This window comes from Actinoplanes italicus, assembly GCF_003001815.1.
GTDB lineage: Bacteria > Actinomycetota > Actinomycetes > Mycobacteriales > Micromonosporaceae > Actinoplanes > Actinoplanes italicus.
This window is the reverse complement of the sequence record NZ_PVMZ01000004.1, coordinates 335,349-543,291: the sequence shown is the minus strand read 5'-3', so window position 1 is coordinate 543,291 and position 207,943 is coordinate 335,349. Positions and strand designations below refer to the sequence as shown.

Here is a 207,943-nt window from a genome sequence, read left to right as displayed (position 1 = left end):
ATCTCGACCCGGGTGACCTTGATGCCCCACCGGCCGGTGGTCTCGTCGAGCACGCTGGAGAGGTGCTTGTTGATCTCCTCGCGGCTGGTCAGGGCGCGTTCCAGGTCGAGCGAGCCGATCACGTTGCGCAGCGTGGTGACGGTGAGCTGCTCGATCGCCTGCAGGAAGTTCGCGATCTCGTACGTCGCCCGCACCGGGTCGATCGCCCGGAAGTACAGCACGGTGTCGATCGAGACGACCAGGTTGTCCGACGTGATCACCGGCTGCGGCGGGAACGAGACCACCTGCTCCCGCATGTCGACCTTGGCGCGCACGGCGTCGACGAAGGGGACCAGCAGGTTCAGCCCGGGGCTGAGGGTCTTCTTGTATTTCCCCAGCCGTTCGACGACGTCCATGCGCTGCTGAGGAACGATGCGGACCGCTTTCAACAGGGTGACGACGGTGAAAAGGAGAACAGCGGCAACGATGATGCCGAGGACGGCGTCCATTGGTGTGAACCACCTCGTATTTCTGACAGACCGGAGGTCAGTTTTCGGTATCGCTGATGCCGGGCAGATCGTCACGCCAGACCAGGACGGTGCCATCGCTGACGTCGACGATTCTGACCCGCTCGCCGGGAACATATGTCCCGAATCCCTCGAGAGCACGCGCCTGCCACAGTTCGCCGTCGATCCGGACCATCCCGTGCTCGGTGTCGACGTGTTCCACCACGACGGCGGCGGCTCCCTGCATCGTGGCCGTGCCCATGCCGACCACGTTTCTGCTGCCCAGGTGGCGACGCAGCGCCGGACGGACGGCGGCCAGCGTCAGCGCCGAGACCACCACGAAGACGCCACCCTGGACGGGCACGGACGCGCCGAGACCGGCGGCCGCGGCGGCCGCCAGCGCACCGGCGGAGAACATGAGGAGGAAAAGGGTGGTCGTGAAGATTTCCGCCACGCCCAGCGCCACGGCGACGATAATCCACAGCAACACATCCATAATCCGATAGTTGCACGGCCCGGCGTATTCAACCACCGACGCCCTGCGCCGCCCGGCCGAAGCCGATTTACGACTGTCATGAGAACGTCATCGTTCTGTGGGCCGTTCCACACAGCCGGATGCTCCGTACCGGAAATGGAATGCGTCTTGCATCATCACTTGATGCGCCGTTTCCTGTGCGGATCGATTCGTCGCCGGTGCCGCGGTGAGCATCGTTCTGCCCACGGTGTTCACCCTGCCGGAGATCACCTGGTCGTCCTGGTTCCGGGCCCCGCGGCAACCGCCGAGCAGTTCACCGTGCCCGTTCTCGGAGAGATCCCGGAGGCCACTGGTACGCAGCCGGCTGTTCTGTGCGGTGCCACCGCCGCCGGCCGGTGCTGCGCGATCCGGATCGGCGACGGATTCACCTCGCCCGTGAACCTGCCGGCCGACCTCGACGATGCCGGTGAGGTGCAGGTCACCGACGGCCATGCGAAGTTCATCATTGCCGTACGCGGTGGAGCCACCCGCACCGCGCGGCAGCTCGTCGCGGCGCTCCGGCACGCGCGCCGGCTCCCTCTCGACAATCCGCAGGTACAGCATCCGCCGCCGTTGATTTCGCCGACGCGCCCGTGGCGGCTGCATCTGGCCGTGGCGGGTCTCTCGTTCGTGATCATCGCGCTGTCCCTGATGATGTGACCCGCCACAGATTTGACAGGCGGCTATCCACGTCGTCATAAGTTCGTCATGTGCGTGTGGGAATGTGGCAGCCCAGTCTGTGAATCCCAATCCGATGGCCGGCGGAAAATGTGCTGAGGAGTGATCATGGGGGGCGTTTCTTTTCTTGACGAACTCGACGGCGACGATCGAGCGGTGGACAGCACGTGGATCACGGTGCACGCCATGGCCGGAGCATCGGTCGTCCGCGTCATCGGTGACCTCGACCTCGCCGTCGCGACCCGTCTGCGCACCGCACTCGATGCGGCGCTCGCGACGAGTCCCTGGCTCATCGTGGATCTGCGGCAGGCGGAGGCCGTCGACTCCGTCGGCCTGGGCGTGCTGATCGCGGCCCACCAGGCGGCCCGACGGCAGGGCGGTGACCTCCTGCTGGCCGCCGCACCGCCGTTCTTCCTGTCGGTTCTGCGGGCCGCCCGTCTCGGTTCGGTTTTCATGACATTCGACACGGTGCCGCAGGCGATCACGTTCGCGCTGGCACCACGTAAGGATCACGAGTGACATTTCCTCGATTCGTCATCGAGTCGAGAAAAAACCGTGCAGTGTCCGCTGAACGGGCTCCCTGGTGTTGCGGTCGAACAGTGAATGGCATCCCGCGACCATTTCCGGCCCCGGCGGCCGGGGGAGGAGGAACACCATGCACGCGGAATCCGGCATCCTCAAGCGCCTGAATGACGGCGGTCAGACGCCGGCCGACCCGGCCCACGACATCCGTGAAAGCACGGTCACCACCCCCGGCCGCAACGAGATCGGCAGGATCGGCGACCTGCTCGGCGACGCCGAACAGCAGAAGGCTCGCCCGCAACGGGCGTGAACGCGGCGGACTGTTCGGTGCTGTCATCCCACCGTTGCGCGGACTCGTCCGCTGACCGGGGCGTGCCCGGGCGGCCGCACGCCCTCGAGCTCGGACAGCGCGGTGGCCTGGTCGGGGGAGATCGGGAAGACACCGTCCAGATGCATGGTGTGCAAGACGGTGAGTACGAACCGCGACGGCGCGACCAGGCACAGGGTGACGCCCCGGCGGCGCGCGGATCGATGTGCGCGTACCAGCAAGCCGAGTCCTGCCGAGTCGATGACCTGCGTGGCGTGCATGTCGATCACGAGGTGGCGGCCCTTGTCGATCGCCGCCTTGACGATCGGGCGCACCTGGCCGGCGAGATGCCGGTCGAGGTCGGCCGGCAGCACGACCACTCGAACCGCCCCGCCGGCCACGTCACGCACCTCGCCGAGCCGGTCGGCCGGTGACGCCGTCATCGGGTCTTCCCGCTGCGCTGCCACGGCGTGACGTGCGGGGGAGATCCGACAGCGGTCACCGCCACGATGGTGACGCCCGCGACGGCGGCGAATACCTGGACCGCGATCTCCAGCACGCTCGGCGCGACCCGGCCGGGATCGGCCATCCAGGACAGGACGGTGGCCAGCACCGCGGCCGCCACGCCGGCGGCGAGGGGCAGCCACCACGGCACACGGCGGCGGCGACAGACCAGAAGGTGGCCGGTGGCACCGACGACGGCGCCCACGACCACCGCAGTGATCAAGTCCTGCCCTGACATGCCCGCCCCTCCGACGCTCGATGAGGGCAAGGCTGCACGCCTCAGTCTGCGGAACCTTCCCGCACCCGTGACAGTTGCGTGACAAACCCGGCGCGGACCACCGCTGGGCGTTGCCTCACGTCGTCGGCCGCCGCGCCGACCGCGGCGTCCCCCTGGGCTCCAGCGCTCCGTGACGAACCGGTACGGCAAACCGGTCCGGCTGTCAGACGAATGACATGAAGCCGTGTGCCCACTGCCACGTGAATCGACCAGGCTCGTCAGCATCGAGCGAGAGGACGACGAGCATGTCAGTGCCGGTGGCCGTAGTACCCGTGCCCACTCCCGTGAAGCCGGGCCCGGACACGGTCCGGATCGAGCAACCGCGGGCGGCGCCTCCGGGCTGCGGCCCGGGCGGCTTCACCCTGCCGAGTCCGTCCCGGCTGCCCGGATTCCTGCCGCGCTCATTGCCGGGGATCGGCAATCGGGCGAAGCAAGGTTGACCGGACACGGCCCGTGTCCATCGCCCGTGCAGGGGCGACGATGGGGAGTCTCAGCGCCCCGCCGGTCACGAAAGCGGCAGGTGGGGCCTCTCCTCCACGGCGTATCGGCCGCTGTCGCACGTCGATGCCGACTCTTCTCCCGTGCAGAAAGGGGACCGCTGTGATCGCGCCTACGGATTCTCGTGCCGCCATCCGATCTTCTCTACGAGGCGGCCCGCGAGCCGGCCAGCCTCCGGCCGTTCCGGTGGCCGTCGCGGTCGATCTGGGCAGCAGCACGGTCGGCGTCTGGGCGACGCATCGCGGCGTGGTCAGCGGCGACGCCTCCGCGTCCGGCGCGCTGGTACGCCGCGGCCGGGTCGTCGATGTCGAGGGCTGCGCGACCCTGCTCGGTCAGCTCGTCCAGCGGTACGCGCAGCCGGTGCCGTCCTCCGATGTCGTGGTGGCCTGCCGGCCGGTCCTGGCCACTGAAGCCGAGCAGCTGTCGATGAGGCGGGTGATCGAGGCCGCCCTCGCACCTCGCCGGATGCTGTTCATCGACACCGTCCGGGCTGCGGCGATCGGGTCCGGCGCAGCGGCCGGCAGCCTGCTGATCGCGGACATCGGTGCTCAGCTCACCGAGATCGCCCTGCTGGAGAACGGCCGTGTGACCGCCGCACGGCGGGCGGAGATGGGCACCCGCGATCTCGGCCGCGGCGCCACCGTTGGCCTGCTCACCGACATTGTCGCCCGGCACGTCGCCGACCTGCGGGCCACCGGCCCGGCGGATGACATGGACCAGGCCGTCGCGCGCGGGTTGCTGCTGGCCGGTGACGGTGCCCTGCACCCGGCCCTGCCCGCCGCCCTCGCCGCCGCGTTGCGACTGCGTGTGCACCAGGCCGCCGCGCCACGCACCGCGGCGCTGCACGGTGCGGGACTGGCCGCCATGTCCGCCCTGCGGCACCCCGTCGTCTCGTGAGCCCCGGAGGAATCCGATGAGCACCACACTGCGCCCGCCGGCCGGCGTCGACGCCGCCGCGATGGGTTTGCTGCGCGACATGCTCGAGGAGAACTTCGCCGTGCACACCGCGCAGCTCACCGAACTGACGGTGTACGGGCGTATGCCCGGGCACGGCGGCTACGGCCCGCTCACGCTCGACGAGTGGGCCGCCCACCACCGGCGTGAGATCGCGGACTCGGCCGACGCGCTGCGGCGCATGGCCGACGGAACGTACGGCCTCTGCCGCATCTGTCACCGTGCCATTCCCGCGGGTCTGCTACGTGCGGTTCCCCACGCCGAACGATGCGTCCCGTGCCGTCGTCTCCCGTGACACCCCCAGCGGGAGACGACGGCGGCTGCCGCCCACCCGGCAGGCCAGCGGGTGGGCGGCGTCGTCTCGTTCAGATCGCCGGCAGCGGCTGATCGGGCCAGCCGAGCGCCCGGGCGCCGAGAGTCGCCGCCTGGAGGGTGAAACGGTCGGCGGGGTCGGCCGGGTCGTAGCCGGTCAGTGCCTTCACACGGTCGAGGCGATAGGTGACCGTGCGCACCGCCACGTGCAGCCGCCTCGCCGCCTCCGTGGCGATCGCGCCGCTGTCGAAGTATCCGGCCAGGGTGTCCAGCAGCGGCTGAGCACCGGTACGGCTCTGCCGCAGTGGTTCCAGCACGGCTCGGACCAGGTCCACGATGGCCGGCTGGTCACGTAGCAGCACCCGGTAGACGAGCAGGTCGTGGGCGCCCACCACCTCACGGTCCAGGTGCAGCCGGCGGGCCATGGCCAGCGCATCGCGGGCCTCCTCGTACGAGCGGGCGATCCCGTACAGGCCGGGATGAGGGCGGCCCACCGAGATCCGCCAGCCGCCGGTTCGGGGGAGCCGTTTCAGCTCGGCGTGCATCAGCTCGCCGAGGCGTACGTCGCGGGGTGTGCCGATGCCGGAGTCGTCGGACGGTGCCAGCACGACCAGCAGGCCCTCCTTGGTGGCCACGAGAACGTCGCGGTCGCCGAGGCGGTCGAAGATCACCGCTTCGAGGGCGCTGATCGCGGCCGCGGTGTCCGGCAGACGGCGGCCGGGGGCGGCGAGCGCGACCTGATGAACTCGTGTCAGGCTCAGGCCGAACGGCTCCGCGCGCTGGACCAGCGCGCCCGGATCCGAGTCACCTCGCAAGAGATCGTCGACGAGTTCGCGCCGGGCCGTCTCCTCGCGGCGTACCAGGTCGCGGCGTGCCGCCGCATAGCCTTCCGCGAGGGTCGCGACCGCGTCGTCGACGACCTGCAGGACCGCGTCGGCCGCGGCCCGGACCACCTCGCTGTCGCGGGAGCGGGCCACCAGCGGGAGGTGCCGCCACAGCAGGCGAGCCGCGGACAGATAGAGCTGGACTGCCTTACCGGCCGAAACACCCTGCTCAGCGGCGGTGCGGCCCAACCGGCTCACGGCGTCCAGCTCACTGCGGCGGGGGCGGCGTCCCGTGACGGCGGCCTCGGCGAGCAGCACGAGGTAGTCGCCCAACAGCTCGATCGGCACGTCCCCGGCGTCGCGGCCGGCCTCCTGGGCGACTGTCAGCAGCCATCCGTCGTCGGCCGGATCACCGGTTTCGTGTCTGCTCACCGTCATGGGGATCCGCCAGCCGCCGTGGACCGTTCGCGCCAGGTGACCAACCATAACCGGACCCCGGGGCGGGACTCCGGGTGCCGGTCATCCCACCCGTGCCGGCCACCAGTCGTCCACGTCGTGCCGGTGCTGCCCGGTCGGCTTTGCATCACCGGCGGTCGCCGGCAGCGTGGCGCGCAGCTCGGCCGGGGCGGGGTCGTCGGAGCGGGTGTCGTCGGAGCAGGTGTCGTCGGAGCCGGTGTGGAGCCGGAGCAGGTCGGCGGCCGTGACGATACCCAGCAGGTGGTGCCGGTGGTCGGTGACGAGCAGCCGATTGACCCGGTCACGGTACATGCGGCGGCCGGCCTGCGCGGCCGTGTGATCGGGTCCGATGGTCATCGCGGGCGAGGACATCATCTGTCGTGCGGTCGGGTGGCGCCAGCCGAAGGATTCGGGTTGCCGCCGTCCCCGGCGCCGGTGCGGATGGTCCTCGGGAATCACCATGGCTTCGAGGACGTCGGTACGGGTCAGCACGCCGAGCACGTTGTCGAAACCGTCCACGACGGCGAGGGCGCTGACGTCATGGCCGGTGAGCCCGGCGACGGCCTCTGCGGGCCCGGCGTCGGCGTCGACGGTGAGCACCTCGCGGGTCATGAGGTCCCGGACTCTCCACGGTCGCATGTCGTTCCTCCTTCGTTGGGTCTCCTCTCCACTGTCGCCGTGGTGGTGTGTTCCGGACACGGGCGCGGCCGGACACCGGACCTGCATGTTGCTTGCCGGGTACCGGCAATGGGAGGGCCCGTCGAGCGGAGGGTGCGGTTTGTCCGGTGTCCGGCAACCGGCTGGAGGTGACGCTCAGCCGTGTGAGGTGGTGCGCCCGGTGGAGACGGCGGCCAGTTCGGCGGCGAGACGCTGGATCAGGGTGGCCAGCGTGTCCCGGTCGGCGGTGCTCCACTCCTGCAGGGCACTGCCGAACAGGCCGGTGCCGACCTCGTCGATCTCGGCGAGTTTGGCCCGGCCGTGGTCGGTCACGGTGAGCAGGGCGGCGCGCCGGTCGCCGGGATCGTGCCGGCGTGTGACGAGGCCGCGCTCCTCGAGGCGGCGCACCTGGGGAGTGACCGTGGATTTGTCGACCCGTGACCAGGTGGCCAGTGTCGAGGCGCGGACCGGTCCGTGTCCGGCGATCGTCCGCAGCAGGGCGATGTCGTGGGGGGACAGGGTCTGCGCGGCCGCGCCCAGCAGGGCGGTGCGGACGTCGCCGCGGTGGGCCCAGCGCAGGAGCTGGGTGAACGCTTCGTGAATCTGCCGGGGTGCGGCCGAGTCGTTGCTGTGCACGTGTCACACCCTACCCATTAGATGGTTGGGCCCAACCAACCTTCTCGCGTATGGTTGGGTCTTACCAACTATTTGGGGGGTGGAAGTCATCATGGCCCGCAAGTCGAACCTCGTAGCAACCGCGTTCCGCTCCGAGCACGGCCGCGGCACCACGGCATCTCGTCATCCCGCATGGCCGACCGGCCGCGCGAGCCTGATCGGCGCCGGTCTCGGCGGCTGGCTGGGCCTGCTCACCGGCCTGATCCTGGCGTTGCTGCCCGGCGCTCCCCAAGCCGCCGCGCTGCTCGGCGGACCGCTGGTGGGAGCAGCCATCGGCGCCATGGTGGGGCTGCTGGTCCACTGGGCCACCGACGCCCGCCAGGCCGTCACTGCCCAGGCCGTCACTGCCCCGGCCGTCACTGCCCAGGCCGTCACTGCCCAGGCCGTCACTGCCCCGGCCGTCACTGCCCAGGCCGTCACTGCCCCGGCCGTCACTGCCCCGGCCGTCATCGCCCCGGCCGCCCCGGCCGCCGCACCGCCGGAGACTCGAGGGGCGGACCCGGCGCCGACCCGGCCGGCCGCCATGCGCCTGGAGAGGACGCACCTGCCCCGGCTGGGGACCGCCTACGCCTTCGACACCGCCGGTGGCCAGCGCTTCGGTGTCCTGGTGCACCCCAGCGGGCGCCGGGACATGATGTCCTTCGACCCCGACGACCTCGACCGGGTCCTGCACGTCACGGAACTCGCCGAGGCCGAGGCGCGGACCGTCGCGCACCTGCTCGGCTTCCCGGTGCTGCTGGGCGAGCCCGCGGAGCCGTCGCGCTCGTCCGGCACCGGCCGTGTCCGGGCCCTCGCCGGGTCACGGGGCTGAATTCCGGGATCGGGGGGCTCGCCACGCGGCATGAGCGCCGGGCCGGCGCGGAGCCGGCCGGGGGTGGCGACACCCACCCGCTTGGCGGCGAACCAGGCGGCGAGCACCTTCGTCGCCATGGTCACCACGGCCAGGCCGAGCTCCGGCAGCAGCACCCGCGGCATGTCGGCCGGGTCGGTGGACAGTCCGAGGAAGACGAAGAAGGCCGGCCAGCACCGCGGTGACCAGCGGCAGGTGGAACGCCGTCGAAGGCAGAGCCGCCGCTGATGAGGACCTCAACTCGCGTCTGGCAGCAGGGAGGCGAGGTCCCCGAAATTGCTCCGGTGCCTGCTGACCACGTTCACCAGCGCCCGCCGGAAAGGCGCCACATCGACGTCGTTGAGCCGGGCGCCCTGCTGTTGCGCCACGGCGGCGTTCTCCTCGGTGGCCGCGGCCCAGAGCCGCAGCTCCTCCTCCTGGGTGAGGCGTCCCGCCTCCAGGATCGCGTCGCGCATCGGCACCGGTCGTTCGGCGAGCCATTTCGCGCTGGCGAGCAGGACGTCGACACTCTGCTGGTGGCGGCTCCACGAGTAGTACGGCGCGTGCCGCATGTGCTGCTCGGAGGTGTAGAAGACCATGCTGTTCTCGGCGCCGTCGACCAGCCGCTGCTGCAGCGCGGAGCCGATGTCGTTGGTCGCCAGCGGCACGGCGGTCGCGCCCAGTGCGTTGATCATGTCGATCGCCACGATGTTCTGCGGCACCCGGATGCGCAGGCCCTTGAGATCGGCCGGTGTGTGGATCGGTCGTACCCGGTTGTAGAAGTTGCGGTCGCCCGCATAGAAGAACGCGAGCAGGACGAACCCGTGCATGGCCATGATGGCCGTACATCGCCGGCCGAAGTCACCGCGCATGCTGTCGAGGAACTGGTCCCGGCCGCTGAACGCGTACGGCAGGCTCGCCACCCCGAGTCGCTTGTCGTACGCGGTGAGGTTGGCCAGAAGGATCTTGCTGAACGCCAGTTTGCCGGTACGCAGCATCTCCGCCATGCGCTGCTCGTCGCCCAGCTCGCCGCCGGGCTTCACGGTCACCCGGCAGTGGCCCTCGGTCAGCTCGGCCACCCGGTCGGCGAAGAACCGCTCGGCCACGACCATCGGATTCGTCGGCTGGACCGACTCGCCGAGCAACACGTCCAACGGTTCCGTCGTGGCCGACGGTGAGCGGCTGCACCCGGTCGCCAGCCCGGTGCCGGCAGCGCCGGCTATCGCCCACGCCGACGTCATCAAGGCCCGGCGATTCACTTCTCTCACGGTAGAGGAGCCGATGGCCTCAGGCCGCGCTGATCGCGATATCGGACTTGGACAGCCAGTCGGTCAGCTCGGCCGCGGGGACGGGGCGGCTGATGTGGTAGCCCTGCGCCTCGTGGCACCCGAGGTCACCGAGGGTCCGCAGCGCGGACTCGGTCTCGACGCCCTCGGCGACGACGCGGAGACGCAGGTTCTTGGCCAGGTCGACGACCGCCCGCACGATGCTCTCGTCGCGGCTGTTCTCGCTCATCTTCATCACGAAGCTCCGGTCGATCTTCAGCTCGTGCGGGGGCATGTCCCGCAGGTGCGCGATCGAGGAGTAGCCGGTGCCGAAGTCGTCGATCGAGATCTTGACACCCAGTTTCCGCAGCTCGTTCAATGTCTCGCCGGCGCGCAGCAGGTCGGCGATCATGGCGCTCTCGGTGATCTCCAGGGTCAGCAGCCCGGGGCGCACCCCATGCTGCACGAGCGCCGCGTCGACCACACCCGGGAACGTGGCGTCGGTCAGCGACCGGGCCGGGATGTTCACCGACACCGGAAGCTCGTGACCGAGATCCTCCCACCGGCGGATCTGGGCCAGAGCCTGGTCGAGCACCTCGACGGTGACCAGGTCGATCAACCCGCTGTCCTCGGCCAGCGGGATGAAGACGTCCGGGCTGAGCAGACCGCGGGCCGGGTGCTGCCAGCGCACCAGCGCCTCGGCGCCGCAGGGTAGGCGGGTGGTCACGTCGACCTTGGGCTGGTACAGCACGACCAGCTCGCCACGCTCGATGCCCCGCCGCAGTTCACTCTGCAGCGTGAGCCGGTCGGTGTCGCTGTGATCCATCGACGGGTCGTAGCCGGACACGCCGCCGTGGCGGCGCTTGGCCGTGTACATGGCGACGTCCGCGTGCTGCAGCAACAGGGCGGCGTCGTCACCGTCGCGTGGGTACGACGCGACGCCGATGCTCGCGTCGATGTCGACCAGCAGGTCGCTCAACTCGATCGGGCGGCGCAGCTCCTCCAGGATGCGGTGCCCGGCCTCCAGCGCCTCCGGGTGATCCGGCGCTGTCGGGAGGATGAGGGCGAACTCGTCGCCGCCGAGGCGTACGACGACATCATCGGTACGGCATCCCTGGCTCAGCCGCTGTGCCACCTCGACCAGCAGCTCGTCACCGGCGTGATGGCCCAGGGTGTCGTTGACCTCCTTGAACCGGTCGAGGTCGATGAGCAGCAGACTGAAGGGCTCGCCGGTGTGCCGGGCGTGCCGTACCGCGGAGTCGAGTTCGTCCTGGAGCTTGGCCCGGTTGCCGAGACCGGTCAACGGGTCATGGGTGGCCTCGTGCAGGCGCTGGGCGGCCTGCCGCTCGGCTCTGCGCTGATAGCCGACGAGCACCGTCGCGCATACCGCGAACAGGGTCAGCACGACCCCGATCGTCGTCTCGGCGACCGCGTTCAGCAGGTCGGCCTCGCGGTTGACCTCGCCGAGATAGTCAGCCAGTTGCTGCTGATGGTCGTCGCCGAGATCGAGAACGTTGTCGCGCAGCGGTGCGAACGTCAGCGACGCGAGATCGGCGTAACCGGTGACGTCCGAGCCGTGCTCGGTGCCCGACATGATGTCGAGCACGATCCGGATGTAGTTCTCGTAGCCACCCCGGATCGAGTCCAGCTCCGCCCGGTCGACGGCGTTGCTCTCCTGCAGCCAGTCGAGGTCAGCCCGCGCCGAGCCCAGTGTCGCCTTCAACTGGGTGCCGCGGTAGTCGGTGCCTCCGGTCGCCAGATACTCGCGCAGCGCCGCGTCCTCAGCGTGGATCTTCACCGAGATCCCGTTGAGCTTCTGAGTGATCGTCTGCACGCGGCGGACCTCAGCGGTGGCGTCGACCGTGCCGGTGGACGCGAGGACCGCCGAGACCGCCAGTGTGACGATGCCCAGCGCGGTTCCGGCGATGGCCGACCGGCCCGTCGCGCGTGCCTCCAGCAGCCGGCTCCACCACCGCCGGCCGTTCCGATCCCGCACGCCATCCATCTCCACGCGGTGACCTTCGGTCGCGGCGCGTTCGACTTGAGGCTAGGTGACCCGATCCGTGGCGGCCGAGGCCAGAGCGGCGAACACCGAGCGGCTCGATTCGTCGACGTTCATGGTGTCGAGGACGGCCAGTGACCGCTCCAGCAGCCCGCCGATCATGGCCTCGACCGCCGCCAGCGCACCGGTGTCCGCGATGATCTCCCGCAGGACGCCGACCCCGGCGGCGTCGAGACTCCGATCGCCGAACAGCGTCTCGATCCGCTCGATCTGTGCGGCGCTCGCGCGTTCGTAGGTGAGCGCGATGAGCGCCGTACGTTTGCCCTCGCGCAGGTCGTCACCGGCGGGCTTGCCGGTTCGCTGGGGGTCACCGAACACGCCGAGAACGTCGTCGCGAAGCTGGAACGCCTCGCCGAGCGGTAGCCCGTAGGCGGAGAAGTCGGCCAGCAGAGTGTCGTCGGCGTCCGCGAGCAGCCCGCCGAGCAGCAGCGGATGCTCGACGGTGTACTTGGCGCTCTTGTACCGCACGACCCGGCGGGCCCGATGCAGCGCGTCCTCGTGGCGGGACTCCGCGATGGCCTGCTCCACCAGATCCAGGTACTGGCCGCCCATGAGCTGGGTGCGCATGGTGTTGAAGATCCTCCGCCCGCGGATGAGCGAAGCGGCCGGAAGCCCGCTGCCGGTGTAGAGCTCATCGCTCCACGCGAAGCACAGGTCGCCGGCGAGGACGGCGGCGGACACACCGAAGTGCGCGGAGTCGCCGGTCCAGCCGTTGCCGCTGTGCAGCGTGGCGAATCGGCGATGCACCGCGGGCGCACCTCGGCGCGTGTCGGAGAGGTCCATGACGTCGTCGTGGATGAGCGCGGCGGCCTGGAGGAACTCGAGGGCGGCGGCCGCGGCCACGAGCGCCGGGTCGTCGTCGGCCCCGGCGGCGCGCCAGGCCCAGTAGCAGAACGCGGGACGTAGGCGTTTGCCGCGGTTCATCAGGTCGGACACGTATCGCACCAGGGGAGCGGACTCGGGGCTGACGTCGGCGAGCACCCCGGCCTGTGTCGCCTGGAAACCGGTGATCACCGCGTCGATCCTGCTCCGCAGACCTTCGATCTCCAGTGGCGAGTGAGCGTCGTCGGTGCCCGGGGGTGAACTCATCTCCACTGTCATGATTCTCTTTCTACAAGTAACTAGATAATCTTGCTACCTGAAAGGATTATGATCTCGTCGTGACGAGGCGACAGACACGACACCGCAGTGAGGTGGCGGTCGCCATCCGTGAATTGCTGCAGGCCAACGACGATGCGACCCGGGGACTGGCACGCCGGCTCGGCGTCGGCGTCACCGACGCCGTGGCGCTGGACCACCTACTGGGCAGCATGGCCGGTCTGGGCCCCACCGAACTGGGCCATCGGCTCGGCATCCGGTCCGCTTCGGCGACGACGCTGGTCGACCGCCTCCAGTCCGCCGGGCACGCGCAACGGGTTCCCCACCCGTCCGATCGGCGACGGCAGACCGTCATCGCGACCGAGACCGCCCACGCCGAGGTCATCGGTGCCCTGGCCCCGCTGTTCGAGGGGATCGAGCAGGCGGTGGACCGGCTCGACCCCGTCCAGGCCGCCGCCACGGTGGCCTTCCTGCGCGAGGTGGCCGCCGTGATGCGGGCCTACGCCGCCGACGAGGCGTAGCGCGGAAGGTCAGCTCAACAGGTTCCGGCGTCGCATCGCCCAGCAGTATCCGGCGAACAGCACGGCGACCACACCGATCCCCAGATCGAACCATGACGTCGCGGCGCCGAGCGCGTCCCACCGGTCGCCGAACCCGAACGTGACCACCAGCAGCACCGCCTGCGCGGCGGCGGCGACGGCGGCGACCGGAACCGCCCAGCGACTGAGCGCCAGCAACAGGCACGGCGCGACCAGCCCGGCCGTGATGTCGACCATCCAGACGGCGTGGAGCGCGACCGGGTAGTCGGCGAAGTACGCGATGCCACCCGGACCGGACTGATCCAGCGCCAGGTAGTCCCGGGCGTCACCCAGGTAGATGGCGGCGGTCAGCGCGGCGGCCACCCAGAGGTGCCACGGCCTGCGGATGACGGAAGTACGGATCGACGCGGTCAAGGCGACTCCTCTCGGCAGCGGCCGGGCTGCCACGGTAGCCACCCCATTCCAAGCTTTCGTGACGGCCGCTGTCATCCAACCGTCACTCGAACCGCAATCGGCCTGCACCCCGGCACGCACCGGAGCCGCTCCACCGGCCGCCGAGCCTTGCCCCATGCCCGGCCGACAGTGCGCCGGACGAACCCCGGGGAGTGATCCAGTGCGCCGCGCCAAGCTGCCGAGGTCCATGACAGCTCTGACCGCCGTCGTCACCGGTGCGAGTGCGCTGGCGATGCCGGCCACCGCCGAGGCGGTGTCCACCGAGACGACCGTCCGGGCCGTCGACGACACCTACGTGTCCAGTTCCCGCGCGAGCGGTGCGTTCGGCGCGGACGAGAAACTCGCCGCGGGCAGGCTCGGCAACGACAGCAAGACCGTCGTCCTCAAGTTCACGGTCCCGGCCGGCACCGACGTCAGGCGCGCCGTGCTGTTCCTGCGGCCGATGGCCCCGCCGTCGGGCAGACTCACCGTGTCTCGGATCGCCGACAACACCTGGACCGAGGCCAGGCTGACCTCCGGCACCATGCCCGAGATCGGCGCCGCGGTCGCGGGGGTGACGCCGAAGGCCGCCGACACCCGGGTCGGGTTCGACCTCAGCCACGAGGTCACCAAGCCCGGCACGTACTCGTTTGCGCTGTCCTCGTCGCTGACCGGCGGTGTGGTCCGCTTCCGGTCGGCTGAGCACGCCACCGGCGGCGGCCCCGAGCTGGTTCTCACCACGAGCCCGAGCCCGAACACGCCCGCCCCGGTCAAGCCCGCCGACTGCGTCACCGGCGCCAAGCTGGTCCCGTCCTGCGGTGTGCTGTGGGGCGGCGCCGCCGGCGGCTTCACCAGCAAGCCACGCGACGTGGAGCACAAGAACTGGGAGAAGCTGAGCGGCCGCACCGCGACGATCTTCCACACGTACCACAAGGGCGACGAGGCGTTCCCGACCAAGGCCGAGATCGCCATGACCAGCGATGCCACGAACCCGCGGGTGCTGCTGCTGAACTGGAAGATCGCGTACGGCTCCAGCTGGGCCAAGGTCGCCAAGGGCGAGCAGGACAGGCGCATCGACGCGTTCGCCGCGCGCGCGAAGGCGTACGACAAGAAGTTCTTCCTGGTCCTGCACCACGAGCCGGAGAACGACGTCGTCGCCGAGGCCGGTTCGGGGTGGGAGGCGAAGGACTACGCCGCCATGTACCGGTACACCATCGAGCGGCTGCGTAAGCAGGGCGTGACCAATGTGGCCAACGTGCTGGCGTTCATGGGCAACGAGAAGTGGCTGGCCCAGTCCTGGTGGAAGGACCTGTACCCCGGCGGCGACGTCGTCGACTGGATCGGCCTGGACTCGTACGTGTCGGCGGAGAAGGGCTACTACCACTACGGTACGTTCGCCGACCTGCTCGACCGTAAGCCCAAGGGCGGCGGGCCCGGCTTCTACGAGTGGGCGACCACCGAGCACGCGGGCAAGCCGATCATGATCGCCGAGTGGGGCGCCTACCACCGCATCGGCCGGACCACCGACAAATCCTTCGTGTACGACAGCGTGCTGCCGGAGCTGGCCAGGCGGCCCGCGATCAAGGCGATCGTGCACTTCGACACGAAGGCCGACGACGAGGGCGACCGCGACATCAGCATCGGCAGCACGCCGGCCGGGCTGGCGTCCTTCAAGAGGCTGGCCGCCAGTCCGACCTTCAACGTGAAGATCGGCTGACGACCGTAACCTGTCAGCGCCGCCCGGCCACTCGCCGGGCGGCGGATCCTCCGGGACACCACGGGCGACTACGGTACGGCCACCGGCGCGGCGACCGGGGGCAGCGGCACGGCGTTCTCGCCGTCGTGGCACCTGATGGTGTTCTTGCCGTTCGCCTTGGCGTCGTACATCGCCATGTCTGCCTGCTGCAGCAGCAGGTCCAGGCTAGGGGTGCTCCCCGGCGTCGACGACGCGATGCCGATGCTGACACCCACGGCGACCGGTGACTGCTGGATCGTCATGGGCTCGCGGATGCTCGTCAGCAGGCGCCGGGCGAGGCTCATGGCGTCGTCCGGCGAGGTGCCGGTGACCAGGACGGCGAACTCGTCACCGCCGAGCCGGCAGGCGACGTCCCCCGGCCGCAGGGCCTCGCCGAGACGGCGTGCGACCGTCACCAGCGCCTGATCCCCGCCGGCATGGCCGAGGGTGTCGTTGATCGGTTTGAAGCCGTCCAGGTCGAGCAGCATCAGGACCATGTCGCCGCCGTCGCGGACGGCCAGGTCGCCCCGTTCCTGGAACGCGGCCCGGTTCGGCAGGCCGGTCAGCGGGTCATGATGCGCCTGGTACGCCAGCTGCTCCTTCTGCCGCTGCAGCGCCACCGCCATGCCGCCGACCATCCGCAACGTCGTCAGCTGCCGCAGCAGCACCAGGCCGAACGTGCCCAGCAGCAGCCAGACCAGCATCGATCCGAGCCGGCCGGTGCGCACCTGCACCACCGCGACGGCCACCACGGCCAGGATCACCGGGATGTACGGCATCGCCGCCCACGCGCTGTCCATCAGGCGGCGCACGTCGTCGTCGCCGGGCGTGGGCAGCGCCTGCCTGCTGGCGAGCGCCATGAGCAGCGCGCCGAGAACGAAGCCGCCGCCAACCCCGTTCTCGAACCAGAGGGAGCGGGTCGTGCCGTTGTGCACCACCACCAGCATCATCGTCACGGCCAGCACCACCGCCGCGGCGGCCAGCAGGTGCAACGCACGGGCGCCACGACTCGGCACACTTCCCGCAGCGGTGACCAGGGCCAACGCCACGGCCAGCGCCTCCGGAACGGTGAAGTGCAGATTGACGATGATGCCCTCGCGATCGCCGGCGGCGGCAGCGGGCGCGAGGATGAACTGCCACGCCAGGATCAGGATGGCGCCGGACACCGCGGCGATGTCGAGGATGCGCCGTACCTGCGCCAGTCCACGCAGCGGCGCCGCGATCAGGATCAGGCCGACCGGCAGCAACGCCACGGCGACGATCGAGAGCAGGCCCCCGACCTGCTCGGCGCCGGCGCCGAGCAGGGACGGCCGGGTCAGCAGGAACAGTCCGTTGGCAAGACTCCACAGGGCGGTCGAGCAGGCGCCGACCGCCATCGCCGCCCGAAGCCGCCCGGACGCACACGAGGCCTGACGGTAGTAGCCCACGCTCGCGTACCCGACCGTCAGCATGATCAGAAAGTCCGAGACGGCGTAGCCCCAGCGGGCCGGCAGATGAGCAACCACAGCCTGAAACCCCGACGCCACCGCGAGAGCGAGCAGCAGCGCGATCGGAAGGCGTGTTCGCATGACGCCAACAACGGCAGGATGCCCGGACATCGGAAGGAATTTCCGGTGGTTTTTCGGGAGCACAAGGCGTCGAGCGCGCCGGGCACGTTTACTTCGCCGACGCGACGGGGACGGTGTCCACCGTGCTGGAACAGCTGTGCCCACCTGGGCGACTCGATGGCGGTGTCATGGCCGCCGGACCCGACCGCACGTGATCATCTACAGCGGCGCCGAAGATCTACAGAAAGTGCGTGCTTTCGTACGGGAGCAAGCACGCTCGTTCGGCCTGGGCGACGAGCCGGTCGAACGGCTGGCGCTGGCCGTCAGCGAGCTGGTCACGAACACCCTGCAGCACACCACGGGCGGCGGGGAGGTCCGGATGTGGGCCGACGGGACGACGGTGTGCTGCGACGTCGTCGACAGCGGGCCCCTGCGAGTCTGGGGCCACGACATGCCGGCACCCGACGCGGAACGCGGGCGTGGCCTGGTCATCGTCGAGCGCCTGTGCGACGAGGTCACCGCGTTCACCGAGTCCGGCCGCACGGTCGTACGCCTGCGCATGGCCCCTGCATCGGACTCGCCGTCGCGCAAGGCACCGAGCGCGTCGTCCTGATCGTCGTCACGGTCTTCCTGCTCGTCCGTGCCGCCCCGGGTACGCGCCTGGCACTGTCCGCCTGGTCAGATGACGCCTGTTCCGTGCAGCAGGGCCATGGTCTTGAAGGCCTCTTTCGGTTCGAGACGCCCGTCGGGCATCACCTTTCACACCCCGAACCCGGCCATGGCGTGCTGACGACGGCCTGGATCGAGCGGGCGGTGTGCGGCTTGGCATCGTGTCCGTCGTGACCGAACTCGTGGAGCGCGTCGACGAGCAGGATCGTGTGCTGGGGGTCGTCAGCCGCGACGAGGTGATTCGCCGAGGCTGGCTGCATCGGGTCGCCACCACCGTGTGCCGCGACGAGAACGGCAGATATCTGGTGTGCCGGCGAGCCGACGGGCTCTCCCGCTTTCCCGGCCACTACGAGGTGAGTTTCGGCGGGGCCGTGGCGGTGGGGGAGTCCTACCAGGCGGCGGCAGCCCGCGAGGTCGCCGAGGAGCTGGGTGTGCATCCGGTGGTCCGGGAGGTGGTCACGTTCCTGTGCCACGGCACGGTCGGTTCCTACTGGCTGGGGGTGCACGAAGCCGTCGTCACCGGCGACGTGGTGCCCGATCCGCGGGCGGTGAGCTGGGTCGGCTGGATGACGAAAACCGAGCTCGATCAGGCCGTACGGCATCATGAGTTCGTTCCGGACGGGCAGGAGGCACTCCGCCGCTATCGGGCGGCGTCGTGATGTGTGCGGGTTGCCGGTCCGGGTATCCGGCCCGCATGCCCCAGCGCTTTCACGACTATGACCGGGTGGCGATCGTCACCGGATCCGACTCCGGCATCGGCGAGGCCACCGCGATCGCCCTGGCCGGGGCCGGCTTCGACGTCGGCGTGACGTACCGCTCCGACGACGGCGGCGCCCAGGAGGTGGCCGCCAAGGTACGCGACGCCGGCCGCCGCTGCGAGGTCCGGCAGCTTGACCTGGTCCGGTTGCCCGGTTCCGCCGGAGTCATCGACGACCTGGCCGACGCTCTCGGCGGATTGGGTGTGCTGGTCAACTGTGCCGGCACCGGCATCTCCACCCCGGTGGTGGACACCAGCTGGGACGAGTGGCGTGAGGTCCTCGCCGTCGACCTCGACGGTCCGTTTCTCTGTGCCCAGCGCGCCGCCCGCCGCATGCTCGCCACCGGCCGCGGTGGGCGCATCATCAACGTCACCAGCGTGCACGAGCACGCCCCGCGGGTCGGTGCCGGCGCGTACTGCGCGGCCAAGGGCGGCCTGGGCCTGCTCACCAAGGTGCTGGCCCAGGAGCTGGCGGCAGCCGGGATCACCGTGAACGCGGTCGCCCCCGGGGAGATCGCCACGGCGATGACCGGCAACGAGGACGTCGACCCGCACACGGTCGCCCGCCCCGGCATCCCGGCAGGCCGCCCCGGCGACGCCAACGAGGTCGCCGCGGTGATTGCCATGCTCGCCTCGCCCGAGGCCGCCTACGTCACCGGCGCCTCCTGGGCCGTCGACGGCGGCATGCTGCTGATGGGCCCGCAAGCAGGCTCCCACCTCGACTCCGACGACTGGCGCGACGGCTGAGGCGGGTCACTGCGGGTCGGGGGCGCGTTCTCCCAGATGCAGGGGGAGTTGCTGGAGACGGTCACGTCGCGGTGGGCTGCGTCCTCTTCTCCTCTCCCGTGCAGCCGGCCGTCGTCAGCATGATCGTCGTCACCGCGGCCGGAGCGGCGCCTGCTCGCCGGTTTCTCACTTCGCTGCACCTCGTCAGAGTCCGCCGGTGGCGATCAGGGCGATGTTCCCGTGGGCGATGTCCCAGTCTGGGACTGCACGGATGGCGCAGGCCCATGCCGCTCACCGGGGAACACTCGCCCCGCTGCGCCGCGGCCCGGCCGCGTACGCCTGATCGGTGGGGCCTCACTGCGCCGCCCGCTCCAGGCCGAGGCCCGCCCACGGATCCGGGCCGAGGTCCAGCGGCTCCCGTCCACGCACCACCGCCATGGCCTCATCGACATCTCCCCGGCGGATCAGCAACGCGGCCAGATCATCACCCACGAAATACGAGGTGGCGTACGGCCGGAGCAGCTCGATCGCCTCATCGGCGCGCCCGATCCGCGTCAGGACGGCCGCCTGCCGGCACAACCAGTACCCCTCGCCGGCCCTCGGGTGCGCCCGCAACAGAGCGAGCACCTCTTCGTCACGACCCAGCTCCTGCAGCAGCCAGATCCGGTCCTGAAGATTCTCCTCCTGCCCCTCGAAGTCACGCTCCAACTCGCCGAGCAGGCGCAGGGCCTCGTCCAGGCGACCCGCCTCGATCAGCATCGTCCACAGCCGGGCCCGTGTGCAGCCGTGTGCGCCGCCCTCCGACCGGATGCCCGCATACAGAACCTCGGTGGCATCGTCGATCCGGCCCTGCCGCAGGAACAGGTCTGCCAGCGCACCCGCCACATCGGTGTTGCCGTCCTCGGCGAACGGGCGCAGGGCGGCGACCGCCTCCGCGACACGGCCCTGCTCCTCCAGCAGGTCGGCCAGCCGGTATGCGGCGTGTTCCGCGCCGTCACCGGCGACCAGATCGCGCAGCTCACTCTCCCGGCCGTCCTTGGCGAGCAGATCGGCGAGCCGTTCGATGTCGTCGACGGAGCCGCGTGGAGCCTTCCTGAGCACGGCGATGGCCTCGTCCAGGCGCCCCTGCCGCTCGAGGACCGTCGCCAGGGACTGTGTGGCGTTGTGCGGCCCTGACAGGTCCATCAACGCGGCGGTCACCTCGTCGTCGCGGTCTCCGCCTGCGGTGGCCTCGACCAGCGCCGACACCAGGAACCAGTCCGTCAGACACGGCTGGAGCAGGGTGAGCACCTCGTCGAGCCGGCCCTGCCGGCCGAGGAGCAACGCCAGATCGTGCACGGCATTGCGCTGGCCCGCGTCGGCGTACGGCCGTAGGAATTCGATCGCCCTGTCCATGCCGTGCTCGTTCTCCAGGATCGTGGCGATCCGGTGGCAGGCGGCGCCCCACCCGCTCCCCGCGAAGCCGCGGTAGACCGCCAGCGCGGCTTCCGTCTCGCCGCGGCGGAGCAACTCGGACCCCAGGGCGTCGCCGCACTGCCAGTCGCCGCTGTCCGCCTCGGTACGCAGGATGTCGAGGCGGTCGTGTTCCACGAGCAGCCGCACCACCTGGTATGGAACCTCCTGTGAAGCGAACATGCGCCGAACTGTAGGGGGGACCCCTGACAATTCCCGGCCGCCCACGGCAAGGGGTTCCCAAATCAGGCTGAACGGGTAATACTGCCGCGCAACGGTAAAACTGATGAACGGGGATCCGGTATGTCCGTGCGTGCAGTGGTGTTCCGTGAGCAGGCCCGTCCGGCGCGGGAGGAGCCTTCGATGTCGGAGGTCGACCGCAGCGCCGAGGCGATGCGACGGCTGCGTCGCCCATTCGACAACGACTTCGGGGGTGTCCCGGCGAACCGCCCGTGAGGACGGACGCACCACGGGGCCCGGCACGACGTGCCGGACCCCGGTGGTAGGTTGCCGGATTTACAGCGGCGGCTGACCGTTGACCGGCGCGGGCTTGCGCGAGGCGGGCCGCGGCGACCTGCCGGCGACCACGGTGGTGGGCTCCTCCGTGGCGGCGATCGAGTGGAGCTTGGCGCCGGCCTTGTCGGTGCCGGTGCTGATCAGCGCCTTCGCCTTCTCCTGGGCCTGCACCACCGTGGGGTGGGTGTTGACCTTGCGGGCGGTCGCCGCGATCTGCTCGTACTTCTCACGTCCGGCCCGCGAGCCCAGCACGTACCCGATCGCGAGCCCGGCCACCAGCTTCATCATCGCCATGAGTGATTCTCCTGTTCGATTGCGGAAAGTGTTCGAAAAAGGTCGATCAGCGGAAGCGGCGCAGCCAGGCGGCGGGCCCGGAGGAGACCCGGCGTGCCGCCGCGCGCCGGCGTCGTACGACGACGATGGTGGCGCCCACGGCCGCCGCCAGGGCGATCGCCGCCGGTGGCAGGGCCCTGCGCGTCGTGGGCCGGCGGCCCGCCTCGGCCAGCCGCTCCTTGGTGGAGCCGGCCAGCCGTGCCGTCGACGTGGTCGCCGCGGAAACACGGTCGCGGGCCTGGGCGGCGGTGTCGCTGACCGCCTGCTTCGCCCGGGTTTTCACGTCGGTCTTGGCCGCCAGCGCCTCGACGGTGGCGCCCAGGTCGGCGCGGGTCTGCCGGATCTCACTGGTCAGTCGTTCCTGACCCGCCGGTGTGCTGTTCGAAGTCATGCGTGCCGTCCTCGGTGTGCTGCGCTCTTCACGGTCTCGATGTCGGCCTCCACACTCGCGATCGCGCCCTCGGGCACCGGTGGGTTCGCCTGGCTCAACTGCTTCTTACCCAGCAGCGCGGCGACGCCCGCGGTGGCGAACACCACGATCATCACGACGAGGATGGACAGCCACAGTGGCCAGACCAGGTCCAGGACGACGACCGCCAGGGTCACCAGCAGACCGAGACCGAACCACGCCAGTACGGCCGCGCCGCCGAACAGGCCGCCGCCGACGCCGGCGCGCTTGCCCTTCTCGGCCAGCTCCGCCTTGGCCAGTGCCAACTCATCGCGAACGAGCGTGGAGATCTGGGCGGCCGCCTGGCTCACCAGGTCGGCTGTGGAGCCCGCTGTCGCGGGCCGGGTGGAGTCGTTCAACGTCACGGTGTGCACCTCCTCGCTGCCATGCGGTCGCTTTGCCCCTCCCATGAGCAGGCGAAACCGATGACCTCAGGGGTGGCACGGGAGATGCGGCAGATGTCACCCGGGCAAACCGGCCAGCGTGGCGTGGATCTGGCGCAGCAGCGTGTCGGCGTTGAACGGCTTGTCGACGATCGGCACGCCTTCGGGGAGCTGCCGATCGCTGTCGGCGGTGTACCCGGACATGAAGACGATGCGGATCGGCGGACAGATGTCGATCGCGGTCTGGATGAACTTCAGGACCGGCATGCCGGGCATGATGACGTCGGACAACAGCAGATCGAAGGGCGGCGACGCGTCCTGGAGCATCGCCAGGGCCCGCTCGCGGGTGCCGGCGTCGGACACCCGATAGCCGCCGCGGGTCAGGACCCGGCGCGTGATAGCGCGGATGTCGTCGTCGTCCTCGACCACCAGGATGTGTTCCCCGTGGCCCCGGTTCGCGGTGCCGTCCGTCTCGTCCGGACCGGCCGTGGGCGCCGTCGATTCCACGGCCGGCAGGAAGACGCTGATCCGGGTGCCCGCGCCGGGCGCCGAGTCGACCATGATCGCGCCGGCGGCCTCCTGGACGGCGCCGTACACGGTCGCCAGGCCGAGGCCGGTGCCCTGGCCGGTGCTGCGGGTGGTGAAGAACGGCTCGAACGCGCGTCGCTGCACCTCCTCGTCCATGCCGCAGCCGGTGTCGGCGACGGTGAGCGAGACGTGCTGCCCGGACGGCGGCTGGGCGCCGATGGCGCCGGTGGGTACCCGCTCGGTCAGCGTCGTACGGATGACCAGCCGGCCCCCTTCCGGCATCGCGGTACGCGCGTTGACCACCAGGTTCATGATGATCTGCTCCAGCCGGCTCGGATCGATGGTGACGTACGGAAGATCGCCGCCCAGATCGGTGTCGAACTCGATGTCCTCGCCGATGGTCCGGCGCAGCAGCCGCTCGATCTCGCCGACGATCGCGTTCAGGTCCACCACCTCCGGGTTCGACGGCTGCAGCCGGCTGAAGATGAGCAGCTGCCGGGTCAGCGCCGCGGCCCGCCGGGTGGCGTGGTCGATGTTCTCCAGGTCCGTCCTGCACGGATGATCGGGACCGAGTTCCTCGAGCACGAAGTCGGTGTAGCCGCCGATCACCCCGAGGATGTTGTTGAAGTCGTGCGCCACACCGCCGGCGAGCTGGCCGAGGGAGTCCAGCCGTTCCACCTGGTGCAGCTTCATCTCCAGTTCACGGCGCTGCTCGGCGGCCTCGATCTGCTCGGTGATGTCGCGCAGGATGCCCTCGACGGCGATCAGGGCGCCGTCGTCGTACACCTCGACGAGTCGCTGCTCGGCGACCACGCGGGTGCCGTCGGGACGTGACCACGACAGTGCGAGCGGACTGCCCAGCGGCACCTGCCACGACCGCCTCATCAGCTCGCCCTCTGCGGTGCCCATGATGTCGAAGAGCAGCTCCGGCCGCTCGTACAGCCGCTCGGGTGTGAGGCCGGTGAGCCCGGCGATGGCCGGGCTGATGTATTCGAGCACCGGCACCGGTCCGGGCACGAATCGGAACAGCACGTCGTGCAGGTTCTCCGCGACCAGCCGGAACCGTTCCTCACTGTCGCGCAGCGCCGCCTGAGCCCGTCGCCGTTCCTGACGGTCACGGGCCTCGCGCAGCTCGCGCTGCACCGCGGGCCCGAGGCGCGTGAGCTTTTCCTTGAGCACGAAGTCGTGGGCGCCGGCCCTCATCAGCGCGGTGGCCGACTCCTCCCCGATCTGGCCGGACACGACGATGAACGGCACGTCCAGATCCGTGTCGCGCAGCAGCCGCAGGGCCGCCCCGGCGTCGAACTTGGGCATGCCGTTGTCGGAGATCACGATGTCAGGGGCCCGGTCGCGCAGTGCGGCGGCCATCGCGTCGGCCGTCTCGACCCGCTCGTAGTCGACGCTCAGCCCGGCACGGCGCAGCCGGTCGACCACGAGAACGGCGTCGTCCTCGCTGTCCTCGATGAGCAACAACCTGATGGCGTCGGTCTCGTCAGTCATGAAGCCGCCCGGCCGGGCGATTCACCAGCAGCCAGTACATGCCGAGCAGGCGTACCGCGTCGAGGAACTCGTCGAAGGCCACCGGCTTGCGTACGAAGCTGTTCGCGCCGAGGTCGTAGGTGTTGACGATGTCGCGCTCCTCGGTCGACGTGGTGAGGATGACGACCGGCAGGAAGCGGGTACGGGCGTCGGCGCGGATGCCGCGCAGCACCTCCAGGCCGGTGACCTTGGGCATGTTCAGGTCCAGCAGGACGAGGGCGGGCAGCGGGCCGGGCGTTCCGTCGGCCGGGAACAGGTACCGCAGCGCCTCCTCGCCGTCGGTTGCGATGTCCACGGCGTTGGTGATGTTGTTCTTCTTCAGCGCGCGCAGGGTCAGCGCGACGTCGTCGGGACTGTCGTCGATGATGAGGATCCGGTCGCCGACGGTCATGGTGTGCCCTTCACGGTGTTCGTCAGGTTGAAGTAGAACGTCGCACCACGATCAACTTCCGCCTCGGCGCGGATGTGGCCGCCGTGGCGTCGCACGATGCGGGCCACGATCGCCAGCCCGATGCCGGTGCCCTCGAACTCGGAGGTCGTGTGCAGGCGCTGGAAGGCGTCGAACAGTTTGCCGGCGTAACTCATGTCGAAGCCGACACCGTTGTCGCGTACGAAGAAGAAGGTCTCGCCCGAGAGCACCGTGCGGCCGGCCTCGATGACCGCGTCGGGTCGTTTGCCGGTGAACTTCCAGGCGTTCGCCAGCAGGTTGTGCAGGGCGATACGCAGCAGGTGCGGGTCGCCCTCGGCGGTGAGCCCGTCCGGGACGATGAGTGTCACGTCGCGGTCCGGGTCGGTGGTGCGCATGTCGGCGACGATCTCCTGGATCATCGCGGTGAGGTCGACCCCGCGGCGTTCCAGGTCGGCGCGGGTGGCGCGGGACAGGTTGAGCAGGTCGTCGATCATCCGGCCCATGCGGCCCACGTTGCGCTGCAACCGGTGCAGGTAGTCCTTGCCGACGTCGTCGAGGACGTCGTCGTAGTCCTCCAGCAGTGCGTCGCTGAACCCGTGCAGGGAACGCAGCGGGGCGCGCAGGTCGTGCGACACCGAATAGGCGAAGGCGTCCAGTTCCTTGTTCGAGGCCTCCAGCTCGGAGGTGCGCTGCCGGACCCGCATTTCGAGGTTCGCGTTCAGGTGCCGGATCTCGTCCTCGGCCCTCTTGCGTTCGGTGATGTCGGTGGAGATGCCGCACACGGCGTAGGGCCTGCCGGTGCTGTCGAGCACGGGGAACTTCACGGAGATGTACGTGCGCTCGCCGTCGGCGCTTTCCGCGGTCTCCTCGTACTGCACGGATTTGCCCTCGGCCGCCACCCGCAGGTCGTTGGCCCGCAGCTGGTCGGCGAGGTCGTGCGGGAACACGTCGTGGTCGGTCAGGTTGACCACCCGCTCACGGCTGACACCGAACAGCCGCTCCCACTCGCGGTTGACGAGCAGGTACTGCCCGTTGTCGACCCGCTTCATGTAGATGTTCGACTCGGTGTTGTCGATGAGTTTCTGCAGCTGGTTGTGGCTGGCGGCGGCCTCGTCGAGTGCGTGCTCGCGGGCCTGCTCGGCCCGCCGGACGAGGGTCATCGCGTACAGCCCGACGCCGCCGAGCAACGCGACCTGGACGCCGGCGACCGCACCGGCCGCCCGGCCCGCGCGGCGAGAGGCGAGTAGCCAGCCCAGACTCGAGCCCGCCCCGACCACGGCGGCCAGAGCACGGCCCAGTGTCACCGGCGACGTCACCCGCTGCGGCGACCGTGGTCGGACGCTGACCGTAGGCGTCGCCGACATCGCCGCCCCCCGAAATACGCCCGAACTGCGGTGCGTATCGAAGCTACCACTCTGCGTTATTGAACTGGTTCGGTTTCGGCGCCGCCGGGCAGACGGTCGTACTCGATGTGCAGCGTCCGGTGCACCACGTCGACCAGGCGCAGCACCCCGCGGTGATCAGGCGCCGAACCGTGCACGATGCCCAGGTACGTCAGCGTGCCCCGCCGCCAGTCCAGCGCCGTTCCGGGTTGTGCGAACGTCTCGACGAAGCGGATACCGGCGACCCGGCCGAGGTCGTCGAGCCCGTCGAGGCGCCGCAGCGCGACGGCGTCGGCGGGCGGGGTGAGGAAGTACTGGAACGCGTGCCGCCGGTACGTCGTGTCCGGCACCTCACCGGGCAGGCCCAGGGCCACCGTCAGCGCCGCCCGGACCAGGTCGAACCCGCGTGCCCGGCGTACCAGGTCGGCCACATAACCGCCCAGACGACCGTTGACCTCGATGATCCGCGGCCCGTCCGGGGTGAGTTTGACCTCGGTGTGGGTGATCCCGTGCCGCACACCGAGAGCTTCGAGCGCCGCTGTGGTCAGCGCCAGCACCCGCTCGCGCGTCCCTGCACCGATGGTGCTCGGTACGACGTACCCCGTCTCGCGCAGCGGGGGCGCGAGAGGGAACTTCCCGGTCACCTCGACGTGCCGGACCTCGCCTTCCGAGATCACCGACTCGACCGACACGTAGTCGGCCCACTCCGGGCCCGCGACCGACGGGTCTCCGGCCAGCAACTGTTCGACCACGAACTCGTCGCCCTCCCCGCCGGTGAATGCCCGCAGCTGCTCGGCGGCCTCCCGCCGGGTGTGCACCGTGCAGGTGCGGGCGCTCGCCGCGCCGCGACGCGGCTTCAGAACAGCCGGCAGACCGACCTCGTCCAGCGCCGCATCGAGGCCGGCCGGCTCCCGCACGAGCCGGCACGCGGTGTGCTGCACACCCGACTCGGCGAGCAGGCGGCGCTGCGTGTACTTGTCGGTCACGGCCACCGCCGTCCGCCGGTCGAGGAAGGGCAGGCCGAGACGTTCCGCGAGCGCGGCGGTACGGCTGATCAGGCTCTCGCTGAACGTGGTGATCCCGGCGAGACCCGCACAGCCCGGCCCGGCCAGGATCTCGTCGTCGGTCAGCCCGGTCACGTCACAGACCGGGGCCAGCGCCCGGATCTCCTCGAACAGGGGCCGCACGTGTGGCAGGTCCCGGTCGCAGAGGAAGACGACCTCGGCCAGGCCACGGGCGGACGCGAGGATGCTCATCGGGGTGGCGGAGCCGAAGTCGAACACCACCGCCACCCGGGGCAACGGGGCCGTCATGCGGTGGCCGAGCGCGAATCGGTGACCTCGCTACCGGCGTCCGGGGCCGGAAGATACCCGGAACGGCGGAAGAAGCGCACGTAGTGGTCCAGCAGCGCTGCGTCGACCGGCGGCATCGACAGACCCGACCCGGCCAGTGCCCGTTCGGCGTTGCCGCGGCCGAACCGGGGGAACACGCTGGTGAAATACATCTGCTTCACCACGAGACCGCTGCGCGGGCACCGGTCAACCCACAGCGGCACGAACGGTGTGAACGGGTGCCGCGGGTTCTCGGCGACGAACTCCACCGCCCGCGACACCCACTCGTCGAACGGCAGTGTCCGCATCCGGTAGCCGTGCGAGCGCAGCACCTCCGTCATGTCACCGAGCGTCGCGGGCCTCGGGTTCGTCAGGTGATAGGTGCGTGACTGCCGCGTCCGCGTCAGCGCGAGATGCACGATCTGCGCCGCCAGCACGTCGACCGGCACCAGATCCATCGACAGGTCGATGTCCGGCGCGAGACCCGTGTCGACCATCAGCCGCAGCATCGCGCAGGTGGCGTTCTCCAGATTCCACGCCCCGCTCGCCAGGTCGCCCGACACCTCGTACGGCCGATGAATCCCGACCGGCAACCCGTCACGGACCGCATGGGCGAGCACCGCCTCGGCCACCCACTTGGATTCGGTGTAACCCATGAACAGATGCTCCGGATGGGCCAGGGGAGTGTCCTCGGTCACCTCACGCACCCCGGCCGCACCGAACCCGGCCAGCACCGCGAGCGTGGACACGAAGTGCACCGGGACACGCCTCGGCGTCGCCAGCCGCACGATCTCCCGCGTGCCGCCCACCGTCACCGGGGCGAGCTGGGAGTACGGGTAGGTGAAGTTCACATACGCGCCGGCGTGCACCACCAGATCCACCCGCTGCGCCAGCGCGTCGAAATCCGCGGCGGACAGCCCGAGGCCCGGGCGTCCCAGGTCGCCGGGCACCGGCCGGACCCGGCCGGCCGGCAGGTCACCGAGCTGGAATCGGTTCTGTCCCTCGGCCAGCCGCCGCCGGCCGGCATCCTCGTCGGCGGCCCGGACCAGGCAGTGGATCTCCGCCTCCGTCTCGGTCAGCAACCGCCGCAGCAGATAGCCGCCGAGGAACCCGGTGCCGCCGGTCAGCAGGACCGAGCCGCCCGCCAGCCGCAACGGCTCGGTGGGCTCGTCATCGTCGGCCGGTGTCCGCGGCCGGGCCACCACGGCGGCCACGCTCTCCCGCTGGAAGTCGGCGTTCAGCGCGGCACCGTCCCGATCGATCAGGCCGGTGCGCGCCTCCTGCACCGCGGCGGCACACGCGACCAGCCGCGGATCGGCCAGCAGCCGCGACGTCAGAAAGCGACTCTGGGACCGATCCACACCGAACATCGACTGCAGGCGTACGAAAAGACGCGCGGCCAGTACCGAGTTGCCACCCAGATCGAAGAAGCCGTCCTCGAGGCCCACCTCGTCCGGGTCCACGTCCAGGACCTCCGCCCACAGTCGCGCCACCCCCACCTCGGTCGGCGTCCGCGGCCGCCGCCCCAGCGCCGACCGGTCGACCTTGCCGGTGCCGGCCAGCGGCAGCCGGTCCACCGGCACCAGCCGCCCGGGCAGCATGAACCGCGGGAGCCGCTCAGCGAGATACGCCCTGATCGCCGACTGGTCCGCCTGCCCCACCGGCTGGTAATAGGCCACGACCGTCCGCCGGTCCGGATCGTCGCCGGCGACCACGACGGTCGCGGCGGCGACGTCGTCCGCGGCGGCCAGCACCGCCTCGATCTCGTCCAGCTCCACCCGGAAGCCCCGGATCTTGAGCATCCGGTCCCGGCGGCCGAGAAAGTCGATGGTCCCGTCGGGCAGCCAACGGACCTGATCGCCGGTACGGAACAGCCGCGCGCCCGGCCGGTCCGAGAACCGGTCCGGCACGAACCGTGCGGCCGTCAGCGCGGGATCGTTGAGGTACCCCAGCGCGACCCCGTCACCGCCGACCCACAGCTCGCCCTCGACACCGACCGGCACCGGATTCCCGTCGTCGTCGACGATGTGGCAGGTGGAGTTCGCGATCGGCCGCCCGATCGGGATCCGGGCCGTCCCGCGGGGCACCCCGGTGATGTGGTGCACGGCCGAGAACGTGGTGTTCTCGGTCGGCCCGTACCCGTTGAGCATTCGCCGTGGCGGCTGCCCGCTCGCGAGCACCGCGCCCACCAGCCCCGGGTCCAGCACGTCGCCGCCGGCGATCAGGCATCGCAACCCGCCGAACATCTCCGGCCGCTCGCGTACGCACTGGTGGAACACCCCGGCCGTCAGCCAGGCCACCGTGATCTCCTCGCGCGTGAAGAACTCCGCCAGCAGCGCCGGATCGAGCAGCGTCGCGTTGTCGACGATCACCAGCCGCGCGCCGTTGAGCAGCGCACCCCAGATCTCGAACACCGACGCGTCGAACGCCGGATGCCCGGTGTGCGACACCCGGTCGGCAGCGGTGATCCGCAGGTCGTCGTCGCCGAGGACGAGCCGGGCGACAGCCCGGTGGGGGACCGCGACTGCCTTCGGCACACCGGTCGACCCGGAGGTGAACATGACGTACGCCGGATCACCGCCCCCGGCCGTGGTCCCCGGCGGGGGAGGTCCCTCACGGTGGTCCGCGACCGCGATCGAGGGCACGTCGGCGAGCACGCCTTCGGTTCCCGGCAGGCGGAGTACCTGCCGTACCCCGATCTGATCGACCAGCGTCCGCAGACGTCCCGCCGGATCCGCGGGATCCAGCGGGACGTAGACCCCACCCGCCTTCAGAATCGCGAGCATGCCCACCGGCGCCTCGAGGCATCGTTCACCCAGCAGGCCCACCATGTCACCGGCTCGCACCCCGGCCTCGGACAGCCGGGCCGCCGTTGCGTCCGACCAGCGATCCAGCTCCCCGTAGGTGATCCAGCGTCCACCCTCGACCACCGCAGTCTCGTCGGAGCGTCCCGCCGCCTGCCCGGCGAACAGGTCCACGATCGAGGAGTCGCCCGGATAGCCGGTCACCCGGCCCGACCATTCCTCCGGCGGAAGAACCGCACCGGACCCGTCATCCACCATGGCCAGTCCCCGATCTCGCTCTTCAGCGGGCGGAGGGCTCTGAGCAGCCCCAACTCCATACTGAAGTCTCGAACCGGATTTAGTCAGGTAAGTACTTCGATCGACACCGTCTTCGGGTTTACGGCGGATGGTCCTCTCGGCGGTCAGCTGAGCTTGGGGACGGCCTGGTTCAGTGCGGCCTGGACGATGTGGACGGCCTCGGTGGGGTCGATGCCGACGCTGGCGATGACGGCGGCGTACTCGGCGGCGGCGCGGTGGGCCCGTTCGCGGCCCTGTTCGCCGGCCGCGGAGACGAACGAACCGGCCGAGCCGCGGGTCTCGATCATCCCGGCATCCTCCAGTTCCCGGTAGGCGCGGCCGACCGTGTTGACCGCGAGACCGAGGTCCGCCGCCAGGCGGCGGATGGTCGGCAGCCGGGTGCCCACGGCCAGCGTGCGTTCCTGGATCTGCGCGGCGAGCTGGGCGCGCAGCTGCTCGAACGGTGGAACGGGTGACGCCGGGTCGATGACGATCATGTCGCTCACCGGGCGCAGGAGCCCTGCTGGGCCGCCAGGACGCGCCGCCCCTCGCCGACGGTGATGAGGACGAGTGCGATGACGCTCAGGATGATGAAGACGAGCCAGCCGGTGTTCCATGGGTCGAGCCCGGTGTCGAACACCGACACGACCGGCAGGGACCAGACCACGGTCGGTACGGCCACCTCGCGGGCGTCCTCGACGCGCATGAGGAAGTCGGCCTTCAGCGAGCCCTCGTCGTCGGCCACCACCGGGTGGGCGAGCACGTGGCGCAGCTGGACGGCGGTGCCGGCCGCGACCCCGCAGAGTCCGATGAGCAGGATGACCGCCGCGTACCTCGCGGCGCCGTCCCGTGTGGTCAGGGCCGCGACCGTCAGCACGGCCGCGCCCGCGTAGGTAGCCGCCAGGAACGCGGCCCGCGGCACGCCGAGCACGGTGCGCCAGCCGGGCCGGACGGAGTGGGCCGCCCGTCGCGGCAGGTCCGCGCCGGCCCGCTGGTCGACCCGCCGTATCCACCGGTTCAGCAGCGACAGGCCCAGGACCAGCCCGGCCACCAGTGCCGTGAGCGCCGCCAGCTGCGCCCCGAATCGGTCATCCGCTGGACTGATCGGCAGGGCGGAGACGTAGACGAGGGCGGTGGCGACCAGGAACACGGCCGGCAGGATGGCGGCGCCGAGGCGGGCACGCCGCCGGACCGTCAGGCGGGCGGCCAGCATCGGTGTCGGCGGGACGTCGGCCAGGCCGCGCGCGGCCAGCCAGAGGCGGGCTATCTCGAGCTCCGTCGGACGTACCTTTCCCGCCATGGCGGCCTCCTCTTGTCGCAAACCTTGTCTCACTATGCTGCGACAAGAGTTGCGACAAGTCAAACGTGGCGCTGCCACTCGGCCGGGCTCATCCCGTGCTCCTCCCGGAAACGCCGGGCGAAGTGCCTCGAGCCGGCGAACCCCCACGATCCGAATGAGCTGGGAGTCGTCTAATTTCCGCCACGCTTTCCCGTGCGGAGACCGCCGATAGCGACTTCGCGGTAGTAGGCGACGCCGGCGGTGAGGATGCCGTCGTTGAACGTGTAGTCGTGGCTGTGCAGTGGTGTCCCGCCCTTGCCCGGGTCGACGCCGTTGCCGATGAGGGCGAGGCACGCCGGGACATGGCTGGCGAGGACACCGAAGTCCTCGCTGGCCATGATGGGGTCAGCGTCGAGCTCGACGTTCGCTTGTCCTAGTGCGCGGGCTGCTGCCTCGCCGGCGATGGCCACACACTCGTCGTCGTTGAGGGTGGGTGCGAACTCGTGGGTGTAGGTGATCTCGGCGGTGGCGCCGTGCGCGGCGGCGATGCCGGCGCTGATCTCGCGGATACGCCGCTCCAGCAACGCCTGGACGGACGGGTCGAAGCTGCGGGTGTCGCCGGTGATGGTGACGTGGCTCGGGATGGCGTTGCGTGCCCCGTCGGTGCGCAGGTCGGTGCAGGACAGCACGGCGGAGTGGATGGGGTCGACGCTGCGGGCCACGACCTGCTGCAGGGCGAGGAGGATCTCGGCGCCGATGACCAGCGGGTCCACCACGAGGTGTGGGGCTGATGCGTGCCCACCGCGGCCCGTGATGTGGATGGTGAAGTTGTCCTCGCTGGCCATGAGGGGCCCGGAACGGGTCAGCAGGTGTCCGGCGGGGGAACCGGGATGGTTGTGGAGCCCGAAGAGGCGGTCCACGGGAAACCGTTCGAAGAGGCCGTCGTTCACCATGGCCTGCGCGCCGCGACCCGGCTCCTCTGCAGGCTGCAGGATGATGCGGACGGTTCCGTCGAACCCTTCCCCGGCCAGGACCGCAGCGGCCCCCAGAACCATGGCCATGTGACCGTCGTGGCCACAGGCGTGCATGGCGCCGGGATGTTCGGAGGTGTACGCCACGCCGCTACGTTCATCGATGGGCAGGCCGTCCAGCTCCGACCGCAGACCGATGGCACGCCCTGACCGGCCGCGGGTCAGCGAGGCGACGACCCCGGTCCCGCCGACCCCGGTGACTACCTGGAATCCAAGGTCATGCAGCGCGCCAGCGACGAAGTGACTGGTTTCATGTTCGGCGAACGCCATCTCGGGGATTCGGTGCAGGTGATGCCTCCAGCCTCGTAGGCGGGCGTCGAGCCCGGCGAGGTCGGTGATGCTCACGCCTGGTTCGCCAGACGCATACCGCGTGGCCCGGTGGCCTCGTCGTCGTAACCACCGATCTTCTTGAGATCCATCAAGGTGCTCCAGAGTCGTTCGCGGCCGGTCCGGACGGTGCGGGTCATGACGGGTTCCCTTCGGTGCTGAGCAGGACTATGACCGCGTCGTCGCCGAGGTCAAGAGCGGCGCGGCGTGCGGGGTCTCGGAGGACAGCCCGTACGCCGGCGAGTGTGGCGGCTCCACTGGCTCCTGAAGAGATACCGAGGGTCGCGAGGTCAGCGACGGCCCGCAGCGCCTGCGCGTCGGTGACGGCAACGGCGGCATCGCACCCGTCTCGCAGCACCGGCCAGGCCGTGCCCGAAACGGTGCCGCAGTTGAGCCCGGCCATCACCGTGTTCGCGGTCGCCACGGTAGCGGGGTGACCGATGCCCAGGCTGGCCAACACACAGGCGGCAGTGTCGGGTTCGACGGACAGCACGGTGGGATGGTGCGTTCCTGGCCGGCGGTAGTGGCGCACCACTGCCTCGGCCAGAGAGCCTACGCCGACCGGGACGGCGATCAGGTCGAGGTGACCCTGGAGCTGGTCGTCGATCTCGTGGAGCAAGGTCTGGTAGCCCTCGACGATCCACGCCGGAACCTCGGTGTATCCCTGCCAGGCCGTGTCCTGTACCAGGGCGCGGTCCGCGGAGTCGTCGGCGTAGCGGGCCGCGGCACGCACCGCTTCGTCGTAGTCACCGTCGACGCGTACGACCTCGGCACCTTCGGCGGCGATGCGTCCCGCCGTTTCCTCGATCATCACCTTCGGCACGAATACGGTGGAGGTGACGTCGAAGTGCTTTGCCATCCGGGCTACCGCTCGTCCGTGGTTTCCGTCGGTGGCCGTGACAAGTTGTGCCCCCGGGTGCTGATCCAAGACCTGCCGGCACGCCCATGACGCGCCCAGCACCTTGAACGCAGGCAGGCCCAGCCGCTTCGACTCGTCCTTGACCAGTACCCGGCCCACTCCTAGCTCGGCGGCGAGCGTGGGGAACTCGGTGAGGGAGGTGGGCTCGTATCCGGGCAGCGAACGGTGGAATTCCCGCGGATCGGCGGTCGGCTCTGCCGACGTCCAGGACCGAGCCTGCGAAGACACGTACCACGAAGTCATGGGTTCATGCTCTGCTCGCTCGTCACCGCAGGTCCAGCGGGGAAAACCGGTCTAGATTGTGAAGCGAACCTGAAAGATCGAGGGGGTGCCGTGCTCGACCTCCACCGGTTACGCATCCTGCGCGAGCTGCATCGACGTGGCACGATCACCGCTGTCGCGCAGGCGCTGTCCTACAGCCCGTCAGCCGTTTCCCAGCAGCTCGCCACCTTGGAACGCGAGACGGGAGTCAAGCTGCTGGAACCGGCCGGGCGACGGGTCCGGCTCACCGCCCAGGCGGATGTGCTGGTCGCGCACGCCGAGGTGCTGCTGGCTGAGATGGAGCGCGCGGAGAGTGCCCTAGCCCGGTCGCTGCAGGAGACCGCCGGCACGCTGCGGGTTGCCGCCTTCCAAACCGCGGTTCTCACCCTGGTCCCGTCCGCCATCAGGCGCCTGCAGTCAGCGCACCCGGACCTGCGTATCGAAGTCACCGAACTGGAACCCGACACCGCCCTGCCGGCCTTGGTGGTAGGCGATTTCGACGTAGTGCTTGACGAGGAGTACCCCGGACACCCGCTGCCCCTGCTCGCAGGGGTGTCCCGCAGTGACCTGTTCACCGACGAACTACTTCTTGCCGTGCCGAGCCCCTGGGCTGGTCGGGACTTGCTCGACGTCGCGAAACGCCCCTTCGCCCTCGAGCCGGCCAGCACACCAGCGGGCCAATGGGCCCTGGCGACCTGCCGTGAAGCAGGATTCGAACCCGACGTCCGCTACACGAGCACCGATCTCCAGATCCACCTGCGCCTGGTCGAGCAGCAGCTGGCAGTCGCACTCATCCCGCAACTCGCCGACGCACAGAACCGGCCCGGCATCGCCCTCAACCCGATGCGGGATCACCCGAACCGGACCGTCTTCATAGCGGTGAGGAACGGTGCTCTCGACCACCCGGCCGTACGTGCGTTCACCACGGCCCTCGCCCAGACGCACCAACAACTGGATAGTCCTCCTCCAGCTGCAGCGTCCGAACCGGACCACCGCCACCGCTGAGCATTGCTCCCGGCCACCTCGCGGCCCGGATCACGCTTGTTGCGATGCCTCGCTCAGCGGCTGTCGCGCTACTGTTCTCGCCAATATTGGCCTGCTGAACTCCGATGGTGCCGTTCGAATCACCATCGCGGTGACGCCGATCCGAGACGCCGGAGCTGTGCTGCATGGCGGTTCTGGCGGCGTAGGCGTACGGCACCCGCACCCGGCCCGCCGTCGAGGTAGGTTAGCGCCCGCACCCCGTCGAGCTTGGTACTCGAACGCCCATCCGCCCTTGTGCGGCAGCGATCCCGCGGCGGCCGGCATCGGTGCCGCCACGGGAAGCGCCAGCGGCTCCGTGATCACCCGGTCGAGGTACCCGCGATGGACCAGGCGATACACGGCCGGCCGGAACGACAGCGGAGTAGTTACGCCTGCTCGCTGTCGTTCTTGTTGCTGCGGTGCACGGCCATCCACGCCTCGACGTCCTCGGCGAGCCAGACCTTGCCCTGCACGAGATCGGCGATCGGCTTGGGGAAGTCCGCGCGGCTGGTGATCTGGTAGGCGCGCTGGCGGCTGACACCGCCGAGGCGGATCCGGATCTCGTGTGCGCCCACCAGGCGGAGTTGCTTCGTCGACATACCAGCGACAATAGCGGGCCGACTAGTTGTCATCATGCCCCAGGTGGGCGATTCACCGTACAGGTAAATGATGCGCCTTTGCCGGAGTGTCAGCGGCTCCGCGTCACGAGGGCGGATCCTCGCTCAATTCGGCCGGATCGAGGCGGAGCATGGCGAGCAGCCCTCCGTGCCGTTTCAGATCGATGCAGTCCGGTAGTTCACGGTCGACGAACTCGGCCCGGCCGTGCTGACCGCGCTCTCGGAGAGCGGCCAGCACGGCCGCTTTCGCGATGGTCATGTCAGATCTCCCGGCTCGGATGACACGCGCCCTCGACGGGCCGGCCGGAACCGGGCCGGCCGAGGGCGCGTGAACTGCTATTTCTTGAAGGCGTCCTTGATCTTCTCGCCGGCCTGCTTGACGTTCGAGGTCCGCTCGTCCGCCTTGCCCTCGGCCTGGAGGTCCTTGTCGTCGGTGGCTTCGCCTATGCTCTGCTTCGCCTTGCCGGTGGCTTCCTGCGTCTTGTTCTCGATCTTGTCGTCGAGTCCCATGACGTTCCTCTCCCGCACTCGCGCACGGACCTCGTCGGCTGACGACATCTCGCTGAGTAGCGGTGCTGCACCGGGGGTGCCCACGTCCGGCGCGACCAAACAATTCGCCGGCTTTCGATCGGCCGCGTGGTCCGGCGGTCATACCGTCGTGTGCCGGGCGCGACGCCCGCCCAACCGTGACCCGGTGGCGCGGGCCACCAGGTGAACGCCGTGCAAGACTCGGTGGGTGGACCAATCGATACCTCGAGCCGCCGATTGCGTCGGTGCCTAGTGTGGCCGTTGCTTCTCCGGTCACGTCGGCGTCGCAAGCTCGCGGACCGTCCGGTGCCGGCGGAGATGCCCCTCCCGGTTCTGCTGGAGGACGACCTCGAAGACCTCTACGACAACGCGCCGTGTGGTTTCGTCTCCACCCTGCCGGACGGCACGATTGCCAAGATCAACGGCACGCTGCTCACCTGGCTCGGGTGCAGCGGCGGTGACCTGGTCGGACGGCTGCGCTTCGCTGACCTGCTCACTCCCGGCAGCCGGCTCTACCACGAGACACACTGCGTTCCGCTGCTGCGGCTCCAGAACGAGGTCAAGGGCATCGCGGCGGAGATGCGTGCCTGTGACGGCACCGTGTTCGCGGTCCTGGTCACCTCCGTCGTCAAGAGCGGCCCCGACGGCCTACCGCTGCTGATCCGTACCACCGTCTTCGACGCTCGAGAACGCCGGGCGTACGAGAACGAGCTGCTCGACGCCCGGCGGATTGCGGACCGGGAGCGCGACCGGCTCCGCCTGCTCGTCGGCGGGCTGCAGCGTAGTCTCCTGCCCGCGTCCCTGGCGGTTCCGCCCGGCATGACCACCGCGTCGCTCTATCACATGGCATCCCCCGACGAGGTCGGCGGAGACTTCTACGACCTCTTCCCGCTCTCCGGCGACAGGTGGGGGTTCTTCCTCGGTGACGTCCGCGGGAAGGGAGTGGCCGCCGCGGCGGTCACCGCCGCAGCCCGGTACACACTACGGGCCGCGGCCGTCTACAACAGTGAGCCCGTCGCCGTCCTTCGTAACCTCAACGCCGTCGTCTACCAGGACTATGCCGCGCCGGAGCACCGGCACTGCACCGTCATCTTCGGCATTCTGGAGCGGCGGGGCAGCGGCTACACCGCCACCGTCGCCTCCGGAGGCCACCCGCCCGCCCTCGTGGTCCGCGCCGACGGGTCCGCCGCCTACCACACGACGGACGGCGGCACGCTGATCGGCATTCTGCCTGCTCCTCGCCTGGTGTCCCGGACGATCTCGCTGGAGGCGGGAGACACCCTGATCCTGTACAGCGACGGGCTGACCGAGGCCCGGACCCGGGCCGGTGGACGTTACGGCGACGAGGCGTTGCTGGAGTTCGTGCGCGATCGGGGCCCCACCACCGCCGCGCTGGTCGTCGACGCCCTCGCCGGCCTGCTCACCACCTTCGCGGAGGTCGACGACGACGTCGCGCTGATCGCTCTGACCTGTGGCGACGGGGATCCGGTGGTGGCGTGCGCGCCGTGACCATGATCGCCGGGTTCAGCCCGCGGCGGCCTGCGGTTCCAGTTCCTGCCAGTCCTCGTTCGAGCCGCGCCAGGCATCGGCGACGATCAGGGCGGACCCGCGTCCCGGGCACTCCTGCACGCGATAGCGTCCCGCCGTCCCGCCGATCTGGACCAGGACATCCCACTGAAAGCCGTCACTGCGTATGTAGACATCCCGCCGGAAGCGGGCTGTACTGCTGCCGTTCCACCAGTGCCGCTGAACAATCATGCGGTGACCCTACCGGTGACGGAGACGTGAGACGTCCTTCCGTTCCGCGTGGGGGATCGACGTGCGGCACACTGCCTCTGGCGTCGTGTCGAGAAGGGTCATCATGAGCGGCATCGAAGCCCTGGGCCGGCTGCTACGGCAGTCGCACCACGCCCGGCCCGACGACCTTCCGCAGATGGCGATGCGAGCCGCTCCGCTCGTCGGCGCCACTGCCATGATCATTTATCTGGTCGATCATAAGCAGCGCGAGCTGCTGCCCCTCATCGCGGGGGACGCTCCGGCACGTGATCAGCTCCTGATCGACGGAACTCTCGCGGGCCGCGCGTTCAGCACGGTCGCCGTCTGCGTGAGCGAGTCCGACGCCGACGGCGCCCGCCTGTGGGCGCCGCTCATCAACGGAGCCGAACGCCTCGGCGTTCTGGAGGTCGTCCTGGCCGGTCCCGCCGGCGAGTCGACGGTGGAGGACTGCGCGACCGTCGCGGCGTTGCTGGCCGAGTTGGTCGTCACCCGCGACCTCTACAGCGACACGATCGAACGGCTGCGCCGGCGGGAGCCCATGCTGCTGGCGGCGGAGATGCTGCGCGCCCAATTACCGCCGCTGACGTTCTCGACCGGGCATCTGATGATCAGCGGAATCCTGGAGCCGTGCTACGACGTCGGCGGTGACGCCTTCGACTACGCGGTCAACGGCGACATCGCGCACCTTGCCCTGTTCGACGCCGTCGGTCACGGCTCGGCCGGCGGAATGCGGGCCGTCATGCTGGCGTCGCTCGCGTTGGCGGCTTACCGTAACGCCCGTCGTGCCGGCCTCGATCTGATCGGCACCTATCACCGGATCGACCAGGCCGTCCAGGACCATGACCGGTGGGGCCTGATCACCGCGGTGCTCGCTGAGCTCGACCAGCGCACCGGGTTGCTGCGGGTGATCTCCGCCGGGCACCCCAGCGGCGTGGTGATCCGCCAGGGCAAGGCGGTCAAGGTGCTACCGACCCCCACCGCCCTGCCGGTCTCGCTCGGTCATCATCGGCCGCCGGTCGTCGTCGAGGAGGCCCTCGAGCCGGGCGACCACGTGCTGCTCTACACCGACGGCATCATCGAGGCACGCTCCAGCGACGGTGAGCCGTTCGGTCTCGACAGACTCGTCGACTTCACGGTCAAGGCCATCGCCGACCAGCTGCCGGTGCCGGAGACCACCCGCCGGCTGGTTCACGCGATCCTCGATCATCAGGACGACTGCCTCCAGGACGACGCCACCGTGCTGCTCACCCGGTGGAACAGCCCGGCACCTGCCCGCTCCGACACCGAGCTTCCGGAGTCCGACAACCGGACACCCCTCGACGCCGGCGGCTGACCTGTCCAGGACGGAGCCATCGGCCGATCGGAGTACATGCCGGTCGGCCGGGTATCCGTACGCCGTATCCGCCGGTTGATCGCACTTCGCCGGAGTCCGACAGTGGCGGTGGCGAGGCGAACCGATGACCTCGTTCCAGCGCACGGGAGAGTTGCCGACCATGACCCTTCTCATCCCCGTAGCAGTGACGACGGTCCTGAGATGACCGTGGCCCACGGAACCGGGCCGGTCGCGGCCCGGTTCGTGCACGCGGCCCTGGTTGTCGAGACCGACCGTGACCTGGACGTGCTGGCCGCTGAGCTGATGCGGTCGGCGAAGCTCTACGACGAGGTACGGGTGGTCGTCGGTGAACGCACCCGGGCCGCGCTGACCGATCTCACCGTGGATCTTCCCGCCACGATCTGCTGGGGCGCACCGGACGGGTTCCACCAGAGGCTCGGGTTCGCCTACGAGCGGTTCCGCCGCCATCTGGCCGACGAGCATCGAGCGGGGCGCCGGGTTCATGTGGTCGCCGAACCCGATCTGACCCGCGGCACGGACGCCGGCCTGCGGGCCGAGCGGGTCGCCGCCTACCTGGCGTACGAGGCGATCTGCAACCATACGTATGCGCTGGGTGCCTCCATGGTCACCTGCGTCTGGGACAGCCGGCACCACCCGGACACGGTCATCGAGCACGTGCGCGCGACGCACCCCCATCTGGTCACGGCGACCGGGCGTACCCCGTCACCGGACTTTCTCCCGCCGGAGCGTTACCTGGCCGAACATCACCACGTGCCGATGGGGACGCCACCGGCACACGTGGATCACGACGTCACCGTCGGCGCGGACGCCGAGCTCGGTGGACTGCGGTCGGCCATCGACGGCTGGGCTTGGGGCCATCGGTTCACCGGAGAAGCGCGGGAGGACCTGGTGATGGCCGTGGCCGAGATCGTGACCAACGGACTGCGTCACGGAGGTCCACCGGTCCGGGTTCGGGCCTGGTGCCACGGCGGCACCCTCGTCGTGCAGTGTGACGACGCCGGCGACCGTGTGATCCCCGCCGACGCGGGCTACCTTCGGCCCGATCCGGTGGCGGTGGTGGCGGGCGGACGGGGTTTGTGGCTGGCCCGCCAGCTGGCCGACGTGGTCAGGGTGTCGTCGGAACCGGGCCGTACGTCGGTCCGGCTGTCCTTCCCGCCTGAGGTCATGCCGGCCGCATGTCGTGACGTCCGCCGATGACGGGAGGCGGGCACGGTCAGACGTCGGCACCCCCGAGCTCCTGCCGCAGCTTGATGAGGGCCCGGGTGAGCAGCCGTGACACGTGCATCTGGGAGACGCCGACCTGCTCGGCGATCTGCTGCTGGGTGAGATTGCCGTAGAAGCGCAGGCTGATGATCTTCTGCTCGCGCTCGTCGAGGCCGGCCATCGCGGGACCGAGGGCGATGCGTAGCTCGGCCAGTTCGTATCCGGCGTCCTCGCCACCGAGGGTGTCACCGAGTTCGGTGCCGCCCTCGACGGTCGGTGTGGACAGGCTGGTCGAGTTGTACGCCCGGGCGCCTTCAAGACCCTCGATGACGTCGTCCTCGCTGATGCCCAGATAGCCGGCGATGTCGGCGACCTTGGGGGAGCGGCCCAGCGTGTGCGTGAGTGTGTTGTTGGCGCCGGTGATCGCCAGCCTCAGCTCCTGCAGCCGGCGCGGCACGCGTACCGACCAGGTCTTGTCCCGGAAATGCCGTTTGAGTTCACCGACGATCGTCGGGATCGCGAACCCGGCGAAGTCGACGCCACGCTCGGCGTCGAACCGGTCGACTGCCTTGATCAATCCCAGGACGGCGACCTGGTAGAGATCATCGCGAGGCTCGCCCCGGTTGGCGTAGCGGCTGGAAAGGTGCCGGGCCAGGGGCAGCCACGCCTCGATCACCCGGTCGCGGAGGCGACGCCGTGAGGGGTGGCCGACAGGCAGAGCGGCCATCGCAGCGATCAACTCGCCGGCTCGGTCGGCACTGGTCGCGGTGGGGGCGATGACGGTCATACGGGGCTCCTCGCGGTCGGTCGTTGGACCGGCAGAACAGAGAACGAGCACTCCGATGACCGTTGCCTCAACTGTCGTCCTTACTACTTCCCCCCGAAAGCAGGATGTCGAAACCATCCTTTCGTACTGCAGATTCCATCCTTTCAGTGGTTGTGCAATTTACTGAGAATGGAAGTGAGTCGCCAAGGACGCATACCCACACCTGGGGTGCACCCCGGTCATCGCCGGCACGTCACACCTGTCTGCGCCACATTTCCGGCACCTGGGTTCCCGTGCCGGCCAGAGGTATTCTCGGTGGCAGCCGGTGATTTCTTCAGACGCCACTGTCCGGGTGGGTCATTGTCGGTGGCTGCAGTACGGGGCGGGGGAGGGCCCGTGTCTGGACGCCTTGGACACCGGGCAGGTGCTGCAGATCGACGACATGGCGGCCGAGACGCGCTGGGACGGGTATCGGCCGCAGGCGGTCGCGCACGGCGTGGTCAGTTCGCTGTCGTTGCCGTTGTTCGCCGGTGAGCACACAGCGGCAGTGCTCAATCTCTACGCCCGGACGGGCGCCGCGTTCGCGGGACAGGCGCGCCGACGCGGCGAGGAGTTCGCGAGGCAGTGCTCGGCCGCGCCGACGGTTGCCCGGCGGCTGGCCGATCAGGCGGATCTGCATCACCAGCTGCTGGAGGCGATGGCTTCGCGCAGCATCATCGATCAGGCCGTCGGCATTCTGACGGCCCAGCAGAGGTGCTCCGCGGACGAGGCGTTCGACCGGTTGCGCACGGCGTCGCAGCATCGCCATCGCAAACTGCACGACGTGGCCGCCGAGATCGTCACCAGGGTTTCCGGCCGACCGGCCGACCCGGGCGGCTTCCGCCTGCCTCGCGAGCGATGACACCGGCCGACTCCGCGTTCAAGGCCGCCAGGATGGTTCCGGGTTGTGACGAGCGGGTGCCCCGCTACGGGCACTAACCCGGCCAGGCGGCTCAGGTCCGAACCGGTGACCACCATACCCGCCGATACCGTCGTGACACGTTGGGGCACAGGCATGTCCGGCACCCCGCGGGGACCGCTATTGTTTGGCTGAATGCAAGCGTTCACGTTCGTGCGGAACCGGCTGAAGGTGAGCGGTTGTGACCATGGTTCGGGCTCTTGACGTGTTGATCGTCGATGACGACGACGCGGATGCCCTGATGATCGAGGAAGCGCTCGAGGGCGCCAGTGTCCCGCCCGTCGTGCACCGCGTGGTCGACGGCGGACAGGCGCTGGAGTACCTGCGTTGCGAAGGCGAGTTCACCGACGCGGTGCGGCCGGACCTGATCCTGCTCGACCTCAACATGCCGCGGATGGGCGGCCGCGAGGTTCTCGCGGAGATCAGGCGCGACGAGGCACTGACGGCCATCCCGGTGGTCGTGCTGACCACCTCTGACGCGGTGCCGGACATCGTCGCCAGCTATGCCGGTCACGCCAGCGCCTTCGTGACCAAGCCGATGGAACTCGACGCCTTCGAAGCGGCCGTCCAGAACATCAGCCGTTTCTACGGAGACGTCGCCACCCTCCCGGTTCCCCCGGCCTGAGGAAATGTCCGGGCCTCATGACCGGAGCGGACGGATGTTGACCGCGTGGATCTCACTGTGGCCATGCGCGATGTCGAACTCGACTCGCTGATTCTCCTCGATGCCTTCGGCGCCGGATCCCGTGACGGCGGAGAAGTGCGCGAAAATATCCGCGCCGCCGTCGTCGCGGGCGATCAATCCGAACCCCCGGTCGGCGCTGAACCATTTCATGGTTCCGGAGGTCATGATTGCTCCTGGCATTCATAGGGCTCGGAAATGCTTTGATCGAAGAATTGAAATGGCAGCAATGCAAAACTAGCACGGGCTTTGCGTCCTTCAGGTGCCAGATATGGCGAACAGGATGACGCGAATTCTGCTCAGATTCGATCCCGTGCGGCGCGGGCCGTGCGAGAGATCAGCGAGCCTCCAGGCGGGACGACCCGGTCGGCCTGGCGGCTCATTGCCCGCCGTGCGCACCGGGGTCCGGGCCGCCGGCCACAGAGATCCGGATTCCCGTGCCCGTCTCCTCTATGCTGAATCCTTCACTCCTTTCCCGGCCCGGCAGCATCGCGTCGTACAGTTCCGCGTTGGAAATGTCTACCGTTCCACCCTCACGGGCGACAAGGATGCTGAGAACAGCACGCAGGTTGACGTCGCTGAGATAGCGCATGAGGCTGACCCGTTCCTGTGAGGAGAGGCGACGACCTGGCCGGAAATCGACGATGCGATCGGGAGACGAGGAAATGGGGAATCCGATGAGATCGCCGTTCACGCCGCTCTCCCGGAGATCTCAGCCTACTCGTCGGTCAGCTGCCGGGCCATCAACCCGTCGGCCGCCGGCCCCGCGGCCGTCCCGGAATTGATCTCCCGCCGATCGGTTTTCCTGTTCCGGCCGGCGGCCAACCTGTCGCGGGTGTCCGCCGCGATGGAGTCCCCACCCATGGCGTCACCGTATACCGGCACACACGCCGCCATCGCGGTGCGCGGCGGCCTCCCCGGAGCACCGGCCGCCGTTCGTCCGCGCTCCGCACCGTCCCGGCCAGGTCACGGCATATGCTGATCGGGAGCAGGGCACCGCACCGGTATGTCGACACACCCCCCGCCGCGTCAGCCACCCGGTGTACCAGCGTCGTCGGGCGAAGGGGCGGGTACATCGTGGCCGAGGCGGTGGAGCTTGATTTCCGGCGATTGTTCGACAGCGCGCCGGTCGCGTTGCTCGTGCTCGATGCCGACCTGACGATACGGTACGTCAACGGCGCGTTCCTGGCGTCGACGATGACCCGGCGCGCGGAGATCGTGGGCCGGCGACTGTCCTCGCTGCTCCCCGATGATCCGCACGAACCCCGGACCACCGGCGCCAACGACCTTGAGGCGTCACTGCGGCGCGTCTCCGAAACCTTGCCCGCGCTCTCCGGCGGCGGCACGCTCGACCTTTGCCATGCGACGCCGGTCAGCGCGCCGGTGTTCGACGAGTCCGGTGAGCTGGCATGGATCGTGTGCCGGGCCGGTGACGTCCAGCAGGGAGACACCGCCGCCGGGGCGAGGATCCCCGCGACCGGGGTGGCGGCCTGGGCCGGCGGGCGGCAGGAGCTGATCGAGCAGAATCAGGCGCTGCGGGCCGTCCTGGACAGCCTCGACGTGGCGGTGCTCGGCTACGACCGGAACGGCCGGGCGATCCTGACCAATCCGGCCGCTCGCCACCTTGTCGATGCGGCGGGCCAGGCCGGAGACGACGCCGTGCACCCCCGGATGGCGCTCATCGACACCGCGGGCCGGCCGATGGACGACGAGCGGCATCCTGTCGCCCGGGCGTTGCGAGGTGAAGCCGTCCATCACGTCGAGGTGTACGTTCCGGCGGCCGACAACCCGGCGCGGATGTATCTGGCCGAGGGCGGTCCGGTGACCGGCGCGGGGCCGCTCGCCGCGGTCCTGGCCTTTCACGACGTCACGCTGCTCGGCAGGGCGAAACAGCTGAAGGACTGCGTCGTCCGGGTCTCCGAGATTCTCGGTGAGGTCGGGCCGGCCGGTCTGATCATCGCGAACGCGGTGAAGACCGTCGGCGTCATGCTCGGCTGGGCCGCCTGCGAGTTCTGGACGATCGACCGGGTCGGGCAGGTGATCCAGCGGCGTAACCGCTGGCAGGCCCACGACGACCCCTCGGACGGCCTCGACCGGGTGGGTGATCTCCTCGAGGGAGAGGGCCTCGCCGGTTGCGCATGGGAGAGCAGGAAGCCGGTGTGGGTGACCGACCTCGGCAGTGACCCGATCACCGCCGCTCAGACCGACTGGAGTCCGCTGCGTGCCGCGCTGGCCGTACCGATTCCCAGCGGCTCGTCGGTTCTCGGTGTCCTGATCTTCTACAGCGACCACGACGAGACACCCGACGACATGCGTACGGCGATTCTCACCAGCATCGCCGCGCATCTCGGGGAATTCCTCGAACGGCGCCGGGCCGACGAGTCCATCACGGCACTGGAACACAGCCGCGACGAGTACATCACCCTGGTCGGCCATGAGTTGCGCACCCCGTTGACCGGCATCCAGGCCAATGCCGAGATGCTGCGCGCCGAACCCGACATACCGGCCGCCGAACGGCAGCAGATGCTCGAGGTGATCAGCCGGCGCGCCGCGGAGCTCAACCGGCTCGTCGCGACCCTTCTCGACGTGGCCGGCACCAGGGCCGGACACATACCGTTGCACTCCCGCCGCATCGACCTCACCGAGATCGTCCGAGCCGCTGCCGCCCCCGACGACCCGGCTGCCGGCATCGATGTCGACGCACCGGCGACACTGCCCGTGTACGCCGACCCGGACCGGATCCGCGCTGCCCTCGACGAACTGCTGAGCAACGCACGAATGTGGGCGCCGCGGGACAGCCGCGTCAGCGTCACCGTACGCGGGGACGAGCGCACCGCCGTGGTCACGGTCGCCAACAGCGGTCCGCGGATCCCCGCCGACCAGCACGCTCGTGTCTTCGAGCTGTTCTACCGCAGCGATGAGCTGCGCCATGGGGGAGTCCCCGGCTCAGGCCTCGGTCTCACCCTCGCCCGGGCGATCGTCGAACAGCACCGGGGCACCCTGACCTTGAGCGAGCCCGACGCGAGCACCACGACCTTCACCATCCGCCTGCCCCGCAACGCCGGCCGGGAGCCGTGACGGCCCGGACCCGGCGTCGTCCCTACAGGTATTGGCCGCTCGTCGCGCTGTCGTGCCGTGCCACCCTTATCGATACGACGTTCGCCAGATTGACGAGTACGGCGTTCTCGCCGGTCTCCCGGTCGTACCTGGCTCGGGTGAGGATCAGGGCGCGTCCCTCGTCCAGCGCCCGGGCGATCGCCTCGACGGCTTCGTCCGGGCCTGGGAAGTCGCTGGTCAGCACGGCCACGTCCTCACCGCCCACCGGGTGGAACCGAATGATCATCTCAGTGTTGCCGGACATGGTGGTCTCCTCACGCTGTTCTCTGCATACCCCATGTCACCGCCGAAATGCCGGACGTCTCCCGGAGGTTCCGTCAGCGGCGGGCGCGGGCCGCGTGCTCGGCACGGGCGGGTGCGCCGACCTCGTGCAGGTATCGCAGTGCCTGGCGGTAGGACGTGATGATGCCGGTCTGCTCGTACGGCACCCCGATCTCCGCGCAGTAGGCCTGCACGATGGGCTGGGCTTTACGGAGGTTGGGCGCCGGCATGCCGGGGAACAGGTGGTGCTCGATCTGATAGTTCAGGCCGCCCAGCGCCGCGTCGGTGAATCGGCCACCACGGACGTTGCGGGAGGTCAGCACCTGCTTGCGCAGGAAGTCCTCGTCACCGGCCGGATGCGGCATGCCCTTGTGATTGGGCGCGAAGGTCATACCGAGATAGAGGCCGAACAATGCCTGGTGGAGCAGGAGGAACCCGAGAGCCTGCAGAGGCGGAAGAACGATCAGCAGTACGGACAGATAGCCGACGCCGTGCGCGATCAGCAGCGCGGTCTCCAGCCGTGGGCGTTTCACGACTCCGCCGCGCAGGGCCCTGACACTGGAGATCTTCAGGTCGACGGCGAGCAGAGTGAGCAGCGGGAAGAACAGCGCAGCCTGGTGCCGGGTGACGAAGCCTTTCAACCCGCGTCGTCCCAGAGCTGATTCGGTGGCCCAGATGAGCACCTCGGGGGCCACATCCGGGTCGAGATCGTCGTGATTGGGGTTGTTGTGGTGACGGGTGTGCTTCTCCATCCACCAGCCGTAGCTCATCCCGATGCCGACGTTGCCGGCGATGCGGCCGGCGATCTCTCCCGGCCGCTTGGTGCGGAACACCTGCCGGTGGGCGAGGTCGTGGGCCAGCAGTCCCACCTGGGTGAAGGTGATGGCCAGGAACGCCGCCGTCACCACCTGCCACCAGGACGAGCCGATGAGCACGAATGCGGTCCACCCACCGGCGAACATGAGGGTGACGACGCTGATCCGGGCGACGTAGTAGGCGGCCCTGCGTTCCATCAGGCCTTCCGCGTTGATCCGGCGAGCCAGGACGGCGAAGTCGCTGCCGGTCGTCGCCGCCCGCGGCACCGATGTCAGAGTTGTCATGTGTCCATCCAACCGCTCCGGACCGCGATCGTCAGGAGCGCTAGGACCCTCGACCTGGTGGTGCTAGCACCACCATCGCAGCCGGTGCCGGCAGGAGGTCATGGAGTTCGTGAGACTGCGCGTCGGCGGTGCGACCCTGGGACGTGGGGCCCGGCAGGGGCTGCAAAGCGTACTGGACCAGATGGCGGCGATCGGGCTGGCGCTCACCAACGTTCCGTTGCTGGCCGTCTCGGTCGTCGCGTTGGCGTTGACGCCGGTACCGTACCTCGGGCTGGCTCTGGTCCCGTGGACCATGACGCTGGTCCGCAAGCGCACCGACCTGGAGCGCAGGCGTGCATCCCGGGCCGGTGTGCTGGTGACCCGCCCCTACCAGCCGCCCCCGGAACGCGCGATCACCGACGGCTGGGAACGGTTTCGATGGACCGTGACGGATCCGGCCACGTGGCGGGATCTGGCCTGGCTGGCGCCCGGAGCCGTCGTCGGTCTCACGCTTGGGACGATCGGTGTGCTGGTGCCGTTGTACGGGCTTCTGGGGCTGACGCTGACGCCGTCGTGGATCTGGCTCGGCACCGGCTGGTACGGCTACGGAGTCATCTGGTCCGTCGACACGTTCCTCGCCGGTCTGCTCTGCGTGCCACAGGGCGCGATCATCCTCGCCGCCGGGCTGTGGCTGGCGCCGAGGCTGCGCCGGGTCGACGCGCTGTTCGCCCGGCTTCTGCTCGCACCCACCCGAGCGACCGAACTGCGTCTGCGCGTCACCCAGCTGACCGTCACGCGCGCCGGCACGGTGGACGCACAGGCGGCGGAGCTGCGCCGCATCGAACGGGACCTGCACGACGGCGCACAGGCCCGGCTCGCCTCGTTGAGCATGATGATCGGGCTGGCCGACAACCTCATCGACCGTGACCCGGCCGAGGCCCACAAGCTGCTCGCCGAAGCCCGCGCATCCAGCAGAGCCGCTCTGGGCGAGCTGCGCGACCTCGTCCGAGGCATCCACCCGCCGGTACTCGCCGAACGCGGGCTCGACGGCGCGGTCCAGGCGCTGGCGCTCAGCCTGCCCATACCGATCACGGTCGACGTCGACCTGCCGGCACGGCCCGACCTGCCCCTGGAGTCCGCGGCCTACTTCGCCGTCGCCGAGGCACTGACCAACGTCATCCGGCACAGCCGTGCCCACCACGGCTCGGTGTTCTCCCGGCACGCGGCCGGTGTGCTGACGATGGTCGTCACCGACGACGGCCGAGGCGGTGCCGATCCCGCCGCCGGTACCGGGCTGCGCGGTATCGAACGACGCCTCGCCGCCTTCGACGGCACGATCAAGCTGTCGAGCCCACCCGGAGGACCGACCGTCATCACCATGGAGTTGCCGTGCGCGTTGTGATCGCCGAGGACCACGCCCTGCTCCGCGACGGCCTGACCAGGCTGCTGCAGGCGTTCGACTTCGACGTCGTAGCCACCGTCGACAACGGCCCCGCGCTGTTGCCCGCCCTGCTCGAGCACCGGCCCGACGTGGCAGTCCTCGACGTACGCCTTCCGCCCACCTTCACCGACGAAGGTCTGCAAGCGGCCATCGCCGCCCGGACCAGGTTGCCGGGCCTGCCGATTCTCATGCTCTCGCAGCACGTGGAGCCGCTGTACGCCCGGGAGCTGCTCAGTACCCCGCACGGCGGCATCGGATATCTGCTCAAGGACCGGGTGGCCGATGTCGGCGACTTCGTCGAGGCCGTGCATCGGGTGGCCGGCGGTGGCACCGCCATGGATCCCGAGGTGATCTCCCGGCTGCTCGCCCGCCGGGAGCCGCTGGCAGTGCTCACCGCCCGGGAACGGGAGGTGCTCGGGGAGATGGCTCAGGGCCGTTCCAATGCCGCGATCGCGACCAAGCTCGGCATCACGGAGAAGGCCGTGAGCAAGCACATCAACAACATGCTGACCAAGCTCGACATGCCTCCTTCCGACGATGACAATCGCCGGGTCCTGGCCGTGCTGACCTACCTGAACGCGTGAGTGCGTGCTCCGGGTTCACCGGCGTGCCGGCCGGTCCGGCAGCAGTCGTTCCTCGAGGTCCAGTTCGCGTTCCAGGACGCGCAGGCCCTCGTCGGACAACCGCCCGGCGTCGCGCCAGTGCAGGAACTCCTCCCGCTGGGCGTCGATGGCCACGCGGCGCACGTGCAGGGCGGCCTCGTACTGCGGCGAGATGGGTGGGCCCGCCGAGTCGTTGTCGCGCAGCATGGACAGCCGGTCCCGGTAGCGGCTCAGCCGGGCCCTCAGCTGCTCGCGCATCGTCTCGATCACCTGGCCGCTGATGTCGTCGTGTTCCTGCTGTTCCAGCTCGTCGAGCGCGGCGAGTGCGGCCTCCACGGACGCTGCCCGCGCCTCGTTGCGCAGCAGCGCCTGATCGTTGTCGTCAGCACGCAGTCCCAGTGCCCGGACCATCGGCGCGAACGTCAGGCCCTGCCCGACCAGGGTGACGAGCACGACCACGAAGGTGCAGAACAGCAGCAGGTCCCGAGCGGGGAACCGGGCCCCGGTCTCGGTGACCAGCGGCAGAGTGAAGATCGCCGCGAGACTGATCACGCCCCGGGTACCGGCCCAGCTCAGGACCACCACCTGCCGGCCGGTCCATCGCACGGACGTCGTCCCGTCCCGGCGTCGCCGGGCGTACAGCGCTCCGGGCAGCAGCAGGGTCAGCACCAGCCACACCGGCCGCAGCAGCAGAGTGACACCGACGGTGATCGCGACCGCGACGACGACGGTGGTGGTGTCGTATCCCGCCAGCCCCCGGATCACTCCGGGCAGCTGCTGACCGATCAGCAGGAACACGAAGCCCTCGAGCAGGAAGTCGACCAGCCGCCAGACCGCGCTGGTCTGCAGCCGGCCCGCGCCGGAAGCCGATCGCGGCGTGTGGTGTCCCACGATCAGCCCCGCCACGACGACGGCGAGCACGCCGGAGACGTGGACCAATTCACCGAAAAGGTAGGCGCCGAACGGTGTGGCCAGTGACACGGCGTTCGCCAGCATCGGATCACCGCTGAGCGGCCGGGACAGCAGGCGGACGGCGAAAGCGACCACCACGCCCACGGCAACGCCGCCCGTGGCCGCGAGCAGGAACTGGCCGAGTGCAGCCGGCGCCGAGAAGCCGTCCCCCGTAGCCGCGGCCACCGCGACGCTCAGGATGGTGAGTGCGGTGGCGTCGTTGAGCAGTCCCTCGCCCTGGATCAGGGTGATGATCCGGGGAGGCAGGCCGACCTTGCGGCCGACGGCGAGCGCAGCGACCGGGTCGGGTGGCGCGACCGCCGCACCGACCGCGATGCCGGCGGCCAGGGTCGCGCCGGTGACGAACCAGGCGAAGCCCAGGCCGATCAGCAGCGCGGTGAGAAGGACGAGGAGCACCGACAGGCTGATGACGGTACGCAGATTGCGGCGGATCGCGATCATCGACGCGTCCAGGGCGGCGCTGTACAGCAGCGGTGGCAGCACGAAGGCCAGGATGATGTCCGGATCGAGGGGGATGTTGGGCCCCGGCAGCAGGGCGTACCCGACACCGATGATCGGCAGCAGCGCGGCGGCGGGCAGCCCGGTCCGGCCGGCGACCCACTGCACCACCGTGACCACCGCGACGGCGGCGAGGACAAAGATCAGAACCGGCTCGACATGCACCGCACCATCCTTACGGACCGCCCTGGGCGAGCCGGATATACCGGCGCCGTGGGAGCCGAATATCACCGGATCCAAACCGGCCCCAAGATTCACGGATGACAGCCGGATTTCTGTGGTAGGGTTCCCCCGTTGCAGTTTTGATTTCCGTAGACGTTTTCGGCGCCTGATGGGTTATCTGAACCCCTCCAGGCGCTTTTTGCGTTTTCCCCGTCGATTCGACGCGGGTGATCAATGCGGCGGCGTGAGGGTCCGCACAGTGTGGACTCCGACAGCTTGCGAAGGAAAAAAGATCATGGTTACAGGTACCGTGAAGTGGTTCAACGGCGACAAGGGCTTCGGCTTCATCAGCCAGGACGGTGGCGGCCCCGACGTGTTCGCCCACTTCTCGGCGATCTCGGCGAGCGGTTTCCGCAGCCTTGACGAGAACCAGCGCGTGGAGTTCGACATCACCCAGGGCCAGAAGGGCCCGCAGGCCGAGAACATCCGCGTCATCTGATCCACACACTGCCGACGGCGGCTCGACTGGTTTCAGCGGGCCGCCGTCGGCATTGTCTCGGCCAGGAATTCTCCGAGACGTTCATACGATATTCACGGCCCGCACTCCGACGTGACGTGCCGTTCGAGGAAGGCTTCTATGACGACGACCACCAAGGCGCTGCAGCCGCCGATTTCCGGCCCGCTCTCCGACCTTTCGCGCTTCCGGCGCACGGCCTCTGTCGCGGCCGACATGAACTTGACGCCGTTTCTCTCCCCGTTCGCGGCGGCGGATCTGACGCCTGCGCCCCGGGCATCGGACCGCGGGGAACAGGCGATGCACCGGCTTCGCCATCCATTCGTGTCACCGCCCGTCGCTGCTGCTGCGGGGAGCTGAGAGGCCTCGGCGCGCCCCGCCGCGACGGTCAGAGGGGACAGTCCGCGCCGTAATGGTCGGCCGCCACGATCAGCAGGCCACCCGCCGCGGCGGCGAGCAGGATCATGAAGAAGACGTTTCTCCGACCGGCACTGCCGAAGACCCACTCGATCGCAGCGACCGTGCCCCATAGCCGGCCCCTGGAGCCGAAGATGAGGAAGAGCACGAACATCGTGCCAGCGGCGGCGCCCGGGAACAGCAGCAGTTTGCCTAGGCTGTCGGCGACCGCGGCGGCGTCGCACGAGCCGGCCAGCGGGGGCGTATCGCTGACGAGCGGGCAGGTCACCTCGGGTCGGCCGGCGTGGGCGTTCCTGGAGAACTCCTCCCGGCAGGCCGGCGATCGGTTCCGGAAGTACAAGACCTTCTCGATGTGGTCGGCGATGCAGGCCGGCTGCTGATCGTCGAACTGGCAGGGGTTCTCCGGCCGGACCGTGTAGGTGTCGCCGATGGTGCGCAGTGGCGGCGGCTCGGCTCCGGGCCGGCTGTCACACAGCTGCTGAGCCATGTTCCTGATGTAGTCCGTGATCACGACCCGGGCTCCGGATTCGGCCGCGACGTCCCTGAGGAAGTCGGCCCGCTGGCAGTTGGTGCTCAGCGGAGGATCGTCCTGCGCCCGGGCCGACCCGGCCGGCGCGCCGAGAAAGGCCAGAACGGTGAGTAGCATCGCGGCCACGGGGCGCAGGTTCATAGGCTCTTGCTAGACCCGGCCGGGGCGACGGTCAAGGTGGTGAAGCACTCGTTAGCACGCTGATCAATGCGGGTATGCCCGAACGTATGAGCGGTTCCGGCACAGTGGGCGGTCGTACGGGTCTCGCCCGGCGCGACACCGTATCCCAGGAGTTCATGGACGCCCCCGACTGCGACGCTGACCGGCTGGAGCGCACCTACCGGCAGTTCGGCACGGTCAACAGGCTCGTCTCGGGCTGGCGTCGCCTCCACCGGCAGTGGATCCGGCCGCGCCTGGACGCCGAGCGGCCCACCACGCTGCTGGACATCGGTTTCGGCGGCGGGGACATCTCCCGCGCTCTCACCCGATGGGCGGCTCGGGATCGGCTGGTGCTGCGGACGACGGCCATCGACCCGGACGAGCGCGCGCTTCGCTACGTACGGAAGGTGCCGGCGGGTGGCGTCCGGTTCGAGCGGGCGTCGAGTGCGGACCTGGTGGCCCGGGGCGAACGGTTCGACCTGGTGATCTCCAACCACCTCCTCCACCACCTGGACACGGACGAGCTCGCCGCCCTGCTGGCGGACAGCCGGACGCTGTCGCGCGGACTGGTCGTCCACAACGACCTGTCGCGGGACCGTGCGGGCTACGGCCTCTACGCCGTCGCCACGCTGCCGTTCGCCCGCCGATCGTTCATCCACCAGGATGGACTGCTCTCCGTCCGCCGCAGCTACCGGCGTACCGAGCTGCAGGAGATCGTTCCGCCGGGATGGCGGGTCCGGTCGATGTTCCCCCAGCGCCTCCTGCTCACCCACGAGGCGGCACATCGATGAACAGCCGGGCCCTCATCACCGCGGCAGCCGTGAGTTACCTGAGCAACGGCGTTTTCGGTGCTGCCGTCGCGGTGGGTGCGATAGACAACCGGCGCATCCGCTGGGTCCACCATGCCCTGTACGTGGTGACCTCGTCACTGACCACCGTCGCGCTCGCCGCCAGCGTGATCGAGCGCCGGGCCGCCGGCCTCGCGCTGCTGCCGGCGGCCGGCCCGCTCGCAGTGCTGCCCTACGCCGGCGGTGAGCTCCGGCGGCACGCCGCGGTCGCGGGTTCGGCGGCTCCCGCGTAAGCCATCGCCCTTGTTCTGGCCTGGAGGAATCGCTGATGGAGTTTCTCGATGTGGTGCGTCGTCGCAAGACCACCAACGGCGCCTTCCTGCCCGATCCTGTCTCCGAGGAGCATCAGCGGCTCCTGATGGAGGTCGCGGGACGCGCCCCGTCCCAGCTGAACAGCCAGCCGTGGCGGTTCGTGATCGTGGAGGACCGCCCGACGATCGAGACGATCGCGCGGATCAGCGGGGAGAGCATGACCGAGGCGATGTCCAACGGCACCTTCTTCGAGCGCTACAAGCCGTACTTCCGCTTCAGCCGGCAGGAGATGGAACGCCGCCGCGACGGCATGCTGTTCGACCGCCTGCCCGCACCGCTGCGCCCGTTCACCAGTCAGGTGTTCACCTCCCGCGGCCAGAAACTCATGAACGCCATGCGGGTGCCGCAGACCCTCGGCGAGGAGAACCGCAAACTCGTGGCCGGCTCGCCGCTGCTGCTGGGAGTGATGCTCGACCGATCCGAGTACCGGCCGGGGGAGTTGTCGTCCTTCTACTCCGTGTTCAGCATGGGCGCGGCGATGGAGAACGTGTGGCTGGCCACCGTTGAGCTCGGCATGGGCATCCAGTTCATCTCCTTCCCGATGGAGGTGCCCGGGCGCTGGGACGAGATCGTGCGCCTGCTGGAGGTCCCGGACGACCTGGAGCTGATGGCGGTGTACCGCCTGGGTTACCTACCCGCGGAGCTGCGGCGGCCTCCCATCGACTGGACCAGTGAGCAACGCAAGGTGCCCTCGCAATATGTCTTCCGCGGCACCTGCGCAACCCGGCAGGAGGGCTGGGACCCGAGGTGATGGGGCGGAAAGACCTCGGTCCAGATGCGTGGCGAGACGGCGCAAGACGTCGGCGGTGACCATCCGTAGCCGTCCGGGCGGGCGCTCCAAAATCACGGGACTGGAGCTGGCGCGCGCTGGCCGGGCTGCACGCCCGCATCGAGCAGCGGCTCGAACGCGCCCTGCAGGCCGCTCACCGGCTGAGCGTCACCGAGTATTCGGTGATCGAGCTGCTGTCGCGTCAGGAGCGCTGGCACATGCGCATGCAGCACCTGGCCGCTGCCGTCGTGCTCAGCCAGAGCGCCACCACCCGGCTGGTCGCGCGGATGGAGGAGCAGGGCCTGCTGGGCCGCTACCTGTGCGAGAACGACCGTCGTGGCATCTACACCGAGGTGACCGAGGCCGGCCTGCGGCTGCTGGAGGAAGCCCGCCCGACCCATGACCAGGCCCTGCGCGAGGCGATGCGCGACGCCGAGCAGCTACCCGAGTTCGCCGGGCTCGTCGACGCGCTGCGCGGCCGGCCCGCCTGAGAGTGCCACGACCGGGGTACTTCGCAAGCACCTCGTTGATGTTGATGTTCCACCGTGCTCAGATGGGTCGGTGTTCGCGCGGGTTGTCAGGACCACACAGGTAGTAGCCGCCGTCGTGCTCGTCGCGTCGTGCACCGGCAGCGCCTCCGGAAAGGAACGCGCCGGCGCACCGCCGTTGACCAGCGCCCCCGCGGCGCAGCACTACGCCTTCGCCGACGACAGCCATCTCATGATCGCGACCGGCGACCGGATCGTTCACCGGATCCCCGCCGCCAACGTCGCCGGCATCGACTGGACCCACGATGGCCGGTACGTGTTCGCCCTGGACCGCCCGCTCACCGGCGACGGCGCCGACCAGATCATCGCCGCCGACGTCGCGACGGGTGAGACGGTGACCCGGCGCTGTGACTGCATCTCCGCCGCCGCGGTCGGTCCGTCGGACATCCTGTTCATCGACCGCCAAGGGCGCGCCAACCGCCTCGACCTCAGCGACCGGTCGTCGAAAGCCGAACCGGCGTCGTTCACCATGCCGGCGGGACTGGTGGCCCGGCAGGTCTTCGACGGGGCCGGCGACGTGCTTCCGCTGCTCGCGACGGCCAGTGCCGACTTCGACAACACGAGCGGCGCGCTCTACGAGTACACGGCGGCCGGCACCGCACGCCTGCTGCGCGACCTGCCCCAGGTGTACGACCTCAGCATGATCGTGGCCCGCGAGACGTCCTCGGGTGTGCAGTACCTGTACTCCGCCATCGAGGTGCAAGGCGACTGCGCACACCCGGGACCGGTGTTCCTGACCGATCCCGTGACCCGCGAGAGCGTGCCGACCGACGTGACGGTGATCCGCGAGGGCCCGGCCGGCAACGGGACCGACGTCGGTCTCAGCGACGCGTGGTGGGGTGCCGACGGCTCGCTCTACGGCCGGTTGCAGAGCTGGATCTGCTCACCGGAAGGCGGCACACCCGTCACGCCGGCGCAGGTGTTCAAGCTCGCCGGCAACCGATGGGTGACGCACGACCCCCAGGCCCTCACGTTCCGCGACCTTCGTTCCGGGGAACGGCTCGTCGTCTCCACCGACAGCACCCTGTACCTGGAGACCGGCGGAACGCGGGCCCGGATCGCCGAGGACGTCACGCTCGTCGAACCCCAGCCGCCCGCCGGCCGCTGACCGGGTGGTACCCGGATTCATAGGGAAAGCGGCGCCTGGTGGCACCCCGCCGACCGGCCGAGTATCGAGCCATGCAAAACGAAACGGTCGGAGTCATCGGCTCCGGACTGTCCGGCAGCGGGCTGGCACGTCTGGCGGTCGCGGCGGGACACCACGTCGTGCTCAGCAACTCCCGCGGACCCGGGACGATCTCTGACCTGGTCGAGGAGCTCGGGCCGCTCGCCCGTTCACGATCGGCATCCTGGCTGGGCCGATACCCTGAACGGATGCAGATGGTCCTCGGCGGCAGCGTCACGGCCGGCTCCTGGGTTCGCCGCACCGCCCTCGTCCTCGCCTTCGCGCTCCTCGCGCCGGGGATGCCCCCGACCGGGCGGTCGCAGGCCTGGTCCGGTCCGTCCGCGGTCGCGTCGCCGCCACCGGCTTCGCCCGGCCCCGCCCATCTGGACGGCCGGTGGCGCCTCACCGCCGTGACGGCCCACGGCGTCACCACCGAGATCCCCGAGTCCGCCGACGCGTGGCTCCAGCTGACCGATGGCGGTGCGTTCACCGCCTCCGACGGCGTCAACACGATGGGCGGGCGCCTGACGCCCACCGGTACCGGCTTCGATGTCACCGATGTCTTCAGCACCGAGGTCGCCTATGTCGGCGACGATCCGGCCCAGCTGGCCGCCATATCCGGGATCGGCGCGATGGCCCTGGACCCTGACGCCCTGCAGATCAGCGTGTCAGCGGACACCGGCCACCTCAGCGTCGGGGCCGGACCGGTGCGCCTCACCTTCATCCGGGAGCCGCCGGCGATCAGCTGATCGTGGTACGACCTGGTGCGCGGTGCTTGCGGACAGGCCTGGTGACCGCCTACCCCCGGCGGCGCGAACCAACCGCTCCGCCCGTCTGTGCCATCGCGGCGAGAAGGGAATCGAGGGCGTCCTGCTCGGTGCGCAGCCGCGCGATCGTTCCCGCGATGCGCCGCCGTTCCCGCTCCAGGTGGCCGGCCATCCCGGGGCACGCTGCCGGGACCAGCTGCCGGCCGTCGTCGTGCACGCAGTCCAGCACCTGGGCGATCACCGTGGTGGGCAGCCCGGCGGCGAGCAGCGAGCGGATGTGCGACACCGTGACGATGTCGGAATCGGTGTACTCGCGGTACCCGTTGGGCTCCCGCGTCGGCCGCAGCAGCCCCTGCTCCTCGTAGTAACGCAGAAGCCGCACGCTCACCCCGGTCCGGCGGGCCAGGACACCGATCCGCATGTGAGGCTCCCCCTCTCGAGTTGACCTTCACATTGGTGTGAGGCCTTACCTTTCTGAACCGTAAACGGTGAGGGCGGGCCGGAGGGGGACGCGATGTCGGGTGCAGTGATCATCGGGGTAGGGCCGGGGCTCGGACGGTCGGTCGCGCTGCGGTTCGCTCGGGAGGGCCGGCCTGTGGCCCTCCTGGCACGCACGGACCAGGGCGTACGGGCAGTGGCCGACGAGGTGGGCCGGCTGGGCGTGCGCGCCCTGCCGCTCACCGCCGACAGCACCGACGAGACGGCGCTACGGGCGGCGCTCGACGCGTCGGCACGGGAGCTCGGCGAACCGGACGTCGTCGTCTACAACGCCGCGGTCATCCCGGCAGACTCCGTCGGCGATCTGTCCATACGGGGTCATCAGGACGCCTGGGCGGTCAACGTGGGCGGGGCGATCATCGCCGCCGGTCACGTCCTGCCCGGAATGGCCCGCCGTGGAACCGGCTCGTTCATCGTCACGGGCGGGATGCCCGAGCCGAAACCGGAGTACGTGTCCCTCTCGCTCGGCAAGGCCGCGGTACGGAGCCTGGTGACCCTGCTCGACCGGCAGTACGGCCCGCACGGCGTACACGTGGCCACCGTGACCGTCACCGGACCCATCGCTCCGGGAACGGCCCTCGACCCGGAGGCCATCGCCGGCCACTTCTGGCGTCTGCACATCCAGCCCGCCCCGCTGTGGGAGCGAGAGGTCGTGATCTGAGTTCCGCCGGCTCTTACGTCGCCCGCGGCACCGATGAGTTTCACGGGTACGCCCGGTCCTACAGGGCATGATGAACCTGCGAGAGGACCGGACGATGACTGAACTGACCGCGGAACGCGCCCGCCGGGCGATCGTGGAGTACACCCGGCGCCTGGCCGAATCCGCTGCCGTGGCCGGGCCGGACGCCGCCGTGCCGACGGCCCCCGAGTGGACCGTCGCTGAACTGGTCGAGCACGTTGGCCAGACGCAGAACTGGGTCGCGGAGATCATCGAGCGGCGCATCACCGACCCCGCACAGTTGCCCACGGAGTACGCCCTGCTGCCCGCGGACCCCGGCGGGTGGCCGGCCTGGCTGTCGGACGCCGCTCAGCGGGTCGCCGAGGCGTGCTCCGACGACGCGATCGACGCCCCCGTGTTCAACGCCGCCGGCGACGGGCGTACCGGGACACAGTTCTGGACCGCCAGCGTCCTCAACGAGACCGTCGTCCACGGCTTCGACGCGGCCGCCGCCGCGAACCGCCCGGCCGACGTCGACGCCGACATCGCGGCCGCGCTCATCAGCAACCACTTCGCGATGCTCACCTCACCCACCTGGGCGATGCTGCGGCCGGAGTCGGCCCAGGCTCTCCGCGGCACCGGGCAGACCCTGCAATGGCTGGCCACCGACACCGCGGACGCCTGGCTCGTCGAACGAAGCCCCGACGCGGCGACATGGCAGCCCCTCTCCCGGCCGGCCGACGTGACCGTGACCGGACCCGCCGCCACGATGCTGCGGATCCTGACCCGGCGGCTTCCTCTGGCCGGCCGCTCGGACATCGGCGTCGACGGCGACGCCGCCCTCGTCCGGCACTGGCTCGACAACACCGCCCACATCAGCGACTGACCGCAGCCGTCAAGCCAGATGGATCACCGTCTGCGCTCGTCGTCCGCGTCCGCCTCTCGCCTGGATCGTTCCGCTTCGGCATGGTGGCGCCGGGCTTCCTCGTGGTGCTCGACGGCATGATCGGGATCTGCGGTGGCGGCCCGCTCGTGAGCGGCCCCGGCGAGATCATGACCGCGGGCCGTGTCCCGGTGCGCGGCCGCGGCGCGGGCCCGGCTCTCCTCGGCGAAGGCGGCGGCCCGGCTCGCCGACTGCTCGTCGGAGACCACCGCCGCGTCGCCGGAAGGGCCGGCGGCGCGTCGTCTCTCGTTGATCTCCTGTGCTCGCTCGTGCGCCTCGGCTGCACGCTGACCGGCGCGTTCTCCTCGCCGGTGGGCGTCTTTCGCCAACTCGTCCCAGGATCGGTCGTCCGCTGTCATGTCGTGACGATACCGGCGTTCCCCACGGGCGGGCCCGGGTGACGCCGGCCGTCACCACCGAACCGGACGTCGCGGCCGTCTGGCGCGGAAGCGATCACGTCCGGGGCGTTTGCCGGGCTGAGCGACGGGAAAGCGGCCTGCTCCAGGAGAGGCGGTCGGCTTGTGATGCGTCGCGATGTGGTCGTGATCGGCGGGTCGGCGGGCTCTCACAAACCGCTGGCGCAAGCACTGGCACGGTTGCCGGCCGACCTGGCGGCCACCGTCCTGGTGGTCCTGCACGTGGCACCCGGAGGCCGTTTCGCGCTGGCCGACTCCCTCGCCTCGTCGTGCGCGCTGCCGGTTCTGGCCGCCGCCGACGGTGCCCGGCTGGAGCCGGGACGGGTCCACGTGGCGGTACCGGACCAGCACCTGCTCCTCGACGAGGGCGATCTGCTGCGCCTCAGTGACGGCCCGCGTCAGAACCGGGTACGGCCCGCCGTCGACGCGCTGTTCCGCTCCGCCGCCCGGTGGTGTGGCCCGCGCCTGATCGGCGTGGTGCTGTCGGGCAGTCTCGACGACGGTTCGGCGGGGCTGGCCGCGATCGCCGCCGGAGGAGGGCTCGCCCTCGTGCAGGATCCCGCGGAGGCCCGCTTCCCCGGCATGCCGACGGCCGCTCTGCGCGTCGTGCCCGACGCGACGGCTCTGCCGGCGATCGAACTGGGGGAGACGATCGCCGAGCTCACCGGCAAGCCGGTCACCGCCGAGGACCGGCCATCGGACCCGCTGATCTGGGAGACTGACATGATCGCGTACGGCGCCTCGAAGGTCCTCGACCGCGGTGTGCCCGCCGGGCTCGGATGCCCGGAATGCCGGGGTGGCATGCACGTGGTGCGAACCGGACTCGCCGCCCACTACGTCTGTCACGTCGGCCACTCGTTCTCGCCGCAGTCGCTGCTCGCGATCCGCGACGACGACGTCGAGGGGGCGATGTGGACCGCTGTCAGCTCCCTGCAGGAGAAGGCCATGATCCTCGACGAGCTGATGAGGCAGGCGGACACTGCCGGTGACCCCGACGCGGCGCGGGCGTTCCGGGCGGAGTCCGAACGCGCCGGCCGCGCCGCAGCTCTACTGCAGGAGCACGTGAACCGCACCATGACGCCCGCGGCCCGGCGAGGGGCCGGGACCTGATCGCCTGAAAGATCCACCGCTGTTCATCCCGCGGTCATCCCGACGGTCTGCATGATCGACCGGACATCGACCAAGGTGGTTCCCGGAACGTACGTGACCTACTACGGGGAGATCACCTTGACCGTACGCATCGGACGGCTGCGCGCCGCGTTCGCCGCGCTCCTGGCCATCGTCGCCACGCTCGCGACGCTGGGGACGGCCACTCCGGCCCAGGCCGTCTACCCGGCCAACGGCTGGTACATGCTCGTCAACGACTACTACGACGGCTTCAACGACTACACGTACTGCCTGAGCACCAACGGCACCGACGTCGGATCCAACACGCACGCGGTCTACCTCGCCCGCTGCAACGCCGCCACGCCGGCCCAGTGGTGGTACTCGCAGAACACCTCGCGAACCGGCCTGGACGACAAGTACCTGGTGAATTACCAGAACTTCGGCAACAAGGTGTGGGAGCTCAGCCAGAACGGATCGAAGGCGTACACCGCCCAGGTCAGCGACTCCTCCACCCACGAGTGGGACCTCGGCGACTCCGCCACCACCAACGGCCGGCGCCTCGTGCAGGCCTGGTCCGGGAGCCAGCCGTCGCTGAGCGCCTCGCACAACAACCCGAACATCGCCGGCACCTTCAACGTGTACGTGACCGACGGCGCCACGGTGGCCCAGCACTTCTGGCGTTTCGAGCGCCTCGGCACCCGGCCCACCTGCTCGCCCTGCGGCGCGGCCCGGTAACACGTGTCCATGGAGCCGGGTCGTCCGTCACCGGACGGCCCGGCTCCGCGCTGGTATTGGTGGTGCGGGAAATCGACGGATGTGAGCAGGATCTACCGGTGACGAAACTTGACGACGAACTGATCGAGCTCCGCCGGGAGATCCACCGTCACCCCGAACTGGCCGGCGAGGAGCGTCAGACGGCCGGGCTGGTCGCCGAGCAGCTGCGCGCCGCCGGGCTCGACGTGGCGACCGGTGTCGGCGGTCATGGAGTCCTCGCGGTGCTCGACGGTTCCGCGGACGGGCCGGCGGTGGTGTACCGGGCGGACATGGACGCCGTGGACGCGGAGCGAGCGGTGCTGCCCTTCTCGTCGGGCCGGGTCTTCGACGAGGACTTCGCCTCGCGCGTTCCCGGCATCGGCCACCTGTGCGGGCACGACCTGCACACCGCCATCGGGGTGGGCGTAGCCCGTACGCTCGCTGAAAGCTCTGATCAGTTGTCCGGCCGCGTGGCTTTCGTCTTCCAGCCGGCCGAGGAACCACTGCAGGGCGCGCGGGCGATGCTCGGCACCGGGCTGGTGCAGCGTCTCGCCCCGCGCGAGTCCTACGCGCTGCACTGTGCCCCGTTCCCGGCCGGCACCATCGCGGTGTCTCCCGGATACGGTCTGCCCGGGCTGGACCACATCCGTATCGTGCTGCCGGGCGGGGACGACGCGGCCGTTGCCGCCATCGCGTCCGACGTGGCGCACCTCGGGAACGTCGAGTTCCCGCAGAGCCTCGCCGAATATCACGCGCGCTTCCACGCCGTGCTGGACCCGGAGATCGCCGCCACGATCCAGGAGTCCGTCTCCGCCGGCCAGTGGACCGACGCCACCTCCGACGGACGGCCCGTGGCCAACGTTCTGCTGCGCGTCTGGCCACAGGAGAGAATTCCCGATCTACGCGTACGGCTCGAGCGGCTCGCGGAGAAGGCCGGCGGACACGTGGAGTACCCCGCCGATCCGTTCCCCGCGATGGTGAACTCGGCGGAACTCAGCACGGCGGCCGGTCGGTACCTCAGCTCGGCGCTGGGGCCCGAGTCCGTCCTGTGGGCGCGGGCGTCCTGGCCGTACAACTGCGAAGATTTCGCGTTGTTCCTCAAGGAGGCGCCGGGCGCGATGTTCTATCTCGGCGTGGCGAACGCCGGGGCCGGCATGAACGGCGCCCCGCACACCCCGGACTTCGCCGCCGACGAGAGGGCGATCGGCCACGGTGTACGCGCCATGTCCACTCTGCTGACCCACCGGCTGACGGCCTCCCACTGAGACGACCGCTGCGGCAGGATCGCCGATCGATCGTGGACTGCGTCCCCGTACCATGGGCCGTCACATTCCGCGACGCTCACGCGGGTGACACCGGCGACCGGGCCGATGTCCTCTTTAGAGTGGCGAGGTTTGAAAAGGCACCCAACGATCCATACATCGTCGGCAGACCTGGGAAGGGACGGTGCGGTGGGACCCGCTGACGTGGAATACATCGCGGCGAAGACGGTCGACGAGGTGCTTGTCGCGCTCGCTGACGGGGGAACATCGGTGCTCGCCGGGGGTCAGAGCCTGGTCCCGGAGGTGACACGGCCCGGCGCCCGGCCGTGCCGGCTGGTGGACATCAACCGCGTCGAAGGGCTCGACACGCTGACCGAGACGGACGGGCACCTGCGGGTCGGGGCGCTGATCCGGCACCGGGCGTTCGAGAACGACGAGGTCGGCGGGCCCTTGGGCGAGCTGTTACGTGTCGTGGTGCGCCACATCGGGCATCCACCCATCCGTGCCAGGGGAACGATGGTCGGCAGCCTCGCCTTCGCGCATCCCGCAGCGGAGTGGCCGTCCATGGCGGTGACCATCGGCGCCCGGCTGGTGCTGCACGGGCCGGAGGGGCGCCGTACGGTGCCGGCCGGAAGCTTCTTCACCGCGCCGTTCACCACCGCCCGCCGGCCCGAGGAGCTGCTGGTGGAGGCGCAGCTGCCAGCGCTGCCCGAGGGCACGGGCATCGGCTATGCCGAGGACCGGCGCGCCGGCATCTATCCGCAGGCGGCGGTGATGGCGGCGATCACCGTGACCGGCGGGGTGGTCAGTGCGGCACGGCTCTGCCTGGTGAACTCCGGGCCATTCCCGGTACGGGCGACCGCGGCCGAGAACACCCTGCTCGGCACCACATACTCGGACACAGCCGTCGCCGCAGCCGCGCAAGCCGCGGCGCACCAGGACACCGAACGCCTCGACGACGACGCCCACCAGCCGCGACAGCGGCGAGCGTTCCACATTCTGACCCGCCGCGCGCTGCGCCAGGCGCGGGAAGGAGCCGGTCGGTGCGGGTAACGCTGACCGTGGACCACACCCGTCACGACCTCGACGTCGTTCCCGGCCGCACCCTGGCCGACGTGCTCACCACCGAATGCGGTGCCACCGGATGCCACGTCGCCTGCTCCGACGGCACCTGCGGCACGTGCGCCGTGGTGGTCGACGGCGTCGTGATCCGTGCGTGCCTGATGCTCGCCGTGCAGGCCACCGGCGCACGCATCACCACAGCCACGGTCGTCTGAAGCACCTGCCCCGATGAGCCGGCCGGGCGGTCGGAACCGCCCGGCCGGCTGCGAGGAGCCGTCAGTCGGTGATCCAGATGCCGTAGTCGCGGGTCGCGGTGCCGAAGTCCTGGAATCCCAGGATCGTGTTGTTGCCGACGTAGGTGTAGTTGTTGATGCCCTTGGCGATGGCGTTCCCGCTGGCCGACGGTCCGAAAACCGGGCCGCCGCTGTCACCGCCGCGCACCGCGGGACGGCCGTCCACCTGCCGGGCCTCGACGGCGTCTCCGGAGTCGGTGTTGAACTTCTCGACCCGCAGGCCGCAGACCGGACCGCCGGTGTCGCGTGCCGAGGAGCCCCCGGACTGGCACAGGTACTCGCCGGGGAACACCCAGTCCCAGCCCTCGACCGTGGTGACCACATTGCTGTCCAGGCCACCCATGTACATCACGTTGTCGGCGCCGGACGGGGTGTGGATCAGCGCGATGTCGTGATCGTCGCGGTCTCCGGTGAACGTGCCGATGAACTCGCCGACGCCGTCGCGGATCTGGTTGCCGTTGCTGCCGCAGTGCCCGGCGGTCAGGATGAACTCCGCCTCGGAGTTGCGGACCGCGAAGCCGGTGGTGCAGCGGGAGTTGCCGTTGATCTGGTCGGCGCCGCCCTTCCACTGCGGCCAGTCGTCGCGGCGGCTGGTCAGGACCTTCACCCCTTGGTCGACCACCTCGACCGGCACCCCCACCTCAGGGACCTGCGCCGTCATGAAAGCGACGTCGACGACCACCCGGCTGCCGTCCACGGCGTACTTGATGCGCGGCTTGCCCGCGGCCAGAGAACCGCGGAGCTGCGCTCCCGCCGCTCGCAGCTCGCGCAGTGAGTGGGCGGCCGTTCCGATCTGGACGGGGGCGGTACGCCGCGCGGTGTCCACCGCCCGGCGGACCGGGGCCGGCACGGTGCCCTTCCACCAGAGAACGACCCGGTCGTCCTGGAGCTCGATCCCGGCGTAGCCCTGGTTCGCGCCCTGGTCGAGGATTCGGCGGATCGTTCCGGCGGCCTGGACCAGCGGGATCTGCCGGCGTGCCTCGGCGGGGAACTCGAACCTCTGCGGGGCCGGCTGTGGGGTGGCCGGCCGCGCGGTGGCGGGTGCGGGGGCGCTGGTGATGATCAGCGCGACGGCGATGCCGAGAGCGGCGCCGAGACGCCTGTTGTCGTTCATACGGTGGTTCCTCTCCACGTGGGGATGGATGAGCCGCAGATCGACGACAGTCTATAAGTAAAGGTTCCTAAAATCAGGTGCCGGGAGCCGCTCGCATGGCGGCGGCGGTCTCGCGGGCGTCGTAGTCCGGGCCCACGCCCTCGGCGAGCACCACGTTCGCGCCGATGTGATCGGTCCGCAACGGCAGGATCTTCTGGTACGCCGCGGACGTGTACCAGTCGTGGGCGGCCCTCATGTCCGGGAAGGAGAGCATGACCAGCGCGCCGGGCCACTCGCCCTCCACGACCTCGACGGCCGTGCCGTGCACGAGGAAGCGACCGTCGTACGGCTTCATGGTGTCCTGGATCTGCTCGATGTAGGTCAGCACATCGTCGTGGTCCGACAGGGTGTGCAGATGAGCGACGGCATAGACGGTCATGGTGGTCCTTCCGGTGTGATGGTCCGCCTGATCGTGTCGCGGCCCCGCCGCGGTGACGATTACCCGCGAGGTAAAGGCGCCGCGACAATCGAGCGATGATCGAGCTCCGCACCGAGCGCCTCCTGCTGCGGCAGTGGCGAGATGACGACCTCGACGCCCTGGCGCCGATGTACGCCGATCCCGAGGTGATGCGCTACATCCGGGACGGTTCCGTGCAGAGCCGGGAGGAGACCGCCGCGCATCTGGACCGCATGCGGCAACACTGGGACGAGCACGGCTACGGCCTGTTCGCGGCCGAGCTGATGGCGACGGGGGAGTTGACCGGCTGGGCCGGGCTGGCGGTGCCGTACTTCCTGCCCGAGGTCATGCCGGCCGTGGAGATCGGGTGGCGGCTGGGACGCTCGTTCTGGGGTGCGGGGCTGGCCACCGAGGGCGCGCGAGCGGCTCTGCGCTTCGGGCTGGTCGATCGAGGGCTGGAGCGGCTGGTCAGCATCCGCCAGGTGGAGAACGTGCGCTCGGCCCGGGTGATGGAGAAGATCGGCCTGACCTTCGACCGGCGGACCACCGTGCCCGGCAACGGCCGGACGGTCGACGTGTACGTGATCACCCGGGAGCGGTACGTGCACGGACGACTGTGACCGGGCGGCTACGGTGGTCGGATGTCTACCAGACTGTCCCCTGCGGAATGGGTACGGCGGCGCCGGGCCGACATCGTCGACCGGCGGCTCGAGGTCGCCGGCGCGCGAGCGTTCGGCCGGCTCGACAGCCTCGGCGAGAGCTGGCACATCGTGGACTGGTCGGAGACCGGCCTGTCGCGCCGGCATGACGAGTCCGATCCGCTCGGCGCCCGCGCCGGGTTTCTGGCTGTCGGACCCGGCGGAGTGTATGCGGTCACCGTCGCCGATCAGGGACTCTTCCGGGTCCTGATCGTCGGCGACGTCGTGCAGATCAACGGCCGGCGGTGGGGGTACGTCGCCGAGGCCAGGCGGGCCGCCGATCGCGCCGCCACCGCGCTCTCCGCCGCGGCCGGAGCCACGGTGCCGGTCGTCCCGGTCCTCGCCTTCACCGGCGTGGGCGCCATGAGCACCAACGGCGTGCCCACCACCTGTCTGGTCGTCACCGACCGCGAGCTGGACAGGGTTCTCACGTCCGGTGGTCACCGGATCAGCCAGGCCACGGCCGCCCGCCTCGCGAAGATCGCCAGGGACTGCGCCCCGGCCGTCGCCCGGTCCCCGGAGCCGTGACTCGACGCCGGCCGGCCCCGCCGTGATCAGGCGATGCGGGACGTGCGGGCGTTCTCGCCGCGGGGCCAGAGGCAGCCGACGATGATCGCCACGATCGGTATGAGGGAGAGGATCGCCAAGGGCTGGGCGCCGAAGAACACGAACCCGCCCCAGTACACCGACGGGCCGGTCCCGTTGCGGTGGGTGCTGGCCAGCAGCGAGCCGGTGCCGGTCGGGATGTTTCCCAGGCAGGCCGGGGTGAGCATCAGCAGCGTGGCGACGCAGAGCCGCGAGTACCACCGTTGCCGGCCCGGGCCGTAACGGCGCATGCGGTGTGCGGTGCCGAGCCCGAGCAGCGCCCCGAGCAGGACGCCGGCCAGGCCGCCGAGGATGGTGTCGCGAATATGGCCGGGCGGTTCGGCCCACATCAGATCGACGCTCAGGGTGGCGGGGTTGACCGCGTCACCCGAGAAGGCCTGCACCGTGGCCAGGTACCCGTCGCGGGTGCCCGTCACCTCGGCCAGGGCCGACGGCGAGACCTGTGACCCGTACCGGTCGATCGTGGTTCTCACGTCCTGCCAGCCCTGGGCCCGCATCTGCCGCTGGACGGCGGCGGTGAGCTCCTCGAGGCGGCCCTGTGGCGGAACCTTGCCGGTGACGGTCGCCCGTCCGGCCCGGAGCCCGGTGCCGCCCTTGAGGCTGCCGTTGCTGTTCGGGTTCCAGAAGGTGTGCCGCCCGTAGTATTCGACCTTGCCCTGGGCGGGGACCGGCAGGGCCGTACGGGCCAGGCTCATCGCTGTGGCCTTGTCGGGTGTCATCGGGTCCACGCTGCGCCACGCCAGCCACGAGCCGAGCGCGATGCCACCCAGGCCGCCCAGCACGGCGGCGATCACGGCGACGACGACCGCCCGGCGTCCGACCTCGGCGACGCGCACGCTCAGACCGTGCCGGAGCAGGTGGGCGACCTCGCGGGCGGCCGGCCGCGACCGGCCGGGATCGGCGGCGTCGAGCAGCGTCACGAGGATCTCCGGGCCACGGTCACGCCGGTATTCCCGCGGGTAGGCGAGCAGCCAGCGACGGTACCCGCGCTCCAGGCCGGTGGTGTCGGTGTCGTCGGGCATCGGATGTCCTTCGATGGTCATGGACGGCGGTCAGGCAGGCTCGGGAGCGGCGGCCGGGCCCGCCCGCCGCAGCCGCTGGGTGACCATCCGCGCGTCGCGCCGCATCTGCTCGGCCTCGGCGGCCAGCGCGGAGGCGCCCGGAGTGGTGAGCCGGTAATAGCGACGGAGCCTGCCGTCGATGGTCTCCTCGCGGTCGACCTCGATCAGGCCCTCCTCGGCGAGACGGTCGAGTGCCGCGTACAGCGTGCCGGCGGCGAGGCGAACCGTGCCGGCGGACAACCGCGTCACTTCCTTGATCACCGCATAGCCGTGCAGCGGTTCCACGGCGAGCGCCGACAGAATGAGAAAGCTCGGTCGCTGCATGCCTGCCATGGCGGTCAATATACAGTTGATCGGGCTATCGGCAACATGGTCATGCTGCGGATACTTCGGCCGCATGTCGTCCATAGGGTCCGCTGCCCTCCCCGGAGCGTTGGGTGCACGGGCGCCTGTGTGGTTTCCTTTGACCTGGGCGACGGGTCATCCGACGCACCCGTCGTTGTCGTGGCGCAGTGCTAGGTGGCGGGTGCCGGGATGTCCACTCTGACCGCACACTTCGATGTGCCGATCGGTCCTGATTCACCACGGACCTGCCGCAAAGCGGTCGTCGGCGTGCTGATCGTGTGGGGCTACGCCGACGATGCGTGGGCCGAGGATGTCGCCGTGGTGGTCAGCGAACTCGTGACCAACGCCGTCCAGCATGGATCCGGCTCGGTGGTGCTGGGGCTCGAGGCGTACGGGAATCAGGTGATCGTCTCGGTCGCCGACGGCTCCTCCGTCCTCCCTCGCCGCCGGGACCCGGACAGCCGTGGCGGGCGCGGGTTGATGCTGGTCGAGGCGCTGACCCACCGCTGGCACATCGAGGAACACGAGGGCGGCAAACGCGTACGGGCCGAACTGCGGCCCTACCCGGACCTTGACGACCCGGCCCTCCGAGTCGGCACGGTCAGGTGACCGAGGCCCTGACCCGGACCCGGTCCCGAACCTTCGTCATCGACGCCGTGGACCTCGGCCTCTGCGAGTCCTCCGGTGCCGGGGCGCTGACCGGTACGCCCGGCGCCTGACGCCGGCCAGCGCGACCCGAGACGAGGCCTACCGCTCGGCCGAGACGGCCGGCCGGCGGCGGATCGGGGCGCGTTGCCACCAGGTCAGGCAGCGCCACGCCCACTCGGCCGGTCCGTACCGGAACGCGCGCAGCCACAGCACGCTCCACACCGCCTGAACGGCGATGATGGCAACGGTCAGGCCGATGATCCGTGGCAGGTCGCCGGTGTCGTCGATGCCGATCGCCGGACCCGCGAGCAGGAACAGCACGGTCGCGCCGAGATAGTTGGTCAGGGCCATCCGGCCCATCGGCGACAGCACCGCGGACAGCGCCGGGCCGGCCGGTGTGCGCAGCAGCAGGAGCAGCCCGCAGCAGTAGGCGAGGCCGGTGACGATGCCGGCGAGCGGGCCGAGCAGGCTGACCCCGCCTCCGGGGCCGCCGGTCACGTTCACGAACGGCGGATCGACGCCGCGCAGCGCGAGCACGATCCAGGCGACGGCCAGGGCGGTGCAGACGGCGAACGTGATCGCGATGCGTCCGGTGTGACGCTCCAGGCCCGCCGGGACTCCGAGAGCGGCCAGGGCGTAGCCGAGGGCGAGCAGGCCGGGGATCGGGCCGAACCCGACGACGAGCTGCGCCCCGACGAACAGCAGCACGACCGCCACCACCAGCGCGGTGCGCCCGCCGGCGAAACTCAGGGGCAACAACACGATCAGACCCGCCAGCGCGTACGCCGTGAGTGCCTCTCCGGGATGGAAGAGGAAGTGCACGACGCCGATGACCAGCAGGATCACCAGCCGCCGGGCCAGCACGACCCGCGGCCGTGCGGTCCGGGTGGCCGCGCGCCGCAGGAAGATGCCGAACCCGATGCCGAACAGGATCGAGAAGATCGGGTAGAACCGTTCGTAGAACAGCAGCTGCACCGCGATCGGCATCCGCGGGGCGGTGCCGGCGGCCTGCCCGCCGAAGACCACCTGCTGGTAGATGTTGATGATCAGGATGCCGCAGAGCGCGAAGCCGCGCAGTGTGTCGAGCGCGTCGATGCGTGGCCCCGCGGTGGACACGTCCGCCGTCATCTGGCCGCCTTCCGGGTCGGTGGGTCACCCCCATCGACGTCAGTCAACCCGGCACTGCCCGGCCACCGGGCCCGGCCGCGACCATCGTCGGGGGTGGGAAGCGACGAAAGTCGTGGCCCGGTTGCGCTGCCGCGAGGTCCTACTACGCTTCGGCCATGGGGCTTGCGACCGCCGTCGACGTGCTCGTGACGGTGGTGGCCGCGGCTGCCGGGGTGACCCTGGAGCTGAGCCGTCCGGCGGGCAGCACGCATCTGATCGCCGCTCCGGTGTGGGTCTACGTGGCCGCCCAGGTGGCCGCGGCGGTCCTGCTGCTGATGCGCCGCCGGCGCCCGTACACCATGGTCCTGATGATCGCCATGATCAGCATCGTCGCGCCGGCGTGGGCCGCGCTGCCCGCACCCTTCGCCGTCACCGCCCACGGTGGTGAGCCGCGCCGGCGCCAGTGGGCGGTGATCGCCGTGCTGACCGTGGCGTTCCTCGCCGGCGCCCAGGCCTGGACCGTCGCGGACCCGTTCTCCGCGCCCCTGGTGATCCTGTCGTCGGCGCTGCTCGGACTGTACGTCCGGGCCCGCCGCAACCTCGCCCGGGCCCGCAGCGACCTGGTGGCGGAGCTGACCGAGCGGGCCGAGCGGGCCGAACGCGAGCGGCTGCTGCTCGCCGAGCGGGCGCGCGCCGACGAGCGGGTCAGGCTGGCCGGGGAGATGCACGACGTGGTCACGCACCGGATCAACCTGATCGTGCTGCAGGCCGGCGCGTTGCGGGTGAGCACCGCCGATCCGGCCGCACGGGCCGCGGCCGAGGAGATGCGGGTGGCCGGGTGCCAGGCGCTGTCCGAACTACGTGACCTGGTCGGGGTGCTGCGCCGGGGCGAGGACGCGACGGACGTCGCCGTAGAACCCGGCCTGGCCAGGCTCGTGGCCGACTCCCGGGCGGTCGGCCTTCCGGTGCGGCTGGTGGAGGACGGTGATCCGGCCATGGTGGCGCCGACGGTCCGGCGGACCCTGTTCCGGCTGGTGCAGGAGTCGCTGACGAATGTGCACAAGCACGCGCCTGGTGCGGGGGCCTGCGTGGCCGTGCGGTACGCCGCCGACGGTGTGCACGCGACCGTCTCGAACACGCCCCGGCTACGCGTGCCCGACCCGGATCTCGCCGGGGCCGGCGGCGGCAGCGGCCTCGACGGGCTGCGCCGGCGGGTGGAGGTGGTCGGCGGCACGCTGACGGCCGGATCCACCCCCGACGGTGGCTTCGCCGTGTCGGCGACCCTGCCGATCTATGTGCCGACGGCGGCCCGCGGATGACCCGGGTCGTGCTGGTCGACGACGAGCGCATGGTCTGCGCCCACCTGCGGACCATCCTGACGGCCGCCGGTCTGGAGGTCGTGGGCGAGGAGTACGACGGCGCCGGCGCGGTGGCGGCCGCCGCCCGGCTGCGGCCCGACGTGATGCTGATCGACCTGCGGATGCCCGGCGTCGACGGGCTCACCGCGATCGAGCGCATCGCCACGATGCCCCGGCCCCCGCGGATGGTCGCGCTGACGACCTTCGACCTGGACGAGTACGTGCTGCGCGCGCTGCGTGCGGGCGCTGTCGGGTTCCTGGTCAAGTCGACCTCACCGGAGGAGCTGGCCGACATGGTGCGGGTGGCCGCGGCCGGCAACGTCGTGCTGTCACCGGTGGCGGCGCAGCGGCTGACGGCCGGCGCCGGGCCGCGCCGCAGTGCCCGGGACGTGTGCGCCAACCTGACCGAGCGGGAGCGCGAGGTCCTGGAGGGTCTCGGTGAGGGCTGGTCGAACCACCGGATCGGACGCCGGCTGCACCTGTCCGAGGCCACCGTGAAGGGCCACGTCTCGCGGCTGCTGGTCAAGCTGGACTGCGCCAACCGTACCGAGGCGGCCCTGCTCGCGCGCGAGGCCGGCCTGCGACCCGGCCCGCAGTGACCCCGGCGGCTGTCGCCGGCCCGTGGGACGAGCAGAAGCCAGACCTACCGCGCGTGATCGGGTTCCGGCAGTTGCAGAGCCGGCAGCCCGACGCCTGGGTGCGCCGGCGGGCGGGCGAACAGTGCGGCCAGCTCGGCGTCCGAGGCGGCGAGGGCGGCGCGGTCGAAGGTGCTGCCCGTGGCGACGAGCTCGGCCGCTCCGGTGCGGTCGAGCAGCTCGGCGAGTGCGCTCCCCACCCGGGCCGGCGTGCCGGTGATCGCCGCGGCGGCGGTCTGGTCGAGATATCGCTGCTGGCGCGGCGTGCGGCTCGCGGCGCGGATGACGTCGACCGGTTCCAGGGGCGGGAATTCCCCGGTCGTACGGCTTCGTGCCATCGCCCAAGCCTCGGGCAGGAGCAGGTCGGCGGCTTCGGCGGCGGTGTCGGCGACCAGCACGTCCACACTGATCGCCACCCACGGCTCCGGTTGCTGTGGCGAGGGCCGGAAGGCGCGCCGGTATCCGGCCAGCGCCGCGAGCCCCGGCTCCGGGTCGCCGCCGATCCCGAGCAGGGGGCCACCCACGATCACCGGTAGCCCGAGCCCGGCCGCCACGCCCAGGCCGGTTCCGGTGGCCAGCACGTACAGCGGCAGGGGTGCCGGCGGTCGTGGGTGCAGGGTGATCTCGGCGGTCCCGGTGAGGAATTCGCGCAGTTCGACGATGTCGGCCGAGAAGTCGCCGTCGGTCTGCCGCAACGCGCGGCGTACCGGTGCGGTGAAACCCGGTGACCGGCCGAGCCCCAGGTCGACCCGGCCGGGCGCGAAGGCGGACAGTGTGGCGAACTGCTCGGCGACGACGAGTGGCTGGTGGTGGGGCAGCATCACGCCGGCCGAGCCGATCCGGACGGTCGTCGTCGCGCCGGCGACGGCCGCCAGCAGCACCGCCGGTGCGGATCCGGCGATCCCGGGAACCCCGTGGTGTTCGGCGACCCAGAACCGGTGGTACCCGAGCCGTTCGGCGTGGACCGCTCGGGCGACCGTGCCCCGCAGCGACGCGGCCTCGGTCTCACCGGCACGGGTCCGGGACCGGTCCAGCAGAGACAGGCGCGGTGGGTGGTCGATCACCACAGGTCCAGCGTCACCAGGGCCGTGCTTGTTCCCCGGGCTGGGAGCGTGAGGTGTTACGGTTCGTTCGGCACCGATCGGAACAGAAGTCGTCACCTCGGTGCCGCATGCGCGGTGAGGCAGCGGGGGAGACGATGTGGCCTGGAGCACGCGGCAGCTCGCCGAGCTCGCCGGCACCACGGTGAACGCCGTCCGGCACTATCACCGGCTCGGCCTGCTCGAGGAGCCGGAACGCCGGTACAACGGCTACAAGCAGTACGGCGCCCGCGACCTCGCCTGCCTGCTGCGCATCCGGCGCCTCGTGGAGCTGGGCATCCCGCTGTCGCGGATCGGGCCGGGCGGCTCGGGCACCGACATCGCCCCGGACGTCCTGCGGCAGGTCGACGCCGAGCTGTCAGCCGAGGTCGAGCGCCTGCAGAGGGCTCGCGCCGACATCGCCGTCATCCTGCGCGACGGCATCGCGGCCGACGTGCCCGCCGGCTTCGAGTCCGTCGCCCCTCGCCTGTCCGCGGCCGACAGCTCGCTGCTGCACATCCACGCCCGGCTGTACGACGACGAGGCGATGAAGGACGTTCTCCGGATGGTGGAGACCGACACCGACCCGGTCAACGCGGAGTTCGACCGGCTCGCGGCCGACGCTGATGAGGCTGCCCGGCAGGACGTCGCCGAGCGGCTGGCTCGCGTCATCGCCCGGCAGCTCGCCGACTATCCCTGGTTGAACGACCCGGCCGCGCACCTGACCCACAGCGAGGACGTCACCCGTCAGACCTTCGTCGACGCCGTGGCCGCGCTCTACAACCCGGCCCAGGTCGACGTGCTGGGCCGGGCGAGCATCCTCGCGCAGCGGCTGCGGCGCGAGGCAGGTGCGGCACCGGCCGACGGGGACCGGGCCGGCGCCTGACGGCGACCGCTCACTCCGGCGAGCCGGCGCCCAGGTATCGCGCGAAGTGCCGTTCGATCGCACGGTGCAGGCGGACCTGATTCTCGGTGTTGTCGAAGCCGTGCCCCTCGTCGGCGGCGAACAGGTGCTCGACGGGAACGCCGCGCCGCCGCAAGGGCTCGACGATGCCGTCGGCCTCGGCCTGCACCACGCGGGCGTCGTTGGCGCCCTGGGCCACCAGCAGGGGCGTCGTGATCTTGTCGATCATGGCGATCGGTGAGCGCGACCGCATGTCGGCCTCGGCCGCCGGATCGTCGGGATCGCCCACGTAGGCGTACCAGCTGTTGACGTTGTACGGCCTGGTGAACGGCGGCAGGTTCCGCAGGAAGCCCACGAGGTCGGAGACACCGACGTAGTCGACGGCGGCCGCGAAGTAGCCGGGCTCCAGTGCGGCGCCCATCAGCGCGGCGTAGCCACCGTAGGAGCCGCCCATGATGCCGATCCGCGCCGGGTCGGCGTGACCCCGCGCCACCGCCCAGTCGGCGGCGTCGATGAGGTCGGTGTGCATGGCCCGGGCGAACTCGCCGATCGCGGCGGTCGTGTGCCGCCTGCCGTAGCCGGTGGACCCGCGGAAGTTGACCTGCAGCACGGCGTAGCCGCGATTCGCCAGCAGCTGGGCCTGCGGATGGAAACCCCACGTGTCGTGCAGCCAGGGTCCGCCGTGCACCAGCAGCACCAGGGGAAGCGCCTCCCGGGCGGTGCCGGGCGGGAGTGTGAGGAAGCCGTGCAGGGGCAACCCGTCACGGGCGGTGAACCTCACGGGCTCCATCGCCGCCAGGTCGGCCGGGTCCAGGTGCGGGTAGGGCCGGAACAGCACGCGGCTCTCGCGGGTCGCGTGGTCGTAGAGCCAGGTCACGGCGGGGTCGCGGTCATGGACGAAGGTGGCGATCCAGCGCTTTTCGCTCAGGTCCGAGGAGAGGGTGCCGAGCACGCCGTCGGAGAGCGCCGCCAGCTCGGCGTACACCTCGGCGAATCGATCGTCCAGGACCTCGATGCGTGGCCGGTCGCCCACGAAGCGGGCCGCGATGACCTCCCCGGTCCGGCGGCTGGTGAACACCGTGGGCGGGAGCACGCCGGGCGCCATGGTGCCCAGGATGTCCAGGCTGTGGCCCTCGACCGCGGCGATGACCGTCTCGGCGCCGGTCTCGCGGTCGAGACGCAGCAACCGGAGGTCGTCGGATCCGGTGTAGGCGCCGACGAGCAGGCCGGTGCCGTCCGGGGTCACCAGCTGCGGCTGCACGCCCACCGGATATTCCGCGCCACCGAGGCGTCGCAGCAGCCGCCGTTCGCCGCTCGTGCGGTCGATCGCGGACAGTTCGAGTGTTCCGTCGGCCGCCAGCCGTGCGGCGAACGCGGGTTCGCCGGAGTGATCCAGCAGCACACTCTCGCCCGGATCGGCCTGCTCGTGATGCAGCGTCGTCTCGCCGGTGGCGACGTCGATCCGGAACAGGTCGATCGCGATCGGCCGCTTGTTCATGGCGACGAGCATGCTGCCGGGGTGCGACGGCAGCGCGTCGGCGCCGAAGACACGCGAGCCCGGCGGCAGGGGAGTCAGGTCGACCGGTGCCCGGTCGGGCGCCTCGAGGTCGGCCCGGTACAGATGCCAGTCCTCGTTGCCGTCGGTGTCCTGCAGGTACAGCAGCCACCGCGTGTCGTCCGGCCAGTAGTAGGTCGTGATGCCCCGCCGGGCGTCGTGGGTGACGCACACCGCGTCCTCGTGCTGCTCGTCGACGCGGCGGACCCACACGTTGCGCCGTCCGTGTGCCGGTGCGAGGTAGGCGATCCTCGTGCCGTCAGGCGATATCGAGGGATTCGCGAATGCGGGGTCGGTGAAGAACTCCTCCACCGGGATGGAACGCGCCGTGGGCCGCCCACTCGTCGGCTTGTTCATGTGACAGCTCCCCGAAGTCGTCCTCGGCCCAGTCAAGACCGTGTTCCCGCAACACAGTCAAACCGGGATGAAGCCGCGATGCCGGCGATCAGGCGGATCCCGGCCAGCAGGCCATCGCCTGGTCGACGATCTCGTCGAGCTCGGCGCGGCCGAGGCCGGTGGCGGCGTGCACCGGGATGCCGAAGCCGAGCGTCATGACATAGCGGGCCAGCCGTTCCGGGTCGGTGCCGCCGGGCAGGTCACCCTCGTCGGCGGCGCGGCGGAACCGCTGCTCGAGCCGCGCGACGGCTTCGGCGCGGAACCGGACGAGCGCGTCGTGCGCGGGGCGGTTCTCGTCGGATGCCGGGAGTGCCCCCTGGATCGTCAGGCATCCCGCGAAACCCTCGGGCAGGGTCGAGGTGCGTACCGACCCGCGCAGCAGCGCCTCGGCCACCGCCCGCGCGGTCGGCTGATCGAGGGCGTCGTCGAAGTAGCCGGCCGGGCCGTCGGTGTAGCGCCGCAGGGCCTTGTGGAACAACTGCTCCTTGTTGCCGAAGGCCGCGTACATGCTGGTTTTGGTGATCCCCATGGCGCCGGTCAGATCGGTGAGGCTGGCGCCCTCGTAACCCTGCTCCCAGAACACGCGCATGGCGCATTCGAGCGCCTCCTCGGTGTCGAAGCCGCGGGGCCGGCCGATCACGGTGTTCCGGGTACCGCCCATCCCACTAGCGTACCTGTCGGTACAGAAGTTGACCGTGTCGCCGCAACACGGTTTGTACTGGAGACGGCCCGCTCCCTCACGAAAGGCACCACCGATGACTCAGCAGACCGGGACGGCGACGTTGGCGGAGGACCTGCTGCTGGTGCTGTTCCAGCCGGACTCCGCGACGATCGCCGGTGAGAACACGCTCTTCTACACCCTCGGTGGCGCGGTACTGGCCGACCTCGCGCTCGGCGGGCACGTGCGCCACGATCAGCGAACCACGCAGGTCGAGGCGGTCACCGGCAACCCGCCGTCCGACGACATCCTGCGGTCGGCCTGGGACTACACCGCCGAGAAGCCGCGCGGTGTGCAGACGGTGCTCGCGGCGGTCGGGCCGCGGCTGCGCGGCCCACTGCTGGACCGGCTCGTCGAACGAGGCGACCTGCGGCGCACCCGGCGCAAGACGCTCGGCCTGTTCACCACCACAGTCCTCGAGGACGGCGGAAACGGCCGCCGCTCCCGGCTCGTCGAGGAGATCCGCCGGGTGCTGGTGGACGGCGGGCAGCCACAGCCCCGGGTGGCGGCGCTCGCCGCACTGCTGTCCGGCAGCGGCACGCTCCCGCAGTTCTCCCGGGAGATCCCCTGGACCACCCCGGTCATCACCCGCGCCGGGCAGCTGCAGCGCGGCGACTGGGGCGCCGACGCCGCCGCGGCGGCCGTCACGCGCACGATCACCGCGTCGATCATCAGCACCGTCCTGGCGGCGACAGCGGTGGCACCCGGCAACGGCGAATAGAGATCGAACCCTTGCCGGGGTACGGCCATGGCCGTACCCCGGCAAGATCGTTCGTCAGCTCGGACGGCAGGAGACGTCCCGCGCCGTGTACGTGGGAGAAGTCAGGAGTCGCACGTGGTGCCCTCCTCGGGAAGTTCGAGGTCGATCAGGTAGGCGGCGGCGATCCTGTCGACGCACGGGTTCGTTCCGGCCATGACGACGGTGTGGCCCTCGCCGCGGACGGTGAGAAGCGTGCTGCCCAGCGTCTCGGCGAGCCGGATGCCGCCGGCGTGTGGCGTGGTGGGGTCGCCGGTGATCGACACGACCAGGGTGCCGGGGAGGCCCGTCACGTCGTCGGCGTACGGGTATCCGAGGGTCGGCCGGGCAGGCCAGTGCTCACAGCTGTCCCGGGCCCCGGAGAGCACGTCGGCGCCCGGGTCCATGAACGGCGCCTGCCGGTAGGTCGCGGCCCGCAGCTCGCCGCCCTGCTGCTCGGTCAGCCGTTCCTCGTCCATGCAGTTGATCGCGTAGTTGGCCTCGGCGAAGTTGGGCCAGGCGCCCTTGGCGTCACGGCCGGAGAAGTCGTAGCCGAGTTGCGCCAGCTCGTCGCCGCGGCCCTGCCCGATCTGGGTGATGCCCTTGATGATGCGCGGCCACGCGGCCTCGGCGTAGAGCCCGGAGATCACCCCGCCGATCGCGGCGTCGAAGGTGAGCTCGCCGCCGAGCGCCGGTACGGGTGTGGCGTACAACGGTTGCATGATCTTCTGGAATTGCGTGGTGGCGGTCTTCGGGTCACGGCCCAGCGGACAGCCGGCCTGCTTCGCGCAGAACGCGGCCATGCGCTCGAAGGCGGCCTGGAATCCGGCGTAGGCGCCGACCCGGCGTTCGAGGGTGCCCTGGGTCGGATCGATGCCGCCGTCGAGCAGCATCGCCCGGACCCTGCTCGGGAACTGCTCGGCGTACACCGCTCCGAGGCGGGTGCCGTAGCTCTGCCCGAGGAACGTGAGCTTCTCGTCGCCGAGGACCGTGCGCAGGATGTCCAGGTCGCGCGCCACGTCGCGGGTGCCGAGGTGGGCCAGGTTCTCCGGGCCGCCGCTGCCTCGCACGCATCGGTCGACGACCGCCTTGGTGTCCTGCTCGGTCCACTGGACGGTGGTGCCCTGTGCGCTGAGCGTCACGGTGCCGCGGTCGGCCTCGGCGTCGGAGAAGCAGTCGACGGCGGGCACGGTCGCGCCCACACCCCGCGGGTCGAAGCCGACCAGGTCGAACCGGCCGGTGAGAGGGCTCTTCGCCTTGTCCAGGCCGAGCGCGGTGGTGGCGGTGGCGAACAGCCCGGATCCGCCGGGCCCGCCGGGGTTGAGCACCAGTGAACCCAGCGCGTCGCCTGGGGCGGACCGTCGTGCGACGGCGATCTGGACGGTGCGTCCGCCCGGGTCGTCGTAGCTAAGCGGAGCCTGCATGCGGGTGCACTCCAGGCCGTCGACCATGCCCATGACGGTGCTCTCGGTCGCCGTCTTCGCGTAACCGTCGCACTTCTCCCACTGCAGGGTCTGCCGGTGGAAGCGCTCCAGCCCGGCCGGCGTGCCGGAGGACGACGGGGACGGTTTCGCGGAGGTGCAGGCGGTGAGCGGCATCAGCACCGCGGTGATCGCGGCCATCAGGCGTACGGGTTTTCCGGTGGTCAGGATGGACATACCTCGATGACATCAGTCGATCGACGCCGCGATCAGAGCCGCAGTGTCACTTGAGGACGTGACGTGGTGTCACTGGCAGACACGTCGCGTTCCCCGGCCGGGGAGGTCCGGGCACGCCGGCAGCGGAATATGCTGACTGCCCGCCGCGGCCGAGGAGTTGGTTGTGCCCCACGTGACGCTGTACGCGCTCGAAGCCGATCTCGCCGGGCGCGAGCCCCACGCCATCGGGCAGCTGACCGACGCGGTCGTGTCCGTGTACGGCGAGTGGGCCCGCGGCTCGGTCGACGTCCGGCTCATCGGCATCCCCGCCGGCCGTTGGGCCCGCGGGGGAGTGCCCGTCACCACGGCCGCGCCGTCGGTCACGTTCGGCATGCGCGAGGAGGTCTTCGCGCGGGCCGACGCGGTGAAGGTGATCGCCCGGCTCGTCACCGCGTTCACCGACGCCGTCTCCGCCGTGTTCGGCGACGATTGCCGCGACGAGGTCCTGGTCGAACTGGTCGGCCAGCCCACGACGCGCTCCGGGCTCGGCGGGAAGGTCATCAGCGGCTGACCCCGGCGATACTTCCGGCGTGACGACCATCGTGCCGGTGACACCGGACCATCCCGCCTTCGATCAGGTGGCCGCGCTGTTCGACGACTACCGGGTGCACTACGGCCGGCCGGCTTCGCCGGAGGCCACCCGATCATGGCTGTACGCGCAGCTCGTACAACATCGGCTCTCTGCCTCTGCCCTTGTCCGTGAGGGCCGGGTCTGCGGGTTCATCACGTTCGCGGTGCTGCCGGCCTCGCTGATGCTGGGCGCCGTGTGGTCGATCCGCGACCTCTACGTCGCGCCGCCCCACCGTCGCGCCGGTGTCGCGAAGGCCCTGCTCGTGCACGTCGTGCACGACGCCCGCGCGGCCGGAGCGCTGCGCGTGTCCCTGCAGACCGAGACCGGCAACGCAGCGGCGCTGGAGCTCTACACGAGCATGGGCTTCCAGCGCGTCACCGGTCTCGAACTTCTCAACCTGATCACGTGAGCGCACTGGCGCATGGACGTGCGATTCCCCGGCCTCGACGGCACGGAATGCCGCCTCACCCGCAACGGCGTGGTGTGGTTCTGGCCGGCCGTCGCCGTCCGTCAACGGCCCGCTGCCGGTGTCCTGCGTCGCCGTCTCGAGCGTGATCCGTCACTCGTAGCGGTACTTGAGCGCGTCCGCCTCCGTCTTCTCGATGTCGGCGATCGTCAGGCCCGGCATCCGCAGCTGGGCCAGCGTCACCTCGGCCGAGGTCGGCTGGGCGTCCACCGGCAGCCACTGCTCCGGCTTCCAGACCCCGCCGCGAATGAGCGACTTGGGGCAGTGCGGGTAGACCTCCTCGATACCGACCACCAGCGCGCTGGCCGGCGGCTTGCCCACCGCGGTCAGCTGCGACAGCAGGTCCGGCCGGGTGGAGACACAGGCGCGACCGTTGAGCCGCAGCGTCGTCGTGCGCCCCGGGATGACGAACAGCAGCCCGGCCCGCCCGGTGACGATGATGTTCTCCAGGCTGTCGAGACGCTTGTTACCGGTCGCGTCCGGGATCGCCACCGTCCGCGAGTCCAGGACCGAGACGAAACCGGCCGGGCCGCCGCGCGGGGAGACGTCACAGTTGCCGTCGGCGTCGACGCTGGCGACCAGGACGAGCGACGCACAGGCGATCAACTGCCGGGTCTGTTCGGTGAGTTCGGTCATCTGCTTGCGTACGGCTGCTTCGCTCGGGGCCTCGTAGACCCGGCGCAGCGCCTCCCGATCGGGCAGGGCGTCGACGAGCAGCGCATCGAAGGCACTGGTGGCGAGATCTGCTGTCATGACGCCGACCCTATTCGACGGCGTCACCGCATCAGGTCCCTCATTTTCAAGGCCCGAAGGACTTGCATTCGGTACGCAGGTACAGGTTTACCGTCGTTGCATGAGCGACACCGACCCGGCCCGGGTGCCCGAAGTGTGCACCCTTCCCACCGCTGAGCAGCCGTTACGGCTTGCCGAGTTCGACGCGCTGTTCGCCGCGGCACTGCGCGGCATCACCACGACCGGCCCGACACGAGCGCGGCTCGAGCTGGCCGGCCCGGCCGGACTGGCCGGGACGGCGCGGGACCTGACCGCGCGGGAGAGCAGCTGCTGCTCCTTCTTCACCTTCACCGTCAGGACGGTGCCGGCCACCGATGAGGAGACGGTGACTCTGGAAATAGAGGTGCCGCACGAGTACGCCGACGTGCTCGCGGCCCTTGTCAGGAGGGCCGCCAGTGCCGCCGATCGGTAGTGGGCTGCGCACCGGTGAGGTCGCCGAGCGGGCGGGCGTCAACATCCAGACGCTGCGCTACTACGAGCGGCGTGGCCTGCTGGCCGAACCGGTCCGCTCGACCGGCGGGCACCGGCTCTACCCGGCCGACACCGTCGCCCTGCTCACCGTGATCAAAGCGGCACAGCGACTCGGGTTCACCCTCGACGAGGTCGCCGGGCTGCTCGACGCCGGCCGCCGACGGCACCCCAGCGCCGATCTGCGGCAACGCGCCCTCGGCAAGATCGCCGAGATCGACGCGAAGATCGCCGACCTGACCGCGATCCGGACCACGCTGACCGAGGTCGCCGACGCCCGCTGCGACAGCCTCACCAACTGCACCTGCACCGACTGCCCGATCCCGTACCTCACCATCGGCACCGCCGAACGCCCCGACGGTGACCCCGCATGAACCAGCCCCACCCGCCCGCCGTCGACACCGGCCCACCCACCCGCAGCGCGGCTGGGTGCGGCACCGGAAGCTGTGGCTGCTGAGCCACCGATCACGCGGCGGCATCCCGCCGGTCCGCGGCCCCGGTCCGGTGTGCTGCCATGGACGATATGACGATCATCCGATCCATCCTGCTGTTCGCCCTCGCCGCCGTCGCGGAGATCGGCGGCGCCTGGCTGATCTGGCAGGGCGTACGCGAACACAAGGGCTTGCTCTGGATCGGTGCGGGCATCGCCGCCCTCGGTGCTTACGGCTTCGTCGCGACGTTCCAGCCGGATCCGAACTTCGGTCGCATCCTGGCGGCCTACGGCGGCATCTTCGTCGCCGGCTCCCTGGTCTGGGCCATGGTCGTCGACAGGTTCCGGCCGGACCGGTGGGACCTCATCGGCGCCGCCATCTGCCTCATCGGCGTCGCCGTGATCATGTACGCGCCCCGGGCCACCGTCGCCGCGGCATGAGTGCGGAATTCGGATGCGGCGGCCGGGAAGGCTGATTAGCGTCCCGGGCGTGGCCCACACCTACCCGCCGCTCAACGTCGAAGTCCGCACGCCCCGGCTGACGCTCGCCGGAGCCTCCGACGAACTGCTGGAACGCCTCGTGCCGCACGTGCGGGCCGGGATCGCCGACACCGAGCCGTGGCCGTTCGACGACCCCATGTCGCTCTACGCCGACAACCCGGAACGCGAATGGCGCTGGCTGCGCGGCATCTGGACCGGCCGCGGCCGGGTGGCCCCCGACCTGTGGCGGCTGTACTTCGTCGTGCTCGCCGACGGCGAGGCGATCGGCATGCAGGATCTCATCGGCAGAGACTTCGCCCGCTTCGGTACGGTCTCCAGCTTCTCGTGGCTGGCTCCCGGACGCCGCGGGCAGGGCCTCGGCAGGGAGATGCGCTCGGCGATCCTGCACCTGGCGTTCGCCGGTCTGGACGCACGCGAGGCCGGCAGCGACGCCTTCGCCGACAACGAGGCCTCCAACCGCGTCTCCCGTGCCCTGGGCTACGAACCGAACGGCACCGACTGGGACAGCCGCCGTGGCGAGCCCGCCCCGATCCAGCGGTGGCGGCTCACCCGCGACGTGTGGGAGAAGAACAGCCGCGACGACATCGAGCTGATCGGCGTCAAGGAGTGCCGGCCGGTCCTGGGCATCCACTGACGTCGCGACGGGATCAGCGGGGTGGCCGCGGAGATGTCCAGACCAGCAGCGCGGGGGCGGCGAGCATGAGCAGGATGCCGCCGGCGGTCAGGGCGAGCATGGACAGTGAGGTCGTCGGCGTCCCGTACGAGTAGGCGCACATCAGGAACACACCGGGATCCGGATCGGGAGTCAGATGCCCCAACTGGACGATGGGGGTGGCGACCTCCTCGACGACGGACAACGCCGGTACGAGAGCGAGCACACCGCCGCCGATGAGCGCCGTGCTCCGCGCCCACCCGCCCGGGCTGCGGGTCACGGTCAGCACAGTCAGCACGACCGCCGCCGCCAGGGTGAGTGTCGCCGGCATGGTCGGGTGCAGCAGCTCGGTGTGGTCGTCGGCCGCATAGATGGGGTAGAGACCGATCAGAACAGCCGGGACCGTCACCAGGATGATGAGCACGCTCCGGTGCCACCGGCGTAGCCCGGTCCGCTCGGGCAGAGCCGCCACCACCAGCGTCACGCAGATCAGCGCGCCGAAGTGCAGTGCCGCAGCGAGCTGGCCCAGGCGCAACCGGCCGGTCCAGTACCCGGTGACAGCGTCGTCCGCGATCGGGCAGCCGTTCGGACCGCGAGGCGGCGGCGAAGGATAGGTCAGCCACGTAGCGGCGAGGTCGGCAAGAGCCGCGCCGGCCAGCAGAAGGCCGAACAGGCGCAGGGCACGGTGCCGGCCGGTCAGTGCCGCACCAGCGGACAGGGCCAGCATCGCCACGGCCTCGGCGCCGTACCGGATCTCTTCCGAGCCCATGCCCGCGCCGACCGCGGAGACGACGGCGGCCGCGCCGAACACGACCATTGCCGGGATCAGGATGCGTGACCCGCTTCCACGAGGAGGGCGATGCGGTCCAGCGAGGCTCTCAGCCGGTCCGGGGTCGTCGACCGGGCGCGGGGAATGCGTCGCTCGTCGGTCAGATCCGTCCAGTCGTACGTGTGGGTGACCCGTGTGTGTACGGAGTCGACCGGCTCGAGCTCCCACCGCCACAGGTGGCCGGGTGCGGGCTGCCCCGGCTCCGCGGGCCGCCACGCGATGCGGCGTCCTTCAACGAACTCGACAACATGGTTCTCCCGGACGTTGCCCGAGGTCGTCGTCATGACGAAGATCTCGCCCGCGGCCCGGACCCTCTGCCCGGCGGGAGCCTCCGACAGGTTGGCGTTGCCGTCCCAGCGGGGTTGCTGCGACGGGTCGGCGATGAGTTCGAAGATCTCCTCCGGCCGTGCCGCGATGTCGCGGCCGGCGCTGACGATCCGCCCGGGGTCAGGGTTCATGGTCACCCCACCATCCCAGCACGCGACCGGAAGATCCGTCTGCCCCGCTGTCGACGTGAGCCTCAGCCATGCCACGGTCCGGCGCGGAACGTGACTCTGTCCTGTGTGACGTCGTACACGAGCATCGGCGGCAGAGCGTCGTAACAGCCCTCGGCGTACATCTCCACGCCTTTGCCCAGGTGTTGCCCCATACGCCGCAGGATCGCGCAGAGGTCGTCCAGGCGCTCCTGTCCCTGCAGCTCATGGAGGCTCACGTCCCCGAGGATCACCTCGTGCGTCCACACCCGGAAGATCAGCTCGATGTACGGCCGGGGCCACACCCACAACGCCCGCGGCCAGTCCTCCGGGTGGGGTACGAACAGATCGGCAGCCACCGCCGGAACCGCGACACGCTCATCGCCGTACTCGTGTACTCGGCACGCCAGCCGTCGGCCCGGATCAGCTCGAGGAACGCCTGCCAGTCCTCCAGGGTGGTGTCCTCGACCGCGATATCCGGGACACTGCCGTTCTGCACGGGATCGAACCAATCCCGCACCACGTCCCACTCCAGCTCACGCACCGGACCATCGTGGTTCCGATCAAGAAATGGATCAACCGGATTGTACGAGGGGCGCGTCCCGATCCCTCCGGTGGTGAGCGCGGTGGGCATGATGGCCGGGTGGAAGCGGATCTGGAATGGAATCGCGGCCCCTCCCTGTGCGTAGGACCGTGGACGGCAGAGGCCGACACTGACATCCTCGGCGATGAGGGTCGTGGTCCGGCTGGCCCGCGCGGTGGGTGGCAGCGTCGTCAGCGTTCAGGTCGAGGGCGACTTCGACCGGATTCTCGAGGCGAGGATCGAGACCATGCTGGACCTGCTGGGACCACGCGTCAGCGGGCCGGCCACGGAACGGAGGCCTCGGCCGGGCCCCGGGCCAGGATCTCGTCGACCGTGTCCTCGGGCGTCTGACCGGAGGTGTCGAGCCACAGCCCGACGCGGGGTGTGTGACGCCGGAGACCCTCGTCGAGCTGCTCGATCGCCCAGACGCCGTAGGCGGCCTTGCCTCGGGCGGCCTCGCGCGCCGCGATGGCCTCGGGAGAGGGCGCGAGCACGACCACCAGCAGCGGGCGGTTCCGGATCATCGCGATCATGTCGGTGAGGTCGTCGCCGAGGATCACGTCCTGGATGATCACGGTGAAGCCGGCGTCGAAGTAGGCGTCACCGACCTCGGCGGCCAGCCGGTAGCGCAGCCGGAGCTGGCTCAAGGCCTCGTCGGACGGGTCGGGAGTCATCTCGGCGCGGCCGCCCACGACCATGCGGCGGAAGACGTCACCGCGGACGTGCACCGATCGGGACAGGCGCTCGGCCAGTGCCTGGGCGACGGTCGACTTGCCGGCCGCCTGAATGCCGGTGATGAGCACGATCGCGTGCCCGATGACGTCGTCTGCATGCACCGGGCCAGCTTGCCCGGTCCCGGGTCGAGGTCGAGCATCGCCTTCGGCAGGATGTGAACATGTCAGTGAAGATTCGCAGGGCGGTCCCGGACGACATCGACGGCATCGTCTCCGTGGGCCGGCGGACCTGGCCCTCGACGTACGAGTTCGCGGGTGCCGACTACGTGGCGACGGGTCTGGCCACCTGGTGGTCGCGCGAGGCGGTCCAGCGAAGCCTGGACGCCACGACCGTGCTGGTGGCGGAGGACGGCCCGGCGATCGTCGGCACCGGCAACATCGACCTGCGGCCGGAGGTCCCGACCGTCTGGAAGCTCTACGTGGTGCCCGAGGTGCAGGGAACCGGCACCGGTTCGGCGCTGCTGAAGGAACTGCTGAAGGTGGCCGGCGGTCTACCCGTACAGCTGGAATATATCGATGGGAATGCTCGTGCGGCGCGCTTTTACGCTGCTCACGGATTCGGCGAAGTGCGACGTGAGTCCAATCTGAACCCCGGCTGGCCGGACTCCGTGTGGCTGCGGCGACCGGCGGCCCGAAAGTTTTAGGAAGATGTTTTAACTATTAGGACTGTTAACCTTGCCAGGTCGGGCATAGATATCTGAGGATGTACGCCAGCGGCGCCGCCTTCCCCCGCCCCTCCAGTCCTCGAGGTATCCACGTGGCCAGAAAGCTACTCGAACGCGCCCTCGTGGCGACGTTGGCGCTGCTCACCGCTATCGCCACCGGTCTGCTCGCGCACGTCGCCCCCGCCGGCGCGGCGGCACCGTTCAAGGTGCTCGCCTTCTACAACGGCACCTGGGACGCCGCGCACATCGATTTCGACAAGGAGGCCCGGGACTGGTTCCCCAGGGCCGCCGCCCAGAACGGCTTCACCTGGGAGGCCACCACCGACTGGAGCCGCCTGAGCGCCTCCGGCCTGGCCGGCGTCCAGGTGATCATGTTCCTGGACGACGGGCCGCCGGCCGAGCGCCGGGCCGCGTTCCAGACGTACATGCAGAACGGCGGCGGCTTCCTCGGCTTCCACGTCAGCGCGTTCACCACCAGCGCGAGCTCGTGGAGCTGGTACTACAACACGTTCCTGGGCTCGGGGAACTTCGCCACCAACACGTGGGGCCCGACCGCCGAGACGCTGCGGATCGACAACCGTAACCACCCGTCCACGGCCGGGCTGCCCGCCACCATCCAGTCGTCGGTCAGCGAGTGGTACTCGTGGAGCAACGACCTGCGGCAGAACCCGAACATCGACATCCTGGCCTCGCTCGACGCGTCCACGTTCCCGGTCGGCACCGACCCGAATCAGCAGTGGCGCAGCGGCTACTACCCGATTCTCTGGAGCAACAAGAACTTCAAGATGCTGTACGCCAATTTCGGCCACAACGCCATGAACTATGAGACCAACACGCGTACGTCGTCGACATTCGCCAGCGCCCAGCAGAACCAGTGGCTGATCCAGGGCCTGAAGTGGCTCGCCGGCCAGGACCCGGCCACCCCGCCGCCCGCCGACAGCCCGATCGACCCGGCCGCGTGGTATCCGGTGACCAACAAGAACAGCGGCAAGTGCCTCGACGCCCGCGCCGCCGGAACCGTCAACGGCACCGCCATCCAGCAGTACACCTGTAACGGCACGAACGCGCAGCAGTACCAGTTCGCCACCACCGACAGCGGTCACGTCCGCATCAACAACCGCGGCAACGCGGCCCAGGCCCTCGATGTGACCAATGTGTCCACCGCCGACAATGCCAAGATCCAGACTTGGGCGTACGGGGGAGGCGCCAACCAGCAGTGGCAGCCCGTCGCCGAGGGCGGCGGCTACTACCACTTCGTCAACCGCAACAGCGGCAAGTGCCTGGACGTCCCCGCCGCGAGCGTGGCCGACAGCGTCCAGCTCGTCCAGTACACCTGCAACGGATCCGCGGCCCAGAGCTTCCGCCTCGGATAACCAGCGGCTGGTCGGTGGCCCGGCCCCCTCGCGGGCCGCCGACCAGCGTTCCTTCGAGATCCGGCGCTAGGATCCCCGCATGAGGCCGCCGGCAACGACCCCATCCGCCGGCTGCGCCCGATGAGCCCCGGCGGCACCGATGCCAGCCTGCTGGAGCTGGCGGTGGGTTTCGTCGTCGCGGTCTCGCTCATCGCGGCGATCACGGTGATCCTGCGCCGCCGCAGCGGCAGCCGGGACCTGCTCGGCACCCAGGTGCGCGAGATGCGCGAACGGGCCGCCGCTGCCGCCTCCCCGGACGCGGACAGCCGCGTGTGGGACGCGGCCGGCCGGATCGCCGACGCCCGCATCCGCAAAGCCGCCGCTGCTGACGACCCGTACTTGGTAGAGACCCCGTGCGACGCCCCGGGCCCGGGAGCGCCGCGTGACGCTCCCGAGCCCACGGGTCACCAGGACGAGGTGGATCCCTGAGCCGGCGCCTGGGCCTGTGCCGAGGGCTTGGAGCAGAGGCAGAACCCTCGGTCGAGGAGCAGACGGGCGCGTGCCGCCGTGTACTCCGTCTTGTGTTGCGCGGCCATCGGCCGGCGGCAGTAGCCGCACAGCCGGACGCCTTCCACGTCAGAGCTCACCGGGCCGGTGTGGTAGTTGATGCTCAATTGCAGACCTTCCTGTCGTCCGAACCTCATGTCGGGCACTGTTAGTGCCCAGGGTTCGGCGCCCCAAAGCGACTCGGCCTGTGACGGGTCACGCATCCGCGAGACCCTCGTCACGCCCCGTTCACCCGCTCCCGGGGGGCTGTGGCGGCGCGGTCAGGATCGCCCGGTGGAGATCAACGGACCGATGGATGTCGAGGTCGGGCTGCCGTGATCCGCGGGGCCGTGTTCTTCGACGTCGACGGGACGCTCGTCCCGGGCACCAGCAGCGGCCAGCATCTGGCGGACCTGCTGGGACACAGTGAGATCGTGCGCGACGCCGAGGCCCGGTATGCCGCCGGGACCCTCGGCAACCGGGAGGTCTCGATGCTCGACGCCCGCGGCTGGGCGTCCCGGACACCGGCCGAGATTCGTGGCTTCCTGGAGTCCTTGCCGCTGGTGGACGGCATCGCGGACACCGTCGCCTGGTGCCGCGCCAACGGGCTCGTGCCGGTCCTGACCACGCTGGCGTGGGAGCCGGTCGGCGCCTACCTGTGCGAGCGTTTCGGCTTCGACCGTGCCGGCGGGCCGAGCCTGGAGGTCGTCGACGGCCGTTACAGCGGCGAGGTGGCCGGGCACTTCGACGAGACCGGGAAACGCGACTTCGCGATGAGCGTCGCCGCCGGGCTGGGCGTCGAGATGTCGCGCTGCGCTGCCGTCGGTGACAGCCGCTCCGACCTGCCGCTGTTCGCCGCGGTCGGTCTGGCTGTCGCCTTCAACGCGACTCCGGCGGCGCGGGCCGCCGCCCACACGGCCGCCGGGGGAGGGGACCTCCGCGTCGTACAGCCGATTCTTCGGGAATGGCTCGGGCAGGGCGGGTGATCATTGCGTCGGCGTGAAGAGCCGGTCGAGCTGGCGATCGATCAGCTCGACCGCCCGCTCCGCGCTCAACTGCCCGAGCAGCACCTGGCCCTGCAACCCGTTCGTTCCCGCCAGCAGGAAGTCCGCCTCGTCCTTCCGGCCCTCCGGCAGGAGCAGCGCGATCAGGTTCTCCAGCTCCGGCGGGGTGTCGCGGATCCGGTCGCGTATCGCCTCGTCCGCCATGAACCGGACGAAGTAGGCGATGTACACCAGATGCCGCTGCCGGCGGCTCTCGTCCAGCGGAAGGAATTCGAGCAGGACGCTGCGCAGTATGTCGCGGGGCGTCGCCTCCGGGCCCAGTGCGGCGACCCGCCCCTGGGCCTCCGCCGCACCGTCGCGGTTGAGCAGTTCGAGGGCGCCGAGCAGCAGGTCCTCACGGGTGCCGAAGTAGTACTGCAATTGCCGGGCGGGCACTCCCGCCTCCGCCGCGACGCGGCGGATCGTCGCGTCCTCGAGTCCTCCGGACGCGGCCAGCCGCCACACCGCGGCGGCGATGTGACGGCGTCGCGCGTCATGGTCGACCTGGCGAGACATACATGAATCCCCACTCGTTCTGGTACGGTCGAACCACTTACGTCTGGTGCAATCGTACCAAGCAACGGGGAGGACTCCGTCATGAGAACAGCGATGCTCATCCTCGGCATGATCCTGCTGGCCGTCGGGGCTCAAGGCGCGATCCGTCAACTGGTGGACCATGACAACGCCGGGTTGTTCAGCTGGTTACCGGGAGGCTTGGCAGTCGAGCTGACCGGTCACATCGTCCTGGCGCTCGCCGGTCTGTTGCTCGCCGGCCGGGGCAGTCGGCGGCCCGCTGCCTGAACCCGACCGTGACGGCGTTCAGCCGCACGCCTTCTTGAGTTTGTCGAGGCCGGTGCCGAGCGTGAGCACCGTCAGTCCGGCCTGCTCAACGGACTTGACGCCGTCCAGCGACTCCGTTGAGGCGAGCGCGGTCAGCGACGTCGACAGCTCACCGAGGGTCGTCCGCAGTCCCGGGTCGTCGGCCTGCTGCTGCAGCTGACCCAGCTCCTGGGCCCACGTACCTGCTTGGTTCTTGATCGCCTTCTCCGCCGTTGCCTGAGCGTCGGCGTTCTTCGTCTGGTGTGCGGTGGCGAGGGCGCCGAGCTGCTGTCCGAGCGCGTCGAGGTCGGAGTCGTTGATCAGGGTTTTTGCCGATGTGCAGACCGCCTGGCTGTTGCCCGCCGTCGCCGTGCCCGCCGAAGCCGGCGCGGACGCCGGGGGAGCGGCCGTGGCGCCGATCGCCGGGGACGCTCCCGGCGAGGTGGTGGTGCCGGTGGTTCCGGCGCAGGCGCCAGTGGTGCTGACGAGGGCCACGAGGCATGTCGCGGTCAGGAAACGACGCATGGGTGGGGAGCTCCTTCTGGCCAGGATGGACTTGCACCGTAGAACGGCGGGTCCAGCTGATTGCCCAGGGACGGCGGTGCCCAATCAACGCACTGCCGGAGCCGTGCGGTTCTCGGCCGTTCGGCTGTGGTGCCCCCCGCGCGGGCGATGCTCTAATCATGCCTGTCGATAGACGTGCACGGTCACGGGGGCGGCCATGGTACTGCGGGGGCGTGGCTCAGGCAGAGCACTGCTGGCATTGGCGACGGTCTGGGCACTTGTCGCCCCGGCGGCGTCCACTGCGGCCCATGCCGGGTCGCCGGCGCCGGTGCGGGCGGCAGCGGCGGCCGACGCCGGGAAGATCATGGTCGTCGGGGACTCGATCTCGCAGGGCAGCAGCGGGGACTGGACCTGGCGGTACCGGCTCGCGAAACATCTGGCCGCGGGCGCGGTGACGGCCGATTTCGTCGGCCCCCGCAACGATCTCTACAACGTGATGACCACGGCCGACGGCGACTGGGACCGTACGTACGCCGACCCCGCCTTCGACCAGGATCACAACGCGGTGTGGGGACGCCCCCTCGCCTACGAGTTGCACGACATCGGCGGCAAGGTCAGCCAGCATCAGCCGGACTACCTGCTCGTGCTGCTCGGCATCAACGACATCGGCTTCTTCGCCCGGACCCCGGCGCAGGTGGAGGCCGATCTGCGCGGTTTCATCGCGAACGCGCGCGCCGCCAAGCCGGACGTCCGGTTCGTGCTGGGCAAGCTGCTGCCCACCACCCGGGCGGCGGACGATCCGGCGTTCGCCGCGACCGTGGCCGACTACAACGCCCGCCTCGTCGCGGCCGCCGGCGTTCTCACCACCACGCAGTCCTCGATCGTCGTCGCCGACACGGCGGCCGGTTTCGTCGCGGCCGACCACACCTGGGATGGCACGCATCCCAACGCCCGGGGCGAGCTGCGGATCGCCGCGGCCTTCGCCGACGCGCTGAGTGCCGGATTCGGCGTCGGCACGCCGTACCCGCGCCCGCTGCCCGTCGTCCCGATCGGCCCCCAGCAGCCGCCGGTCGCGACGGTGGCGGCCACCGGCGAGGGCACCGCGGATCTGGCATGGACGCCGTCGCTGGGCGCCACGCAGTACTGGATCTGGGTCAAGGACACCACGGTCAACACCGAGTGGACACGCCTGCCGATCCCGCTGACGCAGGACCACAACCCGTGGCACATGTCGCAGTTGCAGGCGGGCATGACGTACCAGTACAAGGTCCAAGCCGCCAAGGGCGACGACGCGGGCGCGTTCTCCGATGTGGTCACGCTGCAGATGACCGGCACGACGCCGTCGGCACCGAGCGGGCTCACCGCCACGGCGGGCAACGGCCAGGCGGTGCTGGCGTGGAACGCGGCGGCGCACGCGACCGGCTACAAGGTGCTGGTACGCAACGTCACCGCCGGCGAGGCCGACTTCACCGAGCTGCCGTACCCGGTGCCCGGTCCGCGATGGACCGCTGAACTGCTGCAGAACGGCGCGACGTACGAGTTCAAGCTGCGCTCGGTCAACGGCGCTCTCACCGGGGGGACCAGCGCAGCGGTCACCGTCACGCCGACCGGGCCGACGCCTGCCGGGCCGACCGGGCTGAGCGTGGCCAACGGCAACGGTGAGGCGACGCTGTCCTGGACCAGCGACCCCGACGCCACCGGCCACGAGGTGTTCGTCCGTAACGTCACCGCAGGTGAGAACGACTTCACGAAGCTGCCTTACCCGGTGCCCGGCAACAGCTGGGTGGCCGGTGCATTGGTGAACGGCGCCGGCTACGAGTTCAAGCTGCGCGCGGTCAACGGGGCGATCCCGGGTGGGTTCTCGGCAGTGGTCACGGCCCGCCCCACGGTCGCTCCACCGGCGGCCCCGGCCGGGCTGACCGCGACCGCCGGCAACGGGCAGGCGGTACTGCGGTGGACCGAGGCACCCGACGCGACCGGGTACTACGTCCACATCCGTAACGTCACCGCCGGCGAGACCGGGTTCACGAAGCTGCCGTACCCGGTTCCCGGATCGGAATGGACGGCCGCGCAGCTGCAGAACGGCGCGACGTACCAATTCAAGCTGCAGTCGGTCAGCGGGCTCATCGAGGGGGCGCAGTCGGCTGCCGTCACGGTGACCCCCACGGTCCCGCCGCCGGCCGGGCCGACCGGGTTCACCGCGACGGCCGGCAGCCACGAGGCACTGCTGCGCTGGACCGAAGCACCCGACGCGACCGGGTACTACGTCCACGCCCGTAACGTCACCGCCGGCGAGACCGGGTTCACGAAGCTGCCGTACCCCGTTCCCGGTTCGCAGTGGACGGCCGCGCAGCTGCAGAACGGCGTGACGTACCAATTCAAGCTGCAGTCGGTCAGCGGGCTCATCGAGGGCGGCTTCTCCAGCACGGTGACCGTGAGCCCGACCGGTCCGGCGCCGGGCGCGCCGGCGAACATGGCGGCACAGGCCGGCAACCGCAAGGCCATCCTGACCTGGACCATGCCGGACCACGGCACCTCGGTGTACGTCTTCGTGCGCAACGTCTCGGCCGGGGAGTCCGGGTTCACCCGGCTGCCGTACCCGATCGCCGGCGACAGCTGGACGGCCACGCAGTTGGCCAACGGCGCCACCTATCAGTTCAAGGTGCAGGCGTACAACGACCTGATCGCCGGCGGCACCAGCGCCACCGTCACCGTCGTGCCGTCCGGCCCACCGGCGCCCGGAGCCGAGAACCTCACCGCGGTGCCGGGTGACCGCAAGGCGACGCTGCGCTGGACCGCCGCGTCGCAGGCGACCGCGTACTACATCTGGGTTCGCAACGTCACCGCCGGCGAGGCGAACTTCACCAGGCTGCAGTACCCGATCGCGGACGACACCTGGGTGTCGACGCTGATGGAGAACGGCGCCCGGTACGAGTTCCGGGTGCAGTCGGTGGACGGCCTGGTTCCCGGCGGGTTCTCCAACACGGTGTCGGTGGTGCCGTGGGGTCCGACGCCGCAGGTCGGCAACCTCCGGGTCACGCCGCGACTGGGTGAGGCGGCTCTCGCCTGGAGCGGCTCCGGCACCGCCACCGGCTACTACATCCAGCTCCGCAACGCCTCCCGGGGTGAGGGGTTCACCGAGCTGCCGTACCCGGTCGCCGGAAACTCGTTCACGGCCTCACTGCTGACTCCGGGGCAGGTGTACGAGTTCCGGGTGCAGGCCGTCAGCGGCCGCCAGCGGGGCGTCACCTCGAACACGGTGGCCATCACCGTGCCGCTGCCGCCACCGGTCACCGGGCTGTCGGTCCGGCCCGTGCTGCACGGACTCGCCCTGTCCTGGAACGCGGTCCCCGGCGCGGACGCCTACATGATCTACTACTCGGACCCGCAACTGTGCGGCGGAATCGACTCGTTCCCGCCCGGCAGCCGCGCCCTGATGCACCGGATGCCGTACCCGGTGTCCGGGACCTCGTTCACCATCGACTATCTGTTCAAGCCCGACTGTTACTGGGTGGACGTCGTGCCGGTCAAGTACGGCGTCGAGTCGGCGTACGACTACCGCAACCTGGGCCGCAACTACACGCTCAAGTCCAATGACGACTCGCACCTCTACGAGGCCGTCGTCACGTACATCCACCGCCAGATGTATGACAACGTCCGTTCCGAGGCGGCCCAGCGCATCAAGCGGTACCTGAACGACACCAACCCCGGTGTCGTGGCCCTGGGCTACTACGAGTGGTACAACCAGGTGAAGCCGGGCGGGCCCTGGGACCACAAGCCGCTCATCAGCCGGGGCCTGGGACCGGGCCTGGAGACCGGCAACGCGTACTCCTACCGGTACCGGGTCACCGGCGGCGCGTACGAGGTCTACTACGACATCTGGTCGAACATGCACTACGGGTACGTCGGCCTGTACTGCGGTTTCACCCAGACCGTGCTGCAGGAGGCGGCGGGCCGGGTCGGCATCGACGATCCGGGCGACCGCCGCTCGATCCGGCTCGGCTTCGACCTGTGGAACGCGAACGGATCAGGGCTGAGCCGAGGCCGGGTCGACAGCATCGTCCGCGCGAACCTGGCCGCCTACGCGGGCGAGAGCAAGGCGAACCCGTTCACGCTGCGCTACATCCCGAACGTGCGATGAATCCCGCCCGCCGCCGTGACCGATGGTCGGGCTGAGGGCTTCACTGCGCGACGTTGACGGCCCGTCGCGGCTGCTGGTCGGTCAACGGCCACGGCCGCCGCGACGGGGTGGGTACGCCCAGGGTGTCGAGCCGGTGCAGGATCACCCCTTCGCGCAGCGCCCACGGGCAGATCTGCAGCTCGCTGACGTCCATCGCCCGCATCGCGGCCCGCGCGACCAGGGCGCCGGCCACGAGCTGGTGGGCGCGTCCGGGGCTGACGCCGTCGAGGCCGGCCAGGTCGGGTGACGCCATCCGGCTGATGAAGCCGAGCAGCTGGCCAAGCCCGGCGTCGGTGAGGGTGCGGCGGGCCCGCGGGTCGGTGCCGGCCGGTGCGGCCTCGGCGAGCCGGGCCAGGGAACGGAACGTCTTCGAGGTGCCGACGGCGAGATCGTACGGCCCCGCGCTCTCGATCCGCCGGGCGATCGGTGCGAGGACGGCGTCGAGGTCCGCGGCGAGCGCGTCGACGTCGCGGCGCGCGGGCGGGTCGCCGGGCAGCCGCTGCCGGGTGAGCCGGCCGGCGCCGAGCGGCAGCGACAGCGCCACGCCGGGGTCCTCGTCGCGGCCCACGGCCAGTTCGAGGGATCCGCCGCCGATGTCGAGCACCAGCAGGCGCCCGGCCGACCAGCCGTACCAGCGCCGCACGGCGAGGAAGGTGTAGCGGGCCTCGTCCTCGCCGGAGAGCAGCTGCAGCTCCACGCCGGTCTCGGCGCGCACCCGGGAGAGAACCGCCGCCGAGTTGTGCGCGTCACGGAGCGCCGAGGTCGCGAAGGCGAGCAGCTCCTCACACCCGGCGAGGGTCGCGGCCGCCTTCGCCCGCTTCACGGCGCGCACCAGCCGGTCGGCCGCGGCGCCGGTCAGCCGCCCCGCCTCGATGTGCTCGGCGAGGCGCAGCTGCGTCTTCTCCGAGCTGACAGGGTCGGGGTGCCCACCCCGGTGCGCCTCCACGACAAGAAGATGTACGGTGTTCGATCCGACATCCAGCACGCCCAGCCGCATGAACGGACGTTAACTCCGGCGCGATCCGGTGGACGATAGCCTAGCTGTGAATGTTTGCTGAACCTTCGGCGCAGCCCGGCGCGAGCGGTTCACAGCCGCCTGCCCCGGATCCGAGTTCACGTTCGACTCGGCGGCTGGCCGGGATCCGGGATCACCGACGTGGCCGTCAACATCCGCGCCGGGCCGGGCGGCCAGGGCGACGGCCTCCGCAAGGGCCCACCGGGTGTCGTCGTGCCGGACTCGGGGTTCGTCCCGCTCGCTCGGGCCGAAGGAGCCGGTCAGTTTCTCCTGCCGGTAGGAACCGTGGCCTTGCGGCGGACGATGAATCCGGCGGCTCGTGATCAGGTCAGAAGGTGGCCGCAAAGGTGGCTACCGTCGGCGGTACCTTTCCCGTTCGCAGAGGAGCTACCGGATATGACTGTCCAGGCGATCCCGCAGGGCTACACGACCGTCACGCCGTGGATCATCTCCCGCGACACGGCGCCGGTCATCGACTACCTGCGGGAGGCGTTCGGCGCCGAAGAGCTGGGCCGGGTGGTCGACGCCCGCGGTCGGATCGGGCACGCCGAGGTCCGCGTGGGGAACGCCATCGTGATGCTCTTCGACGCCGACCCCAGCTGGCCGTCGACCCCTGCTTTCCTGCGGCTGTACGTCGAGGACGCCCGCGCCGTGCACGCCCGTGCCGTCGAGGCGGGCGGCGTGTCCGTCTCGGAGGTCACCCACCTGGCCTTCGGTGACCTGGTCGGGCGGGTGCGTGACCCGTTCGGCAACGTGTGGTGGATTCAGACCCACATCGAGGACGTGACGCCCGAGGAGATGCGGAGACGTCTCGACGACCCGCACTTCACGGCGGCGATGGCGTACATGCAGCGCCCCGAGACCGAGTTCTTCCCGCAGGGCTGAGTATCCGCCGGGGACGCCGCCGCAGGACCCCGACCGCCACAGCGATCGGCACGACTCCTCTGCCGGGTGCCATGGCCGGACACCGCTGCGCGCGCCGGAGTGGCAAGGTCAGCCGTCGAGCCTGCGGCGCCCCCACAACGCTGCCGTCCCACCGGCCAGGAAAGGGCTCAAGCAGGTGAGACACATCCAGCCCGCCCAGATCCGGCCGAGCCACTCGGGTGGATCGTCGGCACGCCGCGCGACGATGACGGCCAGGATCGCCACCACACCCATGACGGCCGGCGCCAGGATCGTGGCCAGTGCGGCACGGCGGGCCGCGGGGTGAGGCGGCTGATCCGGCGGTGTTCGTAGCGAACGGAACCAGTCGCGTGCCGGTCCGCTGTTTCGTGCGGCCGCGTCCGGCGAGGTACGCCGACGTAGGGCCGCCGCGTAGGCATGCCGCGCCGTTGGGTTGACGGCCTCGATGGAGCCGTCGGCGGGTGAGTAGCGGAACAGCGCGACCGCGGCGCGGTCGGCGAAGGCGACGGCGTCGCGGGTGAACCCGGCGTTGCAGAAGAAGTAGAGCCGGGCGGCCGTGCCGGTGGCCGCTCCGACGAGTTCACGGACGCGCGGCACACCGATCTTGGTCCCGTACCACTTGACCTGGGCCGCGACATCGGTCCCCGTGACGTCCAGGCCCTGGTCCGCTCCGTCGGGCGTCCGTTGGGCGTCATCGTGGCCGAGCCATCTCAGCCATCGGGTCGCGTTCTGTTCGGCTGCCGCCCAGTCCGGTATCGGTGTCGGCGGTGGAGCGTCGGCGGGGTGGGGGCGACCGGGTGGTTGCATACGACCCTTCCACCGAATGTGACCGGAGTGCGATGGCGACGATAGCAAGAAGCGCCCGCTTCCCGGATCGTGGCGGGCGAGTACGGGCGCGGTACGGGCAGCGACCTGTAAACCGGGCGAAATACGCTGCGAGTCAGCATCGACAATGAGCGATGCCGGGTGGAGTAGAGAGAATGACGCGTATTCGGAAAGCGCTAGCCGCTGTGGCCGTCGGCCTCGTCGGATTGGCGGGCGGATTCGTCGGCACCGGCCCCGCAACCGCGGCGACCACGTGGACGACCTGGGTCAGCGTACTGAAACCGGCAGGTGCGACCGACACGAAGGTGCTCGAGTTCAACGGCCTGTTCGATGGGGCGCCGGGCATCATCAGGCAACGTAACGGAGGCAATTTCCAGCTGTTCACCATGACTCTGAAAACAGCCACGTCGGACTCCGCCGGCATCTACGAATTGAAGAACAAGGTGACCGGCGGCTGCCTCGACATGGCGATCGACGGCCCGGTGGGCAACGGCACCCGCGTGCAGCAGTGGGAGTGCACCGGCGCCAGCAATCAGCGCTGGGTGGCGAGGCCGGTCGTGTCGGGGAACAACTGGGTCAAGCTCGTCAATGTGCGCAGTGGGCTGTGTCTCGACGTCACGAACGTGAGCTACACCGACTACGCGACGCTGCAGGTCTGGCAGTGCAGCGGTAACTGGAACCAGCGCTGGAACATCTACTGAGCGGTCACCCGGGGCCGAGCCTGCTGGTGGCTCCCCGCAGGTAGGAGGACGGGCGGCCACGATGAAGGCCCCGCCGGTAGACGCTGTCGCCGCCCACTAGACCTCGGAGGCGGCGACAGCGACGTCCGCCGCCTCGAACATCGCCGCGAAGCAGTCAGGCCGGCCTCCGAGGCCCGGCCAGGTGATCTTGGGTCGACGCCCGACGGTGAACGGCAGGCCGGGGCGGTGCGTTCCTCTTCGTCGCCTGTCAACGGGTCATGCCGGAGGTGGTCAGCTTTCGTCAGCAACGTCGACGCGAAGGTCACGTAGTAGCTGATCATGTGTCCAGCGGAAGACGGTGCCGACCCTGATCGGCGAAGAATCCACGAGCGGACCATACGGAACCCTCGTCTGTGAAGATCGAGCCATGACGTCCGCTCGACCCCGTGTTCTCTACGTCAGTGACCTGGCCTATGACGCCCGCGGGCGCCGCTACTGCGACGAGGACATCTATCTGACCTCCCGGCTGCGCGGGAGCTTCGACCTGGCGGTGTGTCATCCGCTCGACGCCCGCGCCTTGATGAGCGGGTTCGACGTGGTGGTCGTCCGCAACAGCGGGCCGGTGCTGAACTACCGGGCCGGGTACGAGGCCTTCCGCTCGGCCGCCCGGCGGGCGGGCACGAGGGTCTTCACCGAGCTGACCGGCAGGGGCGACATGGCCGGCAAGCAGTACCTGATCGACCTGTACGCCGCGGGCTACCCGGTGATCCCCACGGTCGACCGGTTCGAGGACCACGGCAAACTGCCAGATATCGTACGGTATGTCGCGAAGCCCAAGTTCGGCGCCGACTCCGCCGGTCTCGCCATCGTCGGCCGGACGGATCTGCCGGGGCTCGATTACACGGATCTGCTGGTGCAGCCGCGTATCGACTTCACGTACGAGGTCTCCTTCTACTTCATCAACCACGACTTCCAATACGCCCTGTACGCGCCGCGCCCGGAACACCGATGGGAACTCGAGCCCTACGAACCCGACGAGGCCGACCTCGCGTTCGCCCAGCGGTTCATCGAGTGGAACGCCGTCGAACACGGCATACAGCGGGTGGACGCCTGCCGGACCCGCGACGGGGAGTTGCTGCTGGTGGAGCTGGAGGACCTCAATCCGTACCTGTCCCTGGACCGGATCAGCCCGGCCGCGCGTGACAGGTTCGTCGCCGCCATGACGACCGCACTGCTGCGGCTCGCCGGTTGAACGTACAGCCGGGGGTCAGGACATCAGGTCGACGAGAGCGTCGCCGTCCGCGGTGCGCCGCAGCCGTACCTGGCGGCCCCGGCGATACCGGACGATGAGGCCGGCCTGTTCCAGCTGCGTGCAGTGGTACGTCGCGGTGCTCGGCGAACAGCGCAGCTCGGCCGCGACGTCGCCCATGTGGTTCAGCCGGCCCGCCTGGCGCAGGATCTCGGCCCGCACCGGCCCCAGTACCAGGGCGAGCCGGTCGGTGATCCCGGGCGGTGGCTGCTCGTCCCACAACCGGCCGAGGCCGGGCACCGGATACCCGATCCACACGAGGTCGTCGCGGTCGATGCTGAACACCGACGCGCGGCTCCCGGACACCAGTGGCACGAGGCTGACCGGCCGGTGCCCGAGGTCGGCGACCACCGGGTTGGGGTCCGGCAGCAGCATTGTGGTGCCGTCGAGGCCGGTGCGCGGGCTCAGCCCGGACAGGACGGCGTCGAGCCGGCCGGTGACGGAGGCGACGCCGACCCGTTCGGTCTCGCGGTCCAGCAGTGGCCGGGCCCGTCGCCAGATCGGGGCGAACGCGTCCCAGAGACCGCGCAGCACGGCGGCGTAGTCCGCGATGAACCGGCGCGGATCGTTGACCACCGGCCGCCACTGCGCCGGGACCCGCCCGTCGAAGTCGCTCTCCAGCTCGGCGGTGAGCCGGTCCGGAGGCAGTTCGGCCAGTTCCTCGAACATCGCGTCGATGCCGGCGCCCGGGAATGTGCCGGTCATCGTGACGCTGTCGGGGACCTGCGAATAGGCGGGGGAGAACAGCGGACCGACCACGCGTCCGGTCACCGCCGGAGCGGCCGCGCGCAGGGCCCGCCGCCAGTGCGGGGGCACCCCCTGGGGACGCTCGCCCAGGACGTCGGCGAGCAGCGACATCAGTGTGGCCCCCGCGTGGGGCACGACCGAAACCGCCACCGTGTCGATGCGTCCGAGTCGTAGTTGCGTCTTTCCCGGCACGTGTTCCCCCGCCTGCCGTACACCCTCGGTGACCCTGTCGACACTAGCCGACATTTCGATGTCTTTCGAAAGGCTGGCTCCGCCTACCGCGGCGCGGCGAGGCTGGACGAGCACTGTCCACTGAGGTGAATTGCGTGGGGGATATGTCGATGCGTTTCATGCGTAAGCGGGTCCTGGCCGCTGCGGCTCTGTTCGGGCTCCTGGGGTCGCTGGTGGCCGCCGGACCGGCCCAGGCGGCGCCGAGCGTGCTCAACCAGAGTCAGGTCAACGAAACGACCAACCGTACGACCCCGCGGGGACCGTACACGACGAGGTTCGGCGTCACCATCGAGTTGCGCGCCGGCTGGTACCAGGGCTTCCAGTACGGCTGGGCGCGGGTCAGCGCGAGCAGCCGGTGGCAGGAGGACGACGTGATCTGGCTGCGGATCTACCGCAACGGCAGCCGCGAGTTCACGCATCCTTCCTTCAACGACGGCAGCGGCCAGACCTCCACCCACACGGCCGGGCAGATCACGCTCGCCGACCCCAACTACCGTTTCTCGGCCTGCCTGCAGCGCGGCAACGAGTACGACTGCACCTCCGAGTGGTGACGCCGTCCTGAGCGGGGCGGTTGCCGCCGTACAACTGAGGGTTGCCTGGTCTGGATAGGGTGTTGCACGGGAGACGCCAGTTCTCGGCCACGCATCCCTTGGAGTAGCCGGTGCGCCGCTTCGGGTTGGTAATCACGGCAGCGGTCGGCGTCTGTCTGGCTCTGGTCGGCAACCTGGCGACGAACACGGTTTCGCTTCCGGACCGCTGGCATGCCGGCATCTGGGTCGCGACCGCGACGCTGGCCACTGCCGTGATCATCGCGTCGGTACTGGATCCCACCGGCTCGCGGCGTCGCCGGCGTAAGACTCTCGCCGTCGAACGCGCGCGGTACTTCACCCGGCTCGCCGAGCGCTATCAGCGGCTGGATCTCGACAGTCTCACGTCCGGCGAGAGGGACCGGGAAGGGCCGGTGCCGCTGCCGTCGGTCTTCGTCGCCCAGCACGTACGGGCAGAGTTGCCTCGGATCGAGCTGCCGTCCGGCCTCCGGCGGCAGCTCATCGAGGCGGGGCAGGTGACGGCTGACCAACTTCCACGCGGAATGGACACCGGACGCCTAGCACACGTCACGGAGGCCTACGCGCGACAGCCGATCCGGCCGGTTCTCGATGTGCTGGCAGAGCCGGACCAGCGCCGGGCGGTGCTGCTCGGTGATCCGGGTTCGGGCAAATCCACGCTGCTCAGGTATGTGGTGCTCGCGCTCGGCACCGGATCGGGGGACGTACCCACGGACCTGCTGAGGCTTCGGGGACATCTGCCGCTGCTGATCGAGCTGCGCGGTTTCGCCGACCCTCGATGGCAGGAAAGCACCTTCCTCGACTACGCCGACCATCTTCACGTGACGGAAGGGCTGGGGCTGCCGAGAGACGTCCTGGAGGACTACCTGAGGGCTGGCCGGCCCGCGGTCGTCGTCTTCGACGGACTTGACGAGGTGTTCGAGGCCCGCCGCAGGGAATCGATCGCGCACCAGATCGTGGCGTTCGCGGGCCGCTATGCCGGGGCGCGCGTCATCGTGACGTCCCGCGTGATCGGCTACCGCCGGACGATCTTCGAAGGAGCTGGCTTCGTCCACCACACACTCCAGGATCTCGACACCGACCAGATCGAACGGTTCGCCGGCCAGTGGTACCGGCACGCCCACCCCGGCGATCCGCCCGAGGCAGCACGCCTGAGCCGGCGCCTGCTTGCAGCGGTCCGCGACTCGCCGTCAATTCGGGAGCTCGCCGGCAATCCGCTGCTGCTCACCATTCTCGCCATGATCGGCAGCCGGCAACCGCTGCCGCGCGCCCGCAGGGAGGTCTACCAGCAGGCCGTAACCGTGCTCGTGGAGCACTGGGACGTGAACAAACATATCCATCAGGTGCATCCCGATGCGCCCTTCGTGAGTCACGCCGACCGTCTCGAGTTGCTTCGTCGGATCGCACGGCGCATGCAGAACGCCGATGCAGGTCAGGCGGGCAACGCCATCGCCGGGACGGAGCTGGTCGCCGAGTTCGAGCGCTATCTTCGCGAGAAGTACCAGATCACCAGGGAGCGCTCCGCACCGGCGGCGGAGACCATGCTGGCTCAGTTCCGGGAACGGAACTTCATCCTCAGCCGATTCGGTGGCGACGTGTACGGGTTCGTGCACCGAGCCTTTCTCGAACACCTCAGCGCTGCCGACATCGCACACCGCTTCCGGGTGGAACGTACGTGGACACCTGAGGAACTGGCATCGGATGTCTTCGGGCGACACGGCGACGACCCGGCCTGGCACGAGATCCTCGTGCTGGTCACCGGCATGATCGATGCTCGGGACGCGGCGTGCGTCATCCGGCGCCTGCTCGCGGCCGACCCGCTCTGGTCCGCATCACCCGATACTCCGCCGCATCACCTGATGCTCGCCGTCCGCTGTCTCGGCGAGGTGGAGCAGCCTCATCTCGTCGCCTCCGAGACGCGCGGCGTCCTCAACGCTCTCGCCTCGGCCCTCGAGGTCATTGAGGACACCATCGATGACGACCCGGACCGTGACTTCTCCGACGGAGCGCTGGAAGATCTCCGGCGCAGTGTGGAACCGGTTCTCGCCAACGCGGGTCAACCGTGGCCGGGGCGCGAGGACTACCTCGCCTGGTTCGACTGCTTCGAGCCGCGGACATCGGGGCGATTCCCGGACGGCTGCAGCCGGGTCCGGCTCACCGCCGCCGTGTTTCTGGCCCACCTGTTCTCGGACACCCCGGCGGTCCAGGAGCGATTGCGGGCCGAGGCGACGTTCGGCACCGACGAGGCAGTCCGCTCGCATGCCATCGAAGCGGTGGCGGCGACGTGGCACGACGACCCGCGGGCGCTTCCGTTCATTCTTCACCGGGCGACCGACCCGGACACCCTCTACATCGTCGTGATGGTTCTCGGCGCGCACTGGGGCGGCAACGCCGAGGCGCTCGCGTTCATCCACCGCCGCGCCTGCAGTAGCGGGACCTGGTTCGTCCGCGAGGCCGCCGTCCGCATCCTCGCCGCGGCGTGGCCCGGGGATCCGGAGACCCTGCCTTTCGTCCGCTCTCGTGCGACGACGGACGACCACTGGTCGGTACGGCGAGCCGCCGTTCACACCCTGGGCGCCACCTGGGGAAGACATCCGGAGACACGTGTCCTCCTCCGTGACCGTGCCGTGAACGACCCCGACGGCACGGTACGGGCGACCGCGCTCAGAGCGGCCGCCGTGGCCGGGCGCACCGACCCCCGGACCCTCGCGCTGCTCTACGAGCGGGCAGGTACCGATCCCGACCCCACGGTCAGGAGTACGACCATCGGCATCCTCGCCGGCGGCTGGTCGGGGCAACTGCACACCTTGCCCTTCCTGCACGAGCTGGCCAGCACCGATGGCGACCCGGGTGTCCGCTCTGCGGCCGCCCGAGCAGTGGCCGCCGCACGCCACGACAATCAGCGACTGCTGGAACTGCTGGACGATCAGATCGCCACCGGGGCGGCCGACAACGACCGCAGCCGTACCGTCCAAGCCTTGGTCGACAACGCGCACGATCCTGACATCCGGCAATCGCTGCGCGCCGGGATCACGAACCCCGACCCGCATCTGCGTGCTGCCGCCGTCCGTTTCCTGGCCTCGGATCCGCCCGATGAACCTCACACGCTGCCACTGCTGTGCAGGGTGGCGGCGAACGATCCCGACCCGGCCGTGCGAACAGCCGCCCTCCGGGCCGTCCTCACCGGATGGCACGAGCACCGGACGGTGCTGGGTGTGGTGCGGAAATCAGCCGCGGACGCCGAGCCCGCTGTGCGCCGCGCCGTGATCAGGGCACTCGCGATCAGCGGGCACGACGACCCCGCGACCCTGCCGCTCATCAGCGGGCACGCCGCCACGGACGGCGACTGGACCGTACGGCGGTCCGCGATCCGGGCCCTCGCGACGGCATGGTGGGACGAACCCGCCCTCATCACAGCCATCATCAGCGACCGTGCCGAGGCCGAACCCGACGCGAGAGTGCGCCAGGCCGCGGTCCGCGCGCTGGCCTGGATCGCACGGCGGGACCGGCCTCTTCCGATGGTCATCGCTCGGCGAGCGGCGCACGACGACGACACCGGCGTCCGCCGAGCCGCCGCACGGGCCGCCGCACTGTGGCACCACGATCCCCAGGCTCGTTCCCTGCTCCGCGCCATCGCAGGCGAGGACGGCTGCGACGACGTGCGCCGGTCCGCGCTGCACGTCCTCGCCATGCGGTGGCCACACGAACCGGAGACCTTCGGCTTCATCCGCCACCGCGGCTCCGCCGACGACAGCGAGCAGGTACGCACAGCGGCCGCCATGATCCTGAAGGCGGCGGGCGAAGCGATACCGTCCCGGTAGTCTCGGGCGATGGACGACGTCGTCGGCTGGCAGCCCCGATTCGACGTCGCGGCTCGTGCGTGGCGTGAACTGATGGCGGCATCGGAGGCCGGCGCCGCCGAGAAGGTGGATCACTGGCGTGATGCGTTCGACGCGGCGCGCCAGGCACAGCAGCGACTCGTCGAGGCCGGGCAGTGGCTCGGTGGCCCGTCCACGCTGCTGGCCGCCATCGGCCGCCAGTACAGCGAACTCGCCATGACCGCCGCGCTGGGCTGGCTTTTGCGGCCGGACGGCCACCACGGGCTCGGACGCGCTGCTCTCGACGAGTTCGGCGAGAGCCTCGGGGTCGACGTGAGCGGCCCCGTCCGGATCGTTCTGGAAGAGGTGCGCCACGACACCCGGGCCGACCTCGTGGTGTACGGCACCGGCTGGACACTGGTGGTGGAGGCGAAGACCTTCTCGTCCGAACGCCCGCACCAGCTCGCGCGGATCCACGATCTGTGGGAGCGCGAGGCGGCGCCGACGTTTGTCTTCCTCACCCGCCTGCAGACGGAACCGAGGAGTGCCGGGGCAAGTGCGGTCCACTGGCGCAACCAACTCTGGCGGCAGGTGGCCGCGGCCGTCAGGGCAGCCGTCGCGAAGACCGATCCGACCGTCGTCGCGGGCGGAGTCCACGACTACCTCAAGACACTGGAGCTCTTTCACGATGCCTGACGAGATCGGATTCCCGCTCCGGAATCCCGCGGACGCGAAGGCCTGGTTCTACCTAGAACGCCGTGCGGACATCGAGGAGTGGGCGGCACAGCGGGACGACGCCGCGGCGCTGCTCGTGCGGTATCTGCGCGTCCTGGAGACGCCGCTGAGCGAGATGGCCGACGACGTCGGCGCCGACGTCGACCTGGACGGCCTGGACGAAGGGAGGTTCCGGGTCATGGGGCTCAGGCGACAGCAGTGGTCGGGGCAAGGCTTCGACGTCGCGGTGACCGTGGAGTGGGACCCGAAGACGCTGCTGAGCACCGGTAAGGACAACCCGTGGCCCTTTGTTGCGGTGCGCCACCGGGGCGATCGGGAACGGTTCAAGACCGTGAAGGCCGCGTTCGTCCCGGTGGTCAAGCGACTCGGTGGAGCGTCTCAGCACCCATGGGCGTACTGGCGATTTCAGAAACCCGCGACCGGGGCGGTCGATCCCGAACAACTCACCAGGGACGTACTCGCCGGTTTCCGGCAACTGTGGGACGAGGCCGCGACGATTCTGGGCTGACGGCGGCGGCCGCCGGTGCTGGTGCACCGACGGCCGCCTTCTTACCTGGGTGTTACGGGGTCGTGCCGATCAGGGGTAGGCGACGACCTGGCGCGGCGTGGTGTTGCCGGCCGGGTTGGGGACGGAGCCGCCCGTGTCGTTGACGACGTTGGCGATGGTGCCGACGTCGCCGAGGGAGACGGTCAGCACGCTGCGCAGCTGCACGCCGGCCCGGTTGGGGACCTCGAAGGCACGGTCCACCCGGACGCTCGGGTTGACGTTGAAGTAGGCGTACGAGCCGCCGCCCCAGAGCTGGTGGTCGGTGACGTTGTCGGCGACCTTGTAGGCGGCGTAGCCGTTGCCACGCGGGCCGATCCAGGCGGCCTGGTTGGGCACGTCGTACGGCTTCTCGTTCTGGAAGAAGATCGTCTTGCCGCGGTTGCCGTTCCAGATCACCTCGTACTTCTGGTAGTGCTCGACGAACAGGCCGGTGGCCAGGACGTCGTCACCGTTCACGATCAGGCCGGTGTCGCCGGGGTTGACCGTCCAGCCGGTGGGCGCTCCGCCGTGGTCGGCACGCCAGGCCCAGATGTGGTCGATGATCGTGTCGTCGGCGTGCACCGCGAGGGTGGTGGTGGCCTTGCCCTGGACGCTGCTGCCGATGCGGAAGAAGACGTCCTGCAGGCTGATCGGGTTCGCGGCGTGGTCGGTGTGGACACCGGCCCGGCCGACGCTCATCAGGGTCGGGCTGTTGGTCGTACCGGCGTCGAAGGTGAGGCCGCTGACCTTGACACCGTCGACGTCGGCGACGTTCAGCGCCTCGACCCCGCCGGACGGGATCAGGGTCGGGAAGCCGATGCCGGTCACCACGGTGTTGGCGCGGGTGACCCGGATGGTGTCGTTGAGAGTGTAAGTGCCCGGGGTGAAGAACAGGTTCAGGCCCTGCGCGAGAGCCTGGTTGATCCGGGCGGCGCTGTCACCGGGCTTGGCGACATAGAACTCGCGCATCGGGATCGAGCTGCCGGCGGTGTTCGGCCAGTTGGCGCCGGCGGAGTTGCGCCGCAGAGCGGGGACGAAGACGCGGTAGTTGCCGGAGCCGTCGACGTACAGGTACGGCTTCTCCCGCGTGACCGGCGTGGTGCCCAGCGTGGTGTGCGGCGGGTTCGGGAACGCGTTGGCCGGGGCGCCCTGGACGCCGGAGTAGACCATGTTCCAGACGCCGCCGTCCCAGCGCGAGATCCGGCTGTCACGGGTGTACCACTGCTGCTGGGAGCCGGACGAGACGACACCGTCGACGACGGAGTCGGCCAGGTAGCCACCGCTGGAGTAGCCCTGCCCGTTGTCCTGGTTCGACGGGGCCAGGGTCAGGTTGCCCTTGATGTGCACGCGGCGCATCGGGGCGGCCTGGGAGACGGCCCACCGGTTGGTGCCGCCCTCGGGCACGATCGACAGGTTCTCCATGCTGCGCCAGAAGTTCTGCGTCGCGTTCTTCTCGTCGCCGTAGTTCCAGCCGGAGTCGACGTTCACGGCGCCGTTGATCGTCACGTCGTCGGGGTTCTGGCCGAGTCCGGCGACCGTGGTGTAGAAACCGACGTTCGCCCACACCCGGCCGTACGTGCCGGGCTTGAACAGGAACACGTGGCGCTGCGATCCGAACTGCGCGGTCGGGCTGCGCAGCTGCGCGTTGAACGCCGTGTCCACCGCCGACTGGATGGTCGCCGCCGCGGTGCCCGGCTCGAAGATCCGAACGTTCGGGCCGAAGTCCGGCCGGTCGGAGGTCGGCAGGCTGGGGCCGCTGGGCGACGGCGACGGGTTCGTCCCGCCACCGAAGACCTGGAACTCCCAGAGCGAGTAGCCGTACGGGGTGGCCCGGGTGGTGCCGTTCATCCGTACGTACCGGCCGTTGCCGGTGACGTTCAGCGTCTGCACCCCGGCCTGGCCCGCGGTGACCGGGCTGATGTTCGTCCAGCTGGTGCCGTTCGTGGAGGTCTGGATGGTGAAGGCGGAGGCGTACGCGGCCTCCCAGTTCAGCACCACCTGGCTGATCGGCTGAGCGCTGCCCAGGTCGACCTGCAGCCACTGCGGGTCGGCGAACGTGCTGGACCAGCGCGTGCCGGTGTTGCCGTCGACCGCGGCGGACGCCGGGGTGCCGGCGTTCTCGATGGACGAGGCGGTGGCCGGCTTGCCCTGCGACAGCAGGGTGTCGGCGGCGCTGGCGGTGCCGGCGTACGAGGCGACGGTGATGCCGAGGGCCGCGGCGAGGCCGACGCTCAGCACGACCCGCCCATGGCTCCGGAGCCTCCGGCGCGGGGAAGTCGATGTCGGGGGTGTCATGTTCCTGCCAATCGGACGGGTAGCCGCACGTCCGGGGCAGACGTGCGACAGGGCGAGGGTGACAGTGCAGCGCGGAAATGAGAGCGCTCTCCGTCGAATTGTTACTTCGTGGTCTTGGCTCGTCAATATGACGGCAACAAATGGCGGTTCCGGAACCTAAACCCGGCCCTCATCGAAGCGGTTCCGGGAAAAGTCTTTTCGAAAAAACTGTTATCGATCGCGTCAGGCCCGGTTCGTCCAGGTAGGGATGAGGTCCGCGGCTCGCTCCAGTTGTTCCCGCTGGGAGTGCAGGCCGAGTGCTGCGGGACGGATGACGACGTGGCGGGCGCCCGCGTCGATGTAGCGGGTCAGGGTAGCGCCGATGTGTGCCGGCGTGCCGGTCACGACAGCCTGGACCTTGCCGAGTTCGCCGAGCGGCATGCCGTACGTCCTGGTGGCGAATTTCTCCATCTCCGTGAAAGCGCTTCCCGGGTCCTCGTCGATCAGAACCGTCACGAACATGGCCGGTGTGATCGCCCCGGCATCGCGGCCGGCAGCGGACGCGGTCTCGTGGATCCGGAGCAGCCCGGAGGCCCGGAGCAGCCTGGAGGCATAGTCGGCCGGATCCGGCGGATACGGCAGCCATCCGTCGTACCGGCGACCGGCACGGACCAGCGCCGCCGGGGTGGCGCCACCGAGCCAGATCGGCGGCCCTCCCTCCCGGAACGGACGTGTCGCCGGCGGGAGATCGTCGTGCCGGAAGAACTCGCCGTCGAAGCTCGTGGCGCCGGTCCGCACCGCGCGCCACAGGGCGACGGTCTCGTCCAGCCGGGCGAAACGCCGGGGCCACGCAACCTCGGACAGGGCGTAGAACGGCCGCCCGAAGCGGCCCGGGAAGCCGGCGCCGACCGCCACGGCCAAGCGGCCACCGGAGAGCAGGTCGATCGACGCCAGCGCCTGCGCCGCCTGCAGGGGACGGCGCAGGAACGGGAGCAGCGCACCCGTACCCAAGGTCGCCGTGGTCGTCGTGGAGGCCAGCGCCGCGAGCATCGTCAGAGCCTCGATGCGGGGGCTGATCAGGGAATTGTTGACGAACAGCGAGGAGAATCCGAGTTCTTCGGCGGTGCGGCCGAAGGCGATCAGGTCGCGCGGGTCGTCGGCGGGGCTCCACTGGGCCCTGCCGGTGGGAGAGTTTCATCGAGTCGGGCCGGTCCGTTCCGGGGCGCGGCATGGTTCTACGCCTGGCCGAGGTACTGGATCTGGGGCTGCGGGAGCGCAACGAAACGCCGCTGGCGGCCGGGTACGCGCCCGCGTACCCGCAGACGTCGTTGAATGACGAGGCCCTGGAGCCGGTACGCACCGCGCTCGGCCACATCCTGGAGGGGCATCAGCCGTATCCCGCTCTGATCGTCGACCGTGGCGGTGCCATGATCGCGGCGAACGAGGTGTTCGACCTCGTCACGCTGGGGGCCGCGCCCGAGCTGATCGGTCCCGGTCGCAACGTGTACCGGCTGGCGTTGCACCCGGACGGGATCGCACCGCGCGTCCGTAACCTCGCCGAATGGTCAGGCCATATTCTTGCCCGCCTGGAACACTTCGGCGAGCTTCGTGAAGAACTGTCGGGATACGTTCCTGAAACGCGTCTTGATTCCGTGCAGCTGGGATTTGCTGTGCCACTCGAATTGGACTTCCCCCTACGGCCGGCTGCGTCTGATGACGACCATCACGACGTTCGCCACGGCGACGGATGTCACGCTCGCGGAACTGAAAATCGAGGCGTTCCTGCCGGTCGACGCGCCCACTGCGGAAGCGCTACGTGCTTTCGGGAGAAAACGCTCGGTCGTTCAAGATTGAGGTACGGAAGCGCCGCGGAGGCGGTCGAGTTCGGCGAGATACATCGCCTGCATGCGGCCGAAGTGCCGGACCAGCAGTGTCATCTCGTCGACGCTGTAGCCCTCGATGAGTCGTTCCGTCCACTCGGCGAACCGCTCGTACGGCTGCTCCAGGTCGGCGACCCGCTCCGGCCGCATGGTGACGATCAGGCGTCGCCGGTCCGCCGGATCGCGTTCGGCCGTGACGTAACCGGCATGCTGCAGCCGGCGGACCATGCTCGTCACGGCCCCGGTGGTCAGGTTGGTCCGCTCGGCGACCTGCCCGGCGGTGGCGGATCCCACGTCGGCCAGGAAGTCCAGGCACTCCAGGTCACTCACGGTGAGGCCCAGCCGGTCCGCGATCGCGTACCGGAACACCATGGACAGCCGCGAGGTCTCCCGCCCGGCACGCATGAGGTCGGCGATCGCGGACTTACGGGCCGGCTCTTCGGACATGCAGGCGATTATCCTTCCGGTACGGTGACCGGGTGCAGCCGAGGTAGCAGCCGGGTCAGCACCCAGTGAGGTGCGGCCGCGGTCCCGGTGAGGCGGCGCATCAGCCCCGCCGCGGTATCGACGGCACGGAAGGCGTACGGCACCATCTCGTCCTGATATCGGACGATCGCTTCCTCCACCGGCGTGCCGCTCGCGCGGGCCTCGGCGAGCCGGCGGCCGAGCAGGACGGCGTCGCGCAGCGCGGTGTTGGCGCCGTGGGCGCCGAACGGCGGCATGACGTGCACGGCGTCGCCCATCAGCGTCGCCCGGGGTACCGTCCACTGCCGCGGGCGACGGCCGGTGGCGAAGAGGTTGAGGACCGTGGTGTCCAGCTCGGCCGTACCGACCAGCCGCCGGACGAGCGGGTGGAAGTCCGCGCTGTTGCGGACCGCGAGATCACGCAGCGCCAGCAGGTCGCCGCGAGCGACGACGGGCACCTCCTCCTGCCGCAGCAGCAGCGCCCACATGACATAGTCGTCGCCGGTGGGCGCGAAGGTGCCGGGGGTCACGCGCGCGAACGCCTCCCGGGGGTTCTCGCCGAACCGCATGGAGGTGAAGAAGAACGCGCGCCCCGGCCGGTCGGCGATGGAGAGGACCCCGCTGGTACGCAGAGCGTCCGGGATGACGCTCGCGCCGCCCCGCAGCAGGGGTGACCGGCTGTAGATACCCGCCATCGGGGTGTTCGCCGGGTCCGCGTCCGGCATGATCTGCGCGCGCAGCGCGGAACCGACACCGTCCGCGCCCACCACGACGTGCGCCGCGACGGCCCCGCCGTCGGAGAACCGCAGGCGCAGGCCGGCCGGGCCGAGGTCGTCGACCGCCACGGCGGCCTTGCCGTAGTGGACGCGGCCCTCCAGACCGGTCATCAGGATCGACCGCAGCGTTGCCCGGTCGACCTGGCGGGTCGCGTTCAGCTCGACCTTGAAATTGATGGTGAACGCGTCCCGTAGCCGGCTGTCGGTGAAGCGCAGGTGCCCGCCGGGTTCGTCGCCGGTGGCCAGCGCCAGGCGGTACAGGGGGCGCGGGAGGCTTTCGCGCAGCGCCTCCAGGCCGTACCGGTCGAGGATGATCCGGTAGCCCTGCTGCCGGACGAAAGGACTCTGGTCCCGTTCGTAGACGTGCACGTCGATGCCGGAGCGCATCAGGTATTGGGCGAGACAGAGCCCGGAGAGGCCGGCGCCGGCGATCGCCACTGAGAGGTGCGTCGATATGGGCACCCGATTATCTTAATGACTAAGATGATTTCGGCAAGGCCACCGGCATGCCATGTGGCTTCCTCGTCTGGCTGCTCGCCCGCGTGCCCGGGTAGGCACCGAATGACGACCACGACGGACGCCTCCGCGTGCCGCCGCCCGCCCGCATACCGCGAAGCACACACTCGGGTTTCGTGTGTGCTCCCGACGTCGCCCGCAACGACGGCCCGGTCCCACACAACGAAGCCGTGGACGCCCACCGCCGCCCCCGCGACGTCAGAGTCACACGCAGCAGCTACGTGTGACCTCGCCGCCGCCGCACCGGCCTGCCGAGGCGCCGCACCCACCGCAACACCGGGCCTCCGCCGTGGATCGGGGGGTGCACCGCGGGCTGAGGCCGGCCCGCCGTACACCCCCCCCGGATTTGATCCTTTATGGGCGGCTGGCTCAGGGGATGGCGGAGGTGTTGAAGGCGAACCGGGCCACCGAGTCGGCGATGGCGTCGGAGTTGACGTCGAGCGCGGTCGCGTCGACGTTGGTGAGGGTGTCGCAGGCCTGGTGGTAGCAGACGTCGTAGGCGACGCCCGCGGTGCCGCCGAACAGGGCCGCCTCCTCGGGCGTCTTGATGCCCTCGGCGCCGGTGAAGATGCCGCCGGCGGGGATGCCCACCGCGATGAACGGGCCGTAGTCGGAACGGCCGTCGAAGTCGGTGCCGACGTGGCCGAGGCCGCGGCGGTCGAAGAACCTCTCCAGCTGCTTCTCGATCTGCGCGGAGCCGGGCGGTCCGGCCGGCGAGCCCTCGGCGTCGGAGTCGTCGCCGTCGTACAGCTTGTAGGCGTAGTTGGGCGAGGCCACCATGTCGAAGTTCAGGTACAGCTTGATCCGGTCACGTTCGCTGGCGGTCAGGCCCTCGACGTACTGGTCCGAGCCGAGCAGGCCGATCTCCTCGGCCGCCCAGAACGCGAACCTGACCTTGTTCTTCACCGGGAACAGCTTCATCTGCAGGGCGGTCTCGAGGATCGCGGCCGTGCCCGAGCCGTTGTCGTTGATGCCGGGGCCTTCGGGCACGCTGTCGAGGTGGGCGCCGACCATCACGATGTTCTTCGCGTTGCCGGTCCGGGTCTCGGCGATGACGTTGTGATCCGTGCCCAGGGTCAGGGTGGCGTCGACCTTCAGGCGGACGGTCGCGCCGGGGGTGCCGGCGAGTTCGTTGCCGACGGCGAAACCGGCGAAGACCATGGGGACCCCGGCCCGCCACTCGCCGAGGTCGAGCGGGAACGGATCGGTACGCCCGGGCTGGCCCTCGTTGAAGATGATGATGCCGGAGGCGCCCGCGAACCCGGCGTTGCGCACCTTGGTGGCGAATGCGCACGTGCCGCGCTGGATGAGCGCGATCCGGCCGGCGACGAACCCGTCGAAGTCGGAGGTCTCGCAGCCGCTCGTCGAGGATGGTGTCGGGGTCGGCGGCAGCGTGAGGTCGACGGCCTGCACCTGGGCGGTCACGTCACCGGCGGGGGAGGGTTCGAAGGAGACGAAGTCCGTGCCGGGCACGTACGCCTTGCTGGTCGGCGCGGTCAGTTCCAGCGTGGGCGGGTTGTTCTCCGTCCAGCCCTGGACGAAGTTGATCGGGTCGAGTGTGACCTTGTAACCGGCTTTGCGCAGCTTGTTGGCGACGTAGTCACGTGAGGCCGCGTAACCGGGCGTCCCGGCCGCACGGTTGCCGCCGTTGGCGTCGGCGATCGCCTGTAGTGCGTTGAGGTGTTTCTTGGCATTGGCGCCGGTCACCTGCTTGACCAGGATCTTGGCGAAGGCGTCGTCGATCGGGGTGGCGGCGGCGGGCGCCGGCTGGGCGAGGAGCAGGGCGAGTGTCGTGGCCACCGAAACGGCGCCGGCAACCCCCTTGCGAAGGTGGGTGCGCATGGTCCCCCCGGGCTGATTGATCAATTGAATCTCGTCACTCCGGTTGAGCGCGGTGCCCGGAACGTAACGCGCGTTTTCGAGGCGGGGGAATGGTCCGATCGGGTCGCCGGCGACGCCGGTCGCTCCACTGCGGACAAACCTATGAATTCGATTCGGCGGCGAACGCCGCAACCCAGACCAATGGCGCGTTCCAGTTGATGGTCAGCTCGTTGGTCGACCAGGACTCGATGTCGTCGAGGTAGCAGAACTGGCCCACGCACCCCGCCAGCCGGGCCTGCGCCAGTTCGTCCTGCAGTCCCGAGTTGGGCCCGCCCGCCAGGGTGCCCTTCGGCGGATGCGGCAGGCTGGGGTCGAGCTGGTGGGCGTACCAGCGGCTGTGCTGGTTCTTCGCGAAGTCGGTGCCGTAGCCGGTCACATACGACAGGTTCAGCGCGTTGCGGCCGAGGATGTAGTCCAGCCCCTCCAGGACGCCGTCGCGGTAGCGGGCCTCGCCGGTCAGGTCGTGGGCCACGGCCAGCACCACCAGGTTGTTCAGCACCATGCTGTTGGAACCCCAGTCCCACTGGTTGCCCGGGGGAGCGTAGGCCACCGCGTACGGGTGGGCCCGCTGGACGGCGAGGTACCGGTCCGCGCCGGCGATCACCGACGCGCGCACGTCGTCACGGCCGGGCAGTTCACTGGGCGTCAGGGCGAGGTCGAGGCGGGCGGCGGCCGCGGTTGCCGCCCAGTCGAAGGCGTACGGCCCGAACACGTCCGCGGTGTGCAGCGGGGAGGCCAGCACCGCGTCGGCGTACTGCTGCTCGGCGGTGGTCAGGTACAACTCGGCGGCCGCCCAGTAGAACTCGTCGCGTACGTCATCGTCGTCGTAGGGTCCGCCGCCGGTCGCGTCGTCGACCGGGGCGTACCGGATCGGATTGGTCTCCGCCGCCGTGTAGGCCGTCCGCGCGGCAGCCAGCAGAAGGTCCGCGTAGTCCGCGTCGTACTTGCGGAAGATCCGCGCCCCCTGGGCGGCGACGGCGGCCAGGTTCAGCGTCGCCGCGGTGGACACCGGACGCAGTACGCGCGGCCGCGGATTGAGGTGCGGCAGGGTCGGCAGGCCGATCCACTCGCTGTCGTGCATCTTGTGGTGCGCCATGCCGTCCGGCGCCTGCATGCGCAGCAGGAAGTCGAGCTCCCAGCGCACCTCGTTGAGCAGGTCCGGAATCCCGTTGCCGCTCTCCGGGATGTCGAGCGCCAGATCGTCGACGCCACCGCGGTGCTCGAAGGCGTGCAGCAGTTGCCACACCGTGATCCCGGCGTTGACCACGTATTTGCCCTGGTCGCCCGCGTCGTACCAGCCGCCGCGCACGTCGAGGCGGTAGTCGCCGGCGTCCGGGGCGCAGGGCACGTCGCTGTCACTGAGATGCCCGGCCGGGCGGCCGTAGCCGGGGCGCAGTTCGTCACGGATCTCGATGCCGGACCGCTGGCAGTAGAAGAACTTCATCGCGTCGGTGAGCAGCGGGCGGTAGAGGCCGGCGCCGATGGTGAACGGGCGGCTGGTCGCTCCGTCGGCGGTCAGCGCGTAGCCGGTGCCGGTCTCGTGGTGGATGCCGAAGTCGATGGTGTGAACGTTCTGCCCGGAGGAGGCATCCGTGCCGCGCGGCTCGGTCGTCCCGGTCGCGACGACCCGGCCGTCGCCGTCGGTGAGCTGCCAGGGCAGCGGCTCGAGGGCGTCGGTGACGACGGTGGCCCGCTTCGGGCCGGACGGCAGATAACCAACCTGATTGACCGCGACTGACGCCATATGGGAACGCTCCCAGTTTTCCGGGGGCGCTGTCAAACATCAAAAAATGTCGGGGGGTACGGCTACCGTGCGCGCCATGACGGGGTGGGAAGGTGACCGGCTCGAACTGGCCGGTCGCCGGCGGGTGCGGCGCTACGCCGTGCCGCAGCGGATGATCGACGAGTGCACGGCGGCGCGGGAGCGCGGCGACTGGCGGCTCGCGTGCGAGGCCGGTGACATCGTCGCCGACTTCGAGAGCCCGGACGAGGCCGGCCTCTTCGCCGACGCCCTTGCCGGGTTCGCCCCCGACCTGCTGCGATGGCACGCGCCACGGGCAGCCGACTTCACCGCGAGTGTCGCCCCCGGACTGGATCTCGTGCTCACCCCGGACAGGCCGTTCGGGCCGGACACGGCCGTGCTGGCCGTGCGCACACCACCGGAGCTGCCGGATCCCTTCGAGATGCGCCTGCCGTACGGCAACCAGCGGATGAGACTGCGGATCCGCCGCGCCGGCGAGCTGGAGCCACATCGTGCGGTCTGGCTCGCACCCCACCAGTGGGACGCCCGCCGGGCCGGCGATCTGCGCACCGCGATCGGCGGGGACGACCGGCGCATCCCCTTCTTCGAACCGGACGGCAGCCCTCGCGCGCAAGCCCTGCTCGGGTCCGGCGACGATCGCCCGGCCCGGACGGAGCGGGCCTGGCTCACCCGCCGGAGCGGTGCCACATGGGCGGAGGCGGGCCTGCTGTCCGACACCCCACCGCCCGTCGGCCAACGATCCGATGCGGGCATGCCGACGATGACGGCGATCGTCGACCCGTTACGCCTGGCCGCCGAGGCGCGCCGACTCGGCCACCAGACACGGCGGCCGGTGTGGATCGTCCGGTACGAACGTCGCCACGTCCTCGCGGTGACCGTTCAGGGGGACACGGTCACCGCGGCCACGGTCGAGTGGGACGACGTGCTCGACCCCCGGCCACGGTTGCATCCCGCCCAGGTCGAGTTCTCCGCCGACCTCGCGCTGCTCCGGCACGGCCGGCTCACACCGGGTGAGCTCCACCCACTGGTCCGCGAGGCTTTGTTCCCGCAGGACCCGGCGGTGCCGCCGCCCGCGACGGTGCTGCCCTCGGAGCGGGTTCGCGTCCGCTGCCAGGGCGACTGGCACGACCTGCACCATCACGCGGGACGCCTCACGATCCCGGCACACACCGACGCCGAACATCAGCGGGAGAAAGCCTTGCGAGCCTTCGGCGGAACGTCGAGCGGCTGCTTCGGGGCGGCTCATGTGTGGGCCGGTGCGACCGGACGACTGCCGAAACGGTTGTACACCGTCCGGCGAGATCTGTGGCACCGGATCTGGCACGGCGGCACCGATGCTGTCCTGGAGCTGCTGGACGCGGGCCTGGATCCGATGATCCGCGACAGGTCGGGGCGGACCCTCCTCCACATGATGGGCTCGTTCGACCATGAGCGCCTGCTGCCACGGCTGCTGTTGTCCGGAGCCGACGTCAACGCCCGCGAACGCGACGGCCGGACCCCGCTGGTCCGCGCGATCGAGCAGCGCTGGGCGCTGTCCATCGTCGAGGCGCTCGCCGAGGCGGGCGCCGACCCGCACGTCGAGATGGAGGACGATCCCTGGGCCGACGCCCCGTCCCCGCAGACGTTGCTGACCTGGCTGACGGGTTCATCGTCATCGTGGTTCTGGAAGTCCGACTACCACCCGGAGGCGCTGGCCATCCTGCAGGCCCACGCCGTCAGCGGCTCGACAACGCCTGCCGGACCCGGTGCCGGCGCAGGCTGAACGCGAGGTCGACCAGGGAGATCAGGATGAGCAGCGCGACGATCTCCTTCGCGGTGCGGTCGGCCGGGCCCGTGACGAACACGGGTTCCGACACCACCCAGGTCAGCACCGCGCACAGGATCAGGCCCAGTGTCAGGTCGGTGGTGTGGTTCCACGGCAGCAGGCGGCCCTGCACGATCACCACCGCCTGCAGCGCCAGGGTGAGCACCAGCAGGCCCAGCACGATCGGTCCCCGTACAGCCAGGAAATCACTGTCGTAGGCGAGGGCGTCGTAGGCGGCTGGAGCGGCGTTGCCGCCACTGAACAGGTGCAGCATGGCCGGGGGATCGACGAGCGCAACGGTGCCGGCGATGTAGGACACGAGCGCGGCGACGCGCCCGGGCCGGCTGATCCGGTCGGTCGGCATCGGGCGAGGCTTCCACGCCGTGGCCGGGCGGCGCCTGCGCCACCAGGCCGTGATGGCGAACCAGGCGGCGAGCACGCCCAGCCAGCCGAACAGCCACGGCGTGGCCTGATCGACCGCCGCGTCCAGGTCACGCTGTGGCGGCACGTGGTCGATGAGCTCACCGAGCACGGCTCCGATCAGGATGAGGGCGGCGCCGCCGAGAGCGAGGGTGAACAGCCGCCGTGAGTCGGAGGGGTCGATCACGACGATCGGTGCCCGGTAGCGGGCTGCCACGTCGGCGGGACGGCCGAACCCGCCGAGCACCGCGGTCACCGCCTCGTCCCGGGCGGACCTGGTCTCGGCGGCGTCGGACACCTCCTCGGCGATCGCGTCGCGCAGCTCGCGGGCCACGTCGGCGCGCTGCCGTTGCGGCAGCAGCAGCACGACCTCCGCCACGTAACCGTCGATCATCTCGTCAGCCGTCATCACGTCCTCCTTCGCCGAGGATGTCGTCCATCGCCTTGGTGATCCCGTGCCAGGTGGTGGTGAGGCGGGCGAGCAGGTCACGGCCGGCGTCACTGAGCACGTAGTAGCGCCGGTTCGGGCCCTGGGTGCCGCGCCACTCGCTGGTCAGCACGCCCTGACTCTCCAGCCGCCGCAGCAGCGGATAGAGGGTGCCCTCCTCGATCGGCATCCCGGCGGCGATCAGGGACTGGCGCAGCTCATAGCCGTATCGCAGGGTGCCCAGCCGGGACAGGACGGCGAGTACCACGACACCCCGGCGGAGCTCCAGCTCGAGCTTTTCGTGTGCGTCACCTACCATGCGGCACACTGTACTGGGTGGTACACAGTAGGTGCCAGTCTGCGCTTTATGATCCGGCGATGAACGTACCCATCACACTCACGACCGCCGCGACGCCGACATCTTCCGCTCTGACCCTTCGCCCCTGGTGCGTGGAAGACGTCACTGCGCTGGTTGAGGCGCATCAGGACCGGGATTTCGGACGCTGGACGGTCTCGCCTATCGACAGTGAGGACGACGGCTTGCGGTGGGTGCGGGCTCAGGAGCGGGGCTGGGCGGCGGGTGACCGGTTCGGCTTCGCCGTCCTCGAAGCGGGCTTCGACGCGGTGCCGCCGCGGTTGGTGGGCAACGTGGTGCTCAAGGAAGTCGCGTCCGGCAAGCCGTCCGCCCAGGTCGGCTACTGGACGGCGGCGCGGGCTCGTGGGCGGGGTGTGGCCTCACGGGCCCTGGAGACTCTCACCGCCTGGTCTTTCGACGCGTTCGGAGCCGACGGCCTGGAATGCCTCGAGCTTCTTCACCAGGTCGACAACGTGGCGTCCTGCCGCGTCGCCGAGAAGAGCGGCTACCGACTCGACAGGATCATGCCCTCGGCTCCCCCCGTCTACCCGCTCGACGGTCATCTGCACATGCGGCGCGGCTGATCCCGTCAGCAGCGCTCGCTGAGAAACCGGTAGGCGCGCTCACGCATCGCGGCGGTGAAGACGTGCCCGGCGTCGTACAGCGCCAGCTCGGCCCGGTCGCCGAGCGTGCGCTCCACGGCGGTGAACAGTTCCTCGGCGCCGCGGCTCCACTTGTCGGCCGTACCGGCGGAAATGAGCCAGTGCCGTCCGCCCGAAGCCGGCGATGACGTCCTCGAGGTCGTGCCGCGCGGCGAAACCGGGCAGTACGAACTCGGCCTGGACGCCGGTGTCGTGCGAGTACGAGTGACGAAACGGGATGCAGCCGCAGTGCGAGACCGAGGCGGTGATGCGATGGTCGTACGCCGGCGCCCACAGGGGCATCCGGCCGCCGTAGGAATGGCCGAGGAACCCGATGCGGTTCGCGTCGACCTCAGGGCGCGACGTCAGATAGTCCAGAGCCGTCGAAACCTCGTGAGGGCATGACGCGAACAGGGTCCGCCCCTGGACCAGCCGGGTGGACAGCTCGAACCAGGTGACGTTGGACGCCCCGCCCGGGCTCCAGTTGCGCTCCTCTTACCGAGATCGAAGCGGGAGGCGTGCTGGTTATGGCAGAAGACCGCCGGGGCCGGCCCGGCAAGACCATGGGGAATGCAGACGTACGCCGAGACTCGCTCACCCGCTCCGACGGCATACGAGACCTTTTCGGACCTGTAGCGACCACAGTCGACCCGCTCGAGACACTCGACCGCAAGCTCCACCTTCGCCGGCAGGGCCAAGATCCCAAGCCGTACGCGGTGACTGGCTATCCTGGCCTCTGTCGGCCGCGCCTACGGGCATTTCGCTGGGCTGTTTCACGACTGCGCCGCACGGGCGATCATGCTGCGCTCCCTTTCTGTGCGCACCTGGTCGTAGCGCGCCCCGCGGCAGCGCAGTGTCAGTTGCATGGAGGCGTCTCTGTTGAGGGGTTCACCCGTGTCGACCCTGGTCAGCTTCACTGCCCTGTCACGCCCACCACTCACGATGCGCTCAGTGCCGATGAACGCCACCGAGTTGATCATGGCACCGTGCCGCCGGACCTTCCAGACCGGTTCGATGAGATCGGGCACGATTCTGAAGAGAAGAAGGGACCCATCCCGGCATCCGGCCGTCAGCAGCACCTCATGACCGGACGATCGCACGATGTCGAGACACCTGATGCCAGGGCTGAAGTGATCGAGTTGTTCAGGAATGGGATCGCCGACCAGTGCATGGAGCCATTCCTCTTGAGCGACCACGAAACCCCACCCATCGAGTTGTGTGTAGGACACCGGTGATCCGACGAGCAGGAGTCTGTCTAGGACCGTTCTGTCAACGGTGTTCATCCGAACCGCCCGCGTCGCGCCCTCATCGAGCTCTTCTACGTAGAACGCGTCCGACCGACCCGCGGAGGGAGGGCGCATCGGTGGTTTGGTGGTGAACCGCGTTTCCGTAGCCCACTTGCCATCGCGAGGTGACAGCACCGTCACGCTGCTATCACCACACACCAGCAGCCGGCCGCCCGGTGTTACCTCGATCCGCTCGATGGCATGGTCGGTAATGGCGGCGACGAGGCTTTCCCACTGGCGGCCGAATCTCGGCTGCCAGGTTCGGATCGTGCGGTCGTCGTATGCGGCGACGATCCGATCGTCGTCGAGCGCTGCGACTCCGACGACGATCGACGTCTCCTCAAGTCGCACACCTTCGAGATCCGCCCCTGTGAGATCCGAGTTTTCCAGGTTGGCGTTGTCGAGGTTGGCATGCCGGAGAGAGGTGCCTGCCAGATTGGCTCTGCTGAGGTTCACTCCCGCGAGTGATGCGTAGTCCAGTCGTAGTCGAGCACAGTCGGCGGAGGGGATCGCACCGCCTGATGCATGGAGCAGGGTGATGGCGTGACCGCCGAGGTATCTGGTGGGCAAGCCAAGCGTTGCCGACCTGGTGAAGCTCTCAAGTACACCCCAGACGTGCTCACGATCCGGAGCCTCGCGGATCATCGATGCGGTGAAGTGAACGATCTCCGGCAGCGGAGGCAGCGCATCAAGGATTGTCGACGCGTGAGGGCGGTCCTCGCGTAGCGCGCGCAGTAATGCGGACGCCACGAAATACTCCTGCATCGACCTGTGGAAGAACGTCACCGGCCAGCGGTCGGTGTCCGGCGCCGGTGCTGCCTTGAGCAGGGATCGGATACCGACCTGAGCGGTGGCGTTCTGGGCGTCGACCGCTGTTGGTGCCTCGTCCGTACCGTCGCTTGTCTTCCACAGGGCGGCGGCCAGTTCCCGTTCGGAACCGCCAAATTCGGTGAGGTAAATGTAGTTGTGATCAGCCTGCTGGAGGCGTACCGCGACTTGTTCTAGCACAGACTTCAGGTTTTCCAGGAGCTCCTTTTTCAGTACTTGTTTGTTGATCATGAAGTCGAGCTTGTGTCGCAGGCTCCGTTCGACGTACTTGCTATAGAGGATCAGTTCGCTGAACTCGTCCTCCGGAAGGTCGGGGAGAGTCTCCCAGATCATGCTCAGGAACAAGGGCTTCGCGGCGAGCCCGATCGGGTCGTAGAGGCTACGGAGCCGGGTCAGTCGTCGCCTGTCGGCGGGATCGGTAGCCAGGCTCTCCAAGTGCCTGATCCGTTCGGTCCGGGCGACCGAGGACAGCTGAAGGATGGCCGGCTGGCCGAGCTGATCGAGGATCCTCTCCCGATTCCGCCCAGCTTCGAAAATTCGACCCCGGGAAGTCACAACTATCCGCACATCCGAGCCGGTGATCTCCCTCAGACATGAACCGAGTCCGTCGATGTTCGCTTCGACTGCCTCGGTTGAGAGGTCCTTCGACATCTCATCGAAGCCGTCGAGAATCACCACGCATCGGGTCGAAGCGGCAACTTCCGTCCATTGCGTCAGCGTAACGCCGATTTGATCGAGCCGGTTGACCAGCAGGGCTCGTCCGCCCTCTGTTCCGCTGAACAGGCCGAGCGGAATTCGCAGTGGCAGGATCCCGTGTTCCGGCTCCTCGAGGAAGCGTTCGCAGAGGTAGCGGCTCAGCTCATATGTGAAGAAGCTCTTGCCCTCGCCGAAGTCGGCAAGCAACAGGAGAGCCGGACGACCTGGACCAGCAGGCTCGGCCAACCAGGCGATAACCCTCTCCATGAGGGTCCCCTCGAGAACCGATCCGTCGACGTCGGCCGCCCGTACATCGACGTGTCGTTCGTGGAGTGCAGCGAACTCGGCGGGCTTTTCGGCGCCGATGCAGTGAAGTGCGGGTGTTCGTAGGTATCTCTGCCACGACTCGTCGAGCCGGACGTGCGGCATGAGGCGGGCGCGAATGTTTGCGACGATCTGTTCCTTTGAAGGTGCGGAACCATCGGGCGGTTCCCCGTAGAGACCCGCGTATACCACCGGGTCGAGGGAGAACAGCTCCCGGACGCCGGACTGCGGGCTCCAGACCTGAATCTTGAAGGGGAAAGTACCGTCATGGCCTGCATTCCGGAGTAATTCTTCGAGGTCGTTGGACGGATCGGCATGCGGGGATATGAGAATCCAGTGGTCGATGGGGGAGTCTCGGTAATACGTCTTGGTCTGCCAAAGCTTCTCGATGACGTCGTTGGTACGTACCGGCCGTGTCAGGTTCTTGCACTCGATGTGGCAACGTACGTTCGGGCGTCCGGCAACCGAGCAGTCGAGTCGTACATCGTGCCCGAACTGGATGCCAGGGTTCTGTCGCCGAATGCCATTAAGCAGGTTGCTCCGACTATCCGGGCTGAGCTGAAAGAAGCGTTCCAACAGTTGGACGGTTGCTTCCTCCAGCGCTTCCCCAGCCTGCACCGGCGAGCGAGCAGCAGAAGGAACGATGTTGTGTCGCCGTGGATGAGCGGTTGCCTGATGCGGCGCCGACCCTTCTGGCTCCACGTCTTCCTCCACCGGCGCATCAGGGGCCGTGTGTGAGGACTCGGGTATCGTTCCGAAGGGAAGCTCATTGCCCTCTGCCAGGGCCGACCAGAGGCCGGAAACAATGTCCCGGTCGCTGTCCTGCCAGGTGAGGAAACCGAACTCCGATACGTCGTCGAGAGCCAGTTCGCGCAACTCCGCCTGAGCTTCGTCGTACCGCTTCTCATGGACGAGGATTCGCAGCCTGTCCTGGCCTTCGTTCGCCGGGGGAGCCAGCGTGCCAGCCAGCAGCGCGCCCACGGTACTGAACTCTTCGAAGCGGTTCGGCGAGAAGGCTGTATCAAGGTTCATCGCTTCGAGCGCGGCTCTCAGCCATTCCTGGAGCGGTCCATACCGGTCATGCAGTTGTTCCGACGCTCGGTGTATCGCATGGAGTGGTTCCTGACCTGCTGCCAGATCATCGAGTAGCCGCCGCGCTGAGCGGTCGCCGTAGCCGAACGCGATCGCTTCGAACAACGCGCGGTAGATGTTGTTCTCCGGGTAGGCCACCGAAAAGAAGCCTACGAAGCCGGTCGGATCCGTGGCGGCACGCTGAAGCACTTCAGCACGGTCGTATTGTGGTGGATAGGCGACATCCGCCATCGTGTATTCGTGGTCGGCTAGTGAAGCCAAACGTGCGTCGGAGAAGAGTGGCACACCGTCCTCGATTCGCAGCACGCGGGACATTGGCTACTCAGTGTGTCCTACCTGTACCGCCTCCGCGAGGGGCCTGACCAGCGCCAGCCTGGGTCAGAACTCCGTCGAGGCGTGATCGATGACCACGGCGAGTTCGCGGGCACTCAAGCCTACCGGCACCTGCGCCTCGACTGGGCCAACAACCATGGATGGGCGTCCTTAAACCACATCGGGCCGTGACGAAGCCTCATTTCGGTGTTCTCCGCGCTCCGGGGCTAGCCTGAGTTCGTGGACATCTCTGAGCTGGCGCAGCTGGCCCAGGAGGCGTGGTTTCGTGGGCTGGCCGCGGGCGGGTTCGCTCAGGTCAGCGTCGGGGGAGGGTTCGCGGTGTCGACGGGCCTGGACTCCAACACCGAGAACGGCGCCGTCGTCACCCCGTCGGTCCTTCGCAGCCCCCACGAGCTGGACGTGCTGCTCGACTGGCTGCGTGAGAAGGCCGTGCCCGCCTCGGTGCTCGTCACCGGGCCGCCGGATCCGGAAGCGACCGCCCGGCTGATCGACCGGGGATTGGTGCCGGAACGCACCGGCAACAACATGGGCCGTGTGCTGACCGGCGCGGAGAACCTGCCCGCATCGCAGTGGCAGATCAGCGAAGTCCTCGACGTCCCGGCGCTGCGCGAGAACCAGCGCGTCTACGCCGACGACGGCTGGTGGGACGAACCCGGCGGACTCGACGACCAGGTCGAGGTCGCCGCCCGCCTCGGGTTCGGCCCCGGCCGGCCGATCCGGCACTGGACCGCCCGCCACCAGGGAGTTGCGGTCGGGGCCGCCACCTCGTTCCAGTTCGGTGACGCGGTGCTGCTCGTCCACTGCTGCGTCGCCGCACCCTGGCGCCGCCGGGGGATCGGGGCCGCGCTCACCCGGGTCAGGCTCGCGGCCGCCGCCGGTCGGGGCGCCGTCCAGGCAGTCCTCTTTCCCTCACCGGACGGCTACCAGCTGCATCATTCCCTTGGGTTCGAGCTTGCGCCGGTCCGGCCCGACCGCTGCTTCTACCTGTACTAGTGCCTTGATCGACCCGAGCCGAATCCGCGCCGCCGTGGTCTACCGTTGACCATCGCGAGGCTGCGCCGTGGACCATGTGTTCACGGCGCAGCCCCGCTATTGTGCCGGTCAGCAGCGGGTGAGGGACAACCCGTCGAACTGGCTGCGGTGCCACAGGATGTTGCCGTTCGGCGTCATGTCGCTGGCGATGACGTATCCGCTCGAGTTACGGCCCAGGTAGTGGCCGGCAACGCTGAACCGGATCTCGACCCAGGTGGAGTCCAGGTAGCACACGAACCAGTAGTCGAATCCGTCAGGATTGGTTCCGGTCGCGGAGACTCGTCCGGTGGAGATGTCGGCGGTCAGGTACCGGTAGGCGTTCGAGGAGAACGCGACCTTGCGGGTTCCGGTCGGGTTGTGGGTGCCGGCGTCGCAGAACATGAAGTTCTGGAAGCCGTTGCCCCCACGCCCCAGGCGTACGTGCCACGGCTGACCCGGTTCCACCACCGCGTTGAGCCCGGTCTCCCCATGCACGAGTGTCCGCCAGCCGTGGCAGGGCGCTGCTGCGGCCTCGGCGGGCGACACCGCGAACAGCGCCGTCCCGACCATCACCACCGCGGCGAGGATCGCCGCGGCGGATCTCCCGAAGAGGGGCCTCGAAGTCGCCGGTGCGGGTGCGCCGGGTGTCTCCCCACTGATGTCTGTCACGAGTTTTCCTTCCGTTGACGAGGTCGGTGCAGGACATGGCGGAACCGTCTGTCCCGCTGGGTCGGAACCCGGGCTTCGCGACGAACCGGCCGTGTGTCTCGATGGCGGCTGAATGCCACCTCAGCTGGTGCGAGGCGGGCCGCAAGGGGCTTCTCCGTTGCCTTGATTCAACGGGCGGGGCCGACCGGGCGACAGGAGATGAACAGGCGGTTTGGCGGCGGTTTCGGGACACCGCCGTAAACGGGCCTCGGATATCGTGCATCCAAGCTTCGGGGGAGGGCTTGGACAGTGGATTTCGGCGGTCTGGTGCGAGCCTTCCGGACCCGCGCGCTGTACACACAGGAGGAACTGGCGGCTCTGACGGGCCTCAGCGTGCGGCACCTGCGGGAGATCGAGTCGGGCCGCGCGGGCACGCCTCGCGGCAGCACCGTCCGGATGCTCGCCGGAACTCTGGCGCTGTCCCCGCCTGATCTGGAGACCTTCGAGCTGGCCGCGCGCAGCGGCCCGAGAACGGCAACCCGGCAGCCGGATCCGCCCCCACCGGCGCAACTGCCGCCTGACGTGACGGCGTTCATCGGCAGGGAGGGGCCGATCGCCGAGCTCGACACTCTGGCGCGCCCGAGGGACGGCCCGTCGGACGTGGTGCTCGTCCTCGCGATCACGGGTACCGCCGGAGTGGGTAAGACCGCGCTGGCCGTTCACTGGGCCCATCGCGTGCGGACCGCGTTCCCCGGTGGGCAGTTGTACGCGAACCTGCGCGGCTACGATCCGGACCGGCCGGTGAGCGCCGTCGACGCCCTGGCGGCGTTGCTGAGCGGGCTGGGCGTGGCCGGCGAAAACGTCCCCGTGGGCGTTGCGGAGCGGGCCGCCCGGTTCCGTAGTGAGGTGGCAGACCGGAGAATTCTCATCCTGCTCGACAACGCCTCGTCGGTGGACCAGGTTCGCCCGCTGTTGCCCGGAACACCGTCGTGCCTGGTCCTGGTCACCAGCCGCGACAGCCTGTCCGGGCTGGTCGCCCGCGACGGCGCGCATCGAGTTCCGTTGGACGTGCTGTCGGCGCCCGACGCGGGCCGGTTGCTGCGCCGGCTCATCGGCACTCGTGTCGATGCCGACCCCGGTGCGGCCGCTGTCCTGGCCGACCGGTGCGTCCGGTTGCCGCTTGCCTTGCGGATCGCCGCCGAACTCGCCACCGCGCGGCCCTCGGCGGCGCTCGGCGAACTGGCCGGCGAACTGGAGGACCAGCAGACACGGCTGGAACTTCTGGACGCCGGCGGCGACCCCTGGTCCGACGTCGCGGCGGTGTTGTCCTGGTCGATGCGTCACCTGCCACCGGACGTGGTTCATCTGTTCGGCCTGCTGAGCCTGCATCCCGGAACCGACTTGGACAGCTTCGCCGCGGCAGCGCTGGCCGACATCTCCAGGCCGGCTGCCGGCCGGGGCCTCCGGCTGCTCGCCCGCGCCCACCTCATCCATCCCACCGGCCCTGACCGGTACGGCATGCATGACCTGCTGCGCGCCTACGCCACCAGCCTGGCCCGCGCCGAGCACAGCACCGAGCTCCGGCGCTCGATACAGGACCGGCTGTTCGGCTACTACCTGGGTACGGCTGCCGACGCCATGAATCGCCTGCATCCGGCGGACGCCCACCACCGTCCCGTCATCGCGGCGGTCACCACGCCGCAGCCCGCCCTCGCCGACCCGGTGGCCGCCCGCGAATGGCTTGACAGCGAACGCCACGCCCTCATCGCCGTAGCCGCTCACACGGCCACACATGCGTGGCCGGCCCATGCCACCCGGCTCTCGGCAGTGCTGTTCCGTTACCTCATCGGCGGACACCACACCGACGCCTTGACCGTGCACGAGCACGCGGTGCATGCCGCCCAGCACGCCGGCGACCTGAACGGACAGGCTCAAGCCCTGACCCACCTCGGGGCCACCCAACTGCGGTTCGGTCGCAACCAACTGGCCGCCCGCCACCTCCGGCAGGCGCTGGCTGTGTTCGAGCAGGCCGGGGATCTGACCGGGCAGGCCCGTGCGCTGACCAGCCTTGGGGATGTCGACCAGCGGATGGGCAACTATCCGTCGGCAACCCGGCGGCACGAGCGGGCGCTCGTCCGGTACCGCCACGTCGGCGACCGCTCCGGCGAAGCCCACGCGCTGACCAAGCTCGGCATCATCCAGGAGCGGCTGGGCCGCTACCGCGAGGCCATCGCGTATCACGAGCAGGCGCTGGCCCTGTTCCGGCGAAGCGGCGACGATCCTGGTGAAGCCGCCGCGCTGAGCAACCTCGGCGACGCCGAGGGCAAGCTCGGACGGTACGGGCCGGCGACGGAGCATCTGGAGCGCGCCCTGACCCTGTACCGCGAGACCGGCAATCCCGACGGCAATGCCTGGGCGCTGGACAACCTCGGCGCCCTGTACGCCCGCCGCGGCCAGCCGGGCAGGGCCGCCGACTACCGCCGACACGCCCTGTCGATTCACCGCGAGACCGGTGAGCGATACGGTGAGGTCTGCGCTCTCAACGGACTCGGCGAGGCCGCTGACCGCACCGGCTGTGTCGCTGACGCCGTCCGTTACCACCTCGCCGCCCACACCGTCGCCGCCGCGATCGGTGATCGCCACCAACTGGCCCGGGCGCACGCCGGTCTCGGTCATGCCCATCGCGCCCTCGGTGAGGCCGGCCGCGCCCACTATCACTTCGAGCAGGCGTGGATCCTCTATCGCCGTCTCGGAACACCCGAGGCCGAACGGATCCGCGACCACCTCAGCACCGGGCTGCCCGAGGAGTCCCGGCCTGCGCCGCACCACGATCTGGGCGGAGCTTCCGGCGCCACGACACCGACCTGACGAGCCGGCTCCGGCCCGGCCAGACGGCTGTTCCCACCTCCACTAGCCCGGCTGCGCGTCCCCCTGCAGGCGGACGCGCGGGCCCGCTGTCCCCTCGTAGGGCTACCCGGCGAATCACTACGTGGCCGGACGGAAAACGCCTCCCACTTCGGCAGCATTTCTCGTGTCGGACAGCACGACCGAGCGAAGCGGAGCCGAACTGATGGACAGCGTGACAGGACCCGAGGACGTCATCTGGGACATCACCTACGCGTGTCCTCTGCGCTGCTCCCACTGCTACTCCGAGTCCGGCCGGCGGCTCGCCCGCCAGCTCGGCCCCGCCGACCTGATGCGGCTCACCGAGGCGGTGCTTCGCTGGCATCCGCGGTCGGTGACCATCTCCGGCGGCGAACCGCTCCTGGTCAAAGGCGTCTTCGAGGTGGCCCACCGGCTCGGTGAGGCCGGCGTCGAGCGGCTGCTCTACACCAGCGGCTGGACCCTCGACGAGGCCCTGGCGCGGCAGACCGTCGCGAACTTCGACCGGATCATCGTCAGCGTCGACGGGGCCACCGCCGCCGTGCACGACGGTATCCGCGGACGCCGGGGATCGTTCGACCGGGCGCTCAACGCACTCGACCTGCTCGATCGGGTCGCCGGGGACCGGGTCCCGTTCGGCGTGGACTACACCGTGATCCGCAGCAACTTCGACGAGATCCCGGACGCCTGCGAGCTGCTCGGCGCACGGCTGCCGCACCTGCGGTCCATCTCCTTCGGAGCGGCCGTCCCGGCGGGCCTCGCCTCCCGCGCCGACTTCGCCGAGCGGGAGCTGCTGACCGAGGAACAGCGGAAGAGGCTGATCGATCCCGGCTTCGTGGCCGGACTGCGCGCCCGGGCGCCCGGCAACCTGCGGGTGAGCACGAGCGACAACCGGATCCTGCAGATGCATCCCGACCGGGTACGGTCCGCCGCCGATTTCCCGGCCGTGCAGATCGAACCGGACGGAGCCGTACGGGCCATGGCGATCTACGAGGGCACCGTCGGCAACCTGTTCACCGACGAGCCGGACCTGGTCTGGCAGCGCGCCGTCGACCGCTGGCGCGACCCGTTCGTGGTCGCCGCACTCGGGCCGGCACACACCGCCACGCAGTGGGCCGAGGCCACCCGCCGCATCGACACGCGGTACGGCAGCGACGACGACCGGGCGCGCATAGCCCGCAGGCCCGCCCACCGCTGACGCCCCGCCCACCGGAGGTTCCCCGTCATGAAGGTCAACCTGCAACAGCTCGCGCCGTACTGCCTGGCCGACCCCGACTTCTTCGAACACCCCGATCGGCTCTCCGACGCCGGACAGCGCTTCGCGGCAGCCGACCGCCCGGCCCCGGCCGGCTGGCGGCGCAGCGAACACGGCCTGTGGGTGTCGCTGCGCCCCCTCGACGTCACGCTTCCGGCGCAGGGCTGGAAGATCCACGTGTCGGCCCGGCTGGAGGACGCGGCCCGGGTGTGCGACATCGTCACCGACCACTGCCTCGCCGAGCGGATCCCGTTCAAGCTGCTGCGTAGCCGGCGCGTCGCCCACCTGCTCAACGGCAAGTACGCGGACCGCAGCGGCAGCGGCAAGCTGCTGACCGTCTACCCGCCGGACGAGGCGGCGCTGGCCCGGACCCTGCCCGCCCTGTCGGCGGCGCTGACCGGCACCGCAGGGTCGTACATCCTCAGCGACCTGCGCTACGGCGACTCCGGCGTGTTCGTGCGCTGGGGCGGATTCGCCGACCGCACCGTGCCGGACGAGGACGGCCGGCCGGTTCCCGCGGTGCAGGCACCCGACGGCACCCTCGTGCCCGACCAGCGCGGCACCAGCTTCACCCTGCCGCCCTGGGTGGACGTTCCCGAGGTGCTGCGCCCGGACTTCGAGCGCTGGCGCGACGGCGATGGTGACGGCGACTTCCCGTACGAGGTGAGCAGCGCGCTGCACTACTCCAACGGCGGTGGCGTCTACCTGGCCCGCGACACCCGTACCGGCGAGCAGGTGGTGCTGCGTGAGGCCCGCCCGCACGCCGGACTCGACAGCAACGGCGACGACGCCGTCACCCGGCTGCGCCGCGAACACACCACGCTGCTGCGTCTGCAGGGCCTGGACTGCGTACCCCGCCTCATCGAATACCGCCAGGCCTGGGAACACCACTTCCTGGTCGAGGAGTACATCGAGGGCGCCACCCTGCTCGACACCATGCTGCACCGGCAACCGCTGGTCGAACCCGACCCCGAACCCGGCGCTCTGGCCTCGTACACCGCATGGGCCCTCGACGTCGCCGACCGGCTCGACCGCGCGCTGGCCGCCGTGCACGCCCGCGGTCTGCGCTACGGCGACCTGCACCCGGGCAACGTGCTGCTGCGCCCGGACGGCCGGGTGGTCCTGGTCGACTTCGAACTGGCCACCGACCTCGCCGATCGGCGGCCGCCAGCGCTCGGCGCACCCGGGTTCACCCCACCCGCGCACCTGTCCGGCAGCGCGGCCGACCGGCACCTGCTCGACCGCATCCGGCTGTGGCTGTTGCTGCCGCTGGACGTACATCCGCAGGTGGAGCCGCATCGGCTCGCCACCCTGGTGCGTGGCGCGGAACGTCTCTACCCGCTGCCGGACGGCTTCGGCACCACCCTGCTACGCCGCCTGCGCCGGGACGCGCCACCCACCGGCTCCACGTACGACACGGCCGGTGACCTGCTCGCCGCTGACCACCCGGACTGGCCCGCGATCCGCGACTCACTTGTGGCCGGCATCCTCGCCACCGCCAGCCCCGGCCGCTCCGACCGGCTCTTCCCCGGCGACCCGGAACAGTTCGCCGACGGAGGGCTGAGCCTGGCCCACGGCGCCGCCGGTGTCCTGCACGCCCTGCACCGGGCCGGCGCGACGATCCCCGGCGAGCACGTCGACTGGCTGGCCGACGCCGCACGGCGGGCCACCCGGCCACGAGCCGGCCTCTACACGGGTCTGCACGGCGTGGCCGGCGTCCTGCACGACCTCGGCCGTACCGACGACGCCCTGGAGATCCTCGGCCGCGCCGCCGGCACGGAAGCCGACGTCTCCGGCGCCGCACTGCTCGACGGGCAGGCCGGTATCGCACTCACCCTGCTGCGGTTCGCCCAGCTGACCGGTGACACGGCGCTGCGGATCCGTGCGCTGCACGCGACCGCCGGGCTCACCGCGCTGCTGGACGGGCACGGCCCGCTGCGGCCACCCGCACAGGGCGGGCTCCTGCGCGGCTCCACCGGCACGGCGCTGCTCCTGCTGCACCTGTACGAGGACACCGGCGACACCTCCTACCTCGACCGGGCCGCGCAGGCGCTGCACCTGGACGCCGCCCGCGGTGAACACCTGCCCAACGGCACCTTCCAGCTCGTGGAAGGCGGCCGCTACCTGGTCAACCTCGACGCCGGCAGCGGCGGGATCGCCATCGTGGCCGCGAGCTATCTGCGGCACCGCAGCGACCCGGCACTGTCCGCCCTCGTCGACGGTGTACGCCGCGGCAGCCGCGTGGTGCTGCTGCGCCAGCCCGGACTGCTCCGCGGCCGCGCCAGCCTGATCACCACGCTGGCCGCGCTGCGCCACCCCGACGACGAGGACGTCCTGCGGGAACACGTACGCCGGCTCGCCTGGCACGCCCGCACCCACCACGGCCACCTGGCCTTCCCCGGCACGCAGCTGCTGCGCCTGTCGGCGGACCTGGCCACCGGCTCCGCGGGCATCCTGCTCGCCCTGAACTCCGCGTTCGAGTCCGACGGTGCGGTCCTGCCGTACCTCGAACCGCGGTCCACCGCCCCTGCCAGCACACAAAGGAGGTGACGACGATGGCGAAGATTCTGAACCTGCAGGCGATGGAGGACACCATGCCGACCAAGGCCTGGCCCTGTTTCAGCTACATCACCACGTTCGACTGCCCGTGACGGCGGGAACGGCCCTCACCGCGATCCGGTGAGGGCCGTTCCACCGTCGTAGCCACCGCGCGGAGGCCGACAGCCATGACCCGTGAACCCGCCCGCTACGCCCGCGAGGGCGACCGGCTGCTGATCCGCTGCACCCGGGACATGACCGGCTGGGCCGCCGCCCTGACCCTGGCCCAGCTCACCATCGCCGGGCTCGCCCTGCTCACGCCCTACCTGTTGGCCGTGGCGGTGGACGCCGCACTGCACCGCACGGGATCCTGGGCGGTCCTCGCCCTGCCGGCCTGCCTGGCCGCCGGTGCGGTGGCCGGAGTGGTGAACACCGTCGCCGAAGCGGCCTGCGTGGCCCGCGGCACCCGCGCGCTGCGCCGCCGCCTCCTGGACCACGCGTTCCGGCTGGGCGTACGCGGGGCCTGGCACTTCGACACCGGTGACCTGACCAGCCGCCTCGTGGTGAGCGCCGCGGGCACCCCGCCGGTGGTGGTCGCCGCCGCCGGCTCCGTGATCGGCGTGCTCACCTCGATCGGCGGGCTCGCCGCGCTGTGGCTTGTCGACTGGCGGTGCGCGGCCGTGTTCCTGCTGGCGGTGCCCGTCTCGGCGATCGTGCTGAGGCGGTTCATCACCGACACGTCGGTGCTGTTCACCCGCTATCAGGCCCGTCAGGCCGAGATCAGCGGCCGGCTCGGGGACGCGCTGGCCGGCGCCCGCACCATCCGCGCCGCCGGAACGCTCGGACGCGAGATCGAACGCGTTCTGGCCCCGCTCCCGGCACTGCGTGCGGCCGGCGACTCCGGCTGGACCGCACAACGCCGGGTCGGCTGGCAGACCACCCTGTTCACCGCGCTCATCGAACTCGCGGTGCTGGCCGTCGCCGGGATCGGTGTGGCCGACGGACGGATCACCGCCGGGCAGTTCCTGGCGGCCGCGGCGTACGTCGTCCTCGCCCTCGGCATGGTGGCTCAGATCGAGGCGTTCCAGGGCATCGCGTTCGCCCGCTCGGCCGCCCGCCGGGTCGCCGAGGTCCTGGCCCGACCGGTGGCCGCGACACCCGGACGCCCGGAGACACTCCCGCCCGGAGCCGGGGAGGTACGCGTACGCGGCCTGACCGTGCTCGGCGACGACGGCGGGCCGATCCTGCGCGACGTCGACCTGGACGTCCCCGCCGGCACCACCGTCGCGCTCGTCGGCCGCAACGGCGCCGGAAAGACGACGCTCGCGTACGCCCTCGGTGGGCTTCTCACCCCCGACCGGGGAACCGTGCTGCTCGACGGCCGGCCACCGGACGCCTTGACCGGTGCCGCCGCCTACGCGTTCGCCGGCCCGCACCTGTGCGGTGCCACGGTCGCCGACGCCATCTCCTACGGACGGCCCGCCGCGACGGACGCCGACGTGCGGCGCGCCGCGGCCTACGCCCGCATCGACGACTTCGTCGACCGGCTGCCCGACGGCTACGCCACCGCTCTGCCCGAGGTCGCCCTGTCCGGCGGGGAGGCGCAACGGCTCGGCCTGGCCCGCGCGTTCGCGCAGCAGGCGCGGCTGCTCGTCATGGACGACGCCACCGCGGGCGTGGACGCCGTGACCGAGGCGCAGATCGCCGAGGCGCTCACCGGCCCCGCGGGTGGGGACACCCGGGTCGTCGTCACCCACCGGGCCGGCACCGCCGGCCGGGCCGACCTGGTCGCCTGGCTCGACGGCGGCCGGGTACGCGCTGTCGCGCCGCACCGGGATCTGTGGCGCGACCCCGCGTACCGTGCCGTCTTCGCCGACGGCACCGGGACACGGCCGTGATCGCCGGCTGGCCGCTGCTGCGGCGGAGCCTGCCCGGCTCACGGCCGTTCGTGCTGCTGACACTCTGGTCGGCCGTCGAGGCGCTGCCGGCGCTCACCGGCGGTCTGCTGGTGGCGACCGCGCTGGACCGGGGGTTCCTGCGCCAGGAGCCGATGACCGGCCTGGCCTGGCTGAGCCTGCTTGGCGTCGCCGCCGCGGTCCGGGCGGTCGCGGTGGCCCGCACCTACCCGTGGCTGTCGGCCGCGGTCGAACCGATGCGCGACGCCCTGGTCCGGGCGGTGGTCGACGCCACCCTGCGGCGTGCGGTGGCCGGGACCCGGCCCGATCTGGCCGCGGTGGCGCAGCTCGGCCGGCAGGTGGAGACGGTACGTACCCTGGTCGGCACCCTGCTGCGCACGCTGCGCCAGGTGGTGACCGCGCTTGTAGCCGCGACGGCCGGGCTGCTCGCCCTGGCGCCGGCGATCGCGGGGCTCGTCGGCGTGCCGTTGCTGCTGGCCTGGCTGCTGTACGGCGCGCTGCTGGGCCCGCTGGCCCGGCGGCAGGACGAGCTGATCGCCGCCGACGAGACGGTGGCCGCACAGGCCGGCGCCGCCCTCGCCGCCGTGCGTGACATCCGGGCCTGCGGCGCGACGAGCCGGGTGACCGGCGAGGTCGGCGCCGCCATCGACCGGCAGGCCCACGCCACCCGGCGCTTCGCGCACCTCGACGCGGTACGCAGCGTGGTCCTCGTGATCGGCACGCAGGCGCCGGTGGTCCTGGTGGCGGTGTGCGCACCGATGCTGCTGCGCACCGGGGCGGCGACCGTCGGCGAGGTGGTGGGCGCGCTGACCTACCTGGTGGTCACGCTGGCACCGGCGGTCCGCGCCCTGATCGGCACGCTCGGCTCCTGGTCGGTACGGATGCGCGCGGTCCTGCGCCGGCTCGACCTGGCCTGCGCGGCACCGGAGCCGGCCGCCGACGGCACCGCCGAGGCCGGTCCCGGATTCGATCTCGAGGCGGAGAACCTGACCTTCGGGTACGGGCAGCACGCCGTCCCGGTGCTGCAGGGCCTGGATCTGACCGTGCCCGAAGGCGACCACCTCGCCGTCGTCGGCGCCAGCGGGATCGGCAAGTCCACACTGGCCGCCCTGTTCAGCGGCATGCTGCGACCCGGCAGCGGGCGGCTGCTGCTCGGCGGGATCCCCGTCACCGAACTGCCGGCCGCCACCGTGCGCCACCGGGTGGCGCTGATCCCGCAGGAGGCGTACGTGTTCGCCGGCACCGTCCGCGAGAACGTCATGTACCTGTGCCCCGACGCCGACGATCACACCCTGTCCGCCGCCGCGGCCGCGACCGGGCTCGCGCCCGTGGTGACCCGCCTCGGCGGCTGGGACGCCGTGATCACCGCCCCCGCGCATCAGCTGTCCGCCGGTGAACGCCAGCTCATCGCCCTCACCCGCGTCTACCTGTCACCCGCCGGCATCGTCGTGCTCGACGAGGCCACCTGCCACCTCGACCCCGCCGCCGAAGCCCTCGCCGAGACGGCCTTCGCGGCCCGCGGCGGCACGCTCGTCGTGGTGGCACACCGGTTCAGCTCGACCCGGCGCGCCCGCCGGATCCTCTTCCTCGACGGCGCCCGTCCCAGCCTCGGCACCCACGACGAGCTGCTGGCGACCGTGCCGGGGTACGCGGCACTGGCCCGGCACGCCGCTGATGTCGGCTTGCCGACCCCTTCGTGCGCATCCATGCCTGACAATCCACCTGACCCGGGCCGGTGGACGCCCGCCCGGACGACACCAAGGAGCACCCACATGACCCGCCACCTCGACGAGTCACCCGTTCTGGTCCTGCAACGCGAGACCGCCGGCACCGGCTGGTCCGACATCGGCCACGGCCTCAGCGTCGACGCCGGCCACGTGCTGCTGCGGGCCTCCGCCGGCACGACGATCACCGAGGGCGAGCCGCTGCGCCTGTTCGCCGTCGAACCCGGCGCCGACGAGGTGCGGGCCGTCGATCTGCGGGGAGTCGATGTGCTGCCGCGCGGTGACTGGCAGCTCGTGGTGGCCCGGCTCGTCGCCGGCGGCGGGCAGCCCTCGGCCGGGCGGCGGGAGGTCGCCGACGTGCTGCGGGCTCTGGAGAGCACGGACGACGCTCGGTGGACGGCGGCGGCCCGGGCCGCGCAGCGGGCGGTGCTGACCGACACCCCGGTGTCCGTGCCGGCGGTCGCCGCCCCGCCACCGCCGAACGACGACGAGGGGGAGCCGTTGTCCTGGCTGTGCCGGATGTTCGGCATCGGCTGCCCTCCGCCCACCAGCACGTGACCCACCTCGCGACGACAGCGGCGAAAGCCCCGGCAGCCGGCGGCCCCACGGGTCGCCGGCTCGCCCGCGAGGCCGTCTTCCTGGCGCTGCTGTGCCTGTTCGACCTCGTCACCGCCTCGACGGCGATCATCCACGACACCGGCACCGGGCCGTTACGCCGCGAGGCGCAGATCGCCGCCGCGGTGCTCGGGGTGGGCCTGCTGGCATGGCGATGGCGGGCGCCCGTCCTGGTGTTCGCGCTGGTCTGGGCCCATGCGGGAGTGGTGTGGTTCGTCCTTCACGAGTACCGGCCGACCGCGGCCCTGGTGGTCGCGCTGTACGTCGTCGCCGTGACCTGCCGCCCGGCGGTCACCGCGGCGGCACTCGGCGCGGCGGTGACCCGCTCGGTGCTCAGCGCCGTCGACTCGGTGCGGGTCGAACCGTACCCGGAGGCCCGGGTCGGTGAGTTCCTCGTGACCATCCTGATGTTCGCGGTGGTCTACACCGCGGCGTGCAGCGTCGGCACGCTCGTGCGACGGCACCGGCGACGGGTCCGCGCCCTGCAGGAGGAACGCCGCCGGGCCCGTCAGGACGCGGTGGCCGCCGAGCGACGGCGGCTGGCCGCCGAACTGCACGACGTGGTCTCGCACGCGGTGACCCTGATGGTGCTGCAGGCCGCCGGCGCCGCCCGGCTGCCCGACGACGACATCGACGGGGTGCGGCAGGCGCTGCTGCACATCCAGACCGCGGGCCAGCAGGCCATGGCGGAACTGCGCCGGCTGCTCGACGTGCTGCAGGCGTCCGGCGGCACGACCCCGTCGATGACGCCCGCACCGCGCCTGACCAGCCTGGAGTCGCTGATCGACACGGTGCGGCAGGCGGGTCTGCACGTCGACCTCGACACCACCGGCGACGCCGGTCCGGTGGATCCGAGCGTCGAGCTGACCGCCTTCCGGGTGACGCAGGAGGCACTCACCAACGCGCTGAAACACGTCGGCCCCGGTACGCGGGCCCGGGTCAGCCTCGTCTGGGGAGACACCCTGACCGTGCGGGTCGACAACGACGGCGCCGCCGCGACCGGGCTGTCCGGCCTGTCCGCCGGGCACGGCCTGGCGTCGCTCGCCGAGCGGGTCCGCACCGTCGGCGGCACCCTGACCACCGGCTACCTCCCCGGAGGCGGCTTCCGGGTGTCGGCGGCCCTGCCCCTGGCCGGCCGGCCGTTGCGGGTGCCGGCGGCATCGCTGGTGACCGATCCCTGACAGCGCTCTACCGGCGGGCGAGGGAAGCTGTCCGCGTCGACGTTGCCGAGCACGGGGGACCCATGCCGATCCGGGTGTTGCTTGCCGATGACCAACCGCTGGTACGCGCCGGCCTGGCCATGCTGCTGCGGGCCGAGCCCGATGTCGAGGTGGTCGCGGAGGCCGGCGACGGGGCGGCCGCCGTCGAGCTGACCCGGTCCGTCCGTCCGGATGTGATCATCATGGACGTTCGCATGCCCGGTATGGACGGTGTCGCGGCCACCCGGCAGCTGACCGAGGAGGACAGCACGGCGCGGGTGCTGATCCTGACCACCTACCACGTCGACGAGGCGGTCTACGGAGCCTTGCGCGCGGGCGCGTCCGGCTTCGTGCTCAAGGACGCCGCGCCGCAGGAGCTGGTGGCCGCGGTGCGCGCGCTGGCGGCCGGCGAGGCCTGGCTGGACCCGGCCGTGACCCGCAACCTGCTCGACGACCTGACGTCGCGTCCCGAGCCGGCCGCGCCGTCCCCGGCCGTGCTGGCGAAGCTGACCAGTCGCGAGCAGGAGGTGCTCGTGCTCATGGCGTACGGCCTGTCCAACCGGGAGATCGCCGAGCACCTGGTGGTCGGTGACGCGACGATCAAGACCCATGTCGCCCGGGTGCTGATGAAACTCGGCCTGCGGGACCGGACCCAGGCCGTCGTCGCCGCCTACCAGTCCGGCCTCGTACGCCCCGGCGCCGCACTGCCGGTGCCCGCGGGCGCCGACTGAGCCCGGCGGGCCGCGACGGGGAAGCGTCGCGGCCCGGCCCTGATGAGGCGCGGGGTCGGTGAGGCGACGTGGCGCTACCGGGCCCGCGTGGTCGTGGAGGCCCCGGCGGACCACGTCCGGAGCCGCCTGCCGATCCCGGTCGACGTGGAGGAACTCGGCGAGCAGCGGTGCGCGTTCTCGCCGGGCTCCGACCACCCCGAGATGCTCGCCCTGTACCCCGGCATGCTCGGCGCCGACTTCACCGTCGCCGGCGCACCTGAAGTGGTGGCCGTCCTGGACCGGCTGGCCGACCGTTACCGGCGCGCATCGGACGCTTCTCACGGCCGGTTGTAGAGGCTCCACCGGTCGAGTCCCATCACCGCGCGGACGTACGCCCGTGTCGTCGTACCCGCGGTCAGCCCGGCGACCGCCATGTGTTCCCGCGCGCGGCCCGAGTGGCTTGCCGCCCAGGAAAGACCCCGGAATCATCGTTGTACGTGGATGAAGACCAGACTCGGCCGGAAGCTGTGCGCGACACCCTCGAGTTCCTGGCCGCCTTGAAACGGCTCAAGGACCAATCGGGGCACACGTTCCGGCAATTGGAGACGATCGCCGCGCGCAATCAAGATCTCCTGCCGCGCAGCACCGTGGCCGACGTGTTGCGTCGTCAAACGCTACCGAGGGCCGACCTGGTGGCGGCGTTCGTTCGAGCCTGTGCTGGACAGGAACATGTGGAAGCGTGGGTCCAGGCCAGGAATCGGCTGGCCGAAGCAGGCCCGCCGATCACCGAGACCTCGCACAGCAGCAGGACTCCGGCGCGGGTCCCTCTCCGTGCCGGTGCTTCCTGGCGGAAACTACGCGGGATTGTCGTCCTGTCGGCCGCCGTGCTGGTCGCGGGGGCCAGCGTCGCAGTTCTGGCAGCGGATCGCGAAGTGGACGCCGAAGGCATGCGCCCTTCGATCGAAACCTCGTCACCGGCGGCCGGTACCTCAAGGACGCTGCCGGTCGACGGCTGGTATCACATCGTTCCCGCCCACATCGGCGACCAGAGCCTATGTCTCGGAGAAGGGCGGGAACGCAACAAGCGCACCGATCGGCCGCTGGCGGTGCAACGGCCGTGCAGCGACGTCGCGCCGGACACGTTTCTCGCGGCGACGGGGATCGCCGGCGCTTACGAGATCCGCTGGCACAACCCGGTCGAAGGAGTGGGATGTCTCAGCGTGGACGACGCGCTGATCAAAGCCGGTGCGTTGCTGCAACCGGCCGACTGTGCGGGTGCTCCGCACCAGCGGTTCTTCCTGGAGCCGTCAGATCATCCGCGCCGTGGTGGCTTCCGGATCCGGCCGTTGCACAGTGGGTTGTGTATCGGTGCGCTCGGCGGGCCGGCGGACGTCGACTCCGGCGCCGAGGCCAAGCAGAGCGAGTGCACGGGCGAGGCCGATCAGCAGTTCTCGTTGCGACCGGTCGCCCGGGCCTCCCGGACATCGGTACAGCAGCCGGGTGGCGGCTAGGCCGGCAACCGGTGGTGGCACCCGGGGTTGGCATCACCGCGGGTGACGCCTGCGTCAGACCGGGCCAGCGGGCCGAGCCGAACGGCGAGACACCCGTTCGACTCGGCCCGGATCAAGGTCCTACCACCAGCCCGTGCACGCGGAGCCCGTGCCGAAGCACGCCTGCAGGTAGGCCTGACGGATCGAGGAGAAGTTCCGCTTGCCGGTCCCGCCTGCTCTGGTGACGGTGCTGGTGGCGCCGTCCATCGAGGCGACGACCCGTACGTGCTGACTGGCCCTGGTCACCTGAACGTAGCCGTCGTAGTAGCCGCCTCCGACTGCCTGGTAGTGCTTGCAGACGTCCGCGGACTGGTCCGAACGCACCCATAGGGTGGTGCAGTCGGTGCGGCTGGCGGCCTGAGCCGGCGCGATCCACCCGCTCGTGGCCAGGGCCATCCCGGCGGCAGCGGCCACGCCGACGCGCTTGAGTACGGACGGCGCCCTCACTGGTAGATCCTGAAGCTGGTCGTCCCCTGGTGGACGCCCCGCTCGTAGAAGGAGAGGGAAAGCTTGGAGTTGTTGGGGAAGTAGCGGTTGGGGTAGAAGTCGAACCAGGCCCGCCCGTAGTTGCAGCCGCCGTGACGCGGGCTCCGCTCCTGATAGATTCGCGTCCCACCGCTGTTGTAGACGGTCAGCACACCCTGGTAGTCGCAGATCGCCTCCGGCGTGACCTTGTCGCGAGCGACCCCGGCGTCCGAGACGTACCTACCGCTCCCGTACACCGAGCCGCACACCATCCCGAATGCCGCCGGCGTGCACCCACTGGCATCGGCGGCGGCCGGGCCGGCGCTCACCGCCAGGCCACTGACGGCGACCGCAGCGACGGCAGCGATTCTGGCCACCAACCGTCCCGGACGCAGGCGAGCCGATTCCTGAAACGCGAACATCGCGTCCCCCTATTTCTGTAGCCGACTGATGTGGTGTGCCGGCGAGGCGATTCCCGCGAGGCACATCACCAATCTGCGAATCGATCGGCCGGGCGGCAAGACACAACCGATGTCCCGGACGGCCGGGACAGTGTCCGGGCTGGTCAGCGCCTTGTCCCGGACACGTCCTCGGACGGCGGGCATAAGCCTGCCGGGCTCGTCTGTGATCTGCCGAAAAAGAACCGGCGACATTTTTATCCCGGTGGGGACGAATGTGCCGGCCGTCGTACGTGATTGTTCAGAGGGCGGTTGGTCAGGGTGGCGCGAGGCCGCCGGCGACGAGGAATCCGTAGGCGAGAGCGGGCGTAGCCGGCCCGGCGCAGCGTCTTCCGCTCATCCCGGCATGTGGTGATTCACTCCGGCGGTGACGGCCCCGGGTTCACCGTGGCCGTCACCTACCGGGTCACCGTCGCCTGACCGGGCCCGTCAGTCAGGAGGCCGTGCAGCTCGTACCGTCCAGGCTGAAGTCGGTGGGCCTGGTGTTGGTGCCGCTGTAGGTGGCCTGGAACCCGAACGTGACCGAAGCCCCGCTCGCCAGCGTGCCGTTCCAGCTCACGTTGCGTGCGGTCACGGCGGTGCCCGACTGGGTCACCGTGGCGTTCCACGCGTTGGTGACCCGCTGGTTGCCCGGGAACGTGAAGGTGAGCGTCCACGAGGTGCGGGCGGCGGCGAGGTTCGTGACGGCGACGTTCGCGGTGAAGCCGCTGCCCCACTGGTCGGCCGTCCAGCGCACCGAGCAGGCCCCGGCCGGCGGGGGAGCCGAAACCGACGCGGACGCCGGTGGCGTGCTGGGGGAGCCGATCGGCGGGAAGCGCAGGATCCGGTCGTCGTCGGTGGCCGGGGTGCCCCGGCCGTCGCGGTTGCTGGTGGTCACCCACAGGGCGCCGTCCGGGGCGCGTTCCACGGTGCGCAGCCGGCCGTAACGACCCTGCAGCAGCGCGACCGGGGTGCCCGCTCCGCCCGCGCCGTCCAGCGGCACCGACCACAGGCGCTGGCCGCGCAGGGCCGCGACGTACAGCGTCCGGCCGTCGATGGTGGCGCCGGACGGTGACGCCTCGGCGGTGGTCCACACGACGATCGGGTTGCGGAAGCGGGTGTCGTTGCTGCGTCCCTCGACGGTCGGCCAGCCGTAGTTCGCCCCGGCGACGATCTGGTTCACCTCGTCCCAGGTGTTCTGGCCGAACTCGGAGGCGTACAGGCGGCCCTGCGCGTCCCAGGCCAGTCCCTGCGGGTTGCGGTGGCCGAGGCTGTAGACCAGCGAGCCGGGGAACGGGTTGCCCGTGGCGGGCACCCCGCCGTCGGGCCGCATGCGCAGGATCTTGCCGTTGAGGCTCTGCTGGTTCTGGGCGTTCGACGTCACGGCCGCGTCGCCGACGGCGGCGTACAGCATGCCGTCCGGGCCGAACGCGATGCGCCCGCCGTCGTGGATGCTCGCCCTGGCCAGGCCGCTGAGGATCACCTGCTGGGTCTGCGGTGTGTCCAGGCGGAACCGGGCGATCCGGTTGTCGCTCGCGGAGGTGAAGTAGACGTACACCAGGTTGTCCTGGGCGAAGGTGGGGGAGACCGCGAGGCCGAGCAGGCCCGACTCCCCGGTGGCGGAGACGCCGGCGATGGTGGTCACGGTCGACGGCGAGGCGCCCGGGCGTACGCGCAGCACGCGGCCGCTGTTGCGCTCGGCGACCAGTGCGCTGCCGTCGGGCAGGAATCCGAGACCCCACGGCACGGTCAGGCCGGTCGCGACGGTCTGTGGATCGGCCAGATCGGGCTCGAGGGCGGCGGCCGGCGGGCCGGTCGCCACCACGGCGGCCGCGCCCAGGGCGAGCGCGGCGAGGGTACTGCAGGCGGCGATCGTTCGGCGCATGGGCACCTCCCTAACTGATAGAGGCACATCAATGTACGCCCGTGCTGGGAGCGTGTCCAAGCGAGGGAGTCCCAGGCCCCGCCCCTTCGGCACGCCCCCGCCTGGATCAGCTGGTCGCGCGGTGCAGCTCGTCGCGGCGCACGTTCAGCCGTACGGTTCCGGGCTCACCGCCGGCGATGTCCGCGATCTGCTCGCCGGACGCGTAGGTGTCGTTGGACAGCGCCCCGGTGCCGTCGATGCGCAGATAGCCGGTGCCCATGAGAACCTCGGCGACCCCGGCCGCGGTGTCCGGGCGGACGTTCGTGCCCGGCGCCTGCACGGCGCTCACCTTCCCGGCGTCGTCGCCCGCTGAGTCCACGACGATCATGCCGGCATCGACCCGGGTGACGGGCGAGCTCTCGGTGGGTGTGGCGGTCCCGAATTGATCGATTGGCTGCATGGCCCTCTCATGCCCACCGCGAACCGCGTCAAAACGGCGTCCCCCCCCCCCGCCCGGGAACGACCTCCGGCGAAGGGGTGGGACGCCGTTCACCTGGGGGTTCTCGTGGCGTGCGGGATCCGATAGCCGGCGATCGGGCCGAGTCCGGGTGGCGCATCGCTATTCGTTGATTCGCCGCCGTCGCCGAGGCCGACTCGATAGCGTGATCGATGTGGGTTTGACGGGTTCGGCACCGGTTTGTCTCCTCGGTTGGGACAGGGATCATGTGGAAGACCACGGAACGGCAGGGGCCGGTCGTGCTGCTCGTCGAGGACGATCCTGACCTGCGTGAGATGGCGACGGCCATGCTCGAGATGCGTGGTTTCTCGGTGCTGGCGGCCAAGGACCCCGTCAGTGCGCTGATGACGTGCCGGGTGCACGACGGGGACATCGACGTCCTGCTCACCGACCTGGGGCTGCCCGGCGTCTCCGGGGGTGAGCTGTCCCGGTCGGCCATCGCCGTACGACCGGGCATGAAGGTCGTGTACGTGTCCGCGCTGCCGGAGGAGATCGCGATCAAGCGCGGCCTGATCAAGGTGGGCTCACCGTTCATCTCGAAGCCGTTCACCGCGGACGTCCTCGCCGGGACACTGCGTTCGGTCCTGGCGCAGAACTCTTCTTCTCCCAACCGATAATCGATCAGCAACCGAGGCTTTCTCATGCCCCACGTCGCGCATCCGATCCAGAGGGCACAGGCCACTGGGGAGGTGGCCACCGGAGGTGAGGAAGACCCGTGGACCAGTTCAAGCTTCTCGTCGAGTACCTGCGCGCCCAGCACCGCTCCGACGAGGGTGCGACGATCGTCGAGTACTCGCTGCTGGTGGCGCTCATCGCGGTCGCCCTCATCGGTGGGCTCATCGCGTTGCGTGGAGAGATCAGCACCCTCTTCCAGTCGATCATCACCGCGCTCTGATCGTGTCCGGTCATCGTCCCGGCCGCCCGCTTCAGGGCGGCCGGCCCGGGACGACACCGGCGCCGCCATCATCGAGATGGCACTCGTCCTGCCGCTTCTGCTGCTGATCCTCACCGGGATCGTCGACATGGGGCGGCTGCTGCACCAGCAGATCCAGCTGACCCAGGCCGCCCGCGAGGGCGCCCGGCTCGGAGCCCTGAACGGCACCGCCGACCAGGTCAGAGCCAAGGTCACCGCCGTGGCCGGAGCCCGTGTCACACTCACCTACCCGACCGGCGGGGTGGCCGTGTGCGCGGCGGCGTCCCAGCTCGGCAACGACTCGACGGTGCGGGTCCAGCACACCTTCCAGCCCGCCACACCGCTGCTGGCCTGGATATCCCGGTCGTCGCCGATCACCGTCAGCGCCAAGGGCGTGATGTCGTGCGTCGGCTGATCCGCCGGGTGCGCCGGGCTGTCCTGCCACCCCGTGGGGAGCACGGTGGCGTCGGCGCCCTGGTGGCACTCTTTCTCAGCACCGCCGTGCTGTTCGGCATGGGTGCCGTGGTGATCGACGTCGGCCTCCTCTACTCCGAGCGGGAGCAGTTGCAGAGCGGCGCCGACTTCGCCTCCTGGAAGGCGGCCCAGTCCTGCGTCTTCGATCCGTCGACGGCGAACTGCAACAACGCCACCCAGTCGGACAACGCGCGGGCCTATGCGGTCAAGAACGCGAAGGACGACCACGCGGACGCGCGGGCGTGCCTCAACAACCAGAACTGCGGCACCTGGAACACCACCGTCACCTGCCCGGCGCCGCCGGCCATCACCGGCACCTACGACTCGGTCGAGGTACGCACCAGCACCCGGACCACGACCGGTGGCACGCTGGTGCCGCCGGTGTTCGCCAAACCGCTGCTGGGCCCCGCCTATCAGGGTAAGAAGGTCGGCGCCTGCGCACGGGTCGCCTGGGGCACCCCGGCCAGCGCCACGGTCCTGGCTCTCGGTGTCTCGCTGTGCGACTGGGAACGCATCACCGGCCGCAACAGCGTCTTCCGCGGCCTGCCGCTGCTGGACCCGCTGCTGCAGCAAACCGGCGTGTACTCCTTGCTGGGCCTGCAACCGCCGCTGGACAACGCGATCACGATCAGCAATCCGCCGCTGTCGCCCTGCAACAACTCCTGGGATCAGATCTCCCCGGGCGGGTACGCCTGGCTCGGCACACCCAACGCGGCCTGCCAGCTCACCATCGCGCCGACGATCACCCCCGAGTACTGGATCGACTCGCTCACCCTCACGCTGACCACCCTGAGCACGGCGGTGAACTGCACGAACGCGCTGGCGTCGGCCCGGGCCAAGGGCACACCCGTGCTGGTGCCCATCTACGACAAGGTGCAGAGCTTCCTGACCAACCTGTTTCCGGCCAGGTACCGCGTCATCGGCTTCGCCTCGTTCGTCGTGACCGGGTACACCGGCCTGCTCGGCGGTCTCGGCGGGCTGGTGGGTTCCGCGTCGTCGCTGACCGGCCTCGTTCCGGGCATCGCCAAGCTGCTGTGCGGTCTCCAGCTGTGCATCTACGGCTACTTCACCAAGTCCGTCGTGCCGGAGCACCTGCCGAAGGCCTTCGGCAGCGGCCGGAATTTCGGAGTCACCGTGATCGGCCGTACCGGATGACCTTGAACTGAGATGGTGGAGTCATGCGACGGCGTGTGCTGATCCTGCTCGCCGCGCTCCTGCTGGCCGGAATCAGCGCGACGGCGATCGTGTCGTACGTCCGGGGCGCCGACCGCCGGGCGCTGGAGGGCAAGCAGGGCGTGTGGGTGCTGGTGGCCAGGGAACGCATCCCGGCCGAAACCGTCGGCGCCGAGGTCAGGAAGCTCACCGAGCGGATCCTGGTCCCGGCGGAGACCGTACCGGCCGGCACGCTGACCAGCTGGGACCCGGTCCTCGACGACCTGCGCCTGGCCGCCGTCCTGGAGCCCAGCCAGCTGCTCATGCGACCACTGTTCCGGACCGCTGCCCCATCGGCCGCGCCCAGCCGCCGGCTCGCCGTGCCCCGCGACAAGCTGGCCGTGACCGTCGCCCTGAGCATCGCGCCGCAGGTGGCCGGCGATGTGAGCACCGGCGACCAGGTGACGGTGTACAGCAGCTGCCCCCTGGAGCCGGCGGCCGGGGATCCGCCGCCGCGCACCCGCGCGCTGGTGCCGCGGACCCGCGTCCTCGCCATCGGGGAGGCCCCCGAACCCGGCACGCCGTCGCCGTCGGCGGGCGCCGCCGCGGAGGTCCTGCCCGAGCCGACACCCACCACGCGACCGGACACCGAACGGTACGTGGTGACGCTCGCGGTCGGCCCGACCGACGCCCAGCGGCTGGTGCACGCCTCCCGCTACTGCGCGCTCTACCTGGCCATGCCCGGCACCTCGGTACAGGTGACACCGGGCGGCGGAGTCGACACCGACGGGTTGTACCGATGACTCTCTACGTGTACGTCGAACCCGACGAAGCCCGCCGCACCGAGGTCGGACCGTCGTTCCGTGAGGCCGGCTGCACGCTGCTGACCAGCATGACCGACCTCGAGAAGCACCTGCCGCGTTACCCGGAGACGATCCTCGTCATCATCGGCGCCACGGTCGACCTCGGCGAGGCGCTGATGTTCACCGCCTACCAGCGTCTGCAGCGGCCCCTGATCGGGGTCGTGCTCATCCGCAGGTCGGTGGAACCCGACGTGGTGCTGGAGTGCCTGCGTTCCGGCATCCGAGAGATCGTCGCCGAGGCGGACCACGACGGGCTGAAGGCCGCCACGATCCGGTCGATCGACCTCTCCAAGGCGCTGAGCAGCACGCTGCGGGGAACGACCGAGCAGGCCGCCCCGTACGCCCGGGTGATCACCGTCTTTGCTGGTAAGGGTGGTTGCGGACGCAGCATGGTCGCCGCCAACCTCGCCGTGGCGCTCGCCGGAGGCGGCCGCCGGGTCCTGCTGCTCGACCTCGACCTCCAGTTCGGCGACGTGGCGATCATGCTGGGACTGTCCCCGCAGCGCAACATCACCGGCGGGCTGCCGATGAGCGGCCGCCTGGACGAGCCGGGCCTGCGCTCGATCGTCTCCAGCCATCGCACCGGCCTGGACGCGTTGCTGGCGCCGCCGAGCCCGGCCGAGGGCGAACGGGTGCCCCGCGAGTTCGTGGTGGAACTGCTGGACGTGGCCCGGCCGGTCTACGACTTCATCGTGGTGGACACCCCGGCCGTGGTCACCGACCAGGTCCTCGCCGCGCTCGACATGTCCGACTGGTTCATCCCGATCGTCACACCCGACCTGCCGGCCCTCAAATCGGTCCGGCTCACCTCGGAGATGTTCGACCTGCTCGACTACCCGAAGGATCACCGCCTGCTGGTCTTCAACCGGGCCAACACCGAGGTCGGGCTGAGCACCGCCGACGTCGAGGAGGCGGTCGGCATGCCGTTCGCGGTGCAGGTGCCGTCGAGCCGTGACGTGCCGGTCTCGGTCAACCAGGGCGAGCCGCTGGCCATGACCGACCCGATGCACCCGGTCAGCCGGGCGATCCGGCAACTCGCCGACCGGTGCGCCGGGGTGGAGACCCAGCCGACCCGGCACCGCAGGTTCCTCGGGATCAGGAGGAGCCGGCGATGAGCCTGTCGGCACGTCTGGCCGCCGCCCACAAAGCCCAGAGCCAGCAGGCGGCCGGGTCCACGCCGCCGGCCGACCGGGGCCCCGGCGACGGCCGCCGGGCCGGCGGCCGACCGCAGGCACCCGACCAGGTCAACGAGGTCCGCCTGCGGATCCAGCGCCGCCTCGCCGACGAGCTCGGACCCACCCTGTACGGCACCGACCGCGCTCAGGGCGACGACCTCGACTCCCGGGTCCGTGAATCGCTGAACGAGCTGCTGGCCCGGGAGGAGACCCCGCTGTCGGGTACCGACCGGGCCCGGATCGTGCGCGAGGTGGTCGACGAGGTTCTCGGGCACGGGCCGATCGAATCGCTGCTGCGCGACCAGTCGATCACCGAGGTGATGGTGAACGGCCCGCACTCGGTCTACGTGGAGCGGTTCGGCCGGATCGAACGGGTCGCCGCCGAGTTCGACGACGAGGCGCACCTGCGCCGGATCATCGACCGGATCTGCTCGCGGGTGGGGCGCCGGGTCGACGAGGCGAGCCCGATGGTGGACGCCCGCCTGCCCGACGGCAGCCGGGTCAACGCGATCGTGACGCCGATCGCGCTGGACGGCTCGACGCTGACCATCCGCAAGTTCGCGGCCGTGCCGCTGACCGTCGGTGACCTGCTCAGCTACGGCACCCTGACCCGGGCCGCCGCGGAGGTCCTCGACGGGTGCGTCCGCGGGCATCGCAACATCCTGGTCAGCGGCGGCACCGGGTCCGGCAAGACGACCGTGCTCAACGTGCTGTCCGGGTTCGTGCCCGCCGACGAGCGGATCGTCACCATCGAGGACGCCGCCGAACTTCAACTGAATCAGGACCATGTCGTACGGCTGGAGTCGCGCCCGCCGAACTCGGAGGGAAGAGGCACGATCACCACCCGCGATCTGGTCCGCAACGCGCTGCGCATGCGACCGGACCGGATCGTCGTCGGTGAGGTCCGTGACAGCGCCGCCCTGGACATGCTCCAGGCGATGAACACCGGCCATGACGGCTCGCTGACGACCCTGCACGCCAACTCGCCACGCGACGCGTTGTCACGGCTGGAGACCATGGTGCTGATGGCCGGCATGGACCTGCCCAGCCGTGCCATCCGCGACCAGATCGCCTCCGCGGTCGACCTGATCCTGCAGGTCAACCGGTTCAAGGACGGCACCCGCAAGATCACCCACATCACCGAGGTGGTCGGCATGGAGGGCGACGTCATCACCCTGCAGGACATCTTCCTGCACGAGTACGCCCCGGACGCCCGCGGCGGCGCGCTGCGCGCCACCGGAATCCGGCCGAACTTCCTCGACGCGATGGCGCCGTACGGGGTCGTCCTGCCGCCGACCCTCTTCGCGGGCCGCGGATGGTGATCCTGGTGGCGGTCGCGCTGCTGAGCGGCGCGGCCGTCTTCCTCGCCGGATACGCGGCCCTGGACGCGATCTTCGGGCGTACCCCAATGCAGCGGCGGCTCGCGGTCCTGCGCCTGTTCTCGGTGCGTACCGCGGACGAGCCGGAACACCTCGTCCGCCGGCTGCTCGGGCCCGCCGGCCGCCACGTCGAGGCGATCGCGCCGCTGGCCCGGCTCGCGGCCCGCGACGAGCCGCTGCTGGACCGGGTCGGCGGCCCGCTGCGCCCGGCGGAGTGGCTGGTCGTCCGCCTGGCCGTCACCGCCGCCGCGGCGGCGGCGGGCGCGTTCCTGGTGTTCTGGCCGGTCGGTCTGCCGGCCGGCGCCCTGGCCGGTCATCTCGTGGCCGGTGCGGTGCTGCGGACGCTGATCCAGCGGCGGGAACGGCAGTTCGGGGACGAACTGCCGGGAGCGCTCAACCTGATGACCAGCTCGCTGCGGGCGGGATTCACCCTGCACCAGTCGGTGGAGGCGGCCGTCCGTGACGACGCCGGCCCGGTCGCGTCCGAACTGCGCCGGGCGCTGGCCGAGACCCGGATCGGCGGCAGTTTCGAGGACGCCCTGGAGCGGGTCGGCGAACGGATGCACAGCCCGGAGATGGTCTGGCTGGTGATGGCCCTGCGACTGCAGCGGGAGGTGGGCGGCAGCCTTGTCGAGGTCATGCAGACCACCGCCGACACCATGCGCGAGCGCGCCTACATCAAACGCCATGTCCGGGCGCTGTCCGGCGAGGGCCGCATCTCGGCGTGGGTGCTCGGCTGCATGCCGCCGCTCACCGCACTGGTGATCCACCTGATGCAGCCCGACTACCTGCGGCCGCTGTTCACCGAACCGCTGGGCCTGCTGATGCTCGGCGTCGCCGTGATCGGTATGGCGATCGGCGCGTTCTGGCTGCGGGCCGTGGTCCGGGTGGAGGTCTGAGGTGGGCGCCGGCCTCGTGCTGATCCTCGCGGTGGCCGCCGCGGCCGCCGCGATCGTGCTGGCGGGGTTCGCCTTCACCCTCCCCGAGATCCGCCGGGACCGGGTCCGGCGCACGCTCGCGGTCTTCACCGGCCACCCGGACGCCGAGCAGAGCCGCCACCAGGACACGAGGGAGAGCCTTCTCCAGCGGGCCGCGGACCGGCTCGGCGCCGTGCTGAGCCCACCCGGCGACCGGGAACGCCTCAACCGGCTTCTCGGACTGGCCGGCAATCCACCGGACTGGCCGATCCAGCGGGTGCTGCGGGCCCGCCCACCGGCGATGCTCGTGACCGGCCTGCTGCTGGCGTGGCTCGGCAATGGACTCAACGGCCGCGCCGGGGCGCTCACCGGGGGCTTCGCCGGCTGCCTGTTCGGGGCCTTCCTGCCGCTGATCCTCATCTACAACGCCTCGATCAAACGGCAGGAGGCCATTCAGCGGTCACTGCCGGACGTCATGGACATCATGGTCATCGGCGTCGAGGCGGGACTCGGCCTGGACGCCGCGATGGACCAGGTGGCACGCAGCACCCGCGGCCCGATGGCCGACGAACTGCACCGCGTCCTGCAGGAGATGCGACTCGGGGTGGCCCGGGCCGACGCGCTGCGATCGCTGACGCAGCGCACCACGGTCCGCGACCTCAAACGCCTGGTGACCGCTCTCATCCAGGCCGGTGACCTGGGGATCTCGGTGGCGCCCATCCTGCGCGAGCACGCACAGGACCAGCGGATCCGGCGCCGTCAGCGGGCCGAGGAGGCCGCTCAGAAGGTGCCGGTCAAGATGCTCTTCCCGATCCTGCTGTTCATGTTCCCGGCCATCTTCGTGGTGATCATCGGCCCGGCCGTGATCCAGCTGGTCAGATCCTTCGCTGGAGGCTAAGAGCCGCGCCGAGACTGCCGAACGGAGTTCAGTGTCGACCTTAGTTCTCGAGCGTCCGGACGCCGAACTCGAGCGGCTCGCCGCCCTGCACGAGTATGGGCTGCTCGACGCACCGGCCGGTCACGAACTCGACGCGGTGGTCCGGCTCGCGGCGGCGATCGCCGACGTGCCCACCGCCACGCTCAACCTGATCGACGAGCATCGCCAGTGCCAGCTCACCACGGTCGGGTTCGAGGGCGCTGACTCGCCCCGGACCGAGTCGATGTGCGACATCGCCTTCCGCAACGGCAAGCTGATCAACCTGCCCGACGCCAGCCGGGACTCCCGCTACGCCGGCAACCCGTGGGTGGACGGGCGGACCGCCAACGTGCGGTTCTACGCCTCGGCCCCCCTGATCAGCCCGTCCGGGTACGCGCTGGGCACCCTCTGCGTCTTCGACAACGTCACCAAGGTGCTGAGCCGGCGACAGGTCCAGCGCCTGGAGGACCTGGCCGAGGTGGTCGTCGGCCTGTTCGAACGCCGCCGCCAGAGCCGCATCAGCGACGAGCTGGCCCACGCGGCCGAGCGCGATCACAAGTTCATCGAGACCCTGCTGGACGCCGTCGACGTGGGCATCGCCGCCTCGGACTCCGACGGCCGGCTCACCATCCTCAACCGGACGGCACGACACTGGGCCGGCATCGACGAGAACCTGACCGCCGTGCCGGGACGCGGTGACATCCGCTGCGCGCTGCTGGACGCCAACGAACTGACGCCGGTGGCCGAAAAGGACCTGCCGCTGAACAAGGCCCTGCGCGGCGGCCGCGTCGACGACACCGAGTACATCCTGCGTACCGCCGCGGACGAGCACCTCACCGTCGTCGCGCACACCCGCCGCATGGTGATGGACCAGGGCGTCCCGATCGGCGCCGTCGTCGCTCTCACCGACGTCTCCAGCGATCGCGAATACCGGCGGACGATCGAGAGGGCGCACGCCGAGATCGCCGGACAGGAGTCCCAGCTGCGCGCCGTGGTCAGCGAACTGGAACGGTCCAACGACGAGCTGGAGGGGTTCGCCGCCGGAGTCAGTCACGACCTTGTCCGCCCGCTGGCCAGCGCCAGCGGCTACCTCGAGATGCTCGGTCACCTCTACGGCGAGGGCCTGGACGAGCGCGGCGCCAAGTGGCTCACCGGAGCGATGCGGGCCCTGGATCGGATGCAGGAGCTGGTCAAGGCCCTCCTCGGCTACGCGCGGGTCGGCAACTCCCCGTGCCAGGCCACGCAGGTCGACCTCGACGACGTCGTCGAGAAGGTCCGAGCCGACCTGCACCCCTTGATCAAGGAGTACGGGGCGACGGTGGGAGCCACCGGCACGCTGCCGAAGGTTCACGGCGATCCCATCCTGATCCGGCAGCTGCTGCAGAATCTCATCGACAACGCCATCAAGTACCGTCACCCCGACCGTGCGCCCGAGGTGACGGTGACCTGCACGGCCGGGCCCGACGGCTGGGCCGTACAGGTCACCGACAACGGGCTAGGCATACCGCTGGAGCACCGCGACCGCGTGTTCGACATGTTCGCCCAGGTCGACCCGGAGTCGATGAAGGGCCACGGCATCGGCCTGTCGACGTGCCTGCGCATCGTCGAGCGGCACGGTGGCACGATCGGCCTGGGCGACGCGCGGGGTGGCGGAACGGTGATCCACCTGTACCTGCCCCAGCAGTCCGGCGGGGACTGCTGAACCGTCGCCGGTCACGCCCGGCGGACCAGGTAGAGGATCAGCCCGGCGCCGGTGAGCACGAACCCCGCCCACACGGTGGAGAGCGTTCCCCCGCCGGCGTCGAGCGCGACGGCGCCGCCGACCGCGCCGAGCGAGTTGGCCAGGTTCAGTGCGGCGAGGTTGAGCGCGCCCATCAGGGTCGGCGCGTCCGGGGCGAGGGCGGTCAGTCGAACCTGGATGGTCGGGATGGCGAACATCATCGCCGCGCCCACCCCGAACAGGCACGGCAGCAGCACCGTCAGGTCGCTCCCGGCCAGGCCGATCGGCACGAGCAGGACGAGGGTCACACCGTAACCCCAGGTCAGGCCCTTGCTTTCGGACCGATCGGCGACCCGGCCGCCGAGGCTGTTGCCCACGGCCATGCCGATGCCGAAGACCGCGAGCGCGACCGGAACCAGCGCCGCGTCACGCCGGGCCGCGTCGGTGACGAACGGGCCGATGAACGTGTAGACGGCGAAGATGCTGGAGATGCCGAGCGCCGCGACCGCCACCATCTTCCACACGGCCAGGCTGCGCAGGCCGCTGAGCTCACCGGTGATCGAGCCGCCGTGCAGATCCGCGGTGCGGGGCAGCCAGGCGATCAGTGCGGCGCCGGCGAGCAGGCCGATGACCACGACGGCCCAGTACATGGTCCGCCACCCGGCGTTCTGGCCGACGAGAGTGCCCAGCGGCGATCCCGCGATGGTGGCGACGGTGAGGCCGCCCATCACGGTGGCGAACGCCTTGCCGCCACGGCCGGGACCGTAGACGTACGCGGCCACGGCCGCACCGGCGCCGAAGTAGGCGCCCTGCACACATCCGGTGACGAACCGGAAGACGACCAGCAGGCCGATGTCCGGCGCGAGCGCGGACAGGGCGTTGCCGGCCAGGAACAACATCATCAGACCCAGCAGGAGGGTACGGCGGTTCACGCGCGCCGCGAGCAGGGTGATCGCCGGCGATCCGATCATCACCCCCACGGCGTACGCGGTGATCGCGTGGGTGGCGACCGGAATGGACACGCCCAGGTCGGACGCGTACAGCTGGATGATGCCGTTGCTGCCGAACTCGCCGGTGCCGATCGCGAAGGCGCCCAGCGCCAGGGCGAACAGGGCTGCCCTCGGCCGGCGCGTGGTCGTGGTGACGGCGGGTGTCTCACGGGTGAGCTGTCCCATGCCGGTCAGCGGGCCGCGCGCTTGACGACCTCGGCGGTCACGGCGGGTTGCGAGATCATGGCGACGTGCGAGGCGCCGACCTCCCGCAGCCGTGACCCGGCCCGCTGCGCCATGAACCGCTGCGCCGCGACGGGCAGCACCCGGTCGTCGCGGGCCGCGAGGTACCACGACGGGATCGTGCGCCACGCGGGGACACCGGACGGCTCACCCAGCGTCCGGGTGTCGGCGGGACGCTGACCCGCCCACATCAGCGACGCGGTGCTCGCGGGCAGGTCACCGGCGAACACCGGCCGGAACACGTCCTTCCTGATGTATCCGTCGACGAATCCCTCGCCGTACGGGCGGAAGTCGAGGGCCGCCTCGTCGAGCCGGCTGCCGGGGAACCGGGTCTGCAGCCCGATGAGAGTGTCGCCCTGATCCGGGGCGAACGCCGCCACGTAGACCAGCGCCTTCACGTTCGGATTCCCGGTGGCGGCGTTGGTGACGACGATGCCGCCGTAGGAGTGCGCCACGAGCACCAGCGGCCCGCCGAGGGTGGACAGCACGGCTGCCAGATAGGCGGAGTCGCCGGCCACGCCGCGCAGCGGATTCGCCGGTGCGATGACCGGATAGCCGTCGCGCAGCAGTCGTTCCGCGACCTGGTTCCAGCCGGAGGCGTCCGCGAAGGCCCCGTGCACGAGAACAATCGTCGGTTTCCTGTTCGGCGGCATTCCGGCTCCGGCCGCGACGGCGACGGAACCGGCGATGAATGTACGTCGAGTGGTCGTCATGAGCGCAAGCTTCCAATCATTCTGTTGACGATTTCTGAATCGTTTTGTTCAGTGCGTGTAAAGTGCGCCGATCTACGTTTTCGGCGTGAGTTTCCTACTTGAATTCGTGCGGGATCCGTTGACGGTCGGCGCTATCGCCCCGAGCAGCCCGGCCCTGGCGCGGGTGGCGACGGCCGGGGTGCCGCGCACCGGCTCCCCGGTCGTCGTGGAGCTCGGGCCCGGCACCGGTGCCTTCACCGGCGCCATCCAGCAGCGCCTCGAAGGCCGCGGCCGGCACGTCGCCGTCGAGGTCAACGCCCGCTTCGCCGAGCGCCTGAGCACCCTGCACCCGGCGGTCGACGTCGTACGGGCGGACGCCACCGATCTGCCGGCGGTCCTGGCACAGCGTGGTCTCCGCCGTGCCGATGTGCTGGTCAGCGGTCTTCCGTGGGCGGCGTTCCCGCGGAGCCGCCAGCGCGACATCCTGTCCCGGGCCGTCGACGCGCTCGCCCCGGACGGCGTGTTCACCACGTTCGCGTACGTGCACGCCCGCTGGGCCGCACCGGCGCGCCGCCTGGTGCGGTCCCTGCGCGACGACTTCGACGAGGTGATCGTCAGCGCGACGGTGTGGGCGAACCTGCCGCCCGCGCTGGTGTACCACTGCCGGCGTCCACGACACGGGCGATGACCAGGTTCGAGGTGGGCAGGGTCTGGCAGGCCAGCCGCCAGCCGTCGGCCAGCTCGGCGGCCGAGAACATGCCCCGGCTGTCGGTCTCGTAGCCGCCGGCCCGGACCCGGACCCGGCAGGTCCCGCAGGAACCCTCCCCGCAGGACTGCGGCAGCGCGACACCGGCGACGTCGGCGGCGTCGAGGACGGTCTGACCGGGCCGGCAGCCGAAAGCCGGGCCGGTGTCCTCGACGTCGATGCGGAACGTGGTGACACCGGCCGCCTCGGCGTCACGGGCGATGGCCTGGGCTCGCTCCATCCGGGTCTGCCGGCTGCGGCCGGACACGAACGCCTCCGTGCGGATCCGGTCGCGCGGCATGCCGAGGACGGTCAGGTGGCCGATCAAGTCCTGCATCATCGGCGCGGGCCCGCACAGGTGGGCCCGGGTCGCCGTGGTGACGAACGGCCGCAGCGTGCCCGCGCCGATGCGGCCGTTGCGGCCGCTGACGAAGGTGAGCCCGCGCAGGCCGGGCAGACGATCCTGCAATGCGGCGAGCTCGGGGCCGAAAAGCCGCTCCGCCTCGGACCGGTGCGCGGCCAGCAGCACGATCCGCCCGCCGTGACCGGCGTCGGCCGCCGCGTGGAGCACGCTGAGCAGCGGCGTCATCCCGACACCGCCGCCGATCAGCAGCAGCGTGCCGCTGTCGTCGCCCGGCTCCCAGGTGAAGTCGCCGTGCGGGCCACTCACCCGCAGTGCCTGGCCGGCGGTCAGTTCCGTGTGCAGGAAGCCCGACCCGAGGCCGCCCGGCTCGTGCTTCACCGCGATGTCGATGGCGGCGGTCTGTCCCGGCCCGCTGCAGATCGAGTAGGACCGTTCGATCGGCTCGGCGCCGACCGGCAGCTCGATTTTCACGTACTGCCCGGCGGTGAACCGGAACGGCATGACGCCACCGGTCATCGGTTCCAGGCGGATCCGCCGGACCGTCGGTGTCAGCTCCTCGATCGAGGCCACCCGCAGATAGCCCTGCCAGGGCGTGTCCGGGTTCCGGGCCGGCGCGGCCGCACGCACGGTCCGCCACATGGCGGCGGTCTGCCGTCCGCTGAGCACGGCGTTCGCGGCCATCAACCCGCCGGCGAGCGCCCCGACCACGCCGGAGCCCCAGGCGTCCTGACCGGCGACGAACAAGCCTTTCACGGGAGTACGGCAACCCGCGCGCGACGATCGGAGCCGCTGCGGCGTGGCCGCCAGCCCGTAGAACGAGCCCCGGACACTGTGCTGATAGTTCTCGAACGTCAGCGGGGTGGCCAGTTCGGTGAACGCGACCGCCGCACGGAACCCCGGCCACTGCCGGTCCAGGCGGGCCAGCAGCCGCTCGGTTGTCTCCTGCTTGAAGCGCCGGTAGTCGTCGGTGCGCTGGCGCGGCGGCGTCGCACGCCAGCGCTCGACGATCCCGGGGTCGACGAGTTCCAGCACCTCGACCGTGTGGGTGTGCGCGGCCGGATTGTTGAGCGACGGGAAGGACACGTACAGCGTGCCGTCGCCGCCGTCGAGGTCGGGCATGAACCAGTGGTTCTCGCCGCGCGGCCCGAACTCCGCCGGTGACCGTTTCATGCCGACGAACAGCATGGCGGCCGACGGTTCGGCGGGCAGACCGGTCAGATCCCGGTCGCGGCCGATCAGGGCGTACGTGTTGCGCACCCCGGCCGCCGACACGACGGTGCCCGCCGTCACGTGATAGCGCCGGCCGGTGGCGGTGTCCTCGACGTCGACGCCGGTGACCCGGCCCCGGTCGACGGTGACACGCTCGACCCGCTGGCGCGGGCGTACGTCCACCCCGTACCGCTGAAGGATCTCGAGAACGATCCTGCCGATCTCCGCCGGGCCGCCGACCGGATGGGCGGTGCCGTTCATGAAGAACGTCAGCGGCACGGCGGCGTGATAGCCGAACGCACTCGATCGGGGCGCGATCCCGTAGAGCCCCCACCGGGCTGCCAGGATCGCCCGCAGCTCGGGGTCACGGAAACTGCGGGCCATCTGTTCCGACGTCGACCGGTAGGCCGACGGGAAGAGCCGCTCGACGATCGGCGTGCCCGCGGCGCGGACAGCGGCCGGCAGCGACGCGAGGACGTTACGCGCGGCGAGCCCGGCCATGGCCCGGCGGGTGGTCGCGAAGAACCGGTCGACGGCACCAGCCTCGTCCGGGAAACGCCGCACCAGGCGCCCGCGCAGCCGGTCCCGTCCGGCCGGGACGGCGAAGTCGAAACCGGGGAAGTGCAGCACGTCGTAGTCGTCCGGCAGCGGCTGGAGCTGCAGCCGGCCGTCGGTCATGTAGTCGAGGAACGGGCCCGCGTCGGCGCTGATGTAGTGCAGCCCGGTGCCGAACCGGAACCGGCCGTCCCGGGTGAACTCGTGCGTCATCCCGCCGGGCGTGTAGTGCTGCTCCAGGACGAGAACCCGCCGCCCACCGAATTGCGCGATCGTGCGGGCCGCCGCGAGACCACCCATTCCCGACCCGACCACCACGACGTCGAATTCCTCGCGCTCGTCCATCCGTACCCCCCAAGGAAATGTTTTCGGGGTCAGGTTGGCGAAGCCGACTTTATTTCGACTGAATGAGGCGATCCATCTGCCGTCAAGTGCACCGCGTTAGCTTTCTGCCGTCACCTCGAGAGAAGGGCCGAACAATGAGCAGTAAACCGACGATCGTGCTGGTGCACGGGGCCTTCGCCGACGGCAGCGGGTTCCAGCCGGTCATCGAGCAGCTGATGGCCGGCGGATATCCGGTGGTCGCCGCACCCAACCCACTGCGCGGGCTGTCGTCCGACGCCGCCCAGGTCAGAGCACTGCTGACCGGTATCGACGGGCCGATCGTGCTGGTCGGGCACTCCTACGGCGGGGCGGTGATCTCGGCGGCCGCCACCAGCGGCGTGACCGCGCTGGTCTACCTGGCCGCGTTCGTCCCCGAGACCGGCGAGAGCGTTCAGGAACTGATCGAGAAGTTCCCCGGCAGCACCGTCGGCCAGTCGTTGAAGCCCGTGCCACTCGCCGACGGGCAGGTCGACCTCTACATCGACCCGCGCGTGTTCCACCCGAACTTCGCCGCCGACCTGCCCGCCGAACAGGCCGCGCTGCTCGCCGTCACGCAGCGTCCCGCGACCGGCGCCGCTCTCGGCGAGCCCGCGTCCGGCCCGCAGGCGTGGCACTCGCTGCCGACATACCACCTGATCAGCGGAGCGGACCGGATCATCCCGACGCCCGCTCAGGAGTTCATGGCCCTGCGCTCCGGCGCCACGATCACGGTCGTCGACGGCGCCTCACACCTGGTGTTCGTCTCCCACCCGGCCGCCGCGGTGGCCCTCATCGAGAAGGCGGCCGCCGAGAATGCATAGGGACGCGAACGCGATGCGGTGGGGCGTGCGCATCCACGCGCTGTGCTACGTCGCCGCCAACCTGATCCAGATCCTGGTGTGGTGGCTGTTCACCCCCGGCCTGCACTTCTGGCCGATCTGGTCGATCATCGGCTGGGGCGCCGGGCTGATCGCCCACGTCTGGGGAGTCCGGGCCGCGACCAGGCGGCTCATCCGGACGTGAACGCCACCGCCAGCCGCCGGACCGCCTCCCGCAGTTCCCCGGGGGTCCGGTCACTGTAGGCGAACCGCAGGTGGCGGTCCGACGACCGCCGCCGCGGGTCCGCGGCGAAGAACTCTCCCGGCTGGTAGAGCACGCCACTGGCGGCCGCCCGCCGGAACAGGTCCGCCGGGTCGAGGCGGGCGTCGGTGAGCCGCACCCACAGGAACAGCCCGCCCTCGGGCGCCCGGATGTCGAAGACGCCGGGCAGCCGCTCATGGAGCGCGCCGGCGAGCACGCCGGCGCGCTCCCGGTAGAGGGCGGCCGCTGCGGCCACCAGCTGGTCGAACCAGTGGTCGCCGGCGGTGACGAGCCGCTCGACGATCGCCTGGGTGACCGCACCGGTGTGCACGTCGAGGCGGTTGCGCAGCCGGATCACCGGCTCCACCAGACGCTCCGGCAGCACCATCCAGCCCACCCGCCAGCCGGGACCGAGAGTCTTGGTGAACGTGTTGACGTGGATCACCCGGTCCGAGTCGTGGAACACGCCCACACCCTGGTCCTTCCCGGCGAACCGCAGCTCCCGGTACGGGTCGTCGGCGATGACGTGGAAGCCGTACCGGTCGGCCAGCTCGACCAGGGCTTGTCGTTTCGCCGCCGACAGGCACACCTGCCCCGGGTTGTGGAAGTCGGGAACCGTGTAGGCGGCCGCGATCCGCTCCCCGGCCGCGAGCCGCCGCGCCAGATGCTCGACGTCGAAACCGTCGGATTCCAGCGGCACCGGCAGGATCCGGTCCGTCGCGACCTCGAGGGCCCAGAGGAAGCCGGGGAAAACCGGATCGTCGACGGCCACCGTGGCGCCCCGCTCGACGACCGTCAGCACGGCCAGGGTCAGCCCGTGCATGCCACCGTTGGTGATCACGATCCGGTCCGGGTGCACGTCCTCCCGCTCGGCGATCCAGTTCCGCAGCCCGGGCGAGCCGTGCGGCGCGGAGTACTGCAGGCTCGCCACAGCGGCGGCCGGGTCCTGCCACAACGCCGCCGACGCCCGCGCGATCGCCTCCACCGGCAGCACCTCGGGCGCGGGGATGCCGCCGACCAGGCGGATCGCGTCCGGTGCGGACACGGCCTGGCTCGCGACGACGAATCCCCGCGGCGCCGACAGGCCGCGGGCGAGTTCCGACAGCCCGCTCACGCGTGGAGGAACTGTTCGGCGCGGCGGGCGAACAGCAGCGCCCCGCCGGCGGTGGAACGACGCGACGCCTCTTCGGCGGCGGCCCTGAACACGGACACCGATTCCCCTCTCGCCTGCAGGAGGCGTGCTTTGAGCAGCAGACACAGTCCCTCGGCGTACCGCTGGCCGTACTCGCGCATCGCCTCGCCGGCCCGGCACAGAGCCGCGTCGGCCCGGTCACAGTGCCCGGCGGCCAGCCACATCTCGGCGACCAGCGCGTGATGGAACGCGACACCCCACTGCGGCGGGTCGGCCAGGCTCGCGGCGAGCAGCTCCTCCGCCTCGGCCGCGGCACCGGCCGGATCGTCGCCGGTCAGCGCCCGCGCCCAGCACCGGCTCTGCCTGACGTAGTGGCCGATCTGGGCGTGCAGACGATCGAGATCCTCCGACACCCACCGGTCACCGGCACGCCGGGCCAGCTCGGCGTCACCGGCCATCGAAGCGATCATGGTGGTGTAGTACACCCACACCGACGCCGCGTACGGGTCGCCCGGCGTGTCCCAGGTGTCGACCAGGGCCAGGGCCGCCGTCACATCACCGTGCAGCGCAGCCGTCACCGCCCACCATCCCGGGCCCTCCCCGGGGATGCTGCCGTCACGCCGCAGCGGCGTCTCAGCGTCCGGCAGGTCGCCGGAATCGGACTCGCCCAGCGTCCGGACCGCCTCGCCGACGTTGCCGACATCCCACTGGTGCAGGCCCCACGTCTGCCGGGCGTACCGCCGCACGGCCGGATCGGGCGACGTCCGCCCCAGCTCGTGCATGCGGCGCGCCAGCAGTCCCCGGTCCTTCTCCAGCGCGGTGTAGGCGCCCATCGTGCGGATGAACAGGAAGTCGGCGGCCTCCGCCTCACGGTCCAGGCTGCGAGCCAGGTACTCGGCGCGTTCCAGCAGGTCCACCGTCGAGGCGTCGAAACCGGCCTGCCGCCGGGCCACGACAGCGAGCAGGGTCAACGCCGCCAACTCGAGATCCATCAAACCCGACGACCTGGTGACCTGTACGGCGTGGCGCAGCTGCCGGGTGGCGGAGTCGAAGGCGAGTTTGTTCGCCGCGCAACGCCCGGCCCGGATCAGCGCCTCGGCGGCCCGCGCCGGTTCGGTCAGCGGACCGGCCGCCCACAGGTGGTACGCCAGACGTTCCGCCACGACCTCGTCGTCGGCGTGGGTCTGTTCGAGCGCGTCCGCGACACGCAGATGCAGCCGTACGATCCGCTGCTTCGCCGTGGCCTCCGACACCGACTCGCGAACCAGGTCGTGGGCGAAACGCAACGCCGACGGATCGTCCGGGCCCGGCTCGAGCAGCCCCAGCGCCTGCACCGGCTCGAGCCGGTCCATGCAGTCGCCGACACCCGTGCCGGTGGCCCGGGCCAGCAGCCGCAGGTCGACGTCACGGCCGATGAGCGCGGCGACCTCCAACAGGTCACGGGTCTGCTCGTCGAGACCCCCCATGCGGCTGCGGACCACGTCACGGATCGTGTTCGGGACACCGGCTCCGAGCGTCCCGCCCTCACTGAGCAGCCGGGACAGTTCAAGGACGAAGAACGGATTCCCGGCGGTACGGTCGTGAACGGCCCGGGTGATCTCGTCACCGGGATCCTGCCCGACCTCGTTACGCACGAGCGCCGCCACGTCGCGTACGTCCAGCGGACCGAGCCGCAGCCGGCGGTGGCCGGGCACGCGACTCGCGGTGGCCAGCACCCGCGACAGCTCCGGGCTGAGCGTCGGCGCCCGGTCACGCAGGGCCGCGACCATCGCGGTGCCCCTGGGCAGCCGCCCCGCCAGATGATGGAACAACTGCAGCGACGCGACGTCGGCCCACTGCAGGTCGTCGAGGATCAGCAGCACCCGCCGCTGTGCCGAGGCCTGGGCGACGAGCGCGACGACCTGCTCGAAGAGCCGGAACTGGGCGTTGCCGTCGGGAACCGTCCGGTCACCGCCGTCCCGCGGTTCGAGGATGCCGCCGACCTCGCTCGCCAGCCATTTCTCCCGCGCGGGAGCGGGCAGGCTCTCGACCAGGCGGCCCAGCGCCTGCTCCCACGGCCACATCGACGGTGTGCCGTCACCCTCCAGGCACCGGCCCCAGACGACGAGCGCGTCGTGGCGGGCCGCCACCGCGGCGGCCTCCTGCAGCAGCCGGGTCTTCCCGGCGCCCGGCTCACCCTCGACGATCCCGACCGCCGTACGCCCCGCGAGCGCGCCCTCCACGGTGCGCCGCAGCACCGCGAACTCCTCGACCCGGCCGACCAGCCCGGACATCGGTCCGGCCGGCTTCTCGCCGGCGGCCGGCGCGGCCGGCTGGGCCAGCACCCGCAGGTGCGCCTCCCGCAGGGCCGGGCCGGGATCGATGCCGAGCTCGTCGGCGAGCCGCTCGCGGACCGTGCGGAACCTCGCCAGCGCCTCGGCCTGACGCCCGGCCGCACCGAGGACCGTGACCAGAGCGGCCTGCACCGGTTCGTGGAACGGCGCCATCGACGCGGCCAGCTGCAGAGCGGGCAGCACCCGCTCGATGCGGTCCGACGCCACGGCGAGCGCGGTCGCCTCCGTACAGGCGCGGTAGAACTCGTCGTCGAGAGCCGCCGCCGTCCCACCGCCCGCCGGGCCGCGCCACAGCTCGAGAGCCTCCAGGTAGTGGTCGAGCGCGGCATCGGGCTCACGCGTGGCGCCGGCCGCCGCGACATGCTCACGGAAGGAGACCAGGTCCAGCGTTCCGGCGCCGGCCGTGAACAGGTAGCCGTTCCCGCGACGGTGCAGGTAGGCGCCGTCCTCCCGGGCGGGCAACCGCGGCTCGAGGACACGCCGCAACGCGCCGACGTACTTCTGGATGACGTTGAGCGCGCTCGTGGGCGCCTGCTCACCCCACATCAGATCGATGAGCTCCGCCGTGCCGACCGGCCTGCCGACCCGGGTCAGCAACAGGGTCAGCAGCAACGCCTGCTGGCGGGGACCAGTGTCCACCTCGGTCCCGTCACGCCACAGCCGTACCGGGCCGAGGACCTGAAACCGCAGCTCGCCAACGGAATGCACGGGCACGATTCTCGACCTCCGGCCGGATCGTACCCCGCCTCCGTTACACATCGACGACCGCGAAACGCCGACTACGATCAACCGGCGTCGGATTCCTGGAAGGGCTCACCTGTGATCGAGATCCGGCTACCCCTGCGCGCCGTCATCCCCTTCGCCTCCGGCTCCATCGGCATGGGCATCTGGGTCACCGTCCCCGGCATCCTGCTGCTCTACTTCCTGACCGACGTCCTCGCCGTGCCCCCGGCCACGGCCGGGCTCGCCCTGCTGATCCCCAACATCGCCGACATCGTCCTGCACCCGTGGATCGGCCGCGTCTCCGACACCGACCGGGCCGCCACCGGCCACCGGCGGCGGGTCATGCTCGCCGGCTGCGCGGTGATCATCACCTTCATCGCCCTCTTCACGGTGCCGGCAGGTCTGCGCGGCACCTCGGCCGCGATCTGGGTCGCGCTCGCGCTCGTCGCCGGCAACCTGCTGTACTCCGCCTACCAGGTGCCCTACCTCGCCACCCCGGCCGACCTCGGCATCGGCTACCACGAGCGGACCCGGCTGATGGGCTTCCGCAATACGGTCATCACCATCGGCGTGCTGCTCAGCGGCGTGATCGCGCCGCTCCTCACCGGCACCGCACCGGACGTCGGCGACTACACGAGGATGGCGGCGATCCTCGGCGCGGTGATGCTCGCCGCGATGCTGACCGGCATCCTCGGCGTCGCCCGCGTCAACCGGGCAGCGCCGCCCGCCCCGGCACCCGCCGCACCACACCGCGGCGGACTGCTGGCGGCGCTGCGGGACCGGCACTTCCGGGTGCTGTCCGCGTCGTACCTGACCATGGCGATCACGATGAACCTGGTGCTGGCCGCCCTGCCGTACTTCGCCAAGTACGAACTGGGCCGCCCCGAACTCACCCCCGCACTGGTCGCCCTGTTCATGGGCCCGGCGGTGCTGACCACCCCGCTGTGGGTGCTGGCCGCCCGTCGCCTCGGCAAACAGCGCTGCCTGCTCGCCGCCCAGGCCGGCTTCGTGGCCGGCTCACTGGTGCTCGCCGCAGGTGCCGCCGCGGGTCTGCCGGTGCTGGTCGGGGCGATGACATTGCTGGGCGTGTCGTTCGCCGCCATGCAGCTGATGCCACTGGCGATGATGCCCGACGTGATCGCCGCCTCCGGGCCGGGCGGCACCACCCGGGCGGGCGCCTACACCGGATTGTGGACCGCGGCCGAGGCCACCGGCGGTGCACTCGGCCCGTACGTGTTCTCGGCCGTCCTGTTCGCCGGCGGGTTCGTGGCCAGCGCGGCGGGGGAGCAGGTCACCCAGACGCCGGGCGCGCTGGACGCGGTCCGTTACGGCTTCACCCTGGTGCCGGCCGCCCTCATGACGGTCGCCGTCCTGCTGCAGCGCCGCTACACCCTCGACCACACCCGCCCGACACCCGACGTCACGCCGGTCAGCACCTGACCAGGCCGGGCGCAAATGCAAGCGTTGACCTCAGACACCAGCGGACCATCCACTGCGTCGGGTCACTTGCCCCTACCCTGATCAGGTGATTCTCGCCGCCCTCGTTGCCGAGCCGCTGCCAGTCGATCCGAAGGATGACCTGTGGGACATCATCGTCGATATAGGCAGCATCACCGGTGCATTCGCCGCGGTGGTCGCCATTGTCATCGCCTTACGCGCGCAACGGGCCGCTGACCAGGCGGTCGGCAAGGAGCGCGAGAGGGTGTTCGAACTGGAGATCCTTCGTGAACTCGTGAAGGAGATCGACGAGGCTGAGCTGACAAGGGTGGCTTTCAGTTCCCCCAGATACTTGAAGAGGTTTCAGCTTCGCCTCAATCAGCTGTCCACGCGGCTAGAGAGCTGGGATCAGGTCATGGCCCTATCGGATCGAGAAGCTGTAATCGACTGGACTGGCCACGGTGATCAGATCCGAGCGCTCGACGAGGCGAAAGCTCGACATCGAGAAGACCTCGACGCCGCTAAACAGCGGTACGTCGAGAGTGTCACTCCTGGAATGAGCCGGGATGAGTTCATAAGCGCCGCCCAGTCGTTCGTTGGGCCGGTCTTCGCAGGGCGGAGGTCGCGAGCGAGCGTTGAAGAGGAATCACGTCGAACGTTCCACGATCGATTGATCCGAGATCTTGACCAGGCGATCAAGGCTCGCGTACTCGCTGGCCAGCGACCGCCGCTCACCCGGTGGCAGCGTTGGTGGTACGGAGTTTAGAGCTTCCGAAATGCAGGTGTCAGGGCGGGGCCGCGAGCCCCTGGGCGCGGAGCTGCTGCGGCGGGTACCGCTGCCGGTGTGTTTTCCCGGACTACGACGACTGCGACGTCCGGGGTCAGCGTGGCCGCAGGGGGTTGAGGCAGAACGTCAGCGTCAGCCCACACCGGTTCAGCAGGCCGAATCGGGTTCCCGGGTTCTTCGCGGCCTCCGCCTTGACCAGGCGGATGAAGGCCTCGGTGACGCCTGACCGGTCGTACTCACCGGCCACCGCTGCCAGGAAGGCACGGGAGACGTCGACGGCCCGCAGCCCCGCCAGGTCGAGCATGGAGCCCGCCTGGACGTAGCAACCCAGACCCACCCTGTCGTACGCGTCGACGCCCGGCGTGACGTGAAAGGTGATCGCGTCGGCCAGGGTCGTGCCGGTCGCCTCGGAACGGCCCGTCGTCCGGGCGCACCGCCGCGCGCATTCGGCGCCCCGCAGCGTGAAGTCCTCGCCGGCCCGCGGGTCCGGCAGCCCGTAGTCGTGGAGGAGACAGGCCACGTAGAACAGCTCCTCGTCCAGCCGTGCACCGTCGAACGCCGCCAGGGCGCGCCCGTACGCCCACGTCCGGTACGAGTGACCCAACACGTCCGGCCTGTTCAGCTCGGCGCAGGCCCTCGTGGCCTCGACCGCCAGCGGACTGTCCGGCACCCGCAGATCGTCGAACGACAACCCATGGGATGTCCGGCCCATCCGGAACCTCACATTCCCGATCAGCCCCGACATCAGCACCTCGGCCATCGGGCCGATCGCGTGCCGCCGGTCTGCGGACGACATGACCCCAGCCGTACTCCGGGTCCAGGCATAGCTGCCGTAGACGTCCTCGCCTGCCATGGGCGAACCGTAACGCCGTACAGCAGATCGAGGACAGACCGCTGGACAGGGCCGTAGCTCAGCGCTAAATCGGGAGGTGACGCCGGCTCGCCCAGCCGGCGATGACGTGGGAGCGCCGACATGGCCGACCAGGTGTTGGATGTTCGTTCACAGCCCGCCGGACCGCCGGGAGACGATCCCCGGGCCAGGACCCACAGCTACCTGCGCGCCGCCATGGCAGCGCTGCTGATCAGCATCGGTGTGGCGGTGATACACCAGACGATCCAGCAGAGTGAGCTGCTCGGCTCGGTGAGCGGCTACTACTACACGCCCGTCCAGGCGGTGTTCGTCGGCGGCCTCATGGCGCTCGGCGTCGCCATGATCGCCCTGCGGGGCACGAACGATGCCGAGGAGGTGGCGCTCAACCTCGGCGGCATGTGCGCGATCCTCGTGGCGGTGGTGCCGACCTCCCGGAACCAGGAGCAGCGGGACGGCGTGGAGGAGTGCCGGGAGACCCTCGGCGGCTGCCCGGACCTATTGGCGCTGGAGCAGGCGACCCGGGCGAACGTCGAGAACAACATGGTGGCGCTCCTGGTGCTGGGGTTCCTCGGGCTGGTGGCCGCGTTCGTGCTGGTCCGCCACTCCGGAGACCGGGCGGCGGCACGGTCGTCGGTGAAGGCCTTCTGGTGGGGCTTCGCCATCACGACGGCTCTGTGGCTCTGCTGTGTCGTGGCGCTGCTGGTGTCGATCGACTGGTTTATCGAGTACGCGCACCACATCGCCGCGGTGGGGCTGCTCGCATGCCTCTGCGTCGTCGCGCTCGCCAACGCCCAGCGCGTGGACGGGTTCCCCCGGCGGGAGCAGGCAGAGGAGAGCGGGACGGCGGTCGGCGGGGCCAGGGGCGAGGTGGCGGCAGCCGGGGACACGATGTTGAAGAAGGGCCACCGGAGCGTGTACTCCGCCCTCGCCTGCCTCATGATCGCGGCCGGAGTGCTCGGTGCCGTCGCGCTCGTCGGGGAGCACCTGACTCTCAGCGTCGAGGAGAAGAAGAATTCGCACACCCTGTTCTGGGTGGAGATCGTCGTGGCCGCCCTGTTCATCGGATTCTGGCTGACGCAGACCTGGGATCTGCACGGCGGCGACGACAAGATCAAGAACAGTAGGGAGGAGGCCGCGAACGCCGGCCGCGTCTGACCCCTGGGGTCAGATCCAGCCCTCGCGGGCGGCGAGCAGGCCGGCCTCGAAACGGCTCCGTGCGCCGAGGCGTTCCATCAGTTCGGACATCGCGCGGCGGCAGGTGCGCTCGGACAGGCCGAGGCGGGTGGCGGCCGAGCTGTCGGTGTGGCCGTGGGCCAGCAGCTGGAGCAGCTCACGCTGGATGGGGGTGATACCGTCGGCCGCCCGGGCTGCGGCGCCCAGCGGCACCGCGGTGCGCCACACCTGCTCGTACAGGGTGACCAGTGACGCCACCACGCCGCGGCCGGACAGCTGCAGGATGCCCTGGGCGGTGTTGTTCGGGTCGATCGGCACGATCGCGATCGACCGGTCGAAGATCAGCATGCGCGGCGGCAGCAGCGGCGCGGTGCGTACCTCGGTGCCCGCGTCGGTCAGTGACTTCGCGTACCCGGCGCCGATCGGGTCGCGGCGCGCGGAGTCCTGCAGGGTGGTGCGGATGGTGATCCGGCGGGCGACGAGCTCGGCGTTGTTCTGCCGGGCCGCCTCGACGGCCTCGGCGGACGGCACCGACGGCACGATGCTCAGCAGTTCCTCGCGCAGGCTCTGGCCGAGCTCCTCGAGGCGGTTCTGGATGGCGTCGGGGCCGATCACGCGCTCGGCTTCGGGTGCCTCCTCGGTGGTGGCCCCGTCGCCGTACTCGGCCAGGAGCGCCGCGACCGCGGCCTGACCGGCGGCGATGCGCTGCATGCGGTGCTCGACGTCGGCCTGCTGCCGGGCCAGCAGCGACTGCAGCCCGACCGTGGGGCTGACCGCCCGCAGCTCGCCCTCACGCTCGGAGGAGTGCCGCAGCAGGGCCAGATCGAACAGCTCGTCGAGGGCTGCCCGGACCGTGTCCTCGTCGGTGGCCAGATGCTCGACGAGCTGGCCGACGCCCCAGCGCGGATGGCTCAGCAACAGCCGGTAGACCTGCTCGGCGTCTTTCCCGAGACCCAGAATGTCAAGCACGCATTGCCCCCGTGGCACATCGGACATCGATTACCGACGACAGGTCTAGCACCGTCTGTCGGGTTCGGTCGCTGTCTGTCCAGGATCCGGGAACCCTGTCCAAGATCCGGGACGAGCCGGAGGCCGGTCAGCCGCGCGGCCGCAGGCTGTCGAGCGGCACGTCGGTGTCGGCGACGATCCGCCACTGGCGCATCGCGGGGGAGTTGATGAGCACCCGGCCCATCAGCGCGCGGGCGGTGTCGCGGCCGGCCGAGGTGTCCGCCGGCTGCAGGAACACGCCGACCTCGAAACCGCCGGGCACGGCGCGGGCCACCACGTGCTCGACCGCGTCAGCGGACCGGACGGCGGCCCAGGTGGCGTCGACCAGTGCCGCGGCGTCGATGCGGGCCGCCGCGTCGTGCCGCGCGGCTATGGAGATACGGGCCAGTCGCATGGCTGTTCAGTCCTCTTCGTCAACGTTGAACCGGGGACTCGCTTAAGCCCTTTCCTCTGCAGGCGACTTTCAGCTTGCCGCACATTATCTCCACCCTTTCCGCGTACCGCGAAAGGGTATGGCGCGGCCGGTTCCGGCCTGGCCGGAACCGGCCAAACCCGCCCGTCGACGGCCGGAACCGGCCAGGCCGGTTCGGGACACTCCGCAGGTCTTTCCGGCCACGGCGGCGTTCGGAATAGTTCTCGCTGTCAGGCCGCAACGGCCAGGAATGACGCAGAGAATCAATTCCGCCTAACCGCCGGGGGTATCGCCATGTCTTTTTCGGTCGCTCGTGTCACGCTCGTCGTCGCTTTCCTGCTGCTGATCGGCGCCGTCGTGCTGGTGGCCTCCGGCGCCGGTGAGATCACCGCGGCGTCGGCGTCCACCAACGGTCTGATCTGGGGCTGACATGCCTGAGCAGACTCTGGACAGCCCTCCCGCCCAGGCCGGCGGCGCGGAGGTGAGCTCGCGGCAGTGGTCGGCCGGCCAGCTCACCCAGATGTACATCTCCAGCGTCCTGGGTGCCGGGATCCTCGTGGTGCCGGGCATCTCGGTGAAGGAGGCGGGGTGGGCGGCCCCGCTCGTGTGGGTGGTGCTGGCCGGGATCTGCGTCTGCATCGCCCAGATGTTCGCGCGGATCTCGATGGAGTTCCCGACCGTCTCCGGCGTCACCGACGTGATCCGCGCCGGGATGGGGCCGGCGAACGCGAACTTCGCGCAGGGCGTGCTCCTGCTGGTCTACGCGGTGGGCAACCCCGCCATGGCCATCGCGACCGCCTATTACCTCGGCGCCGTCACGGACGCGCTTCCCCCCGTACCGATAACCGCAATGATCTTGATGTTGTTGTCCCTGGTCCTGGCCGGGCTCAACGACCGGATCATCGCCCGGATCCAGGGCGTCAGTCTCAAGATCGCGATGGTCGCCCTGGCGCTCAGCATCGTCCTCGCGGTGCCGGGCATGAGCCTCGCGAACCTCGGCCGGCACGGGGCGCCGACCCTCGCCGGTGTCCTGACCGCCGCCGGCGTCGCCTTCTACGCCTATCTGGGCTGGGAGAACGTCTCGCTGCTCGGCGGCTCGGTGCACGATCCACGCCGGACGTTCCCGAGAGCCATCCGCCGCGCGGTCCCGGTGGTCGCGATCACCTACCTGGCCGCCACCCTCGCCTACGCGGCGCTGCCGCCCGGTGGCCCCACCGAACTGGTGCCCGCCCTGACCGCCGCCCTGCCGGCCCCGCTGCGGCTGGTGCTGCTGATCGCGTCGGCCGTCGCCATCGTCGCGGCCACCAATGCTTGGGTGCTCGGTGCCACCCGCCTCTACGTCCACGCCGTCCGCGGCCGCACCTCCGAGACCCGCGCCAAGGGCGTCCTGGCGCTGACGTACGCCGCCACGCTCGCCCTGTTCGGCGCCGGTGTGGTCACCCACTCCGACCTGCTCGCCTGGACGTCGGCGCTGTTCATGTCGGTGTACGCGCTGTGCAGCGTCGCCCTGGCGCGCATGCAGCAACGGTGGAGTCTCCAGGCCGTTGTCGTCCTGCTCAGCAGCCTGGCGATCCTCGCCTCCCGCGGCGTCGCGGGCCTGATCTTCGCCGTGCTCCTCGTCGTGGTGGTACTGGCTACCCGCGCCACCGAAGCAACCCGATCCACCGGAAAGGCACGAAAGTGAACGCTCTGCGCCACCTGGCCACCCTGTCCGAGGAGACGGCGGGCGGTGAGTTCGGCACCAAGTGCCAGCGCGTGTTCCCGCTCGACGTGCTCGACGAGACGCTCGGCGCGATGGGCTGCTGGCTCGAACCCCACGCACAGACCGCCCCCGACAAGCACAACCAGCGCGAGATGGTCCTGGTCACCAGCGGCAGCGGCACCCTCGTCTCCGGCGACGAGACCACCGCGCTCAAGGCCGGTGACGTCGTCTTCATCGAGAAGAACCACGAGCACGTCCTGCACGCCACCGGCGAGCCGCTGGCGTGGATCTCCGTGTACTGGCCCCTCCGTGAGCAGCCCCTGAAGGAGACGAGCGCATGACCACCTGGATCACGGCGACGCCGCCCACCCCGAACGGCCACCTGCACGTCGGCCACATCTCCGGGCCGTACCTGGCCGGCGACGTGATGGCGCGGGCCCTGGCGGCCGACGGGCAGGACGCGTGGTACTCCACCGGCCTGGACGACAACCAGACCTACGTGCCGCGCCGAGCCTGGGGCGAGAACTGCGAACCCGAGGAGACCGCCGAACGCTACACCCGCTCGATCGTCGACACGTGGGCCGCCGCCGGGGTGAACTTCGACAAGATCGTCAGACCTCAGGGGCATGAGTACGAGGCACGCGTACGCGATCTCTTCTCCACGCTCGTCGAGTCGGGGCACATCGTCGCCGAGGAGCGGCCGCTGCCGTTCTGCCAGGGCTGCGACCTGTGGCTGTACGAGGCCTACCTCGGTGGCAAGTGCCCGCACTGCGGCGCCGGCACCAACGGCAACGCCTGCGAGGACTGCTGCCGCCCCAACCTGTGCGCCGACGTCGTCGACCCGTTCTGCATCCGCTGCGGTGACGTGCCGGTGCTGCGCCGGACCAAGATGCACGTGCTGCCGCTGGAGCCGCTGCGCGCCGGGCTCGAAGAGTTCTGGGCGGCCTGCGACATGCCCGAGCGGCTGCGTGCCGTGTGCCGGGCCATGGCCGCCGACCGGCTGCCCGACATCCTCGTGTCGCACCCGTCGGCGTGGGGCATCCCCACCGACGCCGACCCGTCGCTGAGGACCTACGTGTGGCTGGAGATGGCCGAGGGCTACGCCGCCGAGGCGCCGCCGCGCGAGCACGACCGGCTGGTGCAGTTCTTCGGCATCGACAACGGCTACTTCCACGCCGTGCTGTTCCCGGCCGTGAACATCGCCCTGGGCCGGCCCGAGCTGCTTCCGGCGAAGTTCGTCGTCAACGAGTTCTTCCAGCTCAACGGCTCCAAGTTCTCCACCAGCCGGCGCCACGCCATCTGGGCGTCGGAGTTCCTGCCGGTCGCCGGCGCGGACCTGCTGCGCCTGCACTGCCTGCTGCGGCGGCCCGCGACCAGCCGCACCGACTTCACACTGGACGACTTCAGCCGTACCGAGAAGATCCTGGACGCCTGGGACACCACCTTCCGCGGCGTGTTCGCCCAGACCGCCACCGCATCGGCCGATGAGGCCGCCCTCCCCGCCGACCTGCGCCGCAGCGGACGATCCGTCCGGGCGCAGCTGGCCCTGGCCCGTGACTACTGCCGGCCCGGCGACTTCGACCCGCCCGGCGCGGTCGAGCAGCTCGCGTCGGTGGCCCGGATCATCGGCTCGGCCCTCGACGAGGTCCGCGCCATGGGCCCCACCGGCGACTCCGCGGCCGCCGTGCTGCGCACCTGGGTGCGGGAGTTCGCCCAGGCCGCCGCCCCGATCGTGCCCGGCGGCAGCGCCCGCCTGCTCGCCGCCTGCGACGGCGCCCCACAGCCGGGCAGGTACTTCGGGCTGGGCATCTGATGGCCGGCCCTCTGGCGGTCGTGGCCCCCCTCACCGGCCCGCGTGGCCGGTGGGGGAGGCTCTTCCCGGCCGACCTGCTGGAACACCCGGCGGTGACCGTCTTCGACGACGCCGCCGACCCGGAACGCTCCATCGCGCTGGCCCGGCAGATCGCCGCGACCGCCGGAATCCGGGCCGTGGCCGGGCACTTCTCCAGCGAGGCGGCGGCCGGGGCCCTGCCCGTCTACCGGCGGGCCGGAATCCCGGTCGCGTTCCCGCTGTCGTCGGCGCCGGGAGTCACCCGTGAGCACCTGAGCCCCGAACCGGGCATCATCGCCCCGATGCCCGACAACGTGGAGCAGGCCGCGACGCTGTGGCGGTCGGCCGGGGGAGCGGGCACGTACGCCTGGGCCGGCGCCTCCGCCACCGGGCTCGCCGTCGCCTGGGCCGACCTGGGCGGACAGCTGCGGCCGGCGGTCACGGAGATCCTCGCCGAACCCGGCGTCACCACCCTGGTGGTGCTGGGCACGCTGACCGACGCCGAGCGGGCCCTGGCCGTGGTCGCCGCGTCCGGCCGGCGGCTCCGGGTGGTGCTCAGCGACGACAGCTGGGTGGGTTCGGCGGCGTGGGAAGGGCTCACCCCGGAGGTCGTGACGACCCGGCCCGACCCGGCCGTCCTGGTCGAACAGTGCGCCCGCCACATGCTCGAAGCGGTGCAGGAGGGCCTCACCGGGGCGGAGATCGTCTCACTGTGGGCACGGCGGCACGGCATCGCCCACTGGGAGAAGCCACAGCCCATCGGGGTACGCCCATGACCGTGGTCGACTGCGCGGTCGTCGGTGACGGGATCGTCGGCCGGTTCACCGCCCTCGCCCTGGCGGCGCGCGGACTGCGGGTCGCCCTGTGCGGCGGCGCACCCGGCGACGCGGGCTCGTCGGCGTCGGCACTGAGCGGGGGACTCGTCCGGGCGTACTCCCCGGATCCTGATCTGACCCGGCTGGCCGTGCGCAGCATGACCGCCGTGTGGTGGAACTGCCCGGCCTACCGCCGGACCGGCTCGGTGCACGTCGTGCCGCGCGCCGCACTGAACGCCGCGGTCCTGGCCGAGATGGCCGCCGCCGGGATCCCGCACCGCGTCGCCGACGGTCCCACGCACCATCCGGTCCGCCTGGACCCGGACGACTGCGCGATCGTCGAGCCGAACGGCGGCTACGTGCTCGCCCCGCAGGCGCTGGACTGGCTCGCCGAGCGGTGCGCGGCGAACGAGGCGATCGTGACGACCGGGCCGGTCGGCCGGATCGACACCGGCCCCGGCGGGTTCACCCTGGCCGGCCCGGACATCCGCGCCCGCCGCGTGATCGTCACCGCCGGGCCGGGCACCGTGGCCCTCGTGCCGGTCACCGGCCTGCAACAGCGGCGCATCGTCTACTCCTACGTGCGCCTCGACACCGACGTCGAGCACACCCTGGTGGACACGGCACCCGACACCTGGATGCGGCCCGCACCCGAACAGGGCCCCGGCGTCCACCTCGTCGGCCGTGCCGACCCGCGGCCGTGGGACCGGCCCGGCCGCCGCGACGTCGACGACCACCCGGCCGGGCTACGGGCCACCGAGGCGCTCGCCCGGCGGCTCCCCGCGATGAGCCGGGCCGTCTACCTGAGCAGCGTCGTGGCGTCCGACATGTACACGACCTCGGGACCCGGCCGGGTCGGACCGGCGGCCACGGCCACCGACGGCCTATGGTTCATGACCGGTCTGTCCGGAGGCGGTTTCAAGATCGCTCCCGCTCTCGCCGAGCGTGCGGCCGACCGTGTCATGACGTCCCTCGAAAGAACAGGAACACTCCGATGACCTCAGCAGCCGAGCTCGTGGTGACCCACTCCTCCCCGGCGGACACGCCGTCGGTCGAGCAGCTGTTCATCGCCTACCGGCACTTCTACGGGCGCACCGGCGACGACGCGAAGGCCGCGGAGTTCCTGCGCACCCGTCTCTCGACCGGTGAGTCGCGGGTGCTCGCCGCCCGTACCGCCGAGAAGGTCGTCGGCTTCTGCCAGATCTACAAGCAGTTCTCCTCGCTCGGCCTGACCGTCACCTGGGTCCTCAACGACCTGTTCGTGCTCCCCGAGGCCCGCGGACTGGGCGCGGGCCGGGCCCTGGTCGTGCAGACCCTGCGGGAGGCCCGCGCCGCCGGGGCGGTCGCCGTCGTGCTGGAGACCATGAGCGACAACGAGGTCGCGCAAACCCTGTACCGGTCGCTCGGCTTCGTCGAGTCGCACCGGGACGGTGAGTTCGTCCACTATCGCAACGATCTTGAGGGTGGGGACCATGTTTGATCGTGAACTCGTCGGTGTCGGGCTCGGACCGGCCAACCTGGGTCTCGCCATCGCTCTGGAGGAGGCCGGCGCCGCCGCCGACGCGCTGTTCCTCGACCGCCGGCCGGGCTTCGACTGGCACCCCGACATGCTGCTGTCGTCGTCGACCATGCAGATCAGCTACCTCAAGGACCTCGCCACCCAGCGCGACCCGCGCAGCGCCTACACGTTCGTGAACTACCTGCACGAGCGCGGCCGGATGAGCGACTTCATCAACAAGCAGACGTTCTTCCCCAGCCGCCTGGAGTTCACCGACTACCTGAGCTGGGCCGTCGACCGCCTGCAGACGCCGGTGACCTGGGGCGCCGAGGTGGTCGGCGTCGAGCTCGACGAGCACACCGGCGGCTGCGTGGTGTCGTGGCGCTCCGGCGGCCGGCTGCACCGCACCACCACCCGCCACGTCGCGGTCGGCGTCGGCTCCACGCCACGGATGCCGGCCTGGTCTGCCGGGCTGGACGGCGTCTTCCACAACACCCGGCTGCTCGGCGGGCTGCGGACCGCCGGGCTCACCGGCCGTTCCCGGGTCGCCGTCGTCGGGCAGGGCCAGAGCGCGGCTGAGGCGGTCCGGCACGTGCTGGAGACCTATCCGGGCGTGTCCGTCGACTGCTACATCTCCTCGTACGGCATGACGCCGGCCGACGACAGCCCGTTCGCCAACCGCGTCTTCGACCCGGCGGCCGTCGACGACTTCTACTTCGCCGACGCGAGTGTCCGCGACGAACTGCTGGGACGGCACCGTTCCACCAACTACAGCAGTGTCGACCCGGACCTGCTCAGCTGGCTGTACGACTTCGAGTACCACGAGAAGATCACCGGCGAGGGCCGGCTGCGCTTCCAGCGGGCCACCCGCGTCACCGGCGCCACCGCGGCCGGCGGGCGGGTCACCCTCGACGTGCTGCGCCGCATGACCGGAACACGGACCCGGGAGTCGTACGACGCGGTCGTCTGCGCCACCGGCTTCACCTCCCCGCTGCCCCGCCACCTGCTGGGCGCCTCGTTCGGTGACTGCTCGGACGCGTGGCTGGCCCGCGACTACCGCGTGCACCGCGCCGACGGGTCGCCGTTGCCGGTGTTCGTGCTCGGCGCCACTGAGTCCGGTCACGGCCTGGGGTCCGGGCTGCTGTCGAACGTCGCCGTCCGCGGTGGTGAGATCGCGGCTCAGGTGGCGGCGTCAGCGCGGTCCGGCGGGGTGCTGGAGCTCGCTGGTCGCTGAGGGCGGCCGGGCCCGCTGCCTTGGTGCGGGCCCGGCGTCGCTCCATCGGCTGGCGCGCCGGTCAACAGGCCTTTTGTCCCGCCGCGATCTTTAACCTCGGCACCATGGCAACGCAGAATGAGGGGGATCAAACTCCCGGTCGAGTTCCGGTGGGTGACCATCGCCGGCTGTACGACCTGCTGACCGAACTGCGGCATCGAGCCGGAGCACCCTCCCTGCGGAAGATCAACAACAGCAGCGGGGTGTCGGTCGGCTACCTGAGTCAGATCTTCGCCGGGAAGACCGCGCCGGGACCGGATGTCGCCGTGCGGATCGCCCAGGCCTTGAAAGCCACCGACCAGGAACAGGCCCGGATCCGCTTCTACGCCGAGGGCACCGAGGCCGACCGGTCGGTCCAGCGCTCCGCGGAGGCCGGCCGTCCGCGCCGGCCCGGATGGGACGGATGCCCCTACCGCGGCCTGCTCCCGTTCGAAGAACGGCACGCCTCCGTCTTCTACGGCCGCCGTGCCCTGACCGGCCGGCTGCTCGACCGGTTGCACGAGCATTCCACCGACGCCGGGATCCTGCTCGTACTGGGACCGTCCGGCGCCGGGAAGTCGTCGCTGCTGCGCGCCGGTCTGATGGGCTCGCTGGCCGCCGGCGTCCTGACGCCCGGATGCCGGTCCTGGCCCCGCCGGGTGATCACCCCGACCAGCGATCCGGTCCGGCACCTCGCCATCCACCTTGCCGAGCTCGCGGCGGCCGACGCCATCTCCGTACAGGAGACGCTGACCGCCCATCCCGAGCAGGCCCATCTCCTCGCCGGTCAGGCGCTGGCCGCAGCCGGCGGCCAGGGTCGTCTGGTGCTGGTGGTGGACCAGTTGGAGGAGCTGTTCACCCTCAGCACCGATCCCACTGAACAGCACGTCTTCCTGACAGCCCTGCACAGCCTGGCGACCGAGCCGGTCCTGCCCGACGGCCGGCCCGGCGCGCTGGTCGTCGCCGGAATCCGCGGTGACTTCCTGGACCAGGCGCTGGCCTTCCCACCGGTGCGGCACGCCGCCGAGGCCGGTGTCTTCGCGGTCGGTGCGATGAGCGAGTCGGAGCTGCGGGAGGCAGTGGTCGGCCCGGCCGCCGAAGCGGGTGTGCGGATACCCGACGACCTGGCCGCCGTGATTCTCGACGATCTGCGCGAACACGACCTGCCGGTCGATTTCGACTGTGGAGCGCTGCCACTGCTGTCACAGGTCATGTTCGTCATGTGGCAGCACAGGGACGCCACCGGGCTGACCGTGGCCGGTTACCACCGCACCGGTGGGGTCGCCGACATCGTGCGTACCAGCGCCGAACAGGCCTACGACACCCTGACCACCGGGCAGCAGGACCTCGCCCGGCGGGTCTTCCTCCATCTCACCGCGGCGACCGACAGCCGGCGGACCCGGCGGCCTAGCACCCGCAACGCTCTTCATGCCGCCACCGGCAGCGCCGACATCGACACCGTCATCGAGGCGTTCGCCGAACAGCGGCTCGTCACCCTGTCCGACAATGACCTGGTCACCATCGCTCACGAGGAGCTTCTGCGATCCTGGACCCGGTTGCGCGACTGGCTCCAGCCCGGCCTCACCGATCAGGCACTGCATCTGGCGCTCACCGACGATGCGCATGACTGGCAGCAGCGTCATCGCGACCCGTCCTATCTCTATCAGGGAAGCCGGCTGGTCGCCGTTGCCGACGCTGTCCAGCGTTGGACCGACGATCCCGCCCAGAGCCTGCCCGTCTCTTCTGCCACCGTGGAGTTCCTCGCCGCCGGTCATCGCCGTGCCCGCCGGCGCAAACGTGCCTACCAGGCTCTGGCGGGGTTGTCGGTCATGCTGCTCGTGCTTACCGGCGGTGCCGCACTGTACGCCGGGGACAGCGCCGACCGGGAGCGGCGCAGTGCCGAGCGCGCAGAGGATCAGAAGGCCGTCGCCCTGTCGCGGCTGCTCGCGGCCAACAGCCGTACCACGAGCGCGACTGACCGAAGCACATCGGAACAGCTCGCCGCTGCGGCGCTGCGCGTCAGGCAGACCGACGAGGCTCTCACCGCGGCCGGTGCCCTGCTGGCCGATCATCAGAGCGTGCTGCCCATCGGCATGGGGCTGATCGCGCTCACGCCGGACGGCCGCCTGCTGGCAACGGGCGGAGACGACGGGACGATACGCCTCTGGAATCCAGCAACGGGTGTGCCGGCGGGTGCCTCGCTGGCCGGACATTCCGCTGCCTTGACGGGTTTGGTGTTCAGCCACGGAGGATCAAGGCTCGCCGCCGCGTATTTCGACGGCACGGTGCGCCTGTGGGATCCGGTGGCGGGCCGATCGATCGGCGAGCCGTTGGGCGGCTATTACCTGTCGTTCAGCCCGGACGGGCGAACGGTGGCCACCTACGGGTACGACCAGATGGTTCGGCTCTGGGACTCGGCAACCGGCGAATCGATCGGTGAGCTGGCGACCGGTGCCACCGATGGAGTGGCGGCCATTGCCTTCGATCCGGCTTCGAAGCTGCTGGCCACCGGGGGATACTCCGGCGACGCGGTGCGGCTGTGGGACCTCAGAACCCGGCAGCCGATCGGCGAGCCGCTGCTCGGCAGTTCGCGGGTCGGGACCACCGATTCCTGGCTCGTCCTCACGTTCAGCCCCGACGGCAGATTGCTGGCGGCCGGCGGGCCGGAGGACGGAGCCGTGTGGTTCTGGGACGCGTCGAGCCGGCGACCAGCCGGCCCGCCGCTGCCAGGCCGTGGCACTGCTGTGCGGACGATCTCCTTCACCCCCGATGCCGACAGACTGATGATCGGTGGCAATGACGGCAGGGCATGGCTGTGGGACTTCAAGGTCCGGCGTCCGGTCGCCGGCCCTCTGCCCGGCGTTCTGCCACCCGACGGCGCCTTGCCGGTGGGTTCGGCGGTGTTGTCCGCCAATGGGTCGTTGCTGGCCACCGGCGACGACAAGAATGCGGTGCGACTGTGGAATCCTGAAACGGGCGAGCAGATCGGCCCCTCTCTGGTGGGCCACTCCGAGACCGTGAGACAGCTGGCGATGGACGCATCCGGGACGACCATGGTCAGTAACGGAGCCGACGGGGCCGTCCGGTTGTGGAGCCTGCGCACCAGGAAACCGGCCGGCCCGTCCCTGACCGGCCACGTCGAGCCCGTGAGCACCGTGATGTTCAGTCCGGCCGACGGCCCACTGCTCACCAGCGACGACGTCACCGTTCGATCGTGGAACCCGAAGACGGGCCAACCGATCGGCGTTCCGATTCCGGTCGACCCTGCGCCCATACGAAGCCTGACCGCCAGTCCCGGGGGGAAGGTGCTGGCCGTCGTCACCGACGAGAACGTGCAACTGTGGCAGTCGCGCACAGGCCGCCGGATCGGACCGAAGCTTGCCCCGTCTCACGAAGCGGTGTTCAGCCCGGACGGCACCCTGCTCGCCTCCAGCGCCTACGACGGGACCGTCCAGCTACACGACCCGGCTACGGGGCAACCGATCGGCTCACCGCTGAACACCGACGTCCTCGTCGAGGGCGGCGCGGTACAGATGCTGACGTTCAGCCCCGACGCGAAGCTGCTGGCCGGCGTTGACCACTCCGGGAGGATTCTCGTCTGGAACTCGACCACCCGAAGGCTGGTCGACACACACTTCCCGCAACTCGTGAACAGCTTGCAACGAATGGTCTTCAGCGCGGACTCGAGTCTGCTCGCCACCGCCGACTCGTCAGGCCAGGTAATGCTGTGGAACGTCATGACGGGCGAGGCCATCGGTGCGCCATTGGCTGAAGCCGTGTCTCTCGGGGAGGCGGTAGGAGTCGTATCCAGCGGAGATGCGTTGGTCAGGAACGGTGGTGCCACTCCCGAAGTGGCCTTCAGCCCGGATGGGAGCATGCTCGCCACCGCCGACAGTTCCTCCGAAACGGTGCGGTTCTGGGAGGTCCGGACGGGCCGCCGCATCGACGAACTCACCGACACCGTTTCCGTCGTGTTCAGCTCGGACGGGAAGTTCATGGCGACCGGCGGCGTGGACGGGACCATACGACTACGCGATCCCCGCACCCGGAAGCCCATCGGTGCGCCGTTGATCGCTCGGCCCGGTCCCGTGCAGGCGCTGGCGTTCAGCCCGGACGGGACCACGCTCGCCGCCGGCGACGCCGGTATCGACGTCCGACTGTGGGATCTTTCCGTATTCGAGGATCCGGCCAGTTCGCTGTGCCGGAGGGCAGGAGCGCTCAGCAGCGACGAGTGGAGTAAATACGCAGCCGGCGAGCCGTTCCCGGAGGCCTGCTGACGAGTGTGACATCGGATTGGCCGCCAACACGGCTCGGCCCGTGGCCTCACTGTCCGGCATCGCCGCCCGCTGGAGGCCGCCGGGCCCGCTGCGTCGTGCGCGGGCCCAGCTGCCGTCCCTGATCAGCCGAGTTTCCCGGCGGCGAACTCTGCCGCCTCCTGGACGCTGCCGTTGCGGGGGTACGCCAGGTGCGCGGCGAAGTTGTTACCGCCACCGCAGACCGGGTCCCCGGTGTTGCAGAACTCCTTCGCCTTCGGTCCGAACTCCGGGCTGTTCTGCGCGATCGTCTGCCGCCGCAGGCCCAGGGGGTTGCCGAACACGACGACAGCGGCGACCCGGTCGTTCAGGTTCTCCGGGATCGCCTCGCCCGCGGTGCCGGCATTGCGGATACCGATCGCGATGTCGGTCACGCTGGCCCCCTGCGAGTATCCGCCGATCACGAAGCGTGTCTGCGGGCAGTCCGCGGCGACCTCGGCGATGTGCTGGCTCATGTTGGTGGCGCCGGGACCGGCGCTGCGCTGGTTGGAGGCCGCCGCGTAGACGACGGCGAACGAACTCACGCTCTGGTCGGGCAGTTCGCTCGCGAGTGCCTGCGCCAGCGGCCGGCCGACGATGCCGAGGCCCTGAGGCTCGCCGGTGCCCCGGGCGAAGACCAGCTGCACGTCGCTGCAGTCGCCGCCGCTGTCGGCCGCCGCTCCGCTACCGGAGCCGTTGCGGTTCCCGAAGCCGAAGAAGCCGGCCCGGGTGCCGTCGCGGCCGAAGCCCGGCAGCGTTCCGGCGAACGCCTGCGGTGTCACGATCGCACCCGCTCCGACCACTGCCGCGCTGATGCCGAACAGCACGGCACGCCGGGTCTTTCGAGAGCGCCTACGGTGAGTGAACATGTGACTCGCCCCTTTCCACCATGGGTTGCATGCCGGAGTACGGACGCGGGCCGCCGGAAGGTCTGCGACGGCCGTCTCACGAAAGCGTCCTGGTGAAGAGCCTGGATCTCTACCGTCACCGTGGGTGTGGGTGTCCGTCGGCTACCTGAGCCTCGGACCGTCGGTCGTTCAACCGACCCCTTTCAGGATCCGTCGGTGTGACAGCAATTTCCGTCATTTACGTCGATGGCGTCTGGTAAGGACACGAAACTACCGTTTCTCATCACTGCATCCGAACGTCAGGGAGTCCAGAATGCGCAGAAGGACAGCGATCGCCGCAGCCGCCGTAGTCGTGGCAACAGCCGGCATGGCGTCGCCGGCCCAGGCATCGACCGCCCGCTACTACAACAGTGACGAGACCGTGCGGATCGTCCACAACTTCCTCAACGGCGCGGCTGTCGGCTCGGTCTCCTGCGGCATCACCTCCGTCGTCAACAGGATGAAGAAGTTCAAGGGCAAGGCCGGCCTGGCGTCGATCGCGGCCTACTCCGGTGAGATCAGCGCGAAGGCGGCAGGCACCTCGGCCACGTGCAAGCTGGCGAAGCAGCTGGCTCTGGCAGCGGCCTGGACGGCCGCGGTAGGCCGGGACGGGGCGCCGGTCTTCATCGAGGACAGCTCCCACACCGACAGGTGCGGCATCATCAGCAAGAAGATCACGTACAGCTACCGCATCGGCCCGTCGCCGGCTCGAACGCTCCCCTTCTCGGGAAGTGTGAAGGTGCCCTGCTGAACGATCCCGCGCGAGGCGCTGACGCGGATCCGGTGAGCCGGTGCGCACGGGCACCGGCTCACCGGGGGCGTGTCCTGATCAGGCCAATGTGGCGACCACGCCGGCGGCCCGCAGCAGGTCCGTCATCCGGAACGTGCCGCCCTCGCCGTACGTGGGTGTCCAGTCAGGCTCCTGGCGCAGGTACGAGGTCGGGTCACCCTTGATCAATCCGGTCATGACCTCGGCGACCAGCCGCCCGCCGACCGGGCCGAGATGTTCCCCGCCGGTGAAGACCTGAGCCTCGCGGAGGACGTAGAACCACAGCGGCGTCCGTTTGTCGAGGTGGAACGGCTTGAGGTCGGCCAGGTCCGCGGCCGGCAGTTCCGGCAGGCGCATCGCCTTGGCCACACGCTGACCCGACGGCACCTTCATGGTCAGGTTGCGCAGCAGGTTGCGGGTGGCCAGCGACGTGGGCTCGCCGCCGGGCTGGCCCATCAGGTCGAACAGCACGCTGGAGAGCCTGGTGTCGATGATTTTGTTCGGGCGTACCCGCCCGTCACCGAAGTCGAAGAAGGTCTGCCAGTCGATGAACCGGCGCGCGGCCCGCCTGCCGCCGCGCAGATCGGCCGGGTCGGTGCTGTCCGGCAGGGCCGGGTCGAAGATGAGCGCGAAGAACTGCTGCGCCGGGTCGGTCGTGCTGGTCCCGAAGTTGGCACGGTAACTGGGACGCACCTGCGAATGTCCGAACCGGTAGGCGCCGACGGAGAACTCGACGGGGATGAACGGGGCGTTGCGCCAGGTGTAGTGCCGGAGCCCGTTGTGGAGCACGTCGTCGACGGTCGCCTGGCCGGTGGTCCGGACCAGGAACTCGTGGACGACGATCCACTGGTAGTGCCAGCGGACGACGCGCTGTGCCTCGGCGAACAGCTCACCGGCCGTGACGGCGGCGCCGAGTTCGGCGCGGACGTCCTCGACCACCCGGTTGTGGAACCGCAGCACGGCCACGTGCAGTTGCGAGAGCATCAGGTTCTCGTCGTTGCGCGGGTCGCCGGTGAGCGCGACGAGCTGGCTGTTGCGGGGCAGGTCGAAGCGGGTGGTCCCGTCGATCGACACGGACGCGGAGCCGGGGATCTCCTCGCTCAGCAGGGTGGTCTGGCCACGGTCGATCGTCTGGTCGTACAGGTGCGGCGACATGCCGGGGCCACCGCCGTACACGCTGTCCAGGTCGAGCGCCGGGATCCGGAAGTTGTGGATGGACTCCGTTCGTAGAAGGTCGACTGGGGAGTGGCGGTGCCGAGCGCGGCGTGTCCGTGCGACACGGTGGACCTCCGAGGTCTCGATCTTGAATTGGTACTTGATCAACGACCGACCTGCGGAGATGGGTGTACCCGGATGACTGATCCGCGTGTGTCAACGCGGCTCGACCGGCAGCTCGATGACGAAGGTGGTGCCGGGGCCGTCGTGGTCGGCCAGGCTGATCGTGCCGCTGTGGCGTTCGACGATGGCCCGCGTGATGACCAGGCCCAGCCCGGTGCCGGGGATCTTGCGGTCCACGGCGGTCGAGGCGCGGTAGAAGCGGCGGAACAACCGTGGCCGCTCGGCGGCGGGGATGCCGATGCCGGTGTCGGCGACCTGCCACGTGATTTTCCGGCCACCCGCCTCCAGCGTGGCGGCGACGGTGACCGTACCGCCGTCGGGTGTGTACTTGACGGCATTGGAGATCAGGTTGTCGGCCACCTGCCGCAACCGGCCGGGATCCGCCCGCAATTCCAGGCGGGGCGGCAGCCGTACGGAGATGGTGAGCTCTCGTTCGGCTGGTTTGGCGGCGCCGTCAAGTGCCTGGCGGATGATCTCGCACAGGTCGGTCCGGGTCGGCTTGATCGCCAGCTGCCCCGACTCCAGCTGGGCCAGGTCGAGCAGATCCTCCGCCATGGCCGACAGGCGGTCTGCGCTGCGCATGATGATCCGCAGGTGGTGCCGCTGCTCGTCGGGCGTCATGTCGTCCAGCTCGGTGTCGAGCAGGTTGGTGGCGCCGGTGATCACGGCGAGCGGATTGCGCAGTTCATGGGTGACCATGGCGAGGAACTCGTCCTTGGTGCGGGCCAGTTCGACGGCCAGTTCCTCGGCGCGGCGCCGCTGCATGTACTGGCCGATCTGGGCGGCAAGCCCGCCGAGCAGTCCCAGCAGGATGTCCTCCGGATCCTCGACCCGGTCACCGTAGACACACAACGCGCCCAGGACTTCCCCGCCGGTCGACACCGGGACACCGATGGCCACCCGTAGTCCGCTGCGCGCCGCGGCCTGACTGCGGGGCGATCCGGTGTCGTCACCCAGGTCGGGGATCCAGTGCGGCATGCCGTCGGCGCTGACCAGGCCGGGCAGCGCGATGCCAGGGGCCAGGGTGTCGACGGTGAAGTCCCCCAGCTGCCAGCCGGGTTGGACGTGGCGGGCCGCGCACTTCAGCATCCGCCCGTCGCCGGCCACCCACAGCTCGGTCACCGGCCAGCCCATCTTCTCGCCGAGCGCCTCCACGACGCGGGTCGCGGCGCTGCCGCTCGATTCGGCCTCGGCCAGACCGCGCGCCACGGCGGACTCGGCTGCGGCGAACCGCCCGGCTCGGTGCACTGCGGTGACGTCGTGGGCGAACACGTGGAAGATCCGCCCTGCGGGCTCCTCGGTGGCTATCAGCGTCATCTCGATCGGGAGCTCGTGCCCGTCGGCATGCCACGCCGGCCACTGGAGCCGCCGGTCACGGGTCAGCCCCGGCAGGCCGCACGCCAGTGCCGCCAGTTCGATCCGGCCCGCCGCCCTCGACTGCGGCCGCACGATCAGCTCCTCGATCGACCTGCCGTACGCCTGCTCCAGGGTGTAGCCGAACGTCGCCTCGGCGGCCGGGTTCCAGGCCACCACGCGGCCGGTGACGTCGAAGGCGATGTAGGCCTCCAGCGCGGCGGCGAGGACCGCCGGCTGGTGGAACATCGCCATGCGGGCGTCACCTGGTCGCTCCGATGCGACTGACATCGTCCTCCCTGCGGGTCACGGCACGCGGCGGTCAGTACCGGAAGTTCGTCACCAGTGCACTGAGCTCGGTGGACATCTTGGCTAGGTCACTGGTGGCGTGCTGCGCCTGGGACACGCCCTCGCTGGTGAGGCGGGCCGCCTCGGCGACCCCGGTGATGTTCTGGGCGATCTCGTTGGTGCCGCTGGCCGCCTCGGTGACGCTGCGGCTCATCTCCCCGGTGGTCGCGGTCTGCTCCTCGACGGCCGACGCGATCGTCGTCTGGAAATCGCTGATCCTGGCGATCACGTGGGTGATCTCCTCGATCGCGGCGACCGCCCCGGTGGTGTCGGTCTGGATGACCTCGACCCGCCGGGAGATGTCCTCGGTGGCCCGCGCGGTCTCCTGGGCCAGGTCCTTGACCTCGGAGGCGACCACGGCGAAGCCCTTGCCGAGTTCCCCGGCGCGAGCGGCCTCGATGGTGGCGTTCAGCGCCAGCAGGTTCGTCTGTTCGGCGATCGCCGTGATGGTCTTGACCACATTGCCGATCTCGGCCGACGACTGCCCGAGCTTGGCCATCGTCTCGGCGGTGGCGGCCGTGATGGTCACCGCCTGCCCGGCGACCTGGGCCGCCTCGCTCGCGTTGACCGAGATCTCCCGGATCGCGGCACCCATCTCCTCGCTGCCGGCCGAGACACTGTCGACGCTTCGGGAGATCTCCTCGGTCGCGCCCGCCACCGTCTGCGCCTGCTGCGAGGTCTCCTCGGCGGAGGCGGCGATCTGGTCGGCGGTGCCGGACAGCTGCTCGGACGCCGCAGCCAGCGAGGTCGCCGACCCGTTGATCGTGGCGATGGTCTCCCGTAGCCGGCCCATCGCCGTATCCAGCGACCGGCCCATCTCACCCGGCTCGTCGCGGCTGCTCAGCCCGGTCGTGCGCGTCAGGTCACCTTCGGCCAGACCGGAACAGACATCCTTGACCTTGATCAACGACTGCACGATCTGCCGCGCCACCCAGTAGCCCGTGGCCAGGGCGAGCAGCCCGCCGACGACCATCGCGATCAGCGCCGTGGTCCGGCCCGTCTCGTAGACCGATTTCGCCTCGGCGGCGTTCTTCGCCGCGTCCGCGGTCTCCACGGAGTCGAGGGCGTCGATGCTCGTGCGCAGCTCCGCAACGATGGGCAGTGCCTCGCTGTCACGGACCCGCTGCCATTCGGCGAACTTGTTGGCCGAACCGAGTGCCAGCAACTTGTCCTGCGCGATCGCGACGTAGGCGTCCCAGCCCGCCTGCACCGCGTCGATCTGCGCCGGGTCACCCGCCGGCATGCTGGCACGGTAGGCCTTCATCGCGGCGTCGAACGCCTCCTGGTCGGCGGCGAAGGCGTCGGTGAACTTCGCGTTGTTCGCCGGATCCTGGGAGAGTGCCTGGTTGGCGATGTCGATGCGCCCCTGCCGGATCGCGGCATCCACCTGGGCGACGGCCTTGATGCTGGCTACGTTGCTGTTGTAGATCAGTTGCGCCGAGTTGCTGGCACTGCTGAGCGCGTTCAGACCGACGAGCCCGACCGCTACGGCGGCGACGACTCCGATGGCAACCGCGATCAGGACCTTGATCTTTACGCTCAGGTCGGCGAAGCCCCGACGCTGCTTACTCGTCATGGCGTTTTCCTCCGTTGCGGCCCGCTAGCCGGTATCTCGGTGGCACAGTCCTCACCGCCCTGTTCGGCCTTTACCGCGCGGCGATTAGCGGGTACGGAGGTATGGCACCGGCAGGCCCGATGTCCGACGTCGAGCCGGACGTCGGGCCGCCACTCTCACGACAGGAAGCTGCCGTACGGGCCGCTCAGAATCCGATCCTTCTGAGCCTGACTGAAGTGCGTGTTGGGGTAGCTGTAGAACGACGCGGACATCGGCGTGCCGTCGGTCGAGGTCGAGTCCGGCAGCCCGAACGCGTGTCCGAGCTCGTGGACCATCCCGCCGTACCACCGGTTCATCGGGCCGTTGATCCCGGCCGCGCCGTCGGCGTCGTGACCGCTCAGGATCACCCAGCCACCGCCGCCTCCGCCCCCGGAACAGGACGCTTCGGCGCTGATCTCACCCACGTTGACCCACCGGCTGTCCGGCGCCCGCAGCGACAGTCTGCGCAGAAGCTCCTGCTGCATGTTGAACACGACCCACCAGTAACACTCGTTGCCGTTGGGCGTGTTCTCGTACCAGGACCGGGGGTGATCGCCGTTGACCACCTCGACCACCGGATCGTTGAGCGTGAACGTCCTGCCGAGCTCCTGCCGGTAGTAACGCTGGGCCTCACGCATCACGCCGGCGATGCCGTCGACATACCTCTGGTCGTACGGGACGTCGGTGGGCCGCAGCCAGTAGGCGCGTACGGTCCGCACCGGCGGTGTCTGCGGCGCGGACGTGGGCGTCACGGTCGGTGAGGTGGTCGGCCCCGGCGTGGTGCCGCCGGTGCAGGCGACACCGTTGAGGGTGAAGCCTGCCGGCACGGGGTTGGTGGTGTTGTTCCACGACCCGTTGAACCCGAACGTCGCCGTGGCGCCGGTGGCGAGGTTCGGGTTCCAGGTGGCGTTGACCGCGGTGACGGCGGCGCCGCTCTGTGTGGTGACGGCGTTCCAGGCCTGTGACACCGTCTGCCCGGCGGCGAAGGACCATCTGAGGGTCCAGCCGGTGAGCGGGTCACCGAGGTTGGTCACGGCGACGTTCGCGGAGAATCCGCCGCCCCACTGGCTGCCGACGGTGTAGGTCACCCGGCAGCCGGTCGCGGCGGCTTCGGCCGCGGTCACACCGCTGATCGCGGCGCCCGCGAGGGTGGCGGCCAGGACGGCCACCGCCACGGGCGTACGGCGTAGTGGTTGAAGCACTTTCGTCTCCTTCACGGAAATCAGGGTGAGCGTGCCCCGGGGCCACCCCTTGACATTGACATCCGTCCATCTCCCGGTCTCACCATCGTCTACGAAAACGATTTCGGCAAGTTTCGGCGTAGATCGCTCCCCGTGGTCTCAGAACCGTTCGATCAGCCAGGCGACCAGAGCGCGGGTGGCGCCCGAGATGGCTCCGGTGACGGCGGCCGCCAAGAGCCAGGGGTGTTCCGGCGGCGTGGTCTTCTTCTTGCGGGACATCGCGTTGTTCCCTTCTCCGTGCGGACAACGTGATGCTGTGGGACCCACTGAAGATCCAACTCGGTCGCGACGAGGCCCGTGGTCGCACACGCCTGCCAGGGCTCAGGCTGCGACCGGCTGCGCCGGCCGGCGGACGAGCCACAGTGCACAATCACCGGATGAGCTCCGCGACTCCGCCGAAACGGTCCCGGACGCTGGCACGCGCGCGTGTCCCTGCCGGGCCCCTTCGCGAGATGAAAGACCTGCTGTACGAGATGTACCTGCAGGCCGGTGCGCCCACCCTGGACGAGATCGCCGAGTCGATCGTGACGGACGAATCACTCGCGGGAGCGCCGGGGCGCGACACCGTCCGCCGCTGCGTCAGCACGCCGGAGCCCGGCAGTCAGGCCGACGTCGTGGCGATCACGGCCGTACTCGCCACCCGCGCCGCCCTGGACAGCGGCGATGCGATCCGGCGCGTACGGGAGCTCTGGGTGGCCGTCCTGCTCGAACAGCCTCTCGGCCGGCTCGTCGCCGACTACGCCGCCGACGAGCGGGCGGTGATCCAGGGCCTGCAGGTCCACCCGGCAGTCGACGCGGGCGACTCCGAAGTCCCCGGCCTGCTCACCACCTACGTCCGCAGAGACCTCGACACACGGCTCAGCCGGCTTGTCGAGGACGCCGTGACGGGAACCAGCGACATCGCGGTCCTGATCGGGGAATCGTCATCCGGGAAGACACGGGCTGTCTGGGAGGCGATTCGCGAACTTCCGTCGCCGTGGCGCCTCTGGAATCCGGCCGAGACCAGCCACGATGCCCTGGCCGAGACGATCAGCCGGCTTCCGCCACGCACGGTGGTCTGGCTGGACGAGGCACATCACCTGTTCCTCGATCCCGTCCACGGTGCGGCGATCGCCGGAGCCCTGCGCAAGGCGCTCAACGATCCGGATCGGCGTCCGATCCTGGCCCTCGGCACGACGTGGCCCGAATACTGGGCCCAGCTCGTCCGTGAACCGTCCGAGTTCGACACGCCCGCTCACCTTCGCCATCTGCTCTCCGGCAAGGGGATCGGTGTACCGAGCAGGTTCGAGGCCGGTGAGCTGGCCGCCGTTTCGGCCGCGGGCACGACGGATCCACGTCTGACCGAGGCTTGGGAGCGTGCGGAAGAAGGACAGATCACCCAATACCTGGCGGCATCCCCGGCCCTGCAGCAGCGCTACGAGACCGCGCCGGTGGCAGCCCGTGCGCTGGTGGACGCCGCGATCGACGCGGTCCGGCTGGGGCACGGCGAGCAGTTACCGGCCGCCGTGCTGGAGGCCGCGGTGCCGGGGTATCTGACCCGCCGGCAGTGGGACGACCTGCCCGACTTGTGGGAACGGGATGCCTGGGCGTTCGCGCAGCACTCCGTGCGGGGTGCCCGCGGTCTGCTGTACCGGCAGCGTCCACATCCGGGCGGTCCGTCGTCTGATGTACTGGCCCGGCGTCTCACCGACTACATCGAACAGCATGGGCGTCGAGTGCGGGGAACGGTCGCGCCGCCGCCCGAACTCTGGACCTCCCTCGTCGGGCACGCCGAGGCAACCACGGCGCTGGCCCGTGCGGCGCGGTGCCGCGGGCTCCTGGAGACCGCCTATCGGCTCTACCACCGAGCCGGGGACGCGCGATCCCTGCGGCAGGCCGCCGACCTGCTGCGCGAATCCGGCCGCACCCGGGAAGCGATCGACGCCTACCTGGACGAGCCGCTGATGGACGACCCGTGTGCCGTCGGCGAGGCAGCCCTGCTGCTCGTCGAGGCGGGTCGCCTCGACGAGGCGCTGAGCTGCTTCGCGAAGGCCGCCGCAGCCGACGGCGAGGACATCGCCGACGATCTCGAGGCACGGCGTGACGAGAAGTCCGGCGACGAAGATCTGCTGGCCTGGCTGCGCTCGCGGGCGGCGGCAGGGAACGCCGATGCCGCAGCCGGCGTCGTCCGTGCGAACACCAGGCGAGACACCCTCAAACAGCACACCTGGCTGTTCTCGAATCCCCGGCTGATGAGCGCGAGCAGTGGCGGCCCCGCAAAGCTCGCCGCCGATGTGGTGATCTGGCGGGGGATCCAGGCGGCGCTGAAGGTGTATGCCGACCTCGCGCTGCCTGTTGGTGGGGAAGCACCAATCGCTGCGGCGGGCGCACTGGTCCGATCCGGTCGGGTGCTGGAGGGTATGTCCTGGTATGAACGGGCTGCGCTCGATGGCCACCCGTTCGTTTTCGCCATAGCCGCACACACTCTCGGCGACTCGGGCGCCGACGAGACAGCGACGCGATGGCTCAGCGAGCACGCGGCTGCGGGCCGAGCGCATGCGGTACGGGTACTGGCCCGCTCAGCTGACGCCGACGGGCGAACAGAGGAGGCCGTCCGGTGGTATCGGCAGGCCGCCGGGCAGGGAGACCTCACAGACCTGCGGGCACTTGCCGCCGCGCTGGCTGCAGCCGGTGAGACCGCGGAGGCACTGGCCATCTACGAGAGCGCCCAGCGTGACGACGTCACCCACCCAGGGGACCAGTTCGAGATCGGCCGGCTGTTGGTCGCTCGCGGCCGGCCGGAGGAGGCGATCGAGAAGTTCCGCGGTGCAGTGGGGGCAGGTTGCACCGAGGCGGTCGGTGAAGCCGCTCGAACCATGGCAGCCCAGGGCCGCGTCGATGACGGGGTCCACTGGATGCTGGAGCTTGCTCGCAAGGGCGGATCGGACACGGTGCTGGCCGTCGCCAGGATTGTCAGTACAGCAACGGATGTCATCCGGACGTCCGACGTGTATCGCGATGCGGTGATCGCACTCTTCGAAGGTGCTGCCGCTCGGGCCGTCCAGGAGAACCAATGGCACGGAAGCGCGTACAGTCAGCTGGCCGCTGCAACGGAGATCGTCATCGCTCCCGCCCTGATCGATCAAATGCAGCAGAGGTCGGCTGTCGACGCCGAGGACGCTCAGGCGCTCTTTCGCCTCGAAGCGGCCCGCATCCTGCACAGCGCCGGCTGCGACGAGCAGGCGATGGCATTGTTCGAGAGGGCTGCGGACTCCGGTGAGCCTGACGCGATCATCGCCCTGGCCGAGGTGCTGGAGGAAGCCGGCGATACCCGGCGCGCGCTCACCTGGTTCGATCGCGGGATGCTCGCCGGTTCGCATGAGGCGCTGGACGGTGCCGTCCGTCTGCGACACCAGCGCGACGGCATCGGCGCGACGCTCACCTGGCTCTGGGCGACGGCGCAGGGTGGACACCCCGTCGCGTTCGGCGCGGCCGTACGCCTGCTCGAAACCGGCGGGCGGCAGCAGGAGGCCCGGCGGCTGGCCAGGAACGGCTGGACGGTCGAGGGCTCGATTGCGGACGACTGGTATCCGTGAGGCCGATTCCGCCCGGGACGCCCTCAGCGGGCTCTGCCGACGCGCAGGTAGTCGTCGATGAGCTGGTGCAGGCGCTTGCGGCCGAAGCTCGGGCCGTGCCCGGGATGAACCAGGTCCACCGGCAGGTCGCGCAGGCGGCGCAGGGAGTGCGCGTAGCGTTCGGGGTCGCCACCCGGCAGGTAGTCGAGCAATTCGTCGTCGTAGACGACATCACCGCTGAACAGCGTGCCGTCGGCGGCGTCGAACAGGACGACGCTGCCGGGACTGTGCCCGGGCAGGTGCAACACCTGCAGAGCGCGGTCGCCCAGGTCCACGACGTCGCCGTCGGCCAGCGCCCGGGTGCGCCTCGCCGGACGTACCCGATAGGTCTCCGGATCGAAATCGACGTCCGGACGGGCCTTCAGCAGGTGGGCCGGCATGGTCACGTCCAGGCCCAGCTGGGCCGCCAGGACCGGGCCGAGCAGCGAACCCGGCGCCGGATCCTCGACCGCCTCCAGCGGATGGGCCCACACCTCGCCGAACTCGTGGGCGGACCCCATGTGGTCGAGGTGCGCGTGGGTGAGCACCAGCACGGGCTCACGGTCGAAACGCTCCCGTAGCAGCGGCACCAGCGCGGCGACGCCCAGCCCACAGTCGACTAGCACGTCCCGGTCACGGCCGCGCAGATGCCAGGCGTTGGCATGCAGAAGATCACGGGTGTACGGCTCGTCGACCACCGTGGTGCGCTCGTCGACGACCGTGAACCGGAACCACTCCGGCGTCACGGGCAGCTCGTCGTCCGGCCGTTCGCTGAGAAGCCCAGCCGCTCCCGCCAGCGCGTCCCCGGCCTGCCGCGCCAGCGCGGCGACGAGATCCACCGCGGACGGCAGCTCGTTGATCAGGTCGACGGCCTCACCGGCCCACACCGGCTGCGGCGGAATCACCCCCCGCTCCCGATCGTCCCGGTAGTCCTGCCGCGCCCGCGGATCCGTCCCGGCCTCGTCCTCGCGGCCACGCCACCGGTCCAGGTGCGGGTGGCCCAGCGTGCGGGCGGTGTAGGCCGGCGGCCACTTCGAGCCGCGAACGACGTCGAGCACGCTGCTGCGCTCGGTGTCCCGCCCGCGTCCGTCCAGGATCGCCTTGACGATCACCGGATCGGCCAGGGACTCGGTAGTCGCCTGGAAGCGGGTGCCGATCACCGCACCGGCTGCCCCCAGGGCCAGGGCCGCGGCGACCCCTCGGCCGTCGGCGATCCCACCGGCCGCCAGCACCGGAACGGGGCGCACGAGGTCAGCCACGACCGGGACGAACGGCAGCGTCGACCGCCCGTGCCGGGCACCGTGACCGCCGGCCTCGGTTCCCTGCGCCACGATGACGTCGGCGCCCAGGCCGGCCGCGCGGCGGGCCTCGTCGAGATCGGTGACCTGGATGATCAGGGCCGCCTCGGATCGGCGAACCATCTCAGCGTACGGAGACGGGTCGCCGAAGGAGAACATCACGGCACGAGGCTGGTACGCCAGCGCGCGGGCCACCGCGTCGGCGTCGATCGCCCAGGTCAGGAAGCCGACGCCCCAGGGGCGGTCCGTACGGGCGGTCAGGAGGGACACCTCACGGGCCAGCCAGTCCGGGTCACCGTCGCCGGCGCCCAGCATGCCGAGCCCGCCGGCCCGGGAGACGGCCGACGCGAGCGCACCGCCGGCCGTACCACCCATGGGGGCCAGAACGATCGGATGCCGGATCCCGAACATCCCGGTGAAGGTGGTCGACAGCGCCATGGTCACCCCTCGTGTGTTGAACGGTTCTCCGACTCTAGAGAGCTTTCGCAGTCGGGGTTGCCGGCCCGTCAGCCGCACCCGTCTGAGCCGTCGGTGGCGCTCGGTCGGCTGGTGGGCCTGGCGTTACCGTCGTGGGCTCCGGGGCCGCGGGGTCGGTTACCGCCGCGGCTCGGTGCTGGACGATCAACTAGGGCCGTTTTCGGAGCCGGGCTCCGGGATAGAGCTGCCTCCGGCCCGGTAAAGGGTTCGCCGCCCACGGCTGGGCGATCAGACGGTCCGGAGAGGGGTTCGCAACCCACCGCTGGGCGATCAACAACCCGAGGAAGGGTTCACCGTCCACCACTGGGTGATCAACAGCCCGAGGAAGGGTTCACCGTCCACCGCTGGGTGATCAACAGCCCGAGGAAGGGGTTCGCCGGGCACGGCTGGGTGATCAACAGCCCGAGGAAGGGGTTCGCCGGGCACGCCTGGACGGTTAGGCGGCCCGAGACAGGACTGTCCCCACCATCCCCAGACTCTGAGCGTAAAAGGTGTCTGGAGAGGACTCCGGCTGCCCGCGGGGCGGTACACGAGCATCGACACCGGCCGCAGGCCGGCCGTCCGCGCGAAGATCTGCCGCCGGGCGATCGGCAGTGCCGCCGCGACGAGTCTTGTGACCTGGTCGTAGGCATGGTGAACGCGTGAGTGACCGCTCCCGGCGACGCCGCCCCGGCGACCCGCTGTGCGGCATGGGCACCGAGTTCGCCTACATGTTCCGGGCACGGGTTCTGCCGGTACCGGTTGTCGTGAAATGGCAGATCGGGAAGCGAGACGTCTCGCGCGTCCAGGGCGCCGCGGCCGTGCAGGGCGTCCAGCAGCCGGGCGGTCATCCGCCGGGTCACGAAGCCGTGCGGCCGGGGTCTCCTCGGCCAGTCGCACCAGGACCGGCGGCAGGCCCTCGGAGCTGCCGGTCACCCGGCTGCGCACCTCGACATCGATCATGTCGGGGGACCTTGGAGGAGGGGTACGACATTCGGCTCAGGCCGTGACGTCCCAGGGCGGGGTGAAGCCGCTCAGGTATGCCCGTGCGCGGGGCAGTGGGTCCCGCCAGTACTGATCGGGCATGCGGTGCAGATGGGTGGCGCAGAAGCCGGCCAGCCCGGCGGTGATCGGGACACGAGCGATCCGGCGGCCCTCGAAGGCGGTGTTGACCGCCAGCACCTCGTGTTCGGGGTTCCATCCGGCGGCGTCGAGCGCCCAGCCCTGCCAGGTGGCGTAGACGTGGAACGGATGCTCGTCACCGTCCATGACCATCGCCGTGAGGCCGATCTCGCGATCCGGGTAGGAGTCGCGGCAGGTGAAGGCGAGGATGTGACAGGCGCCGGCCGCGAAGAACGCCTGATCGCCGCGCTCCCAGGCGATCCGCTGGTCCGCGCGTTCGATCGGCGTGCGCCGGAACACTCCGGCAGCGACAGCTGGCATGCCGTGAATGGTAGGACGCGGTGGGCGGAGAGACGCGGCACTAGGATCCTGTTAAGAGCAGTTGAGAAGGAAGCGCCGCTGGAGCCGCCCACCGCTGGCGTCGATCATATGGCCGGCTGCGGATTCGCACACCCGCATTCCGCGCGGATCGCCGCGGCCGTCTCCGCGGCCGGACGGGAGCCGTCGACGACCAGGTCACAATGATCGCGCATCGGTTCGACGTGGCGCTCGTGGGCGTCGCGCCGATGATCCAGGTAGTTGGCCAGCAGCACGTCGAGCGGGAAGTCGCCGGTCACGCACTTGCGCTGGATCTTGCGGACCAGCCGCAGGTCGGCGGCCAGGTCGACGAACACGCCGAACCGGCGGTGCGGCGTCGGCGGGCTGATCCGTGCCGCGAACAGCCCTTCGACGATCACCAGGTCATGCCGGCGCAGCGCGGCTGTGGTGTCCGCGGTGAGCCGTCCGAAGTCGATCGACCGCGGGTCGCCGACGTCCAGCCGAGGGGTGCCGGTACGGTCCGGGATCCACACCCCACGGTCACGGCCGGTGACGTAGTAGTCGTCGCCGTGCAGCACGACCGCGTCGTCGAATGCCGCGGCGATCGTGGTCTTCCCCGCCCCGGCACCGCCGGTCAGCGTGAGCAGCAGAGGCGTCACGGAACGGTGAGGGTGGCCGCGGGCGAGCCGTCGGTCCAGTCGTCCGGGAGTACGGCGAGCATGCCTGCGGCCGCGGCCGCGTGCAGTCCGACCGGTCCGGCGGCGCTGAGCTCCCCGTCCGGACCGATCGGGACGATGCGGACCCCGCCCGGCATCAGTCTCGTGCTCCCGGCCACCGTCATGAGGGGCAACGACGCGGCGGGGCGTCCGGCGAGGGCGCCGAGGAGCGGTTCCAGCAGGGTCAGGGCGGCGACCAGTCCGGCGTACGGATTACCGGGCAGACTGACCACGAAACGCCCGTCCGGCAGCACCGCGAGCGCCTGCGGGTGACCGGGGCGGCACGCGACACCCCGTACCAGCCATGTCGCGTTCGCCTCGGTGAGCAGCCCGTGCAGGTGATCCGCCGCCCCCGACGACGACGAACCGCTGACCACGATCACGTCGGTACCGGCCGTCTCCAGCGCCGCGGTGAGCGCGGCCGGGTCGTCCGGCAGCAGCCGCGAGCCCGCGAACCGGCCACCGGCCCGGGCCGTGACGGCGGCGACCAGCCCGGTGAACACGTCTCGCACCTGGCCCGGCCCCGGCGCCCCGTCGGTGATCACCTCGTCCCCGGTGACCAGCATGGTGACCGCCGGTGCCCGGTACGCCAGCACGTGCTCGGCCCCGGCCTGCAGCGCGGCCGCCGCCACGGTCGCGGTGACCGTCCGCCCGGCGGGCGCGATCAGCACGCCGGGGGAGAGCGCGTCCCCCGTCCGCCGGATGTGCCGCCGCGTCCCGGCGGCACCGATGACCAGCCCGCCCTCGACCCGGCAGTCCTCGTAGGGCAGCACCGCCCCGGCCCCGGCCGGCACCGGAGCCCCCGTGGCGATCTCCAGCGCCGTGCCCGGCGCCAGCACCGCGCCACCGGCGGGTTCTCCGGCGAGGATCCGTCCGCGGATCGTCCACGGCCCGTCGCCGGCGATCACGTAACCGTCCATGGCAGCGTTGTCGAATGCCGGGACCGGCCGCTCGCAGCGCACCGCCGCGGCCAGCACGCGCCCGGTCGCCGCGACGACCGGCGTGACGTCGGCAGGCAGGGGTTTGGCGGCGTCCCGCGCGGTGGCGTAGGCCCCGGACCACGACATCTGCACCGGCCGAGTAGATCCGCCCGGTGTGTCACCGTCATGCCCGGCCCGCTGCCGTCGTGCGACCAAAACCTCACCCATCGTCCATCCCGAATGTGACCTTCCCGGGTTCTACAGGGCGGGGTTCCAGACCCCGCGGGCGGCGGCGTCGTCGGCGTAGGCGGCGAAGTCACGGCCCGGCCGTCCGAGGATCTTCTCCACCACCCCGGTCGGCACGGTGTCGCCTCGCTCACCGAGCCGGACGAAACTCCCGGTCAGCGCCTCGACCACCTCGTCGGGCAGGCCGTCGGCCCGCAGCGTCTCCCGGTAGGAGTCGGGGGAGGCGTCGAACACGATCCGGCGGCCGGTGGCCCGCGAGATCTCCGCGACGGCGTCACCGAACGACAGCGCCCGAGGCCCGGTGATCTCCACGAGCTGCCCGGTCAGGTCGTCACCGGTCAGCGCGGCGACCTCGACCGCCGCGATGTCGTCGGCGTCGATGAACCCCTGCCTTGCCCCACCGACCGGCAGGCACAGCCGCCCGTCGACGACGGACTGCCGGAAGAACGTCTCGAAGTCCTGGTGGAACCAGTCGGGACGCACGATGGTCCATTCCGCGCCGGAGTTCCGTACCCAAGCCTCGGTCTTCTGCAGTTGATCCATGCCCATGACCTCCAGGCCCCGATCGGAGTGCAGCACCACCCGCCGCACCCCGGCGCGCAGCGCCTCCGGAAGGAAGGCCTCCGGCAGCCCGGTCCGATCGGGAAGAAGAACGAACATGATCGGTACGCCCTCGAGCGCGGCCGCCCAGGTGCCGGGATCCTCCCAGTCGAAACGTCGCGCGGACCGGCGCGTGGCCACCCGGACGTCGCGTCCGGCGTCGCGCAGGCGTGCGGTGACCCGGCTGCCGACCGTGCCGGTCCCGCCGAGGACAAGAATCGGGCTCGTCTGGCTCATGACCCCACGCTAACCCGGCCGGGCGGGCGCCGCCGTGGGTGATGCGGCAGAGTGGAGCAGTGGCTTCCGGGCATGGTGCTGGCGCTGGTGCTGTCGTCGGCGCTGGTCCACGCGCTGTGGAACGTGCTGTTCGCGAAGGTGTCGCGCGGTCCCGCCGCGGTCGCCGTGGCCAACGCGACCGGGTTCCTGCTGTGGGCGCCGATCGCGCTCACCCGCTGGCGGATCACCGCCGAGGCGGTGCCGTTCCTGCTGTTCTCGGCCGTCTTCCAGGCCTACTACCTGGTGATGCTGCGACGTGCGTATGCTCGCGCGCCCGCTCACACGGTGTACCCGGTCGCCCGGGGTCTGGGCCCGGTCCTGGTGCTGGCCGCCGCCGTGGCCACCGGCGCCCGGCTGCCACCCGCCGCGGTCGCCGCGGTCGCCCTGATCAGCGCGGGTGTCTGGCTGACCGCCACCGGTGAGGTGGACCGCCGCGTCGTCACGTGGGCGGTGCCGGTGGCGATCGCGCTGGCCGCCTACCCGCTGGTCGCGTCGCACGGCCTCCGGTACGCCGGCCCGGCCACCTACCTCTGGCTGTCGCTGGCGCCGATCACCGCCGGATCGGTCGCGGCGAGCCTGATCAGGGCTCGGGGTTTCGCCGAGCTGCGGGCCGAGCTGCGCCCCGCGACCGTCGCCACCGGAGTCGGGATGATCGTCGCCGGCGGTCTCACCATGGCGGCGCTGTCGATGGTCGAGCCGTCCCAGGTGCCGGCGGTCGCCGCGCTGCGCGAGACCGGCATCCTGTTCGTCGCCCCGCTGTCCTGGCTCACCACCGGCACCTTCTCCCGCAACGCGGCCGGCGGCGCGGTCCTCGTGTTCGCCGGCGTCGCCCTGCTGGCCCTGGGCTGACCTGAGCAGGTCTCGTCGCTGCCGGACCGGTCAGGACGAGGTGACGATCGTCTCCGGCACTGCCGACGGGCGGGCGGCCGCGGGCAGGACGGCCTGGACGATGAAGCCGGTCGAGGTGGGTCCGGTGTGCAGGCTGCCTCCCGCGGTCTGCACCCGCTCCCGCAGGCCCAGCAGCCCGTGCCCGGTGGACAGCGCCGCCGTACCGGCCGCTCGCCGCACCGGCGCCTCGTTCTGCACGGTGACGGTGAGATCGTCGTCGGTCCAGGCCAGGCCGACCCGGACGGACGCCTGCGGCCCGGCGTGCTTGAGGGTGTTGGTCAGCGCCTCCTGCACGAGCCGGTAGGCGGCCAGGCCGACGCTGGGATCGAGCAGCCCGGGCGTACCCCACTCCTGGCGGGTTACCGTCAGCCCGGTGGCGCGGGCGTTGGCCAGCAGAGCGTCGATGCCGTCGAGGCCGGGCTGCGACTCGGCGGCCGGGTCGGTGCCGCCGGCGGACCGCAGTAGTCCCAGCAGCCGGCGCAGCTCGTTCATGGACTGCACACCGACGTCCTGCACCGTGTCGAGTGCGGCCTCGGCGCGGTGCGGATCGGTGACCAGCACCGCGCGGGCGCCGGCGACCTGGAGCACCATCACGCTCACCGCGTGGGCGACGATGTCGTGCAGTTCCCGGGCGATCCGCAGGCGTTCGGAGCGCACCGCGTCCGTGGTCTCCCGTTCCCGTTCGGCGGCGCGCTGCCGGGCACACCGGGTGCGGTATCCCAGCAGCCATGCGGTGCCGACGGCGAGCATCAGCACCAGCAGCATCGTGAACCGTAGCCGCGAGTCGTCGTAGTACTCGGAATACATGGCGAAGGGTAGCGAACAGGCCACCCAGCCGAGCAGCGACGAGACCGGCGTGCGCTGCACGGCGAGCGCGTGCAGGGCGACGATGATCCCGGTCATCGGCGTGTAGGCCTCGAACGTGACGCCGCAGCCGCTGGCCCACAACAGCTGGACGACCAGCACCGTGCCCGCGAATCGCCTTCGCAGCAGCAGCGCCGCCAGAGTCGCGACACTGCCGGCCGGGACCAGCCATGACGGGGCGTCCGCGCCGTGGAGCAGGGCGTCGTCGCCGTTCCACATCAGCAGGTCCAGCGCCACGGCGGCAGCCAGGACGAGGGACTCCGACAGCCAGGGAGGTATCGCGCGCCGGGAGGCACTCACCGCTTCCTCCTCTTCGACGACTTCGGCTTGAGGAGAGCGAAGACGTTCTCCGTGGGCGCTAGCTTGAGAAGGTGGGCGATGAACGCGCCGGCCCGGGGCCCGCTGCGGTGGTGCCAATTCAGAGGTCGGTGGGCGGGCGGTGACTTCACCTCCGTCGAGACCGGCTCGGGCGGCGGACCGGCCAGCGCGGGCTCCTGGCCACCGAACAGGACCACCGCCGCCACGATCGCGGTAGCTACAGTTATTTTCGTCTTTGTCGAGCTTTTGTCGGTCATGTGCATATTCTCGGCTCCGAGCTGGGGGCGCCGCGACTGGCATACGCGTTAATCAGGCCGCTTCGCGTACCGCTGGAGAGGTAAGCCTCTCGCGGTACGCCCAGCACGGGCCCGCACCACCCGGGACCTTGGTCGATCAAGCGAGGGCCGACCACATCCTCGAGGCCTGGCCGGCTGCCGGCGCATCGTCGAACGCCTCGGCGGCCGGATCGGCGTCGGCGACAACCCCGATGATCCTCAATTCCGGTGATCCTTTACCGTCGATCCGTGACATCACTGCCGGGGTACGACGATTCCGGGCTCGCCCGGGAGGCGCCCGAGCTGCTCGACGCGCCGGGGTTCTGGCCGGCGCACCTGGGCAGCCACCTGATGGAGTCCATGGACGAGGTCGCGGCGCTGTTCGGCGACGACCCGGACTCCGTCGAGAAGACCTACGCCCGGCTGACCGGCCACGACGCCTGGCCGGTGTTCTTCTTCGGCACCGGCAGGGACGCGCGCCTTGCCGTGGTCTACCGCAACTTCGCCGAGGACGAGGGCGTCGACTACCTGCTGATCCCGGACGGCGCGGAGGCGGTCACGTTCGCCACCGACGAGGGCGGGCAGTTCGGCCGGGGCATCACCTGGAACGAGCTGGCCGCGCTCGCCGACCGACAGCCCGGCGAGCGGTCCCGGGCCACCGTCCTGCTGCTGCTCGCGCCGATGCTCACGACCGTCGAGGTGCCTGACGACCAGGCCCGGGCCCGGCTCGCCGAGGCGCTGCGGACGGTCGCGGTCACCGGCGACGCGGACCTGATCGCCGCCCGGATCCTGCACCCGGACGAGGACGAGGACGACGACTACGAGGACGACGACTACGACGACGCTCGCCGGCCGGGTGGCCCGGAGACCGTCGTGGACCGGCTCCTCGCGCCCTGAGTCAGGTCAGTGCGTAATTGCGCAGCAGCTTGAGCGCGGTGGCCGCGTGCGGGCCGCTCGCCTTCAGGTCCGCCTCGGCGACCGGCAGGCGCTGGGCGCCGACCCGGCAGAAGTCGCCGGCCGGGCCACTGATCACGGACTCGGCGTCCGGGTCGCCCAGCTGCCAGGCCGAGCCGTCCGGCGCGACCAGGTCACAGCGGATCGGCGCGGGTGGGAGACCGGCCAGCCGGAAGGCGTACGGCAGTGTCGCGTGCCCCAGCCAGGCGACGTGCCGCAGACGGGCCGTGTCGGGATAGTCCAGCCCCAGCGGCACCGTGATGTCCAGGGCGTGCGCCCAGTGCTCGGCGAGCCGGGTGGTGGCCAGTGACAGCGGCTTCAGCGGCGTGGCCACCCACTGCACCGGCACGCGGGGGTCCGCCGCCCGCAGCGCCGCCACCGAGGCGCGCCGGGACGATCGCCACCGCCGCAGGATCACGTCCCCGTCGGCGCGTTCGGCCTCCACCAGCGCGTCCATCGCCGCGTCCACGGTGTCGCCGAGCTCGTGCCAGCGGATCGCGTCGGGCCGCCCGTCGACGGCGACCGGCACCGCCTCCTCGGTCTGCGCGAGGTGCAGCACCACGTCCGCGACGGTCCACCCCGCCGCGGCCGACGGTGTACGCCAGTCGTGGGGCGTGAGCCGGGACAGTACCGCCTCCAGCTGATCCTGCTCGGCTTCGAGGTCGTCGAGGACGTCGGTGGCGGTCACGGCGTGCTCCTTTGCGGAGAGTTCGTGTAGGACCGGTGCAGGTGGCGCGAAGAGGCCACGGCCGCAGCATAGAAGACCGTTAGCGTTCCCGCGTGCTCGTTCGAACCCGGCGCGGCCAGGTCACGGCCGCCACCACCGTGGCGGTCCTGGTCCTGATCGCCGACGCCCTCGTCGCCATGCTGATGGCCCTGCCGCTGTCGGTGAGCCTGCTCTTCCTCGCCGTCGACGAGGAGCCGGCCGCCACCGAGGTCCTGTTCGCGGTCATCGGCCTGCTGGCCGCGATCGCCCTGCTCTGCCCGGCGATGGCGACCCTGGTCGCCGGGGTGCGAACCCGTGCCGCCCACCTCGCCGGATGCGTGGTCACCGCCCTGATCGCCGTCGCGGCGGCCGGGCTGACCGCGATGGCGCTGCGTTACGGGTTCCCCTCGTGGTTCGCTCCGGCCAGCATCATCCTGTTCGCGGCCAACGTGCTCGCGCTGTTCCTGCTGACCGGGAGGCTGGGGCCCGCTGCGGGCACCTTCCCGGCCGCCTACGATCGGCGGATGGCCGTGTTCGCGCAGATCTCCCTCGGTGTCCACGACTGCGAGCGGGCCGGGGCCTTCTGGTCGCGGGCGCTCGGGTACGTGCGGCGGGCACCCCGCTGGGAGGGCGACGACTGGATCGTCATCGAACCGCCGCCCGGTGTCGCGGGCCCCGCCATCGCCATGGACCTCAGCGAGACCGAGCCGCCGGAGTTCCCGCGCATCCACTTCGACCTGCAGGCGCCGGACGGCGACCTCGCCACCGAGGTGGACCGGCTGGTCGCTCTCGGCGCGACCCGCGTCGACTGGCCGTTCTATCCGGAGCCGGGGGAGCGGCACCCGGACGAGCTGCCGTACGTGGTGCTGGCCGACCCGGAGGGGAACCGTTTCTGTGTCGCCGCCTGACCGCCTGATCGAGCGGGCCGGTGGTGTCTTCGAGGACGACGCCCTGGTCGACCGGGTCAACGCCGCCGTCCGCGCGATGTGGGACCGCCTGGACGCGCTGCCCCGCGACGATGCCGTCTGGGCCCTGGCCAAACTGCGGACCACCCGGTCGAAGGTCTACGAATACGCCCGGCAATGCCTGGACCGTGATCCGGCCGACGCCACGGCCCGGTGGACGCTCATCGGCTCCGAGATGGAGGCCGGCCGGTTCGGCGCCCTCGACCTCATCGCCTCCGATCCGGCCGGTTCGCCGTACGACCTGATCGCCGTCGCCGAATGGGTCTGGCTGGAGATGGGCCTCCCCGCGTGCCCGCACGTCGAGCGGGCCCTGCGGCACATGAACCCGCCACCGGCCGACGACCGCGCGGGAAAGGCGATCGCCCGATTCCGTACCGGACGATCGTTCTCGGACTCGATCGGTCGATACCGCTGGAGCGTCCTGCAGAACGCCCTGATCAGCTCCGCGGACGGCACCGAGGCGCGCGAGCTGCTGCAGGCCGACCCGTCGGCCGTCGACGACCTGCGCGATGCCGCCCGCTGGTGGGCCCGCTACCGCGACACCGACGTCAGCGCCCGGCTCGATGAACTCCGGGCCGGCGCATCCTGAACCGATGACCGGTATCGGACGGGTGAACCCGGCCGGGACGTTGAACGCGTTCCTCCGGGCGCCGGTATTCCGCGGTGTCAGACCACGACGAGTACACCGGAGGAAACCATGACGATCACCACGAGCACCCGGGTCGGCAACCGTTTCGCGCGCAACGCCGCGGTCGTCGCCGCCACCTCGGTGGCCCTGGCGGCGGCCACGATGCTGCAGGCGACGCCGGCCCGCGCCGACGTGGGTTCGCTGGTCCCGAACAAGCGGACCTGCGGCGTCGCGACCTGCACGGTCTACTGGTCGGTCGACCGCACGGCCGCGCTGCACGACGATTGGATGGAGACGATTCTCGGGACCGCCGAATGGGCAGGCAGGCTGGCCGAGGGCAAGGGGCAGTGGGGCAGGGCCGCGTCGATCGCGATCGAGGTCCGGTCCTACGAGTTCGAGCACATGCTCAGCGGCGCCGCGGAGGGTGGCCGGTGCCTGATCTACAAGTTCCCGAAGGTCCCCGGCGACCCGACGGTGAAGGCCATGTCGCTGGCGAGCGGCTGGTTCAGCCACGTCAGCATCAACAACAGCAACTGTGACCAGGGCCCGGAGTAGGACGGCAGCCCGTCAGTCGTCCTCCCCGTAACCTTCGGGGAGGACGATCCGGGCCTTCAACCGGCGGGCCGCCGTGCCGCGATAGCTGTCCAGGACGTAGGAGAGCATGTCGCGGACCTCGGGATCCGGGTGCTCGACCAGGAACTCCAGCTCCTCGGCACCGCCGCGGCGGCCGTGGGCCAGCGCGGACAGCGCGTCGATGATCTCCTCCGAGGTGGTCGCGGCCCGCAGGCCGGCCATCAACTGCACCTTGGGCGTACGCGGCTCGCGTGGCTCGAGACGGCGGCGAAGCCTGCCCGAGCCCGGGGTGCCGAAGGCCAGACACATCGGGCACGCACAGGGCCGGCGCCCGTGCGACCCGGGAACGTAGCGCCAGCCGGTGCCCTGCGGGATCGCGCGGACCCGTCGTACCTCCGCGGGTGTGATCCTTCTCGGCACGAAGATCTGATAGCCGCGCGGATCGTCCAGCCCCTGCAGCATCGCGACCGCCTCGGCCGCCGTCAGCCGGTCGGGTTCGCGGCCGTAGTGCCCGACGGTGACCGGCTCGGCGTCGGGAATCCGCAGGTCGGCGGCGACGAGCACGCCCGGGTTGAAGCGCCGCAACTCCCGGGTCCACTGGTGGGTGAGGGTGAAATCGGACAGCACCGCCATCGTGTAGACGCCACGGTCACCGTCCCAGCCGCGGCTGCGCGCGGCGACGCCGCCGCGCAGCAACCGTGCCGCGTTGCGCTGCTGGGTGATGTGTACGAGGTTCGGCATCACCGCGCAGCGTAGGCGCTCACCCCAGGTGGTACGACAGGTTTACCGCCAGGTTCGCGATCACCGTCGCGCAGAACACCGCCCAGCCGACCAGGTTGCGGGAGCCGACCCGCAGATGGGCGATCAGCGCGCCGGTGAAGTAGAGGACCAGGCAGACGGCGGCCGCGGTGCCCAGCGGCGGCACCGCGAACCCGAGCAGCAGCCCGGCCGTGCCCGCCGCCAGCAGTGATCCCAGCACCGGCACGTACCTGCGTGGGATGCGTTTCATGTCGGCCTGGGCCTTCGGATACTCGTGGCCGATCAGGTAGGTCACCGCGGCGCTGCCGGTGAGGAAAGCGGTGACGAGCGTGACGGTGACGTAGGCGGCGTGCATCGAAGGTCCTCCTCAGTGGCCGGTCACCGCGAGGACGATCCGGGCGATCGGTTTGTGACACCTACCCTTTGCCGACCGGCTTCTCGACGACCGGGCGGCCCGCGTCGGCGACCAGCCGGGCCATGGCCGAGCCGAACGGGTCCTGCCGGGTGCCGTCGGGCTGCTCGGTCAGGACCGGCTGCACCCGCATCGGCGGCCGGCCGGAGGTACGGAGCAGATATGCCGACGTCACCCCGGCCATGAGGTTGCCCTCCCGGATGACGTGCACCTCCAGGCTCTCGAGGTCGCTCCACAGCGCGGCCCGTGGCCGGCCGTTGCGGACGTGCACGATCCCTCGCTCGTACAGATAGGCGGACTCGTTGCCGCGCAGCGGGAAGACGATCGCCCAGCCCAGACCGCAGATCCCGGTCGCCAGCGCCAGGATCGCGAGGGGGATCAGCGGCCGGAAGTAGGTGCCGGCCAGGTAGAACAGCCCGAACGAGACGGCGAACCCGGACACCGCGGTGACCAGGGAGTACAAGACGGCTTTGACGGCACCCGGATTGTCACGCCGGGCGACGGCGGCGCCGAGTCCGCGCTGCTCGGCCAGCGCCGTCACACCGGCCGGGATCGCCGTCGTCTCGTCGGTTTGCATAATGTCCGCCCCATAGCATCGCCGGATGGAAGGCAGGCATCATGCGCCGTACTTCTGTCAAAAATCTTGCAACGTCACTTCAGCGGGTCCCAGGAGCCGCCGAACCAGCGGCGCAGTGATTTCGCCAGGCCGGGATGGGCGGCGGCCCACACGTCGTCGAAGAGGAACATCTGCAGGTAGCCGAACTCGTCGTCGATGTGGAACACCGCCTGCGCCAGATGCTCGGCGACCTCGGCGTGGCCGAGCGCGGGGCGCCGGCCGCCGAGCGGGCCGGGGACGATCTCATGACCCTCGACCTGCGCCATCACGTCCAGCGCGACCCGGTGCGCCGCCTCGTGGTCGCCGTCCATGCCGGTCACGTCGAGCTCCTGATCGTCCCAGGCTCCCCACCGGTTCATCCGGTCGAGGGCCGCGGCCAGATCGTCGTCGGGCCCGATGCAGCCACGCAGCAGGGTCAGCTCCTCCGGCCACTTCCGGGCCGTGCGCAGCCGGGCGCCCAGGCCGGGCAGCCGCACACCTTTCAGGCGGATGACCGTGCCCTGGGTGTCCCAGTCGACGTCACCGATCTGCGACATGACGATCGTGGTGACCGGCTCGTCGTCACCGTCGGCGGTGGTCTCCGCGGGTAGCGGCCACTCGTCGTGGAGGTAGTAGGCCAGCCGGTGTGGACGCTGGGCGATCAGTTTCTCGTCGAGGAAGAAGTAGGCGAGCGGCACCTCGTCGTCGTCGGTCAGCGCGCGGACGCTGTGCTCGTCGACGATCACCTTGCCTTCGACATACAGATGTCTCTTGAGGTGCTTGCGCAGCTCCGCCATGGTCTCCGGCTTGGGCAGGGATCTGCTCGCCGCCTCGTCGAAGATCGTGTCCAGGCCGTAGACGTCGGCGCCGAGCTCCGCACGCAGCCAGGCGTCGGGGTCGGGGGCGGCCTCCTCCCAGGCGCGGCGGAACCAGTCGAGCACGGACGCGTCCGGCAGCCACCGGACATGCTTGCCGAGCACGCCGTGATAGGGCGATCGGTAGACGAAGCAGATCATGGCGACATCCTGCAGGGTGGGTATGACGGAAAACGCGGGCCGTACCCACTCCGTAAACATGTGATACGAGAGTGTGTCACCGCCGCTTCACCTGGCTTCTTGATCATGGTCTCCCTGCCGGGACAACAGTATGTGAACTTCGGGTGCCGCACGGGCCGTCGAGTGGCACCCCCACGTTGTCCAGGACGGAAGACGGGAGAAGACATGCCACGGCGCGTGTACGTGCACATCGGGGCACCGAAGACCGGAAGCACCTTCGTGCAGAACGTGCTGTTCGGCAACGCCGAGCGCCTGCAACAGGCCGGCCTTCTCGTGCCCGGGACGTTCCAGGCCCACGATCAGGCGATGACCGACCTGCGGCAGGTGCCGTGGCGCGACGCGAACCTGCACTGGACCTGGGACCGCCTCGTCGAGAGCTGTGCCCGCTGGCCCGGCGACGTGATCCTGACCAGCGAGGGCTTCGGTGCCGCCACCACCGCGCAGGCCCGCCGCGCGGTCGAGAGCCTGCGACCGGCCGAGGTGCACGTCGTGGTGGCGGCCCGTGACCTGTGGCGGACCTTCCCGTCGATGTGGCAGCAGACGATCCGTGCTCGCAGCACCTGGCGGTTCGAGGACTTCCTGAAGGCCGTCGAGCTGGGCCGGTTCGACGGGTTCTGGGAGGACTACGTCGCCAACCGGATGTTCCTCCGCTGGGGCGACCTGGTCCCGCCCGCGCAGCGGCACATCGTCACGGTCCCGCAGCCGGGCACGCCGCACGACGTGCTCTGGCAGCGGTTCGCCGGCATCCTCGGGGTCCCGGCGGACATCGGCGCGACCGTCGACCCCGGCTCCAACCCGTCGCTGGGCGCACCGGAGATCGAGGTGCTGAGGCGGGTCAACGCCGCCCTCGGCGACCGCTATCCGCACCGGCTGCCGTACCAGCGCGTGGTCCACAAGCACCTGGTCCGGGCGGTGCTGCAGGAACGTGACAACGACGTGAGGTTCGGCGTCGGGCTGGACCGTGCCGGCTGGGTGGCCCAGCTCGCCGAGCAGCAGATCAAGGAGCTGCAGGACTATCCCTGCCACATCGTCGGCGATCTCGCCGAGTTGCGCCCGCACCGGATGGACGGCTCGACCAGCCCCGACGAGCTCGACGACCGGCAGATCCTGAACG

General features: G+C 70.4%; 209 protein-coding genes and 4 pseudogenes (1 of these 213 running past the window's edge). 110 read left to right on the top strand and 103 right to left on the bottom strand.

Annotation, left to right across the window (positions count from 1 at the left end; all coding sequences use genetic code 11):
• The 3 genes from CLV67_RS13870 to CLV67_RS51045 form a co-directional block, all read right to left on the bottom strand.
• The coding region (locus CLV67_RS13870; protein WP_146169114.1) for an SPFH domain-containing protein at positions 1-488 on the bottom strand (488 nt) is incomplete at its 3' end.
• A 37-nt stretch (positions 489-525) separates the two neighbouring features.
• Positions 526-981 (bottom strand): NfeD family protein, encoded by a 456-nt coding sequence (locus tag CLV67_RS13865; RefSeq protein WP_106318134.1) that lies wholly within the window; start codon positions 979-981, stop codon positions 526-528.
• An 87-nt stretch (positions 982-1,068) separates the two neighbouring features.
• Complete coding sequence (locus CLV67_RS51045) at positions 1,069-1,452, bottom strand: hypothetical protein (RefSeq protein WP_146169112.1); 384 nt, start codon at positions 1,450-1,452, stop codon at positions 1,069-1,071.
• On the opposite strand from CLV67_RS51045, the gene CLV67_RS51040 reads away from it, so the two are divergent.
• The 3 genes from CLV67_RS51040 (at position 1,432) to CLV67_RS51885 (ending at position 2,509) form a co-directional block, all read left to right on the top strand.
• On the top strand, positions 1,432-1,659 hold the full coding sequence (locus CLV67_RS51040; protein ID WP_146169110.1) for a hypothetical protein: 228 nt from the start codon (positions 1,432-1,434) through the stop codon (positions 1,657-1,659). The two genes, CLV67_RS51045 and CLV67_RS51040, sit on opposite strands and share 21 nt — an antisense overlap.
• A gap of 126 nt (positions 1,660-1,785) precedes the next feature.
• Positions 1,786-2,196, top strand: coding sequence for an STAS domain-containing protein (locus tag CLV67_RS13855; protein WP_106318130.1), 411 nt, complete (start codon positions 1,786-1,788; stop codon positions 2,194-2,196).
• A 136-nt stretch (positions 2,197-2,332) separates the two neighbouring features.
• Positions 2,333-2,509, top strand: coding sequence for a hypothetical protein (locus tag CLV67_RS51885; protein WP_170153845.1), 177 nt, complete (start codon positions 2,333-2,335; stop codon positions 2,507-2,509).
• Positions 2,510-2,532: 23 nt separating this feature from the next.
• Here the strand turns inward: CLV67_RS51885 and CLV67_RS13850 are convergent, their stop codons facing one another.
• Complete coding sequence (locus tag CLV67_RS13850) at positions 2,533-2,949, bottom strand: STAS domain-containing protein (RefSeq protein WP_106318128.1); 417 nt, start codon at positions 2,947-2,949, stop codon at positions 2,533-2,535.
• Positions 2,946-3,248 carry a GlsB/YeaQ/YmgE family stress response membrane protein gene (locus tag CLV67_RS13845; protein WP_146169108.1) on the bottom strand — a complete coding sequence of 101 codons (303 nt, stop codon included), beginning with the start codon at positions 3,246-3,248 and terminating at the stop codon, positions 2,946-2,948. Before CLV67_RS13845 ends, CLV67_RS13850 begins: the two co-directional genes overlap by 4 nt.
• 723 nt (positions 3,249-3,971) lie before the next feature.
• On the opposite strand from CLV67_RS13845, the gene CLV67_RS13840 reads away from it, so the two are divergent.
• Both CLV67_RS13840 and CLV67_RS51880 read left to right on the top strand, forming a co-directional pair.
• Positions 3,972-4,682: a rod shape-determining protein gene (locus tag CLV67_RS13840; RefSeq protein ID WP_170153844.1), complete on the top strand. Its 711-nt coding sequence runs from the start codon at positions 3,972-3,974 to the stop codon at positions 4,680-4,682.
• A 16-nt stretch (positions 4,683-4,698) separates the two neighbouring features.
• Complete coding sequence (locus tag CLV67_RS51880) at positions 4,699-5,034, top strand: TraR/DksA family transcriptional regulator (protein ID WP_106318123.1); 336 nt, start codon at positions 4,699-4,701, stop codon at positions 5,032-5,034.
• A 70-nt stretch (positions 5,035-5,104) separates the two neighbouring features.
• On the opposite strand, the gene CLV67_RS13830 is transcribed toward CLV67_RS51880, so the two are convergent.
• From CLV67_RS13830 to CLV67_RS13820, 3 genes are all read right to left on the bottom strand, one after another.
• Positions 5,105-6,307: a PucR family transcriptional regulator gene (locus CLV67_RS13830; RefSeq protein WP_239166101.1), complete on the bottom strand. Its 1,203-nt coding sequence runs from the start codon at positions 6,305-6,307 to the stop codon at positions 5,105-5,107.
• Between the two features lie 87 nt (positions 6,308-6,394).
• Entirely contained in the window at positions 6,395-6,970 is a 576-nt protein-coding gene (locus CLV67_RS13825; RefSeq protein WP_170153843.1) for a CBS domain-containing protein, read from the bottom strand.
• Positions 6,971-7,144: 174 nt separating this feature from the next.
• The gene (locus CLV67_RS13820; protein ID WP_106318119.1) at positions 7,145-7,624 is read right to left on the bottom strand and encodes a MarR family winged helix-turn-helix transcriptional regulator; all 480 of its coding nucleotides are present in this window, start codon (positions 7,622-7,624) and stop codon (positions 7,145-7,147) included.
• 79 nt (positions 7,625-7,703) lie between these two features.
• Here CLV67_RS13820 and CLV67_RS52670 point away from each other — a divergent pair, with 79 nt between their 5' ends.
• The gene (locus CLV67_RS52670) at positions 7,704-8,474 is read left to right on the top strand and encodes a cation:proton antiporter regulatory subunit (protein WP_203736922.1); all 771 of its coding nucleotides are present in this window, start codon (positions 7,704-7,706) and stop codon (positions 8,472-8,474) included.
• A 63-nt stretch (positions 8,475-8,537) separates the two neighbouring features.
• Positions 8,538-8,741, top strand: coding sequence for a hypothetical protein (locus CLV67_RS54730; RefSeq protein WP_170153842.1), 204 nt, complete (start codon positions 8,538-8,540; stop codon positions 8,739-8,741).
• 8 nt (positions 8,742-8,749) lie between these two features.
• Here the strand turns inward: CLV67_RS54730 and dctP are convergent, their stop codons facing one another.
• From dctP to CLV67_RS13795, 3 genes are read right to left on the bottom strand one after another with little or no spacing between them, the layout of a single operon-like run.
• Entirely contained in the window at positions 8,750-9,751 is a 1,002-nt protein-coding gene (gene dctP / locus CLV67_RS13805; protein WP_146169105.1) for a TRAP transporter substrate-binding protein DctP, read from the bottom strand.
• A gap of 28 nt (positions 9,752-9,779) precedes the next feature.
• Positions 9,780-11,753, bottom strand: coding sequence for a putative bifunctional diguanylate cyclase/phosphodiesterase (locus CLV67_RS13800; RefSeq protein WP_170153841.1), 1,974 nt, complete (start codon positions 11,751-11,753; stop codon positions 9,780-9,782).
• Between the two features lie 51 nt (positions 11,754-11,804).
• Positions 11,805-12,920, bottom strand: a complete 1,116-nt coding sequence (locus tag CLV67_RS13795) for a polyprenyl synthetase family protein (RefSeq protein WP_239166100.1) — start codon at positions 12,918-12,920, stop codon at positions 11,805-11,807.
• Between the two features lie 59 nt (positions 12,921-12,979).
• On the opposite strand from CLV67_RS13795, the gene CLV67_RS13790 reads away from it, so the two are divergent.
• Positions 12,980-13,438 carry a MarR family winged helix-turn-helix transcriptional regulator gene (locus tag CLV67_RS13790; protein ID WP_239166099.1) on the top strand — a complete coding sequence of 153 codons (459 nt, stop codon included), beginning with the start codon at positions 12,980-12,982 and terminating at the stop codon, positions 13,436-13,438.
• A gap of 9 nt (positions 13,439-13,447) precedes the next feature.
• On the opposite strand, the gene CLV67_RS13785 is transcribed toward CLV67_RS13790, so the two are convergent.
• Entirely contained in the window at positions 13,448-13,870 is a 423-nt protein-coding gene (locus CLV67_RS13785; protein ID WP_106318111.1) for a hypothetical protein, read from the bottom strand.
• A gap of 226 nt (positions 13,871-14,096) precedes the next feature.
• Between CLV67_RS13785 and CLV67_RS13780 the strand changes: the two genes are divergently transcribed.
• On the top strand, positions 14,097-15,605 hold the full coding sequence (locus tag CLV67_RS13780; RefSeq protein WP_146169103.1) for a CBM96 family carbohydrate-binding protein: 1,509 nt from the start codon (positions 14,097-14,099) through the stop codon (positions 15,603-15,605).
• Positions 15,606-15,673: 68 nt separating this feature from the next.
• On the opposite strand, the gene CLV67_RS13775 is transcribed toward CLV67_RS13780, so the two are convergent.
• A complete protein-coding gene (locus CLV67_RS13775) occupies positions 15,674-17,191 on the bottom strand; it encodes a GGDEF domain-containing protein (protein ID WP_170153840.1) in 1,518 nt (505 codons plus the stop codon).
• A 136-nt stretch (positions 17,192-17,327) separates the two neighbouring features.
• Between CLV67_RS13775 and CLV67_RS53325 the strand changes: the two genes are divergently transcribed.
• The 3 genes from CLV67_RS53325 (at position 17,328) to CLV67_RS13760 (ending at position 19,343) form a co-directional block, all read left to right on the top strand.
• Positions 17,328-17,783, top strand: a complete 456-nt coding sequence (locus CLV67_RS53325; RefSeq protein ID WP_307833851.1) for an ATP-binding protein — start codon at positions 17,328-17,330, stop codon at positions 17,781-17,783.
• A 226-nt stretch (positions 17,784-18,009) separates the two neighbouring features.
• A complete protein-coding gene (locus tag CLV67_RS13765) occupies positions 18,010-18,498 on the top strand; it encodes an NUDIX domain-containing protein (protein WP_106318243.1) in 489 nt (162 codons plus the stop codon).
• A 35-nt stretch (positions 18,499-18,533) separates the two neighbouring features.
• The gene (locus CLV67_RS13760) at positions 18,534-19,343 is read left to right on the top strand and encodes an SDR family oxidoreductase (protein WP_106318104.1); all 810 of its coding nucleotides are present in this window, start codon (positions 18,534-18,536) and stop codon (positions 19,341-19,343) included.
• Between the two features lie 333 nt (positions 19,344-19,676).
• Here CLV67_RS13760 and CLV67_RS13755 read toward each other — a convergent pair whose 3' ends face one another.
• Positions 19,677-20,957 (bottom strand): tetratricopeptide repeat protein, encoded by a 1,281-nt coding sequence (locus tag CLV67_RS13755; RefSeq protein ID WP_146169102.1) that lies wholly within the window; start codon positions 20,955-20,957, stop codon positions 19,677-19,679.
• A 120-nt stretch (positions 20,958-21,077) separates the two neighbouring features.
• Between CLV67_RS13755 and CLV67_RS51865 the strand changes: the two genes are divergently transcribed.
• Positions 21,078-21,230, top strand: a complete 153-nt coding sequence (locus CLV67_RS51865; RefSeq protein ID WP_170153839.1) for a hypothetical protein — start codon at positions 21,078-21,080, stop codon at positions 21,228-21,230.
• Between the two features lie 60 nt (positions 21,231-21,290).
• Here the strand turns inward: CLV67_RS51865 and CLV67_RS13750 are convergent, their stop codons facing one another.
• From CLV67_RS13750 to CLV67_RS13695, 13 genes are all read right to left on the bottom strand, one after another.
• Positions 21,291-21,584 (bottom strand): hypothetical protein, encoded by a 294-nt coding sequence (locus CLV67_RS13750; RefSeq protein WP_106318099.1) that lies wholly within the window; start codon positions 21,582-21,584, stop codon positions 21,291-21,293.
• Between the two features lie 46 nt (positions 21,585-21,630).
• On the bottom strand, positions 21,631-22,014 hold the full coding sequence (locus tag CLV67_RS13745; protein WP_106318097.1) for a DUF3618 domain-containing protein: 384 nt from the start codon (positions 22,012-22,014) through the stop codon (positions 21,631-21,633).
• Positions 22,011-22,481 (bottom strand): phage holin family protein, encoded by a 471-nt coding sequence (locus CLV67_RS13740; protein WP_106318095.1) that lies wholly within the window; start codon positions 22,479-22,481, stop codon positions 22,011-22,013. The genes CLV67_RS13745 and CLV67_RS13740 overlap by 4 nt, the downstream gene beginning before the upstream one ends.
• A 51-nt stretch (positions 22,482-22,532) precedes the next feature.
• Positions 22,533-24,482 carry a response regulator gene (locus CLV67_RS13735; protein ID WP_106318093.1) on the bottom strand — a complete coding sequence of 650 codons (1,950 nt, stop codon included), beginning with the start codon at positions 24,480-24,482 and terminating at the stop codon, positions 22,533-22,535.
• Positions 24,475-24,912: a response regulator gene (locus tag CLV67_RS13730; protein ID WP_106318091.1), complete on the bottom strand. Its 438-nt coding sequence runs from the start codon at positions 24,910-24,912 to the stop codon at positions 24,475-24,477. The genes CLV67_RS13735 and CLV67_RS13730 overlap by 8 nt, the downstream gene beginning before the upstream one ends.
• Complete coding sequence (locus tag CLV67_RS13725; protein ID WP_146169101.1) at positions 24,909-26,294, bottom strand: sensor histidine kinase; 1,386 nt, start codon at positions 26,292-26,294, stop codon at positions 24,909-24,911. Before CLV67_RS13725 ends, CLV67_RS13730 begins: the two co-directional genes overlap by 4 nt.
• A gap of 56 nt (positions 26,295-26,350) precedes the next feature.
• On the bottom strand, positions 26,351-27,625 hold the full coding sequence (locus tag CLV67_RS13720; RefSeq protein ID WP_106318087.1) for an ATP-grasp domain-containing protein: 1,275 nt from the start codon (positions 27,623-27,625) through the stop codon (positions 26,351-26,353).
• On the bottom strand, positions 27,622-30,705 hold the full coding sequence (locus tag CLV67_RS13715) for an amino acid adenylation domain-containing protein (protein WP_106318085.1): 3,084 nt from the start codon (positions 30,703-30,705) through the stop codon (positions 27,622-27,624). Before CLV67_RS13715 ends, CLV67_RS13720 begins: the two co-directional genes overlap by 4 nt.
• Before the next feature lie 143 nt (positions 30,706-30,848).
• Positions 30,849-31,220: a GntR family transcriptional regulator gene (locus tag CLV67_RS13710; RefSeq protein ID WP_106318083.1), complete on the bottom strand. Its 372-nt coding sequence runs from the start codon at positions 31,218-31,220 to the stop codon at positions 30,849-30,851.
• Positions 31,221-31,225: 5 nt separating this feature from the next.
• Positions 31,226-32,023, bottom strand: a complete 798-nt coding sequence (locus CLV67_RS13705; protein WP_106318081.1) for a hypothetical protein — start codon at positions 32,021-32,023, stop codon at positions 31,226-31,228.
• A 170-nt stretch (positions 32,024-32,193) separates the two neighbouring features.
• Positions 32,194-33,378, bottom strand: coding sequence for an amidohydrolase (locus tag CLV67_RS13700; protein ID WP_239166097.1), 1,185 nt, complete (start codon positions 33,376-33,378; stop codon positions 32,194-32,196).
• Positions 33,375-33,500, bottom strand: coding sequence for a hypothetical protein (locus CLV67_RS54225; protein WP_275414878.1), 126 nt, complete (start codon positions 33,498-33,500; stop codon positions 33,375-33,377). Before CLV67_RS54225 ends, CLV67_RS13700 begins: the two co-directional genes overlap by 4 nt.
• A complete protein-coding gene (locus CLV67_RS13695; RefSeq protein ID WP_106318079.1) occupies positions 33,497-34,522 on the bottom strand; it encodes a pyridoxal-phosphate dependent enzyme in 1,026 nt (341 codons plus the stop codon). Before CLV67_RS13695 ends, CLV67_RS54225 begins: the two co-directional genes overlap by 4 nt.
• Positions 34,523-34,528: 6 nt before the next feature.
• Here CLV67_RS13695 and CLV67_RS13690 point away from each other — a divergent pair, with 6 nt between their 5' ends.
• A complete protein-coding gene (locus CLV67_RS13690) occupies positions 34,529-35,545 on the top strand; it encodes a LysR substrate-binding domain-containing protein (RefSeq protein WP_203736921.1) in 1,017 nt (338 codons plus the stop codon).
• 404 nt (positions 35,546-35,949) lie between these two features.
• Here CLV67_RS13690 and CLV67_RS13685 read toward each other — a convergent pair whose 3' ends face one another.
• The 3 genes from CLV67_RS13685 to CLV67_RS13680 form a co-directional block, all read right to left on the bottom strand.
• Positions 35,950-36,162, bottom strand: a complete 213-nt coding sequence (locus CLV67_RS13685) for a helix-turn-helix transcriptional regulator (protein WP_106318075.1) — start codon at positions 36,160-36,162, stop codon at positions 35,950-35,952.
• 103 nt (positions 36,163-36,265) lie between these two features.
• Complete coding sequence (locus CLV67_RS51860) at positions 36,266-36,439, bottom strand: hypothetical protein (protein WP_170153838.1); 174 nt, start codon at positions 36,437-36,439, stop codon at positions 36,266-36,268.
• Positions 36,440-36,516: 77 nt separating this feature from the next.
• Positions 36,517-36,690: a CsbD family protein gene (locus CLV67_RS13680; RefSeq protein WP_106318073.1), complete on the bottom strand. Its 174-nt coding sequence runs from the start codon at positions 36,688-36,690 to the stop codon at positions 36,517-36,519.
• Between the two features lie 336 nt (positions 36,691-37,026).
• On the opposite strand from CLV67_RS13680, the gene CLV67_RS13675 reads away from it, so the two are divergent.
• Entirely contained in the window at positions 37,027-38,217 is a 1,191-nt protein-coding gene (locus tag CLV67_RS13675; protein ID WP_106318238.1) for a SpoIIE family protein phosphatase, read from the top strand.
• A 15-nt stretch (positions 38,218-38,232) separates the two neighbouring features.
• On the opposite strand, the gene CLV67_RS13670 is transcribed toward CLV67_RS13675, so the two are convergent.
• Positions 38,233-38,466 (bottom strand): hypothetical protein, encoded by a 234-nt coding sequence (locus CLV67_RS13670; protein ID WP_106318071.1) that lies wholly within the window; start codon positions 38,464-38,466, stop codon positions 38,233-38,235.
• Between the two features lie 103 nt (positions 38,467-38,569).
• Here CLV67_RS13670 and CLV67_RS13665 point away from each other — a divergent pair, with 103 nt between their 5' ends.
• Complete coding sequence (locus tag CLV67_RS13665) at positions 38,570-39,817, top strand: PP2C family protein-serine/threonine phosphatase (RefSeq protein ID WP_106318070.1); 1,248 nt, start codon at positions 38,570-38,572, stop codon at positions 39,815-39,817.
• Between the two features lie 201 nt (positions 39,818-40,018).
• A complete protein-coding gene (locus CLV67_RS13660) occupies positions 40,019-41,035 on the top strand; it encodes an ATP-binding protein (RefSeq protein ID WP_170153837.1) in 1,017 nt (338 codons plus the stop codon).
• A gap of 16 nt (positions 41,036-41,051) precedes the next feature.
• On the opposite strand, the gene CLV67_RS13655 is transcribed toward CLV67_RS13660, so the two are convergent.
• The gene (locus CLV67_RS13655; RefSeq protein WP_106318066.1) at positions 41,052-41,828 is read right to left on the bottom strand and encodes an RNA polymerase sigma factor SigF; all 777 of its coding nucleotides are present in this window, start codon (positions 41,826-41,828) and stop codon (positions 41,052-41,054) included.
• 304 nt (positions 41,829-42,132) lie between these two features.
• On the opposite strand from CLV67_RS13655, the gene CLV67_RS13650 reads away from it, so the two are divergent.
• Together CLV67_RS13650 and CLV67_RS13645 are read left to right on the top strand one after the other, a co-directional pair.
• Positions 42,133-42,708, top strand: coding sequence for a GAF and ANTAR domain-containing protein (locus CLV67_RS13650; RefSeq protein WP_106318064.1), 576 nt, complete (start codon positions 42,133-42,135; stop codon positions 42,706-42,708).
• 244 nt (positions 42,709-42,952) lie between these two features.
• On the top strand, positions 42,953-43,390 hold the full coding sequence (locus CLV67_RS13645; RefSeq protein WP_106318236.1) for a response regulator: 438 nt from the start codon (positions 42,953-42,955) through the stop codon (positions 43,388-43,390).
• A 15-nt stretch (positions 43,391-43,405) separates the two neighbouring features.
• On the opposite strand, the gene CLV67_RS13640 is transcribed toward CLV67_RS13645, so the two are convergent.
• The 3 genes from CLV67_RS13640 to CLV67_RS51855 form a co-directional block, all read right to left on the bottom strand.
• A complete protein-coding gene (locus CLV67_RS13640) occupies positions 43,406-43,615 on the bottom strand; it encodes a cold-shock protein (RefSeq protein ID WP_106318062.1) in 210 nt (69 codons plus the stop codon).
• A 211-nt stretch (positions 43,616-43,826) separates the two neighbouring features.
• Positions 43,827-44,141 carry a hypothetical protein gene (locus tag CLV67_RS13635; RefSeq protein WP_146169099.1) on the bottom strand — a complete coding sequence of 105 codons (315 nt, stop codon included), beginning with the start codon at positions 44,139-44,141 and terminating at the stop codon, positions 43,827-43,829.
• 23 nt (positions 44,142-44,164) lie between these two features.
• Positions 44,165-44,311: a hypothetical protein gene (locus CLV67_RS51855; RefSeq protein WP_170153835.1), complete on the bottom strand. Its 147-nt coding sequence runs from the start codon at positions 44,309-44,311 to the stop codon at positions 44,165-44,167.
• A 213-nt stretch (positions 44,312-44,524) separates the two neighbouring features.
• On the opposite strand from CLV67_RS51855, the gene CLV67_RS13625 reads away from it, so the two are divergent.
• Positions 44,525-46,525 (top strand): PAS domain-containing sensor histidine kinase, encoded by a 2,001-nt coding sequence (locus tag CLV67_RS13625; protein ID WP_170153834.1) that lies wholly within the window; start codon positions 44,525-44,527, stop codon positions 46,523-46,525.
• 22 nt (positions 46,526-46,547) lie between these two features.
• Here CLV67_RS13625 and CLV67_RS13620 read toward each other — a convergent pair whose 3' ends face one another.
• Complete coding sequence (locus CLV67_RS13620) at positions 46,548-46,808, bottom strand: hypothetical protein (protein WP_106318054.1); 261 nt, start codon at positions 46,806-46,808, stop codon at positions 46,548-46,550.
• Positions 46,809-46,881: 73 nt separating this feature from the next.
• Positions 46,882-47,925, bottom strand: coding sequence for a fatty acid desaturase family protein (locus tag CLV67_RS13615; RefSeq protein ID WP_106318052.1), 1,044 nt, complete (start codon positions 47,923-47,925; stop codon positions 46,882-46,884).
• Positions 47,926-48,025: 100 nt separating this feature from the next.
• Between CLV67_RS13615 and CLV67_RS13610 the strand changes: the two genes are divergently transcribed.
• Together CLV67_RS13610 and CLV67_RS13605 are read left to right on the top strand one after the other, a co-directional pair.
• Entirely contained in the window at positions 48,026-49,306 is a 1,281-nt protein-coding gene (locus tag CLV67_RS13610) for a sensor histidine kinase (protein WP_170153833.1), read from the top strand.
• On the top strand, positions 49,294-49,929 hold the full coding sequence (locus CLV67_RS13605; protein ID WP_106318050.1) for a LuxR C-terminal-related transcriptional regulator: 636 nt from the start codon (positions 49,294-49,296) through the stop codon (positions 49,927-49,929). The genes CLV67_RS13610 and CLV67_RS13605 overlap by 13 nt, the downstream gene beginning before the upstream one ends.
• A 15-nt stretch (positions 49,930-49,944) precedes the next feature.
• Here the strand turns inward: CLV67_RS13605 and CLV67_RS13600 are convergent, their stop codons facing one another.
• Entirely contained in the window at positions 49,945-51,582 is a 1,638-nt protein-coding gene (locus CLV67_RS13600; protein ID WP_106318048.1) for a Na+/H+ antiporter, read from the bottom strand.
• Between the two features lie 292 nt (positions 51,583-51,874).
• On the opposite strand from CLV67_RS13600, the gene CLV67_RS13595 reads away from it, so the two are divergent.
• Positions 51,875-52,078, top strand: coding sequence for a cold-shock protein (locus CLV67_RS13595; RefSeq protein ID WP_106318046.1), 204 nt, complete (start codon positions 51,875-51,877; stop codon positions 52,076-52,078).
• A 138-nt stretch (positions 52,079-52,216) separates the two neighbouring features.
• Positions 52,217-52,453, top strand: a complete 237-nt coding sequence (locus tag CLV67_RS51030) for a hypothetical protein (protein WP_146169097.1) — start codon at positions 52,217-52,219, stop codon at positions 52,451-52,453.
• A 28-nt stretch (positions 52,454-52,481) separates the two neighbouring features.
• Here the strand turns inward: CLV67_RS51030 and CLV67_RS13590 are convergent, their stop codons facing one another.
• A complete protein-coding gene (locus tag CLV67_RS13590) occupies positions 52,482-53,180 on the bottom strand; it encodes a hypothetical protein (protein WP_106318044.1) in 699 nt (232 codons plus the stop codon).
• Positions 53,181-53,254: 74 nt separating this feature from the next.
• Between CLV67_RS13590 and CLV67_RS13585 the strand changes: the two genes are divergently transcribed.
• From CLV67_RS13585 to CLV67_RS13560, 6 genes are all read left to right on the top strand, one after another.
• Positions 53,255-53,989 (top strand): class I SAM-dependent methyltransferase, encoded by a 735-nt coding sequence (locus CLV67_RS13585; protein ID WP_239166096.1) that lies wholly within the window; start codon positions 53,255-53,257, stop codon positions 53,987-53,989.
• Entirely contained in the window at positions 53,986-54,279 is a 294-nt protein-coding gene (locus tag CLV67_RS13580; protein WP_106318040.1) for a hypothetical protein, read from the top strand. Before CLV67_RS13585 ends, CLV67_RS13580 begins: the two co-directional genes overlap by 4 nt.
• A gap of 35 nt (positions 54,280-54,314) precedes the next feature.
• A complete protein-coding gene (locus CLV67_RS13575) occupies positions 54,315-55,109 on the top strand; it encodes a nitroreductase family protein (RefSeq protein WP_106318038.1) in 795 nt (264 codons plus the stop codon).
• A 116-nt stretch (positions 55,110-55,225) separates the two neighbouring features.
• Positions 55,226-55,618: a MarR family winged helix-turn-helix transcriptional regulator gene (locus tag CLV67_RS13570; protein WP_106318036.1), complete on the top strand. Its 393-nt coding sequence runs from the start codon at positions 55,226-55,228 to the stop codon at positions 55,616-55,618.
• Between the two features lie 70 nt (positions 55,619-55,688).
• The gene (locus tag CLV67_RS13565) at positions 55,689-56,783 is read left to right on the top strand and encodes a hypothetical protein (RefSeq protein WP_146169096.1); all 1,095 of its coding nucleotides are present in this window, start codon (positions 55,689-55,691) and stop codon (positions 56,781-56,783) included.
• A gap of 71 nt (positions 56,784-56,854) precedes the next feature.
• A complete protein-coding gene (locus CLV67_RS13560) occupies positions 56,855-57,589 on the top strand; it encodes an NAD(P)-binding domain-containing protein (protein ID WP_106318032.1) in 735 nt (244 codons plus the stop codon).
• A 49-nt stretch (positions 57,590-57,638) separates the two neighbouring features.
• On the opposite strand, the gene CLV67_RS13555 is transcribed toward CLV67_RS13560, so the two are convergent.
• On the bottom strand, positions 57,639-58,028 hold the full coding sequence (locus CLV67_RS13555) for a MerR family transcriptional regulator (RefSeq protein WP_106318030.1): 390 nt from the start codon (positions 58,026-58,028) through the stop codon (positions 57,639-57,641).
• A gap of 93 nt (positions 58,029-58,121) precedes the next feature.
• Here CLV67_RS13555 and CLV67_RS13550 point away from each other — a divergent pair, with 93 nt between their 5' ends.
• Together CLV67_RS13550 and CLV67_RS13545 are read left to right on the top strand one after the other, a co-directional pair.
• Positions 58,122-58,766, top strand: coding sequence for an SDR family NAD(P)-dependent oxidoreductase (locus CLV67_RS13550; protein WP_106318028.1), 645 nt, complete (start codon positions 58,122-58,124; stop codon positions 58,764-58,766).
• A gap of 94 nt (positions 58,767-58,860) precedes the next feature.
• Complete coding sequence (locus CLV67_RS13545) at positions 58,861-59,649, top strand: maleylpyruvate isomerase family mycothiol-dependent enzyme (RefSeq protein WP_106318232.1); 789 nt, start codon at positions 58,861-58,863, stop codon at positions 59,647-59,649.
• A 23-nt stretch (positions 59,650-59,672) separates the two neighbouring features.
• Here the strand turns inward: CLV67_RS13545 and CLV67_RS51025 are convergent, their stop codons facing one another.
• Positions 59,673-60,065: a hypothetical protein gene (locus CLV67_RS51025; RefSeq protein WP_146169095.1), complete on the bottom strand. Its 393-nt coding sequence runs from the start codon at positions 60,063-60,065 to the stop codon at positions 59,673-59,675.
• Positions 60,066-60,230: 165 nt separating this feature from the next.
• On the opposite strand from CLV67_RS51025, the gene CLV67_RS13535 reads away from it, so the two are divergent.
• The 5 genes from CLV67_RS13535 (at position 60,231) to CLV67_RS13515 (ending at position 64,521) form a co-directional block, all read left to right on the top strand.
• Complete coding sequence (locus CLV67_RS13535) at positions 60,231-61,232, top strand: chemotaxis protein CheB (protein WP_239166094.1); 1,002 nt, start codon at positions 60,231-60,233, stop codon at positions 61,230-61,232.
• A gap of 51 nt (positions 61,233-61,283) precedes the next feature.
• Positions 61,284-61,964 (top strand): hypothetical protein, encoded by a 681-nt coding sequence (locus CLV67_RS13530; RefSeq protein ID WP_106318022.1) that lies wholly within the window; start codon positions 61,284-61,286, stop codon positions 61,962-61,964.
• A gap of 98 nt (positions 61,965-62,062) precedes the next feature.
• Positions 62,063-63,247 carry a M20 metallopeptidase family protein gene (locus CLV67_RS13525; protein ID WP_203736920.1) on the top strand — a complete coding sequence of 395 codons (1,185 nt, stop codon included), beginning with the start codon at positions 62,063-62,065 and terminating at the stop codon, positions 63,245-63,247.
• 186 nt (positions 63,248-63,433) lie between these two features.
• Complete coding sequence (locus CLV67_RS13520; RefSeq protein ID WP_239166093.1) at positions 63,434-64,297, top strand: FAD binding domain-containing protein; 864 nt, start codon at positions 63,434-63,436, stop codon at positions 64,295-64,297.
• Positions 64,288-64,521 carry a 2Fe-2S iron-sulfur cluster-binding protein gene (locus tag CLV67_RS13515; protein WP_106318018.1) on the top strand — a complete coding sequence of 78 codons (234 nt, stop codon included), beginning with the start codon at positions 64,288-64,290 and terminating at the stop codon, positions 64,519-64,521. The genes CLV67_RS13520 and CLV67_RS13515 overlap by 10 nt, the downstream gene beginning before the upstream one ends.
• A 61-nt stretch (positions 64,522-64,582) precedes the next feature.
• On the opposite strand, the gene CLV67_RS13510 is transcribed toward CLV67_RS13515, so the two are convergent.
• Together CLV67_RS13510 and CLV67_RS13505 are read right to left on the bottom strand one after the other, a co-directional pair.
• The gene (locus tag CLV67_RS13510) at positions 64,583-65,713 is read right to left on the bottom strand and encodes a chymotrypsin family serine protease (RefSeq protein WP_106318016.1); all 1,131 of its coding nucleotides are present in this window, start codon (positions 65,711-65,713) and stop codon (positions 64,583-64,585) included.
• Positions 65,714-65,786: 73 nt separating this feature from the next.
• Entirely contained in the window at positions 65,787-66,131 is a 345-nt protein-coding gene (locus CLV67_RS13505; RefSeq protein ID WP_106318014.1) for a DUF1330 domain-containing protein, read from the bottom strand.
• Positions 66,132-66,226: 95 nt separating this feature from the next.
• On the opposite strand from CLV67_RS13505, the gene CLV67_RS13500 reads away from it, so the two are divergent.
• Entirely contained in the window at positions 66,227-66,769 is a 543-nt protein-coding gene (locus tag CLV67_RS13500) for a GNAT family N-acetyltransferase (protein ID WP_106318012.1), read from the top strand.
• Positions 66,770-66,790: 21 nt separating this feature from the next.
• A complete protein-coding gene (locus tag CLV67_RS13495) occupies positions 66,791-67,375 on the top strand; it encodes a hypothetical protein (RefSeq protein WP_106318010.1) in 585 nt (194 codons plus the stop codon).
• A 26-nt stretch (positions 67,376-67,401) separates the two neighbouring features.
• On the opposite strand, the gene CLV67_RS13490 is transcribed toward CLV67_RS13495, so the two are convergent.
• A complete protein-coding gene (locus tag CLV67_RS13490) occupies positions 67,402-68,475 on the bottom strand; it encodes a hypothetical protein (protein ID WP_106318008.1) in 1,074 nt (357 codons plus the stop codon).
• Between the two features lie 30 nt (positions 68,476-68,505).
• A complete protein-coding gene (locus tag CLV67_RS13485) occupies positions 68,506-68,847 on the bottom strand; it encodes a PadR family transcriptional regulator (RefSeq protein ID WP_106318006.1) in 342 nt (113 codons plus the stop codon).
• A 201-nt stretch (positions 68,848-69,048) separates the two neighbouring features.
• On the opposite strand from CLV67_RS13485, the gene CLV67_RS13480 reads away from it, so the two are divergent.
• Complete coding sequence (locus CLV67_RS13480) at positions 69,049-69,468, top strand: ATP-binding protein (RefSeq protein WP_106318004.1); 420 nt, start codon at positions 69,049-69,051, stop codon at positions 69,466-69,468.
• A gap of 138 nt (positions 69,469-69,606) precedes the next feature.
• On the opposite strand, the gene CLV67_RS13475 is transcribed toward CLV67_RS13480, so the two are convergent.
• Complete coding sequence (locus tag CLV67_RS13475) at positions 69,607-70,635, bottom strand: DUF418 domain-containing protein (RefSeq protein WP_106318002.1); 1,029 nt, start codon at positions 70,633-70,635, stop codon at positions 69,607-69,609.
• Positions 70,636-70,790: 155 nt separating this feature from the next.
• Here CLV67_RS13475 and CLV67_RS13470 point away from each other — a divergent pair, with 155 nt between their 5' ends.
• Both CLV67_RS13470 and CLV67_RS13465 read left to right on the top strand, forming a co-directional pair.
• On the top strand, positions 70,791-71,933 hold the full coding sequence (locus CLV67_RS13470) for a sensor histidine kinase (RefSeq protein ID WP_106318000.1): 1,143 nt from the start codon (positions 70,791-70,793) through the stop codon (positions 71,931-71,933).
• Positions 71,930-72,571: a response regulator gene (locus CLV67_RS13465; RefSeq protein ID WP_106317998.1), complete on the top strand. Its 642-nt coding sequence runs from the start codon at positions 71,930-71,932 to the stop codon at positions 72,569-72,571. The genes CLV67_RS13470 and CLV67_RS13465 overlap by 4 nt, the downstream gene beginning before the upstream one ends.
• Before the next feature lie 44 nt (positions 72,572-72,615).
• Here CLV67_RS13465 and CLV67_RS13460 read toward each other — a convergent pair whose 3' ends face one another.
• Positions 72,616-73,674, bottom strand: coding sequence for an MsnO8 family LLM class oxidoreductase (locus CLV67_RS13460; RefSeq protein WP_170153832.1), 1,059 nt, complete (start codon positions 73,672-73,674; stop codon positions 72,616-72,618).
• A gap of 133 nt (positions 73,675-73,807) precedes the next feature.
• Here CLV67_RS13460 and CLV67_RS13455 point away from each other — a divergent pair, with 133 nt between their 5' ends.
• Positions 73,808-74,572, top strand: a complete 765-nt coding sequence (locus CLV67_RS13455; protein WP_106317996.1) for a MerR family transcriptional regulator — start codon at positions 73,808-73,810, stop codon at positions 74,570-74,572.
• 10 nt (positions 74,573-74,582) lie between these two features.
• Here the strand turns inward: CLV67_RS13455 and CLV67_RS13450 are convergent, their stop codons facing one another.
• Together CLV67_RS13450 and CLV67_RS13445 are read right to left on the bottom strand one after the other, a co-directional pair.
• The gene (locus CLV67_RS13450) at positions 74,583-76,502 is read right to left on the bottom strand and encodes a S9 family peptidase (protein WP_106317994.1); all 1,920 of its coding nucleotides are present in this window, start codon (positions 76,500-76,502) and stop codon (positions 74,583-74,585) included.
• An 88-nt stretch (positions 76,503-76,590) separates the two neighbouring features.
• Complete coding sequence (locus CLV67_RS13445; RefSeq protein WP_106317992.1) at positions 76,591-77,202, bottom strand: TetR/AcrR family transcriptional regulator; 612 nt, start codon at positions 77,200-77,202, stop codon at positions 76,591-76,593.
• 94 nt (positions 77,203-77,296) lie between these two features.
• Here CLV67_RS13445 and CLV67_RS13440 point away from each other — a divergent pair, with 94 nt between their 5' ends.
• Entirely contained in the window at positions 77,297-77,980 is a 684-nt protein-coding gene (locus CLV67_RS13440; protein ID WP_106317990.1) for a GOLPH3/VPS74 family protein, read from the top strand.
• A 101-nt stretch (positions 77,981-78,081) separates the two neighbouring features.
• Here the strand turns inward: CLV67_RS13440 and CLV67_RS13435 are convergent, their stop codons facing one another.
• Positions 78,082-79,653 (bottom strand): alpha/beta hydrolase, encoded by a 1,572-nt coding sequence (locus CLV67_RS13435; RefSeq protein WP_203736919.1) that lies wholly within the window; start codon positions 79,651-79,653, stop codon positions 78,082-78,084.
• A gap of 163 nt (positions 79,654-79,816) precedes the next feature.
• On the opposite strand from CLV67_RS13435, the gene CLV67_RS13430 reads away from it, so the two are divergent.
• Entirely contained in the window at positions 79,817-80,203 is a 387-nt protein-coding gene (locus CLV67_RS13430; protein WP_106317988.1) for a hypothetical protein, read from the top strand.
• Between the two features lie 19 nt (positions 80,204-80,222).
• Complete coding sequence (locus tag CLV67_RS13425) at positions 80,223-80,672, top strand: GNAT family N-acetyltransferase (RefSeq protein WP_170153831.1); 450 nt, start codon at positions 80,223-80,225, stop codon at positions 80,670-80,672.
• Positions 80,673-80,822: 150 nt separating this feature from the next.
• Here the strand turns inward: CLV67_RS13425 and CLV67_RS13420 are convergent, their stop codons facing one another.
• On the bottom strand, positions 80,823-81,482 hold the full coding sequence (locus CLV67_RS13420) for an MSMEG_1061 family FMN-dependent PPOX-type flavoprotein (RefSeq protein WP_106317984.1): 660 nt from the start codon (positions 81,480-81,482) through the stop codon (positions 80,823-80,825).
• 100 nt (positions 81,483-81,582) lie between these two features.
• Here CLV67_RS13420 and CLV67_RS13415 point away from each other — a divergent pair, with 100 nt between their 5' ends.
• The 4 genes from CLV67_RS13415 (at position 81,583) to CLV67_RS13400 (ending at position 83,554) form a co-directional block, all read left to right on the top strand.
• Positions 81,583-81,933 (top strand): hypothetical protein, encoded by a 351-nt coding sequence (locus CLV67_RS13415; protein WP_106317982.1) that lies wholly within the window; start codon positions 81,583-81,585, stop codon positions 81,931-81,933.
• Positions 81,917-82,363, top strand: coding sequence for a MerR family transcriptional regulator (locus tag CLV67_RS13410; RefSeq protein ID WP_239166092.1), 447 nt, complete (start codon positions 81,917-81,919; stop codon positions 82,361-82,363). Before CLV67_RS13415 ends, CLV67_RS13410 begins: the two co-directional genes overlap by 17 nt.
• A 149-nt stretch (positions 82,364-82,512) precedes the next feature.
• Positions 82,513-82,860, top strand: a complete 348-nt coding sequence (locus tag CLV67_RS13405) for a YnfA family protein (protein WP_106317980.1) — start codon at positions 82,513-82,515, stop codon at positions 82,858-82,860.
• A gap of 49 nt (positions 82,861-82,909) precedes the next feature.
• A complete protein-coding gene (locus CLV67_RS13400) occupies positions 82,910-83,554 on the top strand; it encodes a GNAT family N-acetyltransferase (RefSeq protein WP_106317978.1) in 645 nt (214 codons plus the stop codon).
• Between the two features lie 13 nt (positions 83,555-83,567).
• Here CLV67_RS13400 and CLV67_RS13395 read toward each other — a convergent pair whose 3' ends face one another.
• The 5 genes from CLV67_RS13395 to CLV67_RS13375 all read right to left on the bottom strand — a co-directional run bounded on the left by CLV67_RS13395 (position 83,568) and on the right by CLV67_RS13375 (position 86,293).
• Positions 83,568-84,389 (bottom strand): hypothetical protein, encoded by an 822-nt coding sequence (locus tag CLV67_RS13395; protein WP_106317976.1) that lies wholly within the window; start codon positions 84,387-84,389, stop codon positions 83,568-83,570.
• A gap of 8 nt (positions 84,390-84,397) precedes the next feature.
• On the bottom strand, positions 84,398-84,859 hold the full coding sequence (locus tag CLV67_RS13390; RefSeq protein WP_106318222.1) for an SRPBCC family protein: 462 nt from the start codon (positions 84,857-84,859) through the stop codon (positions 84,398-84,400).
• Between the two features lie 62 nt (positions 84,860-84,921).
• Entirely contained in the window at positions 84,922-85,233 is a 312-nt protein-coding gene (locus CLV67_RS13385; RefSeq protein WP_203736917.1) for a hypothetical protein, read from the bottom strand.
• Positions 85,152-85,418, bottom strand: a complete 267-nt coding sequence (locus tag CLV67_RS13380; protein ID WP_106317972.1) for a hypothetical protein — start codon at positions 85,416-85,418, stop codon at positions 85,152-85,154. The genes CLV67_RS13385 and CLV67_RS13380 overlap by 82 nt, the downstream gene beginning before the upstream one ends.
• Before the next feature lie 311 nt (positions 85,419-85,729).
• Positions 85,730-86,293 carry an AAA family ATPase gene (locus CLV67_RS13375; RefSeq protein ID WP_203736916.1) on the bottom strand — a complete coding sequence of 188 codons (564 nt, stop codon included), beginning with the start codon at positions 86,291-86,293 and terminating at the stop codon, positions 85,730-85,732.
• A 59-nt stretch (positions 86,294-86,352) separates the two neighbouring features.
• On the opposite strand from CLV67_RS13375, the gene CLV67_RS13370 reads away from it, so the two are divergent.
• The 3 genes from CLV67_RS13370 to CLV67_RS13360 all read left to right on the top strand — a co-directional run bounded on the left by CLV67_RS13370 (position 86,353) and on the right by CLV67_RS13360 (position 88,697).
• Positions 86,353-86,835, top strand: a complete 483-nt coding sequence (locus CLV67_RS13370) for a GNAT family N-acetyltransferase (RefSeq protein ID WP_106317970.1) — start codon at positions 86,353-86,355, stop codon at positions 86,833-86,835.
• A gap of 113 nt (positions 86,836-86,948) precedes the next feature.
• A complete protein-coding gene (locus tag CLV67_RS13365; RefSeq protein WP_239166091.1) occupies positions 86,949-88,229 on the top strand; it encodes an RICIN domain-containing protein in 1,281 nt (426 codons plus the stop codon).
• 120 nt (positions 88,230-88,349) lie between these two features.
• A complete protein-coding gene (locus CLV67_RS13360) occupies positions 88,350-88,697 on the top strand; it encodes a hypothetical protein (protein ID WP_106317966.1) in 348 nt (115 codons plus the stop codon).
• Here CLV67_RS13360 and CLV67_RS51020 read toward each other — a convergent pair.
• Complete coding sequence (locus CLV67_RS51020) at positions 88,673-88,912, bottom strand: hypothetical protein (RefSeq protein WP_146169093.1); 240 nt, start codon at positions 88,910-88,912, stop codon at positions 88,673-88,675. The two genes, CLV67_RS13360 and CLV67_RS51020, sit on opposite strands and share 25 nt — an antisense overlap.
• 177 nt (positions 88,913-89,089) lie before the next feature.
• Between CLV67_RS51020 and CLV67_RS13355 the strand changes: the two genes are divergently transcribed.
• A complete protein-coding gene (locus CLV67_RS13355; protein ID WP_239166090.1) occupies positions 89,090-89,740 on the top strand; it encodes an HAD family hydrolase in 651 nt (216 codons plus the stop codon).
• Here CLV67_RS13355 and CLV67_RS13350 read toward each other — a convergent pair whose 3' ends face one another.
• Positions 89,741-90,313 (bottom strand): TetR/AcrR family transcriptional regulator, encoded by a 573-nt coding sequence (locus tag CLV67_RS13350; protein WP_106317964.1) that lies wholly within the window; start codon positions 90,311-90,313, stop codon positions 89,741-89,743. It lies immediately after the preceding gene.
• An 81-nt stretch (positions 90,314-90,394) separates the two neighbouring features.
• On the opposite strand from CLV67_RS13350, the gene CLV67_RS13345 reads away from it, so the two are divergent.
• Positions 90,395-90,598, top strand: coding sequence for a hypothetical protein (locus CLV67_RS13345; protein ID WP_106317962.1), 204 nt, complete (start codon positions 90,395-90,397; stop codon positions 90,596-90,598).
• Positions 90,599-90,616: 18 nt separating this feature from the next.
• Here the strand turns inward: CLV67_RS13345 and CLV67_RS13340 are convergent, their stop codons facing one another.
• Positions 90,617-91,141: a hypothetical protein gene (locus tag CLV67_RS13340; protein WP_106317960.1), complete on the bottom strand. Its 525-nt coding sequence runs from the start codon at positions 91,139-91,141 to the stop codon at positions 90,617-90,619.
• Between the two features lie 307 nt (positions 91,142-91,448).
• Here CLV67_RS13340 and CLV67_RS13335 point away from each other — a divergent pair, with 307 nt between their 5' ends.
• Positions 91,449-95,261, top strand: coding sequence for a fibronectin type III domain-containing protein (locus tag CLV67_RS13335; RefSeq protein WP_106317958.1), 3,813 nt, complete (start codon positions 91,449-91,451; stop codon positions 95,259-95,261).
• 40 nt (positions 95,262-95,301) lie between these two features.
• On the opposite strand, the gene CLV67_RS13330 is transcribed toward CLV67_RS13335, so the two are convergent.
• The gene (locus CLV67_RS13330) at positions 95,302-96,297 is read right to left on the bottom strand and encodes a Ppx/GppA family phosphatase (protein ID WP_106317956.1); all 996 of its coding nucleotides are present in this window, start codon (positions 96,295-96,297) and stop codon (positions 95,302-95,304) included.
• A gap of 414 nt (positions 96,298-96,711) precedes the next feature.
• Here CLV67_RS13330 and CLV67_RS13325 point away from each other — a divergent pair, with 414 nt between their 5' ends.
• Entirely contained in the window at positions 96,712-97,200 is a 489-nt protein-coding gene (locus CLV67_RS13325; protein ID WP_106317954.1) for a VOC family protein, read from the top strand.
• Positions 97,201-97,308: 108 nt separating this feature from the next.
• Here the strand turns inward: CLV67_RS13325 and CLV67_RS13320 are convergent, their stop codons facing one another.
• The gene (locus CLV67_RS13320; protein WP_106317952.1) at positions 97,309-98,025 is read right to left on the bottom strand and encodes a restriction endonuclease; all 717 of its coding nucleotides are present in this window, start codon (positions 98,023-98,025) and stop codon (positions 97,309-97,311) included.
• 173 nt (positions 98,026-98,198) lie between these two features.
• Here CLV67_RS13320 and CLV67_RS13315 point away from each other — a divergent pair, with 173 nt between their 5' ends.
• Both CLV67_RS13315 and CLV67_RS13310 read left to right on the top strand, forming a co-directional pair.
• On the top strand, positions 98,199-98,744 hold the full coding sequence (locus CLV67_RS13315) for an RICIN domain-containing protein (RefSeq protein ID WP_170153830.1): 546 nt from the start codon (positions 98,199-98,201) through the stop codon (positions 98,742-98,744).
• 406 nt (positions 98,745-99,150) lie between these two features.
• Positions 99,151-99,975 (top strand): ATP-grasp domain-containing protein, encoded by an 825-nt coding sequence (locus CLV67_RS13310; protein ID WP_106317948.1) that lies wholly within the window; start codon positions 99,151-99,153, stop codon positions 99,973-99,975.
• A 15-nt stretch (positions 99,976-99,990) separates the two neighbouring features.
• On the opposite strand, the gene CLV67_RS13305 is transcribed toward CLV67_RS13310, so the two are convergent.
• A complete protein-coding gene (locus CLV67_RS13305) occupies positions 99,991-101,025 on the bottom strand; it encodes a helix-turn-helix domain-containing protein (RefSeq protein WP_146169090.1) in 1,035 nt (344 codons plus the stop codon).
• 95 nt (positions 101,026-101,120) lie between these two features.
• Between CLV67_RS13305 and CLV67_RS13300 the strand changes: the two genes are divergently transcribed.
• From CLV67_RS13300 to CLV67_RS13285, 4 genes are all read left to right on the top strand, one after another.
• Entirely contained in the window at positions 101,121-101,561 is a 441-nt protein-coding gene (locus tag CLV67_RS13300; RefSeq protein WP_146169089.1) for a hypothetical protein, read from the top strand.
• A gap of 110 nt (positions 101,562-101,671) precedes the next feature.
• Positions 101,672-105,397: a HEAT repeat domain-containing protein gene (locus CLV67_RS13295; protein ID WP_106317941.1), complete on the top strand. Its 3,726-nt coding sequence runs from the start codon at positions 101,672-101,674 to the stop codon at positions 105,395-105,397.
• Positions 105,398-105,406: 9 nt separating this feature from the next.
• Complete coding sequence (locus tag CLV67_RS13290) at positions 105,407-106,090, top strand: PDDEXK-like family protein (protein ID WP_106317939.1); 684 nt, start codon at positions 105,407-105,409, stop codon at positions 106,088-106,090.
• The gene (locus tag CLV67_RS13285) at positions 106,083-106,637 is read left to right on the top strand and encodes a hypothetical protein (protein ID WP_106317937.1); all 555 of its coding nucleotides are present in this window, start codon (positions 106,083-106,085) and stop codon (positions 106,635-106,637) included. The genes CLV67_RS13290 and CLV67_RS13285 overlap by 8 nt, the downstream gene beginning before the upstream one ends.
• A gap of 69 nt (positions 106,638-106,706) precedes the next feature.
• Here CLV67_RS13285 and CLV67_RS13280 read toward each other — a convergent pair whose 3' ends face one another.
• From CLV67_RS13280 to CLV67_RS53320, 3 genes and pseudogenes are all read right to left on the bottom strand, one after another.
• Positions 106,707-108,893 (bottom strand): discoidin domain-containing protein, encoded by a 2,187-nt coding sequence (locus CLV67_RS13280; protein WP_307833850.1) that lies wholly within the window; start codon positions 108,891-108,893, stop codon positions 106,707-106,709.
• A 279-nt stretch (positions 108,894-109,172) separates the two neighbouring features.
• Positions 109,173-110,078, bottom strand: a pseudogene (locus CLV67_RS13275) (LLM class flavin-dependent oxidoreductase); the annotation flags it as partial.
• 86 nt (positions 110,079-110,164) lie between these two features.
• Entirely contained in the window at positions 110,165-110,317 is a 153-nt protein-coding gene (locus CLV67_RS53320) for a hypothetical protein (RefSeq protein WP_239166089.1), read from the bottom strand.
• Here CLV67_RS53320 and CLV67_RS54725 point away from each other — a divergent pair.
• Both CLV67_RS54725 and CLV67_RS52660 read left to right on the top strand, forming a co-directional pair.
• Positions 110,258-110,461, top strand: a pseudogene (locus tag CLV67_RS54725) (MmyB family transcriptional regulator); the annotation flags it as partial. The gene CLV67_RS53320 and the pseudogene CLV67_RS54725 sit on opposite strands and share 60 nt — an antisense overlap.
• A gap of 181 nt (positions 110,462-110,642) precedes the next feature.
• Complete coding sequence (locus CLV67_RS52660; protein ID WP_203736914.1) at positions 110,643-110,783, top strand: hypothetical protein; 141 nt, start codon at positions 110,643-110,645, stop codon at positions 110,781-110,783.
• On the opposite strand, the gene CLV67_RS13265 is transcribed toward CLV67_RS52660, so the two are convergent.
• The 4 genes from CLV67_RS13265 to CLV67_RS13250 form a co-directional block, all read right to left on the bottom strand.
• Positions 110,774-111,256: a MarR family transcriptional regulator gene (locus tag CLV67_RS13265; RefSeq protein ID WP_203736913.1), complete on the bottom strand. Its 483-nt coding sequence runs from the start codon at positions 111,254-111,256 to the stop codon at positions 110,774-110,776. The two genes, CLV67_RS52660 and CLV67_RS13265, sit on opposite strands and share 10 nt — an antisense overlap.
• A gap of 8 nt (positions 111,257-111,264) precedes the next feature.
• Positions 111,265-112,512 carry an FAD-dependent oxidoreductase gene (locus CLV67_RS13260; RefSeq protein ID WP_239166088.1) on the bottom strand — a complete coding sequence of 416 codons (1,248 nt, stop codon included), beginning with the start codon at positions 112,510-112,512 and terminating at the stop codon, positions 111,265-111,267.
• 423 nt (positions 112,513-112,935) lie between these two features.
• Positions 112,936-114,408, bottom strand: a complete 1,473-nt coding sequence (locus CLV67_RS53315; protein ID WP_106317931.1) for a M28 family metallopeptidase — start codon at positions 114,406-114,408, stop codon at positions 112,936-112,938.
• Positions 114,409-114,547: 139 nt separating this feature from the next.
• Complete coding sequence (locus tag CLV67_RS13250; protein ID WP_106317929.1) at positions 114,548-116,191, bottom strand: glycoside hydrolase family 9 protein; 1,644 nt, start codon at positions 116,189-116,191, stop codon at positions 114,548-114,550.
• A gap of 76 nt (positions 116,192-116,267) precedes the next feature.
• Between CLV67_RS13250 and CLV67_RS13245 the strand changes: the two genes are divergently transcribed.
• On the top strand, positions 116,268-117,971 hold the full coding sequence (locus tag CLV67_RS13245) for an ankyrin repeat domain-containing protein (protein ID WP_106317927.1): 1,704 nt from the start codon (positions 116,268-116,270) through the stop codon (positions 117,969-117,971).
• Here CLV67_RS13245 and CLV67_RS13240 read toward each other — a convergent pair.
• Positions 117,925-118,842, bottom strand: coding sequence for a hypothetical protein (locus CLV67_RS13240; RefSeq protein WP_106317925.1), 918 nt, complete (start codon positions 118,840-118,842; stop codon positions 117,925-117,927). The genes CLV67_RS13245 and CLV67_RS13240 overlap by 47 nt on opposite strands.
• Positions 118,832-119,179: a PadR family transcriptional regulator gene (locus CLV67_RS13235; protein ID WP_106317923.1), complete on the bottom strand. Its 348-nt coding sequence runs from the start codon at positions 119,177-119,179 to the stop codon at positions 118,832-118,834. The genes CLV67_RS13240 and CLV67_RS13235 overlap by 11 nt, the downstream gene beginning before the upstream one ends.
• 59 nt (positions 119,180-119,238) lie before the next feature.
• On the opposite strand from CLV67_RS13235, the gene CLV67_RS13230 reads away from it, so the two are divergent.
• Positions 119,239-119,799 carry a GNAT family N-acetyltransferase gene (locus tag CLV67_RS13230; RefSeq protein WP_106317921.1) on the top strand — a complete coding sequence of 187 codons (561 nt, stop codon included), beginning with the start codon at positions 119,239-119,241 and terminating at the stop codon, positions 119,797-119,799.
• Between the two features lie 279 nt (positions 119,800-120,078).
• Here CLV67_RS13230 and CLV67_RS54720 read toward each other — a convergent pair.
• Positions 120,079-120,270: pseudogene (locus tag CLV67_RS54720) on the bottom strand (alpha/beta hydrolase family protein); the annotation flags it as partial.
• A gap of 359 nt (positions 120,271-120,629) precedes the next feature.
• Positions 120,630-124,388, bottom strand: coding sequence for an NACHT domain-containing protein (locus tag CLV67_RS53310; RefSeq protein ID WP_170153829.1), 3,759 nt, complete (start codon positions 124,386-124,388; stop codon positions 120,630-120,632).
• 246 nt (positions 124,389-124,634) lie between these two features.
• On the opposite strand from CLV67_RS53310, the gene CLV67_RS13215 reads away from it, so the two are divergent.
• Positions 124,635-125,408 carry a GNAT family N-acetyltransferase gene (locus CLV67_RS13215; protein WP_106317915.1) on the top strand — a complete coding sequence of 258 codons (774 nt, stop codon included), beginning with the start codon at positions 124,635-124,637 and terminating at the stop codon, positions 125,406-125,408.
• Between the two features lie 108 nt (positions 125,409-125,516).
• Here CLV67_RS13215 and CLV67_RS13210 read toward each other — a convergent pair whose 3' ends face one another.
• Positions 125,517-126,095, bottom strand: a complete 579-nt coding sequence (locus CLV67_RS13210; protein WP_146169087.1) for a fascin domain-containing protein — start codon at positions 126,093-126,095, stop codon at positions 125,517-125,519.
• Between the two features lie 288 nt (positions 126,096-126,383).
• On the opposite strand from CLV67_RS13210, the gene CLV67_RS13205 reads away from it, so the two are divergent.
• From CLV67_RS13205 to CLV67_RS51015, 9 genes are all read left to right on the top strand, one after another.
• Positions 126,384-128,942 carry an ATP-binding protein gene (locus CLV67_RS13205; protein WP_106317911.1) on the top strand — a complete coding sequence of 853 codons (2,559 nt, stop codon included), beginning with the start codon at positions 126,384-126,386 and terminating at the stop codon, positions 128,940-128,942.
• A gap of 202 nt (positions 128,943-129,144) precedes the next feature.
• Positions 129,145-130,155: a radical SAM protein gene (locus tag CLV67_RS13200; RefSeq protein WP_106318212.1), complete on the top strand. Its 1,011-nt coding sequence runs from the start codon at positions 129,145-129,147 to the stop codon at positions 130,153-130,155.
• Positions 130,156-130,182: 27 nt separating this feature from the next.
• On the top strand, positions 130,183-132,762 hold the full coding sequence (gene lanKC, locus CLV67_RS13195) for a class III lanthionine synthetase LanKC (protein ID WP_106317909.1): 2,580 nt from the start codon (positions 130,183-130,185) through the stop codon (positions 132,760-132,762).
• A gap of 176 nt (positions 132,763-132,938) precedes the next feature.
• Positions 132,939-134,648 carry an ABC transporter ATP-binding protein gene (locus tag CLV67_RS13190; protein ID WP_203736912.1) on the top strand — a complete coding sequence of 570 codons (1,710 nt, stop codon included), beginning with the start codon at positions 132,939-132,941 and terminating at the stop codon, positions 134,646-134,648.
• On the top strand, positions 134,645-136,948 hold the full coding sequence (locus tag CLV67_RS13185; protein WP_106317907.1) for an ATP-binding cassette domain-containing protein: 2,304 nt from the start codon (positions 134,645-134,647) through the stop codon (positions 136,946-136,948). The genes CLV67_RS13190 and CLV67_RS13185 overlap by 4 nt, the downstream gene beginning before the upstream one ends.
• On the top strand, positions 136,903-138,186 hold the full coding sequence (locus tag CLV67_RS13180; protein WP_106317905.1) for a sensor histidine kinase: 1,284 nt from the start codon (positions 136,903-136,905) through the stop codon (positions 138,184-138,186). Before CLV67_RS13185 ends, CLV67_RS13180 begins: the two co-directional genes overlap by 46 nt.
• Before the next feature lie 62 nt (positions 138,187-138,248).
• A complete protein-coding gene (locus CLV67_RS13175; RefSeq protein WP_106317903.1) occupies positions 138,249-138,935 on the top strand; it encodes a response regulator in 687 nt (228 codons plus the stop codon).
• Positions 138,936-138,977: 42 nt separating this feature from the next.
• The gene (locus CLV67_RS13170) at positions 138,978-139,268 is read left to right on the top strand and encodes a hypothetical protein (RefSeq protein ID WP_106317901.1); all 291 of its coding nucleotides are present in this window, start codon (positions 138,978-138,980) and stop codon (positions 139,266-139,268) included.
• A 143-nt stretch (positions 139,269-139,411) separates the two neighbouring features.
• The gene (locus CLV67_RS51015) at positions 139,412-140,425 is read left to right on the top strand and encodes an RICIN domain-containing protein (RefSeq protein ID WP_146169085.1); all 1,014 of its coding nucleotides are present in this window, start codon (positions 139,412-139,414) and stop codon (positions 140,423-140,425) included.
• 120 nt (positions 140,426-140,545) lie between these two features.
• Here the strand turns inward: CLV67_RS51015 and CLV67_RS13160 are convergent, their stop codons facing one another.
• From CLV67_RS13160 to CLV67_RS13145, 5 genes and pseudogenes are all read right to left on the bottom strand, one after another.
• Positions 140,546-140,911: a hypothetical protein gene (locus CLV67_RS13160; RefSeq protein WP_106317897.1), complete on the bottom strand. Its 366-nt coding sequence runs from the start codon at positions 140,909-140,911 to the stop codon at positions 140,546-140,548.
• Positions 140,908-141,306, bottom strand: a complete 399-nt coding sequence (locus tag CLV67_RS13155) for a hypothetical protein (protein WP_146169083.1) — start codon at positions 141,304-141,306, stop codon at positions 140,908-140,910. Before CLV67_RS13155 ends, CLV67_RS13160 begins: the two co-directional genes overlap by 4 nt.
• A gap of 514 nt (positions 141,307-141,820) precedes the next feature.
• Positions 141,821-142,123: a cellulose binding domain-containing protein gene (locus tag CLV67_RS54715; protein WP_373873127.1), complete on the bottom strand. Its 303-nt coding sequence runs from the start codon at positions 142,121-142,123 to the stop codon at positions 141,821-141,823.
• A gap of 78 nt (positions 142,124-142,201) precedes the next feature.
• Positions 142,202-143,251, bottom strand: a pseudogene (locus CLV67_RS13150) (PQQ-dependent sugar dehydrogenase); the annotation flags it as partial.
• A gap of 106 nt (positions 143,252-143,357) precedes the next feature.
• A complete protein-coding gene (locus CLV67_RS13145; protein ID WP_106317891.1) occupies positions 143,358-143,690 on the bottom strand; it encodes a hypothetical protein in 333 nt (110 codons plus the stop codon).
• A gap of 263 nt (positions 143,691-143,953) precedes the next feature.
• On the opposite strand from CLV67_RS13145, the gene CLV67_RS13140 reads away from it, so the two are divergent.
• From CLV67_RS13140 to CLV67_RS13095, 10 genes are all read left to right on the top strand, one after another.
• On the top strand, positions 143,954-144,364 hold the full coding sequence (locus tag CLV67_RS13140) for a response regulator (RefSeq protein ID WP_106317889.1): 411 nt from the start codon (positions 143,954-143,956) through the stop codon (positions 144,362-144,364).
• Between the two features lie 98 nt (positions 144,365-144,462).
• Positions 144,463-144,642, top strand: a complete 180-nt coding sequence (locus tag CLV67_RS13135; protein ID WP_203736911.1) for a Flp family type IVb pilin — start codon at positions 144,463-144,465, stop codon at positions 144,640-144,642.
• Positions 144,578-145,075, top strand: coding sequence for a TadE/TadG family type IV pilus assembly protein (locus CLV67_RS13130; RefSeq protein ID WP_275414877.1), 498 nt, complete (start codon positions 144,578-144,580; stop codon positions 145,073-145,075). The genes CLV67_RS13135 and CLV67_RS13130 overlap by 65 nt, the downstream gene beginning before the upstream one ends.
• A complete protein-coding gene (locus CLV67_RS13125) occupies positions 145,063-146,289 on the top strand; it encodes a pilus assembly protein TadG-related protein (RefSeq protein WP_106317885.1) in 1,227 nt (408 codons plus the stop codon). Before CLV67_RS13130 ends, CLV67_RS13125 begins: the two co-directional genes overlap by 13 nt.
• Before the next feature lie 23 nt (positions 146,290-146,312).
• The gene (locus CLV67_RS13120; RefSeq protein ID WP_106317883.1) at positions 146,313-147,089 is read left to right on the top strand and encodes an RcpC/CpaB family pilus assembly protein; all 777 of its coding nucleotides are present in this window, start codon (positions 146,313-146,315) and stop codon (positions 147,087-147,089) included.
• Positions 147,086-148,264: a CpaE/TadZ family protein gene (locus CLV67_RS13115; RefSeq protein WP_106317881.1), complete on the top strand. Its 1,179-nt coding sequence runs from the start codon at positions 147,086-147,088 to the stop codon at positions 148,262-148,264. Before CLV67_RS13120 ends, CLV67_RS13115 begins: the two co-directional genes overlap by 4 nt.
• Positions 148,261-149,646: a TadA family conjugal transfer-associated ATPase gene (locus CLV67_RS13110; RefSeq protein WP_106317879.1), complete on the top strand. Its 1,386-nt coding sequence runs from the start codon at positions 148,261-148,263 to the stop codon at positions 149,644-149,646. The genes CLV67_RS13115 and CLV67_RS13110 overlap by 4 nt, the downstream gene beginning before the upstream one ends.
• Entirely contained in the window at positions 149,640-150,602 is a 963-nt protein-coding gene (locus tag CLV67_RS13105; RefSeq protein ID WP_106317877.1) for a type II secretion system F family protein, read from the top strand. The genes CLV67_RS13110 and CLV67_RS13105 overlap by 7 nt, the downstream gene beginning before the upstream one ends.
• A gap of 1 nt (position 150,603) precedes the next feature.
• Positions 150,604-151,518, top strand: a complete 915-nt coding sequence (locus CLV67_RS13100; protein WP_106317875.1) for a type II secretion system F family protein — start codon at positions 150,604-150,606, stop codon at positions 151,516-151,518.
• Between the two features lie 31 nt (positions 151,519-151,549).
• The gene (locus CLV67_RS13095) at positions 151,550-153,238 is read left to right on the top strand and encodes a GAF domain-containing sensor histidine kinase (protein ID WP_106317873.1); all 1,689 of its coding nucleotides are present in this window, start codon (positions 151,550-151,552) and stop codon (positions 153,236-153,238) included.
• 11 nt (positions 153,239-153,249) lie between these two features.
• Here CLV67_RS13095 and CLV67_RS13090 read toward each other — a convergent pair whose 3' ends face one another.
• Both CLV67_RS13090 and CLV67_RS13085 read right to left on the bottom strand, forming a co-directional pair.
• A complete protein-coding gene (locus CLV67_RS13090; RefSeq protein ID WP_106317871.1) occupies positions 153,250-154,431 on the bottom strand; it encodes an MFS transporter in 1,182 nt (393 codons plus the stop codon).
• Between the two features lie 5 nt (positions 154,432-154,436).
• Positions 154,437-155,201 (bottom strand): alpha/beta fold hydrolase, encoded by a 765-nt coding sequence (locus tag CLV67_RS13085; protein WP_106317869.1) that lies wholly within the window; start codon positions 155,199-155,201, stop codon positions 154,437-154,439.
• Between the two features lie 85 nt (positions 155,202-155,286).
• Between CLV67_RS13085 and CLV67_RS13080 the strand changes: the two genes are divergently transcribed.
• A complete protein-coding gene (locus CLV67_RS13080) occupies positions 155,287-155,868 on the top strand; it encodes a class I SAM-dependent methyltransferase (RefSeq protein ID WP_203736910.1) in 582 nt (193 codons plus the stop codon).
• Here the strand turns inward: CLV67_RS13080 and CLV67_RS13075 are convergent.
• Entirely contained in the window at positions 155,795-158,398 is a 2,604-nt protein-coding gene (locus CLV67_RS13075) for an FAD-dependent oxidoreductase (protein ID WP_106317867.1), read from the bottom strand. The genes CLV67_RS13080 and CLV67_RS13075 overlap by 74 nt on opposite strands.
• A gap of 134 nt (positions 158,399-158,532) precedes the next feature.
• Here CLV67_RS13075 and CLV67_RS13070 point away from each other — a divergent pair, with 134 nt between their 5' ends.
• Together CLV67_RS13070 and CLV67_RS13065 are read left to right on the top strand one after the other, a co-directional pair.
• On the top strand, positions 158,533-159,237 hold the full coding sequence (locus CLV67_RS13070; protein WP_106317865.1) for an alpha/beta fold hydrolase: 705 nt from the start codon (positions 158,533-158,535) through the stop codon (positions 159,235-159,237).
• Positions 159,230-159,439 (top strand): 2TM domain-containing protein, encoded by a 210-nt coding sequence (locus CLV67_RS13065; protein ID WP_106317863.1) that lies wholly within the window; start codon positions 159,230-159,232, stop codon positions 159,437-159,439. Before CLV67_RS13070 ends, CLV67_RS13065 begins: the two co-directional genes overlap by 8 nt.
• On the opposite strand, the gene CLV67_RS13060 is transcribed toward CLV67_RS13065, so the two are convergent.
• Positions 159,426-160,610, bottom strand: a complete 1,185-nt coding sequence (locus tag CLV67_RS13060) for an aminotransferase-like domain-containing protein (RefSeq protein ID WP_203736909.1) — start codon at positions 160,608-160,610, stop codon at positions 159,426-159,428. The two genes, CLV67_RS13065 and CLV67_RS13060, sit on opposite strands and share 14 nt — an antisense overlap.
• Positions 160,607-163,669, bottom strand: a complete 3,063-nt coding sequence (locus CLV67_RS13055) for an ATP-binding protein (protein ID WP_239166087.1) — start codon at positions 163,667-163,669, stop codon at positions 160,607-160,609. The genes CLV67_RS13060 and CLV67_RS13055 overlap by 4 nt, the downstream gene beginning before the upstream one ends.
• A 111-nt stretch (positions 163,670-163,780) precedes the next feature.
• Between CLV67_RS13055 and CLV67_RS13050 the strand changes: the two genes are divergently transcribed.
• A complete protein-coding gene (locus CLV67_RS13050; protein ID WP_239166086.1) occupies positions 163,781-165,124 on the top strand; it encodes an MFS transporter in 1,344 nt (447 codons plus the stop codon).
• A gap of 85 nt (positions 165,125-165,209) precedes the next feature.
• Positions 165,210-165,887, top strand: coding sequence for a hypothetical protein (locus tag CLV67_RS13045; protein WP_106317856.1), 678 nt, complete (start codon positions 165,210-165,212; stop codon positions 165,885-165,887).
• A gap of 115 nt (positions 165,888-166,002) precedes the next feature.
• Here the strand turns inward: CLV67_RS13045 and CLV67_RS13040 are convergent, their stop codons facing one another.
• The gene (locus CLV67_RS13040) at positions 166,003-166,761 is read right to left on the bottom strand and encodes an HD domain-containing protein (protein WP_106317854.1); all 759 of its coding nucleotides are present in this window, start codon (positions 166,759-166,761) and stop codon (positions 166,003-166,005) included.
• A 120-nt stretch (positions 166,762-166,881) separates the two neighbouring features.
• Here CLV67_RS13040 and CLV67_RS13035 point away from each other — a divergent pair, with 120 nt between their 5' ends.
• Positions 166,882-167,934: a hypothetical protein gene (locus tag CLV67_RS13035; protein WP_106317852.1), complete on the top strand. Its 1,053-nt coding sequence runs from the start codon at positions 166,882-166,884 to the stop codon at positions 167,932-167,934.
• Between the two features lie 9 nt (positions 167,935-167,943).
• Here CLV67_RS13035 and CLV67_RS13030 read toward each other — a convergent pair whose 3' ends face one another.
• Positions 167,944-168,921: a helix-turn-helix domain-containing protein gene (locus CLV67_RS13030; RefSeq protein WP_106317850.1), complete on the bottom strand. Its 978-nt coding sequence runs from the start codon at positions 168,919-168,921 to the stop codon at positions 167,944-167,946.
• A gap of 127 nt (positions 168,922-169,048) precedes the next feature.
• Positions 169,049-169,354, bottom strand: coding sequence for a hypothetical protein (locus CLV67_RS13025; RefSeq protein ID WP_106317848.1), 306 nt, complete (start codon positions 169,352-169,354; stop codon positions 169,049-169,051).
• A 312-nt stretch (positions 169,355-169,666) separates the two neighbouring features.
• Between CLV67_RS13025 and CLV67_RS54220 the strand changes: the two genes are divergently transcribed.
• From CLV67_RS54220 to CLV67_RS12985, 9 genes are all read left to right on the top strand, one after another.
• A complete protein-coding gene (locus CLV67_RS54220; protein WP_275414876.1) occupies positions 169,667-169,801 on the top strand; it encodes a hypothetical protein in 135 nt (44 codons plus the stop codon).
• A gap of 1 nt (position 169,802) precedes the next feature.
• Positions 169,803-171,056 (top strand): APC family permease, encoded by a 1,254-nt coding sequence (locus tag CLV67_RS13020; RefSeq protein WP_106317846.1) that lies wholly within the window; start codon positions 169,803-169,805, stop codon positions 171,054-171,056.
• On the top strand, positions 171,053-171,415 hold the full coding sequence (locus CLV67_RS13015) for a cupin domain-containing protein (RefSeq protein ID WP_106317844.1): 363 nt from the start codon (positions 171,053-171,055) through the stop codon (positions 171,413-171,415). Before CLV67_RS13020 ends, CLV67_RS13015 begins: the two co-directional genes overlap by 4 nt.
• A complete protein-coding gene (locus CLV67_RS13010) occupies positions 171,412-172,887 on the top strand; it encodes a class I tRNA ligase family protein (protein ID WP_106317842.1) in 1,476 nt (491 codons plus the stop codon). The genes CLV67_RS13015 and CLV67_RS13010 overlap by 4 nt, the downstream gene beginning before the upstream one ends.
• On the top strand, positions 172,887-173,681 hold the full coding sequence (locus CLV67_RS13005) for an ABC transporter substrate-binding protein (RefSeq protein WP_106317840.1): 795 nt from the start codon (positions 172,887-172,889) through the stop codon (positions 173,679-173,681). The genes CLV67_RS13010 and CLV67_RS13005 overlap by 1 nt, the downstream gene beginning before the upstream one ends.
• The gene (locus CLV67_RS13000) at positions 173,678-174,718 is read left to right on the top strand and encodes an NAD(P)/FAD-dependent oxidoreductase (RefSeq protein ID WP_106317838.1); all 1,041 of its coding nucleotides are present in this window, start codon (positions 173,678-173,680) and stop codon (positions 174,716-174,718) included. Before CLV67_RS13005 ends, CLV67_RS13000 begins: the two co-directional genes overlap by 4 nt.
• Positions 174,715-175,200 (top strand): GNAT family N-acetyltransferase, encoded by a 486-nt coding sequence (locus CLV67_RS12995; protein WP_106317836.1) that lies wholly within the window; start codon positions 174,715-174,717, stop codon positions 175,198-175,200. Before CLV67_RS13000 ends, CLV67_RS12995 begins: the two co-directional genes overlap by 4 nt.
• A complete protein-coding gene (locus CLV67_RS12990) occupies positions 175,193-176,452 on the top strand; it encodes a lysine N(6)-hydroxylase/L-ornithine N(5)-oxygenase family protein (protein ID WP_106317834.1) in 1,260 nt (419 codons plus the stop codon). The genes CLV67_RS12995 and CLV67_RS12990 overlap by 8 nt, the downstream gene beginning before the upstream one ends.
• Before the next feature lie 149 nt (positions 176,453-176,601).
• On the top strand, positions 176,602-180,747 hold the full coding sequence (locus CLV67_RS12985) for an nSTAND1 domain-containing NTPase (RefSeq protein WP_106317832.1): 4,146 nt from the start codon (positions 176,602-176,604) through the stop codon (positions 180,745-180,747).
• 122 nt (positions 180,748-180,869) lie between these two features.
• Here the strand turns inward: CLV67_RS12985 and CLV67_RS12980 are convergent, their stop codons facing one another.
• Positions 180,870-181,631 (bottom strand): cutinase family protein, encoded by a 762-nt coding sequence (locus CLV67_RS12980; RefSeq protein WP_106317830.1) that lies wholly within the window; start codon positions 181,629-181,631, stop codon positions 180,870-180,872.
• A 292-nt stretch (positions 181,632-181,923) separates the two neighbouring features.
• Here CLV67_RS12980 and CLV67_RS12975 point away from each other — a divergent pair, with 292 nt between their 5' ends.
• Positions 181,924-182,400 (top strand): hypothetical protein, encoded by a 477-nt coding sequence (locus CLV67_RS12975; RefSeq protein WP_146169079.1) that lies wholly within the window; start codon positions 181,924-181,926, stop codon positions 182,398-182,400.
• Positions 182,401-182,478: 78 nt separating this feature from the next.
• Here the strand turns inward: CLV67_RS12975 and CLV67_RS12970 are convergent, their stop codons facing one another.
• The 4 genes from CLV67_RS12970 to CLV67_RS12955 form a co-directional block, all read right to left on the bottom strand.
• Positions 182,479-183,741 (bottom strand): peroxidase family protein, encoded by a 1,263-nt coding sequence (locus CLV67_RS12970; RefSeq protein WP_203736908.1) that lies wholly within the window; start codon positions 183,739-183,741, stop codon positions 182,479-182,481.
• Between the two features lie 48 nt (positions 183,742-183,789).
• Positions 183,790-185,400 (bottom strand): sensor histidine kinase, encoded by a 1,611-nt coding sequence (locus tag CLV67_RS12965; protein WP_106317824.1) that lies wholly within the window; start codon positions 185,398-185,400, stop codon positions 183,790-183,792.
• Positions 185,401-185,431: 31 nt separating this feature from the next.
• A complete protein-coding gene (locus CLV67_RS12960) occupies positions 185,432-187,033 on the bottom strand; it encodes a methyl-accepting chemotaxis protein (protein WP_106317822.1) in 1,602 nt (533 codons plus the stop codon).
• Positions 187,034-187,188: 155 nt separating this feature from the next.
• Complete coding sequence (locus CLV67_RS12955) at positions 187,189-188,268, bottom strand: cellulose-binding domain-containing protein (RefSeq protein WP_239166085.1); 1,080 nt, start codon at positions 188,266-188,268, stop codon at positions 187,189-187,191.
• Between the two features lie 476 nt (positions 188,269-188,744).
• On the opposite strand from CLV67_RS12955, the gene CLV67_RS12950 reads away from it, so the two are divergent.
• The gene (locus CLV67_RS12950; protein ID WP_146169078.1) at positions 188,745-191,867 is read left to right on the top strand and encodes a hypothetical protein; all 3,123 of its coding nucleotides are present in this window, start codon (positions 188,745-188,747) and stop codon (positions 191,865-191,867) included.
• Between the two features lie 23 nt (positions 191,868-191,890).
• Here CLV67_RS12950 and CLV67_RS51850 read toward each other — a convergent pair whose 3' ends face one another.
• From CLV67_RS51850 to CLV67_RS12925, 5 genes are all read right to left on the bottom strand, one after another.
• On the bottom strand, positions 191,891-193,621 hold the full coding sequence (locus tag CLV67_RS51850; RefSeq protein ID WP_170153828.1) for a nitronate monooxygenase: 1,731 nt from the start codon (positions 193,619-193,621) through the stop codon (positions 191,891-191,893).
• A 1,017-nt stretch (positions 193,622-194,638) separates the two neighbouring features.
• Positions 194,639-195,082 carry a hypothetical protein gene (locus CLV67_RS12940; protein WP_106317816.1) on the bottom strand — a complete coding sequence of 148 codons (444 nt, stop codon included), beginning with the start codon at positions 195,080-195,082 and terminating at the stop codon, positions 194,639-194,641.
• A 104-nt stretch (positions 195,083-195,186) separates the two neighbouring features.
• Positions 195,187-195,738 carry a uridine kinase family protein gene (locus tag CLV67_RS12935; protein WP_203736904.1) on the bottom strand — a complete coding sequence of 184 codons (552 nt, stop codon included), beginning with the start codon at positions 195,736-195,738 and terminating at the stop codon, positions 195,187-195,189.
• Positions 195,735-196,862: a molybdopterin-binding protein gene (locus CLV67_RS12930; RefSeq protein ID WP_106318200.1), complete on the bottom strand. Its 1,128-nt coding sequence runs from the start codon at positions 196,860-196,862 to the stop codon at positions 195,735-195,737. Before CLV67_RS12930 ends, CLV67_RS12935 begins: the two co-directional genes overlap by 4 nt.
• 111 nt (positions 196,863-196,973) lie before the next feature.
• Positions 196,974-197,798: an NmrA family NAD(P)-binding protein gene (locus tag CLV67_RS12925; protein ID WP_106317814.1), complete on the bottom strand. Its 825-nt coding sequence runs from the start codon at positions 197,796-197,798 to the stop codon at positions 196,974-196,976.
• 51 nt (positions 197,799-197,849) lie between these two features.
• Between CLV67_RS12925 and CLV67_RS12920 the strand changes: the two genes are divergently transcribed.
• Positions 197,850-198,686 (top strand): hypothetical protein, encoded by an 837-nt coding sequence (locus CLV67_RS12920; RefSeq protein WP_106317812.1) that lies wholly within the window; start codon positions 197,850-197,852, stop codon positions 198,684-198,686.
• A gap of 30 nt (positions 198,687-198,716) precedes the next feature.
• Here CLV67_RS12920 and CLV67_RS12915 read toward each other — a convergent pair whose 3' ends face one another.
• Positions 198,717-199,889, bottom strand: a complete 1,173-nt coding sequence (locus tag CLV67_RS12915) for a sensor histidine kinase (RefSeq protein WP_170153827.1) — start codon at positions 199,887-199,889, stop codon at positions 198,717-198,719.
• Positions 199,890-200,431: 542 nt separating this feature from the next.
• On the opposite strand from CLV67_RS12915, the gene CLV67_RS12910 reads away from it, so the two are divergent.
• Positions 200,432-201,079, top strand: coding sequence for a hypothetical protein (locus CLV67_RS12910; RefSeq protein ID WP_106317809.1), 648 nt, complete (start codon positions 200,432-200,434; stop codon positions 201,077-201,079).
• Position 201,080: 1 nt separating this feature from the next.
• On the opposite strand, the gene CLV67_RS12905 is transcribed toward CLV67_RS12910, so the two are convergent.
• On the bottom strand, positions 201,081-201,824 hold the full coding sequence (locus CLV67_RS12905; protein WP_106317807.1) for a maleylpyruvate isomerase family mycothiol-dependent enzyme: 744 nt from the start codon (positions 201,822-201,824) through the stop codon (positions 201,081-201,083).
• A gap of 92 nt (positions 201,825-201,916) precedes the next feature.
• On the opposite strand from CLV67_RS12905, the gene CLV67_RS53305 reads away from it, so the two are divergent.
• The 3 genes from CLV67_RS53305 to CLV67_RS12890 all read left to right on the top strand — a co-directional run bounded on the left by CLV67_RS53305 (position 201,917) and on the right by CLV67_RS12890 (position 203,990).
• Positions 201,917-202,750 (top strand): VOC family protein, encoded by an 834-nt coding sequence (locus CLV67_RS53305; RefSeq protein WP_239166084.1) that lies wholly within the window; start codon positions 201,917-201,919, stop codon positions 202,748-202,750.
• Positions 202,737-203,396, top strand: coding sequence for a hypothetical protein (locus CLV67_RS12895; protein WP_106317805.1), 660 nt, complete (start codon positions 202,737-202,739; stop codon positions 203,394-203,396). Before CLV67_RS53305 ends, CLV67_RS12895 begins: the two co-directional genes overlap by 14 nt.
• A gap of 108 nt (positions 203,397-203,504) precedes the next feature.
• Positions 203,505-203,990 (top strand): hypothetical protein, encoded by a 486-nt coding sequence (locus CLV67_RS12890; RefSeq protein WP_106317803.1) that lies wholly within the window; start codon positions 203,505-203,507, stop codon positions 203,988-203,990.
• Positions 203,991-204,002: 12 nt separating this feature from the next.
• On the opposite strand, the gene CLV67_RS12885 is transcribed toward CLV67_RS12890, so the two are convergent.
• From CLV67_RS12885 to CLV67_RS52640, 4 genes are all read right to left on the bottom strand, one after another.
• Positions 204,003-204,749, bottom strand: a complete 747-nt coding sequence (locus tag CLV67_RS12885) for a hypothetical protein (RefSeq protein ID WP_106317801.1) — start codon at positions 204,747-204,749, stop codon at positions 204,003-204,005.
• Between the two features lie 19 nt (positions 204,750-204,768).
• Positions 204,769-205,122, bottom strand: a complete 354-nt coding sequence (locus CLV67_RS12880; RefSeq protein WP_106317799.1) for a DoxX family protein — start codon at positions 205,120-205,122, stop codon at positions 204,769-204,771.
• A gap of 61 nt (positions 205,123-205,183) precedes the next feature.
• Positions 205,184-205,756 (bottom strand): hypothetical protein, encoded by a 573-nt coding sequence (locus tag CLV67_RS12875; protein WP_106317797.1) that lies wholly within the window; start codon positions 205,754-205,756, stop codon positions 205,184-205,186.
• Between the two features lie 74 nt (positions 205,757-205,830).
• Positions 205,831-206,790 (bottom strand): hypothetical protein, encoded by a 960-nt coding sequence (locus tag CLV67_RS52640; protein ID WP_203736902.1) that lies wholly within the window; start codon positions 206,788-206,790, stop codon positions 205,831-205,833.
• Positions 206,791-206,994: 204 nt separating this feature from the next.
• Between CLV67_RS52640 and CLV67_RS12865 the strand changes: the two genes are divergently transcribed.
• Positions 206,995-207,943 carry the 5' portion of a hypothetical protein gene (locus tag CLV67_RS12865; protein ID WP_106317795.1) on the top strand. The gene runs 128 nt beyond the window's last position, so only the first 949 of its 1,077 coding nucleotides appear in the window; its start codon is at positions 206,995-206,997; its stop codon lies beyond the right edge, outside the window.

What these genes read in the sequence shown, in the direction of transcription:
- CLV67_RS13865 (WP_106318134.1), bottom strand. Translation starts at nt 981, where the DNA reads ATGGATGTGTTGCTGTGGATTATCGTCGCCGTGGCGCTGGGCGTGGCG.
- CLV67_RS51045 (WP_146169112.1), bottom strand. Translation starts at nt 1,452, where the DNA reads ATGGCCGTCGGTGACCTGCACCTCACCGGCATCGTCGAGGTCGGCCGG.
- CLV67_RS13855 (WP_106318130.1), top strand. Translation starts at nt 1,786, where the DNA reads ATGGGGGGCGTTTCTTTTCTTGACGAACTCGACGGCGACGATCGAGCG.
- CLV67_RS51885 (WP_170153845.1), top strand. Translation starts at nt 2,333, where the DNA reads ATGCACGCGGAATCCGGCATCCTCAAGCGCCTGAATGACGGCGGTCAG.
- CLV67_RS13850 (WP_106318128.1), bottom strand. Translation starts at nt 2,949, where the DNA reads ATGACGGCGTCACCGGCCGACCGGCTCGGCGAGGTGCGTGACGTGGCC.
- CLV67_RS13845 (WP_146169108.1), bottom strand. Translation starts at nt 3,248, where the DNA reads ATGTCAGGGCAGGACTTGATCACTGCGGTGGTCGTGGGCGCCGTCGTC.
- CLV67_RS51880 (WP_106318123.1), top strand. Translation starts at nt 4,699, where the DNA reads ATGAGCACCACACTGCGCCCGCCGGCCGGCGTCGACGCCGCCGCGATG.
- CLV67_RS13825 (WP_170153843.1), bottom strand. Translation starts at nt 6,970, where the DNA reads ATGCGACCGTGGAGAGTCCGGGACCTCATGACCCGCGAGGTGCTCACC.
- CLV67_RS13795 (WP_239166100.1), bottom strand. Translation starts at nt 12,920, where the DNA reads ATGACAGTGGAGATGAGTTCACCCCCGGGCACCGACGACGCTCACTCG.
- CLV67_RS13780 (WP_146169103.1), top strand. Translation starts at nt 14,097, where the DNA reads ATGACAGCTCTGACCGCCGTCGTCACCGGTGCGAGTGCGCTGGCGATG.
- CLV67_RS13775 (WP_170153840.1), bottom strand. Translation starts at nt 17,191, where the DNA reads ATGCGAACACGCCTTCCGATCGCGCTGCTGCTCGCTCTCGCGGTGGCG.
- CLV67_RS13760 (WP_106318104.1), top strand. Translation starts at nt 18,534, where the DNA reads ATGCCCCAGCGCTTTCACGACTATGACCGGGTGGCGATCGTCACCGGA.
- CLV67_RS13755 (WP_146169102.1), bottom strand. Translation starts at nt 20,957, where the DNA reads ATGTTCGCTTCACAGGAGGTTCCATACCAGGTGGTGCGGCTGCTCGTG.
- CLV67_RS51865 (WP_170153839.1), top strand. Translation starts at nt 21,078, where the DNA reads ATGTCCGTGCGTGCAGTGGTGTTCCGTGAGCAGGCCCGTCCGGCGCGG.
- CLV67_RS13750 (WP_106318099.1), bottom strand. Translation starts at nt 21,584, where the DNA reads ATGGCGATGATGAAGCTGGTGGCCGGGCTCGCGATCGGGTACGTGCTG.
- CLV67_RS13745 (WP_106318097.1), bottom strand. Translation starts at nt 22,014, where the DNA reads ATGACTTCGAACAGCACACCGGCGGGTCAGGAACGACTGACCAGTGAG.
- CLV67_RS13740 (WP_106318095.1), bottom strand. Translation starts at nt 22,481, where the DNA reads ATGGGAGGGGCAAAGCGACCGCATGGCAGCGAGGAGGTGCACACCGTG.
- CLV67_RS13735 (WP_106318093.1), bottom strand. Translation starts at nt 24,482, where the DNA reads ATGACTGACGAGACCGACGCCATCAGGTTGTTGCTCATCGAGGACAGC.
- CLV67_RS13730 (WP_106318091.1), bottom strand. Translation starts at nt 24,912, where the DNA reads ATGACCGTCGGCGACCGGATCCTCATCATCGACGACAGTCCCGACGAC.
- CLV67_RS13725 (WP_146169101.1), bottom strand. Translation starts at nt 26,294, where the DNA reads ATGTCGGCGACGCCTACGGTCAGCGTCCGACCACGGTCGCCGCAGCGG.
- CLV67_RS13720 (WP_106318087.1), bottom strand. Translation starts at nt 27,625, where the DNA reads ATGACGGCCCCGTTGCCCCGGGTGGCGGTGGTGTTCGACTTCGGCTCC.
- CLV67_RS13715 (WP_106318085.1), bottom strand. Translation starts at nt 30,705, where the DNA reads ATGGTGGATGACGGGTCCGGTGCGGTTCTTCCGCCGGAGGAATGGTCG.
- CLV67_RS13710 (WP_106318083.1), bottom strand. Translation starts at nt 31,220, where the DNA reads ATGATCGTCATCGACCCGGCGTCACCCGTTCCACCGTTCGAGCAGCTG.
- CLV67_RS13705 (WP_106318081.1), bottom strand. Translation starts at nt 32,023, where the DNA reads ATGGCGGGAAAGGTACGTCCGACGGAGCTCGAGATAGCCCGCCTCTGG.
- CLV67_RS54225 (WP_275414878.1), bottom strand. Translation starts at nt 33,500, where the DNA reads ATGACCCGCACCGTCCGGACCGGCCGCGAACGACTCTGGAGCACCTTG.
- CLV67_RS13695 (WP_106318079.1), bottom strand. Translation starts at nt 34,522, where the DNA reads ATGACTTCGTGGTACGTGTCTTCGCAGGCTCGGTCCTGGACGTCGGCA.
- CLV67_RS13690 (WP_203736921.1), top strand. Translation starts at nt 34,529, where the DNA reads ATGCTCTGCTCGCTCGTCACCGCAGGTCCAGCGGGGAAAACCGGTCTA.
- CLV67_RS13685 (WP_106318075.1), bottom strand. Translation starts at nt 36,162, where the DNA reads ATGTCGACGAAGCAACTCCGCCTGGTGGGCGCACACGAGATCCGGATC.
- CLV67_RS51860 (WP_170153838.1), bottom strand. Translation starts at nt 36,439, where the DNA reads ATGACCATCGCGAAAGCGGCCGTGCTGGCCGCTCTCCGAGAGCGCGGT.
- CLV67_RS13680 (WP_106318073.1), bottom strand. Translation starts at nt 36,690, where the DNA reads ATGGGACTCGACGACAAGATCGAGAACAAGACGCAGGAAGCCACCGGC.
- CLV67_RS13675 (WP_106318238.1), top strand. Translation starts at nt 37,027, where the DNA reads ATGCCCCTCCCGGTTCTGCTGGAGGACGACCTCGAAGACCTCTACGAC.
- CLV67_RS13670 (WP_106318071.1), bottom strand. Translation starts at nt 38,466, where the DNA reads ATGATTGTTCAGCGGCACTGGTGGAACGGCAGCAGTACAGCCCGCTTC.
- CLV67_RS13665 (WP_106318070.1), top strand. Translation starts at nt 38,570, where the DNA reads ATGAGCGGCATCGAAGCCCTGGGCCGGCTGCTACGGCAGTCGCACCAC.
- CLV67_RS13660 (WP_170153837.1), top strand. Translation starts at nt 40,019, where the DNA reads ATGACCGTGGCCCACGGAACCGGGCCGGTCGCGGCCCGGTTCGTGCAC.
- CLV67_RS13655 (WP_106318066.1), bottom strand. Translation starts at nt 41,828, where the DNA reads ATGACCGTCATCGCCCCCACCGCGACCAGTGCCGACCGAGCCGGCGAG.
- CLV67_RS13645 (WP_106318236.1), top strand. Translation starts at nt 42,953, where the DNA reads ATGGTTCGGGCTCTTGACGTGTTGATCGTCGATGACGACGACGCGGAT.
- CLV67_RS13640 (WP_106318062.1), bottom strand. Translation starts at nt 43,615, where the DNA reads ATGACCTCCGGAACCATGAAATGGTTCAGCGCCGACCGGGGGTTCGGA.
- CLV67_RS51855 (WP_170153835.1), bottom strand. Translation starts at nt 44,311, where the DNA reads ATGGGTGGGGACTCCATCGCGGCGGACACCCGCGACAGGTTGGCCGCC.
- CLV67_RS13620 (WP_106318054.1), bottom strand. Translation starts at nt 46,808, where the DNA reads ATGTCCGGCAACACTGAGATGATCATTCGGTTCCACCCGGTGGGCGGT.
- CLV67_RS13615 (WP_106318052.1), bottom strand. Translation starts at nt 47,925, where the DNA reads ATGACAACTCTGACATCGGTGCCGCGGGCGGCGACGACCGGCAGCGAC.
- CLV67_RS13610 (WP_170153833.1), top strand. Translation starts at nt 48,026, where the DNA reads ATGGAGTTCGTGAGACTGCGCGTCGGCGGTGCGACCCTGGGACGTGGG.
- CLV67_RS13595 (WP_106318046.1), top strand. Translation starts at nt 51,875, where the DNA reads ATGGTTACAGGTACCGTGAAGTGGTTCAACGGCGACAAGGGCTTCGGC.
- CLV67_RS51030 (WP_146169097.1), top strand. Translation starts at nt 52,217, where the DNA reads ATGACGACGACCACCAAGGCGCTGCAGCCGCCGATTTCCGGCCCGCTC.
- CLV67_RS13590 (WP_106318044.1), bottom strand. Translation starts at nt 53,180, where the DNA reads ATGAACCTGCGCCCCGTGGCCGCGATGCTACTCACCGTTCTGGCCTTT.
- CLV67_RS13585 (WP_239166096.1), top strand. Translation starts at nt 53,255, where the DNA reads ATGCCCGAACGTATGAGCGGTTCCGGCACAGTGGGCGGTCGTACGGGT.
- CLV67_RS13580 (WP_106318040.1), top strand. Translation starts at nt 53,986, where the DNA reads ATGAACAGCCGGGCCCTCATCACCGCGGCAGCCGTGAGTTACCTGAGC.
- CLV67_RS13575 (WP_106318038.1), top strand. Translation starts at nt 54,315, where the DNA reads ATGGAGTTTCTCGATGTGGTGCGTCGTCGCAAGACCACCAACGGCGCC.
- CLV67_RS13560 (WP_106318032.1), top strand. Translation starts at nt 56,855, where the DNA reads ATGCAAAACGAAACGGTCGGAGTCATCGGCTCCGGACTGTCCGGCAGC.
- CLV67_RS13555 (WP_106318030.1), bottom strand. Translation starts at nt 58,028, where the DNA reads ATGCGGATCGGTGTCCTGGCCCGCCGGACCGGGGTGAGCGTGCGGCTT.
- CLV67_RS13550 (WP_106318028.1), top strand. Translation starts at nt 58,122, where the DNA reads ATGTCGGGTGCAGTGATCATCGGGGTAGGGCCGGGGCTCGGACGGTCG.
- CLV67_RS13545 (WP_106318232.1), top strand. Translation starts at nt 58,861, where the DNA reads ATGACTGAACTGACCGCGGAACGCGCCCGCCGGGCGATCGTGGAGTAC.
- CLV67_RS51025 (WP_146169095.1), bottom strand. Translation starts at nt 60,065, where the DNA reads ATGACAGCGGACGACCGATCCTGGGACGAGTTGGCGAAAGACGCCCAC.
- CLV67_RS13535 (WP_239166094.1), top strand. Translation starts at nt 60,231, where the DNA reads ATGCGTCGCGATGTGGTCGTGATCGGCGGGTCGGCGGGCTCTCACAAA.
- CLV67_RS13530 (WP_106318022.1), top strand. Translation starts at nt 61,284, where the DNA reads ATGATCGACCGGACATCGACCAAGGTGGTTCCCGGAACGTACGTGACC.
- CLV67_RS13510 (WP_106318016.1), bottom strand. Translation starts at nt 65,713, where the DNA reads ATGAACGACAACAGGCGTCTCGGCGCCGCTCTCGGCATCGCCGTCGCG.
- CLV67_RS13505 (WP_106318014.1), bottom strand. Translation starts at nt 66,131, where the DNA reads ATGACCGTCTATGCCGTCGCTCATCTGCACACCCTGTCGGACCACGAC.
- CLV67_RS13500 (WP_106318012.1), top strand. Translation starts at nt 66,227, where the DNA reads ATGATCGAGCTCCGCACCGAGCGCCTCCTGCTGCGGCAGTGGCGAGAT.
- CLV67_RS13495 (WP_106318010.1), top strand. Translation starts at nt 66,791, where the DNA reads ATGTCTACCAGACTGTCCCCTGCGGAATGGGTACGGCGGCGCCGGGCC.
- CLV67_RS13490 (WP_106318008.1), bottom strand. Translation starts at nt 68,475, where the DNA reads ATGCCCGACGACACCGACACCACCGGCCTGGAGCGCGGGTACCGTCGC.
- CLV67_RS13485 (WP_106318006.1), bottom strand. Translation starts at nt 68,847, where the DNA reads ATGGCAGGCATGCAGCGACCGAGCTTTCTCATTCTGTCGGCGCTCGCC.
- CLV67_RS13480 (WP_106318004.1), top strand. Translation starts at nt 69,049, where the DNA reads ATGTCCACTCTGACCGCACACTTCGATGTGCCGATCGGTCCTGATTCA.
- CLV67_RS13475 (WP_106318002.1), bottom strand. Translation starts at nt 70,635, where the DNA reads ATGACGGCGGACGTGTCCACCGCGGGGCCACGCATCGACGCGCTCGAC.
- CLV67_RS13470 (WP_106318000.1), top strand. Translation starts at nt 70,791, where the DNA reads ATGGGGCTTGCGACCGCCGTCGACGTGCTCGTGACGGTGGTGGCCGCG.
- CLV67_RS13465 (WP_106317998.1), top strand. Translation starts at nt 71,930, where the DNA reads ATGACCCGGGTCGTGCTGGTCGACGACGAGCGCATGGTCTGCGCCCAC.
- CLV67_RS13450 (WP_106317994.1), bottom strand. Translation starts at nt 76,502, where the DNA reads ATGAACAAGCCGACGAGTGGGCGGCCCACGGCGCGTTCCATCCCGGTG.
- CLV67_RS13445 (WP_106317992.1), bottom strand. Translation starts at nt 77,202, where the DNA reads ATGGGCGGTACCCGGAACACCGTGATCGGCCGGCCCCGCGGCTTCGAC.
- CLV67_RS13440 (WP_106317990.1), top strand. Translation starts at nt 77,297, where the DNA reads ATGACTCAGCAGACCGGGACGGCGACGTTGGCGGAGGACCTGCTGCTG.
- CLV67_RS13435 (WP_203736919.1), bottom strand. Translation starts at nt 79,653, where the DNA reads ATGTCCATCCTGACCACCGGAAAACCCGTACGCCTGATGGCCGCGATC.
- CLV67_RS13420 (WP_106317984.1), bottom strand. Translation starts at nt 81,482, where the DNA reads ATGACAGCAGATCTCGCCACCAGTGCCTTCGATGCGCTGCTCGTCGAC.
- CLV67_RS13415 (WP_106317982.1), top strand. Translation starts at nt 81,583, where the DNA reads ATGAGCGACACCGACCCGGCCCGGGTGCCCGAAGTGTGCACCCTTCCC.
- CLV67_RS13405 (WP_106317980.1), top strand. Translation starts at nt 82,513, where the DNA reads ATGACGATCATCCGATCCATCCTGCTGTTCGCCCTCGCCGCCGTCGCG.
- CLV67_RS13395 (WP_106317976.1), bottom strand. Translation starts at nt 84,389, where the DNA reads ATGGTCGTGTTCGGCGCGGCCGCCGTCGTCTCCGCGGTCGGCGCGGGC.
- CLV67_RS13390 (WP_106318222.1), bottom strand. Translation starts at nt 84,859, where the DNA reads ATGAACCCTGACCCCGGGCGGATCGTCAGCGCCGGCCGCGACATCGCG.
- CLV67_RS13370 (WP_106317970.1), top strand. Translation starts at nt 86,353, where the DNA reads ATGTCAGTGAAGATTCGCAGGGCGGTCCCGGACGACATCGACGGCATC.
- CLV67_RS13360 (WP_106317966.1), top strand. Translation starts at nt 88,350, where the DNA reads ATGAGCCCCGGCGGCACCGATGCCAGCCTGCTGGAGCTGGCGGTGGGT.
- CLV67_RS51020 (WP_146169093.1), bottom strand. Translation starts at nt 88,912, where the DNA reads ATGAGGTTCGGACGACAGGAAGGTCTGCAATTGAGCATCAACTACCAC.
- CLV67_RS13350 (WP_106317964.1), bottom strand. Translation starts at nt 90,313, where the DNA reads ATGTCTCGCCAGGTCGACCATGACGCGCGACGCCGTCACATCGCCGCC.
- CLV67_RS13345 (WP_106317962.1), top strand. Translation starts at nt 90,395, where the DNA reads ATGAGAACAGCGATGCTCATCCTCGGCATGATCCTGCTGGCCGTCGGG.
- CLV67_RS13340 (WP_106317960.1), bottom strand. Translation starts at nt 91,141, where the DNA reads ATGCGTCGTTTCCTGACCGCGACATGCCTCGTGGCCCTCGTCAGCACC.
- CLV67_RS13330 (WP_106317956.1), bottom strand. Translation starts at nt 96,297, where the DNA reads ATGCGGCTGGGCGTGCTGGATGTCGGATCGAACACCGTACATCTTCTT.
- CLV67_RS13325 (WP_106317954.1), top strand. Translation starts at nt 96,712, where the DNA reads ATGACTGTCCAGGCGATCCCGCAGGGCTACACGACCGTCACGCCGTGG.
- CLV67_RS13320 (WP_106317952.1), bottom strand. Translation starts at nt 98,025, where the DNA reads ATGCAACCACCCGGTCGCCCCCACCCCGCCGACGCTCCACCGCCGACA.
- CLV67_RS13315 (WP_170153830.1), top strand. Translation starts at nt 98,199, where the DNA reads ATGACGCGTATTCGGAAAGCGCTAGCCGCTGTGGCCGTCGGCCTCGTC.
- CLV67_RS13310 (WP_106317948.1), top strand. Translation starts at nt 99,151, where the DNA reads ATGACGTCCGCTCGACCCCGTGTTCTCTACGTCAGTGACCTGGCCTAT.
- CLV67_RS13305 (WP_146169090.1), bottom strand. Translation starts at nt 101,025, where the DNA reads ATGTCGGCTAGTGTCGACAGGGTCACCGAGGGTGTACGGCAGGCGGGG.
- CLV67_RS13300 (WP_146169089.1), top strand. Translation starts at nt 101,121, where the DNA reads ATGCGTTTCATGCGTAAGCGGGTCCTGGCCGCTGCGGCTCTGTTCGGG.
- CLV67_RS13290 (WP_106317939.1), top strand. Translation starts at nt 105,407, where the DNA reads ATGGACGACGTCGTCGGCTGGCAGCCCCGATTCGACGTCGCGGCTCGT.
- CLV67_RS13285 (WP_106317937.1), top strand. Translation starts at nt 106,083, where the DNA reads ATGCCTGACGAGATCGGATTCCCGCTCCGGAATCCCGCGGACGCGAAG.
- CLV67_RS53320 (WP_239166089.1), bottom strand. Translation starts at nt 110,317, where the DNA reads ATGCCCCTCCAGGATGTGGCCGAGCGCGGTGCGTACCGGCTCCAGGGC.
- CLV67_RS52660 (WP_203736914.1), top strand. Translation starts at nt 110,643, where the DNA reads ATGACGACCATCACGACGTTCGCCACGGCGACGGATGTCACGCTCGCG.
- CLV67_RS13265 (WP_203736913.1), bottom strand. Translation starts at nt 111,256, where the DNA reads ATGTCCGAAGAGCCGGCCCGTAAGTCCGCGATCGCCGACCTCATGCGT.
- CLV67_RS53315 (WP_106317931.1), bottom strand. Translation starts at nt 114,408, where the DNA reads ATGCGCACCCACCTTCGCAAGGGGGTTGCCGGCGCCGTTTCGGTGGCC.
- CLV67_RS13250 (WP_106317929.1), bottom strand. Translation starts at nt 116,191, where the DNA reads ATGGCGTCAGTCGCGGTCAATCAGGTTGGTTATCTGCCGTCCGGCCCG.
- CLV67_RS13245 (WP_106317927.1), top strand. Translation starts at nt 116,268, where the DNA reads ATGACGGGGTGGGAAGGTGACCGGCTCGAACTGGCCGGTCGCCGGCGG.
- CLV67_RS13240 (WP_106317925.1), bottom strand. Translation starts at nt 118,842, where the DNA reads ATGACGGCTGACGAGATGATCGACGGTTACGTGGCGGAGGTCGTGCTG.
- CLV67_RS13235 (WP_106317923.1), bottom strand. Translation starts at nt 119,179, where the DNA reads ATGGTAGGTGACGCACACGAAAAGCTCGAGCTGGAGCTCCGCCGGGGT.
- CLV67_RS13230 (WP_106317921.1), top strand. Translation starts at nt 119,239, where the DNA reads ATGAACGTACCCATCACACTCACGACCGCCGCGACGCCGACATCTTCC.
- CLV67_RS13200 (WP_106318212.1), top strand. Translation starts at nt 129,145, where the DNA reads ATGGACAGCGTGACAGGACCCGAGGACGTCATCTGGGACATCACCTAC.
- lanKC (WP_106317909.1), top strand. Translation starts at nt 130,183, where the DNA reads ATGAAGGTCAACCTGCAACAGCTCGCGCCGTACTGCCTGGCCGACCCC.
- CLV67_RS13190 (WP_203736912.1), top strand. Translation starts at nt 132,939, where the DNA reads ATGACCCGTGAACCCGCCCGCTACGCCCGCGAGGGCGACCGGCTGCTG.
- CLV67_RS13175 (WP_106317903.1), top strand. Translation starts at nt 138,249, where the DNA reads ATGCCGATCCGGGTGTTGCTTGCCGATGACCAACCGCTGGTACGCGCC.
- CLV67_RS13170 (WP_106317901.1), top strand. Translation starts at nt 138,978, where the DNA reads ATGAGGCGCGGGGTCGGTGAGGCGACGTGGCGCTACCGGGCCCGCGTG.
- CLV67_RS13145 (WP_106317891.1), bottom strand. Translation starts at nt 143,690, where the DNA reads ATGCAGCCAATCGATCAATTCGGGACCGCCACACCCACCGAGAGCTCG.
- CLV67_RS13140 (WP_106317889.1), top strand. Translation starts at nt 143,954, where the DNA reads ATGTGGAAGACCACGGAACGGCAGGGGCCGGTCGTGCTGCTCGTCGAG.
- CLV67_RS13120 (WP_106317883.1), top strand. Translation starts at nt 146,313, where the DNA reads ATGCGACGGCGTGTGCTGATCCTGCTCGCCGCGCTCCTGCTGGCCGGA.
- CLV67_RS13115 (WP_106317881.1), top strand. Translation starts at nt 147,086, where the DNA reads ATGACTCTCTACGTGTACGTCGAACCCGACGAAGCCCGCCGCACCGAG.
- CLV67_RS13110 (WP_106317879.1), top strand. Translation starts at nt 148,261, where the DNA reads ATGAGCCTGTCGGCACGTCTGGCCGCCGCCCACAAAGCCCAGAGCCAG.
- CLV67_RS13105 (WP_106317877.1), top strand. Translation starts at nt 149,640, where the DNA reads ATGGTGATCCTGGTGGCGGTCGCGCTGCTGAGCGGCGCGGCCGTCTTC.
- CLV67_RS13090 (WP_106317871.1), bottom strand. Translation starts at nt 154,431, where the DNA reads ATGGGACAGCTCACCCGTGAGACACCCGCCGTCACCACGACCACGCGC.
- CLV67_RS13085 (WP_106317869.1), bottom strand. Translation starts at nt 155,201, where the DNA reads ATGACGACCACTCGACGTACATTCATCGCCGGTTCCGTCGCCGTCGCG.
- CLV67_RS13075 (WP_106317867.1), bottom strand. Translation starts at nt 158,398, where the DNA reads ATGGACGAGCGCGAGGAATTCGACGTCGTGGTGGTCGGGTCGGGAATG.
- CLV67_RS13070 (WP_106317865.1), top strand. Translation starts at nt 158,533, where the DNA reads ATGAGCAGTAAACCGACGATCGTGCTGGTGCACGGGGCCTTCGCCGAC.
- CLV67_RS13065 (WP_106317863.1), top strand. Translation starts at nt 159,230, where the DNA reads ATGCATAGGGACGCGAACGCGATGCGGTGGGGCGTGCGCATCCACGCG.
- CLV67_RS13040 (WP_106317854.1), bottom strand. Translation starts at nt 166,761, where the DNA reads ATGGCAGGCGAGGACGTCTACGGCAGCTATGCCTGGACCCGGAGTACG.
- CLV67_RS13035 (WP_106317852.1), top strand. Translation starts at nt 166,882, where the DNA reads ATGGCCGACCAGGTGTTGGATGTTCGTTCACAGCCCGCCGGACCGCCG.
- CLV67_RS13025 (WP_106317848.1), bottom strand. Translation starts at nt 169,354, where the DNA reads ATGCGACTGGCCCGTATCTCCATAGCCGCGCGGCACGACGCGGCGGCC.
- CLV67_RS54220 (WP_275414876.1), top strand. Translation starts at nt 169,667, where the DNA reads ATGTCTTTTTCGGTCGCTCGTGTCACGCTCGTCGTCGCTTTCCTGCTG.
- CLV67_RS13020 (WP_106317846.1), top strand. Translation starts at nt 169,803, where the DNA reads ATGCCTGAGCAGACTCTGGACAGCCCTCCCGCCCAGGCCGGCGGCGCG.
- CLV67_RS13010 (WP_106317842.1), top strand. Translation starts at nt 171,412, where the DNA reads ATGACCACCTGGATCACGGCGACGCCGCCCACCCCGAACGGCCACCTG.
- CLV67_RS13005 (WP_106317840.1), top strand. Translation starts at nt 172,887, where the DNA reads ATGGCCGGCCCTCTGGCGGTCGTGGCCCCCCTCACCGGCCCGCGTGGC.
- CLV67_RS13000 (WP_106317838.1), top strand. Translation starts at nt 173,678, where the DNA reads ATGACCGTGGTCGACTGCGCGGTCGTCGGTGACGGGATCGTCGGCCGG.
- CLV67_RS12995 (WP_106317836.1), top strand. Translation starts at nt 174,715, where the DNA reads ATGACCTCAGCAGCCGAGCTCGTGGTGACCCACTCCTCCCCGGCGGAC.
- CLV67_RS12990 (WP_106317834.1), top strand. Translation starts at nt 175,193, where the DNA reads ATGTTTGATCGTGAACTCGTCGGTGTCGGGCTCGGACCGGCCAACCTG.
- CLV67_RS12980 (WP_106317830.1), bottom strand. Translation starts at nt 181,631, where the DNA reads ATGTTCACTCACCGTAGGCGCTCTCGAAAGACCCGGCGTGCCGTGCTG.
- CLV67_RS12975 (WP_146169079.1), top strand. Translation starts at nt 181,924, where the DNA reads ATGCGCAGAAGGACAGCGATCGCCGCAGCCGCCGTAGTCGTGGCAACA.
- CLV67_RS12965 (WP_106317824.1), bottom strand. Translation starts at nt 185,400, where the DNA reads ATGTCAGTCGCATCGGAGCGACCAGGTGACGCCCGCATGGCGATGTTC.
- CLV67_RS12960 (WP_106317822.1), bottom strand. Translation starts at nt 187,033, where the DNA reads ATGACGAGTAAGCAGCGTCGGGGCTTCGCCGACCTGAGCGTAAAGATC.
- CLV67_RS12950 (WP_146169078.1), top strand. Translation starts at nt 188,745, where the DNA reads ATGAAAGACCTGCTGTACGAGATGTACCTGCAGGCCGGTGCGCCCACC.
- CLV67_RS51850 (WP_170153828.1), bottom strand. Translation starts at nt 193,621, where the DNA reads ATGGCGCTGTCGACCACCTTCACCGGGATGTTCGGGATCCGGCATCCG.
- CLV67_RS12940 (WP_106317816.1), bottom strand. Translation starts at nt 195,082, where the DNA reads ATGCCAGCTGTCGCTGCCGGAGTGTTCCGGCGCACGCCGATCGAACGC.
- CLV67_RS12930 (WP_106318200.1), bottom strand. Translation starts at nt 196,862, where the DNA reads ATGTCGTGGTCCGGGGCCTACGCCACCGCGCGGGACGCCGCCAAACCC.
- CLV67_RS12925 (WP_106317814.1), bottom strand. Translation starts at nt 197,798, where the DNA reads ATGAGCCAGACGAGCCCGATTCTTGTCCTCGGCGGGACCGGCACGGTC.
- CLV67_RS12890 (WP_106317803.1), top strand. Translation starts at nt 203,505, where the DNA reads ATGACGATCACCACGAGCACCCGGGTCGGCAACCGTTTCGCGCGCAAC.
- CLV67_RS12885 (WP_106317801.1), bottom strand. Translation starts at nt 204,749, where the DNA reads ATGCCGAACCTCGTACACATCACCCAGCAGCGCAACGCGGCACGGTTG.
- CLV67_RS12880 (WP_106317799.1), bottom strand. Translation starts at nt 205,122, where the DNA reads ATGCACGCCGCCTACGTCACCGTCACGCTCGTCACCGCTTTCCTCACC.
- CLV67_RS12875 (WP_106317797.1), bottom strand. Translation starts at nt 205,756, where the DNA reads ATGCAAACCGACGAGACGACGGCGATCCCGGCCGGTGTGACGGCGCTG.
- CLV67_RS52640 (WP_203736902.1), bottom strand. Translation starts at nt 206,790, where the DNA reads ATGATCTGCTTCGTCTACCGATCGCCCTATCACGGCGTGCTCGGCAAG.